At 65.8% G+C, this 173,795-nt stretch carries 150 protein-coding genes, 2 tRNA genes, 2 rRNA genes and 2 pseudogenes (1 of these 156 running past the window's edge); 80 read left to right on the top strand and 76 right to left on the bottom strand.

The window, feature by feature from the left end; genetic code table 11:
* Positions 1-106: ribosomal RNA gene (locus CFB39_RS17705) — 23S ribosomal RNA — on the top strand; the annotation flags it as partial.
* 128 nt (positions 107-234) lie between these two features.
* Positions 235-347 (top strand): 5S ribosomal RNA (gene rrf, locus CFB39_RS17700).
* A gap of 246 nt (positions 348-593) precedes the next feature.
* Here the strand turns inward: rrf and CFB39_RS40840 are convergent.
* Positions 594-689: a type I toxin-antitoxin system SymE family toxin gene (locus CFB39_RS40840; protein ID WP_256991409.1), complete on the bottom strand. Its 96-nt coding sequence runs from the start codon at positions 687-689 to the stop codon at positions 594-596.
* A gap of 365 nt (positions 690-1,054) precedes the next feature.
* On the opposite strand from CFB39_RS40840, the pseudogene CFB39_RS17690 reads away from it, so the two are divergent.
* The 9 genes and pseudogenes from CFB39_RS17690 to CFB39_RS17650 all read left to right on the top strand — a co-directional run.
* A pseudogene (locus CFB39_RS17690) lies at positions 1,055-1,465 on the top strand (IS66 family transposase zinc-finger binding domain-containing protein); the annotation flags it as partial.
* A 692-nt stretch (positions 1,466-2,157) separates the two neighbouring features.
* Positions 2,158-2,373: a helix-turn-helix domain-containing protein gene (locus CFB39_RS17685; RefSeq protein ID WP_089473783.1), complete on the top strand. Its 216-nt coding sequence runs from the start codon at positions 2,158-2,160 to the stop codon at positions 2,371-2,373.
* A 28-nt stretch (positions 2,374-2,401) separates the two neighbouring features.
* On the top strand, positions 2,402-4,408 hold the full coding sequence (locus CFB39_RS17680; protein WP_089473812.1) for an N-6 DNA methylase: 2,007 nt from the start codon (positions 2,402-2,404) through the stop codon (positions 4,406-4,408).
* The gene (locus CFB39_RS17675; RefSeq protein ID WP_089473782.1) at positions 4,405-5,742 is read left to right on the top strand and encodes an AAA family ATPase; all 1,338 of its coding nucleotides are present in this window, start codon (positions 4,405-4,407) and stop codon (positions 5,740-5,742) included. The genes CFB39_RS17680 and CFB39_RS17675 overlap by 4 nt, the downstream gene beginning before the upstream one ends.
* A 41-nt stretch (positions 5,743-5,783) precedes the next feature.
* On the top strand, positions 5,784-6,395 hold the full coding sequence (locus tag CFB39_RS17670; protein WP_144030269.1) for a hypothetical protein: 612 nt from the start codon (positions 5,784-5,786) through the stop codon (positions 6,393-6,395).
* The gene (locus CFB39_RS17665; protein WP_144030268.1) at positions 6,392-7,801 is read left to right on the top strand and encodes a restriction endonuclease subunit S; all 1,410 of its coding nucleotides are present in this window, start codon (positions 6,392-6,394) and stop codon (positions 7,799-7,801) included. Before CFB39_RS17670 ends, CFB39_RS17665 begins: the two co-directional genes overlap by 4 nt.
* A complete protein-coding gene (locus CFB39_RS17660; RefSeq protein WP_089473779.1) occupies positions 7,801-11,964 on the top strand; it encodes a protein kinase in 4,164 nt (1,387 codons plus the stop codon). The genes CFB39_RS17665 and CFB39_RS17660 overlap by 1 nt, the downstream gene beginning before the upstream one ends.
* Positions 11,964-13,637: a hypothetical protein gene (locus CFB39_RS17655; protein ID WP_089473778.1), complete on the top strand. Its 1,674-nt coding sequence runs from the start codon at positions 11,964-11,966 to the stop codon at positions 13,635-13,637. The genes CFB39_RS17660 and CFB39_RS17655 overlap by 1 nt, the downstream gene beginning before the upstream one ends.
* Positions 13,634-19,216 carry an ATP-binding protein gene (locus CFB39_RS17650; RefSeq protein ID WP_089473777.1) on the top strand — a complete coding sequence of 1,861 codons (5,583 nt, stop codon included), beginning with the start codon at positions 13,634-13,636 and terminating at the stop codon, positions 19,214-19,216. The genes CFB39_RS17655 and CFB39_RS17650 overlap by 4 nt, the downstream gene beginning before the upstream one ends.
* Before the next feature lie 475 nt (positions 19,217-19,691).
* Here CFB39_RS17650 and gyrB read toward each other — a convergent pair whose 3' ends face one another.
* The 3 genes from gyrB to dnaA all read right to left on the bottom strand — a co-directional run bounded on the left by gyrB (position 19,692) and on the right by dnaA (position 25,211).
* Entirely contained in the window at positions 19,692-22,166 is a 2,475-nt protein-coding gene (gene gyrB / locus CFB39_RS17645; protein WP_089473776.1) for a DNA topoisomerase (ATP-hydrolyzing) subunit B, read from the bottom strand.
* Between the two features lie 192 nt (positions 22,167-22,358).
* Positions 22,359-23,465 carry a DNA polymerase III subunit beta gene (dnaN, locus tag CFB39_RS17640; protein WP_039364632.1) on the bottom strand — a complete coding sequence of 369 codons (1,107 nt, stop codon included), beginning with the start codon at positions 23,463-23,465 and terminating at the stop codon, positions 22,359-22,361.
* A gap of 168 nt (positions 23,466-23,633) precedes the next feature.
* Complete coding sequence (gene dnaA, locus CFB39_RS17635; protein ID WP_218828068.1) at positions 23,634-25,211, bottom strand: chromosomal replication initiator protein DnaA; 1,578 nt, start codon at positions 25,209-25,211, stop codon at positions 23,634-23,636.
* 421 nt (positions 25,212-25,632) lie between these two features.
* Here dnaA and rpmH point away from each other — a divergent pair, with 421 nt between their 5' ends.
* The 4 genes from rpmH to yidC all read left to right on the top strand — a co-directional run bounded on the left by rpmH (position 25,633) and on the right by yidC (position 28,262).
* Entirely contained in the window at positions 25,633-25,767 is a 135-nt protein-coding gene (gene rpmH / locus CFB39_RS17630; protein ID WP_004198824.1) for a 50S ribosomal protein L34, read from the top strand.
* Positions 25,768-25,782: 15 nt separating this feature from the next.
* Complete coding sequence (gene rnpA, locus CFB39_RS17625; RefSeq protein ID WP_039364627.1) at positions 25,783-26,244, top strand: ribonuclease P protein component; 462 nt, start codon at positions 25,783-25,785, stop codon at positions 26,242-26,244.
* Between the two features lie 75 nt (positions 26,245-26,319).
* Positions 26,320-26,586 carry a membrane protein insertion efficiency factor YidD gene (gene yidD, locus CFB39_RS17620; protein ID WP_089473774.1) on the top strand — a complete coding sequence of 89 codons (267 nt, stop codon included), beginning with the start codon at positions 26,320-26,322 and terminating at the stop codon, positions 26,584-26,586.
* An 8-nt stretch (positions 26,587-26,594) separates the two neighbouring features.
* A complete protein-coding gene (yidC, locus tag CFB39_RS17615) occupies positions 26,595-28,262 on the top strand; it encodes a membrane protein insertase YidC (protein ID WP_089473773.1) in 1,668 nt (555 codons plus the stop codon).
* A gap of 107 nt (positions 28,263-28,369) precedes the next feature.
* Here yidC and CFB39_RS17610 read toward each other — a convergent pair whose 3' ends face one another.
* Positions 28,370-28,801 (bottom strand): helix-turn-helix domain-containing protein, encoded by a 432-nt coding sequence (locus tag CFB39_RS17610; RefSeq protein ID WP_089426622.1) that lies wholly within the window; start codon positions 28,799-28,801, stop codon positions 28,370-28,372.
* 345 nt (positions 28,802-29,146) lie between these two features.
* Here CFB39_RS17610 and mnmE point away from each other — a divergent pair, with 345 nt between their 5' ends.
* The gene (mnmE, locus tag CFB39_RS17605; RefSeq protein WP_089473811.1) at positions 29,147-30,541 is read left to right on the top strand and encodes a tRNA uridine-5-carboxymethylaminomethyl(34) synthesis GTPase MnmE; all 1,395 of its coding nucleotides are present in this window, start codon (positions 29,147-29,149) and stop codon (positions 30,539-30,541) included.
* A gap of 101 nt (positions 30,542-30,642) precedes the next feature.
* On the opposite strand, the gene CFB39_RS39465 is transcribed toward mnmE, so the two are convergent.
* Both CFB39_RS39465 and CFB39_RS17600 read right to left on the bottom strand, forming a co-directional pair.
* Entirely contained in the window at positions 30,643-31,017 is a 375-nt protein-coding gene (locus CFB39_RS39465) for a hypothetical protein (RefSeq protein WP_144030267.1), read from the bottom strand.
* 19 nt (positions 31,018-31,036) lie between these two features.
* Entirely contained in the window at positions 31,037-32,254 is a 1,218-nt protein-coding gene (locus CFB39_RS17600) for a DUF6402 family protein (protein WP_089473772.1), read from the bottom strand.
* Between the two features lie 471 nt (positions 32,255-32,725).
* On the opposite strand from CFB39_RS17600, the gene CFB39_RS17595 reads away from it, so the two are divergent.
* Positions 32,726-33,253 (top strand): hypothetical protein, encoded by a 528-nt coding sequence (locus CFB39_RS17595; protein ID WP_144030266.1) that lies wholly within the window; start codon positions 32,726-32,728, stop codon positions 33,251-33,253.
* Positions 33,254-33,471: 218 nt separating this feature from the next.
* Here the strand turns inward: CFB39_RS17595 and CFB39_RS40835 are convergent, their stop codons facing one another.
* From CFB39_RS40835 to CFB39_RS17585, 3 genes are all read right to left on the bottom strand, one after another.
* Entirely contained in the window at positions 33,472-33,594 is a 123-nt protein-coding gene (locus tag CFB39_RS40835) for a hypothetical protein (RefSeq protein ID WP_021157980.1), read from the bottom strand.
* Between the two features lie 162 nt (positions 33,595-33,756).
* Entirely contained in the window at positions 33,757-35,115 is a 1,359-nt protein-coding gene (locus CFB39_RS17590; protein WP_089473770.1) for a diguanylate cyclase, read from the bottom strand.
* A gap of 109 nt (positions 35,116-35,224) precedes the next feature.
* Positions 35,225-35,473 (bottom strand): DUF2795 domain-containing protein, encoded by a 249-nt coding sequence (locus tag CFB39_RS17585; RefSeq protein ID WP_089473769.1) that lies wholly within the window; start codon positions 35,471-35,473, stop codon positions 35,225-35,227.
* A 444-nt stretch (positions 35,474-35,917) separates the two neighbouring features.
* Here CFB39_RS17585 and speG point away from each other — a divergent pair, with 444 nt between their 5' ends.
* The 3 genes from speG (at position 35,918) to CFB39_RS17570 (ending at position 38,055) form a co-directional block, all read left to right on the top strand.
* A complete protein-coding gene (gene speG, locus CFB39_RS17580) occupies positions 35,918-36,475 on the top strand; it encodes a spermidine N1-acetyltransferase (RefSeq protein ID WP_089473810.1) in 558 nt (185 codons plus the stop codon).
* Positions 36,476-36,963: 488 nt separating this feature from the next.
* On the top strand, positions 36,964-37,311 hold the full coding sequence (gene sap1 / locus CFB39_RS17575) for a surface attachment protein Sap1 (RefSeq protein WP_011353606.1): 348 nt from the start codon (positions 36,964-36,966) through the stop codon (positions 37,309-37,311).
* 189 nt (positions 37,312-37,500) lie between these two features.
* Positions 37,501-38,055: a YaeQ family protein gene (locus CFB39_RS17570; protein ID WP_089473768.1), complete on the top strand. Its 555-nt coding sequence runs from the start codon at positions 37,501-37,503 to the stop codon at positions 38,053-38,055.
* A gap of 19 nt (positions 38,056-38,074) precedes the next feature.
* Here CFB39_RS17570 and CFB39_RS17565 read toward each other — a convergent pair whose 3' ends face one another.
* On the bottom strand, positions 38,075-38,488 hold the full coding sequence (locus CFB39_RS17565; RefSeq protein WP_011353604.1) for a VOC family protein: 414 nt from the start codon (positions 38,486-38,488) through the stop codon (positions 38,075-38,077).
* Between the two features lie 431 nt (positions 38,489-38,919).
* On the opposite strand from CFB39_RS17565, the gene ada reads away from it, so the two are divergent.
* The 3 genes from ada (at position 38,920) to gshA (ending at position 43,197) form a co-directional block, all read left to right on the top strand.
* Positions 38,920-40,011 (top strand): bifunctional DNA-binding transcriptional regulator/O6-methylguanine-DNA methyltransferase Ada, encoded by a 1,092-nt coding sequence (ada, locus tag CFB39_RS17555; RefSeq protein WP_089473767.1) that lies wholly within the window; start codon positions 38,920-38,922, stop codon positions 40,009-40,011.
* Positions 40,008-40,967: a DNA-3-methyladenine glycosylase gene (locus tag CFB39_RS17550; RefSeq protein ID WP_089473766.1), complete on the top strand. Its 960-nt coding sequence runs from the start codon at positions 40,008-40,010 to the stop codon at positions 40,965-40,967. The genes ada and CFB39_RS17550 overlap by 4 nt, the downstream gene beginning before the upstream one ends.
* 616 nt (positions 40,968-41,583) lie before the next feature.
* Positions 41,584-43,197, top strand: coding sequence for a glutamate--cysteine ligase (gene gshA / locus CFB39_RS17540; protein WP_179257686.1), 1,614 nt, complete (start codon positions 41,584-41,586; stop codon positions 43,195-43,197).
* A 102-nt stretch (positions 43,198-43,299) separates the two neighbouring features.
* Here the strand turns inward: gshA and CFB39_RS17535 are convergent, their stop codons facing one another.
* Positions 43,300-43,611 carry a DUF4148 domain-containing protein gene (locus CFB39_RS17535; RefSeq protein ID WP_089473809.1) on the bottom strand — a complete coding sequence of 104 codons (312 nt, stop codon included), beginning with the start codon at positions 43,609-43,611 and terminating at the stop codon, positions 43,300-43,302.
* Positions 43,612-44,084: 473 nt separating this feature from the next.
* Here CFB39_RS17535 and CFB39_RS17525 point away from each other — a divergent pair, with 473 nt between their 5' ends.
* Positions 44,085-45,725 carry an L-lactate permease gene (locus CFB39_RS17525; protein WP_089473762.1) on the top strand — a complete coding sequence of 547 codons (1,641 nt, stop codon included), beginning with the start codon at positions 44,085-44,087 and terminating at the stop codon, positions 45,723-45,725.
* 98 nt (positions 45,726-45,823) lie between these two features.
* Here CFB39_RS17525 and CFB39_RS17520 read toward each other — a convergent pair.
* Positions 45,824-46,737: pseudogene (locus CFB39_RS17520) on the bottom strand (LysR family transcriptional regulator); the annotation flags it as partial.
* A 228-nt stretch (positions 46,738-46,965) separates the two neighbouring features.
* Between CFB39_RS17520 and CFB39_RS17515 the strand changes: the two are divergent.
* Together CFB39_RS17515 and CFB39_RS17510 are read left to right on the top strand one after the other, a co-directional pair.
* Positions 46,966-49,140 (top strand): phosphocholine-specific phospholipase C, encoded by a 2,175-nt coding sequence (locus CFB39_RS17515; RefSeq protein ID WP_089473760.1) that lies wholly within the window; start codon positions 46,966-46,968, stop codon positions 49,138-49,140.
* Positions 49,141-49,346: 206 nt separating this feature from the next.
* The gene (locus tag CFB39_RS17510) at positions 49,347-50,075 is read left to right on the top strand and encodes a phosphonate utilization associated transcriptional regulator (RefSeq protein WP_089473759.1); all 729 of its coding nucleotides are present in this window, start codon (positions 49,347-49,349) and stop codon (positions 50,073-50,075) included.
* Between the two features lie 125 nt (positions 50,076-50,200).
* Here CFB39_RS17510 and CFB39_RS17505 read toward each other — a convergent pair whose 3' ends face one another.
* The 5 genes from CFB39_RS17505 to CFB39_RS17485 form a co-directional block, all read right to left on the bottom strand.
* Positions 50,201-51,589 (bottom strand): FAD-dependent oxidoreductase, encoded by a 1,389-nt coding sequence (locus CFB39_RS17505; protein WP_089473758.1) that lies wholly within the window; start codon positions 51,587-51,589, stop codon positions 50,201-50,203.
* A gap of 96 nt (positions 51,590-51,685) precedes the next feature.
* Entirely contained in the window at positions 51,686-52,816 is a 1,131-nt protein-coding gene (locus tag CFB39_RS17500; RefSeq protein ID WP_089426610.1) for a 2-aminoethylphosphonate--pyruvate transaminase, read from the bottom strand.
* A gap of 48 nt (positions 52,817-52,864) precedes the next feature.
* Positions 52,865-54,592: a putative 2-aminoethylphosphonate ABC transporter permease subunit gene (locus tag CFB39_RS17495; protein WP_089426609.1), complete on the bottom strand. Its 1,728-nt coding sequence runs from the start codon at positions 54,590-54,592 to the stop codon at positions 52,865-52,867.
* Positions 54,589-55,680, bottom strand: a complete 1,092-nt coding sequence (locus CFB39_RS17490; RefSeq protein ID WP_089473757.1) for a putative 2-aminoethylphosphonate ABC transporter ATP-binding protein — start codon at positions 55,678-55,680, stop codon at positions 54,589-54,591. Before CFB39_RS17490 ends, CFB39_RS17495 begins: the two co-directional genes overlap by 4 nt.
* A gap of 97 nt (positions 55,681-55,777) precedes the next feature.
* Positions 55,778-56,833, bottom strand: a complete 1,056-nt coding sequence (locus CFB39_RS17485) for a putative 2-aminoethylphosphonate ABC transporter substrate-binding protein (protein WP_089426608.1) — start codon at positions 56,831-56,833, stop codon at positions 55,778-55,780.
* Positions 56,834-57,041: 208 nt separating this feature from the next.
* Between CFB39_RS17485 and phnA the strand changes: the two genes are divergently transcribed.
* Both phnA and phnY read left to right on the top strand, forming a co-directional pair.
* Positions 57,042-58,280, top strand: a complete 1,239-nt coding sequence (gene phnA / locus CFB39_RS17480) for a phosphonoacetate hydrolase (RefSeq protein ID WP_047852694.1) — start codon at positions 57,042-57,044, stop codon at positions 58,278-58,280.
* 29 nt (positions 58,281-58,309) lie between these two features.
* Complete coding sequence (phnY, locus tag CFB39_RS17475; protein ID WP_089473756.1) at positions 58,310-59,764, top strand: phosphonoacetaldehyde dehydrogenase; 1,455 nt, start codon at positions 58,310-58,312, stop codon at positions 59,762-59,764.
* A gap of 89 nt (positions 59,765-59,853) precedes the next feature.
* Here the strand turns inward: phnY and CFB39_RS17470 are convergent, their stop codons facing one another.
* Positions 59,854-60,129: a hypothetical protein gene (locus CFB39_RS17470; protein ID WP_089426606.1), complete on the bottom strand. Its 276-nt coding sequence runs from the start codon at positions 60,127-60,129 to the stop codon at positions 59,854-59,856.
* Between the two features lie 324 nt (positions 60,130-60,453).
* Here CFB39_RS17470 and CFB39_RS17465 point away from each other — a divergent pair, with 324 nt between their 5' ends.
* The 3 genes from CFB39_RS17465 to CFB39_RS17455 are packed head-to-tail and all read left to right on the top strand — an operon-like array spanning position 60,454 to position 62,687.
* The gene (locus CFB39_RS17465; RefSeq protein ID WP_089473808.1) at positions 60,454-61,236 is read left to right on the top strand and encodes an amino acid ABC transporter substrate-binding protein; all 783 of its coding nucleotides are present in this window, start codon (positions 60,454-60,456) and stop codon (positions 61,234-61,236) included.
* 15 nt (positions 61,237-61,251) lie between these two features.
* On the top strand, positions 61,252-61,932 hold the full coding sequence (locus tag CFB39_RS17460) for an amino acid ABC transporter permease (RefSeq protein ID WP_089426605.1): 681 nt from the start codon (positions 61,252-61,254) through the stop codon (positions 61,930-61,932).
* A complete protein-coding gene (locus CFB39_RS17455; protein ID WP_089473755.1) occupies positions 61,929-62,687 on the top strand; it encodes an amino acid ABC transporter ATP-binding protein in 759 nt (252 codons plus the stop codon). The genes CFB39_RS17460 and CFB39_RS17455 overlap by 4 nt, the downstream gene beginning before the upstream one ends.
* Before the next feature lie 46 nt (positions 62,688-62,733).
* On the opposite strand, the gene CFB39_RS17450 is transcribed toward CFB39_RS17455, so the two are convergent.
* Positions 62,734-63,549 (bottom strand): alpha/beta fold hydrolase, encoded by an 816-nt coding sequence (locus CFB39_RS17450; protein WP_089473754.1) that lies wholly within the window; start codon positions 63,547-63,549, stop codon positions 62,734-62,736.
* An 81-nt stretch (positions 63,550-63,630) separates the two neighbouring features.
* On the opposite strand from CFB39_RS17450, the gene CFB39_RS17445 reads away from it, so the two are divergent.
* Positions 63,631-64,245 (top strand): CGNR zinc finger domain-containing protein, encoded by a 615-nt coding sequence (locus tag CFB39_RS17445; protein ID WP_089473753.1) that lies wholly within the window; start codon positions 63,631-63,633, stop codon positions 64,243-64,245.
* Between the two features lie 54 nt (positions 64,246-64,299).
* On the opposite strand, the gene CFB39_RS17440 is transcribed toward CFB39_RS17445, so the two are convergent.
* On the bottom strand, positions 64,300-65,349 hold the full coding sequence (locus CFB39_RS17440; RefSeq protein WP_089473752.1) for a DUF3592 domain-containing protein: 1,050 nt from the start codon (positions 65,347-65,349) through the stop codon (positions 64,300-64,302).
* A 187-nt stretch (positions 65,350-65,536) separates the two neighbouring features.
* A tRNA-Lys gene (locus tag CFB39_RS17435) sits at positions 65,537-65,612 on the bottom strand.
* A 191-nt stretch (positions 65,613-65,803) separates the two neighbouring features.
* Between CFB39_RS17435 and CFB39_RS17430 the strand changes: the two genes are divergently transcribed.
* Positions 65,804-66,208: a PaaI family thioesterase gene (locus tag CFB39_RS17430; RefSeq protein ID WP_059232891.1), complete on the top strand. Its 405-nt coding sequence runs from the start codon at positions 65,804-65,806 to the stop codon at positions 66,206-66,208.
* A gap of 8 nt (positions 66,209-66,216) precedes the next feature.
* A complete protein-coding gene (locus CFB39_RS17425) occupies positions 66,217-67,083 on the top strand; it encodes a patatin-like phospholipase family protein (protein ID WP_089473751.1) in 867 nt (288 codons plus the stop codon).
* A 50-nt stretch (positions 67,084-67,133) separates the two neighbouring features.
* Here CFB39_RS17425 and CFB39_RS17420 read toward each other — a convergent pair whose 3' ends face one another.
* Positions 67,134-68,147: a D-2-hydroxyacid dehydrogenase family protein gene (locus CFB39_RS17420; RefSeq protein WP_089426599.1), complete on the bottom strand. Its 1,014-nt coding sequence runs from the start codon at positions 68,145-68,147 to the stop codon at positions 67,134-67,136.
* Positions 68,148-68,573: 426 nt separating this feature from the next.
* Between CFB39_RS17420 and CFB39_RS17415 the strand changes: the two genes are divergently transcribed.
* Complete coding sequence (locus CFB39_RS17415; RefSeq protein ID WP_089426598.1) at positions 68,574-69,623, top strand: LysR family transcriptional regulator; 1,050 nt, start codon at positions 68,574-68,576, stop codon at positions 69,621-69,623.
* A 127-nt stretch (positions 69,624-69,750) separates the two neighbouring features.
* Here the strand turns inward: CFB39_RS17415 and CFB39_RS17410 are convergent, their stop codons facing one another.
* The 3 genes from CFB39_RS17410 to dprA form a co-directional block, all read right to left on the bottom strand.
* On the bottom strand, positions 69,751-72,348 hold the full coding sequence (locus CFB39_RS17410; protein WP_039353751.1) for a DNA topoisomerase III: 2,598 nt from the start codon (positions 72,346-72,348) through the stop codon (positions 69,751-69,753).
* Positions 72,349-72,540: 192 nt separating this feature from the next.
* On the bottom strand, positions 72,541-72,921 hold the full coding sequence (locus CFB39_RS17405) for a thioredoxin family protein (protein WP_039353754.1): 381 nt from the start codon (positions 72,919-72,921) through the stop codon (positions 72,541-72,543).
* 36 nt (positions 72,922-72,957) lie between these two features.
* Positions 72,958-74,304, bottom strand: a complete 1,347-nt coding sequence (gene dprA, locus CFB39_RS17400; RefSeq protein WP_089473750.1) for a DNA-processing protein DprA — start codon at positions 74,302-74,304, stop codon at positions 72,958-72,960.
* Between the two features lie 185 nt (positions 74,305-74,489).
* Here dprA and def point away from each other — a divergent pair, with 185 nt between their 5' ends.
* The 14 genes from def to CFB39_RS17330 all read left to right on the top strand — a co-directional run bounded on the left by def (position 74,490) and on the right by CFB39_RS17330 (position 87,320).
* Positions 74,490-74,993: a peptide deformylase gene (gene def / locus CFB39_RS17395; RefSeq protein WP_006477461.1), complete on the top strand. Its 504-nt coding sequence runs from the start codon at positions 74,490-74,492 to the stop codon at positions 74,991-74,993.
* Positions 74,994-75,027: 34 nt separating this feature from the next.
* The gene (gene fmt / locus CFB39_RS17390; RefSeq protein WP_089426595.1) at positions 75,028-76,011 is read left to right on the top strand and encodes a methionyl-tRNA formyltransferase; all 984 of its coding nucleotides are present in this window, start codon (positions 75,028-75,030) and stop codon (positions 76,009-76,011) included.
* Between the two features lie 120 nt (positions 76,012-76,131).
* Entirely contained in the window at positions 76,132-76,767 is a 636-nt protein-coding gene (locus CFB39_RS17385; protein ID WP_089473749.1) for a LysE family translocator, read from the top strand.
* A 101-nt stretch (positions 76,768-76,868) separates the two neighbouring features.
* Entirely contained in the window at positions 76,869-77,726 is an 858-nt protein-coding gene (htpX, locus tag CFB39_RS17380) for a zinc metalloprotease HtpX (protein ID WP_089473748.1), read from the top strand.
* Positions 77,727-77,958: 232 nt separating this feature from the next.
* Positions 77,959-79,350 (top strand): 16S rRNA (cytosine(967)-C(5))-methyltransferase RsmB, encoded by a 1,392-nt coding sequence (gene rsmB / locus CFB39_RS17375; RefSeq protein ID WP_089473747.1) that lies wholly within the window; start codon positions 77,959-77,961, stop codon positions 79,348-79,350.
* Positions 79,347-79,937, top strand: coding sequence for a DUF4390 domain-containing protein (locus CFB39_RS17370; RefSeq protein WP_039353770.1), 591 nt, complete (start codon positions 79,347-79,349; stop codon positions 79,935-79,937). Before rsmB ends, CFB39_RS17370 begins: the two co-directional genes overlap by 4 nt.
* The gene (gene esaS / locus CFB39_RS17365; protein WP_089473746.1) at positions 79,927-82,341 is read left to right on the top strand and encodes a sensor histidine kinase EsaS; all 2,415 of its coding nucleotides are present in this window, start codon (positions 79,927-79,929) and stop codon (positions 82,339-82,341) included. The genes CFB39_RS17370 and esaS overlap by 11 nt, the downstream gene beginning before the upstream one ends.
* The gene (gene esaR / locus CFB39_RS17360) at positions 82,342-83,043 is read left to right on the top strand and encodes a response regulator transcription factor EsaR (protein ID WP_021163978.1); all 702 of its coding nucleotides are present in this window, start codon (positions 82,342-82,344) and stop codon (positions 83,041-83,043) included.
* Positions 83,044-83,104: 61 nt separating this feature from the next.
* Positions 83,105-83,180: transfer RNA gene (locus tag CFB39_RS17355), tRNA-Phe, on the top strand.
* A gap of 358 nt (positions 83,181-83,538) precedes the next feature.
* Positions 83,539-84,273 (top strand): 7-cyano-7-deazaguanine synthase QueC, encoded by a 735-nt coding sequence (gene queC / locus CFB39_RS17350; protein ID WP_089473745.1) that lies wholly within the window; start codon positions 83,539-83,541, stop codon positions 84,271-84,273.
* Positions 84,274-84,348: 75 nt separating this feature from the next.
* A complete protein-coding gene (gene queE, locus CFB39_RS17345; protein WP_011353564.1) occupies positions 84,349-84,981 on the top strand; it encodes a 7-carboxy-7-deazaguanine synthase in 633 nt (210 codons plus the stop codon).
* Between the two features lie 18 nt (positions 84,982-84,999).
* Positions 85,000-85,452, top strand: a complete 453-nt coding sequence (queD, locus tag CFB39_RS17340) for a 6-carboxytetrahydropterin synthase QueD (protein ID WP_011353563.1) — start codon at positions 85,000-85,002, stop codon at positions 85,450-85,452.
* Between the two features lie 309 nt (positions 85,453-85,761).
* Positions 85,762-86,547, top strand: coding sequence for an HpcH/HpaI aldolase/citrate lyase family protein (locus tag CFB39_RS17335; protein WP_089473744.1), 786 nt, complete (start codon positions 85,762-85,764; stop codon positions 86,545-86,547).
* Positions 86,544-87,320, top strand: coding sequence for a tetratricopeptide repeat protein (locus CFB39_RS17330; protein ID WP_089473743.1), 777 nt, complete (start codon positions 86,544-86,546; stop codon positions 87,318-87,320). Before CFB39_RS17335 ends, CFB39_RS17330 begins: the two co-directional genes overlap by 4 nt.
* A 104-nt stretch (positions 87,321-87,424) precedes the next feature.
* Here CFB39_RS17330 and rodA read toward each other — a convergent pair whose 3' ends face one another.
* The 5 genes from rodA to CFB39_RS17305 all read right to left on the bottom strand — a co-directional run bounded on the left by rodA (position 87,425) and on the right by CFB39_RS17305 (position 93,726).
* Complete coding sequence (gene rodA / locus CFB39_RS17325; protein WP_089426588.1) at positions 87,425-88,573, bottom strand: rod shape-determining protein RodA; 1,149 nt, start codon at positions 88,571-88,573, stop codon at positions 87,425-87,427.
* 11 nt (positions 88,574-88,584) lie between these two features.
* Positions 88,585-90,864 (bottom strand): penicillin-binding protein 2, encoded by a 2,280-nt coding sequence (gene mrdA, locus CFB39_RS17320; RefSeq protein ID WP_089473742.1) that lies wholly within the window; start codon positions 90,862-90,864, stop codon positions 88,585-88,587.
* A 113-nt stretch (positions 90,865-90,977) separates the two neighbouring features.
* Complete coding sequence (mreD, locus tag CFB39_RS17315) at positions 90,978-91,490, bottom strand: rod shape-determining protein MreD (protein WP_009687274.1); 513 nt, start codon at positions 91,488-91,490, stop codon at positions 90,978-90,980.
* Positions 91,487-92,557, bottom strand: coding sequence for a rod shape-determining protein MreC (gene mreC, locus CFB39_RS17310; protein ID WP_089473741.1), 1,071 nt, complete (start codon positions 92,555-92,557; stop codon positions 91,487-91,489). Before mreC ends, mreD begins: the two co-directional genes overlap by 4 nt.
* Positions 92,558-92,682: 125 nt before the next feature.
* Positions 92,683-93,726, bottom strand: coding sequence for a rod shape-determining protein (locus tag CFB39_RS17305; RefSeq protein ID WP_004189550.1), 1,044 nt, complete (start codon positions 93,724-93,726; stop codon positions 92,683-92,685).
* 367 nt (positions 93,727-94,093) lie between these two features.
* Between CFB39_RS17305 and gatC the strand changes: the two genes are divergently transcribed.
* The 5 genes from gatC to CFB39_RS17280 all read left to right on the top strand — a co-directional run bounded on the left by gatC (position 94,094) and on the right by CFB39_RS17280 (position 99,207).
* A complete protein-coding gene (gene gatC, locus CFB39_RS17300) occupies positions 94,094-94,393 on the top strand; it encodes an Asp-tRNA(Asn)/Glu-tRNA(Gln) amidotransferase subunit GatC (RefSeq protein WP_089426585.1) in 300 nt (99 codons plus the stop codon).
* Positions 94,394-94,462: 69 nt separating this feature from the next.
* Positions 94,463-95,953 (top strand): Asp-tRNA(Asn)/Glu-tRNA(Gln) amidotransferase subunit GatA, encoded by a 1,491-nt coding sequence (gatA, locus tag CFB39_RS17295; protein ID WP_089473740.1) that lies wholly within the window; start codon positions 94,463-94,465, stop codon positions 95,951-95,953.
* Positions 95,954-95,957: 4 nt separating this feature from the next.
* A complete protein-coding gene (gene gatB / locus CFB39_RS17290; protein ID WP_089473739.1) occupies positions 95,958-97,433 on the top strand; it encodes an Asp-tRNA(Asn)/Glu-tRNA(Gln) amidotransferase subunit GatB in 1,476 nt (491 codons plus the stop codon).
* A 119-nt stretch (positions 97,434-97,552) separates the two neighbouring features.
* Positions 97,553-98,392 (top strand): polyphosphate kinase 2 family protein, encoded by an 840-nt coding sequence (locus CFB39_RS17285; RefSeq protein WP_089473738.1) that lies wholly within the window; start codon positions 97,553-97,555, stop codon positions 98,390-98,392.
* A 41-nt stretch (positions 98,393-98,433) separates the two neighbouring features.
* Positions 98,434-99,207, top strand: coding sequence for an exodeoxyribonuclease III (locus CFB39_RS17280; RefSeq protein ID WP_046544183.1), 774 nt, complete (start codon positions 98,434-98,436; stop codon positions 99,205-99,207).
* A gap of 123 nt (positions 99,208-99,330) precedes the next feature.
* Here the strand turns inward: CFB39_RS17280 and CFB39_RS17275 are convergent, their stop codons facing one another.
* On the bottom strand, positions 99,331-100,383 hold the full coding sequence (locus CFB39_RS17275; RefSeq protein WP_089473737.1) for an NAD(P)-dependent alcohol dehydrogenase: 1,053 nt from the start codon (positions 100,381-100,383) through the stop codon (positions 99,331-99,333).
* A gap of 227 nt (positions 100,384-100,610) precedes the next feature.
* Here CFB39_RS17275 and CFB39_RS17270 point away from each other — a divergent pair, with 227 nt between their 5' ends.
* On the top strand, positions 100,611-101,567 hold the full coding sequence (locus tag CFB39_RS17270; RefSeq protein ID WP_089473736.1) for an AraC family transcriptional regulator: 957 nt from the start codon (positions 100,611-100,613) through the stop codon (positions 101,565-101,567).
* Between the two features lie 64 nt (positions 101,568-101,631).
* Here the strand turns inward: CFB39_RS17270 and CFB39_RS17265 are convergent, their stop codons facing one another.
* From CFB39_RS17265 to argB, 13 genes are all read right to left on the bottom strand, one after another.
* Entirely contained in the window at positions 101,632-102,684 is a 1,053-nt protein-coding gene (locus CFB39_RS17265) for a M48 family metallopeptidase (RefSeq protein ID WP_089473735.1), read from the bottom strand.
* Positions 102,674-104,095 (bottom strand): AmpG family muropeptide MFS transporter, encoded by a 1,422-nt coding sequence (locus CFB39_RS17260; RefSeq protein ID WP_089473734.1) that lies wholly within the window; start codon positions 104,093-104,095, stop codon positions 102,674-102,676. Before CFB39_RS17260 ends, CFB39_RS17265 begins: the two co-directional genes overlap by 11 nt.
* A 119-nt stretch (positions 104,096-104,214) precedes the next feature.
* Complete coding sequence (gene metW / locus CFB39_RS17255) at positions 104,215-104,823, bottom strand: methionine biosynthesis protein MetW (RefSeq protein ID WP_006755281.1); 609 nt, start codon at positions 104,821-104,823, stop codon at positions 104,215-104,217.
* Positions 104,820-105,965: a homoserine O-acetyltransferase gene (locus tag CFB39_RS17250; RefSeq protein WP_089473733.1), complete on the bottom strand. Its 1,146-nt coding sequence runs from the start codon at positions 105,963-105,965 to the stop codon at positions 104,820-104,822. Before CFB39_RS17250 ends, metW begins: the two co-directional genes overlap by 4 nt.
* Positions 105,966-106,320: 355 nt before the next feature.
* Positions 106,321-109,239, bottom strand: a complete 2,919-nt coding sequence (locus CFB39_RS17240) for an autotransporter outer membrane beta-barrel domain-containing protein (RefSeq protein ID WP_089473732.1) — start codon at positions 109,237-109,239, stop codon at positions 106,321-106,323.
* 379 nt (positions 109,240-109,618) lie between these two features.
* Positions 109,619-110,161, bottom strand: a complete 543-nt coding sequence (locus CFB39_RS17235) for a fimbrial protein (RefSeq protein ID WP_089473731.1) — start codon at positions 110,159-110,161, stop codon at positions 109,619-109,621.
* Between the two features lie 246 nt (positions 110,162-110,407).
* Entirely contained in the window at positions 110,408-111,457 is a 1,050-nt protein-coding gene (locus tag CFB39_RS17230) for a fimbrial protein (RefSeq protein ID WP_089473730.1), read from the bottom strand.
* Between the two features lie 54 nt (positions 111,458-111,511).
* Complete coding sequence (locus CFB39_RS17225) at positions 111,512-114,124, bottom strand: fimbria/pilus outer membrane usher protein (protein WP_089473807.1); 2,613 nt, start codon at positions 114,122-114,124, stop codon at positions 111,512-111,514.
* Between the two features lie 110 nt (positions 114,125-114,234).
* The gene (locus tag CFB39_RS17220; protein WP_089473729.1) at positions 114,235-114,999 is read right to left on the bottom strand and encodes a molecular chaperone; all 765 of its coding nucleotides are present in this window, start codon (positions 114,997-114,999) and stop codon (positions 114,235-114,237) included.
* A 99-nt stretch (positions 115,000-115,098) separates the two neighbouring features.
* On the bottom strand, positions 115,099-115,641 hold the full coding sequence (locus CFB39_RS17215) for a fimbrial protein (protein WP_089473728.1): 543 nt from the start codon (positions 115,639-115,641) through the stop codon (positions 115,099-115,101).
* Positions 115,642-116,135: 494 nt separating this feature from the next.
* Positions 116,136-116,801, bottom strand: a complete 666-nt coding sequence (slmA, locus tag CFB39_RS17210) for a nucleoid occlusion factor SlmA (protein WP_089473727.1) — start codon at positions 116,799-116,801, stop codon at positions 116,136-116,138.
* The gene (locus CFB39_RS17205; RefSeq protein WP_089473726.1) at positions 116,768-117,559 is read right to left on the bottom strand and encodes a pyrimidine 5'-nucleotidase; all 792 of its coding nucleotides are present in this window, start codon (positions 117,557-117,559) and stop codon (positions 116,768-116,770) included. Before CFB39_RS17205 ends, slmA begins: the two co-directional genes overlap by 34 nt.
* Positions 117,556-118,455, bottom strand: a complete 900-nt coding sequence (argB, locus tag CFB39_RS17200; RefSeq protein ID WP_006490510.1) for an acetylglutamate kinase — start codon at positions 118,453-118,455, stop codon at positions 117,556-117,558. The genes CFB39_RS17205 and argB overlap by 4 nt, the downstream gene beginning before the upstream one ends.
* Before the next feature lie 304 nt (positions 118,456-118,759).
* Between argB and CFB39_RS17190 the strand changes: the two genes are divergently transcribed.
* The 3 genes from CFB39_RS17190 to CFB39_RS17180 all read left to right on the top strand — a co-directional run bounded on the left by CFB39_RS17190 (position 118,760) and on the right by CFB39_RS17180 (position 121,051).
* Positions 118,760-118,984, top strand: coding sequence for a cysteine-rich CWC family protein (locus CFB39_RS17190; protein WP_089473725.1), 225 nt, complete (start codon positions 118,760-118,762; stop codon positions 118,982-118,984).
* Positions 118,985-119,076: 92 nt separating this feature from the next.
* A complete protein-coding gene (locus CFB39_RS17185) occupies positions 119,077-120,495 on the top strand; it encodes an ATP-binding protein (protein ID WP_089473724.1) in 1,419 nt (472 codons plus the stop codon).
* A gap of 13 nt (positions 120,496-120,508) precedes the next feature.
* Positions 120,509-121,051, top strand: coding sequence for a response regulator transcription factor (locus CFB39_RS17180; protein ID WP_021156278.1), 543 nt, complete (start codon positions 120,509-120,511; stop codon positions 121,049-121,051).
* 177 nt (positions 121,052-121,228) lie between these two features.
* On the opposite strand, the gene hslU is transcribed toward CFB39_RS17180, so the two are convergent.
* The 8 genes from hslU to dapF form a co-directional block, all read right to left on the bottom strand.
* Positions 121,229-122,572: an ATP-dependent protease ATPase subunit HslU gene (hslU, locus tag CFB39_RS17175; protein WP_089426571.1), complete on the bottom strand. Its 1,344-nt coding sequence runs from the start codon at positions 122,570-122,572 to the stop codon at positions 121,229-121,231.
* 10 nt (positions 122,573-122,582) lie between these two features.
* Positions 122,583-123,119 carry an ATP-dependent protease subunit HslV gene (gene hslV, locus CFB39_RS17170; RefSeq protein ID WP_011353540.1) on the bottom strand — a complete coding sequence of 179 codons (537 nt, stop codon included), beginning with the start codon at positions 123,117-123,119 and terminating at the stop codon, positions 122,583-122,585.
* Between the two features lie 239 nt (positions 123,120-123,358).
* Positions 123,359-123,775 (bottom strand): RNA polymerase-binding protein DksA, encoded by a 417-nt coding sequence (gene dksA, locus CFB39_RS17165; protein WP_006477498.1) that lies wholly within the window; start codon positions 123,773-123,775, stop codon positions 123,359-123,361.
* A 496-nt stretch (positions 123,776-124,271) separates the two neighbouring features.
* Complete coding sequence (locus CFB39_RS17155) at positions 124,272-125,357, bottom strand: GTP-binding protein (RefSeq protein ID WP_089473723.1); 1,086 nt, start codon at positions 125,355-125,357, stop codon at positions 124,272-124,274.
* A 200-nt stretch (positions 125,358-125,557) separates the two neighbouring features.
* Complete coding sequence (locus CFB39_RS17150) at positions 125,558-126,772, bottom strand: class I SAM-dependent rRNA methyltransferase (RefSeq protein WP_069249126.1); 1,215 nt, start codon at positions 126,770-126,772, stop codon at positions 125,558-125,560.
* 76 nt (positions 126,773-126,848) lie between these two features.
* Positions 126,849-127,769 carry a tyrosine recombinase XerC gene (gene xerC, locus CFB39_RS17145; RefSeq protein WP_089473722.1) on the bottom strand — a complete coding sequence of 307 codons (921 nt, stop codon included), beginning with the start codon at positions 127,767-127,769 and terminating at the stop codon, positions 126,849-126,851.
* 14 nt (positions 127,770-127,783) lie between these two features.
* Entirely contained in the window at positions 127,784-128,512 is a 729-nt protein-coding gene (locus tag CFB39_RS17140; protein WP_089441253.1) for a DUF484 family protein, read from the bottom strand.
* A gap of 37 nt (positions 128,513-128,549) precedes the next feature.
* Positions 128,550-129,419 carry a diaminopimelate epimerase gene (gene dapF / locus CFB39_RS17135; protein ID WP_089473721.1) on the bottom strand — a complete coding sequence of 290 codons (870 nt, stop codon included), beginning with the start codon at positions 129,417-129,419 and terminating at the stop codon, positions 128,550-128,552.
* Between the two features lie 356 nt (positions 129,420-129,775).
* Between dapF and CFB39_RS17130 the strand changes: the two genes are divergently transcribed.
* A complete protein-coding gene (locus CFB39_RS17130; RefSeq protein ID WP_089431837.1) occupies positions 129,776-130,054 on the top strand; it encodes a type II toxin-antitoxin system RelE/ParE family toxin in 279 nt (92 codons plus the stop codon).
* 13 nt (positions 130,055-130,067) lie between these two features.
* Entirely contained in the window at positions 130,068-130,370 is a 303-nt protein-coding gene (locus tag CFB39_RS17125) for a HigA family addiction module antitoxin (protein ID WP_046544200.1), read from the top strand.
* Between the two features lie 19 nt (positions 130,371-130,389).
* On the opposite strand, the gene lpxL is transcribed toward CFB39_RS17125, so the two are convergent.
* The gene (gene lpxL, locus CFB39_RS17120) at positions 130,390-131,274 is read right to left on the bottom strand and encodes a lauroyl acyltransferase LpxL (RefSeq protein WP_089473720.1); all 885 of its coding nucleotides are present in this window, start codon (positions 131,272-131,274) and stop codon (positions 130,390-130,392) included.
* 265 nt (positions 131,275-131,539) lie between these two features.
* Here lpxL and metK point away from each other — a divergent pair, with 265 nt between their 5' ends.
* Positions 131,540-132,727, top strand: coding sequence for a methionine adenosyltransferase (metK, locus tag CFB39_RS17115; RefSeq protein ID WP_006482984.1), 1,188 nt, complete (start codon positions 131,540-131,542; stop codon positions 132,725-132,727).
* Positions 132,728-132,863: 136 nt separating this feature from the next.
* Here the strand turns inward: metK and CFB39_RS17110 are convergent, their stop codons facing one another.
* Positions 132,864-133,205: a hypothetical protein gene (locus CFB39_RS17110; protein WP_089473719.1), complete on the bottom strand. Its 342-nt coding sequence runs from the start codon at positions 133,203-133,205 to the stop codon at positions 132,864-132,866.
* 352 nt (positions 133,206-133,557) lie between these two features.
* Between CFB39_RS17110 and CFB39_RS17105 the strand changes: the two genes are divergently transcribed.
* A complete protein-coding gene (locus CFB39_RS17105) occupies positions 133,558-134,331 on the top strand; it encodes a phytanoyl-CoA dioxygenase family protein (protein ID WP_089473718.1) in 774 nt (257 codons plus the stop codon).
* Between the two features lie 148 nt (positions 134,332-134,479).
* Here CFB39_RS17105 and CFB39_RS17100 read toward each other — a convergent pair whose 3' ends face one another.
* A complete protein-coding gene (locus CFB39_RS17100) occupies positions 134,480-134,686 on the bottom strand; it encodes a DUF3185 family protein (protein WP_011353528.1) in 207 nt (68 codons plus the stop codon).
* 193 nt (positions 134,687-134,879) lie between these two features.
* On the opposite strand from CFB39_RS17100, the gene mgrA reads away from it, so the two are divergent.
* Positions 134,880-135,923 (top strand): L-glyceraldehyde 3-phosphate reductase, encoded by a 1,044-nt coding sequence (gene mgrA / locus CFB39_RS17095; protein ID WP_069249117.1) that lies wholly within the window; start codon positions 134,880-134,882, stop codon positions 135,921-135,923.
* 110 nt (positions 135,924-136,033) lie between these two features.
* On the opposite strand, the gene CFB39_RS17090 is transcribed toward mgrA, so the two are convergent.
* Both CFB39_RS17090 and CFB39_RS17085 read right to left on the bottom strand, forming a co-directional pair.
* On the bottom strand, positions 136,034-136,219 hold the full coding sequence (locus tag CFB39_RS17090) for a hypothetical protein (RefSeq protein WP_011353526.1): 186 nt from the start codon (positions 136,217-136,219) through the stop codon (positions 136,034-136,036).
* 302 nt (positions 136,220-136,521) lie between these two features.
* Positions 136,522-137,403, bottom strand: a complete 882-nt coding sequence (locus CFB39_RS17085) for a DMT family transporter (protein ID WP_089473805.1) — start codon at positions 137,401-137,403, stop codon at positions 136,522-136,524.
* A gap of 793 nt (positions 137,404-138,196) precedes the next feature.
* On the opposite strand from CFB39_RS17085, the gene CFB39_RS17075 reads away from it, so the two are divergent.
* Both CFB39_RS17075 and CFB39_RS17070 read left to right on the top strand, forming a co-directional pair.
* A complete protein-coding gene (locus CFB39_RS17075; protein ID WP_011353523.1) occupies positions 138,197-138,409 on the top strand; it encodes a hypothetical protein in 213 nt (70 codons plus the stop codon).
* 58 nt (positions 138,410-138,467) lie between these two features.
* The gene (locus tag CFB39_RS17070) at positions 138,468-139,490 is read left to right on the top strand and encodes a serine/threonine protein kinase (RefSeq protein ID WP_373452551.1); all 1,023 of its coding nucleotides are present in this window, start codon (positions 138,468-138,470) and stop codon (positions 139,488-139,490) included.
* A gap of 78 nt (positions 139,491-139,568) precedes the next feature.
* Here the strand turns inward: CFB39_RS17070 and CFB39_RS17065 are convergent, their stop codons facing one another.
* Both CFB39_RS17065 and CFB39_RS40235 read right to left on the bottom strand, forming a co-directional pair.
* Positions 139,569-141,011 (bottom strand): coniferyl aldehyde dehydrogenase, encoded by a 1,443-nt coding sequence (locus CFB39_RS17065; protein ID WP_089473716.1) that lies wholly within the window; start codon positions 141,009-141,011, stop codon positions 139,569-139,571.
* 39 nt (positions 141,012-141,050) lie between these two features.
* Positions 141,051-141,515, bottom strand: a complete 465-nt coding sequence (locus CFB39_RS40235; protein ID WP_179257685.1) for a hypothetical protein — start codon at positions 141,513-141,515, stop codon at positions 141,051-141,053.
* Positions 141,516-141,740: 225 nt separating this feature from the next.
* On the opposite strand from CFB39_RS40235, the gene CFB39_RS17050 reads away from it, so the two are divergent.
* On the top strand, positions 141,741-143,381 hold the full coding sequence (locus CFB39_RS17050) for a GMC family oxidoreductase (RefSeq protein WP_089473714.1): 1,641 nt from the start codon (positions 141,741-141,743) through the stop codon (positions 143,379-143,381).
* Between the two features lie 27 nt (positions 143,382-143,408).
* On the opposite strand, the gene CFB39_RS17045 is transcribed toward CFB39_RS17050, so the two are convergent.
* The 6 genes from CFB39_RS17045 to fliF are packed head-to-tail and all read right to left on the bottom strand — an operon-like array spanning position 143,409 to position 150,240.
* Complete coding sequence (locus CFB39_RS17045) at positions 143,409-144,767, bottom strand: flagellar hook-length control protein FliK (protein ID WP_089473713.1); 1,359 nt, start codon at positions 144,765-144,767, stop codon at positions 143,409-143,411.
* A 31-nt stretch (positions 144,768-144,798) separates the two neighbouring features.
* Positions 144,799-145,257, bottom strand: a complete 459-nt coding sequence (fliJ, locus tag CFB39_RS17040) for a flagellar export protein FliJ (RefSeq protein WP_089473712.1) — start codon at positions 145,255-145,257, stop codon at positions 144,799-144,801.
* A gap of 5 nt (positions 145,258-145,262) precedes the next feature.
* Positions 145,263-146,783, bottom strand: a complete 1,521-nt coding sequence (fliI, locus tag CFB39_RS17035) for a flagellar protein export ATPase FliI (RefSeq protein WP_373452735.1) — start codon at positions 146,781-146,783, stop codon at positions 145,263-145,265.
* Between the two features lie 32 nt (positions 146,784-146,815).
* Entirely contained in the window at positions 146,816-147,499 is a 684-nt protein-coding gene (gene fliH, locus CFB39_RS17030) for a flagellar assembly protein FliH (RefSeq protein ID WP_089426553.1), read from the bottom strand.
* Positions 147,492-148,487, bottom strand: a complete 996-nt coding sequence (gene fliG / locus CFB39_RS17025) for a flagellar motor switch protein FliG (protein ID WP_069249110.1) — start codon at positions 148,485-148,487, stop codon at positions 147,492-147,494. Before fliG ends, fliH begins: the two co-directional genes overlap by 8 nt.
* Positions 148,477-150,240: a flagellar basal-body MS-ring/collar protein FliF gene (gene fliF / locus CFB39_RS17020; RefSeq protein ID WP_089426552.1), complete on the bottom strand. Its 1,764-nt coding sequence runs from the start codon at positions 150,238-150,240 to the stop codon at positions 148,477-148,479. Before fliF ends, fliG begins: the two co-directional genes overlap by 11 nt.
* 246 nt (positions 150,241-150,486) lie before the next feature.
* Here fliF and fliE point away from each other — a divergent pair, with 246 nt between their 5' ends.
* The 6 genes from fliE (at position 150,487) to CFB39_RS16985 (ending at position 154,605) form a co-directional block, all read left to right on the top strand.
* The gene (fliE, locus tag CFB39_RS17010) at positions 150,487-150,831 is read left to right on the top strand and encodes a flagellar hook-basal body complex protein FliE (RefSeq protein WP_046544213.1); all 345 of its coding nucleotides are present in this window, start codon (positions 150,487-150,489) and stop codon (positions 150,829-150,831) included.
* A 194-nt stretch (positions 150,832-151,025) separates the two neighbouring features.
* Entirely contained in the window at positions 151,026-151,460 is a 435-nt protein-coding gene (gene fliS, locus CFB39_RS17005; protein WP_089426551.1) for a flagellar export chaperone FliS, read from the top strand.
* A complete protein-coding gene (locus CFB39_RS17000; protein WP_089426550.1) occupies positions 151,457-151,789 on the top strand; it encodes a flagellar protein FliT in 333 nt (110 codons plus the stop codon). Before fliS ends, CFB39_RS17000 begins: the two co-directional genes overlap by 4 nt.
* A gap of 130 nt (positions 151,790-151,919) precedes the next feature.
* A complete protein-coding gene (locus CFB39_RS16995) occupies positions 151,920-153,287 on the top strand; it encodes a flagellar hook-length control protein FliK (protein ID WP_089473711.1) in 1,368 nt (455 codons plus the stop codon).
* Positions 153,284-153,601: an EscU/YscU/HrcU family type III secretion system export apparatus switch protein gene (locus tag CFB39_RS16990; RefSeq protein WP_089431830.1), complete on the top strand. Its 318-nt coding sequence runs from the start codon at positions 153,284-153,286 to the stop codon at positions 153,599-153,601. Before CFB39_RS16995 ends, CFB39_RS16990 begins: the two co-directional genes overlap by 4 nt.
* A gap of 269 nt (positions 153,602-153,870) precedes the next feature.
* Complete coding sequence (locus CFB39_RS16985) at positions 153,871-154,605, top strand: PepSY-associated TM helix domain-containing protein (protein ID WP_085041894.1); 735 nt, start codon at positions 153,871-153,873, stop codon at positions 154,603-154,605.
* Positions 154,606-154,715: 110 nt separating this feature from the next.
* Here CFB39_RS16985 and CFB39_RS16980 read toward each other — a convergent pair whose 3' ends face one another.
* From CFB39_RS16980 to CFB39_RS16935, 10 genes are all read right to left on the bottom strand, one after another.
* Positions 154,716-155,741: an XdhC family protein gene (locus tag CFB39_RS16980; RefSeq protein ID WP_039354764.1), complete on the bottom strand. Its 1,026-nt coding sequence runs from the start codon at positions 155,739-155,741 to the stop codon at positions 154,716-154,718.
* Positions 155,742-155,951: 210 nt separating this feature from the next.
* On the bottom strand, positions 155,952-156,455 hold the full coding sequence (locus tag CFB39_RS16975) for a hypothetical protein (RefSeq protein ID WP_089426546.1): 504 nt from the start codon (positions 156,453-156,455) through the stop codon (positions 155,952-155,954).
* A 547-nt stretch (positions 156,456-157,002) separates the two neighbouring features.
* Positions 157,003-158,409: an amino acid permease gene (locus tag CFB39_RS16970; RefSeq protein WP_089426545.1), complete on the bottom strand. Its 1,407-nt coding sequence runs from the start codon at positions 158,407-158,409 to the stop codon at positions 157,003-157,005.
* Between the two features lie 216 nt (positions 158,410-158,625).
* A complete protein-coding gene (rqpR, locus tag CFB39_RS16965; RefSeq protein ID WP_089426544.1) occupies positions 158,626-159,282 on the bottom strand; it encodes a response regulator transcription factor RqpR in 657 nt (218 codons plus the stop codon).
* A gap of 7 nt (positions 159,283-159,289) precedes the next feature.
* On the bottom strand, positions 159,290-160,105 hold the full coding sequence (gene rqpS, locus CFB39_RS16960; protein ID WP_089473710.1) for a quorum system sensor histidine kinase RqpS: 816 nt from the start codon (positions 160,103-160,105) through the stop codon (positions 159,290-159,292).
* A 417-nt stretch (positions 160,106-160,522) separates the two neighbouring features.
* Positions 160,523-161,293, bottom strand: a complete 771-nt coding sequence (locus CFB39_RS16955; protein ID WP_089426542.1) for a ferredoxin--NADP reductase — start codon at positions 161,291-161,293, stop codon at positions 160,523-160,525.
* Between the two features lie 235 nt (positions 161,294-161,528).
* Positions 161,529-162,176, bottom strand: a complete 648-nt coding sequence (locus CFB39_RS16950) for a LysE family translocator (RefSeq protein WP_089473709.1) — start codon at positions 162,174-162,176, stop codon at positions 161,529-161,531.
* A gap of 98 nt (positions 162,177-162,274) precedes the next feature.
* A complete protein-coding gene (locus tag CFB39_RS16945) occupies positions 162,275-163,090 on the bottom strand; it encodes an endonuclease/exonuclease/phosphatase family protein (protein ID WP_011353499.1) in 816 nt (271 codons plus the stop codon).
* Between the two features lie 5 nt (positions 163,091-163,095).
* Positions 163,096-163,584, bottom strand: coding sequence for a hypothetical protein (locus CFB39_RS16940; protein ID WP_089473708.1), 489 nt, complete (start codon positions 163,582-163,584; stop codon positions 163,096-163,098).
* A 146-nt stretch (positions 163,585-163,730) separates the two neighbouring features.
* A complete protein-coding gene (locus CFB39_RS16935; RefSeq protein ID WP_089473804.1) occupies positions 163,731-164,450 on the bottom strand; it encodes a nitroreductase in 720 nt (239 codons plus the stop codon).
* 229 nt (positions 164,451-164,679) lie between these two features.
* Here CFB39_RS16935 and CFB39_RS16930 point away from each other — a divergent pair, with 229 nt between their 5' ends.
* The 8 genes from CFB39_RS16930 to CFB39_RS16895 form a co-directional block, all read left to right on the top strand.
* On the top strand, positions 164,680-165,660 hold the full coding sequence (locus CFB39_RS16930; RefSeq protein WP_089426539.1) for an AAA family ATPase: 981 nt from the start codon (positions 164,680-164,682) through the stop codon (positions 165,658-165,660).
* 189 nt (positions 165,661-165,849) lie between these two features.
* Positions 165,850-166,959, top strand: coding sequence for an NAD(P)/FAD-dependent oxidoreductase (locus tag CFB39_RS16925; protein ID WP_089473707.1), 1,110 nt, complete (start codon positions 165,850-165,852; stop codon positions 166,957-166,959).
* Between the two features lie 462 nt (positions 166,960-167,421).
* A complete protein-coding gene (locus tag CFB39_RS16920) occupies positions 167,422-167,733 on the top strand; it encodes a high-potential iron-sulfur protein (protein ID WP_039354792.1) in 312 nt (103 codons plus the stop codon).
* 191 nt (positions 167,734-167,924) lie between these two features.
* Entirely contained in the window at positions 167,925-169,232 is a 1,308-nt protein-coding gene (locus tag CFB39_RS16915) for an MFS transporter (protein WP_089473706.1), read from the top strand.
* A 335-nt stretch (positions 169,233-169,567) separates the two neighbouring features.
* Positions 169,568-171,196, top strand: a complete 1,629-nt coding sequence (locus tag CFB39_RS16910) for an ABC transporter substrate-binding protein (RefSeq protein ID WP_046544223.1) — start codon at positions 169,568-169,570, stop codon at positions 171,194-171,196.
* 117 nt (positions 171,197-171,313) lie between these two features.
* Positions 171,314-172,324, top strand: coding sequence for an ABC transporter permease subunit (locus CFB39_RS16905; RefSeq protein ID WP_089461761.1), 1,011 nt, complete (start codon positions 171,314-171,316; stop codon positions 172,322-172,324).
* A gap of 4 nt (positions 172,325-172,328) precedes the next feature.
* Positions 172,329-173,246 carry an ABC transporter permease subunit gene (locus CFB39_RS16900; RefSeq protein WP_089426534.1) on the top strand — a complete coding sequence of 306 codons (918 nt, stop codon included), beginning with the start codon at positions 172,329-172,331 and terminating at the stop codon, positions 173,244-173,246.
* 2 nt (positions 173,247-173,248) lie between these two features.
* On the top strand, positions 173,249-173,795 hold the 5' portion of the coding sequence (locus CFB39_RS16895) for an ABC transporter ATP-binding protein (protein ID WP_089426533.1). It continues 452 nt past the right edge of the window; 547 of the gene's 999 nt are visible here — the first part of the coding sequence; it begins with the start codon at positions 173,249-173,251; the stop codon falls past the right edge of the window.

The following is a 173,795-nucleotide window of genomic DNA, read 5'->3' as shown; positions in this document are numbered from 1 at the left end:
GATCCCCTTGAAGGGTCGTTCGAGACCAGGACGTTGATAGGTCAGGTGTGTAAGCGCAGTAATGCGTTCAGCTAACTGATACTAATTGCCCGTAAGGCTTGATCCTATAACAAGTCTGTCTCGCGCTACAGAGCGCGTCGGACGGTTGGATTCTCGTGTGTGATACACACAACTCAAGATTACTGCTTCTTCCCAGATTGGTCGCGTTGCGAAGCAACGTGACAACCCTCTTTGCCTGATGACCATAGCGAGTCGGTCCCACCCCTTCCCATCCCGAACAGGACCGTGAAACGACTCTACGCCGATGATAGTGCGGATTCCCGTGTGAAAGTAGGTAATCGTCAGGCTCCCTAAGCCAAGAACCCCCGCCCGAAAGGCGGGGGTTTTTGCATTGGAGCGACGAAAATGTTTGGTGCGCCTGGCATGGGTTGTAGCTCGTGCTGAAAGGCTACACGGCAGCGGACCTGAGTGGCCGGCCCGCTGCATTTCCAGGGTAATCGTCGCTTGTCACAGTTACTAACGGTGCAGAGTATCGGGTACTGAGCTACCTGAGCGGTGGTGACTTGCGACGCCCACCACGGGCAATGCGCCGATCACATCGGCGTGATGATGAGCCGCTTGTCCTCGACAGTCACTCGTACGCGTTCTCCTACCTCGAATCCCGCATCCTCAAGCCATACTCCCGCCAATTTGATCCACGGGAAATACGTCGTGTTCAGTTTCCGGTGCGCTCTGATTGCACGGAGACCCTAGACAAGGAATGATGGCGTGCTGACTCTTGAACAGTGGTGAAGCGTTCCGTTACGACAGGGCGTGACTTATGATTGGCGTTAGCCATTTCCGACTCCTGGTTTGAGTTGGTTGTGGTCGGCGGGTCGTATGGGTGGCAGCCCATGCGGCCCGCGCTTTTACTGCTTTGCTCTTACTTCAGCTTTCTTTCTCTTTCGCGATTTCTAGCGAAGCGATCTTCTCTATCGCGAGCCACGGATAGTCAAATTCGTGGCGCATCTCATAAATCGGTTTTGTTATCGAATAGCCGAACGGGAGATGCGCAGAGATGAGCCTGCTCAACGAGGCCATCGACGCCGAACCTGGCCGCCCTCGAAAGCGAGCTGGAGCAGTTACGGCCAACGCCTGCGGACAAGCAACCGCAGCAGCCCAAGCGTGCGCCGCCGCCGCACCTGCCGCGCACTGACAACTACCACGAACCCGACGACATCACGTGCTCCTGCGGCTGCCGGCGCGTGCGTATCGGCGAGGACTCGGTGAGAAGCTGGACTATACGCCGGGCGTGTTCACCGTCGAGGGGCGCATCCGCGGCAAGTGGGCCTGCAAGGCGTGCGAGACGCTGATTCACGCGCCCGTTGCTCCGCATGTGATCGACAAGGGCATTCCCACCACCGGATTGCTCGCACAGGTGCTGGTCCCCAAGTCCGGCGACCACTTGCCGCTGTATCGCCAGGAAGCGGGCCGCCGCGATCATGTGCTTGATTCGATCGGCGCAGCTCAACGGCCACGATCCTGAGCTCATCCCTACGTCTATCTGAAAGACGTGCTCGATCGCCTGCCGACCTACCGCGCCAACGACATCGCGCGCTTCTGCCGGATCGTTGGACACCCGTGGTCGCTTGATTGACTACAATTTACCCCGATGGGTTTGCTCGCTGGGCGCATACATTTCACCGACGTGACCGGCCGTTTCGGCAGCGTGATCGGGCTATTTCGGGATTGCGATCGAGCGGACCGAGAGGTGGGATTAGCGTTGCGTATGACGTCAACCCAACGGGCTATGCTCGCTGGCTTTGGCCGCAGGTCAAACTTACCCTAACGCTTGGTTTTGCGCGAGCCAGGCGGGATAAACGAGTGGGTAGATGAATTCTGGGCCATAGCAAAGGTGACGACTTCGATTCACGACAGCTGTCCCTTGGACAGCACGACTGTTGGGAAGCTTTTGCAAAGGGGATCGAGGAAGTCACGACGCCCGAGTTCTAGTGCCTGAGGCGAAGCACGGTTTGAGCGGGCTTGATCCTTGTCAAATGATTTTAGCCGAGATAAACCCAATTAAAGCCAATTAAATCCTATTAAATTAGCTAAAAATGGCATAAACTGTGTTCAGTTGCCGCTATTCTGGCGGTGCATTTCTGTTTGGGTGCAGACATGGACGACCGCTGGCTCTCCGTCGATGAAATCGCCGATTACCTCGGTGTGGCTAAAGACACCATCTACACTTGGGTGACCTCCAAAGGCATGCCGGGGCACAAGGTCGGGCGCTTCTGGAAGTTCAAGAAGGAAGACGTGGACGCTTGGGTGCGGGAGGGCGGTGCCGCTGCCGGCAGTGATGACTTTGACGACAAGGGGCCGCGCAATGCCTAAGCAGCGCTCCGCACAGGACAACAACGACATGAGTGACCTCGACCAAGAAGGCCAAGCGCCCGAGAGCGTACTCGAAGAGGGCAAGGTCTTTGACTACATCACCGGCAACCCGGTGAAGGACGGCGACAAGGAGCAAGTCCGCCAGCGCATTGCTCGCGCCATCATTCATGAGTACGGCATCGCTGCCGAAGACATGGAGCCTGATTTCAAGGTCAAGGTGCTGGGCAAGAACCGCAAGCTCGACATCGCAATCTTCAAGCCCGGCCAACCGCACACGGTGGACAACCTCTACCGCGCCGTGGCGGTTGAGAAAGAGCCCAAGCTCGGCACCAAGGGCGCCTATCGTATGCGCGACCCGGAAGAGGCGCGCAAAGAATTCGAGGTGCTGGAAACCGTGATGGCCGAAGTCGAGAGCTGCGACTACGGCCTGTGGACCAATGGCCTGGAGTTCTTCTTCTTTAAGAAAGAGGTCACCCGCTTCGACACCAAGTTCAAGCCCATCGGTGACTGGCCTCTGGGTGACGACACCTTCAGCATTGAAGGCCGCTCTATGGGCCGTCTGCGCCGCGCCGATCCGGTCATGCTGCGCACGGCCTTCCGCCGTTGTCACAACTACATCCACGGCAACGAAGGCATGCCCAAGGACGCTGCCTTCTGGCAGTTTTTGTACCTCATCTTCTGCAAGATGTACGACGAACAGCAGCCCAACGACGCGCGTCGTTTCTGGGTGGGGCCATTCGAGCCGTTTGAAGCTGCCGGCCGGGAGCAAATCCGCCTGCGCATCAAGCCGCTTTTTGAGGCGGTGAAGAAGAAGTACGACGGTCTGTTCAAGGGCAACGAAGAGGTCACCCTGTCCGACCGAGCCCTGGCCTTCATCGTTTCAGAGCTGGCTCGATACGACTTTGGCCGCACCGATGTGGATGCTAAAGGCACGGCCTACCAAGAAATCGTTGGCACCAACCTGCGCGGAGATCGCGGCCAGTACTTCACACCGCGAGGTGCCATCAGCCTCGTGGTCAAGATGCTGGCTCCAAAGGAGCATGAGCGCGTGCTCGATTCATCCTGCGGTACCGGTGGCTTCCTGGTCGAGACCTTGAACTACCTGAACAAGGTCTTCCACGAAGAGAAGCGCATCAAGGCGGGCGACGAGAACACAGAAGAGTTCGTCTCCATCCGAGACCGACTGGCCAACTTCGCTGCCAACAACCTGTTTGGTGCCGACTTCGACCCCTTCCTGGTTCGCGCCGCACAGATGAACGTGATGATGGCCGGCAATTCGCTGGGCCACCTGTATCACATGAACTCGCTGGAGTTTCCGATAGGCCACCTGCCTGGTGTGCCTGCCGCGAAGGCAGCCATCCCGCTCGGCACGATTGATGTCTTAATGACCAACCCGCCGTTCGGCTCAGACATTCCGGTCACGGAAAAGACCATCCTGGAGCAGTACGAGCTGGCCCGCCGCTGGGAACGGCAAGGCGATGGCTTTGTGATGACCAACGCCATCAAGCCTGCGGTATCGCCGGAGGTGCTGTTCATCGAGCGCTGCGTCAAGTGGCTTAAGCCGGGTGGACGTGCAGGCATCGTTTTGCCCGATGGCATCTTGGGCAACCCCGGCGATGAGTATATCCGCTACTGGATTCTTCGCCACTGCTGGGTGCTGGCCAGCATCGACCTGCCGGTGGAGTCCTTCATCGTGGAGGCCAACGTCAACATCCTGACCAGCTTGCTGTTCCTGAAGCGCAAGCCGGCGGAAGTGATCCAGGCAGAAGACCTAGGTCAGAAGAAGGACTACCCAGTCTTCATGGCCGTAGCCGAGAAGGTGGGCTTCGACCGTCGTGGCAATACGCTCTACAAGCGCCACCCTGACGGCGAAGAAATCCTAGTAGATGTCAGCCATGAAGAGAAGGTCCGCATTGGTGGTGGCATGCAAGTGCGCACGTTGCACCGCAAGGAGCGCATCCTCGACGACGATCTGCCCGAAATCGCCAAGGCGTATGCCGAGTTCCGCGCCCAACATCCGGAGCCAAGCAAATGATCACGCGACTCGAAGCAACGCGTTATCGCTGCTTTGAACGCCTGGGCGTCGATGTCGGTGACTTTCGTGTCCTCGTTGGGGCCAATGGCTCTGGTAAGACCACCTTGCTCGATCTGACTGTTCTCTTGGGCGATTTGATGCGTGCCAACAATGTGGTCGCCCCGTTCATGGAGCGCCGCCCTGAGCTGCCGTCGCGCGCGGGCAGCCTGAACGAACTGGTGTTTGCCGGGCGCGGAAGTGATTTTTCGCTGGCTGTTGAAGCCCGCCTGCCGGAGGCCGTGCAATCGAAAGTGCTTGAGGGCTTGTTTGCCAGCAAACGCACGGAGCGCTCACGCCAAGCCTTGCAGGAAGACCGCCGTCAGTGGCCGACCCACATTCGCTATGAGATCGGCCTGCGCATCGGTGCAGATCAATCGCTGCTGGTGGCCTACGAATACCTCTTCCTCTTCCCCGAGGCCGATGGGCCAGACCGCCGACAGGCGGGTTTTCACGGCGCAACGGCAGCGAACAAGAAGCACTGGCACCTCACGCTCAAGCGCGAGATTGGCTACGAGTCGGAATTCAAGCCCGAAACGCCGCACGCCAAAGCCGTCAAGGTGGGCTTGCCAGAAACGCTGCTGGCAATGCCGCGCGTACTGTTCGAGTCCGAGGCGGGTTACCCCGCTGCTCGGTGGTTGCACAGCTTGCTCACCACTGATGCGGTGTTCCTAGAGCCCAACTGGTCGGCCATGCGCCAAGCCAGCCCGCCAGGGCAGCCCAAGGTCATCACCGCCAACGGCCGCAATATCCCCTGGCTCGCACTGGACCTGAAGCGCGAGGGGGCTCCCGAAGGTGCTCCCGCCAACTATCGCAGCGAACGCTATGCCGACTGGATTGCTCACGTGCAAACCGCACTGCCGCAGGTCGTTGACATCGAAGTACGTGAACGTGAGGACGACCATCACGCCTACTTCGTGGTCAGCTACAAGGGCGACTTCAAAGTGCCGTCCCCAGGCTTGTCGGATGGTACCCTGCGCATCCTCACGCTGACGCTGCTGCCTTACCTTAGCAAGCAACCGGCCATCTTGGTGACCGAGGAGCCAGAGAACGGAATCCATCCGCGCGCCATTGAAGCGGTCCTGCAATCGCTCTCATCCATGTACGACAGCCAGGTCTGGGTGTCATCGCATTCGTCGGTGGTGCTGGCACGCGCCAAGCTGGATCAGTTGCTGTGCGCGCGTCTTGCCAGCGAAGGTGGCGTGGAGATGGTCGCCGGGACGGACCATCCTCGTCTTCAAGAGTGGCGTGGTGGCATCGATCTAGGCAGTCTGTTTGCAGCGGGGGTGCTGGGATGATAAACAAGCGCCCCTGCGTAATCTTGGTAGCCGACAGCAATATGGCGGCCACCTTCCGTGGCTATTTCAAACGCGATGGCTGGCATCTGAGTCTTGGCTGTGCGTCCTTCGAAATCAACACCGATGTCGGCGCAGACTTGCTGGTGGACGAAGGCGGCAACGACCCTGGTGTCTACACCAAGGGCCACGAGTTGTTGCGTCCCTACCAGAACAGCCACCATCGCGCCCTTGTTGTGTTGGACTGCGAGTGGGAAGGCTCACCAGGCAAAGTAGCTATCGTTACCCACATCACGGCCAATCTGGTGACCAGTGGCTGGACCGAGGATGCGGTCAAGGTGATCGCTGTTGAGCCCGAGTTGGAAAACTGGCTGTGGCAGGACAAGCCACAAGTAGCAGATATACTTCGTTACAAGGGCAATAAGTCGCTGCGTCAGTTGCTGGCTGATAACGGTCTTTGGCCGGCAGGCATGCCCAAACCGCCGCGACCAAAGGAGACCGCCGAATGGGTGCTGAAACAAACTCGGCAGCCGCGTTCCTCTGCGATCTATCAGAGGTTGGCTGAACACATCTCGATTAAGGGGTGCACCGATGCGGCCTTTTCAGAGATGTACGCTGCGTTGCTGGCATGGTTCCCTGCAGAGGTACCCGCATGATCTTCGCGAGTTTTAAGAATGCGCGCATCGTTCGTTCCGACTGGCTGGAACAAGGTGGTCGGCGGTTGGACTGCAACCCATACATGTCCGGTGCTCTAGAGGCTCGAGACACGTTGCGAAAACTGAAAGTTCGCAAAGATTCATTGCATACCCTCACTTCGGGACATGCAGGCGGAATCTTTAACGGCCCGATGTTTAAGCGCAACTACGTAGAGTCTTCTAAGTACGGCGTGCCATTCATCAGCAGCGGTGCCATGTTACTTGCGGATCTGAGTAAGTTGCCGATGCTGCGAAAGAAGGACGCTGAGTCTTCACGCTTGTCCTATCTGCGATTGACTCCCGGGACAACCTTAATTTCTTGTTCTGGAACGATTGGCCGCATGACCTTCGTCCGGCCAGATATGGATGGAATTTGGTCTTCTCAAGATGTTCTGAAGGTTGTGCCCAATCCACAACGTATCCCGGAGGGCTACTTGTATGCATTCCTTACTAGTAAGTACGGAGTGCCTCTCGTTGTTGCAGGAACCTACGGCGCAATCATTCAGCACATTGAGCCCGAGCATATCGCCACCTTAGATGTGCCGAGGTTTGACGAATCCAAAGAGCTGGAAGTTCATTCGAAAGTGACCCTGGCTGCTGAACTACGAGGGCACGCAGCAAAAAGCCTTCAGTTAGTAGCGAGGGAGTTTGATGATCTCTTTCCCGGTCTTGATCTGCAGGAGCGGCCCAGCGTTTCTGTCTCGTCAGTTAATAACGACGAACTGCGCCTTAGGATGGACGCCGAGTATCACAACCCTCGCGCCGTTCAAATTAGACGGACGCTAGCCATGGCACCGCATGCCTCGATAGACACATGGTGCGATGACGTCTTCCTGCCTGGAATTTTCAAGCGAATTCATGTGGATAGCCCTGAATTCGCGGCCCCTTACTTCACCGGCTACAGCCTTTACTGGAATGAGCCCGAGCCGAAAGGTTACCTCTCGAAAGCGACGAAGCTGTTTGATCAGGTCACTCTCAAAGAGGGGATGATTTTGGTTCAGGCGTTTGGGCAAGAGGGAGGACTTACAGGGCGCCCAGTTTGGGTAGGCAGGCATCTTGATAAGGCAACGACCACACACATGCTTGTGCGCCTGATCGTAAAAGATCGACACAAGGCGGCTTATCTATACGGATTCCTAAACTCGCTCTTGGCATATCGGCAAATCTCCTGCTTGACCTATGGAGGGTCTATTCCACATTTTGATGTGGCCGGCATCAAAACCGTTTTGGTTCCTCGTTTGACACCAGAGAAAGAAATGGATATTGCCGACCAAGTGCTGTCCGCTGTGGCTGCTCGGGATGAGGCACTGCAATTGGAACTGGATGCTCGGGAAATTGTTGAGTCGCTAATTCAGGGAGCGCAGTGATGGCCAAACTGATCCCAGTTGGCCAGCCGGTCAACGATGCAGAGCGCAGCGCCATCGCTTACCTGCGGGATCGCTTGCCAGACAGTTTCGTCCTGCTTCACAACTTCGAGATCGAGCGGCAGGGCGAGCGCTTCGAGATCGACATCGCGTTGCTGACACCGCACGCCCTTTACCTGATCGACGTGAAGGGCACGCGCGGCACCATCGACGTGTACGGCAACAAGTGGTACCCCGAGGGGCGCGCGCCCTATCCTTCGCCGCTCGGCAAGTTGCGCGGCCACGCCCGCACCGTGAAGGGCTTGGTGACCCAAGCCAATCCGGGGCGGCATGAGTTGGACGACATCTATGTGGATGCCGCCATCCTGCTCACCGCGCCCGATGCACACCTGAACGACCGCGAGCAGCTTGACGCAGATCGGGTGGTGAAGCTGAAGGACACAGAGCGCTACTTCAAGGATGCCACGCGTATCCCTGCGCGCTTTTCCAAGAACATCTTGCAGCAGCAGGGCTTGATCTTGCATGCCTTGAAGGTGGTTAAGCCCGCCTCATCCGTGCAGCGCTTCGGGCACTGGGAGGTGAAAGAAAAGCTCGGGGCGGCAGAGGCCTACACCGAGTTCCGCGCTGAGAACGCGTTCGCGGGTGGTACGGCCCGCCTGCGGGTGTATCAGGCGGATCCCTATCAACCGGAAGATGTGCGCAAGGCTCAGGTCAACCGCGTTGCCAATGCCTACCGGGCGCTGTCCAAGCTGCAACTGCACCCCAACATCGTGGCGGCGCGGGATTTCTTCCCGACCGATGACGACAAGTCGTTCATCCTGATCCTGGACGATGCGCCGGGCCAAGCGCTGACCGTGCACATGGCCCGGCCGCAGTTGGCGCTGACACTGGACCAAAAGTGGCGCGTGGCCAAAGACCTGTTGGCGGCCTTGGCCCATGCTCACCACCACGGTGTGGTGCATCGCAACCTGACGCCGGGCGCGATCTTGATTGGCCAAGATGGCACCACACGCATCACCGACTTTGATTTCGCAAAGCCCGGAGCGGACCGCAGCCTGACGATTGCGACGGACATTGTTGATCTGGTGGAGAAGGCTTATGTGGCACCCGAGGCGTTCAGGGAGCCGGGGGCCGCATCGAGCGCATCGGACATCTTCTCTGCAGGGGTCATTCTCTACGAACTTTTCACCGGAGAGCGCCCATTTGCGGGCGAGCCAACCACGGTGTGGGATCGGGCCGGCGAGTTTCTCAACAAGCCCTCTGCACTGCGGCCGGAGTTGAACGAAGCTTTTGATACATGGTTGCAGAGCCTGTGCGCATTTGACGAGCACCAACGGCTGACTGCATCGGCTGCGCTGGCCGCATTGAATGCCTTGCTGCAGCCCGTGGCGCAACCGGTAAACCAGCCTATTGATGTGCCGAAGCCCGAGGCGGTTGAAGCAAATGACGCCCAAACTGACTACCTGAACTTGGCGGCAGGTTACCGCCTGACCCATAAGTTCATCGTTGAAAAGAAGCTGGGACGAGGCAGCTTTGGTGTGGTCTACAAGGTGATCGATACCTTGGGTGATGTAGCGCGTACGGTGAAGCTCATCGTCAGTGACCGGCATTCGACCCTGGAGCGCCTGAAGAAGGAGTATCGCCACCTGGTGCACATCCCCGAGCACCCACACGTGGTGCGTGTGCTGGATGCGGACGTGATCCCAGGGCGTGACATCCCCTTTTTGGTGTTCGAGTATGTGGAAGGGGCCGATGTAGGCGACATGATCCATGACCGCCTGCTGTCCCCCGAGGATGCGCTGGAGCTGGGCAAGCAGGTGATTGAGGGTCTGGTGCACCTGCATGCGCAGGGCTTCCATCACTGCGACATCAAGCCACGCAACCTCCTGTGGACGCAGAAGGGGGCCAAGATCATCGACTTCAATGTGTCGGTGCGTGTCGACGACAAAGAGTCGCGCGGTGGGGGCTCGCGACGCTATCTCCCACCGGACTTTGACCCTGAGGTCATTCCGCACAACGGCGAGCGGGCGGACCGTGATCTGTATGCGCTGGGCCTGACTTTGTATGAGGCATTGACGGCTCGCTATCCGTGGGAGACGACCGAGCCGCCCGTCAACAAGCCTGCGCCCGACCCGCGCGAGCTATCGGGCTTTGCCGACTTGGCGCCGGAGCTCGTGAACGTGGTGCTCAAGGCGATTGCTCCGCGCAGGGCTGAGCGCTTCCACACGGCTGTTGATTTCCGGGATGCCCTGGCAGGAGTTCGCCATGCGCGGCGTATTCAAACCGTCAGGTTGACGACCATGGCAAAGGCGGTGAGCAACGGGCAGGCCGCCTTGGCCGAATCTGCGCCCAACTCCAATGCATTCGTTTCGCACCTGCTGACGCTCTACAGCCAAAGCCGCCGTAGCAATGCCGGTACGCGGGGGATGGACGCGCTTGGATTCTCTGCCTACGTGGATACAGCGCTGGACCGTGCCTTGTTGCCCGCTGTGTTGTGGGGGGAGTTCCGGCTCGTGCTGATCACGGGCAACGCTGGTGACGGCAAGACTGCCTTCTTACAACGACTTGAGAAAGAAGTCGAAGCCCGAGGCGGGGCAGTCAATCGCGGTTTGGCAAACGGCAGCGAGCTGAGCCTGGATGGCAAGCGCTACCTGATCAACTACGACGGTAGCCAAGACGAGGGCAACAAGGACAATAACCAGGTGCTGCTGGATTTCCTGGCCCCGTTCAAAGGCAACGATGCGGCGACTTGGAAGCCACAAGAGACGAGACTGATTGCGATCAATGAGGGTCGCCTGGTGGACTTTCTCGCCGCGTATGAACGGGACTTCTGCGCACTCACCGCCCTGGTTCGGCGTGCATTCGCAACCGGGGAAGCTGAGTCTGGCGTGGTGGTGGTGAACCTGAATCTACGCAGCGTTGTGGCCGATGCGGAAGGCGGATCGATTCTGGAGCGCTCGCTGCGAAGTATTGTCCGCCCCGAGAACTGGGCCGCTTGTGAGCATTGTGATTTGAAGGACAGCTGCTACGCATTGCACAACGCGCGCAGCTTCCAGGATGAGATCGCCGGTCCGCGCCTGCTGGAACGCCTCAAGACGCTTTACACGATGGCGCACTTGCGCGGGCGCTTGCACATCACGATGCGCGACCTGCGTTCGGCGCTCTCGTTCATGCTGATTGGCAACCGAGACTGCAGCGAGATTCATGTGCTCTACTTGGCGGGCAAGCATGATGACGTGGCACGGAGCTTCTACTTCAACAGCTGGATGGGTGGTGGGCCAGCCACATCAGACCGGCTGCTGACGCTGCTGAGCGATCTGGATGTAGGTAAGCAGGAAGACCCCCGCTTTGACCGAGGGCTAGACTTCGTGCAGCCCGATGACCGCGCCCTGTTTCGTTTCGAGCGACGGGGGCAATTTGACTTCGAGGTGTTGAAGCGCCTGTTCGGCGACCTCCCGCGTGGCGTCTCTGACTCATCAGTCCGCCAGCGGGCACTCAAGCACCGGGAGTATGTGGCCATGGCACGCCGCAAGCACTTCTTCGAGCGGCGTGATGCCAGCTGGGAAAAGATGCTGCCCTATCGCTCCGCCAAGCGCATGGTGGAGATTGTTCGAGGCGAAATGCCTATTGACGAGCTCACCGGCGAAATCCTGCATGCCATCAACCGAGGGGAGGGTCTGCAGCACCCGGAGCGACTGGGAGCCAGCTTAGCCTTACAGTTGCGGCAGGTCGAACACGGTACGGTCCGGAGCTACCGGCTTTTCCCTGTCGAAGGCTTTGGGCTACAGGTGCAAGACTTTGCGGCCAAGGCACGCTTCGTTGAACACCTGCCGACAGGTTTGCTGCTGAAGTACCAAGGCCAAGGCGCAGGTGCCATCAGTAGCGAGCTGATCATCAACCTCGACGTATTCGAAATGCTGGTGCGCCTGAATGAAGGCTACCGGCCTAGCGTTGAAGAGATGCAGGGCTTCTATCTCTGTCTTGGCGTGTTCAAGAACAGCCTCAACGCGCAGCCTTACCGCGAAATTCTGCTGACAACCACGGGGCACGACTTCTACCGCTTGACCCGCCATGACGATGGCCGGGTGGAGATGCGTTTGCTGCAGGGGCCGGTGACGGGCGCACGCCAAGAAGAAGCCGCCGAGAGCGGCGCCAGGGGGAACTGATGGCATTGCAGAAAAAGGACAGGGAGTTCCGACTCCCGAAGATCAGCTATCTCGACTTCAAGACCATCGAGATGGATCGGGTGCTCACGGGCCTGTTTGAGCGCCTGGAGCACGGGGGCTATCCGAGCGTTTTCCGAGACAAGCGAGAGCTGACCGTGGACAAGTTCGTCGATGACATCCTCGATGCCAGCGACAAGTTCTTGGGTTTCACGCAGCACCGAGATATGGTGGAGCGTTGGGTGGAAACGCACCTGATGGACATCGTGAACCGGGGGAAAAAGAACGCTGCCGTGGCTGGACCTCGGCCTTTGCATGGCTATACCTATCGCTTCCGCAATCCGAAGCACTCGCGTGACTATGGCGCGGCCCAGCATCTCTATCAAATGCTGCACCATGCGCGCCACCTTGCCGGCCACAAGGCCATCGAGCATCTCAAGGGTTTCTTCTTCGACGGGTTCGATAAGCTCACGCGTGAGCTGAACGACAAGGCCCTGACGGACATCGAGACAGCGACGCTGCTGCACTTCTTGTCTCAGCGGAAGGACACGGCGGACACGCGTGCAGGTGGAGATCGGTTCGCGCCAGTGTGCATCGGCTCGGCCGATCTGATGGCAGAGGACATCCAGCGACTGTTGTTCTACAAGCCCTTCATGCCGCGCTCGGTCATGGTGGAGTATCTGAAGGTGCTGCTGTCATTCCACTTGGCGCTGTACCACCTTCGCTTGCTGAAGCTGCTGCCCGCCTGGCAGAAGCTGGAGGGCGCGAACTCGCTGTGCGCTGAATCGGCGTGCCCCATGAAACCACGCGAGCAACGCGAACCTCAGGGTGACTGCCCTTACAAGCTTGGTCTGTTCGTTGACCTGTCGGGTAGTGCGGAGTCCGCAACCGCACCGCTGGCTGAGCGCAGCGCAGATGGTTACTACCGGCGCATTCCTGGCTTTGTGCGGGCGTACTTCGTAGCAAAGAAGCTGGACGAATTCTCAGAGCACCTGGTTCGGAGAGGTAAGCTGATCCGTCCCTTGAATGCCGTGTTCTCGGTCGGAGAACTGTACGGTCTGCAAGTCGAGCCGTTCGCGGAAGAGCGAGACAAGTTCTTCGGTGAACGTCTGGCCGGGCTGCTGGAATCCTTGTCCGAAGGTGATGCGGGTTTGGACGCAGAGGTCGAGGCCATCACAAAGATGGGGCTCTCGGACTTCGAGACCTACATCGAGATTCTGGTGGCTCTGCGTGGTGCCTTCCACCGGAAGTACATCATCGAGTCGTTGGACGCGACGATGTTGAAGAACAAGTCGGGGGCGCTGCTTGCGCAAACCCGCGCGCGAAACGCACCTCGGCGATTTGCGTTGGAGAGCCGCCTGCTAGAGGTGCTGCTGCAGATCGCTGTGTTGCGGCCAGGTGGTGATCAGGGCTACTTCACCGAGGAGATGCGGATCGATGACCTGCTGTCGTTCTTGCGCGAGCGCTATGGGCTTTACATCGACCAATTGCCGCCCGGTGAGGGCTTCAGCGCACCGACCATCGACGAACGAAAAGCCTTGCGTGGCAATGTGCAGGCATTTACAGGACGCCTGCGCGAGATTGGCTTCTATCGAGATCTGTCTGATGCCTACGTGACCCAGACAGTGGTGCCGCGCTACACGATTGCAGAACGAAACGAAGGAGCGCGCGCATGAGCCAAGGACTGCGTGAACTCACGAATCAAGAACTGAGCGCCGCATTGGAGTCAGTCCTACTGCCAAGGCTCTCACAGCTGCTCGCAGCCCGCGACCTTGGACATTGCATGCGGGTCACCGACTTGGATCGGGAGCTGATGATTCGATTGGCAGGTGGCCTGCGGGCTGCCGTGCCGTCTGCGAACGTCGTGGTGTTGGCGGACGACAGCTTGCGATCGATGGCGCCGGACATGGCTGTCAGCAGCACCAAGCTGGTGGAGTTGCGGAACCCGCTTCCAAACGATGAGCTTCGGCCCCCGCTGCTGGTGTTCGTGCCGAACGATCTGCGCGCCTCGGCGGAAGATTCCTTCGGTGTTGCGACATTTGAAGAGGTCCCGATCGACGGCGCCTATGCGGAACTGAACGCGCAGTTGGTCGCCCAGGTTCCTGCCAATTTGCGTGTGGCCGTAGAGGCCTGCTTGAGCGAGTTGCGGCGGCGTGACTCACGTTGGCGGTATGCCGACGATGCCGCCGTGGCGCGGTATCTGCTCACCTGCCAGGTCAATGAGTTTGATCCTGATGCCATGGGGGCCGCTCTGTTTGAGCTGGCTCTGGTACCGGATTTTGAGCTGTTCCAGCAGGCTGAGCGCGCACCCGCGCGGGTGGCGCGCAACCGGGAGTGCGTCGAGCGCATCACTTGGTCTACCAAGACGGAGCGCGTTCGCGCCCTTGAGTTGGGTTTGCTGGCCCCCTCGTTCCGCAAGCAGCTGGGCGAGTTTTTTTCACGGGTCGGCACGTCGAATCCCCGCGAGTGGACTCAAGCGGTTGTTCGCGACCGTGTGAATTGGCCTCTTGCGTTCAACAAATGGTTGTTTGAGGACGGCGGCGTCAACCCGGACGCCATCTACATCGGCGATGTCGCGCTGCCCGACCTGCCAGTGGTAAAGGACGACAACGAAGACCCTCGATTGGCCGAGTTGATTGGGCAAAAGGTACTACCCATCTCGAAAACCGGGCTCAAGAAGTTCAGTGTCTCTTTCCGTGTTGACCCGGTTCCTTCCAAGGTCGAGGGGCTGTCCCGGTTCGTGGCGGAGGTCGTGTCGCGCGACAACGGGCCGATCGGCTTGCGTCGGCGTAAGGCCGCTTGGACCAAGGGAACAGACTCTGGCGCGATCGCTTTCTCTTCGATTGGCAAGATCGATTGGGAGGAAGGCTGGCACTGTGTGCGTGTGTATGCGGAGACCGAAGACGGTGATCGCATTCCGCTCGCGGACGGTGAAGGCAACCCTGTCCGGTTCAACAGTGACGCGTCGGAGACGCACGCCAGTCCCAACGAAAGTGATCTCTTCTACGTGGTCACTGACGATGAGGTCGAGGTAGAACCACCGCAGCGGGCTGTCCCGCGCGAGGCGAGCTTGATGCACGCGTTGCTGCGTGCACGTTTTGCGGCCGTCGCCCAGGATCGCGATCCCGGTGCCGTTACTGTGACCGGCTGTGGGTGGGTGGAACGCAGCAGCAAGGCCACAGCCAGCGGCGAGATCTTGGAGATTCGCCTCGGGAAGGAGGGAAAGGCGAATGTCTTGGTGTCCAGCCTGTTGGCCAACCTGGAGCGGGCATTTCTTGAAGATCCCGAAAGCCTTAACCGCCTGAGGCTTTCGATCTGTGCTTCTGGTGTTGCCACACGATCCACGACGTCGTTCCGGTGGCCAGTCTCGGACGAGGTTGCTCGGTTCCGAGAGGCACGAGGGGCGTTCTTCGCCGCCGTACTGAAGGGCGACCAGCGGCTAATCATGCAGGCCAGCGACCTTCTGTCCCTTCAGGAGCCGGCCCAAAACTACGCCTCCGCCTACCTGGCTTGGATTGATGCAGTGCTTGCACGTGCCAGCTCTACGGATGCGACCATTTCGCGGCAGGCTATGGATGAGCTTCGGTGCGCGCTCACCATCGATTCAGTTGCCCTCGTGATGGAAGACTATCAAGGCAGGCGACGAGACGCTGTCCTGCTGGGGCCAACGCATCCGTTGCGTGCCAATTGGCATGTCGCCTGGAGCCATCTCGGACAGGCCTGGATGGAGCAGAGCCGGTCTAGCAGCAAGGAGTTCGTGGTCCCCACACGTGACGCGGTGATCAAGCAGCTGGCGCCAGCGGCATTTCCTCCGGTCGTTCCCTTCGGCGAAGAGCTGGGACGGACAGCGCTGGCTGTGGACAACATCAACTCGTTCTGGTCCTTATACGCAGCGACCGATGAGAAAGACCCTCGTGGCCTGATTGGAGAGGTGTGTGCCGCCCTAGGCCTGCCGGAGCCAGCCATCGGCGGTGCGACCATCGATAGTGCTTACCTTGCCGCGCGCGTGCAGCGTTATCTGGTCCAGCACCCGTATGTTGAGACGCTGACGATCAATGCCTTTAACGCAGGACGCGCGGGGGCATTGGCGGAGGTCCTGCTGGCACTTCAGCGGCGTCCTGAGTTTGCCGATCTGCGTTACGACATTCGGCTCTTCGTGCTTGATCCGGCAGAGCCATCTACAGGGGAGGCGTTGCTGGAACTCTTGTCGCCAGACTCGGGAACCAGTGCTAAAGAGGCAGACGCGTTCTCGACGCCGACCAGCAGTCATCTGCACCCAAAGTTGCGATTGGCCATCCGCGCGATCAAGGAATTCCGCGACGACCCGGATTTGCATGCGGCGCACCTCGCCTTCTTGTTTGACCTGTTCCCGGCAGAGGAAATCCGAGCAGTTGATGTTCATGACAGTGATGACTCCTCTTTTGTCCATGGACTGGTTCAGCCCTTCGAAGTGGACTATCTGGAGGACGAGCAGTCCATCACTTGGCTGCGTCGGCCGCTTCATGGTGTCGCACAAGCTCTGGAGGGCGCTGAGGCTTTATCCGACCTCATGGGGAGCATCTCCCGCGCCGTTTCGGTCGCCGTGGCGACGGTTGCACGCAGTCAATATTTGCCGCATGCACGTCCTGTGGTTGCGTTGAGCTTGTCCGCTGATGAGCGCGCCATGCTCCATCAGGTGCACGAGGTCAGTGACTGGGTACTCACGATTGATCGGAACTTGGGGATCGAGTTCTTTGACCATCGGCGGCATGCCACGCGGCCGGACTATCTGATCGACCACTCGCCCGATATGGCGAACGCGATGAGCCACCGCTTGGCGATCACTTCGCGATCTGTTGCGGAGCTTGAGTCTTTGCTGACCCCCATCTTAGGTGAGTACGGACTGCCCAATACGGGCCGACATGCCTTGGTGATGCTGGATCAGCTTCGGTCACTGTCCGGACGGTTGGCCTTGAAGCTGTTGTCCTCTTCTTCTCAGCGGGCCGAGGCGATGGGCTTGGCGCTCTCGCGCTTGTTCCTCGAACACCAGGGTGTGTTCCAGAACCAAGTCGTCGTGCCGTTGGATGCGCACTTGGAGTTGTATAAGGCGCTGAAGCAGAGTGCAGAGGAAATGGGCGATGAAGTCTGCTTCCGCCGGACTGACCTTGCTCTGTTCGACCTCGACCCAGCAAACCGTGTGATGACGTGCCGGCTGGTCGAAGTCAAGTGCTACAGCCAAGTGGGCGACGTGGCTGCCTATGCGCAGTTGAAGGCGTCCATCGCTGATCAGATCTCTCAGTCCGAGCGCGTCCTGGCCCACCACTTCGACCCTAGGGTGGCGGAAGTGGATCGTCCTGACCGCCCCATTAAGAATCGCGATCTTGCTGCACTGCTGGGCTTTTATCTGGATCGATCGGAGCGCTATGGCGTCGTCTGGCCAGACGCCGCCGAAGAGGCGCACTACTTCCTGAGACGCCTTGATGCGCGCCCCTATACCCTGAAGTTCACGCGAAGCGCCGTGGTGTTTGACTTCAGCACACCGGGTACTGAACCAGCCGAGCATGAAAACGGCATCGAGTTCTACCGTATCGGTAGTGATCTGATCCGGCAGTTGGTGGAGTCAGCCGTGACTGACACCGAAACGATGGCCAGCGTCCATTCCGCTCGCTCCACCGCCACGGCACGAGAGGTAACCCAGGAACTGCTTCGTCGCAGGGAGTTGGCCCCGGCCGTTCCCACATTTGAGACGGCAGCATTCGTCAGCACGCCTCGCGATCGAACGCTCGCATGGGACGACAGCCCACGATTTACGTACCAGCGGTCTGAAGACATTCGTAGTGTGGAGGCGCGCGAGCTTCAGCCTACCCCCGCACTGCAGGCAACCCCTCTGTCGGTTACAGTCGCTCAGCCTCCAATCGCCATCACTGAACCAACGCCATCGTCAGCGGGCGAACCGGTTCCCGGTTCTATCGCGACGCAAATGCCACTATCAGCTGAGGTTACAGAAGTGCCCGCAGCTGAGGACGGCTCTGTTGCTGGTTTTCGGTCACAGGAAGATGCGACTTCCAATAGCCGTGTTGTGTACGACATCATGCTTGGCGTGACAGGGGCAACGCCACAGTACGGTCTGCTTGGTGAGGTATCAGGGCGCAAGGTAGCGCTAGACCTCAATCAAACCCATACCATCAGTTTGTTCGGTGTTCAGGGCGGCGGCAAGAGCTACACCTTGGGCAGCGTTGCAGAGATGGCCTCACTGGCGATCCCTGGCATCAATTGCTTGCCCGAGCCGCTGTCCACGGTAATCTTCCACTACAGCCCGACCATGGACTACAAGCCAGAGTTCACGTCGATGGTGGGTGCAAACATTGTGGAAAACCAGGTCCGGGCGCTGAAAGAAGTCTATGGCGCGGAGCCGAAGGCTCTCGCTGATGTCTTGCTCCTCGTGCCAGCAGACAAGGTCGAAGAGCGGCAGACCGAGTACCCCGATATCGAGGTGCAGCCTTTGCAGTTCTCTGCATCGGAGCTGAAGGCATCCCACTGGAAATTCTTGATGGGGGCCGTGGGCAATCAGGCTACCTATATCCGCCAGATCATGCGCATCATGAAAGCGATGCGCGATGACATCACTCTTGAGGGTTTGCGTGAGGGCGTTGACGCTTCGTCAGTTCCTGATCACCTGAAAGAGCTGGCTCGGATGCGCCTAGACCTGGCCGCTGAGTACATCAATGACGCCACTGCACTCACCGATGTTGTGAAACCTGGTCGGCTGATCATCGTGGACCTCCGAGACGAATTCATCGAGAAGGACGAAGCGCTCGGGCTGTTCGTTGTGCTCTTGCAGTTGTTTGCCGATGCACGGATCGATGGGCGCACCTTTAACAAGCTGGTTGTGTTCGACGAAGCGCACAAATACATCGAGAGTCCTGATCTGGTTGCAGGACTCATCGAGGTAGTGCGAGAGATGCGGCACAAGGGCGTGAGCATCATGGTGGCGAGCCAAGACCCGCCGTCCGTGCCGGTGAGTTTGATCGAGCTGTCCAGCCAGATCATTATGCACAAATTTAACTCGCCCGCCTGGCTGAAGCACATCCAGAAGGCCAACGCAGCGCTTGGCAACCTAACGCCAGAACGCATGTCGCTCCTGAAAGCTGGGGAGGCCTACGTCTGGTCAAGTAAGGCCACCGATGAGTCGTTCACCAAGGGAGCCGTCAAGCTTCGGTGCAGACCTCGGGTCACCCAGCACGGTGGGGCGACTCGGGTGGCGGTAAGGGATTGATGAAGAAATGTTCAGCTTTGTAGTCTGTTACTAAACCCACACGCCGATGGGTTTGGCCGAATCTATTCGATTGCCTCGTCACTTTTTTCCATCCTTCTTGCAAGCTATGGAGAGCTGTACACGAGAAGGCGATGAGCTAGCCCAATTTCGCTGCGAGATTTTCCGCCGCCAGGTGGGTATATCTACGCAGCATGGTCAAATTGTTATGGCCAGTGTGACCGAGTGTCGAGCTATGGCAAATCTATGGCAAACCCCGAATTTGAACCGGTTTTGAACGAAAAAAGGGCCTAGCATTTCTGCTAAGCCCTCGAATTCGTTTGGTGGGGCGTGAGTGACCGAACACTCGACCTACGGATTAAGAGCCCGTAGGTCGAGATAGTCGATGCAGTCGCCGCAGTACATACCTAGAGGCTCTATGACCTCAGCTGTGCTGGATTGCGGAGCCCGCACTGATTCGTCCGGTCTACTAGAGAAATCAAACGTCAATATTCCCCGCCCGCAGCGCGTTGCTCTCAATAAACGCCCGCCGCGGCTCGACGTCATCGCCCATGAGGGTAGTAAAGATCCCATCCGCAGCAATCGCGTCTTCGATCTGCACGCGCAGCAGTCGCCGCACAGCCGGATCCATCGTCGTTTCCCACAGCTGCTCGGGGTTCATCTCGCCGAGCCCCTTATACCGCTGCTTCGAAACGTTCCGCTCCGCATCCGCCAGCAGCCACTTCATCGCGCTCTTGAAGTTCGTCACAGCCATGCTGCGCTCACCACGCTTGATGACAGCACCTTCCCCAATAAGCCCCTTGAACGTATTCGCGGTGGTCACGAGCTGCTGATAATCCGCCGTGTGCTGGAATTCCTGGTCGATGACCGAGACCCGCACGTTGCCGTGATGCGTCCGCTCGACATGCAGCGACCGCTGTTCGCGAACCGGATCATACGAAGGCACCACACGCACTTCGTTCTTCAGTGCTTCATCATGCAACGCAGCGTGCAGCGCCTTAGCCGAAGCCTCGGTCGACTCTTCATTGGAAAGATCGATCACCACCCCGTCCATGACCGCTTCCAGCGCGGCGGGGTCATACAACCGGCTCAAGCGTTCAATAACGCTCTGCGACAGCAGATACGACCGCGCCAGCTCGCCAAGCGCATCACCGGAAATCGCCGCCGCGTTCTCACCCGGCACCAGCTCCGACCCTTGCAGCGCCAACCGCAGCATGTGCGCGTTGAGCTCCACGTCATCCTTCAGATACCGCTCGTCCTTGCCCGCCTTGATCTTGTAAAGCGGCGGCTGCGCGATATACACATAACCGCGCTCGATCATGTCCGGCATCTGGCGATAGAGGAACGTGAGCAGCAGCGTCCGGATGTGCGCACCATCGACGTCCGCGTCGGTCATGATGATGATGCGGTGATAGCGCAGCTTGTCGAGGTTGTAATCCTCTTTGCCGATCCCGCAGCCAAGCGCGGTCACTAGCGTGACGATCTGTTCCGACGACAGCAGCTTGTCATAGCGCGCCTTCTCGACGTTCAGCACCTTACCGCGCAGCGGCAGGATTGCCTGGAACTTCCGATCACGCCCTTGCTTCGCCGACCCACCTGCCGAGTCACCCTCGACGATGTAGATTTCGCACTTCGCCGGGTCTTTCTCCTGGCAGTCCGCGAGCTTGCCGGGCAGGCCGACGCCGTCGAGCACGCCCTTGCGGCGCGTCATCTCACGCGCCTTCCGCGCAGCATCACGCGCTCGCGCGGCTTCGACGATCTTCCCGCAGATGATCTTCGCGTCGATCGGCGTTTCGAGCAGGAACTCTTCCAGCGCCTTCGCCACAACTTCTTCAACCGGCGCACGAACTTCGGAAGAAACCAGCTTGTCCTTCGTCTGCGAGCTGAACTTCGGCTCCGGCACCTTCACGGACAGCACGCACGACAGCCCTTCGCGCATGTCGTCGCCGGTCGTCTCGACTTTCGCCTTCTTCGCGATTTCGTTGTCGGTGATGTACTTGTTGATGACGCGCGTCATCGCGGCGCGCAGGCCGGTCAAGTGCGTGCCACCATCCCGCTGCGGAATGTTGTTCGTGAAGCACAGCACGTTCTCGTTGTAGCTGTCGTTCCACTGCATCGCGACTTCGACGCCCACGCCATCCTTCTCGCCATTGGCGAAGAAAACGGTCGGGTGCAGGTTGGTCTTCGTCTTGTTGATGTACTCGACGAAGCCCTTCACGCCACCGGCGAACGCGAAATCGTCTTCCTTGCCCGAACGCAGATCGGTGAGGCGAATCCGCACACCGTTGTTCAGGAACGAAAGCTCGCGCATCCGCTTCGCGAGGATGTCGTAGTGATATTCAACCGTGCCGAAAATCGTCGGATCGGCCATGAAGTGCACTTCGGTACCGCGGTTCTCGGTGTCACCCGTCACCAGCATCGGCGACACTTCCACGCCATCGACCATCTCGAGCACGCGATCCTGCGCGACGCCGCGATGGAACTCCATGAACCGCTTCTTGCCGTCGCGGCGCACCGTGAGGCGCAGCCAGCTCGACAGCGCGTTCACGCACGACACACCCACGCCGTGCAGGCCACCGGACACCTTGTAGCTGTTCTGGTCGAACTTGCCGCCGGCGTGCAGCTCGGTCATCACGATTTCCGCGGCGCTACGCTTCGGCTCGTGCTTGTCGTTCATCTTCACGTCGGTCGGAATCCCGCGGCCGTTGTCGGTCACGGAAATCGAGTTGTCGGCGTGAATCGTCACGTGGATGTCGTTGCAGTACCCGGCCAACGCTTCGTCGATCGAGTTGTCGAGCACCTCGAACACGAGGTGGTGCAGACCGGTGCCGTCCGACGTGTCGCCGATGTACATCCCGGGGCGCTTGCGCACCGCTTCCAGACCTTCGAGGATCTGGATCGACGAGGCGCCGTAGCTGCTGTTATCGGGTTGCGAATTGTGCTGTTCACTCATGGATATCTTCCGGTTCTGCGAGGCCACTCAAGCGGCGGCGCGGTGCGTTTCCTTGCAAAAACGCCGGGCCGCTCCAGTTTTCCTGGCCCGTCCGAGGCGCCGTTAGGGCACCAAAGGGACGGGTTGTCGGTTCGCCATAAAAACGCCAAAGGGGCTTGCCGCCCCCTGGTGTGTGTCGTGATGTCGCGCGCGTCAGATGCGCATCGGCATCACGACATACTTGAACTCGTCGTTCTCGGGCACGGTAATCAGCGCGCTCGAGCTGGCGTCGCCGAGGCTCACCTGCACGGTGTCGACCTTCAGATTCGCGAGCACGTCGAGCAGATACGTGACGTTGAAGCCGATGTCGACGGTATCGCCCTGGTAGGCGATTTCCAGTTCTTCCTGCGCCTCTTCCTGATCGGCGTTGGTCGACATGATCTTCAGTTGGCCCGGCGCGATGATGCAGCGCACGCCCTTGAACTTGTCCGAGGTCAGGATCGCCGCGCGTTGCAGCGAACGCTGCAGCTCTTCACGGCCGATTTCGAACGTGTTCTTGTGCGCCTTCGGGATCACGCGCTGGAAGTCGGGGAACTTGCCCTCGACGAGTTTCGACACGAGCTCGACCTGGCCGAACGTGAACTTGGCCTGGGTTTGCGCGATGTCGATGGTGACGGTGTCGTCGATGTCTTCGAGCAGGCGTTGCAGCTCGAGAATCGTCTTGCGCGGCACGATGACTTCCTGGCGGCCGAACGTGCCGCCTTCGAGCTTCATCGACGAGAACGCGAGGCGGTGGCCGTCGGTGGCCACGGCCATCAGCTGGTCGCCGTCGACGACGAGCAGCATGCCGTTCAGGTAGTAGCGGATGTCCTGCTGCGCCATCGCGAAGTGCACCATGCCGAGCAGCTGGCGGAACGACTTCTGCGGGACGGTCAGCGTGGCGCCGAAATCCTTCGCCTGCGCGACGGTCGGGAACTCGTCGGCCGCCAGCGTCTGGAGTGCGAAACGGCTCTTGCCGGATTGAACGGTGAGGCGCTTGTCGGCGAGCGACAGCGTGACCTGGCCGTCAGGCATCGCGCGCAGGATGTCGAGCAGCTTGCGCGCCGCGACGGTGGTCGCGACCTGGTCGCCGCCGACGCCGAAATCGGCGCGCGTGGTGATCTGCAGCTCCAGGTCGGTCGACAGGAACGAAACGTCCGAGCCGTTCTTGGTGATCAGCAGGTTGGCGAGGATCGGCAACGTATGGCGGCGTTCGACGATGCCGCTGACCGTTTGCAGCGGCCTGAGGAGGGTGTCTCGTTCGGTCTTGACCAGTTGCATAGAGTTCCTTCGTTGAGTAACGGCCTGCAGCGCAGCAGCCTCGCAGCGCCCCGCCGGCCGGGCTCTTGGCCCGCCACCACCGGGGCGGTCAAACCAGTATTGTGCCTCAAAACCGAACCGCCCCCCTTAAATTGGGGCGGAGGCCGAATTATCAAGCGCGCCGCGCGCTCAGCCCTTCAGCGTCTGTTCCAGCACGTGCAGCTCGTGGTTGAGCTGCGCGTCCTTGCTGCGTTCGTCGGCGATCTTGCGCACCGCGTGCAGCACGGTGGTGTGATCGCGCCCGCCGAACAGCTCGCCGATTTCCGGCAGGCTCTTCTGCGTGAGTTCCTTCGCGAGATACATCGCGATCTGCCGCGGCCGCGCTATGTTCGCGGGACGCTTCTTCGAGTACATGTCCGCGACCTTGATGTTGTAGAAGTCGGCGACGGTCTTCTGGATGTTCTCGACCGAAATCTGCCGGTTCTGCACGGTCAGCAGATCCTTCAGCGCTTCCTTGGTCAGCTCGATCGAGATCTCGCGGCCGTGGAACTTCGAATACGCGAGGATCTTGCGCAGCGCGCCTTCGAGTTCGCGCACGTTCGAGCGCAGGTGCTTCGCGACGAAGAACGCGACGTCCTCCGACAGGTTCACGCCTTCCGACTGCGCCTTGCGCATCAGGATCGCGACGCGCATTTCCAGCTCGGGCGGCTCGATCGCGACGGTGAGGCCCGAGTCGAAGCGCGAGATCAGGCGATCGTCGATGCCCGAGATTTCCTTCGGATACGTGTCGCTGGTGATGATCACCTGCGCCTTGTTCGCGACCAGCGCCTCGAACGCGTAGAAGAATTCCTCTTGCGTGCGCGACTTGCCCGAGAAGAACTGAATATCGTCGATCAGCAGCAGGTCGAGCGAGTGGTAGTAGCGCTTGAAGTCGTCGAACGCCTTGCGCTGGTACGCCTTCACCACATCCGACACGTATTGCTCGGCGTGGATGTAGCGGATCCGCGCGCCGGCCTTGTCGAGCAGCAGCTGGTTGCCGATCGCGTGGATCAGGTGGGTCTTGCCGAGGCCGACGCCGCCGTACAGGAACAGCGGGTTGTACGAGATGCCCGGGTTGTCCGCGACCTGGATCGCGGCGGCACGTGCGAGCTGGTTCGCCTTACCGGTCACGAAGTTGTCGAACGTGAGCACGGGATTCAGCTTCGAGCGCTCGTACATCGAATCGGCTTCACCGCCGGCTGCGGGCGCGGCACCGGGGCCCGGGCGCCACGTGCGGCGGCCGGCGGCCGCTTCGTGCGCGGGCAGGCTCGGCAGGTCGATGTCGGCGTCGTCGGCGTTCAGGTGGTGCGCGGCGGCGGCCGACGGCGTCATCGGCACGTCGGCCGGCGCGGCGGGCGCAGCGGCGGCATGCGCGGTCAGGTTGGCGGCGATTGCCGCCACCGTCGCGGCCGGGCCGGTCGGGGCCAGTGGCGCACGCGGGGCGGCCGGTGCTGCGCCGGCGGCGGCGCTGCGCATGCCTGCCTTGGGATCGAGGACGAACTGGACTTCGATCGGCGTGTTCCAGAATTCGCGGGCCAGATCGCTGATCCGCCCCGAAAACTGGCTCTTGACCCAGTCCAGCTTGAAGCGGTTCGGCGCGGCGATGGACAGCGTGTTCGCCGACGCATCGAAGGCCACCGGGGCCAAGGGTTTGATCCACGTCACGTACTGCTGGGGCGTCAGCTCGCGCTCCAGCAGTGCGGAACAGTGTTGCCAGAAATCGTTCATCAAGTAACTGTCGTTTTTTGCGTGCACAGCGCGGCTCGCCGGCGCCCTTGTCGCGGTAGCGCAACAAGGCCCGAAGCGGTCGTGCGAGCGTGCCTCGGACGCCTGCATCACAGTGTTGGAGGGGCAGGCGCGAGCCGAAGCGGCGTGCGGGATTCTTGGAGATAAGGCGAGATTCTACCGCCAAACGCGGCCACAGAGCGAGTTATCCACAGGCCGGTTGTGTGGGGCGCGGGGCCGGATCGCTCGGGGCGGGCACAGGCGAGCGACTCCTAAAGTATTGACCGTCAACGGAAAAACGGTTTAAATAGCGGGTTCCGCGAAAACCAATCCTGTATTCCCGGCGATTGCGTTCGCCCGAATGCCTCCGGTTAAGGGCACGCGGTCCCCTGAATTTCGACATTCTCGAACAAGTGAGAACATCATGAAACGTACTTACCAACCGTCCGTGACGCGCCGCAAGCGCACCCATGGCTTCCGTGTCCGCATGAAGACGGCAGGTGGCCGCAAGGTCATCAACGCTCGCCGCGCGAAGGGCCGCAAGCGCCTCGCCATCTAAGGCAGGTTGCGCGCTGTGTCCGCCGTCCGCAGTCCTGCGGAAGGTGCCGTCGAGCCGGGTGCGAATCCGTCGCAGACGAAAGCCGCCTTCCCGAAAGCTGCGCGACTTCTGAAAACGGATGAATTTTCATCCGTTTTTCGTTTGCGCCCCTGGCGGCGCTCCGCGCACTTCGTGATTTACGGCAAGCCGACCGGTCAGCCCGCGCGTCTGGGGCTCGTCGTCGGCAAGAAGTATGCGCCGCGTGCAGTAACACGTAACCTCGTGAAGCGGCTGGCGCGCGATCAGTTTCGCCTGCGCCGGGCCGAATTCGCCGGTTACGACTTGCTGCTGCGGCAGCACACGCGCTTCGACAAGAAAGCGCTGCCGAGCGCGGCTTCCGCCCCGCTCGCGGCGATGTGTGCGGCCGAGATTCGCGAACTGCTCGACAGGGCAGTCCGGGAGATCGCCCGCCGTGCGTCGAAGCCCGCGTCCGAGTGACGCATCCGTGCCCGGTGCGGCGTTCGCGCCTGCCCGGCCGGTTTTGACGCGGCGCCGAACGGCGTCGCCCAAGGTATGGAAACGGTATTGATCGCCTTGCTGCGCTTCTACAAGGTTGCCGTGAGCCCGATGCTCGGCAGCCGTTGCCGTTTTTATCCTTCCTGTTCGGATTACGCGCGCGAGGCAATCCAGTATCATGGCGCCGCGCGCGGCACGTATCTCGCCGTCAGGCGCGTGTGCCGATGCCATCCGTTTTCCGCGGGCGGCATCGACCTCGTCCCGCCGCCCAACTCCGACACTCGCGCTCGCGGCGAAGCCGACGCGCGGTCCCATCGACTCTGAGACAACGCATGGATATCAAACGCACCGTCCTATGGGTGATCTTCTTCATGTCAGCTGTCATGCTGTACGACAACTGGCAGCGGGACCATGGACGCCCGTCGATGTTCTTCCCGAGCGCCACGCAGACGGCCCCCGCTGCCGCTGCCGGCGGTGCATCGGGCACGGGCGCGACGACGACGACCGCAGGCGAAGTGCCTGCCGCCGCAGCCGGCGCCGCACCGTCGACGACGGCACCGGCCGCCCAGGCGCAGCTCGTGAAGTTCTCGACCGACGTGTACGACGGCGAAATCGACACGCGCGGCGGCACGCTCGCGAAGCTGACGCTGAAGAAGCAGGGTGACGGCAAGCAGCCCGACCTGTACATCACGCTGTTCGACCACACGGCCGGCCACACGTATCTCGCACGCTCGGGCCTGCTCGGCGGCGATTTCCCGAACCACAACGACGTCTACACGCAGCTGAACCCCGGCTCGACGTCGCTGACGGGTGACCAGAACGCGCTGAAGCTGTCGTTCGAGTCGCCGGTGAAGGGTGGCGTGAAGGTCGTGAAGACCTACACGTTCACGCGCGGCAGCTACGTGATCGGCGTCGACACCAAGATCGACAACGTCGGCACGGCACCGGTCACGCCGACGGTCTACATGGAACTGGTGCGCGACAACACGGCCGTCGAAACGCCGATGTTCTCGCATACGTTCCTCGGGCCGGCGGTCTACACGGACGCGAAGCATTTCCAGAAGATCAACTTCAGCGACCTCGACAAGAACAAGGCCGACTACGTGACCTCCGCCGACAACGGCTGGGTCGCGATGGTGCAGCATTACTTCGCGTCGGCCTGGATTCCGCAGCAGGGCGTGAAGCGCGACATCTACGCTGAAAAGATTGATCCGACGCTGTACCGCGTCGGCGTGAAGCAGCCGGTCGCCGCGATCGCGCCGGGCCAGTCGGCCGACGTGCAGGCCCGCCTGTTCGCCGGTCCGGAAGAAGAGCGCATGCTCGAAGGCATCGCGCCGGGCCTGGAACTCGTGAAGGACTACGGCTGGGTGACGATCATCGCGAAGCCGCTGTTCTGGCTGCTCGAGAAGATCCACGGCTACATCGGCAACTGGGGCTGGTCGATCGTGCTGCTGACGATCCTGATCAAGGCCGTGTTCTTCCCGCTGTCGGCGGCGAGCTACAAGTCGATGGCGCGCATGAAGGAGATCACGCCGCGCATGCAGGCGCTGCGCGAACGCTTCAAGAGCGATCCCCAGAAGATGAATGCCGCGCTGATGGAGCTGTACAAGACCGAGAAGGTCAATCCGTTCGGCGGCTGCCTGCCGGTCGTGATCCAGATCCCGGTGTTCATCTCGCTGTACTGGGTGCTGCTCGCGTCGGTCGAAATGCGCGGTGCGCCGTGGGTGCTGTGGATTCACGACCTGTCGCAGCGCGATCCGTTCTTCATCCTGCCGGTGCTGATGGCTGTCTCGATGTACGTGCAGACGAGCCTGAACCCGACGCCGCCGGACCCGGTCCAGGCGAAGATGATGAAGTTCATGCCGATCGCGTTCTCGGTGATGTTCTTCTTCTTCCCGGCCGGCCTCGTGCTGTACTACGTCGTGAACAACGTGCTGTCGATCGCGCAGCAGTACTACATCACGCGCAAGCTCGGCGGGGCCAAGAAGAAACCGGCCTGACGCCCGTTGCACACGCGGGGCGGCGCGTTCGCCCCGCGATGCACGAAAAAAAGCCGCATGGTTCGCCCATGCGGCTTTTTGCTTTTTGCGGATCCGGTAGCGCGGGTTCAGCCCTTCTTCGCTTCGCCCGAGTCGCCGTAGAACTGCTCGACCAGCTCCTGCACGAGGTAGCGATGGTGCGGCGACAACGCTTCGATCTTCGACGCGAGTTCGATCGTCTCGGGCGTCGGCGGATAGCGCTCGTCGCGCGGCAGCGGTTGCGGCGTCGGGTGTTCGATCACGCTCGGCGACGGGCCGTAATGCAGCCAGTGGACTTCGACGCGCAGCCATTCGGCGAGCGTGACGAGTTTGTCCGACGTCGGGATCGTGCGGCCCGTCAGCCATTTGTGCGCGGTTTGCGGCGAAACGGGCTGTGCTCCGCGGTGACGCAGATTGAATCGGTTCGCCAGCTCAGTCGCACCGGTGACCTTCTCCGGGCTGCGCCGCAGGGCGAATTTCAGGCGTTCCGAGAACGCGGCTTTTTCTTCGGATGTCGGCATGGGGGAGATTGTGCAATTCCACCGTCGTGTCCCAGACAACCATTTGGGATAAACATAGCTCGTTCAGACGAATCCCGGTCTTGATCGAGGTGGGTGTCGGAATTAAGGGCCGCATTGTTAGGCCGCTCCAGCAGGCATACTCGTCCGAAACGGTGGCTGGGACATGGCGCCGGGCTGATACCCGGCTTATCCCCGGCGGGATAAATTCGAGCGTGTCCGAATCCTGCGCGGCGGCCGGTGATGTGTGTGCCGGCACGCTACAATGCCGGCGTTCCGATGCCCGAAGTGTTGCGCGGGCGCACCATATTCGCTGATTACCCGATTCATCCCATCTATCCGATTCCCATGCTCGCTACCGATTCCGATCCGATCGTCGCCATTGCCACTGCTGCCGGCCGGGGTGGCATCGGGGTCGTCCGTGTGTCGTTCGGGCGCGGTGGCGAGGCGGCCGCGTTGCCGCTGATCGACGCATTGTGCGGGCAGAAGCTCGCCCCGCGCCATGCGAGCTACGTGCCGTTCCTCGACGAGCACGCCGCGCCGCTCGACCGCGGGATCGCGCTGTACTTCCCGGCGCCGCATTCGTACACCGGCGAGCATGTGCTCGAGCTGCAGGGGCACGGCGGGCCGATCGTGATGCAACTGCTGCTGCAGCGCTGCCTCGATGCGGGGCGCGGTTTCGGGCTGCGGCTCGCGGAGCCCGGCGAATTCACGCGGCGTGCGTTCCTGAACGACAAGCTCGACCTCGCGCAGGCCGAGGCCGTTGCCGACCTGATCGAGGCGAGCACCGAAGCCGCCGCGCGTTCGGCCGGGCGTTCGCTCGACGGCGCGTTCTCGCGGCAGATCCATGCGCTCGTCGACGACGTGATCACGCTGCGGATGCTGGTCGAGGCGACGCTCGATTTTCCGGAAGAAGAGATCGATTTCCTCGAAGCGGCCGACGCGCGCGGCAAGCTCGCGAAGATCCGCGCGCAGCTCGCGCACGTGCTGGGCGACGCGCGGCAGGGAGCGCTGCTGCGCGAAGGGCTGTCGGTCGTGCTCGCGGGGCAGCCGAACGTCGGCAAGTCGTCGTTGCTGAATGCGCTGGCTGGCGCGGAGCTGGCGATCGTCACGCCGATCGCGGGCACGACGCGCGACAAGGTCGCGCAGACGATCCAGGTCGAAGGGATTCCGCTGCACATCATCGATACGGCCGGGTTGCGCGAGACCGAGGACGAGGTCGAGCGGATCGGCATCGCACGCACGTGGAGCGAGATCGAACGGGCGGATGTCGTGCTGCATCTGCTGGATTCGCGCACGGGAATGACGGCGGATGACGAAGTGATCGCCGCGCGGTTTCCCGGCGGCGTGCCGGTGGTGCGCGTGCTGAACAAGACGGATCTGACCGGTGTGGCGGCGTGCGTCGAGCATCCGGCGGCGGAAGGCGATCTGACCGAGGTGCATCTGTCCGCGAAGCGCGGCGACGGGATCGACATGCTGCGTGCGGAGCTGCTGCGGATCGCCGGGTGGCAGGCGGGGGCCGAGGGCGTTTATCTTGCACGCGAGCGGCATCTGATCGCATTGCGGGCCGCGCAGGAGCATTTGGCCCAAGCGGCGGATCACGCGGAGCAGCGCGCGCAGTCACTCGATCTGTTTGCCGAGGAACTGCGGCTCGCGCAGGAACAGCTCAATGCGATTACTGGGGAGTTCACTTCGGATGATCTGCTGGGGGTGATTTTCAGCAGGTTTTGTATCGGGAAATAGAAGCGAAAAGGATTGCTGGCCGGGAACGGCACAGCCATCTCCCGGAAATAGAACGTGCCTGTATCCGCGTGACGACTGCCAGTCAGATCGACACTGTGGTTTTACAGATGCGGGCGGGCCGCTAGCATCCGATCGACAAACGATGGCGGCAGCGATATATATACAGAATCATCTCCTCCGTCACCTTTTGAAAAGGACACGTAGGCCTCGCTATAACTATTCCAGGCAATTTCGGGAATCGGTGTGCTGAATGTATGCTGGGCTATTAACCTCCCGGTTTGTGCGATGTATACGCGACCAACATATCGCGAATCTCCACCCGGAACCCAAGCTAAAAGGCACAGCTCGGCAAGATACATCCCATCTGGAGATGTCGACGCTCGACACTCTTCCCCTCGAGGCGTTCGGTCAAAGGCAAAGATGCCAATCAGTGCCATGATGAGCAGTGTGTAAGTAATTCTCAAGGAAATCTTCATGATTTATTGTTGGATTTGATTATAGTGAAATTTCTATGGGAGGGGAGACTGGGATGAATTTTTTGTCAGAATAGATGATAAAGTCGCCGCCTCTGCCATGTATCTCAGACCATTTTCTAAAATCGATGTTTTCTACCGGATAGTAGACGTTCCCCTTGATGAGTGAATTGCCTCTGGCGACGGCGTATTTGACATATGGGATATGCTCGGAGTTCGAAAATGCGGCGATTGCACTATATGGAACAATGATGACGCCGTCGCTACTCCAATGCCCTAAGTATTGGGATCGCTCACCAGATTTGTCGGTGAATGTATAGTTGTCTTTCACGTACACCCACACTCCGGTCACTTCAGCTGTTGTTCTGCGTGAATCCACGTCCCACGAGAAACGCGCACTTCCGAGCGCTGCATAGATATTGAAGGATCCGAGTGCCCCGGATAGGTCGTCAGGCACACCGTTTTTGCGAAGTTGCGCATCTAGTTGAGTTTCAATTTTCTGTCCAAATGTGCTGTCTACTTTTGAGTATTGAAATTGGAATCTTCGGTGCAAATCGCGAATATCATTGCCGCATATGTCGTCGGTATAGAGTCTCGCTGCGCAGTCTTTGTGCGGAATCAGTAGTTTGTAAAGTTCGATTCTGGATTTTGGTGAGCGAATCATTTCATTGATAAGGTGGTCGAATTGCCGCTTCGCTCGGGGGAAGCGCAGAATCCAATCCAATTTGACGGTGGACATGTCGTACATGTCGGATGGATATGGTTCTCCATCTTGATTAATTTCTGATGACTCATCCGAAGAGGTCCGTGAGTAATTCAATTTTCCTGAGAACCATCGCTCCATAAGTTTGGCAGATGTCGGGAGATATATTTTGCGCATTGCTGCAGGAATATCTTGAATATCGAACGCTGGTACGGAATCGTCCTTTTTTAGCTTCACGATGGCGGGTTTGGGAGGAGCGGAAGCATTTAGCCAAGTTTGAAAGCGCGCCAGCGCCTTGCCGGCCCTTTCCAAGTCATCAACCATTTTGTCAAGCGAGTCTCGCTTGGGCGTCGCAGAGGAGTGTTTGGGTTCGGTTGTGATCGATTTTGGTTGCATCGGAAGCGGTGGCGCAGGTTTATCCATGGACAATGAGAAGTTTGGAACAATCTTGCATCCATCTGCACCGTCATGGAGTTTCCATTTCCAAAATATTTTATTTATCGTGAAATAGGGAATTTTTTCATTGTTTGACGGCATTTCTATTTTCGGATCCGATGATGTTGGGCGGTATGCGCGATGTCTGTTACGCTAGCGTGATCGCGCATGGAAAATCAATCGGACTAGTTCGAAATGGTTGTCAGCGTGATTGGGTTTCAGACCAAATATTATTTGGGATTTCTTGGTCGTCAAAGCGCGCCGGGATCGTGAGTCCGTCGATAGGTATGTCGATACTCAAAGGCGTTGCGATTTTTAATTTTTCTTGGCAAGGTGGCGGGTCGAGCGTCAGCTGTCATTGCGTCGGCGTCAACGGTGGCCGGCACTGCGGGTATTTCGCGAGTAGAGTATTCCGGTGCGTTCGGTGATGCGCAAGTCGCGGGGAGTGTCTATTGCCAAATTCGGAATGGCTCATTTTGCGAGTGACAGCAGTGTCATCACCGAGATGGCGATTTTTTATTTTCCCGATCACCGCTATGTAACGTTGTGGGAACCCATCAGGATTCGATTCGCGTGAATGTGAATATTAATGAGTCGGGCATGTGGTTAATGCTAGCTCTCCTGGCGATAGCATTGCCCGTTATCGTGCTCGCTTCGATAGTGCGGTTGCTGAACGCTTTCTTGTCTGGCTCAAGGGGTTGGACTGATGTTGTTGCGAAGGAGGTTTGGATTTTCATTCGGCACGCATTCGTTTCGGCTGCCGTCGTCACAGTCCTCGGGTTTGGCTGGGGCTACTGGAAAGACGTACAACTGCGCGCGATTTGCGATTCACGCACGCAAAAAATCGAGCGCTCCCCGCACGGAGGCTATTGGGCACGATACTGCTATTTTGGAGATACGATTGTTCTCAGGCTTTACGACAGGGAGGGCGAGCGTCTCGTTGCCGAGCGAACGTATCGGGACGGGGCTCGCATACCCGTTGAGCTTCATTGGGCGAAGGAGACATTGATGTACCCCCAAGGGCTCGAGTTCGGCGAAACATTTGGCGAAATCAGTTTGCCCCCGACTTTTCTTGACCGGATGATGGCGAGGCTTCCCTAGCAGATCACGTTCGACGCCCATGCTTCGCAAGCACATCGCGCTCAAGGGAGGGGGCGCCGATTGCGCGACGGTCGATGCAAATACGATCGACAGCGTGCCAGGTGAATGTAGCTGCTGGCATGCCGAGCTGACCACGTCGGCCTGATTGCGTTGCGGTCCGGATCATCGGTCCTGCAGGGGCAAGCATGCCGATCGACCCATCCGGACCCTGACCCGCATCAATCCCAATGACGGTGATGGTAATACCCGCCACCGCCGTAATACCCGCCACCATCAGGCACCACGATACAGCCGCTCAACAGCACGGCGACACCGGCAATCAGCAAAAGGGTCTTCTTCATCGCGTTCACCTGCATGGGTTCAATATGAAACCCAGCATAGCGAGCGCCCGCAACACCGGCTGTAAGCGATCGTTTCCCTGCTTCGCAATCCGTAACGGCGGATTATTCCGGTCACAATGACCGTAACAAATCTCCGAAGAATCCCTGAAACCGCAGACGTTTTCAGGCGGTGACGACCCTGTTTCGCCCTGTATCCTTCGCACGATACAGCGCGGCATCGGCGGCTTCGATCAACGCGTCGGGCGTCGACAGATCGTCGGGCGACACGGTCGCGCAGCCGACGCTCACGCTCACGCGTCCGGCGGGTGCGGTCGGCATCGCGAGATCGAGCCGCAGCACCGCTTCGCGCGCTTCCTCGGCGACCAGCCGCGCACCGCGCGCCCCCGTGTTCGGCAGCACGATCGCGAACTCCTCGCCGCCGTAACGCGCGACCATGTCCGCCGGCCGCCGCACCGCGCCGGTCAGCGCATTCGCGACCGCGATCAGGCACGCGTCGCCCTTCACGTGGCCGAACGCGTCGTTGTACGCCTTGAAGCGATCGACGTCGACCATCAGCAGCGACAGCGGTTCGCCTTGCCGTCGCGCCTGCAGGAACAGCGTGTGGAAATGATCGTTGAAATGCATGCGGTTGAATGCGCCCGTCAGGCCGTCGCGTGCGGACGAACGGATCAGCGTCGCGTGCGCCTCGAACAGCCGCTGGTACAGCATCGTCACTTCCCACGCGAGCACGCATACGAGCACGCCCGGCGTGAACATGCTGAACACGCGTGCGAGATACCAGCCGACCGTGAAGCGATGGGTGCTCATCAGGTTCAGCGTCGTGTCGGTGAGGCACGCGAGCACCGCGATCGCAAGCCACAGGTCGAGCGTCGTACGCAGCCGGCCGGTGGCCAGCACGGCCACGAGCGCCAGCGCATTGAGCAGCCACACGATCAACGCGACGGTGTTGACGGGCAGCACGGCCGCGTCGCCGGGCGGATGAAACGCGGGCGGCAGCGACACGTTCAGCGCAAACAGGCACAGCAGCCCGGCGACGACAGCCGGGCCGCCGATCAGCGCGACCGTCCACCTGCGTGTCTGCTGCGCGCCGATCGGGGCGCGTGCCAGCCGCTCGCGCGCGAGCAGCGCGACCATCACGAAACCGGGGAAGCCGGCATGCCAGAAGATCCACATCCACGCGGCGCTTTGCGGTTGCGCGCCGAACAGCCCGTGCGGCGCGAACACGCCGGGAAAGGTGAGCAGCTGCAATGCGACGGCGAGCGCGGTGAACGCGTAGGCGCCGCCGAGCGCGCCGAGCACCGGCTGGCGCGTCACGGTGAACTGCGCGCCGAGAAAGAACGCCGCGATGCTCGCGGTGGTGAACACCGTGAGCGCGCACATCGGCATGAACGGCTCGACGGCCGGCAGCTCGACGTTCGCGTGCGGCGCGGCGATCCCGAGCGCGAGCACGATGACGAGCGCCGTCAGGGCGCCGAACCAGAGCTGACGGCGTGTCGTGTGCTGGATCAGGATGCCTTCCATGGAGTTCCCCGGGCACGTAGGCGGAAACGCCCGGTCTTGCGCCGGGCGACAGGCAACCGGCCGCTGCGCGACCGGTGCGGCCTGATCCTATCGCGTTATGGGTGCGCGCTCAAACCCCGAGGCCGGGACCGAAGTTGCCGGCGACCCACTGGGTGACGGCGTTGACGTCCGCGTAGTCCTGTTCGGGCAGGCCGTCGAGCATCGCCAGCACTTCGTTGCTGGCGCCGGCGTCGCGCGCGGCATCGACGATCGCATCCTTGTTGGCCGGGTAGCGGACGGCCGCCAGCACGTCGGCGATCTGCAGGTCGATCGTTTCGCTGGGAATGTCGTGCGGAGGTTGGGCGGGCTGGTCGTTCACGGCGGCGTCTCGCGGAGTGAGCGGATCAAGTGGGAATCGGATCGAGGCGAAATTCGGGGGCTTGACAGGGCACGTCACGCGTTCACATGCCAGGGCGGCCGGGCCGGCACGCCTCGCGGAGGAACGGCAATCGACTCAATGCCCGCGTCGCACGCGGCGCCACGGATGCTTCCAGTCGATGTGCGGTGCGTTTTCGTCGCGCGGATGCTGGCGCCGATGTTCCTGCCAAAGTTCGTCGGAAAACAGCGCCGCGACGATCACGAGCGGCAACACGAGGAATATTCCGAGTATGACTTGCTCGAACACGATAGCCTCCTTGCGGTGGCAGGAACCCTTGCTCCCATTCTAGGCTCTGAACTTCGCCCGCGTTCAACTTCTTACAGTGCGAAACAGGCCCGGATGCGGCCTTGCCGCACGTGCGCCGGCATCAAAAAGGACATGAACATGCAACTCCAGAACGATACCAACACGCTCGCGCTGCGGCCCCTGGAGCGCCAGGACCTGCGCTTCGTCCACGAGCTGAACAACGACGCAAAGATCATGCGCTACTGGTTCGAGGAGCCGTACGAAACCTTCTCGGAACTGTCACAACTGTACGACCGCCACGTGCACGACCAGCGCGAGCGCCGTTTCGTCGCGGTCGATGCGCAAGACGAACTGGTCGGCCTCGTCGAGCTGATCGAGCTCGACTACATCCATCGACGCGGCGAATTCCAGATCATCATCGCGCCGCAACGCCAGGGGCGCGGCTATGCGGGCCAGGCGACGCGTCTTGCGATCGAATACGCGTTCAAGGTGCTGAACATGCGCAAGCTGTACCTGATCGTCGATACGTCGAATGCGGCGGCGATTCACGTGTACGAGAAATGCGGATTCCAGCACGAGGCCGAATTGAAGGAAGAATTTTTCGGAAACGGCGCGTATCACAACGCTTATCGCATGTGCATTTTTCAGCGCGATTATTTCAAACGCCAGCAAGCTACCCAGAATAAGGCAGGGTAAACACGCTGGCGAAAGGCGCTGGCGGCGGGGCTTTCGCGGGCGCTGAAACCATGCGGCGAAGTACGGATAAATACGGATGCGCTTATACCTGGCATTTTTCTTGTATCAGGTAAATGCGATTCCGCGTTGCGGTAAAGTCGAATCGTTTCGGATGACTTTATGTGCGGCGCATCAAAATGATCCGGATAGCGAAATGGATTATCCAAACCGTTCAATCGCCGCATTGTAACTTTGATGAAAGTCTTGCCGAGTAACGCTTTCCGCCCGGCGGCGCGGGCCTGTGCGTCGGGCGGCGCGCGTCGTCATGTCTGCGCCGGGTGAGAAAAACAGGCTGCGCACGGGGTGCGACAATCCGCCGCTATTGCGGTCGCACAACAAATGTGCTTGCTATCGCTTGCCGGTCTTCTAAAGTGAAAAACGCGGGTTCACGATCACCTTTAAACACATAGCTAACCCAAGCCTGGTGCCCGCAAGCCTGGAGACAGAACATGATGAAACGTACCGGTATCCTTTTTGCCCTCGTCGGCGCATTTTGCGCGGTGTCGATTGCCCAAGCCGGCGGCGATTCGGCCGTCAAGCCGAAGCAGGAAATCCAGTTGACGAAGAACGCATGGGGCTGCCTGTCGAAAGACAATCTGGACTCCGTACTGAGTCACGAGCGTGACGGCAAGTCGCAGGCGAAGCAGCAATACTTCGACGATTACCGGTGCCTGTCGGTGCCGGAAGGCCAGCGTTTCCGCGTGGTGTCGGTCGACCAGGGCGACGTGCAGTTCGTCAGCGCCGACAACAGCGACCAGCAGGGTCTCTGGACCGATTCGCGCTTCGTCAAGCAGTAACCGTCCATTCACCGCGCCGTCACACGACGCGCGAGCGCGCCGGCCCGATGAGCCGGCGGCGCGAACCGAACACGGCCCGGCCCATGCCGGGCCGTTGCGCTGTGGGTGGCGCATGACACGCGTCGGACGGCCCGCATTCGGTATCATCACGGCCCGACCGAACCGAATGCCCGCCCGGGCCGACTCCGCATGGCGCTGAAATCCACGATCTACAAAGCCGAACTGCAAATCGCCGACATGGATCGGCATTACTACGCCGATCACGCGCTGACGGTGGCGCGCCATCCGTCCGAAACCGACGAGCGGATGATGGTGCGCATCGTCGCGTTCGCGCTGTTCGCGCACGAGCGGCTCGAATTCTGCAAGGGGCTGTCGGACGTCGACGAGCCCGATCTGTGGCAGAAGGACCTGACCGGCGCGATCGACGTCTGGATTGAAGCCGGCCAACCCGACGAGCGGCGCATCTCGAAGGCGGCCGGCCGCGCCGGGCAGGTCACGGTGATCGCATACGGCGGCAAGACGTCGGATATCTGGTGGCAGGGCGTGCGCAGCAAGGTCGAGCGACTGCGCAACGTGCAGGTGCTGTCGCTGAACGACGGTGTCGCGGCAGCGCTCGGTAAACTCGCGGAGCGCACGATGCGCCTGCAATGCACGGTGCAGGACGGCGCGGCGTGGATCTCGAGCGCCGACCACGATCCGGTGGCGGTCGAGTGGACGGTGCTGAAGGCGCGCGCGGACGCGTGACGGCCCGTGCCGGCCGCGTTCAGCCGATCGCGGCCGGCGGCCCCTTGAATTCGAGCATGTTGCCTTCAGGGTCGAACAGGTAGATCGACGGCCCGTATCCGCCGGCGCCGTAGCGTTCCGCGGGCGCGCCCGGCCGTGCGCCATGTGCGGCGAAATGGGCGGTCAACGCGTCGGGATCGAACGGCTCGACGCGCAGGCACAGGTGATCGAGATTGCGTCCCGTGCCGGGCGGGCCGCTGTCGGGACGGTCGATCGGGCCGCCGACCGACAGCAGGTCGATCAGCGCGTCGCCGGCGCGCAGTTGCACGAGGCCCAGATCGGGCTGTTCCTTCTCCACATGGCAGCCGACGGCGTCGCAGTAAAAGCGCGTCATCGCGGCCATGTCGGTCACGCGCAGCACGATGTGATCGATCGCGCGGATGGTCGGTTTCATGGGCAAGGCTCTCCTTCGCAGTCCACGAGCATCGAGTGTAGACGCATCGCGCCTGCGCCGCCGGCCGGAACGCGGCACAATCGACGGACGAAAAAAAGCCCGTTCACGCAGAGCGGAACGGGCTTAATCCATATCAGGAGGAGACATGGAGGAGACAGTTCCAACTATACACACGGCGATGGTGCGACGCAATATTCCGAATGCAAAAAAACGTCAGGACGGCGATTTGTCGCATCCGCACTGCAGCAAAATGGTGACGGGACAATGACGAAAACCGCGCCGGAACAGCCGGCGCGCGCGTTTTGTCGGGTTTATTTTCAGTTGATGTGCCCCGATTATCCGGGGCGAATCACAGAGCAAGATTCAGGGCGCGACGGCACGTGCCGATGTCTAGAGTAGGCACCATCTACACTAGAGAGTGCGAGGTTCAGATGAAAACCGCCTATCCGACCGATGATGCCCGCTGGGGCGCCGTCACCGAGCGCGATCCGCATGCGGACGGCGCGTTCTTCTACGCCGTGAGCACGACCGGCGTGTTCTGCCGCCCGACCTGTGCGTCGCGGTTGCCGCGTCGCGAAAATGTGTCCTTCTTCGCCGATACGGCCGCCGCGCGTGCGGCCGGCTTCCGGCCCTGCAAGCGCTGCCAGCCGGAAGGGCTGCCGCGCGAGCTCGAGATCGTCAACCGCGCGTGCGCGGTGCTCGACGCGCATGCCGAACGGCTCACGCTGCAGCAGTTGAGCGACGCCGTGCACGTGAGCCCGTTTCACCTTCAGCGGCTCTTCAAGCGCGTGGTCGGCGTGTCACCGCGGCAGTACCAGGCCGCGCAACGCGGCGCCGCGCTGCGGCAGGCGCTGCAAAGCGGGCAGCCGGTCACGCAGGCGGCCGTCGACGCGGGCTTCAACTCGCCGTCGCGGCTTTATGCGTCGGTGCCGCGCGAGCTCGGGATGGCGCCGTCGGCGTTTCGCCGGCAGGGCGCAGGGCTGCGGATCGACTATGCGACCGCATCGACGTCACTCGGCACCGTGCTCGTCGCCGCGACCGAGCAGGGCATCTGCCGGATCGCGTTCGGCGACGAGCCGGCCGCGCTCGTCGGCGAGTTGAGGGATGCGTTCGCGCGCGCCGAGCTGGTCGAAGCGTCGGCACGGCTCGCGCCGTTCGTCACGCAGATCCGCGCGTATCTGGATGGCACACGGCACGCGTTCGATCTGCCGCTCGACATCGCGCCGACCGCATTCCAGCAGCGCGTGTGGGAGGCGCTGACGCATATTCCGTACGGCGAAACGCGCAGCTACTCGGAGATCGCCGAGGCGCTGGGTGCGCCGCGCGCGGTACGCGCTGTTGCATCCGCGTGCGCATCGAATCCGGTCGCGCTCGCGATCCCGTGCCACCGCGTCGTACAGAAGGGCGGCGCGCTTTCCGGGTATCGTTGGGGTGTGCGCCGCAAGGCGACGCTGCTCGCGTCCGAAGCGCGTCATGTGCACGACGATCAAACCGAATCCGTTGCGGAGGGCAGCGCAGTTTGAGCATCGCAAAAGCAACCATCACCTCCATCGTGAACGGCGGCCATGTGCCGCCGTCCGCGCAAATGGAACTGCGCTTCAATGCGCCTTACGACTGGGCGCGCGTGCTGCGCTTTTTCAGCGGGCGCGCGATTCCGGGTGTCGAGCAGGTGGCGGACGGTGTGTATCGCCGCATCGTCGACCTGCACGGCGATGCCGGCCGGCTCACGGTCGCGAAACATCCGCGCAAGCACTGCCTGGTCGCGACGGTCGAAGGCGCGGTCGCGCGCTATGTCGATGATGCGTTCGCCATGCGCGTCGCGACGATGTTCGACCTCGGCGCCGATCCGGCCGCCATCGGCAGCGGGCTCGCGCGCGATCCGTGGTTTGCGCCGCTCGTCGAGGCCGCGCCGGGGCTGCGTGTGCCCGGCGCATGGTCGGGGTTCGAGCTGGCCGTGCGCGCGATCGTCGGCCAGCAGGTGAGCGTGAAGGCCGCGACGACGATCGTCGGCCGGCTCGTCGAACGGGCCGGCGAGCGCGTGGTTCAGGAAGACGACGGCGCGCCCGCATGGCGCTTCCCGACGCCCGATGCGCTGGCCGCCTGCGATCTCGACAAGATCGGGATGCCCGGCAAGCGGGTGGCGGCCCTGACGGGCGTGGCGCGCGCGGTGGCGGCCGGTGACGTGCCGGTCGATCGCGAGCACGCCGGTCTCGCGACGCTGCGCAGTGCGTGGCTCGATCTGCCCGGCATCGGCCCGTGGACCGTCGAATACATCGCGATGCGCGCCTGGCGCGATCCGGACGCGTGGCCGGCCTCCGATCTCGTGCTGATGCAGTCGATCGCCGCGCGCGATCCGGCGCTCGACCGGCTCGCGACCCAGAAGCACCGCACCGAGGGCTGGCGGCCGTGGCGCGCGTACGCGGCGCTGCATTTGTGGAATGAGGTGGCCGACCGGGCGGGCGGCGCGCGCGGCGGGTGATGGCTGTGGCCTGCGGCCGGCTGCGACCTGGCGAGGCCGCGATGCAACCCGTTGCGCAGGTCATGCCGACCTGCGTAGGCTAACCGCCGGACACCGGACACCGGACACCGGACACCGGACACCGGACACCGGACACCGGACACCGGACACCGGACACCGGACACCGGACACCGGACACCGGACGCCGGACGCCGGACGCCGGACGCCGGACGCCGGACGCCGGACGCCGGACGCCGGACACAGCACCGGCCGTCACGGCAATTCCGCGCATCCGTCGTCGGCCGGATGCCGTGCGCGCGATGCCCACTTACCCCGCTTTCCGCGATCGGTTCAGCGGCAGGGTTGCACCTGCCGCCACCCGTTCGCGCATCACGTTCCGTCCGACGAATTCGCGTAACCGGCGTGCCCGTGGCCGCCGCATGGAACCGGTCGCAGACGCGGCGACCGCCGCGACCGGCCCGCCCGGCGGCCCGCTCCGGCCCGCGCACCGTGCCCGGCGCCACCTCAAGCGCGTGTTTCGGCGAGATGTTAAAGTGCCCGCTACCAACGAAGCGACCAACAATCCAGCCGGCCGCGCGCGGCGTTCTGCGCGCGGCCGTCACGCACTTGCGTCTCCATGTCGAACACCATGACTCACCGCCAGTCCGAACTGCTGCTGAATCGCCTCGACGCGCTGAGCTCGGGCCCGACGCGGCAGCATCTGCCCGACGGCCTGCGCGGCATCGAAAAGGAAAGCCTGCGCGTGACGCGCGACGGGATGATCGCGTTCACGCCGCATCCGCGCGCACTCGGTTCGGCGCTCACGCATCCGGCGCTGACGACCGACTATTCCGAAGCGCTGATCGAGCTGATCACGCCTGCGGAAGGCGACGCCGCGATCACGCTCGAGCGTCTCGACGATCTGCATCGCTACGTCTATGCGTCGCTCGGCGACGAGATGCTGTGGAACGACTCGATGCCCGGCCTGCTGCCGGCCGACGACCAGATCCCGATCGCCGACTACGGCACGTCGAACATCGGCCGCCTGAAGACGGTGTACCGGCGCGGCCTCGCGTATCGCTACGGCCGCACGATGCAGTGCATCGCCGGCATCCACTACAACTACTCGCTGCACGAGGAAGTGTGGCGGCGCCTGCATGCGGAAGAGGGCTCGACGGCCACGCTCGTCGATTACCAGTCGGAGCGCTATCTCGCGCAGATCCGCAACTTCCGCCGCCGCAGCTGGCTGCTGATGTACCTGTTCGGCGCGTCGCCCGCGCTCGACACGAAGTTCCTGCGCGGCAAGCCGCACAAGCTCGACACGTTCGATGCCGATACGCTGTACCTGCCGCATGCGACGAGCCTGCGAATGAGCGATCTCGGCTACTCGAACACGACCGCCCAGGCCGCGCTGCACGTCGACTACAACACGCTGCCCGGCTATCTCGACGCGCTGTCGAAAGCCGTGAGCGAGCCGTATCCGGCGTATGAGGCGATCGGCACGCATCGCGACGGCGAGTGGATCCAGATCAACACGAACGTGCTGCAGATCGAGAACGAGTTCTACTCGACGATCCGGCCGAAGCGCGTCACGTATTCGGGCGAGCGGCCGCTGCATGCGCTCGCGTCGCGCGGCGTGCAGTACATCGAGGTGCGCTGTCTCGACATCGATCCGTTCGAGCCGACCGGCATCGCACTGGAAACCGCGCGCTTCATCGACGCGTTCCTGCTCGCGTGCGCGCTCGACGAGAGTCCGGCGCTCGACTGCCCCGCGTACAAGGAAGCAAACGCGAACTTCGGCAGCGTGACGATGGAAGGGCGCAAGCCGGGGCTCACGCTGCAGCGCGACGGCCAGCCGGTCACGCTGCAGGCATGGGCGGACGACCTGATGGCCGATATCGAAACCGTCGGCCGTCGTCTCGACGAGATCCGCGGCGGCGACGAGCATGTGCGCGCAATCGCTGCACAACGCGAGAAACTCGCCGATCCGGAGCGCACGCCGTCCGCGCGTGTGCTGCGCACGATGCGCGAGCGCGGCCAGTCGTTCCTCGGGTTCGCGCTGGCGCAGAGCGAAGCGCATGCCGCGCATTTCCGTGCGCATCCGCCGTCGGCGGAGACGCTGCGCACCGAGCAGGCGCTCGCGGCGAAATCGCTGGCCGAGCAGGCCGAACTCGAAGCGAAGGAGGCCGGTTCGTTCGACGCGTTCGTCGCGGCCTACCGCGCCTACACGCTGAACCGCTTCAGCGTGTGATGCCTGCGCACGTGCATCGCGTCGGTCGGCGCGGTGCGCGATGCGTCTCTCCGTCGCCGGTCGGGTCGCACCGTTGTGTGCTCGATCCGGTTGAATTTGCCGTCAGTGATGCGCGTAGGTGCCGCGGTCGATCGCGTGCGGTAGCGCCGGCTTGCCCGATTCCACGTTTGCCCCGCCTTCGCTGCCGTAGCCGGTGTCCTCGCCACGTGCCTGTGCGGCACGGCGCATGATCGCCTGCATGTGGTCCGGAAAGTCGGGACTGCTGGCGAGGCTCGTCCGGTAGCCGGCGGCCTGCAGCTCCACGAGTTCCTGGCGGACCTGGGCGCGCGTCAGCGTCGACGCGGCCTGCGCGTGAGCGGCGAAGGCCGCGCCGATCAGCACACAGGCGCATGCCGCCCGTTTCATCGTCTTCATCGTGTTCACTCCGTGAGGTTCCGGTGCCGTGCCTGCCGTGGCCGGCGCGGGCGGAATCGATGCGACCAGTCTAGGCTTCGGACGCCAAACGAAACATCCCGCCCGTCGTCAGGCACCTTTGCCGCAGGTGCAACATTGCGCGGGGGGAGCTGCTCGCGGCGGCCTTTCTGTCGAATACGACAGCGGGCTGCCTGCTGCCGGTCAGCGGGCGGCGGCGCGGGCGTATCGGGTCGGCACGGATCGGGCTTGCCCTCCTTGTACAAGCGCCGCGCGCCTCCTAACCTCTTTTAAGCGACTGATCGGTTGGCCGTGCAACGTCGTTGCGTGCGCAAGCGCCTGATCGTTGTCGTGACCGCAGGACATCGCCTTGTACCGAACCCGGGGCATCCCGTTGCCAGCTCGGGTCGTCAGCGCAAGGCATGGGACCCGAGTAAGCGCTAAAGCGCCAACTCGGGTCGACATCTGGAGACACGATGAACCCCACCGACGCCCTACCGCCCGGCATCGTCTTCGCACAGCCGCTGACGCCGGTCGCCCACTCGCTGCTGCTGTCCTTCCTCGTCGCCGCGATCCCGATCGCGGTCGCGCTGATCGCGCTCGGCGTGCTGCGCCGCCCCGCGTGGCAGGCGTCGCTCGCCGGGCTCGTCGCGGGCCTCGCGGTCGCGATCGGCGCATGGGGCATGCCGGCCGGGCTCGCGTTCAACGCGGTCGGCGCGGGCATGGCGCTCGCGGTCGTGCCGGTGATGTGGATCGTCTTCAACGCGCTGCTGCTGTACAACATTGCGGTGAAGTCGGGCCGCTTCGACCAGTTCCGGCAGTGGATGCTGGACAACCTGCCCGACGATCGCCGCCTCGTGCTGCTCGTCGTCGCGTTCTCGTTCGGCTGCCTGCTCGAAGGGATCTCGGGATTCGGCACGCCCGTCGCGATCACGAGCGCCCTCTTGATCGCGCTCGGCTTCCCCGCGCTCGAAGCGCTCACCTACACGCTGCTGTTCAACACGGCGCCGGTTGCGTTCGGCGCGCTCGGCGTGCCGATCACCGTGCTCGGCGCGGTCACGTCGCTGCCGCCCGCGACCCTCGCGCAGATGGTCGGCCGCCAGCTGCCGTTCTTCGCGCTGCTGCTGCCGTTCTACGTGGTCGGCGCGTACGGCGGGCTGCGCTCGATCTCGAAGCTGTGGCCCGCGCTGCTCGTGTCGGGCGGCAGCTTCGCGATCGCGCAGTTCGTCACGTCGAACTTCCTCGGCTACCAGCTCACCGACGTGCTGTCGTCGCTCACGTCGCTGATCGTCACGATCGGTTTCCTGCAGGTGTGGAAGCCGCAGCCCGATCCGCAATACGCGCTCGCGCGCAGTGTGCCGGCAACGGCCGGCGCCGCGCGCGCGGGCTTCGGCGGCTGGCTGCCGTGGCTCGTCGTGTCGGTGGTCGTGATCGTATGGGTGCACGCGAACATCGCGGCGATCGGCGACGTGAAGATCAAGTGGCCAGGCCTGCACAACGCCGTGTTCGTGTCGCTGTACCACAAGCCGTATGCGGCGATCTGGGACTTCCAGCCGCTCGGCACGGGCACCGCGATCCTGCTCTCGGCGATCATCACGGCCGCGCTGACACGCACCGGCGTGGGCGATTTCTTCGATTGCGTGGTCAAGACCTGGCGGCAGACGTGGATCGCGATCGTCACGGTGATGATGATCGTCGGGCTCGCGTACCTGCTGAACTACTCGGGGATCAGCTACACGCTCGGCACCGGCGTCGCGTCGACCGGTGCGCTGTTCCCGCTGGTGTCCGCGTCGCTCGGGTGGATTGCGGTGTTCCTGTCCGGCAGCGACACGTCGGGCAATGCGCTGTTCGGCAACCTGCAGGTCGTCGCCGCGCGGCAGCTCGGCCTCGATCCGGTGCTGATGGCCGCGACCAACTCGTCGGGCGGCGTGATGGGCAAGATGATCTCGCCGCAGAACATCGCGACGGGGGTATCGACGACGGACCTGAAAGGACAGGAAGGTGTCGTGTTCGCGCGCACCTTCTGGCACAGCGTGATTCTCACGCTGTTGCTCGGTGTGCTGGTGTTCCTGCAGCAGCACGTGCTGACGTGGATGATTCCGGCACTGCCGAAGTGAGGTGAGCGCGACGGCAGAAGGAAGGCACGAGGAAAAACGAGGGAAGGCGCGGGAAAAGCGCCATTGAAGTGCGGAACCGGTGAGCGCGCGGCAGTTCGGCGCGCGTTCACCCGCCGCGCCGTTCGTCCGGCTTCTTCCGTCCCGGTGCGTCGCTGCCGGCCGGCAGGATGCAGGCGAGGAATGCGTCGATCGCGGGGCTCTGGCGGCGCGCCTTCAGGTAGTACACGTATTCGTCGATCGTCGTGTCGACGCCGCGCAGCGCGATCACGCGCAAATCCGGATGACGTTCGGCCTCGCCGAGCGGAAACAGGCTGCCGCCCACGCCGTGCAGGATCGCCTCGCGGATCGCTTCGCGGCTGCCGATCTCGGCCACCGAGACGGCCGCGACACCGGCCGCCTCGAGAATCGTCTCCGTGCAGCGGCGCGTGACCGAGCCTTCCTCGCGAATCAGCAGCCGCACGTCGGCGAGTTGCGCCGGCTCGATCGTGTCGAAGCGCGCGAGCGGATGGTTGCGATGCACGACGAGCACGAGCGGGTCGGTCGAGATCACCTTGCGTTCGAGGCCGTCGGCGTCGTTGCGCTGCGACGAGACGGCGAGGTCGATGCGGAATTCCTGCAGCGCCTGCAGGATCTCCTCGGAGTTGCCGATCCGGCACGTGAGCGCGATCGACGGGTGCGCGCTCGAGAAGCGGCCGACCGCGTCCATGATGTAGTACGGCCCCGTCGCGCCGATCCGCAGGTGGCCTTCGAACAGGCCGCCGACGTTGCGCAGCATGATGTCGGCCTGCGCCTCGAGCGCGATCATCTTCTCGACGAGCGGCAGCAGCTCGATGCCCGTCTCGGTGACCTCGAGCTTGCGGCCGCTGCGGTAGAACAGCTCGACGCCGTACACCTGCTCGACCTGCCGGATCTGCGCGGCGATCGTCGGCTGGCTCACGCCCAGGTGGCGCGCGGCGCGCGTGATGCTGCCCTGTCGGACGGTCGCGTGGAACGCCTTCAGCTGATCGAACACGACTCGGCTTCTCCCCTCTGTATCGCGCGTCAGCGTAGCGCACGCGTATGTCGGCCGGATGAAAGGCGCGTCGTGCGCCGCTTCGAAAAAATTCCTGGGGGTAACCCAAAGAAACCTGCGGTAACCGGTCACGGCCGGGACACGCCGATGCGGGGTAATAACGGCAACGCACCACCGCCGGCCCCGCTCGACCGGCGCCCCACTCCTATCGACAACAGGGTTCTCTTCATGTCCTCGAACAATCGACGCGATTTCCTGCGCCTCGCCGCGCAGTCCGCCGGCGCGATGGCCGCCTACGCGGGCTTCCCGCCCGCGATCCGCAATGCGCTGGCGATGCCGGCCGCCTATCGCACGGGCACGATCCGCGACGTCGAACACGTCGTGATCTTCATGCAGGAAAACCGTTCGTTCGACCATTACTTCGGCGGGCTGCGCGGCGTGCGCGGCTTCAACGACCCGCGCCCGCACCTGCTGCCGAGCGGTGCACCGGTGTGGCAGCAGCCGCCGGCGTCGGTGTTCACGAAGAACTACCATTCGCGCGGCCTCGATCCGTCGGCGCCGTACGTGCTGCCGTTCTACCTCGACCCGAAGCAGACGACCGAATTCCAGCCGGGCACCAACCACGGCTGGAGCAGCGGCCACCTGTCCTGGAACAACGGCCAGTGGGACCAGTGGGTGAACCAGAAGCAGGACGTGCTGACGATGGGCTACCTGAAGCGCCAGGATCTCACGTACCACTACGCACTGGCCGACGCGTTCACGATCTGCGATTCGTACTTCTGCTCCGCGCACGCCGACACCGCGCCGAACCGCATCTACCTGTGGACCGGCACGGTCGACCCGCGCAACATCTACGGCAACCCGCCGAACGGCCCGGGCATCGGCGAGCGCGACGACGTGAACGGCTACACGTGGACGACCTACGCGGAACGCCTCGAGAACGCGAAGATCAGCTGGAAGGTGTACCAGGGCGGCACGGGCATCCCGGGCGACCCGACCGACAACTACACCGACAACTCGCTGATGTTCTTCAAGCGCTTCCAGGTGAAGGAAGGCGCGAGCGGCCCGCTGGTCGACAAGGGCGCGTCGGACCACACGCTCGCCGAGCTGAAGGCCGACGTGCAGGCGAACCGGCTGCCGCAGGTGTCGTGGATCGTGTCGCCGTACAAGTACAGCGAGCACCCGCAGGCGTCGCCGACCGACGGCGCGTTCTACATCAACATGGTGCTCGAGGCGCTCACGTCGAACCCGGAAGTGTGGGCGAAGACGGTGTTCATCCTGAACTACGACGAGAACGACGGGCTGTTCGACCACGTCGTGCCGCCGGTGCCGCCGGTCACGAGCGGCGTGGGCGGCCAGGGCATCGTGTCGTCGAACCTGCTGTCGAATCTCGGCGACGAGCTGCTCGACCTGAACAAGTACCCCGGCGAAATGAGCCCGCTCGTGCCGGGCGCCGACCCGGGCGGCATCCAGCCGATCGGCCTCGGGCCGCGCGTGCCGCTGATCATCATCTCGCCGTGGACGAAGGGCGGCTGGGTGTGCTCGGAGACGTTCGACCATACGTCGGTGCTGCGTTTCCTCGAAGCACGTTTCGGCGTGAAGGAGCCGAACATCAGCGCATGGCGCCGGTCGATCTGCGGCGACCTGACGTCGGCATTCGACTTTTCCGCGCGCCCCGACACGCGCACGGTCAGCTTCACGGTGCCGCAACACATCGCGACGGCCGGCCAGGCGTACCAGGTGCCCGCGCAGCAGTCGATGCCGACGCAGGAGCCGGGCACGCGTCCGGCCCGTGCGCTGCCGTACGAGCTGTTCGTGCACAGCCGCGTGAGCGGGCACGACGACAGCGTGTCGCTCGACTTCGCGAACACCGGTGACGCAGGCGCCGCGTTCTACGTGTACGACCGCCGCAACCCGACGACGGCGCCGCGCCGCTATGCGGTGTCCGCGCACGACCGCTTCGTCGACACGTGGAACACGTCGGCCGCGCGCGGCGACTACCATCTCGCGGCGTATGGCCCGAACGGCTATCTGTGCGAGTTCCAGGGCAACACACGGCTCGCGGCGGACGGCCGCCATGCGAACCCCGAAGCGCGGATCGGCTACGACGTGCGCAACCGCCACGTGTACCTGCAACTGCGCAACAGCGGGCGCGCGACGTGCCGCGTGACGGTCGACAACGCATACAGCCACAAGCATGCGCGGACCTACACGCTGGAGCCGGGCGAGCGCATCGAGGATCACTTCGAGCTGTCGTCGAGCCACGGCTGGTACGATCTGACGATCACCGCGACGACGCTGCGCGGCGGCGACGACAAGGTCGTGCGCCGCTTCGCGGGCCACGTCGAGACGGGCCGGCCGAGCCAAAGCGATCCGGGGCCGGTGAAGCACCCGACGGCCTGACGGCCGCCACGCGTCGCGCGAGACGGGTGAGGTCAGCCCGCCGCGCGACCGCCGCCTGCCGGTTGCGCATCGGTTGCATTCCGGCAGGCGGAATTGGCTTTTGGAAACTGAAAACTGTTGACAATGTGCCGGGCCGAGGGTATACAAGGATCATTCGCCGATATGGCGCCCTCGTTTTCTACCGCAGCCCTGCTGCCTGCCCGACCATGACAGCCCCGAACGCGCTCAGCGCCATCGAACTCCTGCAAAGCCAGTCGCTCGCGATGATCGTCCAGGACATGCTCGAGCGCGCGATCGTCTCCGGCGAATACGCGCCCGGCGAGAAGCTCAACGAAGTCGAGATCGCGACCAAGCTGAACGTGTCGCGCGGCCCCGTGCGCGAAGCGTTCCGCGCGCTCGAGCAGGCCGGCCTGCTGCGCAACGAGAAGAACCGCGGCGTGACGGTGCGCGTCGTGCCGCTGCGCGAAGCCGAGGAGATCTACGAAGTGCGCGCGATGCTCGACGAGTCGGTCGCGCGCGCGCTAGCGAAGCGTATCTCGCCCGACACGCTGAAGGTGCTGAAGGGCATCATCCAGTCGATGAAGGACGCCGCGAAGACGCACGACGTCACGCGCTATACCGAGCTGAACGTGCAGTTCCACGATGCGATGGTCGTCGGCGTCGGCAATACGCATCTCACCGATACCTACCGCCGGCTCGTGCGCCAGCTCGGCCTGCTGCGCCAGGCGGCAATCGAGGCCGAGGAGGATGCGATCGCCGTGTCCGCGGCCGAGCACGACAAGATCGTGCAGGCGCTCGCGGGTGGCGATGAAGCGCAGGCGGTGGCGCTCGTGCGCGAGCACGTGTCGCACGGCCTCGAGCGCATGCGCCGCACGCATGAGCAGGGGCTGCCGTCGACGGGCAAGTCGGCGCGGGAGAAGGCCGTGCGCGCGTAAGTGCGCGGCAACGCCTGCACGGGTTGCCGCGAAATAGTTGCCGCACAAAAGCAAAGGGACGCTTCGCAGCGTCCCTTTTTTCATTGCGGCTTCAGGTCATGCATGACCTGAAGGTCAACGCATCGTCACGCCTTGTCGGCCTTCCCGGCCGCGCTCGCGAATTTCGCGAGCCACGTGTCGACAACTGCCGGCCGCCTGCTCTCGTCTTCCGCGCGCTCCTTGCGGCGGATCGCATTGCGCACGACGTGCGCGCCGACATAGCGGATCGGCTCAGGCGGGAAATGACCAAGCGGGCCGCGCACGATCGGGCTGCGCGTCCATGCGTTGTCGAGGCCGAGCACGAGCGACGACAGGATCTGCCCGCCCATGTAGGTCGGCCCCACGCCGTTACCCGAGTAGCCGAAGCCGTAGAACACGTTCGGCGCGTCGTCGAGGCGGCCGAAGAACGGGAAGCCCGTCACTGAACGATCCGACGGCCCGTTCCAGCTCGCGGTGACCGGCACGCCCGCGAGCGACGGAAAGAACTCGCGCAGGCTTTGCGTCAGTTGCGCCTCGTACGGCGAGCGCCGGTCGAACACGGGCGCGATGCGGCTGCGCCACGAGAACGTGTTGCCGCCCTTGCCGAGCATCAGCCGCCCGTCGGCGGTGGTGCGGTAGTAGTAGACGAAGATCCGCGAATCGAGCACCGACACGCCGTCCACGAGCCCGGTCTTTTCGAGCAGCTCGGGGCATTTCTCGGTGATGACCATGTCGCTCGACACGACCGCGATCGTCCGTTCGAACTGCGGGAAGCGGCTCGCCATCCACGCGTTGATCGCGAACACGAGCTTGCCCGCACGCACGGTGCCGGACGGCGTGCGCACGACGGCCGGCTGCCCGGGCGTGAAGTCGAGCATCGGCGTGCGCTCGTAGACCCGGATGCCCATCGCGAGCGCGACGCGGCGCAGCCCGCGCACGAGCTTGCCGGGATGCACGGTCGCGGCGATCGGCGAGTAGACGCCGTCGAGATTGCGGGCGGACCCCGAGCGGCGCGCGACTTCGGCGGGCGGCAGCGGCTCGTAGCTGTGGATCCCGCATGCGGCGAGCGCGTCGAGCACCGGCGCGAGCGTGCCGACCTGCGCACGCGACGTCGCGGTGTACAGCGTGCCGTCGAGCCGCAGCTCGGCATCGATGGCGTGCGCGCGGCAGAAATCGGCGATGTGCTGCACGGCCGCTTCGGAGGCCTTCACGAGCCGGATCGCCTCGGCTTCGCCGAACAGCCGCCGCAGCGTGAGGAACTTCGCGGACCACGTGAGCAGGCAGCCGCCGTTGCGACCGCTCGCGCCGGCGCCGCACAGATCGGCCTCGACGATCACGATGTCGAGCGCCGGGTTCTGCTGCTTCGCCTGGATGGCCGTCCAGAGCCCCGTGAAGCCGCCGCCGACGATGCACACGTCGGCCTGCGTCGCACCCTGCAGCGCGGGGGCGAGATCGCCGTCGTTGAACAGCGCTTGTTCGATCCAGAAGGGTCGCATGGGAGGGTTCGTCGAAAAGGGGCGCGCCGCGCGCGGCCCGAAAAAATGACGGCCGCCGCATGCGAACGTGCATGCGGCGGGTTACATCACGTCACGTCACGCTGCTGCTTCGGCCGACACGCGACGCACGCCCATCGCGCGCAGCGTGTCGGCGATCGCGGCGACCGCGCCCGGGATGCCGGCTTCGCCGAAGTGGCCGATGCAGCCGACCCGGAACGTCTCCACTTCGGTCAGCTTGCCCGGATACAGGATGTAGCCGCGCTGCTTGACCTCCTGATAGAACCGCTTGAAGTCGTAGTTCGGATCGTCCGGTGCATGGAACGTGACGATGATCGGCGCCTGGATCGCCGGATCGAGGAACGGCCGGAAGCCGAGCGCGAGCATCCCGTCGATCAGCGCGCGATAGTTGCGCTGGTAGCGGCCGCCGCGTGCCGCGAGCCCGCCTTCGTCGACGTATTGCGCGACGGCGGCGTCGAGTGCCGCGACCACGTGCGTCGGCGGCGTGAAGCGCCACTGCGTCGTGCGCTGCATGTAGACCCACTGGTCGTACAGGTCCATCGCGAGCGAGTGGCTGTTGCCTTCGCAGCGTTCGAGCGCGCTGCGCTTCGCGATCACGAAGCCGAGCCCCGGCACGCCTTCGAGGCATTTGCCGGATGCGGCGATCACCGCGTCGAACGGTGTCGTGCGCGCATCGATGTCGATCGCGCCGAACGAGCTCATCGCATCGACGATCAGCGCGCGGCCGTGCTTCGCGACGACCTGCGCGATGTCGTGCAGCGGGTTCAGCACGCCGGCGCCGGTTTCGCAATGCACGAGCGCGACGTGCGTAATGGTCGGATCGGCGGCGAGCGCGCGCTCGACGTCGGCCGGATCGACGCGGCGATCCTCGCTGTAGTCGATCGTCGTCAGCTGGCGGCCGAGCACGCGGCAGATCTTCGCGATGCGCTGGCAGTACGCGCCGTTGTTCGGCACGAGCACGTGGCCGTCGCGCGGCACGAGCGTGCCGAGGGCCGCTTCGACCGAGAACGTGCCGCTGCCTTGCAGCGGCACGCATTCGTGCGTGCCTTCGCCGTGCACGATCTGCAGCAGGCGTTCGCGCAAGCGCGCGGTGATCGCGTTGAAGTCGCTGTCCCACGATCCCCAGTCGCGCAGCATCGCGTCGCGCGTGGTGTCGGAGGTCGTCAGGGGGCCAGGGGTGAGCAGGATGGGCTGGGCGGCGAGCGTCATGGTGTCTCCTTGATGAAGTCGGGACGTCACGTGAATACGGTCAAAGAATCAACGGCGATGCGGATTGCGCCAGGCCTGCGTACGGCGCAGCAGTCGATGCGAGATGCACGCGAACAGCACGCACGCGAACGACGAGGTCGCGAGCACGAGCGTGGCCATCGCGGCGGCCGGGCCCATCTGGCCCGCGTCGTCGAGGTTCAGGATCGCGACCGAGGCGGGCTGCGTGTCGGGCGAGTAGAGGAAGGCCACGGCCGAGACCGTCGTCATCCCGTTGACGAACAGGTAGCGCGCGATCAGCAGGATCGCCGGCAGGCATACCGGCACGGTCACGCGCAGGAAGGTCTTGTAGAACGGCACCTTCAGCGACGCGGACACGGCCTCGAATTCGCTGTCGATCTGCCGGAGCGCGGTGACGGCCGTCAGGTGGCTCGATGCGTAGTAGTGCACCACCGTGACGATCGCGAGCAGCCACAGCGACCCGTACAGCCCGTTCAGCGGATTGCCGGGCGCGTTGAACAGGAAGATGTAGCTGATGCCGAGCACGAGCCCCGGCACGCCCATCGGCAGGATCGCGCACAGCGCGATGAAGCCGCGCAGCCAGCGCGCGCCGCGGGTCTTCTCGATCAGGTAGGCGCCGCCGAACACGACGATCGTGCCGCCGAGCGCCACCGTCGCGGCCATCCGCAGGCTGTTCTTGTACGCGTCGAAGATGCCGGCGCCGATCAGGCCCATCTCGTAGTGCTGCAGCCCGACGCGCATCTGGTACGGCCAGAACTTCACGAACGACGCGAACACCGAGATGCCGACCACCGCGATGAAGAACGCGCACACGATGCCGCAGTACGCGAGCATCGCGGCGTCGAAGCCGCGCGACGGCTTCGGCTGGTACGGCGTCGAGCGCGCGCCGAGCTGCGACTGCTGGCGGCGGCGGATGAAGAAGTCGACGCCGAACGCGACGAGGGCGGGGCACAACAGCATCAGGCTCACGACCGCGCTGCGGTTGAAATCCTGCAGGCCGATGATCAGCTTGTAGATGTCGGTCGACAGTACGTTGTACGAACCGCCGATCACCACCGGCACGCCGAAGTCGTTGATGCACATCGTGAACGCCACCATCGTCGCGCTGATCAAGCCGTACTTCGCGCCCGGCAGCGTGATCGTGAAGAACTTGCGGATGCGACTCGTGCCCATCGCGTCGGCGGCCTCGTAGAGCCGGCCGTCGGCCAGCGACAGCGCGGTGACGAGGATCATCAGCACGTGCGGGAACGACGCATACACCATGCTCAGCACGATGCCCGGCAGCCCGTAGATCGAATGGCCGTGCAGCAGCGGCTTGAGCAGCCCCGCGTTGCCGAACCAGTAGATGAACGACACCGCGGACAACAGCGTCGGCGCGAGCAGCGGCAACAGCGCGATCGTGCGCGCGGCGTTCTTCAGCGGCATGCACGAGCGGGTCAGCGCATACGCGAACGTGAACGCCATCGGCACGACGATCGACGTGACGAGCGCGCCGACCGTCAGCGAATGCAGCATCGAGCGCAGCACGCCGCTGTCCTCGAGATACTCGACGAAGTTGTGCGCGCCGACGAAGCGCCCGTCCGCATCGACGAAGCATTTCTGCACGACGAGCGCGAGCGGCAGCAGCAGGAACATCGACATCAGCGCGGCCATCGCGACGAGCGCGAGCTGCGCGATGCGGTCGTGCCAGTGCGTGATCTGCCGCACGTCGGCGGGGGCAGAGGCGCCGCGGCGGCGCTCGGTCAGGACGGTGCTCATTGCAGTCGCTCCTTCGCGCTCGGGAACACGCGGACATGCTCGCGATCGAGCGCGAGGTCGATGCGCGCGCCGGCCTGCACGCCGGTGCGGTCGACGTCGTGATACGACAGGTCGGCGACGATCTCCTGGCCGTCGAGCCCGTCGATCCGGAAGCTCACGCGGCAGAACGCGCCGAGGAATTCGAGCTTCTCGACGCGGCCGGCCAGCACGTTGTCGGCCGTCTCGCCCGGCACGCGGATGCGCAGGTCTTCCGGCCGCACGTACACGGACACGGCTGCGCCCTGCGCAGGGCGAGCCGCACCGTGGCGGCAGTCGAAGCCGACCGCACCCGCGCGCAGCGTGCCGTCCTGCGCGACTTCGGCGGGAATCGTGTTGACGCGGCCGATGAAGTCCGCGACGAACGGCGACGCGGGCTGCCGGTAGATTTCGAGCGGCGTGCCGATCTGCTCGATCACGCCGTGGTTCATCACGACGATGCGGTCGGCCATCGACAGCGCTTCTTCCTGGTCGTGCGTGACCATGATCGTCGTCACGCCGAGCCGCTGCTGCAGCGCGCGGATCTCCTGGCGCAGCCGCACGCGCACCCGCGCGTCGAGTGCCGACAGCGGCTCGTCGAGCAGCAGCAGGCCGGGGGAGGTCGCGAGCGCGCGTGCCAGTGCGATGCGCTGCTGCTGGCCGCCGGACAGCTGGCCCGGATGCTTGCGATGGCTGTCGGGCAGTCCGACCAGCGCGAGCAGCGTGTGCACGCGCTCGTGGATCGCGTCGCGCTTCATCTTGCGGTTCACGAGCCCGTACGCGACGTTGTCGTACACGGTGAGGTTGGGGAACAGCGCGTACGACTGGAACACGATCCCGTAGTCGCGCAGTTGCGGCGGCAGCCGCGAGATGTCGCGGCCGTCCTGCATGATGTGGCCGGCATTCTGCGTCTCGAGCCCGGCGATGATCCGCAGCAGCGTGGTCTTGCCGCAGCCGGACGGCCCCAGGAAGCAGATCATTTCGCCCTTCATCACGCTCAGGTTGATGTCGGTCAGGACCTGCGTGTCGTTGTACCGCTTCTCGATGCGTTCTACGCTCAGATAAGGTGCCATGCGCGCCTCCATGCTGGGGCGGCCCGGGGGCCGGATTCGACGACGGAAAGGGTGGCGCGGGGCGGCGCGCGGCGCGGCCCCGCGGCGGGTCGCGGGATTACTGCTGCGCTTTCGCGCCGTAGCGCTTCTGCCACGTATCGAGAATCGACTGGCGGTTCTTCGCCGACCACACGAAGTCGTTCTTCACGAGCAGGTCCGAGTAGTTGTCGGGGATGCCGGCCAGCTTGCGCGCGACGCCCGGGTACGCGACGATCGCCCACCAGCGCGCGGTGATCTGGTTCGCCTCCTTGCTCGCCATGAAGTCGGCGAGCTTCTTAGCGGCGTCGGGCTGCTTCGTCGTCTTCATGATCGCGGTGCCTTCCATGTCCCAGCCGAGCCCTTCCTTCGGGAACACGAGATCGATCGGCGCGCCCTGCGACTGCAGTTCGTGGCCGCGGAACTCGAACGAGATGCCGATCGGGAATTCGCCAGTGCCGGCGAGCGTGCACGGCTTCGAGCCCGAGTGCACGTATTGCGCGACGTTCTTGTCGAGCGCGTCCATGAATTTCCAGCCTTTGTCGTCGCCGAAGGTCTGCAGCCACGCGGTCACGTCGAGGTAGCCGGTGCCGGACGAAACCGGGCTCGGCATCACGATCGCGCCTTTATAGACGGGCTTCGTCAGGTCTTCCCACGACGTGGGCTTCGGGATGCCCTTCGCCTGCGCGGCGACGCGGTTGTAGCAGATCGTCGCGCCCCACACGTCCATGCCGACCCAGTGCGGCGGCGTGTTGGCGTCGCTGTACTTGCGCGTGAGCTGGTCGAAGCCCTTCGGCGCATACGGCATCAGCATCCCCTGCAGGTCCAGCAGCGTCAGGCTCGACGCGGCGAGGCCGAGCACGACGTCCGCGCGCGGGTTGTTCTTCTCCGCGAGGAGCTTCGCGGTGACCGAGCCGGTCGAGTCGCGCACCCAGCGGATCTCGATATCGGGGTTCGCTTTCTCGAACGCGTCCTTGTAGGGCTTCATCGCTTCGTCTTCCAGCGCGGTATAGACGAGCAGCGACGTCTTCGCGTGCGCCGCCTGCACCGCGCCGAGCGCGACCGCCGCGGCCAGCGCGAAACGGGCCGCGCCCGCCGCCCATGCGTTCAAACGCTTGTTTACCGGCACTTCGTTCATCTTCAGACCCCTTGACTGTGGCGCCGCGGCACGCGGCGGATGAGTGGAGACCAGCCCTCTTGCTGCACCGTTGTTTTGCTTTCTGTTCTCTGCATGTTGTTGACAATCTACAAATCATCAATTTTAATGTCAAGCATGGAAAACACCTCCCTTCGGCGCGGCGCGGGCGCCGACGGCTCACCCCTTCGACCTGAAAGGAATGAACGTCATGAATGAAACGCCTGTATCCGTGGAAGTGAACGGCCGCCGCTACAACTGGATGAGCCGGCCCGTGGTGGTCGTGTGCGTCGATGGCTGCGCATACGAATATCTGGAAGAAGCGGCCGAGGCCGGCGTCGCGCCGTTCCTGCGCACGCTGCTGAAGCCGGGCACGGCGCTCAAGGGCGAGTGCGTGGTGCCGAGCTTCACGAACCCGAACAACCTGTCGATCGTGACAGGCGTGCCGCCGGCGGTGCATGGGATAAGCGGCAACTACTTCTACGATCGCGACACCGGCGCCGAAGTGCTGATGAACGATCCGAAGTACCTGGTCGCACCGACCGTGCTCGCGACCTTCGCGGAGCAGGGTGCGAAAGTCGCGGTCGTCACCGCGAAGGACAAGCTGCGCCGCCTGCTCGGCAAGGGGCTGAAGGGCATCTGCTTCTCGTCGGAAAAGGCCGATGAGGCGAGCATCGAGGAAAACGGCATCGACAACGTGCTCGAGCTGGTCGGCAAGCCGGTGCCGAGCGTGTACAGCGCGGATCTCTCGGAATTCGTGTTCGCGGCCGGCGTGCGCCTGCTCGAGACGCGCCCGATCGACCTGATGTACCTGTCGACCACCGACTACGTGCAGCACAAGTGCGCGCCCGGCACGGAAGGCGCGAACGCGTTCTACGCAATGATGGACACCTACCTGCAGCGTCTCGACGCGCTCGGCGCGATCGTCGCGATCACGGCCGACCACGGAATGAATGCGAAGCACGACGACGAAACCGGCGAGCCGAACGTGATCTACCTGCAGGAGCTGTTCGACGAGTGGCTCGGCGAGGATGCGGCGCGCGTGATCCTGCCGATCACCGATCCGTACGTCGTGCACCACGGCGCGCTCGGCTCGTTCGCGACCGTCTACGTGCCGGCAACGGCCGACGCCGAAGCGCTGCGCGCACGGCTCGCCGCGGTCGACGGCATCGAGGTCGTGCTCACGGGCGCCGAGGGTTGCGCGCGCTTCGAGCTGCCGCCGGCGCGGATGGGCGACCTGATCGTGATCTCGAAGCAGGACGTCGTGCTCGGCACGCGCCGCATCAAGCACGACCTGTCGGGTCTCGACGTGCCGCTGCGCTCGCACGGCGGGATCTCGGAGCAGATCGTGCCGCTGATCTTCAGCAAGCCGGTCGCCGGCGACGTCTCGGGCCGCGCGCGGCTGCGCAACTTCGACATCATCGACATCGCGCTCAACCATCTGCAGTGATGCGCACGCATCCGTAAGGGGACACACTCATGAACGCCATTGCAGCATCGACGGACGTCCGCGAGATTCGTCGCGAAGCACTGCGAATCGATGGGGAACGGATTCATCGGGACGCGGTAATCGAAGTGCGCAACCCGTACGACGGCGCGCTGGTCGGCACCGTGCCGAAGGCGACGCTGGACGACGTGCGGCGCGCGTTTGCCGCCGCACGCGCCTACCGGCCGACGCTGACGCGCCACGATCGGGCAGCGATCCTGCGCCGCGCGGCCGACATCGTGCGCTCGCGCACTGCCGAGATCGCGTCGCTGATCACGGCCGAGGCCGGCTTGTGCATCAAGGATTCGACGTACGAAGCCGGCCGCGTGGCCGACGTGCTGACGTTCGGTGCCGGTGAAGTGCTGAAGGACGACGGGCAGATCTTCTCGTGCGACCTGACACCGCACGGCAAGAAGCGCCGCGTGTACACGCAGCGCGATCCGCTGCTCGGTGTGATTTCCGCGATCACGCCGTTCAATCACCCAATGAACCAGGTCGCGCACAAGATCGTGCCGTCGGTGGCCACCAACAACCGGATCGTGGTGAAGCCGTCGGAGAAGGTGCCGCTGTCGTGTTACCTGTTCGCGGACATCCTGTACGAAGCGGGCCTGCCGCCGCAGATGCTGCAAGTGCTCACCGGCGACCCGAAGGAGATTGCCGACGAGCTGATCACGAACCCGGCGATCGATCTCATCACGTTCACGGGCGGCGTATCGATCGGCAAGTCGATTGCGTCGCGGATGGGCTACCGGCGCGCGGTGCTCGAACTCGGCGGCAATGATCCGATCATCGTGATGGAAGACGCCGATCTCGACGAAGCGAGCACGCTCGCGGTGTCGGGCTCGTACAAGAACTCGGGGCAGCGCTGCACGGCGATCAAGCGGATGCTCGTGCACGAGTCGGTGGCCGATCGCTTCACGGAACTGGTGGTCGAGAAAACGAAGGCGTGGTCGTACGGCAACCCGGCCGATCCGTCGGTGGACATGGGCACGGTGATCGACGAAGCGGCCGCGAAGTTCTGCGAGCAGCAGGTGAATGACGCGATCGCACGCGGTGCGCGGCTGCTGGTCGGCAACGTCCGCAACGGTGCGCTGTATTCGCCGACGGTGATTGATCGCGTGACGCCCGACATGCCGCTCGTGAAGTACGAAACCTTCGGCCCCGTGTCGCCGATCATGCGTTTCCGCGACATCGACGAAGCGATCCGGATGTCGAACAGCACTGACTATGCGCTGTCGTCGTCGGTCTGCACGAACCGCTTCGACCACATCACGCGCTTCATCACCGAGCTGGAAGTCGGCAGCGTGAACGTGCGCGAGGTGCCGGGCTACCGGCTCGAGCTGACGCCGTTCGGCGGCGTGAAGGATTCGGGGCTCGGGTACAAGGAAGGCGTGCAGGAAGCAATGAAGAGCTTCACGAATACGAAGACGTATTCGCTGCCGTGGTAAGCGACGTGTGATGTGCGCGCGCCGGCTCGAAGGCCGGCGCGCGGAGATTCTCCGGGCGGGATGCGCCCGCGATGGCTGCCAGGCGACGGTCAATCGTCGTCGTCGTGGTGGTGATGTCGCCAGCCGCGATGCCAGCCGTTGTCGTGACGGTAGCGGCGATAGCGATATTCGCCGTAGTACGGGCCGTAATAGGCGGGTGCCGGCTCGTACACGACGGGCGGCGGCGTGTAGTAGACAGGCGGCGGCGCCTCGATCACCGGCCCCGGCACGCCCAAGTACACGCCGACGTCGGCGTGCGCGAATGCGCCTGCCGACAGGCAGGCGGCCGCGAGGCCGACGGCACTGGAGAACAGGATGCGTTTCATTTGCCGTTCACTCCGTTCGCGGGGCAAGGCCCGCGAGCAACAGGTTGACCTGCCTTCATGGTACGTAGCGCATGCCGAACGGGTGATACCGCAGTGTCGCTTCTGTAACCGCCGGTAACGAATCGTCGGATCATTGCCGCGCTGCATCGCGACGGATTTCATCTGAGGGATGAGGGGGCTGGCCGGCGCGTTATTCGTCGCGCTCATATCGATAGCCGATTTGCGTTTTTGCCGGGCCTCGACGCGTCGGTAGAATTCGCGGACCTCTCGAACGGCATATATGTGCCGCGGGACCATTCCCTCCAATCATTCGGGGTCCGCACCATGAAATTCCTTCGCTCCATCCTGGTCGTCGCCATGCTGCAGGCCGTTTCGGTCACGAGCGCGCTGGCTGCCGACGACCTGTCGCAGATCAAGTCGTCCGGCGTGTTCCGGGTCGGTACCGAAGGCACGTACGCGCCGTTCACGTACCACGACGAAACCGGCAAGCTGACGGGCTTCGACGTCGACATCGCGACCGCGATCGCGCAGCGCCTCGGCGTGAAGCCGCAGTTCGTCGAAGGCAAGTGGGACGGGCTGATCGCGGGCCTCGACGTGAACCGCTACGACGCGGTCGTCAACGAAGTGTCGATCACCGACGCGCGCAAGGCGAAATACGATTTCTCGACGCCGTACATCACGTCGCGCGCGGTGCTGATCGTGCGTGCGGACAACACGACGATCCGCTCGTTCGACGACCTCAAGGGCAAGAAATCCGCGAATACGCTGACCAGCAACTTCGGCAAGCTCGCGGCCGCGCACGGCGCGGACGTCGTGCCCGTGCAGGGCTTCAACGAATCGATCGACCTGCTGAGCTCGGGGCGCGTCGACGCGACGATCAACGATTCGCTGTCGTACCTCGATTTCCGCAAGCACAAGCCGGACGCGAAGCTGAAGATCGCGGCGACCGACACGGGCGGCGCGAGCGACGCATCGGGCGTGCTGCTGCGCAAGGGCAGCCCCGCGCTGGTGGCCGCGATCGACAAGGCGCTCGCGGACATCAAGTCCGACGGCACCTACGCGAAGATCTCGCAGAAGTATTTCGGCCGCGACGTGTCGCAGCCGTGACGCGAGGCTGAAACGATGCCGGCCTGGCTTCACCTGATGGCGGAATCGCTGCGGCCCCTGCTCGTCGCGGGGCTCGTGTTCACGGTACCGCTCACGCTCGCGTCGTTCGCGATCGGCCTGTTGCTCGCCTTCGGCGCGGCGCTCACGCGGCTGTTCGGGCCGCGCTGGGCGCAGGCCGCCGTCCGTTTCTACATCTGGCTGTTTCGCGGTTCGCCGCTGCTCGTGCAGCTGTTCGTGATCTTCTACGGTTTGCCGAGCGTCGGCATCGTGCTCGATCCGCTGACGGCCGCGGTGATCGGCTTCTCGCTGAACGTCGGCGCGTACAACGCCGAGGTGATCCGCGGCGTGATCGAATCGATTCCGAAGGGGCAGTGGGAAGCCGCGTACTCGATGGCGATGACGCGCCCGCAGGCGCTGCGTCGCGCGATCCTGCCGCAGGCCGCGCGCGTCGCGCTGCCCGCATTGTCGAATTCGTTCATTTCGCTCGTGAAGGACACGTCGCTCGCGGCCGTGCTGACCGTGCCGGAGATCTTCCAGGCCGCGCAGCGGATCGCGGCCGTCACCTACGAGCCGATGATTCTCTATACGGAAGCCGCGCTGGTCTATCTGCTGCTCAGCTCGGTGCTGTCCACGCTGCAGCGTCGCCTTGAAATCCGCTTCGGCCGTCATGCGCTGTTCCAGGCGGAACTGCGATGATCAGGCTCGAACGCATCGACAAGTCGTTCGGCACGCACCGTGTGCTGCAAGGGATCGACCTCGCGTTGCAACCCGGCAGCGTGACGGCGCTGATCGGGCCGTCCGGCAGCGGCAAGAGCACGCTGCTGCGCTGTGTGAACCTGCTCGAGGTGCCCGAGGCGGGCACGCTGACGGTCGGCGACGCGCGCATCGACTTCTCGCCGGCGCAGCGGCCGGCGCGCGACGCCGTGTTCGCGGTGCGACGCCAGACCGGCATGGTGTTCCAGAACTTCCAGCTGTTTCCGCACTTGAGCGTCGTGCAGAACGTGATGGAAGGGCTCGTCACCGTGCAGCGCTGGCCGCGCGAACGAGCCCGCGAACGCGCGCTCGCGCTGCTCGAGAAGGTCGGCATCGCGGACAAGGCCGACGCGTGGCCCGGCACGCTGTCGGGCGGCCAGCAGCAACGCGTCGCGATCGCGCGTGCGCTCGCGCCGTCGCCGCAGGTGCTGTTGTGCGACGAGCCGACGTCCGCGCTCGATCCGGAGCTGTCCGTCGAAGTGGTCGAGGTGCTGCGCCAGCTCGCACGGGAAGGCACGACGATGCTGATGGCCACCCATGACCTGCGCCTGGCCGCGTCGATTGCACACGACGCGGTGTTTCTCGCGGAAGTCCGCGTTGTCGAAGCCGGTGCGTCGCGCGACCTGTTCGGCGACCCGCGCGATCCGCGCACCGCGAAATTCATCTCGGCGCTCGCGCAGGGCGTGCCGGTGTTCTGACGCGGCACACGTGACAAGCGACATGCGACATGCGCTTCGGCGGGCGTCAACCTTGCCCTGATGCGTCGAGCACCGCCGCGACGATCGCCTCCGGCGCATCTTCCTGCACCAGATGGCCTGCGCCCGGCACCCGAATCAGCTGGCCGTGTGCGATGCGATCGGCCAGCGCCTGCCCCTGTTCGAGCGGAATCCACGCGTCGTCCTCGCCCCACACGATGCGCACCGGAAAGTCCGGCGGCGCGTAACGCGCCTCGGCTTCCTCGATGTAGCGCTGGCGCATCTGCGCGATCTGGCGATAGAACGCGGCCTGCCCGTCGGGCGTGAGCCACGGCGCGCGGTAGATCGACAGCGCCTCGTCGCTCAGCGGCCGCGCGACCGCCTTGCCGAGATACGCCGACACGAGCGCGTGATGCGCATACGCGGGCAATCCGGTGAAGGCGGCTTCGTGCTGCGCGACATGACGCACGAACGGCGAACCCTGCGGCGCGATCGCGACCGGATTCACGAGCGTGAGATCCGCATAGGCGACGCCGTCGAGAAAGTGCGCGCGCAGCACGGTTGCGCCGCCGTAGTCGTGCGCGAGTACGCGGGGGCGTGAGATGTTCCACTCATCGAGCAGCGCGCCGAACAGCCTGTTCTGGCGGCCGAGCGACACGTCCGCGTCCGGCATGTCGGACTGACCGTAACCGAGCAGGTCGTAGAAGAACACGCGATGACGCCGCGCGAGCCACGGCGCGATCCGGCGCCACACCTGCGACGAAAACGGCGTGCCGTGGACGAGCACGAGCGGCGGGCCTTCGCCGATCGTTCCCCAGGCAATCCGGTGGCCTTCGAAAATGAAGCGGTTGGCGAGTTCGAGCATCGGCCTCTCCGTGCTAACCTGTTTTGGTTGTTAACAGGTTACTCCCGATTGCCCGGGTGTGAAACCGATAGGTGAAAATAAATGGTTACTCGACATGAGTCCGCGCGGGCCGCGCACGCATGGGGTTCAGCCGATTTCGTCGGCGGCCATCCGGCGCTCGACTTCCTCAACACGGTGGCCGATACGGGCAAGACGCGCGACGCGGACAAGCTCGTCGACTGGCCGGCCGTGCATGCGTGGGCGGAACGATCGGGGCTGCTGGCGCCGGCCGATCTGGCGCGGCTGCTGCGTCATGCGCGGCAGGACGACGCGGACGCGCTGGCGGCGCTGCATCGCTTTCGCGAGGATGCCTACACGGCAATCTTGCACCTGACGGCCGGAGGCGGCGGCACGACCGGCGCGCGCGCGGCGGACTGGCTCGCCGTCGCGATTCGCGAGGCGATCGGGCGCAGCGCGTTCGATGCGGTCGACGGCCGGTTCGCATGGCGGCCCGACGCGCGTGCCGCGTCGCGCTGGGTCGACGCGGCCGCGCTCGGCTTCGAGCAACTGCTGCGCAGCGACGATTTCGCGCGGGTGAGGCAGTGCGGCCGGTGCACGTGGTTCTTCGTCGATCGCGGTCGCGGCGTCGGGCGCCGCTGGTGCGACATGCGCACGTGCGGGAACCGCGCGAAGGTGGAGGCGTTCAGGGAGCGGTGACGCGCGCGCCGTACCGGTTGTCGTGGCAGGCGATGCGCGGCCGGCGCGCGAGCGTCATGGGGCGATCTCGTGCGACCGATGCTCCGGCCACAGCGTCGCGGCGACGAACAGCCCGGCCGCGAGGAACGGCGCACCGATTGCGAGCAGGATGGCCGTGAGGCCCCAGCGATCCCAGAAGCGGTCGATGACCGCGCGCTCGGGGGTGACGGGGTCGTACAGCACGTTGACCGCTTCGCCTTCCTGCAGGCCCGGATGCGACGACGCCGCGCCCTGGGCGAACGTGATCCGGCGTCCGCTGTCGGTCGTGAACGCGACGATCGCCGAATACAGCGACGTGCGCGAGCGGGCCGACCGCGCATTTTTTGCGATCTCGACGACGTGGCCGGTCGAGCGCGCGTAGTGGTGGGCGATCTGCCACTGACGCAGGCCGGCTGCGCCGGCACCGGCAATGAAGCCCGTGCCGATCGTGATCGGAATCAGCACGATCGCGATATCCCAGCGGCGTCGCGCCTGCTTGCGCTCGGCCCGGGCGGGCGGCGCATCGGATTGCATGCGGTGGCGCTTGCCGGCGATCAGCAGGGCGCCGATCGCGAACGACGCGACGGCGAGCAGCGCCGCCACCGACGCCGGAAACCAGCGTTGCGCGAAATCGTCGATCAGCGCGGGGCGCTCGGGATGGACGGGATCGAGCAGGACCTCGACGTTTTCGCCGATGTCGTAGGCGGGGGTGGTCGACGCGGTATTGCCGGCGACCTCGCGGCGCTGACCGTCGTTCGCGAGATACGCGACGATCGGCCGGTACGCGCGCATCGCGTCGCTGTCCTGCACGATACGGACGACCGTGCCCGGCGTGCGGACCAGATGACCGGTCGCCTGCCCGGTCGTGACGGCGAGCACGCCTGCCAGTACGAGCAGTACGACGCCGAGCGCCATGGCGACAAGCGCGTCCTTACCCGGCATGGCCGGATCCGGTTCGTGCGTCGCACTGCGGATGCCGGTGTGATCGTGGGAGCGGCGTGTCCCGACGGACTCGCCGATATTGGCGCAACCAGGCTCTCTGAATGGTCGCGTCTCGGTTACATGCTTCCATGTCTGACGTCCCATGTTCTCTCAGTGCCGGCGGGCAAACGGCAGTGCCTGCGCCGGTCGTGTGATATTTGTCGGACGATTCTAGCGGAAACGATGTGGAACAGGCGTGCGATGGCGTACTGCGACAGGGCGCGCGCCGCGCGTGCGACGGCGGAAAAGGAAAAAGCCCGGTTAGCTTTCGCTAACCGGGCTTCGGAATTCCTGGTGGGGCGTGAGTGACTCGAACACTCGACCTACGGATTAAGAGTCCGCTGCTCTACCAACTGAGCTAACGCCCCCAACAGAAGAAAGATTATGCACGGGTATTTGAGGGCTTGCAAGCCCTTTCTGCAAATTTCCTGAAAATATTTCGTCACCGCTACAGCAGCTGTCGGCCCGATGACGAGCGATCGCAGTTTTCGCGCTCCCGGTATGATGACGCCACACGTGCTGCGCGGCGGTCGCGCAACGCTTTCTGGGCTTCCCGAAGATGGACGAAAACGCAGTCCGCGAATTGCTGGATCGCCTGCTGGCCCCCTGGGTCCGCTCGCTCGGTCTGGTCCCCGTGTCGATCGGCGACGACAGCGTCACGCTGCGCCTGCCGTTTTCCGGCGAATTCCGCCATTCGGGCGGCATCATCTGCGGCCAGGTGTTCACGGCGGCCGCCGACACCGCGATGGTGGTCGCGATCTCGGTCGCGCTCGGCGAGTTCCGGCCGATGACCACCGTATCGCTGAACACGAACTTCATGCGGCCCGTGCGCAAGGGTGATGTGCTCGTCACCGCACGCGTGCTGCGGATGGGCCGCAATCTCGTATTCGGCGAAGTCGAGCTGTTCGACGAGGACGGCAAGATGGCCGTTCACGCGACGTCGACCTACGCGCTCGTCAGCTGAGCGGCGCGATGTTCGACCAGATCGTCTTTGCGGGCGGCGGCAATCGCTGCTGGTGGCAGGCCGGCTTCTGGGACGTCGTCCAGCCGGCGCTCGGCCTGCGCCCGCGCGTGATCACCGGCATCTCGGCCGGCGCGGCGACCGCGTGCATGCTGTATACGCGCGACGCCGCCTGGGTGATGCGCTATTACGAAGAGGCGCTGCGCCACAACCGGAAGAACGCGTACTGGGGCAACCTGTTCGGGCGCGAGCCCGTGTTTCCGCATTACCGGATTTACCGCCAGGCGCTGCTCGACATCTACGGCGAGCCGTTCGCGAAGCTGGCCGCGGCGCCGGAGATCCGCATCGGCGTGTCGCACGTGCCGCGCTGGCTCGGCGCGCGCAGCGCGGTGGCCGCCGGGCTCGTCGCGTACAACATCGAGAAGTACGTGCGCAAGACGCTGCACCCGACGCTCGGGCGCTCGCTCGGCTTTCGGCCGGAATTCGTGCGCGCGCAGGCCTGCGCGCGCGTCGACGATCTCGCCGACCTGATCCTGCAGTCGTCCTGCACGCCGCCGTTCACGCCGGTGCTGCGCCGCGGCGGCCGGCCCGTGCTGGATGGCGGGATGGTCGACAACGTGCCGGTCGACGCGCTCGACCCGACGCCCGGCGACGTGCTGGTGCTCGTCACGCGGCTGTACCCGCGCCCGCAGATGTTCACGGTCGCGCACGGCGAGCAGCGGCGGCTGTACGTCCAGCCGTCGAGCAAGGTGTCTATTTCGAGTTGGGATTACACGAGCCCGTCGCAGATGCGGCATGCGTACGATCTCGGTCGGCGCGACGGCGAGCATTTCCTCACGCGCGTCGGCGCGATGACGGGCGGCCGCGTGGCCGCCTGACGACGGAAAGCAGGAAAGCGGGGCCGCGCGGCAGGCGCGGCCCGCGGCGCTCAGCGCACGCGGCGCGGCGTCAGTGCTTCCGGGTTGACGACGCTCGACATGTCGCCCTGGTCGAACGCCAGGATGTTCCGGAATGCCGCGCTGAAGTAGAGCTCGTAGCTTTCGCGCTCGACGTAGCCGATGTGCGGCGTGCAGATCACGTTTTCCATCCGCAGCAGGCTGTAGCCCTGCAGGATCGGCTCGCTTTCGAACACGTCGATCGCGACCATCCCCGGGCGGTTGTGCGACAGCGCGTTGACCAGTGCGTTTTCCTCGAGCAGTTCGGCGCGGCTCGTGTTGACGAGCAGCGACGTCGGCTTCATCCGCATCAGGTCTTCCTGCTTCACGATCCCGCGCGTGTCGTCATGCAGGCGCAGGTGCAGCGACAGCACGTCGCTCTGCTCGAACAGCGCTTCGCGGCTTTCGGCGGCCGTATAGCCGTCGGCGCGCGCGGCCTCGAGCGAATGCTCGCGGCCCCAGATCAGCACGTTCATCCCGAACGCCTTGCCGTAGCCGGCGACGAGCCGGCCGATCTTGCCGTAGCCCCAGATGCCGAGCGTCTGGCCGCGCAGCACCTGGCCGAGGCCGAAGTTCGGCGGCATCGCCGACGTCTTCAGGCCCGACTGTTGCCACGCGCCTTGCTTCAGGTTCGCGACGTACTGCGGAATACGGCGCTGGGCGGCCATCACGAGCGCCCAGGTCAGTTCGGCGGGGGCAATCGGCGAGCCCGTGCCTTCGAGCACAGCGATGCCGCGGTCGGTACACGCTTCGAGATCGATGTGGCTCGAAATGCGGCCGGTCTGGCTGATCATGCGCAGGTTCGGCAGCTTGGCGAGCAGTTGCGACGAAATCGGGGTCCGTTCGCGAATCAGCACGAGCGCCTCGACTTCCGCCAGACGGCTGGCGAGCTGTCCCAATCCGCGCACCGTATTGTTGAAGACCTTCACGTCGTGGTCGGCAAGCATCTCGAAGCAGTTCAGCTTGCGGACGGCGTCCTGGTAGTCGTCGAGGATGGCAATTTTCATGGTGAGCGGGTGTCGCGCGTTGAAAGCGGCGGTGGCGGCGGCGCACATCGCGCACCCGTCCCGCCCGGCCGGGGCCGACATGATGCTACGTCGGCCGCCTTCATGGTGTCTTTTTAACAGGTTGTTACGCTCCGCCGCAATTGGCGGCGGCCTGACCCGGCGCCGCTTGCGCGATGGGTGGAAGGGTGCGCTGTTGTGTCGCATCAAATACGTCCTTCCTGATTCGGCCACATACTCGACGAGGTTCACCCAATTGTTGCTCCAATCAGAATAATTGGATCAACTATCCGCAGAAGGCGAGGATTTTTGACTATTTTTATCGTCAACCGGGGCCTTGTTGAGCAACTCTGCATCATTTCCGCTGTCGTAGGAGAATTACGCATTTGCTTCATCTTTTTGAAGTTGTAACAGCGGCAGGAGTCGTTTATGGATCATTTGCAGTCGATGCGCGTGTTCGTCAAGGTTGCAGATCTCGGCAGTTTTGCGCGGGCCGCGAGTGCAATGGATATCTCCAACGCGGTCGCGACGCGTCACGTCGCCGATCTGGAAGGCCGGCTCGGCACGCGTTTGCTGAACCGCACCACGCGCAGCCTTTCCCTGACGGAGTCGGGCCAGGTCTATCTGGAGCGTGCTCGCCAGATCCTCGATGAGCTCGAGGACGTCGAGCAGATGGTCGTTGCGCGCAATCACGAGCCGGTCGGAACGTTGCGCATCGTTGCGCCTGTCGTGTTCGGCCTGCACAACCTCGCGCCCGTGTTGCAGTCGTACACGGAGAATTTCCCGAAAGTGGTGCCGGATCTCACGCTGGTCGACCGGCAGGTCGATCTCGTCGAGGAAGGCTTCGACGTCGGCATCGTCGTCACGCGCCAGATGCGCAGCGCGAGCATCGTCACGCGGCGCCTGACCACCGGCTGCATGACCGTGTGCGCGACGCCGAGCTACCTGGAGAAGCACGGCGTGCCGACCCATCCGGAGCATCTCGCCGAGCACCCGAGCCTGAGCCTGCCGACCGAATACTGGGGTGACGAGCGTGTGTTCACGGGGCCGGACGGCGAAGTGCGCGTGCGCCCGACCAATGTGATCGTCGCGAACAACACCGCGATGCTGCGCCAGTTCGCGCTGCTCGGGATGGGGGTCGCGATTCTGCCGAGCTACCTGATCGGCGGCGATATCGCGCGCGGCGCGCTCGTGCGGCTGCTGCCGGATTTCCGGCTGCCGCAGGTCGAGATCAACATCGCTTACCCGAGCCGGCGCCATCTGCCCGCGAAGGTGCGCACGTTCATCGACCACCTCGTCGAGCATTTCAGCCACTCGACCGACGCGACGATGGGCGAGCAGTGGGCCGCGCAGAGTTCGGCGCTCGCGCCGATCGGTGTCGAGACACGTGCCGAGCAGCCGGAAGCGGCCGACCCGAACCTGTCGCCGCGTCTGCCGCGTTCGCCGCGCACGCGCGTTGCGGCGCCGTCGCCGCTGTAACGGCGCGACGGCCGGGCGGCGGTTGCCGCCGGCACAAAAAAAACGCGGATCGAGCAATCGATCCGCGTTTTTTTATGGGTGCCTGCCCGAGTTCGGCCTGGCCGGGGGAGCCCCGGCCGTCAGGCCGTCACGAGCCCGTCTTGCGCGCCGTCGTCTTGCGGGCGGCGGTCTTGCGAGCCGGTGCCGGTTTCTCTTCGGCGCCTTCCGTCACGGTTTCGGCATCCTTCGTCGCCGATTTTGCCGTCTTCTTCGCGGCAGCGGCCTTCGGCTCCTTCTTCTCGAACTCGAAGCCGATCTTGCCGTCCGGCTGCTTCACGAGGAAGGCCTTGAAGTTGCGTCCCGTGCGCGACGACTTGAAGTTCGGCAGCAGATCCGTACGGCCGTCTGCCAGCAGCTTGCCCATCTGCTCGCGCGTGATTTCCTGCTGCAGGATCACCTTGCCGGAGCGGAAATCGCAGGTCTTCGGGTTGGCCACCGAGTGCTCGCACACGTAGCTCATCCCGTGCTCGAACACGCGGCCCTTGCACTTCGGGCACGCGCCGACCGGCTCCTGTGCGGAAAAGTCGGGCGCTTCGCCTTCCTCGCCGCCGGTGTCCTGGCCGAAATCGAACTCGAGCTTGTAGTTCTTCGTTTCGTCGTCGAAGGACAGCTTGAGGATCGCCGAGAACGGGCGGCCCATCTTGCTGCGGAAGCCGGACAGCGGGCCGATCGTCTTCTCGCGCAGCAGCTCCTCGACTTCCGCGATTTCGAACTGCCGGCTGCCCGGGATCTTCGAGATCGAGAATTCGCACTTCGTGCACGCGAAGCGGCGGTAATTTTCCTTCACCTGGCCGCCGCAGTTCGGGCACGGCGTCTCGAGCGTCGCGTAATCGCCGGGGATCGTGTCCGAATCGTATTCCTTCGCGCGCTTCACGATCTGCTGCGTCATGCGGGCGATTTCCTGCATGAACGCTTCGCGCCCGAGGTTGCCGCGCTCCATCTGCGACAGCTTGTATTCCCATTCGCCGGTGAGCTCGGGCGCGGTGAGTTCCTTCACGCCGAGCCCGCGCAGCAGCGTCATCAGCTGGAATGCCTTCGCGGTCGGGATCAGTTCGCGGCCTTCGCGCACGAGGTACTTCTCGCCGAGCAGGCCTTCGATGATCGCCGCGCGCGTGGCCGGCGTGCCGAGGCCCTTCGCGGCCATCGCCTCGCGCAGTTCGTCGTCCTCGACGAGCTTGCCCGCGCCTTCCATCGCGGACAGCAGCGTCGCTTCCGAGTAGCGTGCGGGCGGCTTCGTGACGAGCGCGACGGCGGCGATTTCGTCCGTCTTCACCTTCTCGTCCTTCTGCACCGGCACGAGGTTCGCATCCGCGCCTTCGGCGTCGCGGCCGTACACCTGCAGCCAGCCCGGCTCGACGAGCACCTTGCCTTCGGTCTTGAAGTGATGGCCGGCGACTTCGGTGATCCGCGTCGTGACGCGGAATTCGGCGGCCGGGAAGAACACGGCGAGGAAGCGCTTCACGACCATGTCGTACAGCTTCTGCTCCGGCTCGGACAGCGACTTCGGCGCCTGCAGCGTCGGGATGATTGCAAAGTGATCGCTGATCTTCGAGTTGTCGAAGATCCGCTTGTTCGGCTTCACCCAGCCCTTGTCGAGCACCTGCTTCGCATGCGGCAGGTAGTTGTTGCTCTCCTTGAGCATCTCGAGCGTGGACTGGACCGTCGACAGGTAGTCTTCCGGCAGTGCGCGCGCATCGGTACGCGGGTAGGTCAGCACCTTGTGCTTTTCATACAGTGCCTGCGCGAGGCCGAGCGTGTTCTTCGCGGAGAAGCCGAAGCGGCTGTTCGCTTCACGCTGCAGGCTCGTCAGGTCGAACAGCAGCGGCGACAGCTGCGTCGACGGCTTCGATTCCTCGGAGACCGTGCCGACCTGGTCGCGACACGCGGCGACGATCGTTTCGGCAGCCGGCAGGCTCCACAGGCGGGAGTCGCGCTTTTCCGGATCGAATTCGTCGCGCTTGAATTTCGGGTCGTACCACTTGCCTTCGTAGAAGCCGCCCGCGCATGCGAATTCGGCCTTCACTTCCCAGTAGTCGCGCGGGACGAAGCGGCGGATTTTCTCTTCGCGTTCGACGACGATCGACAACGTTGGCGTCTGAACGCGGCCAACTGTCGTCAGGAAGAAGCCGCCGCCCTTGCTGTTGAACGCGGTCATCGCGCGCGTGCCGTTGATCCCGACGAGCCAGTCGGCTTCCGAGCGGCAGCGTGCGGCGTCGGCGAGCGGCAGCATGTCCGCGTCGCTGCGCAGGTTCGCGAAGCCGTCGCGGATCGCCTGCGGGGTCATCGACTGCAGCCACAGGCGCTGGACCGGCTGTTTCGCCTTCGCGTGCTGCGCGATCAGGCGGAAAATCAGCTCGCCCTCGCGCCCCGCGTCACATGCGTTGATCAGGCGGTCGACGTCCTTGCGCTTCAACAGCTTGGTGAGCACCTTGAGGCGCGACTCGCTTTTTGCGATCGGGTTCAGGTCGAAATGCGGGGGGATGACGGGCAGATGCGCGAAGCTCCATTTCCCGCGCTTGACCTCGTACTCTTCCGGGGCGGCGATTTCCAGCAGGTGGCCGACAGCGGACGAAAGGACGAAATCGTCGCTCTCGTAATACTCGTCATGCTTGGTAAAGCCGCCCAAAGCGCGTGCGATGTCGTTCGCGACAGAAGGCTTTTCCGCAATGATCAGTGCTTTGGACATGACAGGTGTGTGTTGGTAGACCGGGTTCGCCGGTTGTGGGTCCCTTTTACGACCGCTTTATAGCACACGCCGCAGCAATGGCGGCTCAGCGCGTAAAAAGCGGCTCATCATAGAGGGGGGGCGCAACGGCGGCAAGCGCCCGGCGCGGCGGGGCGCGCAAACGCGCGCAAAACCACCGGCCGGCTCGCGAATTCAGGCTTCGACGGCCAGGATGTTGCGCAATTTCGGTGCGTGCGGCGCACCGGGTACCGCGCTCAGGTCGGACAGCATCCGCTCGACGATCGCCGCGTGCGGCAGCACCGTGCCGAAGAAGCGGGCGGTGTGGGTATCTTCGATCAGGATCGTCGGGAAGTTCTCGACGTCGAGATCGTCGAGCTGGTCGGCATGCGTTTCGATGTCGATCCAGGCGAAGCAGGCATCCGGATGCGCGTCGGCGAGCTGGTCGAAGGCCGTCCGGTAGTCGCGGCACGTGCCGCACCACTCGGCGCACAGGCAGGCGACGAGCAACGTGCCGGGATCGGCGAGGCGCTCGGCGATCCGATCCGCATCGGTGTCGAGATTCAGCGCGGGCATGGGTTTCCTTGGGTATCGTCGGCGGCCTTGCCGCCCCTATGCGGGGGAATGTAGCACGCCGTCCACGGGCGAGGTGCGCGCTGCGTCAAGCCGCGCGAAGCGTCCGCCCGGGAGGCTGGCGACGCGGCCGGCCAGTTCCAGCGCCAGCAGCGCGCGGTGCAGCACGTCGTCAGGCAGGCCGCTGTGCTCGGCGAGCCATTCGTAGGTGACGGGGCCGTATCCCAATGCGGCAAGCACGGTCTGCTCTGCCGGGGTGGCGGGCAGCGGTGGCGCCGGCGATGGTGCTTCGTCTCGGGCGGACGCGGTGGCCGGAACGGCATCGCCATAGTGGATAACATCGGCCGCGGCACGCTGAGTGGCGGTTTCGGTTTCGCGGAGGCTGCCGGTGCCCGCGCACGGATGCCCGGAGCACGCCGCACCGCCTGCCGTGCCGGCTTTCGATTCGCCCAGCCCGTATTCCTCGAGCACGTCGAGCGGCGCCGCCGTGAGCTTCGCGCCGTCGCGGATCAACGCGTGGCAGCCCTGCGCCAGCGGCGCATGGATCGAGCCCGGCATGGCGAACACATCGCGCCCCAGTTCGTTCGCGAGCCGCGCGGTGATCAGCGAGCCGGAGCGCGGCGCGGCCTCGACGACGAGCGCGCCGATCGCGAGCGCGGCGATCAGCCGGTTGCGCTGCGGGAAGTGCGCGGCCCGGGCTGGTGTGCCGAGCGGCCATTCCGACACGATCGCGCCGTGCGCGGCGATCTCGTGGGCGAGCGCGCGGTGCCGCGCCGGATAGACGAGATCGGCGCCGGTCGCGATCACCGCGACCGTGCCCGACCGGCCGTCGAGCCCGCCACGATGTGCGGCGGCGTCGATCCCGAGCGCGAGGCCCGATACGATCGGCAGCCCGGCGTCGGACAGTTCGCGTGCGAAGTGCGTTGCGTCGGCGAGCCCTTGCGGCGTGGCGTGGCGGCTGCCGACCACGGCGAGACTGCGCGCATGCAGCAGGTCGAGCCGGCCCTTTACATATAGCAGCAGCGGCGGATCGTGCAGGTCGCGCAACCGCGGCGGGTAGGCCGGATCGTTGAGCGTGACGAGCGCATTGCCCGGCGCGTCGAGCCACGCGAGCGCGGCGTCGGTGCGCGCGTCGAGATCGCCGCGCTCGCTTGCGCGCACGGCCAGGGCGGCGGCAGCGCTGGTGACGGCGGCGATGGCGTGGTCGGGCGCACGCAGCAGCGCGTCCGGCGAGCTGAACGCATCGAGCAGGGCCTGCAGCGCGGCGGGGGCGAGGCCGGGCGCATGCGCGAGCTGCAGCCACGCGCGCACGGCAGAGGGGCTCAGCGCTTGCGGCGACATGAGGCGCCCCTCGAATGCGGTGGCCAGCGGACCGCGTGGCGCCATGATAAAATTTTCATCATCCGAAATACTCGACAGGGCCGCGCGCGCAGGCGCCCGGCCAATTGCAGGAGGCGTGATCCGCGGCATTGATTCGCCGCGCGTCCGCCTCATCTTCATTGCATCCCGGCGGCAGCGCCAGCCGGCCGGATGGCCGATGCGGCACGCCGCTCCACCGAATACCGAACGCCATGGCTTTACTCAATATTCTTCATTACCCCGACAAGCGGCTGCACAAGGTCGCGAAGCCCGTCGACAAGGTCGACGACCGGATCCGCAAGCTCGTCGCCGACATGGCCGAGACCATGTATGCGGCGCCAGGGATCGGCCTTGCCGCCACGCAGGTCGACGTGCACGAGCGCGTGATCGTGATCGACGTCTCCGAGGAGAAGAACGAGCTGCGCGCGTTCATCAACCCGGAGATCGTGTGGTCGAGCGATGCAAAGCAGATCTATGAAGAGGGCTGCCTGTCGGTGCCCGGCATCTACGACGAAGTCGAGCGTCCCGATCATGTGCGCGTGCGCGCGCTCAACGAGCAGGGCGAGACTTTCGAGCTCGACTGCGAGGGCCTGCTGGCCGTGTGCGTCCAGCATGAGATGGATCACCTGATGGGGCGCGTGTTCGTCGAATACCTGTCGCCGCTCAAGCAGACGCGCATCAAGACGAAGATGAAGAAACTCGAACGCGCGATGTAACGCGCGTTCGCCTTGCCCGACCCCGAACGCTGTCATGACCCATACGTTGCGCGTAGTTTTTGCCGGCACGCCGGAATTCGCCGCGGCTGCCCTCGCCGCGATCCACGAGGCCGGTTTTCCGGTGCCGCTCGTGCTCACCCAGCCCGATCGCCCTGCCGGGCGCGGGATGAAACTGCAGGCGAGCGCGGTGAAGCGCTACGCCGTCGAGCACGGGATGCCCGTCGCGCAACCGCCGTCGCTGCGCCGGGCGGGCAAGTACCCGGCCGAGGCGGCCGACGCGATCGAGCTGCTGCGCTCGACGCCGCATGACGTGATGGTGGTTGCCGCCTACGGCCTGCTGCTGCCGCAGGAAGTGCTCGACATTCCGCGCGCCGGCTGCATCAACATTCACGCGTCGCTGCTGCCGCGCTGGCGCGGCGCCGCGCCGATCCACCGCGCGATCGAGGCCGGCGACGCCGAGACGGGCGTCACGCTGATGCAGATGGACATCGGCCTCGACACCGGCGCGATGATCGAGGAAGCGCGCATCGCGATCGCGCCCGACGAGACGACCGCGACGCTGCACGACCGGCTCGCCGCCGAAGGCGCGCGACTGATCGTCGACGCACTCGTGCAGCTCGAGCGCGACGGCGTGCTGCCGGCGACGCCGCAGCCGGCCGACGGCGTGACCTATGCGGAAAAGATCGGCAAGCACGAAGCGGCGCTCGACTGGCGCAAGCCGGCCGACGTGCTTGCGCGCCAGGTGCGTGCGTTCGATCCGTTCCCGGGCGGCGTCGCGACGCTCGACGGCGCGGCGATCAAGCTGTGGGCAGCCGAGCCGGTGGCGGCGCGCGGCGACGCGGCGCCCGGCACGATCGTCGAAGCCGCGCCGGAAGGCGTGGTCGTCGCGTGCGGCAGCGGTGCGCTGCGCGTCACGCAATTGCAGAAGCCGGGCGGCAAGCGGCTGCCCGCGCGCGAATTCCTGGCCGGCTCGCCGCTCGCCGCGGGCCAGCGTTTCGCGCTGACCGACGTTGCCTGACGCGGCCTGACCGCCATTCGACACGGCCTGCCCGGCGTGCGCAATCGGCCGGATGGCCGAGTCGCGCGGCGCGGCAGGCGCGCGTAGAATTTCCCTGCGCTCCCCGGTTTCGAGGTTTTCATGTTCGGCATCACCCATTTCGGCTTCTTCGTGCTGGCAGTCTTCCTGCTGAACGTCACGCCCGGCCCCGATACGGCCTATATCGTCGGCCGCAGCGTCGCGCAGGGCCGCGGCGCGGGGCTGATGTCGGCGTTCGGCATTTCGGCCGGCTGCTGCGTTCACGCGCTCGCCTGCGCATTCGGCCTGACCGCGCTGCTCGCGGCGTCGGCTGCCGCATTCACGGTGATCAAGCTGGTCGGCGCCGCCTACCTGATCTACCTGGGGGTGCGGATGATCATCGCGAAGCAGGCGGCCGAGCCGTCGGGCACGGCGGCCACGCAAGCCGCGAAGCCGCTGCGCCAGCTGTTCATGCAGGGCTTCTGGACCAACGTGCTGAACCCGAAGGTCGTGCTGTTCTTCGTGTCGTTCTTCCCGCAGTTCGTGTCGGCCGACAGCCCGCACAAGGCATGGGCGTTCCTGACCCTCGGCGGTGTGTTCGTCGCGATGAGCACGGTGTGGACCAGCCTCGTCGCGTGGGTCGCGGGCAGTGTCACGGCCCGCTTCTCCGGCAAGCCGGGCGTCAAGAAGTGGCTCGACCGCACGGTCGGCAGCGCTTTCGTCGGCCTCGGTCTTCGTCTTGCAACCTCGCAACGGTGAGATTGAATTTTTCCGGCAAGACCTTATCTAACAAAACGCTTACAGTTTTCCACCGCGCCCTTTTGATGCGCGGCGGGTCCCCTGACGGATAAGGAGTGGGTATGTTCAATTGGGTCAAAACGGCGATGCTGATGGCCGCGATCACGGCCCTGTTCATCGTGATCGGCGGGATGATCGGCGGCTCGCGGGGCATGACGATCGCGCTGCTGTTCGCGCTCGGCATGAATTTCTTCTCTTACTGGTTCTCGGACAAGATGGTGCTGCGCATGTACAACGCGCAGGAAGTCGACGAGAACACGGCGCCGCAGTTCTACCGGATGGTGCGCGAGCTGACCACGCGCGCGAACCTGCCGATGCCGCGCGTCTACCTGATCAACGAGGATGCGCCGAATGCGTTCGCAACGGGCCGCAACCCCGAGCACGCGGCAGTCGCCGCCACGACGGGCATCCTGCGCGTGCTGTCGGAGCGCGAGATGCGCGGCGTGATGGCGCACGAGCTCGCACACGTGAAGCACCGCGACATCCTGATCTCGACGATCACCGCGACGATGGCGGGCGCGATCTCGGCCATCGCGAACTTCGCGATGTTCTTCGGCGGTCGCGACGAGAATGGCCGGCCGGCCAACCCGATCGCGGGTATCGCGGTTGCGCTGCTCGCACCGATCGCAGGCGCGTTGATCCAGATGGCGATTTCGCGGGCACGCGAGTTCGAGGCCGACCGCGGCGGCGCGCAGATTTCCGGCGATCCGCAATCGCTCGCGACCGCGCTCGACAAGATCCATCGCTACGCGGCGGGCATCCCGTTCCAGGCGGCCGAACAGCATCCGGCCACCGCGCAGATGATGATCATGAACCCGCTGCACGGTGGCGGCCTGCAGAATCTGTTCTCGACGCACCCGGCCACCGAGGAACGCATCGCGCGCCTGATGGAGATGGCGCGTACCGGCCGCTTCGACTAAGCCACGGCTCACAGTGCGGCAGTTGCCGCGCGGGGGCCGTCACACCACCCCGCACGCTTCGCGCTGCGGGGTGTTTCATTTGCGCGTGCCGTAAAGGGGCCAAAGGGCCTGCAGCATCGCAGGCTACAATGCCCGGTTTGGGGTTGCAGGGCCCACGGGCGCCGCGATCCCGCCGTTTGCCGCATTGGCTTGCTGTGCCTGTTGGCCGCGCTTGTTTGCCGAATTTGCTCCGATGACACGAACCCGTTCTACCGCTCCGTCTTCTTCCGGCCGCCCGGCGCGCCTGTCCGCGCTGCATCTCGCGCCCGATTCGCTCGGCTTCGCCCTCGACGCGGCCGCGCAGGCGGTCGATGCGGTGCGGCGCGGCACCGCGCTGCCGGCGGCGCTGTCGGCGGTATTCGCGCAGATGCCGTCCGGTGCGCAGGCGCTCGCGCGCGGGGCGACGCAGGACGTCGCTTACCGGACGATGCGCCGTCTCGGCAGTGCGGACTGGCTGATCGGCCGGCTCATCAGCAAGGCGCCGCCCGCCTACGTGCACGCGGTGCTCGCTGGCGCGTTCGCGCTGCTGCTCGACCCGGCGGACGAGGCCGCGTATCCGGCGTTCACGGTGGTCGACCAGGCCGTGACCGTGATCGGCGCACGCCGCGAATGCGCGTTCGCGAAGGGGATGGTCAACGCGGTGCTGCGCCGTTTCCTGCGCGAGCGCGACACGCTCGTCGCGGCGCTGCAGGACGATGTCGTCGCGCGCTGGAACTACCGCGCGTGGTGGGTCGCTTCGGTGCAGCGCGCGTGGCCCGACGCATGGCAGGCGATCCTCGCGGCCGGCGAGCGGCAAGGGCCGCTGACGCTGCGCGTGAACGCGCGCCGCGCGAGCGTCGACGCGTATCTCGAGACGCTGCGTGAAAACGGGATCGAAGCGACCGCGATCGGCCGGCATGCGGTGCGGCTCGCGTCGGCGCTGCCGGTCGATCGCATTCCGGGGTTTGCCGACGGTGTCGTGTCGGTGCAGGACGCCGGCGCGCAGCTCGCCGCCGAATGGCTCGGTGCGCGCGACGGCATGCGCGTGCTCGACGCATGCGCGGCGCCCGGCGGCAAGACCGGTCATATTCTCGAATTGGCCGATGCGGAAGTCGTTGCGCTGGAAAGCGACGCCGCGCGCGCGGCACGGATTGGCGAGAACCTCGTGCGGCTGTCGCTCGAAGCGGACGTGCGTGTCGGCGATGCGGGTGCGCCCGACTCTTGGTACGACGGGCGCCCGTTCGACCGCATCCTTGCCGACGTGCCGTGCTCGGCGTCCGGCATCGTGCGTCGGCACCCCGACATTCGCTGGCTGCGCCGCGAGGCCGACATCCCGGCGCTCGTCGCGGAACAGCGCCGCATCCTGGCGGCGTTGTGGCCGCTCGTGAAGCCGGGCGGCGAACTGCTTTACGTGACCTGTTCGGTCTTCCCCGAGGAAGGCGAACTGCAGGCCCGCTGGTTTGAAGCGGCCTGTGAAGATGCGGTACGATTGGACGCCCCCGGCCAGCTGCTGCCGGGCGGAGTGCAGGGAGGGGCGGCCGCCGGCGCACTCGACCAGAACACCGATCACGACGGATTTTTCTACGCGCGGTTTCAGAAACGGTGACGATCAAACACCTTTTTCCACTTCGGCTCGCGGCCGTCCTGATGGTCGCGTTGACGCTGTGTCTGGCCGTCGTCCGGCCGGCGCATGCCGAGTCGATCGCCGTGCAGCGCGCGTCGCTCCAGTCCGACGGAAGCGGCTGGGCGCTCGACGCACGCTTCGATTTCGAGCTGAACCCGAACCTCGAGGATGCCGTCAACAAGGGCATTCCGCTTTATTTCACGACCGACTTCGAGTTGAGCCGTGCGCGCTGGTACTGGTTCGACGAGCAGCCGGTGGCGGTGACGCAGACGATCCGCCTGTCGTTCCAGCCGCTCACGCGCGAGTATCGCGTGTCGACGGGCGGCCTGCAGCTCGGTTTCCCGTCGCTGAAGGACGCGCTCGCGGTCGTCAGGCACATCACGTCGTGGCACGTGATCGACCGCAACCAGGTGCGCGCCGGTGAAACCTACACGGCGTCGGTGCGGATGCAGCTCGATACGGCGCTGATGCCGAAGCCGTTCCAGGTCGATGCCGTGAACAACCGCGACTGGACGCTCGGGTCCGACTGGAAGCGCTTCAACTTCACGGTGACCGAACGTGCTAAATAAAGTGCGCCGCGCGGCCAGCGGGAAGAGCCTCCTCATCCGCGTGATCGTCTCGACGGTCGCGCTGACCGCGCTGCTGCTGCTCGTGCTGCTCGCGGCCGCGAGCGCGAACACCGAATTCTTCGACCGCTACTACTCGTGGCTGTACGCGACGAACATCGTCGTCGCGCTCGTGTTCCTGCTCGTGGTGCTCGGGCTGATCGGGATGATCGTCGTGCGCCTGAGGAAGGGCAAGTTCGGCACGCGGCTGCTCGCGAAGCTCGCGGTGTTCTTCGCGCTCGTCGGCGTGGTGCCGGGCGGGATCATCTACATCGTGTCGTACCAGTTCGTGTCGCGCAGTATCGAGTCGTGGTTCGACGTGAACGTCGAGACGGCGCTGACGGCCGGCCTGAACCTCGGCCGCGGGATGCTCGATGCGTCGCTGTCCGATCTGCAGACGAAGGCGCGGCTGATGTCCGACCAGCTCGCGAGCGTCGATGCGAACACCAACGGCACGACACTCACGCTGCTGCGCCTGCGCGACCAGTTCGGCGTGCAGGACGCGACGATCGTCGAGCCGAGCCGCGGCGGCTCGGGTGCGTCCCCCGACCTGCACATCGTCGCGCAGGCGTCGGGCAATTTCGCGGCACTGATTCCGGACGACCTGCCGACGCCGCTGATGCTGAACCAGGCGCGCGAACACGGCGCGTACGCGGCGATCGAGGGTGAAGTCGACGGCGACCCGCGCGCGCACGGCGCGAAGGGGGCGCTGCGGTTGCGCGTCGTGCGGCCGATTCCCGATGCATCGACGTCGTTGCTGCAGCCGGCGGAACGCTTCCTGCAGCTCACGCAGCCGGTGCCGCCGACGCTTGCCCACAACGCGGACGCCGTGCAGCGCGCGTATCGCGAGTACCAGGAAAAGTCGCTGGGCCGCACGGGGCTGCGCAAGATGTACATCGGCACGCTGACGCTTGCGCTGTTCCTCGCGACCTTCATCGCGATGATGCTCGCGCTCGCGCTCGGCCAGCAGCTCGCGCGGCCGCTGTTCCTGCTCGCGCAGGGCACGAAGGAGGTCACGGAAGGCGACTACACACCGAAGCGCGAGATCAAGACGCGCGACGAGCTCGGCTTCCTCACGCAGTCGTTCAACGCGATGACGCGCCAGTTGTCCGAGGCGCGGCTCGCGGTCGAGAAGAACCGCGTCGCGCTCGAGCATTCGAAGACGTATCTCGAGAGCATCCTCGCGAACCTGACGGCCGGCGTGTTCGTGCTCGACCGCCAGTTCCGGCTGACGACGGCCAATCGCGGCGCCGAGCGGATCTTCCGGCAGCCGTTCAACACGCTGATCGGCACGACGCTCGACCGGATCGGCGTGGCCGCCGGGTTCGGCGCGATGGTGCGCAAGGCGTTCGCCGATCGCGAGGCGGCATCCGACGGCGGCAGCGGCGATCGCGGCCACTGGCAGCAGCAGTTCGCGATCGAGGTGCCGGGCGAAGCCGATCCGCTGACGTTGCTCGTGCGCGGCACGCGCCTCGTGTCGACGGTCGAGGGGCAGGCCGACGATCCGCAGACGTCCGGTTACGTCGTCGTGTTCGACGACATCTCCGACGTGATTTCCGCGCAGCGTTCGGTCGCGTGGGGCGAGGTCGCGCGCCGGCTCGCGCACGAGATCAAGAATCCGCTGACGCCGATTCAGCTGTCGGCGGAGCGGCTGCAGATGAAGCTCTCCGACAAGCTCGCCCCGCCCGATGCCGATGTGCTCAAGCGCGGCGCGACGATGATCGTCAATCAGGTCGCCGCGATGAAGCGCATGGTCGACGATTTCCGCGAATACGCGCGCACGCCGCCGGCGGTGCTCTCGAACCTGCAGTTGAACGAACTGGCGAGCGAGGTGCTGGGGCTGTACGGGGTGGGCGAAGGCAAGAGCGCGATCGTCGCCGAGCTCGCGCCGTCGCTGCCGGTGATACGCGGTGATGCGACGCAACTGCGCCAGGTGATTCACAACCTGCTGCAGAATGCGCAGGATTCGGTCGCGGAGTCGGCGCATCCGCGTGTGTTGATCGAAACCAAGACAGTAGAATATGGCGATCCCGACGCCGAGGGCAAAACGCGCGTCGCGGTACGTCTTACCGTGTCCGACAACGGGCCCGGTTTTCCGGCGCGCATCCTGACTCGCGCGTTCGAGCCTTATGTGACGACGAAGGCGAAGGGCACGGGTCTGGGGTTGGCCACGGTCAAGAAGATCGTCGATGAGCACGGTGCGCGGATCGATCTGCGCAATCGCATGCACGGCGAGACCGTCGAGGGTGCGCAGGTGTCGATCCTGTTCCTGCAGATGGCGAGCGATGCGCCAGGCGCCGAATCGGGCGTGCAGGACGGGGCGGCCCCCGCCAAGACAAAAGCAAGTGAGCAGACAAAGGCAGCGTAAATGGCAACCATCCTGGTGGTAGATGATGAAATGGGCATCCGGGAATTGCTCTCGGAGATCCTCAGCGATGAAGGACACGTCGTCGAGGCGGCGGAGAACGCGCAGGCCGCGCGGGAATACCGGTTGAATCAGGCGCCCGATCTCGTGCTGCTCGATATCTGGATGCCCGATACCGACGGCGTGACGTTGCTCAAGGAGTGGGCGGCGCAGGGGCTGCTGACGATGCCCGTGATCATGATGTCCGGGCACGCGACGATCGATACGGCCGTCGAGGCGACGAAGATCGGCGCGCTCGATTTCCTCGAGAAACCCATCGCGCTGCAGAAGCTGCTGAAGTCCGTCGAGCACGGTCTCGCCCGCGGTGCGGCGCCGGTGTCCGCGAACGCGGCGGCGAAGGCCGGTGCGGGGCAGGCGGCGGGGCCCGCGGCGGTGGCGTCCGCGGCCGCGCTGCCGACGCTCGGCGACGACATGGCTTCGGCACTCGGCCTCGCGGGCCAGACGGCCGCGATCCCGTTCGACATCCCGTTGCGCGAAGCGCGCGATGCGTTCGAGCGCGCGTACTTCGAATATCACCTCGCGCGCGAAAACGGCAGCATGACGCGCGTCGCGGAGAAGACGGGCCTCGAGCGCACGCACCTGTATCGCAAGCTCAAGCAGCTTGGTGTCGAGCTCGGCAAGAAGCCGTCCGAAGGCGCCGTATAAAATATTTCGTGAAAGTACTTGATCAAGTAACGAAGGGTGGATATACTTTCTCTTCTTCGTTGGCCCGGTAGCTCAGTTGGTAGAGCAGCGGATTGAAAATCCGCGTGTCGTTGGTTCGATTCCGACCCAGGCCACCAGAATTAAAACCCCAAGAATCGGAAGGTTCTTGGGGTTTTTCGTTTGTGGTGGGGTTTGCGTGATGCATGACGTGGGATGGCGTGCCCGGCAGTGTTCATGAGGGCATGATAAAATCCGTGTCCGCTCAATAACTTAGCGCATCGCTTCATGCGCACGGCAGGCTGCCAGCGTGGCGCCGCCGTGGCGCGCGGCAACGATGCCGCGCGATGGGCGGTATAAGCGCTCCGCCGCGTTCGCGGCCGATTGCGCTGCCTATACTGGTCGAGCCGGCCCAGGCCGGCACGCGTCGGGCCGCCCGGCGGCAGCCGGCCCCGGGGCGCAGCGCGACGCGAGCCTACACATTCACGGAGTATCACGGTGATTCGGACAGACGCTAAAGACGGCGCGCTCGTGTTGTTTTCCGGCGGGCAGGACTCGGCCACGTGCGTGGCATGGGCCCTCGAACGCTACCAGACGGTCGAGACGCTCGGCTTCGATTACGGCCAGCGCCACCGCGTCGAGCTCGAATGTCGCGAAGGCGTGCGCGAAGCGCTGAGGCGTGACTTTCCCGCCTGGTCGGACCGGCTCGGCGACGATCACATGATCGACCTGTCGGTGCTCGGCGCGATCAGCGATACCGCGATGACGCGCACGATCGAGATCGAGACGACGGCGAACGGCCTGCCGAACACGTTCGTGCCGGGCCGCAACCTGATGTTCATGACGATCGCCGCGGCGATCGCCTATCGCCGCGGGCTGCGCGTGCTGGTCGGCGGGATGTGCGAGACGGATTTCTCGGGCTATCCCGACTGCCGCGACGACACGATGAAGGCGCTGCAGGTCGCGCTGAACCTCGGGATGGATACGCGCATGGTGCTCGAGACGCCGCTGATGTGGCTCGACAAGGCGCAAACCTGGCAGCTCGCCGAACAGCTCGGCGGCGAAGCGCTCGTCGAACTGATCCGCGTCGAGACGCACACGTGCTACGTGGGCGAGCGCGCGGAACTGCACGACTGGGGCTTCGGCTGTGGCGAATGCCCGGCCTGCAAGCTGCGCAAGCGCGGCTACGAGGCCTACCTGAAGGGCGAGCGGGTGACCGAGGCGCCGCTGTGATGCAGCGGCAACGGCAGCGCCTGGTGATTAACGGATTCTGATCGACAACGAGCGGCGCGAGCCGGACGAAGGACGATGACTTACGCGGTCAAGGAAATTTTCTACACGTTGCAGGGCGAGGGCGCGAACGCGGGCCGGCCGGCCGTGTTTTGCCGGTTCGCCGGCTGCAACCTGTGGTCGGGCCGCGAAGAGGATCGTGCGGAGGCCGTGTGCCGCTTCTGCGATACCGACTTCGTCGGCACCGACGGCGAGAACGGCGGCAAGTTCAAGGATGCCGAAGCGCTCGTCGCGACGATCGCCGGCCTGTGGCCGGAGGGCGAGGCGCACCGCTTCGTCGTCTGCACGGGCGGCGAGCCGATGCTGCAGCTCGACCAGCCGCTCGTCGATGCGCTGCATGCGGCCGGCTTCGAGATCGCGATCGAGACCAACGGCTCGCTGCCGGTGCTCGAATCGATCGACTGGATCTGCGTGAGCCCGAAGGCCGACGCGCCGCTCGTCGTCACGAAGGGCAACGAGCTGAAGGTCGTGATCCCGCAGGACAACCAGCGGCTCGCCGACTACGCGAAGCTCGACTTCGAGTATTACCTCGTCCAGCCGATGGACGGCCCGTCGCGCGACCTCAATACGAAGCTCGCGATCGACTGGTGCAAGCGTCATCCGCAGTGGCGGCTGTCGATGCAGACCCACAAATATCTGAACATTCCCTGAGCCCCGGCTTTTGACATCGTGCTGATTACCCGAAAACTCGAATTCGACGCGGGCCACCGCATTCCCGACCACCGCAGCCAGTGCCGGAACCTGCATGGCCATCGCTATGTGCTCGAAGTCACGCTGCGCGGCGATCTCGTCGATACCGAGGGGGCGCCCGACCGCGGCATGGTGATGGATTTCGCCGACGTGAAGGCGCTCGCGATGGAGCACCTGGTCGGCAAGTGGGACCACGCGTTCCTGGTCTATGCGCGCGACGACGTCGTGCGCTCGTTCCTCGAGCAGATGGCCGACCACAAGACGGTCGTGATCGACCGGATTCCGACCGTCGAGAACCTCGCGGCGATCGCGTTCGACATCCTCGCGAACGTGTACGACGCGCACTACGGCGTGAACCTGCGGCTCGAGCGCGTGCGCCTGTACGAAACGCCGAACTGCTGGGCCGACGTCGAGCGCCAGCCCGGCCGCTGATCCCGCCTTCCCGGCCGCCCCGCCACCCGGCGCGGGCTGCCTGACGCCGCATCCTGCGGCCCCGTCCCGCCTCGCTCCCCGTCCGTTCCCACATTTCGCGTAACGCCGCGCTATGATCGTTGCGTGGCGCCGAAAAACGCCGCCGTGCGCGGGTCGTGCGGCCGGCGCTGTCAGATCGGCCGCCCATGGCCGACCAACGTTCCAGGGCCCGGTCCTGGCGCCGCCGTGCTTCGCTGCCCGGTGTGTCGCGCTCCGCTTTGCCCGTTGCTTGTCCCGTTCGATTGCCGTTCCGTCCAGGAGGCCGTATCGATGAGCACGCTCACCAATTCCCTCAAACAACGCCTGCGCGACGGCGACGAGCCGCTGTACGGCCTGTGGCTGTCGCTCGGCAGCGACTCGGCCGCGGAAGCGCTCGCGCATGCCGGCTACGACTGGCTCTGCATCGACATGGAGCACGCGCCGAACGACAGCCGCGATGTTGCATCGCAGTTGCGCGCGATCGCCGCCGCCCATCTGCCGAGCGAGCCCGTCGTGCGCGTGCCGGCGCGTGAGCCGTGGCTCGTGAAGCGTGCGCTCGATGCGGGCGCGCGCACGCTGATGTTTCCCTGCATCGAGACGCTCGACGACGCCACGCACGCGGTGCGGCTCACGCGCTATCCGTCGCCCGATTCGCCGGACGGGCTGCGCGGCGTCGCGGGCATGGTGCGCGCGGCGGCGTTCGGCATGCGTCGCGACTACGTGCAGACGGCGAATGCGCAGGTCGCGGTGATCGTGCAGATCGAATCGGCGCGCGGCGTCGATGAAGTCGAGCGGATTGCGGCGCTGCCCGGCATCGATTGCCTGTTCGTGGGCCCGGCCGATCTCGCGGCGAGCCTCGGGCACCTTGGCGACATCCGTCACCCGGACGTTGAAACCGCGATGGCGCGCGTGCTCGCGGCCGGCCGGCAGGCCGGCGTCGCGGTCGGGATCTTCGCGGGCGATACGGCGGCCGCGCGCCAGTATCGCGAGGCCGGCTACCGGATGATCACGGTGTCGGCCGACGTCAGCTGGTTGTTGCGCGCCACGCGGCAGGCGCTGCAGGAGGTGCGGTCATGAACGGTGGCGATGGCGCGTGCCGTGGGCGCGCGCAGGGCGGGATCGGGAGGCGCCGGCAGGTCGGCGCGGTGCTCGGCCTGTGGGTCGTGTGGATCGCGGCTGCCGCGCAGGGCGCGCCGCAGGCGAAGCCCGATCCGTCGCGCGAGACGCAGTCGGCGGTCGCCGACTACAACGCCGGCGACTTTCGTGCGGCGCTGGTGCAGTTCCACGACGCGGCCGAGCGCGGCGACCGTCTCGCGCAATTCAACTACGCGATGATGCTGCTGACGGGCGAAGGCGTGACCGCGAACGTCGACGAAGGGTTGCGCTGGCTGAAGCGCGCGGCCGACGCGAACATGTCGCATGCGCAGTACGTATACGGCCGGATGTTCGACGACGGCGAGTTCGTCGCGCGCGATCCGGCCGAAGCGCACCGCTGGTTCCTGCGGGCGGCGAAACAGGGGCACGTGCAGGCCGAGCTGTCGCTCGCGAACCAGTTCCTCGACGGGCGCGGCACGCCGCGCGACAACCGGCAGGCGTTCACGTGGTACAAGCAGGCCGCCGACGCGGGCGAGCCGACCGCGCAGTACGTGACCGCGTCGTTCTACGAGCGCGGCGGCGACGGTGTCGCGCAGAACCTCAACATCGCGCGGGCGTATTACGCGGCGGCGGCCGCGCAGGGCGACGAGACGGCCGGGCTGAAATTCAAGGAGCTGAGCGCGCGGCTGAAGGCGCAGGGGCCGGCATCGGGCGCCGGGGCGGAGCCGGGCGGGGCACACGCGCCGCCGCCGTAAGCGGGGCGCGCGCCGCGCGGCACTGCGCGGCTGCGTTTGCCATCCGCGGTCGAAAAAAACGGCGCCGATGCGCCGTTTTTCTTTATGCGGTGCGTGCCGCGCGGTCAACTCTTCATCAACCGCCGCTGCCGCCCGACGCTCATGATCATCCCGATCGCGATGCCGAGCGTCGTGAGCGCGGTGCCGCCGTAACTCATGAACGGCAGCGGCACGCCGACGACCGGCAGCACGCCGCTCACCATCCCGATGTTGACGAACGCATAGACGAAGAACGCGAGCGTGAGCGAGCCCGCGAGCAGGCGGCCGAACAGCGTCGCGCCCTGCGCGGCGATATAGAGCCCGCGTGCGATCAGCGCCATGTACAGCGTCAGCAGCACGAGCCCGCCGACGAGCCCCCATTCCTCGGAGAACACCGCGAAGATGAAGTCGGTGTGCTTCTCCGGAATGAATTCGAGGTGCGCCTGCGTGCCTTTCAGGTAGCCCTTGCCGAGCACGCCGCCCGAGCCGATCGCGATCACGGCCTGGATCGTGTGGAAGCCCTTGCCGAGCGGGTCGGAAGTCGGGTCGAGCAGCGTACATACGCGGTGCTTCTGGTAATCGTGCATCAGCGGCCACTGCACTTCGGGCTGGCAGATGCGCTCTTCGAACACGGCGATCGAGCCGACCGCGATCACGCCCGCGACGAGCACCGGCACGATCAGCTTGAACGACAGGCCGGCGAGGTAGATCACGAAGAAGCCGGCCGCGAACACGAGCAGGCCCGTGCCGAGGTCTGGCTGCTTCGCGATCAGCCCGACCGGTACCAGCAGGATCCCGAACGCGACGATGAAGTCGTACCAGCGCAGCCCGCCCTCACGGCGCTGGTAGTACCACGCGAGCATCAGCGGTGTCGCGATCTTGAGGATTTCCGACGGCTGGATCACGACGCCGACGTTCAGCCAGCGCTTCGCGCCCTTCTTGGTCATCCCGAACAGCGCGACCGCAATCAGTAGCGCGACCCCGAACGTGTAGAGCGGGACCGCGAAGCGCATCAGCGTCGTGGGCGGGATGTTGGCGATCACCCACATCAGCACGAACGTCAGCAGGATGTTGCGCAACTGGTCCTCGACGCGGCCGGGCATGTCGATCGCCGCGCTGTACAGCGTGACGATGCCGACGCACAGCAGCAGGAACACGATGAGGGCGAGCGGGCGGTCGAAGCCCGCGAACATCTGCTTGATCTTGTCGAGCCAGGCGCGCTTGTCGAATTGCATGCCTTTCTCCGTTAATGAGCGGTGCCGGCGTCCGCCGCCTTCGCGGGGGCCGTTGCACGGTGATTGTCGTCGCGCGGCGTGGCGACGAGCGGCTGCGCATCGCTGGCGGGCCGGCGCGGCCGGTGCGGGCGCCGGATCGGCGGCAGGCTCGCGGCCCTCGGCGCAGCGGCACTGGCGCTGGCCGGCGGGGCGGCGCTGGCGGCAGCCGATGCTTCGGAGGCGGCCGCGGCCGATGCTGCTTCCGCCGCGCTGGCCGCGGTCGGCACGACCGGCTGCGGCAGCGCGGTGAAGCCGGCCGCGACGGCAGCCGGCTTGTTCGCGTCGCCGATCACCGGTGCGTTGATGGGTTCGGTCGCCGACGCCGCGGCAGCCACGGCCGCGGCCTCGTTCTGCGGGTTCTGGCGGTCGACGAGGAAGAAGTCGAGCACGCGGCGCGCGATCGGGCCGGCGGCCTGCGCACCCCAGCCGCCGTTCTCGACGACCAGCGCGACGGCGATCTGCGGATGGTCGACCGGCGCGTACGCGATGAACAGCGCGTGGTCGCGCAGGTGCTCGGCGAGCAGGTGGCCCTTGTAGTTCGAGCCTTGCAGCGAGAACACCTGCGCGGTACCGGTCTTGCCGGCGGCGAGGTACGGCGCGCCGCGGAACACCTTGTACGCGGTGCCGGACGGGTTCTCGATCACGTTCTCCATCCCGCGCTTCACGACGTCGATGTCGGCCTGCTTGAGCGGGATCGTTTCGCTTTCCTTCGGCACGGTCAGGCGGCGCCCGCGCGTGATCGGATCCTCGACTTCCTTCACGAGGTGAGGCTTCATCACGACGCCGTTGTTCGCGAGCGTCGCGGTCGCGTGCGCGAGCTGCAGGATCGTGAACGAGTTGTAGCCCTGGCCGATCCCGAGGCTGATCGTCTCGCCGTCGAACCACTTCTGCTGCGCGGCCTTCTTGAACGCCTTCTTCTTCCAGTCGGTCGACGGCAGGATCCCGCGCGCCTCGCCCTGGATGTCGATCCCGGTGATCTGGCCGAAGCCGAACGGCTTCATGAAGTTCGCGATCGAGTTCACGCCGAGGTCGCGCGCGAGCATGTAGAAGTAGGTGTCGTTCGACACCATGATCGCCTTGTTCATATCGACCCAGCCCTGGCCCGAGCGCACGTCGTTGCGGAACGTGTGGCCGCCGAACGTGAAGTAGCCGGGATCCTGGAAGCCCCAGCCCGGCGTGCGCTTGCCGAGCGTCAGGCCGGCGAGCGCCATGAACGGCTTGTACGTCGAGCCGGGCGGGTAGGTGCCGTGCAGCGGGCGGTTCAGGAGCGGCTTGTCGGTCGAGTTGTTCAGCTCGTCCCAGGTCTGCTGGTCGATGCCGTCGACGAACGAGTTCGGGTCGAAGCTCGGCGACGACACGAACGCGAGCACGTCGCCCGTCTTCGGCTCGATCGCGACCAGCGCGCCGCGCTTGCCGGCGAACGCCTGCTCGGCTACCTGCTGCAGCCCGATGTCGAGCGACAGCACGAGGTTGTTGCCGGGCGTCGCCTGCGTGCGCGACAGCGTGCGCACCGGCCGGCCGCCGGCCGTCACCTCGACTTCCTCGAAGCCCGTCAGCCCGTGCAGCTCGGTCTCGTAGCTCTGCTCGACGCCGATCTTGCCGATGTAGTCGGTGCCCTTGTAGTTGTTCGCGTCGCGGCGCGGATCGTAGTTTTCCTGATCGCTGTCGTTGTCGTCGCTCATCGCGTCGATGCGATCCTGGTCGCGCTTCGAGATCCGGCCGATGTAGCCGATCACGTGCGCGGCCGTCGTGCCGAGCGGATATTGCCGGAACAGCCGTGCGCGCACGTCGACGCCGGGGAAGCGGAAGCGCTGCGCGGTGAAGCGCGCGACTTCGGCGTCGGTGAGGCGCGTGCGGATCGGCAGGCTCTCGAAGTTCTTCGAGTCTTCCTGCAGCTTCTTGAAGCGGCGGCGGTCGCGGGCGTCGATCGGGATGATCTCGGACAGCTTGTCGATCGTGTTGTCGAGCGTGTCGTCGAGCTTCGACGGCGTGATCTCGAGCGTATAGGCCGAATAGTTCTTCGCGAGGATCACGCCGTTGCGGTCGGTGATGATCCCGCGGTTCGGCACGATCGGCGCGACGGAGATGCGGTTTTCCTCGGCCTGCAGCGCGTATTTGCCGTGCTGCATCAGCTGCAGGTAGAAGAAGCGGCTCGCGAGCAGCCCGAAGCAGACGAACACGAACACGCCCGCCGCCGCGACGCGCAGGCGGAACTTCGAGAGCTGCTGTTGGGTGTCGTTGAATTCGGTCATGCGGCTAAGGTCTATCTGGCCCGCGCACGGCGTGCGGGCGCGGGCGAGGTGCCGCCCCGGAGCGCGGAGCGCGGCGGGCGTGGAGGCGGCGGGTATTCAAGGCAGGCCCTGGCTCAGATGGGGCGCGTATCGTCCGGATCGACCGGGCGGCGTTGCGGCATCAGCAGCAGGTGGCTCGCGATCGGCCACAGCGCGGCTTCGACGAAGCCGTCGACCAGGTAGCGCCAGCCCGGGAACGCGGCGCCCATCACGAGGCGGATCACGAACGGCACGAGCTGCGCGACGACCAGGAGCGGCGTGACGTACAGCACCTGCACGCCGATCGGCATCCACAGCACGCGGCGGTGGATCGTGATCGCGCCGTACGACAGCAGCGTATAGGCGAGTGCATGCTCGCCGAGCAGCCCCGCGTCATGCACGTCCATCAGGATGCCGAGCGCGAACGCGACGCCCATCCCGACCTTGCGCGGCTGGTGGATGTTCCAGAACAGCAGCACGAGCGCGACGAAGTCGGGCACGCCGGGCAGGCGGCCCCACGGCATCAGGTTCAGCAGGAACGCGGCGGCGAGGCTGAAGACGATGAAGTACGGATTGACCGGCTGCAGGATGTATTGCGGGCGATTCATCGCTGGGCTCCTGATTGCCCGGCCGCGGGCTTCGCGGGCGTGGCGGCGGGCTTGGCCGGCGCGGCTGGTGCCGCAGGCTTCGCGCCGGACTGGGCCGCGGCGGCCGGCTTCGCGTTCGCGTCAGCCTTGTCGGCCTTCTCGCTCTTCTCGCCCTTCGCGGCGGCTTTCGCGCCTTTCTTGCCCTTCGCGTTCTTGTCGGCGGCCGGATCGGGCTCGGCCGGGCGCGGCGGGATGTCGTTCTGGTAATGCAGCACGAGCATCTGGCGCGCGCCGCGCACGGCGGCGATCGGCGCGCAGGTCACGCGCGCGAACGCCGTATCGGCGAGCTTGTCGACGCGCACGACCTTCGCGACCGGCAGGCCGGGCGGATAGACGCCGTCGAGGCCGCTTGTGACGAGCTCGTCGCCGACGACGAGATCCGCGCTGGTCGGCACGAAGCGCAAATCGAGCGAATCGCCCTTCGGCGTGCCGTAGATCACGCTGCGCAGGCCGGTGCGCAGCACCTGCACGGGAATCGCGAGATCGCGGTCGGTGACCAGCGTGACTTCGGACTGCAGCGGGAACACGCGCGTGACCTGGCCGACCACGCCGTTTTCGCTCACGACGGGCGCGCCGTTCTGGATGCCCTGCTGCGAACCCTGGCCGATCACGATCTTCTGCGTGAACGGATCGCTCGTGTCGTACTGGATCTCGGCCGGCGTCGATTGCGTCGCGATGTGCTGGCGCAGCTCGAGCACCGCGCGCAGGTGCGCGTTCTCCTGCGTGAGCACGGCGGCCTGGTTGGCTTGCGTGGACAGCTGCAGGTTGCGCTTGCGGAGGTCGTCGTTCTCGTGGCGCAGCGATGCGCCGGTGACGGCGATGTCGGCCGCGCCCATGAACAGGTCGCGCGGCACGAGCGCGGCGCGCTGCAGCGGATAGAGCACGGTGCCGAGCACGCCGCGGACGATTTCGAGCGTGCTGAAGCGCGCGTCCGAGACGAGGAGCGCGATGGCGAGGGCAACGAAGAAGATGAGCCGCGCGAGCGCGGGCGGACCTTGCTTGAAGAGGGGCGGCGGACTGTATTCCATGGTCGGCGCCGGGCGCGAATGATCGGTTAAATGATGCTCAGACGCGCAAACGGCGCGGCGGTTCGTTCTAAACGAGCGAGCCGGCCACGCCGCGGTTGCGTCATGTCAGGGAACTGCCTGGACGATCACTCGTACGAGAAGATGCTGCCCAGCTTGTCCATGCGCTCGAGCGCCATGCCCGAACCGCGTACGACGCAGGTGAGCGGATCTTCCGCGACGAGCACCGGCAGGCCGGTTTCTTCCGCGAGCAGGCGATCGAGGTCGCGCAGCAGTGCGCCGCCGCCCGTCAGCATCATCCCGCGTTCGGCGATGTCGGCGCCGAGTTCCGGCGGCGTCTGTTCGAGCGCGATCTTCACCGACGACACGATCTGGTTCAGCGGATCGGTCAGCGCTTCGAGGATTTCGTTGCTGGAGATCGTGAAGCTGCGCGGAATGCCTTCCGACAGGTTGCGGCCCTTCACTTCCATTTCCTTGACTTCGGAGCCCGGGAACGCGGAGCCGATTTCCTTCTTGATCGCCTCGGCGGTCTGTTCGCCGATCAGCATCCCGTAGTTGCGGCGGATGTAGTTGACGATCGCCTCGTCGAACTTGTCGCCGCCGACGCGCACCGAACCCTTGTACACGATGCCGCCGAGCGAGATCACGCCGACTTCCGTCGTGCCGCCGCCGATGTCGACGACCATCGAGCCGGTGGCTTCCGACACCGGCAGGCCCGCGCCGATCGCAGCGGCCATCGGCTCTTCGATCAGGTAGACCTGCGAGGCGCCGGCGCCGTGCGCGGCTTCCTTGATCGCGCGGCGCTCGACCTGGGTCGAGCCGCACGGCACGCAGATGATGATGCGCGGCGACGGCGAGAACATGCGCGACTCGTGGGCCGTCTTGATGAACTGCTTGATCATCTGCTCGGTGACGGTGAAGTCGGCGATCACGCCGTCCTTCATCGGGCGGATCGCCTCGATGTTGCCCGGCACCTTGCCGAGCATCTGCTTGGCTTCCTTGCCGACTGCCTGGATGGTCTTCTTGCCGTTGGGGCCGCCTTCCTGGCGGATCGACACGACGGAGGGCTCATCGAGCACGATGCCCTTGCCGCGCATGTAGATCAGGGTGTTTGCGGTGCCGAGGTCGATCGCGAGATCGTTGGAGAAGTAGCTGCGCAAAAAACCGAACATTCAGAATCCTGTTTCGCTCTGGGCCGGCCCTGCATAGCGAGCGCTGAGGGCGGCAGCGGAAAAAATAACAGCCTCGGGAAGCGTGGCGGAAGCGGCCGCCGCGGCGCACGAAGCTGCGAGTGATGTCTACCGGGGATCGCACGATGCACGCACGGCCTGCCGAAGCGGGGCGAAACGGTGCGGGAAAAGGCTGCCGGGTTTGGGTCGAACGCGTAATGATACCTTATAATTTCACGGTATTTGAATCGAAACGGGCGGTATTTTTGCCGCTTCGGCCCCGATTTTTGAGGGTGGGATCGCACCCTCCAACCCCCCGCCGCAGTGTTGCTTTTGATGCGCTGCGCAGCCTTGTTTTTCCGGTGATCGCATGGCCCTGACCCTGACCGATGTGAAACGCATCGCGCACCTGGCGCGACTCGAAATGGCCGACGCCGACGCCGAGCACATGCTCGGCCAGCTCAATGAACTCTTCGGCCTCGTCGAGCAGATGCAGGCGGTCGACACCGCCGGCATCGCGCCGCTCGCCCACCCGATCGAACAGATCCAGGCAGTCGCGCAGCGCCTGCGCGACGACGCCGTGACGGAAGTCGTCAATCGCGACGACAACCAGCGTCCGGCGCCGGCCGTCCAGGACGGCCTCTATCTCGTGCCGAAGGTGATCGAGTAAGCATTCGATGACAAGCGCGCCGCCGCCGCTGCGCCGCGCGCCACCCAGAATTCCCAGGAAAACCACTCAATGCACGCAAAAAGCCTGACCGAACTGCGCGCCGCGCTTGCCGCCAAGGAATGCTCGGCCGTCGAGCTCGCGCAGCTCTACCTGAAACGGATCGAAGCCGCGCGCGACCTGAACGCGTTCGTCCACGTCGACGCCGATCTCACCCTCGCGCAGGCCAAAGCCGCCGATGCCGAGCTCGCGCGCGGCGCGGGCGGTGCGCTCACCGGCCTGCCGATCGCGCACAAGGATGTCTTCGTCACGCGCGGCTGGCACTCGACCGCCGGCTCGAAGATGCTCGCGAACTACGAGAGCCCGTTCGACGCGACCGTCGTCGCCCGCCTGCAGGCGGCCGGCATGGTCACGCTCGGCAAGACCAACATGGACGAGTTCGCGATGGGCTCGTCGAACGAGAATTCGGCGTTCGGCGCGGTGAAGAACCCGTGGGACACGAACGCGGTGCCGGGCGGCAGCTCGGGCGGCAGCTCGGCCGCGGTGGCCGCGCGCCTCGCGCCGGCCGCGACCGGCACCGACACCGGCGGCTCGATCCGCCAGCCCGCGTCGTTCGCGGGCGTCACCGGCATCAAGCCGACCTACGGCCGCGTGTCGCGCTACGGGATGATCGCGTTCGCGTCGTCGCTCGACCAGGGCGGCCCGATGGCGCAGAGCGCGTCCGACTGCGCGCTGCTGCTGAATGCGATGGCCGGCTTCGACGAGCGCGACTCGACGAGCCTCGAGCGCGACGACGAGGATTTCACGCGCCACCTCGGCCAGCCGTGGGCGGCCGGCAACGACGCGGGCAAGCCGCTCGCCGGCCTGCGCATCGGCCTGCCGAACGAGTATTTCGGCGATGGCCTCGCCGACGACGTGCGCGCGACGATCGACGCGGCGCTCAAGCAATACGAAGCGCTCGGCGCGACGCTCGTGCCGGTGTCGCTGCCGAAGACGGAACTGTCGATCCCCGTGTACTACGTGATCGCGCCGGCGGAAGCGTCGTCGAACCTGTCGCGTTTCGACGGCGTGCGCTTCGGCCACCGCGCCGCGCAGTACGGCGACCTGCTCGACATGTACAAGAAGTCGCGCGCGGAAGGCTTCGGGCCTGAAGTGAAGCGCCGGATCCTGGTCGGCACGTACGTGCTGTCGCACGGCTACTACGACGCGTACTACCTGCAGGCGCAGAAGATCCGCCGCATCATCGCGAACGATTTCCAGGAAGCGTTCAAGTCCTGCGACGTGATCATGGGCCCGGCGTCGCCGACGGTCGCATGGGATCTCGGCTCCAAGGGCGACGATCCGGTGCAGATGTATCTCGCGGATATCTACACGCTGTCGGTGAGCCTCGCCGGCCTGCCCGGCATGAGCGTGCCGTGCGGCTTCGGCGCGGGCGCGAATGCGAAGCGCCCGGTCGGCCTGCAGATCATCGGCAACTATTTCAACGAAGCCCGGATGCTGCAGGTCGCCGACGCGTTCCAGCGCGCGACCGACTGGCACAAGCAAGTTCCGGCTGGAGCGTAAGCATATGGCAACTCAATGGGAAGTCGTCATCGGTCTCGAGACGCACGCGCAACTGTCGACCGTCTCGAAGATTTTCTCCGGCGCGTCGACGCAGTTCGGCGCCGAGCCGAACACGCAGGCCTGCCCGGTCGACCTGGCGCTGCCGGGCGTGCTGCCGGTGCTGAACCGCGGCGCGGTCGAACGCGCGATCCGCTTCGGCCTCGCGATCGGCTCGACCATCGCGCCGCGCAGCATCTTCGCGCGCAAGAATTATTTCTACCCCGATCTGCCGAAGGGCTATCAGATCAGCCAGTACGAGCTTCCGGTCGTGCAGGGCGGCACGATCACGATCCAGGTACCGGCCAACGAGAAGGCTGGCAAGCCGGCGTATGAGAAGACGATCAACCTGACTCGCGCGCACCTCGAAGAGGACGCCGGCAAGTCGCTGCATGAAGACTATGCGGGGATGACGGGGATCGACCTGAACCGTGCGGGCACGCCGCTGCTCGAGATCGTCACCGAGCCGGAAATGCGCAGCGCGGCCGAGGCCGTGGCCTACGCGAAGGCGCTGCACGGGCTCGTCGTGTGGCTCGGTATCTGCGACGGCAACATGCAGGAAGGCTCGTTCCGCTGCGATGCGAACGTGTCGGTACGCCCGGTCGGCCAGGAGAAGTTCGGCACGCGCGCGGAAATCAAGAACCTGAACTCGTTCCGGTTCCTCGAGGAAGCGATCAACTACGAAGTGCGTCGCCAGATCGAGCTGATCGAGGACGGCGGCGAGGTGGTGCAGGAAACGCGTCTGTACGATCCGGACAAGCGCAAGACTGAATCGATGCGCAGCAAGGAAGACGCGCACGACTACCGCTATTTCCCCGACCCCGACCTTATGCCGCTCGTGATCGGCCAGGACTGGATCGAGCGCGTGCAGTCCGGGATGCCCGAGCTGCCGGCCGCGATGCAGCAGCGCTTCGCCGACGAATACGGCGTGTCCGCGTACGACGCCGGCGTGCTGACGTCGAGCAAGGCGATGGCCGCGTACTTCGAGGCCGTGGTCGCGAAGGCCGGCACCGCGAACGCGAAGATCGCCGCGAACTGGCTGATGGGCGACGTCTCGTCGCAGCTGAACCGCGACGGCATCGAAATCGACGCGATTCCGGTGTCGGCCGCGCAGCTCGCGCTCGTGCTGCAGCGCATCGCCGACGGCACGATCTCGAACAAGATCGCGAAGGAAATCTTCGCGACGATCTGGGACGAGAAGGCGACCGACGAAGGCGCGGCCGACCGCATCATCGACGCGAAGGGGCTGAAGCAGATCTCCGACACCGGCGCGCTGGAAGCGATCATCGACGAAGTGCTCGCGGCGAACGCGAAGTCGGTCGAGGAATTCCGTGCAGGCAAGGAAAAGGCGTTCAACGCGCTGATCGGCCAGGCAATGAAGGCGACGAAGGGCAAGGCCAATCCGCAGCAGGTCAACGAACTGCTGAAGAAGAAGCTCGGCTGAGCATGACCGCGCGCCTGAACCGCGCATGACGACGGGCCGCCCCGAACCGGATCGGGGCGGCCCGTTGCGTTTTGGTGGATGCGTTATCGTATGCACCACAGCGTCCAACGGAGGAACGAATGGCGAAACAACCGTCGCTCGACGATTTCCGCGTGCCGTACTGCACGCGCGAGAAGGAAGCCGCAGCATTCAAGCTCGATGCGTTCGACCCGGCCGCGAAGCCGTTCTCGTCCGGTTCGAAGGACGACGACCGCGCACGGCTGTCGGCCGTGTCGACCGAGCTCGACGTGCAGCAGGAGCGCCTGCACACGCAGCAGAAGAAGCGCGTGCTGCTCGTGCTGCAGGGGATGGACACCAGCGGCAAGGACGGCACCGTGCGCGCGGTGTTCCGCGAGGTCGATCCGCTCGGCCTGCGCGTCGTGTCGTTCAAGGCGCCCACGCCGATCGAGGCCGCGCACGACTTCCTGTGGCGCGTGCATGCGCAGGTGCCGGCCGCGGGCGAGCTCGCGATCTTCAACCGCAGCCACTATGAAGACGTGCTCGTGCCGCGCGTGCTCGACCTGATCGACACGAAGGAATGCGAGCGCCGCTACCGGCAGATCCGCGATTTCGAGACGATGCTGGTCGAGAACGGCACGACGATCATCAAGTGCTTCCTGCACATCTCGAAGGACGAGCAGCGCGCGCGGCTGCAGGCGCGCATCGACGATCCGACCAAGCACTGGAAGTTCGACATCTCCGATCTCGACGCGCGCAAGCACTGGGACGCGTACCAGTCCGCGTACCGTGACGCGCTCGCCGCGACGTCCGCCGAGCATGCGCCGTGGTACGTGATCCCGGCGAACTCGAAGACGCACCGCAACGTGATGATCGCCGAGCTGCTGCTGCGCACGATGACCGACATGAAGCTGGAATTCCCGCCGCCGAAGCCCGAGCTCGAAGGCGTGAAGATCCGCTAAGCTGCCCCCCCTGAAAAACATCGAACTGAACGGAATCCGACATGATGCGAGTGATTACCGCCAACCTGAACGGCATCCGCTCCGCCGCGAAGAAGGGCTTCTTCGAGTGGCTCGGCGAACAGAACGCCGATTGCGTGTGCGTGCAGGAAATCAAGGTCTCGGCCGATGATCTTCCGGCCGAATTCGTCGAGCCGCACGGCTTCAAGAGCTATTTCCACCACGCCGAGAAGAAGGGGTACAGCGGCGCGGGCGTGTACAGCCGCCGCGAGCCCGATGACGTGATCATCGGCTTCGGCAGCAGCGAATTCGATGCCGAAGGGCGCTATGTCGAGGCGCGCTACGGCAAGCTGTCGGTCGTGTCGGTGTACGTGCCGTCCGGCTCGAGCGGCGAAGAGCGCCAGCAGGCGAAGTACCGCTTCATGGACGAGTTCATGCCGCACCTCGCCGCGCTGAAGAAAAAGCGCGAGGTAATCCTGTGCGGCGACGTGAACATCGTCCACAAGGAAATCGACATCAAGAACTGGAAGAGCAACCAGAAGAATTCGGGCTGCCTGCCGGAAGAGCGCGAATGGCTCACGAAGCTGTTCGACGATGTCGGCTATGTCGACGTGTTCCGCACGCTCGATCAGCGCCCGGAGCAGTACACGTGGTGGAGCAACCGCGGCCAGGCGTATGCGAAGAACGTCGGGTGGCGGATCGATTACCAGATCGCGACGCCGGGCGTGGCCGGCACCGCGAAAAGCACGTCGATCTTCAAGGACATCAAGTTCAGCGACCATGCGCCGCTGACGGTGGACTACGACTACAAGAAGTGATGTTCCGCGAGGGATGTGCCGCGCCGCGCCGCGCGCGCAGCAGCCGGATGCGAAAACGGGCCGCATGTCGAACATGCGGCCCGTTTCGCTTGGGGCGGCGATCGTGCGTATCGCCTTCGGCGCTTACTGCTTGATCGACGCCATGTCGATCACGAACCGGTACTTTACGTCGCTCTTCAGCATCCGCTCGTAGGCCGCGTTGATCTGCTGCATCGGAATCGTTTCGATATCCGACGTGATCCCGTGCTCCGCGCAGAAGTCGAGCATTTCCTGCGTTTCCGCGATCCCGCCGATCAGCGATCCCGCGAGGCGGCGGCGCTTGAAGATCAGGTTGAACACCTGCGGCGACGGATGGTCGTGCTCCGGCGCGCCGACCAGCGTCATCGTGCCGTCGCGCTTGAGCAGGTGCAGGAACGGGTTCAGGTCGTGCTGCGCGGCGACCGTGTTCAGGATGAAGTCGAAGCTGTTCAGGTGCGCGTTCATCTGCGCCTCGTCCTTCGAGATCACGACTTCGTGCGCGCCGACCCGCTTGCCGTCCTCGATCTTCGACGGCGACGTGGTGAACAGCACGACGTGCGCCCCCATTGCGCGCGCCAGCTTCACACCCATGTGGCCGAGGCCGCCGAGCCCGACGATGCCGACCTTCTTGCCGGGGCCGACGTTCCACTGCCGCAGCGGCGAGTAGGTCGTGATCCCCGCGCACAGCAGCGGCGCGGCGCCGGCCGGGTCGAGCGTCTCGGGCACGCGCAGCACGAACGCCTCATCGACGACGAGCTGCGTCGAATAGCCGCCGAACGTGATGTCGCCCGTCACGCGATCCTGGCCGTTGTAGGTGCCGACGAAGCCGTTCTCGCAATATTGCTCGAGGCCTTCTTCGCAGCTCGCGCAGGTGCGGCACGAATCGACGAGGCAGCCGACGCCGACCAGCTCGCCGACCTTGAAGCGCGTCACGTCCGGGCCGGTCGCGGTCACGCGGCCGACGATTTCATGGCCCGGCACGACCGGATAGATCGTGTTGCGCCATTCGTTGCGGGCCTGGTGCAGGTCCGAGTGGCAGACGCCGCAGTAGAGGACGTCGATCTGGACGTCGAGGTCGCGCAGCGCGCGACGCTGGAATTCGAACGGGGCGAGCGGCGAGCGCGAATCGGTCGCCGCGTAGGCATAGGTAGTGCTCATGCGATGGGCTCCTTGTCCGGAAAGCATCCGGCGAAACAGACTGCCGTCGCATCATGTGGCGATGCGGCGAGGCAGGACGTCATCGTAAGGAGCGCGGCGCCGCAGTGAAATACCCGAAGGTCTGGAAGATTTGCCTATTCCTCTCTAACTGCGTGCAAACAGCCGTCAAAACACGTTCCAGGTGCTACATTGCGAGCCAGATTCTCTTGCCGGACAGGACCACGCAGATGAGCTTCGAGCCCCTTTTCACCGACACGGGCGACCGTGTGCAGCGCCGCATGGTCGAGCTGCATACGCGTCTCGCGCCGAACGAGGGCGACACGCTCGCGGCGCTCGACGGCGTGCGCTTCATCCGCGTGAGCCGTCCGGCGCCGCGCATGCCCGTGTTGTACGAGCCGAGCATCGTCGTCGTGTGCCAGGGGCGCAAGCTCGGCTATCTCGGCGAGCGTTCGTTCGTGTACGACGCGCAGCAGTATCTCGTGCTGTCGGTGCCGCTGCCGTTCGAATGCGAGACCTTCGCGAGCCAGGACGAGCCGTTTCTCGCGATCTCGATCCGCGTCGATCTCGCGGTGATCGCCGAGCTCGCGATCCTGCTCGACGAGACGCTGGGTGCGCCCGTCAGCGAGCCGCTCGGCGTTGATTCGACGCCGCTCGACGCGCCGCTGGCGGATGCCGTGCTGCGACTGCTCGAAGCGCTCGCGTCGCCGCACGACACGCGCGTGCTGGGCCCCGCGATCATGCGCGAGATCGCGTATCGGGTGCTGACGGGCGAGCAGGGCGACGCGATCCGCGCGGCGCTCGTCCAGCAGCATCACTTCGGCCGCATCGCGAAGGCGCTGCGGCGCATCCATGCGGACCTGAAGGCCGCTCTCGACGTCGAGACGCTCGCGCGCGAGGCCGGCATGAGCCTCGCGGTGTTCCACGCGCAGTTCAAGCACGTGACGGCGACGTCGCCGATGCAGTACGTGAAGGCGGCACGCCTGCATCAGGCGCGGCTGATGATGGTGCAGGACGGGATCGGCGCCGGCGCGGCGGCCGCGCGGGTCGGCTATGCGAGCGCGTCGCAGTTCAGCCGCGAGTTCAAGCGGCTGTTCGGCCGCAGCCCGGGTGACGAGGTGCGCTGGATGCGCGAAAGCGGCGCCCGGCCGGTCGGCGATCGGGCGGAGATCGACCTGACGACCTGAGCGAACGGCGGCGTGCAGCGGCAGTGCCACGCGTGGGGAAGCGACGTGTAGCGCTGCCGCATCCTCAGCGCCGCACGACCTTGCGACGCTGCGCGCTGATGCCCGCGTAATCGGGCAGCGTGTCGACGCGCTTGCCCACGGCCTTCGCGTACAGCGGCATGAGATCCGGGAGGCGGTTCAGCAGGTCCTGGCGGCGGGCGGTGCTGTACGGGTGCGTATAGATGAAGCCCGTCGCCTTGTTCCCGCGCGTCGCGACCGCGAGCTTGTCCCACAGCGTGATCGCCGCGCGCGGATCGAAGCCCGCGCGTGCGGCGATGTCGCCGCCGATCACGTCGGCTTCGGTCTCGTCGGTCGGGTCGTAGTGGAGCGACTGCAGGCGTTCGCCGAGGTTCAGTGCCTGCGGCAGCGGTTCGCCGACGCCGAACAGCGGCGGCAACGCGGCCGCGCGCAGCGACGTCTGCGACGTCGCGCTGAAGTTGCTGCGCGCGTGTTCGCGCAGCGCATGCGCGATGCCGTGCGCGAGCAGCACGCCGAGCTCGTCGTCGTTCAGGCGGACGCGGTCGAGCAGGCCGCCGTACACGAGCACCTTGCCGCCCGGCAGGCAGGTCAGGCGAATGTCGCGCGAGCGGATCGCGTTGACGTCCCACGCCCAGCTCTTCACGCGGTCGTTCCATTTCACCGAATACGGCGCGAGCTTCGCGACGATCGCGCGCAGGCGCTTCACGCGCGGCTGGTTCGCCGGCAGCAGGCGGTTGCTGTCGGCGGCCGCCTGTACGATCTGCGCGTATTCGTTCGCGGTGAGCTGCTCGAGCAGTGGCGACGGGATCAGCGTGCGGAAGGCAATGGCGTCGCCGTAGCGGACCTGCTGCGATGTCTGCGCATAAGCCTTCGCCGACGCGGCGCCGCCGGTCGGCTGCGCGGGTTCGGCGGTGGCCGGCGCGACGGATGCGGCGGAAGTCGCAGGCGCGGCCGGAATAGCGGGTGCGGCAGCCGGCGTGGAGCCCGCTGCAGTCGCGGCGGTGTCGGACGCGTGCGCCCACGTCGCGGCGAGCGCCGCGGCGCCGACGCTCAACGAAGCCGCAACGCGCGCGAGGCGGTGCAGGGCGTTACTGCGCACGGCTGGCCTCGCCATTGCGTGCGGTCCCGTTCCACGGCGCGATCTTGAACAGCAGCAGCATGCCGGGAATCGCGAGCGCGGTGCACACGATGAAGTAGTCGAACCAGCCGATCTTCGCGACGATGAAGCCGCTCGCGGCCGACGCGAGCGTGCGCGGCACCGACGCGAGGCTCGTGAACAGCGCGAACTGCGTGGCCGTATAGCGCGGGTCGGTCGTGCTCGCGATGTACGCGACGAACGCGGCCATCGTCAGGCCGGTGGTGAAGGTTTCGAAGCCGTACACGAGCGCGAGCGCAACGGTCATCGGGCTGAATTGCGGCGTGACCGCGATGCCGAACACCGACAGTACCGACGCGATCGCATGGCTCGTCGACACGGTGAAGTCGTAGAGCATCGCGAGCACGGGCGAGCCGGGGCCGAGCTGCGCGAGCCACGCGAAGCCGAGCGTCGACACCATCTGCAGCGCGCCGAAGATCCACAGCCCGCGGCCGATGCCGATCTTCACGAGCCAGATGCCGCCGATGATGCCGCCGGCGACGCTCGCGACGAGCGCGGTGGTCTTCGCGACGATCCCGATCTCGGTGCGCGAGAAGCCGATGTCGAGGAAGAACGACGTCGACAGCGTGGTGGCCATCGTGTCGCCGATCTTGAACAGGAAGATGAACGCGATGACGAGCAGCGCGCCGGCCCAGCCGTCGCGCTGGATGAATTCGCGGAACGGCAGCACGATCGCGTCGCGCAGGTTGCGCGGCGGCGTGCCGACCACTTCGGGCTCGCGCACGACGAGCGTCATCAGGATGCCCGGCAGCATGAACGCGCCGGTGATCGCGAACACGACGTCCCACGGCAGGTGGTCGGACAGGATCAGCGCCAGCGAGCCGGGGATCAGCGCGGCGAGCTTGTACGCATTCACGTGGATCGCGTTGCCGAGGCCCTGTTCGGTATCACGCAGCAGCTCGCGGCGATAGGCATCGATCACGATGTCGGCGCTTGCGCCGAAGAAAGCGACGAGCGTGGTGAGCGCGGCGACCGTCCAGATCGAGTCGCGCGGCGACACGAAGCCGAGCGCGGCGATCGCGCCCGCGACCAGCAATTGCGTGAGCAGCAGCCAGCCGCGCCGGCGGCCCGGCCGCCAGCCGGGCAGGCGCGGGACGTAGCGGTCCATCAGCGGCGCCCACAGGAACTTCCACGTGTACGGGAACTGGATCAGCGCGAACAGGCCGATTTCCTTCAGGTTCACGCCCTCGGAGCGCAGCCAGGCCTGTACGAGGTAGACGAGCGTGAAGAGGGGCAGACCCGACGTGAAGCCCAGGAACACGCAGATCAGCATGTGCGTGTTCAGGTAGGCGCGCCAGCCGGGGTGATCCTCGTGAGCGGTGAGTGCGGGCGCCTCGTGTGGCGTTTTCGACATGGACTGGAACTGGATAGCGTTGACTGATTGCGGCGGCAGCGCAGGCGGCGGCGCGGGGCGCGCAGCGGCGCGGCCGCACGTATGTGCGGGCCGACGGCGTCCGTCAACGGCTCCCCGGCTCAGCTGCGCTTGACGCGGTAGACAGCAAGACTACCACGCCAGTTCGCTCCCCATCGAATCGGTTGGCCTTCGTGCAGCACCACGCGGTCGAGGATCGTCACGCCGACTTCGGGCGCGAGCGCCTCGAAATCCTCGATCGTCAGCACCCGCACGTTCGGCGTGTTGTGCCACTGGTAAGGCAGCGATTTCGACACCGGCATCCGGCCGTTCAGCACCGACAGCCGGTGCGGCCAGTAGCCGAAGTTCGGGAACGACACGATGCACTCGCGCCCGACCCGCGCGGTTTCGCGCAGGATCGCGGCCGTCTGGTGGATCGTCTGCAACGTCTGCGACAGGATCGCGATGTCGAAGCTGTGGTCCTCGAACAGGCGCAGGCCGTCTTCCAGGTTCTGCTGGATCACGTTGATGCCGTTCTTCGCGCTCGCGAGCACGCCCGCGTCGTTCAGCTCGATCCCGTAGCCGGTCACGTCCAGTTCTTCCATCAGCAGCGCGAGCAGCGAGCCGTCGCCGCAACCGAGGTCGAGCACCGTCGAGCGCGGTTCGACCCAGCGCGCGATCGTGCGGAAGTCCGCGCGCGCGGACAGGGAATTCAGCGCTTGCTGGTTCATGCTCCTACCTCGTTGGCGATTCGTTCGTAATACGCGCGGATCAGGTTGTGATAGCGCGCGTCGTCGAGCAGGAACGCGTCGTGGCCGTGCGGCGCATCGATCTCCGCGTAGCTGACCGTGCGCTTGTTGTCGAGCAGCGCCTTCACGATCTCGCGCGAGCGGGCCGGCGCGAAACGCCAGTCGGTCGAGAAGCTCGCGATCAGGTATTTTGCCTGCGTGTGCGCGAGCGCGGCCTTCAGGTTGCCGTCGAACGCCTTGGCCGGGTCGAAGTAGTCGAGCGCGCGCGTGATCAGCAGGTAGGTGTTCGCGTCGAAGTAGTCGGCGAACTTGTCGCCCTGGTAGCGCAGGTACGACTCGACCTCGAACTCGACGTCGAAGCTGAAGTTGTACGCGTCGAGCGCGCCGTCGGCGCGGCGCAGTGCGCGGCCGAATTTCTCGGCCATGTCGTCGTCGGACAGGTACGTGATGTGGCCGATCATCCGCGCGACGCGCAGGCCGCGCTTCGGCTTCACGCCGTGCGCGTAGTAGTCGCCGCCGTGGAAATCGGGATCGGACAGGATCGCCGAGCGCGCGACCTCGTTGAACGCGATGTTCTGCGCGGACAGCTTCGGCGTCGACGCGATGTCGATGCAGTGCGCGACGCGCTCCGGATACATCAGGCTCCACGCGAGCGCCTGCATCCCGCCGAGGCTGCCGCCCATCACCGCGGCGAAGCGCTCGATGCCGAACGCATCCGCGACGCGCGCCTGCGCGTGCACCCAGTCCTCGACGGTGACGACCGGGAAGCTCGCGCCGTACGGCTTGCCGGTGGACGGGTCGACGCTCATCGGGCCGGTCGAGCCGAAGCACGAGCCGAGGTTGTTCACGCCGATCACGAAGAAGCGGTTGGTGTCGAGCGGCTTGCCCGGGCCGACCATGTTGTCCCACCAGCCGGTGCTGCGCGGATCGTCCGCGTAGACGCCGGCGACGTGGTGCGACGCGTTGAGCGCGTGGCAGACGAGCACCGCGTTCGAGCGCGCGGCGTTGAGTTCGCCGTACGTCTCGACGACGAGCTGATAGTTGCCGATCACGCTGCCGCTTTGCAAGCGCAGCGGTTCGGCGAAGTGCATGGTCTGTGGAGCGACGATGCCGATCGATTCCATTCGTTCCGCCTTATGACTGGGCAGCTAAATGGTGTCGGCGATGCGCGGAGTCGGAGATGCGCGGCTGACGACCTCTTTAGCCGCATTTGTAGTGAACCGCCGGGCGAGGACGAATCAAGGCCCTGGCTGGTTCGCGCGCCCGCAATCGAGTCAGCAAATCGGCGCGTTTCTGGCTGCCGCCCGAGGGGCGGCAGTCGGCAAAGTATAGCGGAAATTGCCCGGAGCGCGTTGGGGTGGCGCCGGGCGGGCCGGCTGGCGCCGCCGCGGCTGACACAGGTCCCGGCGGTGGCGCCGGGCGAGGCGCGACGGCGGGCGGCTCGCTGCGCCAGCCCGGCCACCGCGTCGCATCGCATGCTCACCACCGGTATTTCGCCGCGAATTCGCCCTTGACCACCGCGTAGTCGGACAGATTCGCGTCGACGCCGAGGCCGGCCGACACCGCGAAACGCTTCGACACCTGCCCGGTCGCGCCGATCCGGAACGCGGCCCGGTCGCGCGGCACGCTGAACGAGAACGCGTTGCCGTCGAGCGTCAGCGATCGCGCACCGGGGCCGTGCCACCAGCTCGCCTCGACGTAAGGCCGCAGTTCGCGCCCCGGCGCGACGGCGGTGACGCCGTGCACGCGTACGCCGACGCGGGTCAGTACGTCGGTCGAGCCCTGGCCGTCGAGGTAGCCGCCCGCCGCGGCGTGCGCCGCCGCGCGATAGTCGGACACGACGAGCTGCGCCTGCGGTTCGACGAAGAAGCGCGTATTGCCGCGCGTGTAGAAGCGGAACGAATGGCCTGCCTCGAGCGACCCGGTGACCGTGCGCGACCGGTACGAATCGCCGGCGAGGCTGCCGCCGACGCGGTTGGCATAGGTGCCATACAGAAACCACGCGTCGACATACGGGCCGGACAGGATGTCGTGGCTGCCGTACCAGGTGCCGTACAGCCCGACGTTGTAGCCTTCGACGCTGCCGCGCGCGGTGGCGTCTGCCGTGCGTTGCTCGGCCGCGTTCCACAGCGCGCGCGTCGACCAGCTCGTCTGGCTGCCGTAGAGGCCCATCGCGCCGACCCGGATGCGGCCGCCGCGGCCATCGTCGAAGCGGAGCAGGTCGGCGCCTGCGTGAAGCAGCCGGCCGTTGCCCGACACGCTGCGTGCGCCGCCGGACATCGACGTGAACTGGCCTTCGGCGCGCATCCAGCCGGCGCCGTCGAGCGGGCCCGCAGCCGCGCCGTCGGTGCGCAGCGAACGATCCTCGCGCTGACGCAGCGTGTGGATCACCATCGCCGCGGCTGCGTCGGCGTTCGCGAGATAGGCATCGGGTTCGGGCGCGATGGTTCGCGGCGGCGGTATGGTTTCCGGGTCGACGGGCGGTTCGGGCTTCGCGGCGGAAACGAGATACCAGTCGTCCGCGTGGCCGCCTTGCCCGCCACGCGCGAGCATGTAGTCGTAGCCGCCGGCGGACAGCGTGCCGAAGCCGCGGCGATAGCCGTCCGAGCCGGTATCGAGCGTAAACGCCGTGACGTCGGTCGTGCCGCCGTTGCGGGTCTCGACGAGCGGGATGCCGACCGTCGTTTGCGCACCCGAGCCGCCCGAATGCTTCACGACGAGGGCCGTGTTGCCCGATGCATGCCCGCCGTCGATCACGAGTTTGTCGGTGGGTGACGTGTCGTCGTGCAGCGTCGTGTAGACCAGCAGCCGGCCGTCGCGGGCCGTGTAGTCGCCGTTGACGACGAGCGAGCGCGGCGCGCCGGCGCCGGGCGCGGCGAATGCGATCGCCGAGTCGTTCAGCACGATCGAGCCGACCGTCGAATCGCCGGTGATGGTCCACTGGCTGCCGCTGTCGAGCGACAGCGCGCGAACCGCGTCGGTCGCGCCGGTCCAGGTGGACGCGCCGGATAGCGCGACGTCGGTGACGGCGGGTGTCGGGTTGCCGTCGTCGTCGGGCAGGTTGGCGATGTTGCCTTCGGCTTGCGCGCCGGTCTCAAGTGCCAGCCGCACTGGCGCGCCGGTCTCCGCGCGCACGGACAGCAGCGTGCCGTTGCCGCCTGCCGCGCGCGTGCCGTTGCGCAATGTGATGTCGGCATTGGATGCGGAGATCGCGCCGTGCCGTTCGCTGACGAGCGAGCCTTCGTCGACGGTCAGCGTGCCGCCGTGAATGGCCGCGGCATGCGAGCCGGCACCGGTCGCGCGCGTGTCGGTGCGGAACAGGTCGATCGTGCCGCCGGCACTCGCGTAGAGCGCATCGGCCTCGGCGCCGTGCGTCTCGACAGTCATGTCGGCAAGGGTGACGGTGGAGCCCTTGCCGCTGGACATCGCGCCGCGTGCGCGCTCGCCGCTTGTCGCAATGCTGCCGCGCGTCATTGCGACCTTGCCGCCGAGTCGGGCGAGTGCGCCGATCGAGCGGGCGCCCGTGGTGGTTACGTCCGTATCGATTGCTTGCACGAAGGGCGTCTCCGTGTATTCCTTCGACGCGTACAGCCCGTGAGCGCTCCGGCCGTGGGTGACGATGCGCGTGCGGGCAAGGTCGACGCCGCCCTCGCGGGTGTCCACGCCGAGCGCGTAGTCGCCGTCGGTTTCGAGGTGCGAGTCGCCGAATGACGCAGTCGAGGCGCCGGGCAGAAACAACACCGATGCATAGTCGCCGCTCGTCCTGATATCGGTGCGGATCAGCGTGGCCCGGATGCCGCCGTAATTGAGCGATACACCGACACCGAACAGGCCGCTGGTGCGGATCAGCGTGTCGGTCACGTCGACGGTGCCGTCCGGCACAAGGTTGGCCATGATGCCGTACGCCTCCTTTCCGCGCGTCACGATCACGCTATTGGAGAGGTCGAGCCGGCCCTTCGCGCCGTCGACGGACGCGCCGTGTGCATAGTCGCCATCGGTATCGATCGAGATGCGTTCCGCCGTAGCGCTGCCGCCGTAGCGGATGTCGATGCCGGCGCCGGAGCCGCCGCGAGTCCGGATTTCCGTATCGCGCAGTGCGAGGCGTGAGTTCGGGCCCCATGCGGCCGCGCCTGCGGCGCCGATGCCGGTCGAGAACACGCGAGTCTTGCCGGTGGTCGCCAAAAGGCCGCCGTTGACGGCGGCCAGCACGGCATCGCCGGATTCGCTCGTCGAATAGTCACCCGGCGCGACTTCGAGCACGATGCCGTCTGCGCGTTGCGGGCCGCTACCGGTGACCTGTGCGATGGACGGCCACGGCAGCGCCGCGCCGGCGAGCAGCGCCGAATACACCAGACGGCGGTTCTTGCAAACCTGTGGAACAAGGGGGCTCAAGTTCACCCGTACACCTCGAGTCGTGTTGAATGGGTGAAAATTAACTTATTTGGGTTAATTGGGAAATCGGACGCGTTCGAATATTGCGAGTGGCGTGCACAGTGGGCGCGACGCAGAAAGGGGCGGGTGAGGCGCGGTGATTCGTTGGTGCGCGTTGACCGTGCGTTGACCGTGCGGTGGGCGCATAAGGCAGGAAGGCAGGAAGGCAGGAAGGCAGGAAGGCAGGAAGGCAGGAAGGCAGGAGGGAGTGCGTGGGATGTCTGCCGACCGGCGGGACAGCCTGCGGGCGCGCGGAGGGTCGCGCCCGCAGGCCGCCGGACGGCAGACGCGTACCGGCCGACTGCAACCGGTGCGCTGGCGCGCGGGGTGCGCGCCGTATCGCCGCTTACTGATACATGATCGAGTACATCACGGACGTGTTCACCGTGCCCTGGCCGGCCGCGCCGCCGGTCGCGACGTATTGCGCGTAATACGGCAGGTCAGCTGCGCCGTTCGTCAGCGCGACCGCCTTCGAGTTTTCGTCGGCCTTGCCGAGCCCGATGTTGGTCGAGTCGCCGTTGAGCAGCCCGATCTCGACGTTCCTCGCCGAACCCGATGCGTTGAGCAACTGGCCGGTCGTCGAGTTGACCGTCGTGCCCGGCTCGAAGTGCGTATAGACGTTGCCCGAGGCCGGCGAGCAGTTCTTCAGGCCGATCTTGAACGGAGTACGGCCGGCCGTCGCGCCACCGGCCGCGAGCGACGACGTCGACACCTTCGGCAGCGCGACCGCGAAGTCCTTGCCGCCAGTACCTGCGCCATCGATCGTGCAGGTTTGCGTGCCGATCTTGCCGTTGATGGTGAGCGTGCCGTCGGCGGCGTGCGAGATGGCCGGCAGGGCGGCTGCTGCGGCGACGGTGAGAGTGGCGATGCTCGACAGTGCGAATTTCATGTCAATTCCTTTAGTGCTATTTAAATAAATGGATATCGTCGTCAAATCATCCTTGTGCCATGGCTGGCAATTCGGATGACGCGTGACTTCTTCCATTGCTGGTCCCCCGATGCAGTAGGGTCTACTGCGAAGCGGAAGCCTGGGTTGACCACCGACTGAACGGTGGCATTCGAGGAATGCCGGTGGCCCGAAAGCGTTCGGTGGCCGATCGTTCCTCGCAAATTCAGTTTTGCTGAGCGACAGCGATCACTGGTAGCTCATCGTGAATGTCGCGACGCCTTTAACCGTTCCGGCGGAAACCGGGCCGGTGGCGATGTATTGCGCGCTTAGCGGAATGCTGGTCGTCGTAGCTGACGGTCCGACATACCATTGGTTCGGGTTGCCGGATGAAATGGAATCCGGGCCATAGCTGACTGGATTGCCATCTTTCAGAATCCGCAACTTGACGCCTCGTGCAGAGGAATCCTGAGTGAGTGTCAATTGGTCGGTCAAATTGCCCTGATCGGTCAGATCCGTCAGCGTCACATATACTTTTGAGCCTGATTTGCAGGACAGGCTGATGTTGAAATGGGTATCCCCGGCCGTCGCACCGATCGTCTTTAGTTTGCTGGCAGCAGTTGCCGGCAAAGGTACATTGATCGAGGGAGTCAAAACGCTGCAGCTTTCCTGCATTGTTTGAATGGTTGTGCCGTTTTTCTTCCAAAAAAACCGCCACGTCAGCGTGCGCTCACCGCTTGTTCGGTTGTAAATATTCATCATGAAGACGTATTCGCCCGTTAACCCGGCGCCTACGGGGAGGTAGTTGTATAGTTCATTGTTTACCTTGACCACCTCTATTTTTATTCTCAATTTTCCGGTAATTGGAAAGGTGTCCTTAATCGGCGGCTGCCATTCCTGGCCGGATCCTATCATTACTTCGCCAGAATCGGCATTGGTGATTCTGAATCCAATTGATCCCCAGTAACCCCCGCTTCTTGCGATGAATACATTTGGTATATTGGATAGTCGGTAGTCGACTGCAAATCCAATTCGCCATCCTCCTGCGCCGTGTGGGTTGGCCTGGCAGCTGTAGCCATATTCGAATATTCCGGATGCAAGCACCGTTCCGTTGGGGGCTCTCGGCGGAACGAGGATATTTCCGTCGTTGTATGTCCAGTCAAAGAAAGGGGATGGGTTGTATGGCACGTACTGGCATGTTTGTGCGTGAGACAATCCTCCGCCGAGCAGTATGGGCGACAGCCAGGTGATTAGCATTATTAAAATTTGGTTCTTTGACTTTCGCGAGATGAATTTCATGAAATTTGTTTTCTGGATTTGATGGTGAAAGCGTGCGGCGATATGCGAGGCGTCTTATTCTTTTGCCTTGGGCGGTGCGTAGTCGCATTTCGCATCCATGCGCTCGTATGCTGCATGTTTGCTGCGCTCCGTCGGCAACTGGTACGAAAACCTACAAGCATCGGCTGCACGATTACCCCATTTCGCCGTCAGCACGCCCGAGTCGTTCAAGCTGCGGGTGAATAGGGTGCCGCCTTGTCCCGACATGCCGATGGTCTTGTCGTCCGCATCGACCACGGTGCTGCCGAACGGCACGGGCTTGCCGTTCGGCTGGCGCATCGTCAGTAGCACGGCGCGACCGGTCGCTGTCTCGAACTTGAGCTTGACTACCGAATTCGCGCGCGGCGCGACCTGCTGACTGGTCGACAGCATCTCGACATCGAGTGGAATACCCTTCGGATCGAGCTCGATCGTATTCAGCTGATACGGCGTCAGATTCGGGATCACCGCAAAGCCGCGCCGGTCGATACGCACGTCGGTGCCGCTCGAGAGGCTTGCGCCGACGGCGTCCTTCGCCTCGACGATCGCGACTGTCTCACCGAGATCGTTGGCGAGCGTGACGCCGCCGGCGTGCCCGACGAGCGCGCCCGATACGCCGACGGATACGCTCGAGTAGCCACTGCCGCCGCTTGCGCTCCCCGAGAACGTCGCCCACGGGGCGCGATATTGCGCATTGCCGCCGCCGGATGTCGCACCATTGCCAGCGTTGACGTTGATGCCGTACGAGAATGCGCTGGACGTCCCGACGGTGCCGGTCAGCCCCATCTGGCCGGTCGTGCCGCCCTGGTTGTCGCGCGCGACGCTTGCGCTCAGCGTCGGTGCGTACGACCGCCGACCGAGCGGAACCGTGACGTTCGCATACACCTGATTGCTCAGTCGCCCCGTGAAGCCGTCGCGCTGCCGCGAGACTGACAGGTTGTAGCCCAGGTTGAGGCCGGCGACGCGCAGGCTGTTGTTGTAGCCGACCTGGAACTGCGTGGTCGTGCCCTGGCGGTTCCAGTAGCTGATCGTCGAACCCACCGCGAACAGCGTGCCGCGCCCTTCGCCGAGCGTCTGGTTCAGCGTCAGCTGGATCTGGTTGCGCTGCCGGAATGCGTTGTTCGGATCCATGCCGGCTGCCGCCTGTTCACGGGCGTACATCGTGTCGCGCATCGTCCAATAGCCGCGCGACGAATAGCGGTAAGCAGCGACCGCGATGTTGGTGCCGGTCTCCTCGATGGACTTGCTGTAGCTCACACGGACGCTCTGGCCGCTCGTTGCCGATACGCCCGGAATGTGCGCGCTCGCATGCGTGACGTCGACGGCGAGTGCGCCGACCGGCGTGTTGAACGCCGCGCCGACCAGCCCCGCCACGTAGTTTTCCGCCGCGATCGCGCCGACATAGCCGGTCAGCAGGTTGCTGATGCCGCGCTGATACGTGGCCTGCGCGAAATTCGGGTGGCGATTCAACCCTGCATCGCGCATCTGACCCACCGCAAACGCGTAGCGCGAGACGCCCGGGCGCATGGATTGCACGACGGCCGCATATGGCACCGTGAAGCTGTGCTTCCTGCCGTCCGCCTCGGTGACGGTGACAAGCAGGTTGCCGCCATAGCCGGTCGGATACAGATCGTTGATCTCGAACGGCCCCGGCGCAACGTTGGTTTCGTACAGCACGGTGCCGTTTTGCGTTACGTTGACGTGCGCGTTGGTCGTCGCGACGCCGCGAATGACCGGCGCATAGCCGCGCATTGAGTCGGGCAGCATGCGGTCGTCCGATTCAAGCGTGGCGCCGCGCATGCCCACGCTGTCGAACAGCGTGCCGTCGGTGTAGGTCTCGCCGATCTTCAGCTGGCTGCGCCATTTCGGCAGGTCGCGCTGCACGTAGGTATTGAGGCTCTGATAGCGGCTGTCGCCTTGCGATTGCGCGCTATAACTGCCGTTGTGCCGGAAATGCCAGTTCCCGATATTGACGCCCGCGTTCAAGCCCACGAATGACTGCGTGCTTGCGTAGCCTGACGAGGTATTGCGGAACAGGTTCGCGCTGTATTTGAGCGTCGCGCTCGGCACGCCGCTGTCCCACAGCGTCGGGCTCACGTAACCGCGCGGATTGCGCAGCAGCGCCGCCTGCGGGATGCTGACGTTGATGCGCAGTTCCGACAGGTCGAATTCGTATCTTGCCTCTGCGACGAGCTTGTCGATGTCGGTGCACTCGCCAACCTGCACGCGCGCCAGTTCGTCGCGTGCGGCGTCGGTCAGCGCCGCATCGTCGAGGCCGAGCCTCGCGACGAGCGCGCGGTCGAAGCACGGCACCGCATTGGTTTCGCCGGCTTTCGCGTCGAAACGCACCGTTGATCGGCCATTCCATGTCCCGTTGACGTAGAGATCCACCAGGTAGTCGCCCGCCTGAACCGGATTGCCTTGCGCGAAGCGATCGACATCGAGCCGTTGCCCGCGCGGCTTCATCATCAGCGTGTCATTGAAGTGGACCTGAGCCACCTGGAGAGGGGCGTCGGACCTACCGGGCGTGACGACGGCGAACCCGTCGGCAGTCCAGCTGCCGAGCGCCGCCATCACGAGCAGATAGCCCGGTTTGGGCGTGAGGCCCGTGATGGCTTCGAGTGGCTGAATAGGATGATTCGCTCGCATGAATTCAATGTGTTGATGCCGCATCGTCATGGCGCGAGCGACGGTATGCCTGCGCCGGTGCGATCGCCGCACCGCCGGTTAGCAACGGGTTGATTCAGGGACGCGGTGCGTCAGTGCGCTTTCTTTGGCGCGTACTTGCCTTCGACGCCACCGCCGTAATCATTGAGGAACGTGTAGTCGACCTCGATCGGCCCGGTGGGCAGCGACGAGACGTGGCCGACGTCGAACTGTTCGGTTGCGTTGGGCTTGACCATGCCGCCCATGTCGTTGGTCCGGGACGTGCCGCCTGCCTTGACGGTCAGCTTCGTGAACGTCACGTGGTAGGGCGTCGGATTCGTTGCCAGCAGCGCATAGCCGCCGCCCGCCTTGGGGGCGAAGTTCCACGTGACCTGTTCCGCGGACTCGTCGGCCACGCCTTGCAGGGCGGTGGGGCGGAAAAACAGCTTGATGCGCGAACGAAACGCGAGCTGCAGCAGGTTTGGCGATTCGGGATCGTCCGCCGCCTGGGGAGGCACGTCGAGCACGTTGAGCCAATACAGGGTTTCCTTGTCCTGTGCGAGCGGTTCCTTCGTATAGATCAGCCGCAGGCTCTGGCCCTTCTTCGGGTCGAGGCGGAACAGCGGCGGCGTCAGCATGAAGGGCACCTTCGTGTCGTCGGGCAGCGCATTGGGATGGCCGTCGTCGATCCACGCCTGCACGAGCGACGGTCTCTCCCCCTCGTTGGTCAATTTCACCGTGACCTCGCGCTCTTTTTCGGGATAAACCACGCGCGTCCCGCCGATCACCACGCTTGCGTCGGCGACGCCGGCGCAAGCGAGCGACGCAACCAGCACGGCGGCGCTCGCGCTCGAACACCAGTTCGTTGACACTGTCATTATTTAGTTTTCCTTATATATAGAAGGGGGAGCGCTACCGGCATGATGCGGCCCGAGCCGCCGGTGCTGCACGATTCGGGCCGTGCGTTGCGAGATGGATTACTGGTACGCGACCGAGTACATGACCGACGTGCCGACCGTACCTGCGGTGGCGGCGCCGCCGGTCGCGACGTATTGCGCGTAGTAGTCAAGCGTTGCCGAGCCGCCCGAGATCGGGACGACCTGCGAGTTCTGCTGCGCCAGGGCCGCGCCGAGCTTGATGTTCGAGCCGTCCTTGTTCAACAGGCCGACTTCGACGTTCGTCGCGTCCCCCGTCTTGTTGAACAGCTGACCGGTTTGCGCGTTGACGGTCGTGCCCGGCTCGAAGTACACCGACGCGTTGCCCGAGTTCGGCGAGCAGTTGGACAGCGCGATGCGGAACGGCTTGCGGCCGGCCGTCGAGCCCGATGCGGACAGCGACGACGTGGACACGTTGGGCAGCGTGACGGTGAAATCCTTGCCGCCGCCATCACCCGAGATCGTGCAGGTCTGGGCGGTGATTTCACCGGTGATCGTGATCGTGCCGTCTGCAGCTTGCGCGGACGAGGCCGCTCCGAAGAGACCCGCCGTCGCCAGCAGAATGGAAAGTGCTTTCTTGGACATGTATGTACCTGTTAATGATGGCCTTGCGCCGCGAAGCGACGCACCGACGTTTCCTTGTCGCTGTGGGTCGCCGTCGCTGAAGCGGGTCGGCTGCAACAGCGGCTGGAAACTGGCGACATTATTTCCAAGTAAGGCATTTGTAAAAATTGGACGTTTCCTAATTGGCCAGGAAAAATCATCGAACGCGTACCGAATTTCGTATAAAAATAGTTAAGCGCGCGGGCGGTGCAAAGCGTGGCCGTCGGCGGGATCGCGCGCAATGCGACGCGCCGGCCTGTCCGGAGCACCGGAGAATTTTGGATTGGACTACGAAATGTTTAGGGCAAGCCTCGCATGCGAGCGAGGTACCCAATCCGGGTATCGGTCAGGTCGATTTCCGGAGGGCCGCTACGTTCCGTCCACGAAGCGCGTTGCCGGGCGTACGGTTGCTGCGTCTGCGCGGAAAGGCGATGCCGCTAGATCGGCGGGATCGAACCTGGCCGCCATCAAGAGCCTCACTGCAGGATCAGCCGCAGATGCGCATCGGCCTGTTCGCCGGGCGGTTTCTGGAATCCGCCCTTCGCGAAGCGGTGCCATCGGCCGATCACGTAGCTGACGAGCAGGCTCGCGCGGGCGGCCGGATCGTAGTCGGCCGGCAGCACGAACGGCAGCGCGCCGTCCTGCGGCGCGTTCGCCTCGGTGCGCGCGACGCGCAGGCATTGCTTGACGGTCGCCTCGATGCGGTCGAGCAACTGGTTCACGCGCTCGGTGAGCCGCTCGTCCTCGCCGACCAGCGCTTCGCCGGTCAGCACGCGGGTCATGCCGGGGTTCTTGGCGGCGAAGTTGAGCATCGTCAGCGCGATCGTGCGTGCCTGCTGCACGCCGTTCGGCTCCTTCGCGACGATCTGGTTCACGAGCCCGAACAGCGCCTGCTCGATGAACTCGATCAGCCCTTCGTACATCTTCGCCTTGCTGGGGAAGTGCCGGTACAGCGCGGCTTCCGACACGACGAGCCTGGCCGCGAGCGCGGCGGTCGTGATTTTCTCGGGTTTCGGCGCCTCGAGCATCGCCGCGAGCGTCTGCAGGATCATCACGCGGCGCTCGCCCGGTTTCGGGCGCGCGCGGGACGGTGTGGCCTGGTCTTCCTTTACGGCTTGGTCCTGCGGGTAAGTCGGCTGCATTTTTGTCGCCCCGATCGTGTGCCCAGTCGCAGCGATTTTAACGAACGAATGCGCTGATCGACATAGTGGGGGCGTCCGGTAACCGGCAGATGGCCCGGCAGGTGCCCCGTGATCCATACCGTGCCGATGCCGAGACGCTTGTAGCGCTTCAGGTGGCCGCGCGTATCTTCGACGAGGATCGTGTCGGCCATGCGCGCATGGGCGGCGCGCAGCGTCCGGCGCAGCATCGTGTGATCGGGCTTCGCGCGCCAGGTGCGGCGGTCGCGCATGTGCTCGATCGCGATCACGCGCTCGAACAGCCGCTCGATGCGCAGCTCGCGCAGCACCGCGCGCGCGTAGTTCTCCGGCGCGTTGGTCAGGATCAGCTTGCGGCCCGGCAGCGCGGCGACGATGCGCGCGAGGCCGCGCTCGGCGCGCACCATCGCCGGCAGGTCGGAAAACGTATGGACCGCGCGCAGGAAGTCGTGCGGGTCGATCGGATGGTGGCGCGTGAGGCCGAGGAGCGCGGCGCCGTAGCGCTCGGTGTAGCCGGTGCGCAGGCGGTCGGCTTCGGCGCGCTCGACCTGCAGCGCGTCGATGATGTACTGCGTCATCGCGCGGTTGATCTCGGGAAAGATCGCGTGCGATGCGTGGTGAAGGGTGTTGTCGAGATCGAACAGCCACACCGGCGCGCCGGCGCGGGGCCGGCTGCGCGACACGCGCCGGCGCCGCAGCGGGGCCGGCAAGTCGGGTGTGGCGGTCTTGCTGCGCTTGCTCAATGTGAGCGGATCATCGTGCCGAACGGCTGCTCGGTCAGGATTTCCAGCAGTACCGAGTGCTCGATCCGGCCGTCGACGATGTGCACCGACTTCACGCCGCTCTTCGCGGCGTCGAGCGCCGACGAGATCTTCGGCAGCATGCCGCCGGAGATCGTGCCGTCCTCGAACAGCGCGTCGATCTCGCGCGCGGACAGGTCGGTCAGCAGGTTGCCGTCCTTGTCCATCACGCCCGGGATGTTGGTCATCATCAGCAGCTTCTCGGCGTTCAGCACGGTGGCGAGCTTGCCCGCGACGAGGTCGGCATTGATGTTGTACGACAGGCCATCTTCACCGAAGCCGATCGGCGAGATCACCGGGATGAACGCGTCGTCCTGCAGCGCCTTCACGACTGCCGGGTTGATCGCCTCGACTTCGCCGACCTGGCCGATGTCGATGTACTGGCCCGGGTTGTCGCGGTCCGGCATCAGCAGCTTGCGCGCGTGGATCAGGCCGCCGTCCTTGCCCGTCAGGCCCACCGCGTGGCCGCCGAAGTGGTTGATCAGCATCACGATGTCCTGCTGCACTTCGCCGCCCAGCACCCATTCGACGACTTCCATCGTCTCTTCGTCGGTGACGCGCATGCCCTGGATGAAGGTGCCGGCCTTGCCGATCTTCTTCAGTGCGTGATCGATCTGCGGACCGCCGCCGTGGACGATCACCGGATTGATGCCGACCAGTTTCAGCAGGATCACGTCGCGTGCGAAGCCTTGCTTGAGCCGCTCTTCCGTCATCGCGTTGCCGCCGTATTTGATGACCACGGTCTTGCCGTGGTAACGGCGAATGTACGGCAGCGCCTCGGCGAGGATTTCTGCTTTCAGCGTGGGGGCGATCTGCGAGAGGTCGATGGGCTCGGACATGGCGGCGGCTCTGGCTGGGAACGGTTGAAACACGGCGAATTGTACAGGAGTGGCGCAGCGCAGCATCGGGTTTTTGGACGGGCCGGAACACCGGCGGCGCGGCCCGCGCACCGCACGCGGCGGCCCGCCGGCTATGGCGCGGCGCGATGTGCGCCACGCTGCGGGCAGCGCTGTGCGGGCGGTGGCGGCGAGGGGGCGCGAGCATTGGAAATGGCCCTCGGCCGAACGGCCGGCGTGCAAAATCCGTTCGCCGCGCTATGCTTGTCGCGTAGGGCGGCTTCCCGCCCGCTCGAGCGCTTTAGCCATGACCGATTCCGCCGCCGACGCCCGTTCCGCCCCGCGCCGCGCGCGCTGCCCGCACTGCGGGCGCAGCTTCGACTGCGGCGCCCGCACGCAGCCGTTCGAATGCTGGTGCGCGTCGATGCCGGTCTTGCCCGACGGTACGCCGCCCGCGGCCGGCGCACGCTGCCGCTGCCCCGAGTGCCTGGCCGACGAGATCGCGCAGCGGATGGCCGGCGCGGCCGGCTGACCGCATCGGCCGCGCACGCGGGGCGTCCCGCTCGCCGCGCGCCGATCCGGCCCCGCTAGAGGCGCCGCCCGCTAAACGGGTAAACTGCGCGGATGCAACGAATCACCACCACCGGGCGCGTCAACCTCAGTCACCTGTTCTGGCTCCGCAATCTCGCGATCATCGGCCAGCTCGTGACGATCGGCGTCGTGCAGACCTATTTCGGCGTGCATCTGCCGTTGCCGGCGATGCTGATGGTCATTGCGCTCGAAATCGTTTTCAACGCGCTGACCTGGGTGCGCGTGCTGCGCGCGCGGCCCGAGACCAATTTCGAGCTGCTCGGCCAATTGTGGGTCGACCTCGGCGCGCTGTCCGCGCTGCTGTTCCTGTCGGGCGGCACGACCAATCCGTTCGTGTCGCTGTACCTGCCGTCGCTCGCGATCGCGGCGGCCGTGCTGCCGTGGCACCTGATGATCTGGCTCGCGGCGTTCGCGGTCGCGTGCTACGCGGCGCTCGGCTTCGACTCGGTGCCGCTGAACATGGACAATCCCGCGAACCTGTTCGACTACTACCGTACCGGGATGTGGGCGAACTTCATGGTCAGCGTCGGGCTGATCGCGTGGTTCGTCGCGCGCATGTCGAATGCGCTGCGCCAGCGCGATGCGGCGCTCGGCGAGGCGCAGCAGCACCTGCTGCGCGACGAGCGGGCGGTCGCGCTCGGCGTGCAGGCCGCCACCGTCGCGCACGAAATGGGCACGCCGCTGTCGACGATCGCGATGCTCGCCGAAGAGCTGCGCGACGCCGCGCGCGACGATCCGGGGCTGGCCCGCTACGAGGCTGACCTGAAGGTGCTCGAGGAACAGATGACGCTCTGCACGTCGGCGCTCGCGCGCCTGCGCAGCCGCGCGAGCGCGCCCGCGAGCCGCCAGCCGGTGGACGACTGGCTCGACACGTTCGTCGAGCACTGGCGGCTGCGGCATCCGCACGTGCAGTTCGAATTGCTCGGCGCGCGCCCGGCGGGCGTCGCGCTCGACGATACGGTCGCGGCCGGCCAGATCCTGACGATCCTGCTCGACAACGCCGCGCGCGCGAGCCCGCAGCGCGTGACGCTGGCCGCGAAGGTCGCGCACGCGGGCACGGCCGACAAGATCGAATTCGAGGTATGCGACGACGGGCCCGGCATTCCGGCCTCGCTGCGCGAGTCGCTCGGTGCGATGCCGGTCGACAGCACGCAGGGCGGGCACGGGGTCGGCCTGTATCTCGCGTTCAGCGCGGCCGCGCGGCTCGGCGGCGAGATCGAACTGTCCGATGTCGTGCCGCGCGCGGCGGGCGGCAACGGGCGGGCGGGCAGTGCGGCGAATGGTCACGCCGCGGCGGGATCGGCACAGCGCACGGGCCAGCGCGGCGCCGAACGGACAACCGGCACGCCGGACAGCCGCCCGGCCGGTGCGGCCGCCGCGCGCGGCACGCGGGCCGTGCTGCGGCTGCCGGTCGTGCGCGTCGCGGCATCGGCCGCCTCAACCAACACGTAGACGGAGAAACCACATGAGCGAGAACAATTTCCTGGTGATCGACGACAACGAGGTGTTCGCGGGCACGCTCGCGCGCGGCCTCGAGCGGCGCGGTTACGCGGTCCAGCAGGCGCACGACAAGGAGGCGGCGCTGCGGCTCGCCGCGGGCGGCAAGTTCCAGTTCATCACCGTCGACCTGCATCTCGGCGAGGATTCGGGCCTGAGCCTGATCGCGCCGCTGTGCGACCTGCAGCCCGACGCGCGGATCCTGGTGCTGACCGGCTACGCGAGCATCGCGACCGCCGTGCAGGCGGTGAAGGAAGGCGCCGACAACTATCTCGCGAAGCCCGCGAACGTCGAGTCGATCCTGGCCGCATTGCAGACCAACGCGACCGAAGTGCAGGCCGACGAAGCGCTCGAGAATCCGGTCGTGCTGTCGGTCGACCGGCTCGAATGGGAGCACATCCAGCGCGTGCTGGCCGAGAACAACAACAATATTTCAGCGACCGCGCGCGCGCTGAACATGCATCGCCGCACGCTGCAGCGCAAGCTCGCGAAGAAGCCGGTGCGGCAGTAAGCGGCGCGCCGCGCGCCGTGATCGTCACGACGAGGCCGATTCCGTACGACGCGTGCCGCGGGATACGGCGCGCGATCGCGCAGGCGGACGGGCGGCGCATGGCTGCCTGCCGCCCGGCGCACCAATGAAAACGGGCGGCCCGCCGGGCCGCCCGTCTCGCATTCGACGCCGCGCGCGTTACAGCACGTAGCGCGACAGGTCTTCGTCCTGCGCCACTTCGCCGAGTGCGCGATCGACATACTTCGCGTCGATCGTCACGCATTCGCCCGCATGGTTGCCGGCCGAGAACGACACTTCCTCGAGCAGCTTCTCGATCACCGTGTACAGCCGGCGCGCACCGATGTTCTCGGTCTTCTCGTTGACCGAATAGGCAATCTCCGCAAGGCGGCGGATGCCGTCGTCGGCGAATTCGAGCTGCACGTCTTCGGTCGCGAGCAGCGCCTGGTACTGCTTGACGAGGCTTGCGTCGGTCGCGACGAGGATCGCTTCGAAGTCGTTCACCGACAGCGAGTCGAGCTCGACGCGGATCGGGAAGCGGCCCTGCAGTTCCGGAATCAGGTCGCTCGGCTTCGCGAGGTGGAACGCGCCGCTCGCGATGAACAGGATGTGATCGGTCTTCACCATCCCGTACTTCGTGTTGACCGTCGTGCCTTCGACGAGCGGCAGCAGGTCGCGCTGCACGCCCTGGCGCGACACTTCACCGCCGCTGCCTTCGTTGTTGCGCGACGTGATCTTGTCGATCTCGTCGAGGAACACGATGCCGTTCTGCTCGACGTTCTGCACCGCCTTCGTCTTCACTTCCTCGTCGTTGAGCATCTTCGCCGCTTCCTCGTCGGTCAGCAGCTTCAGCGCTTCCTTGATCTTCACCTTGCGGCGCTGCTTCTTGCCGCTGCCGAGGTTCGAGAACATCGAGCGGATCTGCTCGGTCATCTCTTCCATCCCCGGCGGCGCCATGATGTCCATGCCGGCCGACGGCTGCTCGAGGTCGAGCTCGACTTCCTTGTCGTCGAGCTGGCCTTCGCGCAGGCGCTTGCGGAACGTCTGGCGCGTCACGTTGTTGTCGTCGTTCGCGTGCTCGGCGTTGCCGCCGAAGCCCACCGCGCGCGGTTGCGGCAGCAGGATGTCGAGGATGCGGTCTTCCGCCTGGTCGGTCGCCTTGCTGCGCACCTTGCGCATCTCGGTTTCACGCGTCTGCTTGACCGAGATCTCGATCAGGTCGCGCACGATGCTGTCGACGTCGCGGCCGACGTAGCCGACTTCGGTGAACTTGGTCGCTTCGATCTTGATGAACGGCGCATCCGCGAGCTTCGCGAGGCGGCGTGCGATTTCGGTCTTGCCGACACCCGTCGGCCCGATCATCAGGATGTTCTTCGGCGTGATTTCCTGGCGCAGCGGGTCGGCGACCTGCTGGCGGCGCCAGCGGTTGCGCAGCGCGACCGCGACGGCCTTCTTCGCCTTCGCCTGGCCGATGATGTGCTTGTCGAGTTCCGAGACGATCTCGGCAGGGGTCATGGTGCTCATGGTGCGGTCCTTACTCGATCGTTTCGATGATGCGGTTGTGGTTCGTGTAGATGCACATGTCGCCGGCGATCTCGAGCGACTTCTCGACGATCTCGCGCGGCGACAGCTCGGTGTTCTCCGCGAGCGCGCGGGCTGCCGCCTGCGCATACGCACCGCCCGAGCCGATCGCGCAGATGCCTTCTTCGGGGTCGAGCACGTCGCCGTTGCCGGTGATGACGAGCGTGGTGGTGGCGTCGGCCGTGATCAGCATCGCCTCGAGGCGGCGCAGCATCCGGTCGGTTCGCCAGTCCTTCGCGAGCTCGACGGCCGCACGGGTCAGGTTGCCCTGGTGCTTCTCGAGCTTCGCCTCGAAGCGGTCGAGCAGCGAGAACGCATCGGCGGTGCCGCCCGCGAATCCGACCAGCACCTGGTTGTTGTAGATCCGCCGCACTTTCCGCGCGCCACCCTTCATGACGATGTTGCCGAGGGTTACCTGGCCGTCGCCGCCGAGCGCGACCTTGTCGCCGCGCCGGACCGAAACGATGGTCGTGCCGTGAAATTGCTCCATCTGCGTTCCTTGAGAAAAACGGGGAAGAGTCGGGGGGCGCGAGGCGCCGCCGCGTAACTCGCAGTGCGCCGGGAAGCGGCCCGGCGCGCATCCGTTTCATTTTAGGGCGGGCGCCGGGATATCAAGAGGCGGGGTGGGCAAATCGGCGGCCGGCGGGGAACCGGTGCCGGAAAAACAAAAAGCGCGCGGCAGGCCGCGCGCTTTCGGGAAGCAGCGTGTTTGAGCGGAACGCCGCTCGATCAGTCGCCGAACAGCTTCTGGCGCAGCTCGCGGCGCTCTTGCGCTTCGAGCGACAGCGTGGCGGTCGGACGCGCGAGCAGGCGCGGAATGCCGATCGGCTCGCCGGTTTCCTCGCACCAGCCGTAATCGCCGGAATCGATGCGGGCGAGCGACTGCTGAACCTTCTTGAGGAGCTTGCGTTCGCGATCGCGCGTACGCAGTTCGAGCGCGTGCTCTTCCTCGATCGTCGCGCGATCGGCGGGATCGGGCACGATCACCGTCTCGCGCAGGTTCTCGGTCGTCTGGCCTGCATTCTTGAGGATGTCCGCCTGCAACTGTTCGAGCCGATTTTTGAAGAAGGCGAGCTGATCCTCATTCATGTAATCCTTGTCGCTCATCTTCAGGATTTCGGCTTCGGTCAAGAGTTTCTTCGTCATCTGCTTGCTTCTTCAATGTGCGGCAAATCGATAGATATTGCCTGCACTTTGGGATTACCCGCAACCGCCCTTGCAATCATTTGCGATTTGCCGCCGCGGGGCCGAAAGCCTCTGGAAAACCGGTTCTCAAATACCAGGATAGGCCTGGCGCGGAGTTGCGCGCGCTGCGAACCGGTGTGCTGCGCGGCACATCGCATCGGCCGCGGCCGGGAGGCGGATTGGCGATCCGGCGCGGTTGCGATGCCCGGAAAACTGGTTCAGCAAGAACCGGGCCTGTTTGTTGCCGTACTCCAGCGGGCACGTATTGTAACTGAATCGCAAGCGGGCGCCGTATCGGGTCGATCCCCGTCGGCTGCGCCAATATCTAGAAAATATAACGCGCAAATCGCGAAAAAGCGATGACGGCGAAACCCTGCCCGAAAAGGGCGCCCCGCGGCCGCCGCAGCCGCCTGCGAGGCGGCCTCGCGGCGGCGTGTGCGGCGGTTGCCCGCGCGCGTCAGGCGAGGCAGGCGTCGAGGCCGTCGGTGATCAGGTCCTGCGGCAGATCGACGCCGATGAACACCATCTTGTTGGTCTTCTTCTCGACCGGCAGCCACTTCGACGCGAGGTCGCTGCCCATCATCTGGTGCACGCCCTGGAACACGACCTTGCGGTCGACGCCCTTCATGTACAGCACGCCCTTGTAGCGCAGCATCCGCTCGCCGTAGATCTGCAGGATGCCGCCGAGGAAGTCTTCCAGCTTGTTCGGGTCGAACGGACGGTCGTTGCGGTACACGAACGACTTGATCTTGTCGTCGTGGTGCGCGTGGTGGTGGTGGCCATGGCCATGGCCGTGGTCGTGATCGTGCGCGCATTGACCGTGATCGTGGTCGCAATTGGCGTGATCGTGATCATGGTCGTGATCGTGGTGGTGGTGCGCGTGATCGTCCTCGGCGAGGAAGTCGGGGTCGATCTCGAGCTTCGCGTTCAGGTTGAAGCCGCGCAGGTCGAAGATTTCCTTGATGTCCGCTTCGCCGAAGTTCACGACCTTGATCGCGGCCTTCGGGTTCATGTGCATCAGGCGATGCTTGAGGCCGGCCACCGTCTGGTCGTCGACCAGGTCCGACTTCGTGATGAACAGGCGATCGGCGAAGCCGACCTGGCGCTGCACGACTTCGTGCTCGTCGAGCTGCGCGTTCGCGTGCTTCGCGTCGACCAGCGTGATGACCGCGTCGAGCAGGAAATCGTCGGCGATCTCGCTGTCGATGAAGAAGGTTTGCGCGACCGGGCCCGGATTCGCGAGGCCGGTGGTTTCGATCACGATGCGGTCGAAGTCGAGCTTGCCTTCGCGCTTCTTCGCGGCGAGCTCGCCGAGCGTGCGCGCGAGGTCGCCGCGGATCGTGCAGCAGATGCAGCCGTTGCTCATCTGGATGATCTGCTCGTTCGAATCCTGGATGAGGATTTCGTTGTCGATGTTCTCTTCGCCGAACTCGTTCTCGATCACGGCGATCTTCATGCCGTGCTGTTCGTTCAGGATGCGCTTGAGCAGCGTCGTCTTGCCGCTGCCGAGGAAGCCGGTGAGGATGGTGACGGGAGTGGCCATGTCAATCGCCTGTGGTTCGTGAATCGGGGTCAAAACCAGGATGTGCGTCGCGCCCGGGGCTTTGCCAGCCGGGGCGCACAACCATCCATTGAAACATACCTGTCAAGCCCTCGCCCGTCGTCCGAACGACAGGCGGGAGCGAGGATCCGCCGGGCGCCCGGGTGCGGCCGGCGGACGGTTACGCGCGTAGATCGGGGCGATCAGACGATTTGCAACAGCAGGCCCTTCAGATATTCGCCTTCCGGGAAGGCCGCGAGCAGCGGGTGATCGACGCCCGCGCCGAGGCGCTTCAGGATGCGCGCGTCGACCTTCGCGTCGGCGGCCGCACCCGCGACGATCTTCTGGAACAGGTCCATGTCGATCGCGCCCGAGCACGAGTACGTGAACAGCAGGCCGCCCGGACGCAGCAGCTTGAAGCCGCTCAGGTTGATGTCCTTGTATGCGCGCGCCGCGCGATCGACGCTGTCGCGCGTCGGCGCAAACTTCGGCGGATCGAGCACGATCAGGTCGAAACGCTCGCCTTCGTCGACGAGGCGGCGCAGCGTCTTGAATGCGTCGGCGTCGAGCCAGGTCGCGCGTTCGGCGTCGAAGCCGTTGGCGACGACGTTCTGCTGCGCGAGCGCGAGCGCATCGCCCGACGAGTCGATCGACACGACGCGCTTCGCGCCGCCCTTGAGCGCGGCGAGCGAGAAGCCGCCCGTGTAGCAGAAGCAGTTCAGCACGTCGCGATCGGCCGCGTACTGCGCCACCAGCGCGCGGTTGTCGCGCTGGTCGACGTAGAAGCCCGTCTTGTGGCCGTTCGGCACGTCGACGTGATAGCGCACGCCGTTTTCGTTCGAGATCAGCGTCGCGGGCGGCGCGTCGCCGGCCAGCACGCCGGTCGTCTGTTCGAGCCCTTCCTTGTCGCGGATCGACACGTCCGAGCGCTCATAGACGTTCGGGCAGTCCGTGGCGCCGACGAGTGCCTTCACGATCGCGTCCTTCCACGCCTCGACGCCCGCGGCCATGAACTGGCAGACGAGCTGGCCGCGCGGCGCGGCGCCGGCTTCGGCGGTGTCCGCGACGTAGTAGTCGACGATCAGCCCCGGGAGCCCGTCGGCTTCACCGAACACGAGCCGCACCGCGCCCGTGCCCGACACCATCGTGGTGCGGTGCGCGACCGCGCGCTGCACGCGGCGCTTGAAGAATGCATGGTCGATCGGCTCGTTCTCGTCGAAGCTCCACACGCGCACGCGGATCTGCGATTGCGGGCTGTACGCGCCGCGCGCGAGGAAGCGGCCGTCGTGCGCGCGCACGATCACGGTCGCGCCGGGCGCAGGCTTGCCGTCGACGCGGTCGATCGCATTGGCGTAGATCCACGGATGGCGGCGCAGCAGCGATTTTTCCTTGGACGGCTTGAGGGTGACGGTTTGCATGATGAGATCGAAATGGGCCGTGCGCGCAGCCGGCCGTGGCCGGTCGCCGCGCGCGGCGGGTAACACGGGACGCGCGTCAGTCGCGCTTCTTCGCGCGCGGGTGCGCGCTGTCGTAAATCTTCGCGAGATGCTGGAAGTCGAGCGACGTATAGACCTGCGTCGCTGAGACGCTCGCGTGGCCGAGCAGCTCCTGCACCGCGCGCAGGTCGCCGCTCGACTGCAGCACGTGCGTCGCGAACGAGTGGCGCAGCACGTGCGGATGGACGTTGGCGGGGATGCCCGCGGTGAGCGCCGCGCGCTTCACGCGCTCGCGCACGACGCCCGGCGACATCCGGTTGCCGCGCACGGACACGAACAGCGGATGCGGATCGTGCTTCACGAATTCGCCGCGCACCGCGAGCCATGCGTTCAGCGCGTCGATCGCCTTGCGGCCGACCGGCACCTTGCGCTCCTTGTTGCCCTTGCCGCGCACGGTGACTTCGGCTTCGGCGAGGTCGAGCCAGCCGGTCGAGCGGTAGCCGTCGGCGTGCGTGTACATCACGTCGAGCCCGATCAGCTCGGCGAGGCGCAGCCCCGACGAATAGAACAGCTCGAGGATCGCGTGATCGCGGATGCCTTCGGTCGTGTTGGCGAGCGGCGCGTCCATCAACGCGGAAGCATCGTCGACCGACAGCGCCTTCGGCAAGGTCTTCGCGCGTTTCGGCGCGCGCACCGCGGCGACCGGGTTCGCGGGCATCTCGACGCGCTGCGCGAACCAGCGGTAGAACGCGCGCCACGCGGACAGCCGGTGCGAGATCGACCGGGCGGACAGCCCGCCCGAATGTGCCCGCGCGACCGCGCCGCGCATGTCGGCGGCCGTCAGCGCTTCGAGCGGCCGGCCGTTCGCGAGCTTCTTCAGCTCGTCGAGTTCGTGCGTGTAGCCGCGCAGCGTGTGTTCCGACAGCTGCCTGACGTGCTTCAGGTTCGACAGGTAGGCGGCGATCGGATCGTCTGTCATCGCGTGCGGCAGGATCAGTGCGGCAGCAGGCGCGTGAGCGCGGCGCTCGCGAGCGTCGCGATCTGCGCGAGGAAGTCGGTGGCCATCCCGTCGTGGAAGCGGCGCGGGTCGGGCGAGCCGAGCACGAGCAGGCCGAACGCGGGCGCATCGTTGCCGGCGAGCGGCGCACGCAGCGCGAGCAGCGCGACCGATGCGGCCGAGCCGTCGCCGGCGGACGACGCGGCTTCCGCGCCTTCCGCCGCATGCGCGGCCGGCGCGGCGATCGCGGGCGCGAGCCACTGCGCGGCCTCGAAGCCCGTGTTCGCACCGCAGTACGGCGTCGACAGCCCGTTCGTGAACAGGCGCACTTCCTCGCCGACCTGGCGCGCGAAGTCGGCTTGCGAGTAGGTGTCGGCGACATCCCACACGCGCAGCGCCGTCTGCGGCACGTCGAAGACTTCGGCGATGCCGTCGGCGATCGTGCGCGGCAACGCGTACGGATCGCGTTCCGCGATCACGCGTGCCGTCCAGCGGCTGAACTTCGCGGACAGGCTGTCGTTCTCGTGGCCGTAGCGCACGAGTTCGGCGAGCCGGCGCTCGAGATGCTTGTTCTTGTCGCGCAGCATCTCCATCTGCCGCTCCTGCAGCGAGATCGCGGCCTTGCCGTGCGGGTTCGCGAGGCGGATCGTCGCGAGCAGTTCGGCGTGCTGCGCGAAGAATTCGGGGTTGGCGAGCAGGTAGTCGGCGACTTCGCGATCGTTCATGTGGCGGGAGCGTTCAGTTATCAAGGACGTTGCAGGGTCAGGCGGGCAGGTCGATCTCGCCTTCGAACACGGTCGTGGCGGGCCCGGCCATCATCAGTGCGGCGGCTTCGTCGCGCGCGCCGTCCCAGCTGATCGTCAGCGTGCCGCCGTGCGTGTGCACGGTCACCGGCGAATCGAGCAGGCCGCGCCGGATGCCGGCCGCGACCGCCGCGCATGCGCCGGTGCCGCACGCGAGCGTCTCGCCCGCCGCGCGTTCGTACACGCGCAGCTTCACTTCGCTGCGCGACACGATCTGCATGAAGCCGGCGTTCACGCGCTCCGGGAAGCGCGCGTGGTGCTCGATCAGCGGGCCTTCTTCCAGCACCGGATACGCTTCGGCATCGTCGACGACCTGCACCGCGTGCGGGTTGCCCATCGTCACCGTCGAGATCCAGCGCGTCGCCCCGCCGACGTCGAGCGGCCACAGCGTGTCGCGACCCTCGGCGCGGCCGTCGAGGCCCGCTGCGTCGAACGGCACCTGCGCCGGCGTGAACACGGGCGCACCCATGTCGACGACGACTTCGCCGTTGTCCTGCATCGTCAGCGTGATCAGGCCCTTCATCACCTGCACGCGCACGCTGCGCTTGTCGGTCAGGCCGCGGTCGCTGACGAACTTCACGAAGCAGCGCGCGCCGTTGCCGCAGTGTTCGACCTCGCCGCCGTCGCAATTGAAGATCCGGTACTTGAAATCGACGCCGTCGACGGTCGGTTTCTCGACGAGCAGCAGCTGGTCGGCGCCGATGCCGAAGTGACGATTGGCGAGCGCACGCACCTGCGCTTCGGTGAGCGGCGGCAACGCGCGCGAATAGCCGTCGAGCACGACGAAGTCGTTGCCCGCGCCGTGCATCTTGGTGAACGAGAGTTTCACTGGGTCCGGATTTCCATGGCGAACAAGGCGGTCAGCGCGGCGTGCCGGGCGGCCTCGTTCGCCGTGCTGATCTCAACCGCAAATGATACATGCAGCCGACAGGGGCGTCCTGCGCGGGTGGGGGCGAAATGGGGCGCATCTGTCGATCGGTCGACTGGTCGCGTGTGCGACAGGCGGGCAGATTGATGCGGTGTGACGGGCCTGTCGTGGTGCCAGCAGGGTTCGGCGAAAACACGGGATGGCGTGGACGCGTACCTTCGTACAGGTCAAATTGACAAGGCAATCAAGCGATTCGTATAGTGTGGCTATACGCATGGGCCATGCTGTCGGCATCGCGACTCGAATGTGGGAGATCCATGATCAAGTCGTGGCAGCACAAGGGGCTGGAAGCGTTTTTCACGAGCGGGAACAAGGCCGGCATCCGGCCCGACCATGCGCCAAGGTTACGACGCCAGCTTGCACGTCTCGACGTCGCGAGCCGGCCGCTCGACATGAACGTGCCGGGCTGGCGGTTTCACGGCCTTGCCCGTGGACTGGACGGCCATTTCGCGGTGAGCGTGAGCAGCAACTGGCGTCTGACGTTCAGTTTCGACGGCGCCGATGCCGTCCTGGTCGATTACCAGGACTACCACTGAGGTGATTCAAGCGATGACTCGCATCTTCAATCCGCCGCATCCGGGCGAAGCGCTGCGCGACGACGTGCTGCCGGCGTTCGGCCTGACCGTCACCGAGGCCGCGGCGCAACTCGGCGTCACGCGTGCGGCGTTGTCGCGCATTCTGCATGGTCATGCGGGGATCTCGCCGGAAATGGCGTTGCGCATCGAGGCGTGGCTTGGCGAGGAGAACGGCGGTCGCGCGGATCTGTGGCTCGCCCAGCAATCCGCTTACGACTTGTGGCAGGCGCGCGCGAAAGGCGTGCCCAAGATAGCGAGAGCGCGGGCACGCACGTGAACGCGCCCGCGAGCATGGCTCAGTACAGGCTCGGCTCGCCGTTCGGGCGCGTCTTGAAGCGCTTGTGGACCCAATAGTATTGCTCGGGCAGCAGCGGGATCTGTTCCTCGAGGAATTCATTCATCCGCCGCGCGTCGAGATCGTCGTCGCCGGTCGGGTAGTGATCCCACGGCTTGAATACCTTCAGACGGTAGCCCTTGTAGTTCGGCAGCACCTCGCCGATGAACGGCACGACCTGCGCGCGGCCCGTCTTCGCGAGCCGGCCGACCGCCGTCAGCGTGCACGCGGGCACGCCGAAGAACGGCACGAACGTCGAATTGCGCAGCCCGTAGTCCATGTCGGCGCCGAGCATCACCGGTTTGCGATCGCGCAGCCAGCGCAGCACGACGCGCGCGCTGTCCGCGCGGCCGACCATCTCGGCGTCGAAACGCCCGCGCGCCTTCTTCGCCTCTTCCTCGAGCACCGCGTTCGAGAACGGCTGGTAGAGCGACCCGCAGCGGCGATGCAGCGAACGGTTCAGCCAGATCGAGCCGGCCTCGATGCCGACGAAATGCAGGCCGAGGAACAGCGTCGGCGGCAGGTCCGGATCGTCGAGGTCGACCGCGCTGTCGACCTGGATCAGCTTCGCGAGCTTTTTCTCCGAGCCGAACCACTGCACGCTGCGTTCGACGTAGCTGCGGATCGCATGGCGGAAATGCTGCCCGGCAATTTCCTCGCGGCGTTCGTCGCTCCAGTCAGGGAAGCAGAGTTTCAGATTGGTGTGTACGATGCGCTTTCGCCGGCTGGGGATCTTGTAGAGCAGCCAGCCGAGACCATCGCCGAACCGTGCGGTCAGGCCGTACGGCAACAGGGCGAGCAGTTTCAGCAAGCCAATGGCGAGGTGCGTGGCTAGACGACCTAGCATGCGAAACCTCCGTGGGACCGGCTGGCCGGCGCTTTGCAAACAGGGTGGTGAGACAGCGGAAGATGCAGCACGGGCGGCGCTCTGTGACAATTCAGGAAAGCCGCTATAATACGGGCTTCGCCGAGTTAACTGACAACTTGCGGGGCGAAGCCGGTTAGCGTGACACGCGCTGCCCGGTCCTGGTAATCCGCTAAAGCGTCGCCGCTTCAGGCCCAACGAAGCTGGCTACGTGAAACCAACCGTAACCACACAGGAGCCTGAAAAAGTGGCAAACGATTATCTCTTCACGTCCGAATCCGTCTCTGAAGGCCATCCGGACAAAGTCGCGGACCAAATCTCGGACGCGATCCTCGATGCCATCCTCGAGCAGGACAAGTATTCCCGCGTAGCGGCGGAAACGCTGTGCAACACGGGTCTCGTCGTGCTGGCCGGTGAAATCACCACGACGGCCAACATCGACTACATCCAGATCGCGCGCGACACGATCAAGCGCATCGGCTACGACAACACCGACTACGGCATCGACTACAAGGGTTGCGCGGTGCTCGTCGCGTACGACAAGCAGTCGCCGGACATCGCCCAGGGCGTCGATCGTGCACACGACGACAACCTCGACCAGGGCGCGGGCGACCAGGGTCTGATGTTCGGTTACGCGTGCGATGAAACGCCGGAACTGATGCCGCTGCCGATCTACCTGTCGCATCGCCTCGTCGAGCGCCAGGCCAGCCTGCGCCGCGACGGCCGCCTGCAATGGCTGCGCCCGGACGCGAAGTCGCAGGTGACGGTTCGCTACGTCGACGGCAAGCCCGATTCGATCGACACCGTCGTGCTGTCGACGCAGCACGCACCGGACATCGAGCTGCCGGCGCTGCGCGAAGCCGTGATCGAGGAAATCATCAAGCCGACGCTGCCGGCCGACCTGATCAAGGGCGACATCAAGTTCCTGGTGAACCCGACCGGCCGGTTCGTGATCGGTGGCCCGCAGGGCGACTGCGGCCTGACCGGCCGCAAGATCATCGTCGACACGTACGGCGGTGCCGCACCGCACGGCGGCGGCGCGTTCTCGGGCAAGGATCCGTCGAAGGTCGACCGTTCGGCTGCATACGCAGGCCGCTACGTCGCGAAGAACATCGTCGCCGCCGGCCTCGCGTCGCGCGCGCTGATCCAGGTGTCGTACGCGATCGGCGTGGCCGAGCCGACCTCGGTGATGGTCAACACGTTCGGCACGGGCCGCGTGTCGGATGCGGTGATCACGAAGCTCGTGCGCGAGCATTTCGACCTGCGTCCGAAGGGCATCATCAAGATGCTCGACCTGCTGCGCCCGATCTACGAGAAGACCGCTGCTTACGGCCACTTCGGCCGCGAAGAGCCGGAATTCTCGTGGGAAGCGACCGACAAGGCGCTCGCCCTGGCCGAAGCGGCCGGCGTCGAGCCGACGGCACGCGTCGCGTAAGCGTCGTTCGCCTCAAATGAAAAACCCCGGCATTGCCGGGGTTTTTTTATGCGTTCCGATCGCCGTGGCGATCGGGCAACGGCACGGGCAGCGGCGCGACGGCGATCGTCGCGCGGCGGTGCCCGCCGGCGTGTGCTCAGCGCGCGCCGAACCCGAACCAGCCGTTGCTGGCCGCGAGGCGGCGCGGGCGGTTGACGCGGCGCTGCGGGCCGAGCGTGCGGCGCAGCGCGAGCGCGCGCAGCGACGACGGCTTCTGCAGCAGCGAGCGCAGGCCGGCACGGCGCGAGAATGCCTGCGTGCTCATCATCGAGAAAAATGCGTGGAACCACGCACGGATGCCGTCCAGCCGGCTATGGGCGGGCGTGCGCTCGGCCAGCGCCTGCGTGCGTGTGCGGTGATGGCGCAGCGAGCGGGCAGGAGCGGGCGGCACGACGCGCTTCGCAGCGCGGCTGAGACGGGAAGTCAGACGGAATGGCATGTGAACGATGCTTCGCTTGTATGGATGGCGCCCTTGGGAGCGCACTGGTATGAACGGCCTCGGATTGCGCAACGGATCTTACCGAAACCCGCTGCGCGCCGCGCCCGCCAGAATTGACAGGCCGCGACAGGCTACAGGGGATTCATGACGGGCAAAAGTCGCGATAAACCCTTGTGCCACAAGGCGTGTGCCGCATACCGCCTGTCGCTGAGGCCGGCGCCGCGCCGCACAGTTCCCTTGAGCCGGATCAAATTCGCGATTGGCATGCCCCTGCGCACGACAATGGTGCTGTTCGCGGCATCCGGCGCCGATTTACAATCGTCACATTCACACAATAAGCGTCTGGCATCCCATGTCGTCTCCATTGCAGTCGGAATCGATCCGCGCGCAAGTCGCGGAATTGCGCGAGCGCGGCTTCGTCGTCGCGCGTGGCCTCGTCAGCGACGAGCAGTGCGCGGCGCTCAGGCAGGTCGCGGAGCGCCAGTTGCGGGAGGCGGCCGAGCCGATCGAGTTCGAGGCGGACCTGCGCTATCCGGGCGCGCCCGAGTCCAAGCATGCGCCGGGCGGGCATACGGTGCGGCGGCTGCTCGACGCGTACTCGCGTGATCCGGCCTTCGCCGAGCGTGCGATCGCACCCGAAATCGGCGCGTGGATGCGCGAGTATTTCGGCGAAGAGCCGGTGCTGTCGCGCGCGCATCACAACTGCATGATGACCAAGCATCCCGCGTACGGCAGCCTGACCGGCTGGCATCGCGATTTCCGCTACTGGTCGTTCGAGCGTCCGGACATGGTGTCGGTGTGGCTCGCGCTCGGGCCGGAAACGAACGAGAACGGCGCACTGTGGCTCGTACCGGGGTCGCACACGGCCGAATTCGGGCCTGAAGCGTTCGACGATGCGAAGTTCTTCCGCAGTGACCTGCCGGAGAACCAGAAGATGATCGCTGCGGCCACGTGCCCGTCGCTGCAGACGGGCGACGTCGTGTTCTTCCACAGCAACACGCTGCATTCGGCCGGGCAGAACCGTTCCAACCAGGTGAAGTTCTCGCTCGTGTATACGTATCACGGCGCGAGCAACCGGCCGGTGCCCGGCACGCGCTCGGCATCGAAATCGGAAGTGCCGTTCTAGGCGCGCAGCGGGCGGCCTTCAAGGCTGCGGTGATGACGCGATGCAGCGCATTGCGGATGCATGGAACAACGGGCGGCCTGGCCGCCCGTTTCGTTTGGCGCGGCCCGAGCGTATGACGCGGGCCGTGCGTGCATCGCGCGGCTGGCGCTCAGCGCTTGCCGCCCGGCATCGCGAGGCCGATCAGGCCGATGAACGATGCGACGGCGCCGCCCACGATCAGCAGGATCGTCTTCGTCGCGGGCGAACCGGTGAAGAAGCGCGACACGTTGTCGTTGATCGAATGGAACGACTGGCCGCCGAAATACAGCAGCACGACGCCGCCGACGAGCAGCGCAACCGAGATGACCCGGGACATACCAACCTCGCAGAAACGGTGATTCGAGACGCCGCAGTGTAGGCGACGGCCGCGGCCGCGTCCATCGTCGCGCCGGCGAGCGCGTTCCGGCCGCTTTCGCTACCATAGTCGTCGTATGACTCCTTCGCCGCCGCCGCGCCCCAAGCGCGGCCGGCGCGCGTCCCTTCTCCCGATGTCCTGACGGAACCGACTCATGGCCTACGAAGCAGCTTCCGAACGTTATGCCGACATGCAATACCGCACCTGCGGCAAATCCGGGCTCAAACTGCCCGCGCTGTCGCTCGGCCTGTGGCACAACTTCGGCGACTCGACGCCGATCTCGACGCAGCGCGACATCCTGCGCACCGCGTTCGACCTCGGCATCAACCACTTCGACCTCGCGAACAACTACGGGCCGCCGTACGGCAGCGCGGAAACCAACTTCGGCCGGTTGCTGAAGGAAGATTTCCGGCCGTATCGCGACGAGCTGCTGATCTCGACCAAGGCCGGCTGGGACATGTGGCCGGGGCCGTACGGCAGCGGCGGCGGGTCGCGCAAGTACGTGCTCGCGAGCCTCGACCAGAGCCTGCAGCGGATGGGGCTCGACTACGTCGACATCTTCTATTCGCACCGCTTCGACGCGCACACGCCGCTCGAGGAAACGGCGGGCGCGCTCGCGTCGGCCGTGCAGCAGGGCAAGGCGCTCTACATCGGCATTTCGTCGTACTCGGCGGCGAAGACGCGCGAGATGGCCGAGCTGCTCGCGCAGTACAAGGTGCCGCTGCTGATCCACCAGCCGTCGTACAACCTGCTGAATCGCTGGGTCGAAACCGAACTGCTCGGCACGCTCGACGAGATCGGCACGGGCAGCATTGCGTTCACGCCGCTCGCGCAGGGGCTGCTCACGTCGAAGTACCTGAACGGTGTGCCGGCCGACGCGCGCGTGAACAAGCCGGGCGGCGGCTCGCTGAAGCAGGATCACCTGAGCGCGGACAACCTCGACCATGTGCGCAAGCTCAACGCGATCGCCGAACGGCGCGGGCAGAGCCTCGCGCAGATGGCGCTCGCCTGGGTGTTGCGCAACGGCCGCGTGACGTCCGCGCTGATCGGCGCGAGCCGCGCGGAGCAGGTGCGTGAAAACGTCGGCGCGCTGAAGAACCTCGAATTCTCGGCGGAAGAGCTCGCGGAGATCGATCGTTACGCGACGGAAGGCGGCATCAATCTGTGGGAAAAGCCGTCCACCGATCAGGCGATCTGACCGGCAGTCGATACGGCATGCGAAACATCGCGTGCCGTATTGATGGCTTGCGCGCGGCACATCGCATCGCTGCAGTGCAGCGATGCAGGTCACGCACGGGTGGTGCGCCGCTAGATCAGCGCAGGCAGGCCTTCGACGAGCAATACCGCGACGCCGACGCCGAGAATGACGCCCAGCACGCGCAGCAGGTTATGGCGGAATTCGGTTGCGCACGGCACCGCGCCGAGAAATAGCGCTCCGGCCAGCGCCATCGGAATCAACAGGATGAAGTCGCCGATCGTGAAGTAGGTCGTCATGCGTGTCTCCAAGGTCGACCGGAGCGGGCGCGTGCGCGCTTGCTCCGGCCCCATGCCGGGTGTTTCTAGTCTTGGTCCGGCCCGATTGCGAGCGGGGCGGTCAATTCGAGTATAGGCAACCGGCAGCGCTTTTCGCTATCCGAACCATTAAAAATCAGCGGAAAGCCCCGTGAATCGCGCACTTTTCCCGCAAGTTAGACGAACGCCTTGCGCGTATCTTTCTCGCGCCTTTCGATTTTTGCGGATTCGTCGTATGTGTCCGATGCGTGCCGCCGCCCCCGCGGGCGCGGCGGCACGCCCGCTCATGCGCGGTCGGGTTGCACGCGGGCGGCCGGCCCGCGGAACACGAGCGCGAGCCCCGCGATGATCGCGCCCATGCCGGCGAGCGCGAGCGGCTCGGGCCGGTTGCCGAGCCACGCGGCATCCATCAGCGTGGTGACGACGGGCACGAGATAGAACAGGCTCGTCACGTTGACGAGATCGCCGCGCTGCATCAACTGGTAGAACAGCAGTTGCGCGATCACCGAAATCACGATGCCGAGCCACAGCAGCGGGATCACGAAGGCCCAGCTCAGGTCGAACGACACCGGCCGGAACGGCACGATCGCCACGCACAGCGCGAGGCCGATCGCATTCTGCAGCGGCAGCACGTCGGCGGGCGCCGCACGTACGCGTTTTTGCAGCAGCGAGCCGGCGGTCAGCGCGACGAGCGCGGTGAGCGCGCACGCGATGCCCGCGAGTGACAGGCCGCCGTCTCCTGTGCCGCGGAACACGACGAGCGCGAGACCGGCCAGCGACAGCGCGAGCCCCGCGATGCGCATGGGCTGCCAGCGCCGCTCGACGATCGCGAGCGTGAGGATCGGCTGTACGCCGAGGATCGTCGCGAGCACGCCCGGCGCGATCCCGCGTTCGAGCGCGAGCAGGTAGAAGATCGAATAGCCGCCCATCATCAGCAAGCCGGTCAGCGCGGCCATGCGCCGTTCGCCGCGCGGCGGCAGCCAGCGCTTGCGCAGGAAGGCCAGCCCGAGCAGCACGAGCGATGCCAGTGCGAAACGTGCGGTGAGAAAGACGAACGCGGACGCGTGACGCAGCCCGAGTTCAGCGAAGATCGCGCCGCTGCTCCACAGCAGCACGAAGAGCGACGTCGCGCCGTGCGCGGCGAGCGCGCGTTTGAACGAAACCATGTGAATCCACCTGTCGAACGGATCGGAATGTTCCATCCGCGCGCGCAGCAGCACGCCGTGCGTCACGACGCACGAATGCGGGCCTGCGGGCGAATGGAAGACGAAACGAAAAGCCGGCTGGTCAGCCGGCGCGTACCGCCGGAGGGGGCGGCGCGGCGCCGACGAGCGGCGGTGCGACAGGAGGAGGAAGGACCGACGGATGCGCGCACGCCTGCGGCCGCGAGTCGAACTGCGGTCGGGATTTTGCGAGGGCGGACGTGAGCGGATGCATCGTGTCGGAATGCGCTTGAACGCGAATGAGCATCAAAGGTACCGCAAGGCCTGCATCGGATGCAACACAAGTCGGTGGCGCATCGCATGGCGAAGGTCGGAGGGCGATGCGTGGGCACCGTTGCTGTGCGGGCTGCGTTCGAGGCAGGGGGAAGGTGATGACGGTGTCGCGTGATTCGGCAATCGCAGTCGCGCGAAATTGCCTGGTGACCCGATACCGGATTCACGGTGCACCTGGGGCGTCCGTCACGTACGCGCCGCGGTGATGCCGGGGATTCGGCGGCCAGTCACATTCGACAGGGTATGATGGGGGTAACCGGGCGGGCAAGCGTCTACCCCGGCGCAGTGGTTGATTGGAGACATTCGACGAATTCGCGGCACTTCGCCTGCTTCTTCTTCTTTTCGTGCTTCGATAAACCGTGAACAATGGGATTACGCGCAACGCTCCGACGAGAGCGCGCGGATCGTGCATTTGCCGGCCCCCAGCGGGCCGGGTTTCAAGATTCAAGAGTGGGGAACCATCATGCATGTCGGGTCGATTGTCTGCACTACCCATATCGCGGTGCCGAAGGGCGCGCGCGGCATCGTCCAGCGCGTCCTGGGCGACATGGCCATGGTGACCTGGTACGCAGGCGTACCGGGCGAGTCCAAGGAACTCAACACCGAGCCGTTCTTTCTCGAGGACCTGATCGATACCGGCGAATCCGTGCTGCCGGCCGGCGCGGCGCTTCACTAAGCGCCATCATCGCACCGGGCGCTCGTCTTTCAGCCCGGCTGGCGGCACAATGCGGGGCATGAAAGACGTCACTTCCGCTCCCGCTTCTCCCGCCGGCCCGCCGTTCGCCGGACTCACGCCCGAGTGCGTGCTCGACGCGCTCGACAGCGTGCTGATACCGGCCGGCCTGCGCACCGACGGGCGCCTGCTCGCGCTCAACAGCTACGAAAACCGCGTCTATCAGGTCGGTATCGAAGACGGCCCGCCGGTCGTCGCGAAGTTCTACCGTCCGGCACGCTGGTCGGACGAAGCGATCCTCGAAGAGCACGCGTTCGTCGCCGAACTCGCCGCGCGCGAGATTCCGGCGGTGCCCGCGCGCACCTTCGACGGCCGCACGCTGCACGCGTTCGACGGCTTCCGTTTCTCGATCTTCGAGCGGCGCGGCGGCCGCGCGCCCGATCTCGATCGCAGCGACACGCTCGAATGGCTCGGCCGCTTCATCGGCCGGATCCATGCGGTCGGCGCGACGCAGCCGTATGTCGCGCGCCCCGTGCTCGACATCAGGACGTTCGGCTATGAGCCGCGCGACTACCTGCTCGCGCACGATTTCATTCCGGACGATGTGCGGCCCGCATACGAGACGGCCGTGAACCTCGCGCTCGAAGGCGTCGAGGCCGCGTTCGAGCGGGCGGGCGAGATCCGTCTGCTGCGCACGCACGGCGACTGTCATCCGAGCAACGTGCTGTGGACCGATGCCGGCCCGCATTTCGTCGATTTCGACGACAGCCGGATGGCGCCCGCGATCCAGGATCTGTGGCTGCTGCTGCCGGGCGATCGCGAAGGCGCGTCGCGTGCGCTCGCGGACCTGCTGGCCGGCTACGAGGATTTCTGCGAATTCGAGCCGCGCGAGCTGCATCTCGTCGAAGCGCTGCGCACGCTGCGGCTGATCCACTACGCCGCATGGCTCGCGCGGCGCTGGGACGATCCCGCATTTCCGGCCGCGTTCCCGTGGTTCAACACGCATCGTTACTGGGAAGCGCGCGTGCTCGAGTTGCGCGAGCAGATCGGCGCGATGCAGGAAGGGCCGCTCTGGCCCGTGTGACGGCGCGCGCGGCACCCTCGCCGCGCGGCAGGCATGTGCGGGCCGCGGCGCGATGCGCGCGGCCCGTTTCCGTTTCGCCTAGAACTTCAGCATCAGCTTGATCAGTGCGGCGAAGCGCTTGCCGTACGGCGGCGCGAGCAGGTTGCGCGCGTTCAGGCGCGCCTGCGTGAGCACCGGCTTCATCTTCGAGAACGTCACGAAGCCGTCGTAGCCGTGATAGGCGCCCATGCCGCTCGCCCCGACCCCACCAAACGGCAAACTGCCGCATGCGATGTGCATCAGCGTTTCGTTGACCGTGACGCCGCCCGAGATCGTTTCGCGCATCACGCGGTCGATCGTGCCGCCGTCCTCGTCGAACAGGTAGAGCGCGAGCGGACGCGGGCGTGCATTCACGTAGGCGATCGCTTCGTCGAGCCGTTCGTACGGCACGAGCGGCAGCAGCGGCCCGAAGATTTCCTCCTGCATCAGTTGCGACGCGGCCGGCACCTGCGTGACCGCGCACGGCACGAAGCGGCGCGATGCGGGATCGGATTGCGCGTCGGACAGCGGATGCAGTTGCGCGCCGGCCGCCTGCGCGTCGCTCGCGAGCTGCTGCAGCCGCGCGTAATGGCGCGGCGACACGATCGTCGTGTAGTCGCCGTTGGCGGACAGGTCGGGATACATCTTCGCGAACCGGGCGCGTGCGCGCTCGATGAACGCGGCTTCCATGCCGCGCGGCAGCAGCACGTAGTCGGGCGCGATGCAGGTCTGGCCCGCGTTCAGCGTCTTGCCCGCGACGATCGCGTCGACCGCTGCATCGAAGCGCGCGTTCGGGCCGACGATCGCCGGCGACTTGCCGCCGAGTTCGAGCGTGACGGGCGTGAGGTTGTCGGCGGCTGCGCGCATCACGTGGCGGCCGACGTGCGTCGAGCCGGTGAACAGCAGGTGATCGAACGGCAGCCCGCTGAACGCGGCGCCCACTTCCGCATCGCCGTTCACGACCGCGACGTGGTCGCGCGTGAAGGTCTTGGCAATGAGCTGCTCGAACAGCGCCGACGTGCGCGGCGTCAGTTCGGACATCTTGATGATCGCGCGGTTGCCGGCCGCGAGCGCGCAGATCAGCGGGCCGGCCGCGAGCAGCACCGGATAGTTCCACGGCACGACGATGCCGACCACGCCGAGCGGCTGCGGCATCACCTTCGCGCGCGCCGGGCGCAGCCACTTGTTCATCGGCTTGCGCATCGGCTTCATCCAGCGCTTGCCGTGCTTGAGCGCGTCGTCGATCTCTTCCTTCGCCATCCAGATTTCCGACAGCAGCACTTCCTGCTTCGCGCGATGACCGAAGTCGGCTCTGATCGCTTCGGCGAGGGCATCCGCATGGTCGATCAGCATCGTGCGCAGCGCGCGCAGGTGCTGCACGCGCGTTTCCCATGCCGGATACGGCGCGCGCAGGTACGCCGCGCGCTGGTCGCGCAGCAGCGCCGTCAGCGCATCGACCGACGGCAGGGCTTGCGGGGCCAGTTCGGGCAGGTCGTTCTTCATGTCGTCTCCTCCAGTTGGACCAGGCGGGTCGGCCGGCCGTCACGCCGCATGCGCACGCTCGGCGAGCGCGGCGACGCGGATCGGGGTGGTGCGGGTCGCGCGGCACGGGGCCGGATGCGACGTGTGCTCGAAAACCGGTTGAAGCGTGCAGCGGGCGTCGCATCCGCGCGACGGTGTGTGCATCCGGAAACTGCTTTGTGGCGCATGCATGTGCGGCGCGATGTGACTGCCGACAGGCACGCGTCGCTGCGCCGTGAGCGCCTGCCGGTGCGCCGAAGCGGGGCAGCGCGACAGGTCAGTCAAATCGTGCCGCAGTGCACCGTGCCGCTGCGGCGGCAAACCATCCAAACGGTCGGCGACGACACGTGCCGTTCGATTTCGACCGACTGCGCGCATGACGTTAAGCATCCCCGCGCGGGCAGCCGTTTGAAATGAAATGCGGGCTGCGCGCATCGCATCCGGACCACCCGGTCGGCACGCGGCCTGCAGAACCTGGCGCTGCATCGTCGTCACTCCCGTTGCGCGACGGATCGGCTTCTCGTGGCCGGCGCGTCGCGCCAAGCGAATCGATACATCTTAAATTTAGTTCACGCGAGCGTTTAGAGGAATCGCTCTTGAATCGGCGCGCCGCGCGCGCGACGGCCATTCCTACAATGCCCGAACATTACAAGAGGGGACGCGGTCGCGCGGCGGTGCCGGGCGCCTTCCATGACACGACGGAGACGTGACATGCAATACGACTACATCATCGTCGGCGGCGGTTCGGGCGGGTCGAGCCTCGCAGGCCGTCTCGCCGATGCCTGCCCCGACGCGACGATCGCGCTGATCGAGGCCGGCTCGCATACGGAGCGCAACCTGCTCGTCAACATGCCCGTCGGCATCGCGGCGCTGGTGCCGTTCAAGCTCGGCACGAACTACGGCTACGAGACGGTGCCGCAGCCGGGCCTCGGCGGGCGGCGCGGCTATCAGCCGCGCGGGCGCGGGATGGGTGGCTCGAGCGCGATCAACGCGATGATCTACACGCGCGGCCACCCGGGCGACTACGACGAATGGGCGCAGCTCGGCGCGACCGGCTGGGGGTGGCAGGACGTGCTGCCGTATTTCCGCCGGGCGGAAGGCAACCAACGCGGCGCCGATGCGTGGCACGGCGCGGACGGCCCGCTCACGGTGTCGGATCTGCGCTTTCGCAATCCGTTCTCCGAACGATTCATCCAGGCGGCGCACGCGGCCGGCTATCCGCTGAACGACGACTTCAACGGCGCGACGCAGGAAGGCGTCGGCTTCTACCAGGTCACGCACCGCGATGGCTCGCGCTGCAGCGTCGCCCGCGCGTATATCTACGGCCGCAACCGGCCGAACCTGCATGTGATCACCGATGCGACGGTGCTGCGCGTCACGTTCGACGGCAAGCGCGCGGCCGGCGTCGCGATCGCGCGCAACGGGCGCGTCGAGACGCTCGACGCGCGCGCGGAAGTGGTCCTGTCGGCCGGTGCGTTCAATTCGCCGCAACTGCTGATGTGCTCGGGGATCGGCCCGGCGGAGCAGCTGCGCCGGCACGGGATCGCGGTCGTGCAGGATGCGCCGGACGTCGGCACGAACCTGATCGACCATATCGATTTCATCATCAATACGCGCGTGAATTCATCGGAACTGGTCGGCGTGTGCGTGCGCGGGATCGCGAAGATGACGCCCGCGCTCGCGCGCTATTTCTCGAGCCGCACCGGGATGATGACGAGCAACGTCGCGGAGGCCGGCGGCTTCATCAAGAGCGATCCGTCGCTCGAGCGTCCCGATCTGCAACTGCACTTCTGCACGGCGCTCGTGGACGACCACAACCGCAAGATGCACTGGGGTTTCGGCTATTCGCTGCACGTGTGCGCACTGCGGCCGTTCAGCCGCGGCACGGTGGCGCTCGCGAGCGGCGATGCGCGCGACGCACCGCTGATCGATCCGCGCTTCTTCAGCGATTCGCGCGATCTCGACCTGCTCGTGCGCGGCACGCAGGCGATGCGCAGGATCCTGTCGCAGGCGCCGCTCGCGTCGCAGGGCGGGCGCGAGCTGTACACGCGGGCCGACCAGAGCGAAGCGGAACTGCGCAAGACGATCGTCGAGCATGCCGACACGATCTACCACCCGGTCGGCACCTGCCGGATGGGCTCGGACGCGCGCGCGGTCGTCGATCCGCAACTGCGCGTGCGCGGCGTCGAAGGGTTGCGCGTGGTGGATGCGTCGGTGATGCCGACGCTGGTCGGCGGGAATACGAATGCGCCGTCGGTGATGATCGGCGAACGCGCAGCGGATTTCATCGTCGCCACGCGCAAGGGCGCGGCGCCGCGCGGCGAGGCAGCCGCGGCGGTGCACGGCCGCTGAGCGGCGCGCGCACGGCGGCGGCCATGCTCAGGCAAACGTATCGACGAGGCCGGCGCGGCTCACGCTCGCGGCGGCCGGTGCGGATTGCGCAGCGCCGACCGGTGCATCGCCGGCTGACGATCCGCCGCTCCCGCGCCGCGACGACTGGCCGCCGGCGAAGGTCTGCTGCTGGTTTTGCTGTTGCGAGGCGAAGCCGCCGTCGCTGACGGTCGCGCTGCCGAGCCCGAGCCCGCCCGCTTCCATCGCCTCGCGCAGCTTCGGCAGCGCGGCTTCGACCGCTTCGCGCACCTGCGCGTGCTGCGACACGAACAGCGCGTGCGCGTTGTTGTCCGCGACGCGCAGCACGACCTGCAGCGGCCCGAGATCGGCCGGATTGAGCGTCAGTTCGGCGCTCTGCTGGTGCGCATTCGACAGGAACACGACCTTCTGGCTCAGCGCGTCCGTCCAGTCCGGCGTGCTGATGTGCGGCGCGAGCACGTGCGCGTTCGCGGCGGCGATCGCCCCCGCCGCCGGTGACAACTGCAGGTTCGCCTGGGCCGCGGCCGCCGCCGTGGCGCCGGCTGCGAGCGTCGCGCTGGCGGCCGGGTCCGCCGCGTCGCTCGCTGCCGCGAGCGCGTGCTGCTCGCCCGACTGCGCGTTCGCGTTGGCCTGCAGCGCCTGCGCGGTGGCTTGCACCGGCGCTTGCTGGGTGGCGAGCGCGCCCTTCGCGTCGGCGAGCGTGCGGTCGAAGGTCGGCACCTTCGGTGTCAGCGGCGCGGCGGTGCCGGTCGATGCGGTCGCCGCGGTCGAGGTGGGTGCGGACGCCGTCGTACCGGCTGCGGGCATCGCGATCGCGCCCGCGCCGCCCGTCAGCTTGGCGAGGGCCTCCTGCAGCACGTCGCGGCTCGTCGCCGGTGCGGCCTGGGTGGCCGCGGTAACGTCCTTGGCCGCGTGATCCGCCAGCGTGGCCGTGGCATCGGGTTGGCCGGACACGGCCGTCTTTTGCGCGGCGGCCGCGGCGGCAGCCGCATCGGCCGGCAGCGCGTTGTCCGTGCGCGCCTGCAGTTGCGCCTGCACGGCCGCAGCCGCCGCGAGCGCGGCGGCGTCGGGGTTGGTGGCGGCGTTCGTGGTCGTATCGTCGGTCGTGTCGTCGTCTTCGGCGGCGGACGGCTTCGTGCCGGCGGCCGGCTTCGACGAAGCCTGTTGCGTCGACGCGTCCGGCACGCCGGCATTCGACGCATCGCGACGCGTGGCGACGCTTTGCTTCAGCGTCTGCGCGAACGGCACGGCGGTCGTCGTGGTCGCGGCATCGGTGCCGGCGGCGCTGGACGAACCCGCGCCGCGGGCGGCCTTGAGTGCGGTGCCGGCGGTGTCGAGCAGCGCGCCGAGCAGGGGCAGGGGAGGCATGTCGGTTCTCTCGTTCGAATGCGGTGGTCGGTTACGACGAACGGGCCGCGTCGGCCCGCATGCGCACGATCTTCGCGGCGTGTTCGTCGGCGTCGCGCTGTTCGCGCCGGGCGTCGCGCTTCGCTTCCAGCGCGACGCCGCGCGCCTGCAGGATTTCGAACGAGCCGACGGTGCGTTTCTTGTTTTGCCAGTTCGGGCGGGCTTCGTCGATACGGACTTCGGCCGCGGCCAGCACGCTGCGCTGCTGCGCGATCGCGGCGTCGAGCGTATCGATGAACGCCTGGAAATTGCGCCAGTTGCCGGCCGGCATCCCGTGCTGCGCGGATTGCGAGAAGCGCGCGTGGTATTCGTCGCGGTAGCGCAGCAGCGCGTCGAGCTGCTCGGCGGCCGCGGTGCGGTCGCGCTGCGCGGTGCCGAGCTGCTTCGTCGCGGAGTCGAGGTCTTCCTGCGCGCGGTCGAGCAGCAACTGAAGGGGAAAGCCGTGTGCCATCGGGATCAGCCTCCGTAAGCGTCGAACAGTGCATCGAGCCCGGCAAGGCTCGACGCGAACGGTGCGCATTCGCGAAAGCCCTGCTGCAGGAACGCCTCGATGCGCGGATAGAGCGCGATCGCGCGGTCGAGCTGCGCGTCGCGGCCGGGCGCGTATGCGCCGACGGCGATCAGGTCGCGATTGCGCTGGTAGCGCGACAGCATCTGCTTGAACTGCCGGACGTGGTCGAGGTGCGTTTCATCGATCAGCGCGGTCATCGCGCGGCTGATCGACGCCTCGATGTCGATCGCCGGATAGTGGCCGGCCTCGGCGAGCGCGCGCGACAGCACGACGTGGCCGTCGAGGATCGCGCGCGCCGAGTCGGCGATCGGGTCCTGCTGGTCGTCGCCTTCGGTCAGCACCGTGTAGAACGCGGTGATCGAGCCGCCGCCCTCCGGCCCGTTGCCGGTGCGCTCGACGAGCGCGGGCAGCTTCGCGAACACCGACGGCGGGTAGCCCTTCGTCGCGGGCGGCTCGCCGATCGCCAGCGCGATCTCGCGCTGCGCCATCGCATAGCGCGTGAGCGAATCCATCAGCAGCAGCACGTGCTTGCCCTGGTCGCGGAAATACTCGGCGAGCGACGTCGCGTAGGCCGCGCCCTGCATCCGCAGCAGCGGCGACACGTCGGCCGGTGCGGCGACGACGACCGAGCGCGCGAGCCCGTCCTCGCCGAGGATCTGTTCGATGAATTCCTTCACTTCGCGGCCGCGTTCGCCGATCAGCCCGATCACGATCACTTCCGCGCTCGTATAGCGCGCCATCGTGCCGAGCAGCACCGACTTGCCAACGCCGGAGCCCGCGAACAGGCCCATCCGCTGCCCGCGGCCAACGGTGAGCAGCGCGTTGATCGCGCGCACGCCGACGTCGAGCACGTGGTGGATCGGTTCGCGCTCGAGCGGGTTGATCGACGGCGCCGACAGCGGCGCGTCGACCTTCGACGCGAGCGGGCCGAGGCCGTCGAGCGGGCGGCCCGACGCGTCGACGACGCGCCCGAGCATTTCCCAGCCGACCGGCAGCCGCTTCGCGCCCGCGAGCGGATCGGCGACGGGCGCGCTTTCGCGCGGCCACACGCGTGCGCCGGGCAGCACGCCCGCGACGTCGGTGGTCGGCATCAGGAACAGGCGATCGCCGGCGAAGCCGACGACTTCCGCTTCCGCGTGCGGCAGCGTGCTGCCGGGCGGCAGTTCGATCGTGCATTCGGCGCCGACCGACAGGCGCAGCCCGATCGCTTCCAGCACGAGGCCGGCCGCGCGCGTCAGGCGCCCGCACGGGCGCAGCGGCAGCGCGCGCTGGCTGCGCGCGGCGAGCCCGTTCAAATGGGTGCGCCAGTGCGCGAGATGCGGGTTGTGCGGGGCGCGCGGCGCGGCGTCGGACGTATCGGCCGCTGCAGCGGTGGCGTGCGGGGTGGTGGGTGCGGTGTCCAGCGCGGCGTTGTGCGCGTCCGGGCCGAACGACGCGAGCGCGAGTTCGCGCTCCAGCGGCGTCATGCCGTCATGCGCGAGCGCCTCGGGTGGCCGCGTCACCACGTGCTCACCTTGCCGATCGCGGCGGCGACGCGCTGCCAGCGCGTGGGCAGCGTCGCGTCGACCTCGCCGGTCGCGGCGTGCGCGCGGCAGCCGCCGCGCTCGATCGACGCGTCGGTGCGCACGTTCCAGCCGAGCGCATCGAGATCGTCCTGCAGATAGGCTTCGACGACGGGCAGGTCGGCCGGATTCACCGCGAGATGCGGCGCGCCGGACAGCGCGGGTTCGGCCGCGAGCACGTCGCGCACGGCGGCAACCAGCGCGGCCGGATCGTGCTTCACGTGCTGGCGCACGACCTGCTGCGCGATGTCGAGCGCGAGCTGCGCGATGTCGGCGGCCAGATCGTGCTCGATGGTCGACACGGCCTCGCGGAACGACGCGGCGAGCGCCGCGAGCTGCGCGGCCTGTTCGCGCGCGTCGGCCTGGCCGGCTTCGAAACCCTGTTCGCGGCCCTGCTCGAAACCGGCCTGGTAGCCGAGCGCCTGGCCTTCGACATGGCCGGCCGCATGGCCTTCGGCGTGTGCGGCGTCGCGCACGCGCTGCAGTTCCTCGGCGAGCGCGGCGGCGGCCGCTGCCGCGTCGTCGGGCGGCGGCGGGGGCGGCGGCGGGTCGAATGACGCCATCTCCCACCGCTGGTACGCGGTGAGGGTGCCCGCGCGATCGCTCGCCGAATCAGACATACGCGTCTTCCGCCTTGCCGCCGATCGCGATCGCGCCGCTCTCGGCCAGGTTGCGCACGATCTGCAGGATGCGGCGCTGCTGCGTCTCGACGTCGGACACGCGCACCGGGCCGCGCGCGTCGAGATCCTCGGCGAGCAGTTCGGCCGCGCGCTGCGACATGTTCGCGAGGAACTTCTGGCGCAGTGCCGGCGGCGCGCCCTTCAGCGCGATGATCAGCGTTTCCGATTCGACTTCCTTGAGCACCATCTGGATCGCGCGATCCTCGAGGTCGAGCAGGTTCTCGAACACGAACATCTGGTCGATGATCTTCTGCGCGAGTTCGGCGTCGTACTGGCGCACGCTTTCGAGCACGCCTTCCTCGTGCACGCTCGTCATGAAGTTCAGGATCTCGGCCGCGGTGCGGATGCCGCCCATCGGGCTGCGCTTCAGGTTGTCGCTGCCGGACAGCAGGCCCGTCAGCACGTCGTCGAGTTCGCGCAGCGCGGCCGGCTGGATGCCGTCGAGCGTCGCGATCCGCAGGATCACGTCGTTACGCAGCCGCTCGGTGAAGCACGACGCGATTTCCGATGCCTGGTCGCGGTCGAGGTGCACGAGGATCGTCGCGATGATCTGCGGATGCTCGTTCTTGATCAGTTCCGCCACGGCGGCCGAGTCCATCCACTTCAGGCCCTCGATGCCGCTCGTGTCGCTGCCCTGCAGGATGCGGTCGATCAGCACGCCGGCCTTGTCCTCGCCGAGCGCCTTGGTCAGCACCGAGCGGATGTAGTCGCTCGAATCGAGCGACAGCGCGGTGTGCTGCTCCGCTTCCTTCGCGAATTCGTGCAGCACGTCCTCGACCTGCTCGCGCGTGACGTTCTTCAGCGCGGCCATCGCGGCGCCGATCTTCTGGACCTCGCGCGGCGCGAGGAACTTGAATACCTGCGCGGCTTCTTCCTCGCCGATCGACATCAGCAGGAGCGCGCTCTTGGTCAAGCCTTCAGCGTTCATCGGACACCCAGTTCTTCACGACGGTGGCGACGATCTTCGGATCCTGGCGGGCGATCGTGCGCGCGTAGTCGAGGTTGCGTTCGTAACGGTTCTTCTCGCTCTCGAACCCGAGCAGCAGCGAATCGGGTTCCTCGGCCTTCTCCGGCGCCGGCAGGCCGTCGAGCGCGACCGGATCTTCCGGCGCGGCGAGCGCCGGCGCGGCCGGCTCGGGCGGCGGGAACGCGCGGCGCATCGCCGGGCGCACGAACATGAAGTAGAGCGCCGCGGCGGCTGCCGCGATGCCGAGCCACTTCGCCGCTTCCTTCGCCATCGCGATCATGTCCGGCTGGCGCCACCACGGCAGGTCGGCGTACGGGTCGCTCGCGGTCGAGAACGCGCTGTTCACGACGTTCACCGAGTCGCCGCGCTTCGCGTCGTAGCCCATCGCATCCTTCACGAGCTGTTCGACCTGCGCGAGCTTCGCGGGCGGCAGCGGCTGCATCGTCACGTGGCCCTTCGCGTCGGCGACCGGCTGGTAGTTGACGACGACCGCGACCGACAGCCGCTTCACGCTGCCCATCGGCTGCTCGAGATGGCGGATCGTCTTGTCGACTTCGTAGTTGGTCGTCTGGTCCTTGCGGTCGCTCACCGGCGTCGTCTGCGGCGCGTTCGCGCCGTTGCCGGCGACGATCGGCGCGGATGCCGGCTGCGGCGGCGTGTTCGACAGCGCGCCCGGCACGCCCGACGCGCCGCCCTGCGCGAGTTCGGTCGAGCTGCTGGTCTGCTGGCTGCGGATCGCGGATTGCTGCGGATTGCCGTTCGGGCCGTAGCTTTCCGACGTCTGCTCGAGCTTCGAGAAATCGAGGTCCGCGCTGACCTGCGAGCGCGCGTTGCCCGCGCCGAAGATCGGCGCGAGGATCGCGTCGATGCGCTTCTGCGTGTTGTGCTCGACCTGCTGCACGTACTTGAGCTGGCTCGCGTCGAGGCCGGATGCCGACGCGGTCTGGGTCAGCAGGTTGCCGTCCTGGTCGACGATCGTCACGTTCTTCGCGGGCATGTCGGGCACGCCGGACGACACCATCCGCGTGATGGCCTGGACCTGGCCCTCGTCGAGCACGCGGCCCGGGTAGAGGTCGATGAACACCGACGCGCTCGGCGCTTCCTTGTCGCGCACGAACACCGACGGCTTCGGGATCGCGAGATGCACGCGCGCGCCGCGCACCGCGTTGATCGATTCGATGGTGCGCTGCAGCTCGCCTTCGAGCGCGCGCTGGTAGTTGATCTGCTCGGCGAACTGGCTGATGCCGAATTTCTGGTTGTCCATCAGCTCGAAGCCGACCGAGCCGCCCTTCGGCAGCCCCATCGCGGCGAGCTTCAGGCGCGTTTCATGCACCTGGTTCGACGGCACGAGGATCGCGCCGCCGGCATCGGCGAACTTGTAGGGAACGTTTGCCTGCTGGAGCGCGGCAATGATCGCACCGCCGTCGCGATCCGACAGGTTGCTGTACAGCACGCGGTAGTCGGGCGCGCGGCTCCACAGCACGAGCGCGGTGATGACGGCGACCGCGAATGCGACGGCGATCAGGAACGGCAGCTTCGGGTTGCCCTTCATCCGCGAGATGCCGGGGATGCGTTCCGCGAAGCCGCCAAGCCCGAAGTCCGCGCCTGCGCCACCCACGCCTGGCAACGCGGCGGCCGCGGCGGCGCCTGGCGCCGGGCTGGCGAGGCCCGCGCGGGCGTCTGGGTTGATCAGCGAGTTGGCCTGCGAATCCATGCGTCGAGTTTCTCCGGAGCGGGACGACTGAGCTCGCTCGGACGAGCGGGCGGACAATGACACGATGCGATTATCGTGACCCGGGCCGCACTCCGATCGACCGAAAAGAGCGGGGTTTCCCCCGTACTTTCGCGGCTTTGACGCGCGGCGCGCTGCTATCCTTTTTCGGAATCCGGCATGGCGCGCGTGGTGCGGCGCCGGCGGATCTCCCGGTGCGTCCGGGTCTCTCTCAGTTTTGGGGACAGCATGACTGCGAACGTCAGCGGAATCGGTTCGGTGTTGCAACAGATGCAGTCGATGGCCGCGCAGGCATCAGGCGGCGTCGCGAGCCCGACGGCGGCACTGGCCGGCTCGGGCGCGGCGACGGCCAGCACGTTCGCCAGCGCGATGAAGGCGTCGCTCGACAAGATCAGCGGCGACCAGCAGCACGCGCTCGGCGAGGCGCAGGCGTTCGAGGTCGGCGCGCCGAACGTGTCGCTGAACGACGTGATGGTCGACATGCAGAAAGCCAACATCGGCTTCCAGTTCGGGCTCCAGGTCCGCAACAAGCTAGTGAGCGCTTACAACGACATCATGCAGATGGCGGTTTGACTCGGCGGCTATTCAGGGACACCGATCCGTGGACGGCCATCCGGCCTGGGCTGCGGGCCGGCCTTGCTGCGCCAGGCGGCACGCGCCGCTTGCCTAAAGCTTTCCAAATCCCTTCCGATAACTCCGGTGAAGGCCGCGTCGTGCGATGCACGGCGGCGGTTCCCGTATAGCCAAGGCACAACAAGGAGAAGCGCATGTTTTCCCCAGGACACGCTGGAGCCAGTGCATACGCGCGTGTCGGCGTCGAGACCGGGGTGATGGGCGCTTCCCCGCACCGGTTGATCGCGATGCTGTACCAGGGTGCGCGGCAGGCGGTTGCGCTCGCGCGCATGCATTTGCAGCAAGGCAATGTGTCCGCGCGCGGCGAAGCGATCGGCAAGGCGATCCGGATCGTCGACAGCGGGCTGAAGGCGTCGCTGAACCTCGATGCGGGCGGCGAGATCGCGGCGCGGCTGGATGCGCTGTATGCGTATATCACCCGGCGTCTGCTCGAAGCCAATGCGCAGGCGAGCGACGCGATGCTGGTCGAAGTCGACGGGCTGCTCGCGACGCTCGAGGAAGCATGGACGGGGATCGCCCCGGAAGTCGCGCGGATGGCCGCACAACAGGCAGTGGAAGCATCACGATGAATCGCAAGGCCGAATACTTCGAACGTTACGAGGCGCTCGCCGCCGTGTCGGGCCGGATGCTGGGCGCTGCCCGCAGTGCCGACTGGAGCGCGTTGCCGGAGTTGCAGGCCGAATTCATGCAGCTGGTCGACGGGTTGAAGGAGGCCGATCCGGGCGTCGTGCTCGACGAATCGGATCTCGGCCGCAAGCTCGACCTGATCCGCCGCATCCTGGCCGACGACGCCGCGATTCGCGATCTCGCGAGCCCGGATCTCGCGCGGCTGTCCGCGCTGTTCGAGGCGCGGCGCTCGACCAAGGTATTGACCGATCTCTACCGCGCGCGCGGGTAGGGCCCGTTTCCAGGGAAACGGGCGCGGGGGCGCACAAGCCCGTTGCGGCAGGCGCGCAGTTCCCGCGGACGGCACCGGCGTGCCGTGCCCGGATTCGCAACGATATGGCTGAGATGAGCAGGCTCCGATCATGACCGGTATCGACTCCGTTGCGGCGGCCCTGCTGGCGAGCCGCCTCGACAGCCTGCTGACCGGCACCGTGTCGGCGCCCGCGAGCGGCGGCGCGACCTCGCAGGTCGGCACGCCGGGCACCGGCGCGTCGTCAACGCCTTCGGCCGGCAGTCCGCCTGCCGCGCCGCCGGCTTCCACCCAGACTGCCCTGTCCGATGTCGGGCGCGTGCTCGACGCGATCTCGCGCGCGGGCGGCGACGCGACGCCGGCCATTGTCGGGCGCGCGCCGCTGCTGGCTGACCCCACCGTGCTGCTGACCGACACGGCTGCGCCGGCCCGCGCGCCAGCCGCCGCCGATCCGGCGGCATCCTCCACGCCGGCTTCAGCCGCAGCGTCGTCGGCTGCGGCGACGCGCGACGCGGCTGCGACGTTGCCGGTCGCGGCGCTGCGCGCGGCGCTCGTGCAGGCCGTGAGCGAAAGCGGCCTTTTCTACGAATCCCATCTCGCGCAGTGGCTGGCCGGCCAGCGTCCGCTCGCGGCGCTGATGCGCGAGCCGCAGGCGCGCCTCGCGGCCGCGCTCGCGCCGGCCGATCCGGATGTCGCCCAGCATGGCGCGACCGATCTGCTCGACGAGCTGCTCGCGCAGCGCCCGCCATTGCCTGCGCCCGCGCGCGCAACCGCGCAGCCGGGCGCGCCGGCCCAGGGCGCTGCGCCGGCTCGGGACCCCGCACCGGCCGTCCCGGCAGGCGCGCGGCAAGCGGCGTCGCTGCCGCACGATACGGCCGATCTGCTCGGCGACCGGCCCGATGCGCGCTGGACGCCCGCGCGGGCCGAGCTGGCCACCGCGTCGTCCGATTCGCAGGCGCAGACGCTCGCGACCGTGCATCCGGCCGCCGTGCCGCTCGTCAGGCAGCAGCTCGACGCGCTCGCGACCGACCAGTTCCGCTGGGCGGGCGAGGCGTGGCCTGGCGCGCGGCTCGACTGGACGATCGAGCCCGACGATCCGGGCAACCGTGCGTCGCGCGGTGACGGCGACACGGGTGACGGCATCGCCTGGCGCACGCGCCTCACGCTGACGTTGCCGTCGCTCGGCACGGTCGACGCGGAACTGGTGCTGAACGGCACGCAGCTCATCGCGCGGCTGCGTGCGAACCAGGCGGGTGCCGACCGTCTCACGCGGCACGAGGCGGCGCTGCGGCAGCGGCTCGAAGTGTCGGGGCTCAAGGTGGGCGGGCTGTCGATCCGCGCGGTCGACGACGGCCCGGACGGCTTCGACCTGTTCGCGGCCCAGGCGGCGGCCGCCGCGTATGCGCGCGGTTCGGCCTCGACTTCGGCCAGCGGCCCGGCGACGCGTGTGCCGGATACCGACGACGAGGCGCTGTCATGAGCATGACGTCCCGCAAGCGCGCGGCCGCGCTCGTCTACGATCCGAAGGGCGGCGATGCCGCGCCGCGCGTGGTCGCAAAGGGCTACGGCGCGCTCGCCGAGATGATCGTCGCGCGCGCGCATGACGCCGGGCTGTACGTGCATACGGCGCCGGAGATGGTGTCGCTGCTGATGCAGGTCGATCTCGACGACCGGATTCCGCCGCAGCTCTACCAGGCGGTCGCCGATCTGCTCGCGTGGCTGTACTCGCTCGACCGTACCGAACCCGCGCCGGACGCCGCCGCATCGCGCTTTCCGCTGCCGCCGCTGCGCTGAACGGCGCTGCGGCGCGCGATTTCTTACGAAATGCCGCCTTGACCTTGCAAGGTCATTCTGTCGGTATTTTTCGCCTATCGGGCGGCATCGTGCCGCAACGCTCGTGCTTCGCCGGTATTTCCTCGCTCGACGGGCTTGCCGCTCCGTATCCGGCCGGATTGAGCATGCAATAGATTTGTGTAATGATATCCATTCTCATTTTCATGCTGCCCGGGCGGCGCGCACGCTTTGCGCGCCGCCCGTTGTTTTGAACGAATGGAATCTCTCGCGTGAACGCGCCCGAAACGATCAATCCGCCCAAGACGGGGACTTCCCGCGCCGGCGTCACCGTGCTGCACCCGGCGGCCCGCCCGCTGAGCGACGACGAACTGGCCGCGCGCCGCCAGCGTTCGCGCCGCGCGACCTTCATCAAGTGGCTGCGCAAGGTGCATGGCTGGGTCGGGCTGTGGGGCGCGGTGCTCGGGCTGCTGTTCGGCGTGACGGGCGTGCTGCTCAACCACCGCGCGCCGCCGCTGAAGATTTCGACCGGCGAGCCGCAGGTCGAGGAGATGCAGATCGCGCTGCCGGATCCGGCGCCGAAGACGCCCGCCGCGATGACGAAATGGCTGCAGCACGAACTGCATTTCGACGGCAAGCCGGGCCGCATGCGCAAGGAGCCGGCGCAGCCCGTCGCGTGGGGCGACAAGCGCGTGATGCAGCCGGAGCACTGGCAGATGGGCCTGTTCGGCCCGCACCAGAACCTGCAGGCCGAATACTGGGTCGGCAACGGCTACGTCGCGGTGAAACGCACGGGCAACACGTTCCTGACGACGCTGAACAACCTGCATCGCGGCGTCGGGATGAATCTCGGCTGGGTGCTGCTGATGGACACGATCGCGGGCTCGCTGATCCTGCTGTCGCTGACCGGCGTGCTGCTGTGGACCGAGCTGAACAAGCGCCGCACGGTCGGCGTCGTGCTGGTGGTCGGTTCGGTCGCCGCGGCGCTGGCCGCCGGCCTGACCTGATCGGCGGCACGCGCCGGCCTGGCGCCGGCGCGTGCGCTTTCGCCTGTTTCGTCCGCTTCGCCCGTCGCGGACGCCTGCCTGGCGCGACCGCGCGCCGGCGTCACCAGTGATCAGAGGCCGCAGGCCGCGCCGCTGTTCGCCGCGATCTCGCGCGCGGCCTTCGCGCCCTCGACCTGCAGGATCGTCGGCAGCGATACGTTGTTCTTCGCGGCGGTGATCTCGGCGAGGATCGAGATCGCGATTTCCGGCGGCGTCCGGCTGCCGATGTAGATGCCGGCCGGTCCGTGCAGCCGGGCCAGTTCCGCTTCGTTCAGGTCGAATTCGCGCAGCCGCTCGCGCCGCGCCGCATTGTTGCGCCGCGAGCCGAGCGCGCCCACGTAGAACGCGGGCGTCTTCAGCGCCTCCATCAGCGCGAGATCGTCGAGCTTCGGGTCGTGCGTGAGCGCGATCACCGCCGAACGCGCATCGAGATTCATGTCGAGCACCGTATCGTCGGGCATCGTGTGCACGACGCGCGTACCCGGCACGTCCCACGCATCCGTGTATTCCTCGCGCGGATCGCACACCGTCACCTGGTAGTCGAGCCCGACCGCGATCTGGCACAGATAGCGCGACAACTGCCCGGCGCCGATCACGAGCATCCGGTAGCGCGGCCCGTGGATCGTCACGAGCCGCTCGCCGTCGAACGCGAGCCCGTCGGCCGCCTGTGCGGGCGACAGCGATGCGCGGCCGGTCGCGAGCGTCATCGTGCGCGTGACGAGGCGGCCGGCCTCGACTTCCGCGCACAGCGCGGCAATCCCGCTGTCGCGCGTGAGCGGCTCGAGCACGAGCTGGATCGTGCCGCCGCACGGCAGCCCGAAGCGGTGCGCTTCCTCGGCCGTGACGCCGTACTTGAGCGCTTCCGGGCGCGCGTCGGCCGCGATCCCGCTTGCGTGCACCCGGGCGATCAGGTCGTCCTCGATACACCCGCCGGACACGGAGCCGACCACGAGCCCGTCCTCGCGCACCGCGAGCATCGCGCCTTCGGGGCGGGGCGACGAGCCCCACGTCTTCACGACCGTCACGAGCAGCACGCGGCGCCCTTCTTCGAGCCAGCGCGCGCTGGATTTCAATACATCGAGATCGACGCTTTCCATCATCTTCTTCCTGTTGCCGGGCGACGCCGCCGATGCGGGCCGCCGTTCGATGGCGCGATTATGAACCGGCCGCGGCAAGCGTGCAGGCGACGGGGGAACGCGCAAAACGGGGAAGGGAGAAGCGCGGCAGCGAGGAAGGCGGGCAGGGCGGCCTGAGGCGGGCCGCCGGCAGGTCGCCGGGCGGACGCATCCGCCCGGCGGGTCGCTCCGTCAGAGCGAGCCCAGGTACTGCGTCAGGTTGCGGATGTTGTTGTCGTACGCGTTCGGCGAGCCGAGCTCGACGCCGCCGCTGCGCACGTAGTACTCGAACGGCACGGAGCGGGTGCCGAAGAACGGCAGGAAATTGTCCGGTTGCAACGTCGTGCCGTTCAGGCCGATCGCCCAGTTCCGCGACTTGTACAGCTCGAGCTCGCGGATGGTCGCCTGGACCTGATTCGTCTCCGACGCGCGAATCGCGGCGATGTGCTGCGTCAGCGTCTCGATGTTCGCCTGGTAGGCGCTCGGTTCGCCGACCGAGACACCGCGCGCGCGGACGTAGTAGCTGAACGGCAGGTTGCGCTCGGTGAAGAACGTCAGGAAACCGTCCGGCGCCAGCGTATCCCCGTTCAGCCCGATCGCCCAGTTCTTGCTTTGATAATCCTTGAGCCCCGCGATCGTCTGGTTGGCCGCGCTGATTTCGACCTTCGCCGTGACGTTGACCAATGTATTGCTCATGACAGACCTCTCTGGTTCTTGTTGAACTTCGAACAGGTACAGCGACATGCCTCCGGACGGAGGCAATAAAATACCGTCGACCGGATTATCGGGCCGTGATTTTTTAATTAAAAATATGCTGAAAATTCGTTTTTGAATGCGCGATGAAGTTGTGTTTTATAAAAAGGCGCTTCGATGAAATCGATGGCATCCCGCCGCGCTCCTGCTGCGGCCTGTGCCCCGTATGGTCTGGGTGGGGCGGGTATGCGACCGGCCGACCTGAATACTAGGTTGGCGAATGCAAGAGTTCAATGTCGGGCGCGTGATTATTTTCTTCTATTCATATTCAATTCGGTCGAATTACATTTTTAATCGATAAAAATGCCGATCGGAATCGAATATATCGGCATTCGAAAAATAACCAGTGGAAACGGGAATTGACGCGAGGATCGTTGCAGGAAAGGCAACGTGGCGGCGGGACGGGTGAAGGCAGGGCAGGGCGGGGAGGGCGCGGAGCCGGCGTCCGGCTCCGCGGGTGCGCACCGTGCCGCGAGCGGCACGGCGGCGCTCAGTGCGCGTCGTGGTGACCGTGCGCGAGCTTCGAGTGGTGGCGCGAGTACAGGAAGTAGATCGCGAGGCCGATCACGAGCCAGATGCCGAACGCGGCCCACGTGATGGGCTGCAGGTTCAGCATCAGGAACAGGCATGACGCGACCGCGAGGATCGGCACCACCGGCACGCCGGGGCAGCGGAACGCACGCGGCAGGTCGGGGTGCGTGCGGCGCAGCACGAGCACGGCGATCGACACCATCGAGAACGCGGCGAGCGTGCCGATGTTGATCAGCTCGGCGAGCACGTTGAGCGGCACGAGCGCGGCGATCAGGCCGAAGAACAGGCCGACGAGCCAGGTCGTCAGGAACGGCGTCGCGTAGCGCGGGTGCACGCGCGACAGCGCGGCCGGCAGCAACCCGTCGCGCGACATCGCGAAGATCACGCGCGTCTGGCCGTAGCTCATCACGAGGATCACGGTCAGCATGCCGAGCACGGCGCCGAGATCGATGAAGCCTGCGACCCACGTCTCGCCGGCCTTCTGCAGCGCGTACGAGATCGGGTGCGAGATGTTCGCGTACTGGGCCGACGGCACGATGCCGGTCGCGACCGCGGCGACCGTCACGTACAGCACCGCGCACACCGCGAGCGACGCGATGATGCCGATCGGCAGGTCGCGTTTCGGGTTCTTCACTTCCTCGGCCGCCGACGACACCGCGTCGAAGCCGATGAACGCGAAGAACATCACGGCCGCCGCGCCGAACACGCCGTTCCAGCCGTGCGGCATGAACGGCTTCCAGTTCGCGGGCGTCACATGGAACACGCCGACCGCGATCACGAGCAGCACGACCGACACCTTGATGAACACCATGATGTTGTTGATGCGGGTCGACTCGCGGATGCCGATCGACAGCAGCGTCGTGATCACGATCATCACGAGGAACGCGGGCAGGTTGAACCACGTGACGACGCCCGGCACCGCACCGGGCGCGGCCGTCAGCACGGTGGGCAGCGTGAGCCCGAAGCCCTGCAGCAGCGACTGCAGGTAGCCCGACCAGCCGACCGACACGGCCGACGACGCGAGGCCGTATTCGAGCATCAGGTCCCAGCCGATGATCCACGCGACGAGTTCGCCGAGCGTGGCGTACGAATACGTGTAGATCGAGCCGGCGACGGGGATCGTCGACGCGAACTCCGCGTACGACAGCGCGGCGAGGCCGCACGCGATCGCGGCGATCACGAACGACAGCATCAGTGCGGGGCCGGCCTGCACGGCGCCGGTACCGGTCAGCACGAAGATGCCGGTGCCGATGATCGCGCCGATGCCGAGGAAGGTGAGGTCGATCGCGCCGAGCGCTTTCTTGAGCCCGGCGGCATGCGCGCCGGCGATCATGCGATCGACGTTTTTCTTGCGGAAGAGAGACATTGCGGATGAATCGCCAGCGCGCGCGGGCGCGGTAGCGCTGACTGAGTGAAAACCCGTAATTTTAGCCGATTTGGCGCGCAAGACCCGCTGCAGCGCAGCGGTAAGTCACAAAATCGTCCGATAAAACAAGCGCTTGCGCTTCGGGCGGGCGACAGCGGGCGGCGGCGCGGCAGGTGCCGCGTCGCTGGGCCCGACGAATCGGGTGACGCGGGGGAATCAGGCGCCGGCCGTGGGCGCCATGTCGACGAGCCGGTTGCTCATCACGTAGAACGTGAGCTCCGCGTTGTTCGACAGCCGCATCTTCTCGAGCAGCCGCGAGCGGTACACGCTCACCGTCTTCACGGACAGCGACAGCGTGTTCGCGATGTCGGTGAGCCGCTTGCCCGACGCGAGCATGCAGAGCGTCTGGTATTCGCGGTCGGACAGCTTCTCGTGCGGCAGCGGTTCGTTCTCGAACGACACGTATTCGGCGAGCGCCTCGGCCATCGCGGGGCTCACGTACTTGCGGCCGGCCGCGACCTGCTGGATCGCGCCGATCATCTGCGCGGCGTTGACCGTCTTCGACAGGTAGCCGGCCGCGCCGGCCTTCAGCGCGCGCACCGCGTACTGGTCCTCGCGATACATCGAGAACATCAGCACCGGCGTGCGCGACAGCTTGCGCTTGAGGCGCTTGAGCACCTCGATGCCGTTCGTGTCCGGCAGCGAAATGTCGAGCAGGATCACATCGAATTCCTGTTTGTCGACGGCCGCCACCGCGTCGCTGCCGGTTTCGGCCTCGGTGACGTCGCGCGCGACGCCACGGTCGATCAGCAACTGGCGGATCCCTTGCCGGACGATCGCGTGATCGTCCACCAGCAGGATGTTCAGGCTCATGACGACCTCACGAAAGCGACGCGCGGCGGGCCACGACGGGCACCGCGAGCAGCGAATCCCAAGCGAAGCGCGCGGTGACGCGCGTGCCGTGGCCGGTTGCCGGCGTGGCCGTCTCGAAGCTGCCGCCGAACGCCTCGCAGCGGGCGCGCATGCCGGCCAGACCGTAGCCGGTGCGGCGGCTCCGCGAGAAACCGGTCCCATCGTCGGAGACGATCAGTGACAGGTGCGTGCCGTCGGTGGCGATGCGCACGTCGACCGACGTCGCGCGTGCATGCTTCGCGACGTTCGACAACGCTTCCTGCGCGACGCGGAACACCGCGAGCGCGCTGGCCCCGGCGAGCTGCGTCAGGCGCGCGTCGGCCGCACAGACGAAGCTGGTGCGCAGGCCCGTGCGGGCCGCATGGGTGTCGGCCCACGACGACAGCGCGCCGACCAGGCCCGCGTCGAGCGCCGGCGTGTCGCGCTCGTCGATCAGCCGGCGATTCGCGTCGGTCGCGGCGTCGAGCGCCTGCTGCGCCAGCTCGAGTGCGCGCAGGCAACCCTCCGGCGCATCGGCCGGCAGCCACGTTTGAACGTTTGCGAGCGCGAAACGCGCAGCGGTGAGTTCGGCACCGAGCCCGTCGTGCAGCTCGCCGGCCAGGTGGCGGCGGGCCGCTTCGTCGGCGGCGAGCAACTGGGCAGACAGTGCGGCGATCCGCGCGGCGGAGGCGCCACGTTTCGGCGCCACGTCGGCAATGGGCGGAGTCGCGACGCAGCCCGGCACGAGCTGTTGCGACGGGAACGGGGCGTGGGCGCCCAAAGGCGCGTTAAGCGACGTATCCATGACTCTCCCTGCTGTCAGAAAGCGGTTCAGACACCGGCTGGCTGCGTGGATCGGCTGCCGTTTCGATGACGGTCGCCGCCAGAGAATCGCCCCCTGCCGAGGTAACAAAAGTTACGTCTTGTAACACTTGCATCCGACCCTTCCACTCTCATCCGAACGGCAACCGCGCGCGGCGAATAATATCTCAAAATTTCCGAAAAGGTCATGTCAGGCGGACATTTAAGGGTAAATGTGAATAATCGGAATGAAGGTGTTGTAGGAAAAACACTGACACCCAAGCGCCGGACGATGACGTATCCAAATGTAACTATTTGAGATGGGATGATCCCAATTTGTTACGAATTCGCCAAGTAGGGACGAAAAAAAACCGGAGCTTTTGCTCCGGTTCTTGATACTGCGCAAAAATTGGGGGATCGATCAATCCACGAACGCGCGCTCGATCACGTAGTGGCCCGGCGCGCTGTTCTTGCCTTCGACGAGGCCGGCCTGCTTCAGCAGCTCGGTCGTGTCCTTCAGCATCGCGGTGCTGCCGCACAGCATCACGCGGTCGTTTTCCGGCGAGAACGGCGGGACGTCGAGATCCGTGAACAGCTTGCCCGTCGCGATCAGGTCGGTGATCCGGCCTTCGTTGTCGAACGCTTCGCGCGTGACCGTCGGGTAGTAGACGAGCTTTTCCTTGATGATGTCGCCCAGGTACTCGTGGCCCGGCAGGTCGTGCTTGATGTAGTCCATGTACGCGAGCTCGCCCTTCAGGCGGCACGTGTGCGTCAGGATCACCTTGTCGAAGCGGTCGTAGATGTCCGGGTCGCGGATGATCGACATGAACGGCGCGAGGCCCGTGCCCGTCGACAGCATCCACAGCGTCTTGCCCGGCAGCAGGTTGTCGGCGACCAGCGTGCCCGTCGGCTTCTTGCCGATCAGCACGGTGTCGCCCACCTTCAGGTGCTGCAGGCGCGACGTCAGCGGGCCGTTCTGCACCTTGATGCTGAAGAATTCGAGATGCTCTTCGTAGTTCGGGCTGACGATCGAGTAGGCGCGCGCGAGCGGCTTGCCGTCGACCTCGAGGCCGACCATCGTGAATTCGCCGTTGTTGAAGCGCAGGCTCGCCTCACGGGTGCAGGTGAAGCTGAACAGCGTGTCGGTCCAGTGATGGACGGATTGGACGGTGGCGGTGTCGTATTTGCTCATGGCTTTGAAAACGGACGCGCGTAGCGAACGCGAGTAACGGGCCCAAAAACGGGCAAAAAACCGAGTGCGACGGCCCGATCGCGGATCGGCCGGCCGGCGCGTCGGACACGCGCCTTCTCGATGACAGACGATTGAGGAACTCGTTATTTTACCCTGTTGACGCGGATCGCGGGCTTGACCCCCGTGGCCGCGCGGATTTGGCGCAACGAATTATTTCAATCCCCTTTCAGTTTTTTTAGCGCTCGGCCGCGAGTTTTGCACCGAGGCCGACGAGCGCCACGCCGCACAGTGCGTCGAGCGGGCGCCGCACGCGCCGGTAGCCGCGCTGCGCGCGCGGGCTCGCGAACAGGTACGCGACGCACGAATACCAGCCGGCCGACAGCACGCCGATCGTCACCAGCACCGCGCCGTTGAACCACAGCGGCACGTGCGCGGGCAGCATCGCCGCGAACACGCTGGTCCAGAACGCGCACGATTTCGGGTTCGTCAGGCAGGTGAACAGGCCGCTGCGATACGCACGCAGGTAGTCGCGCGCGCGCGGCGCGGCCAGCGGCGCGCGTTCGTCGGGCGCGTCGGCCGGCGTCGTATCGCGGCGCACGCCCGCGCGCAGCAGCTTGAAGCCGAAATACACGAGGTACGCGGCGCCCCCGATCCGGATTGCCTCATACAGCCATTCGACCTGGTGCAGCACGGCCGCGAGGCCGAGCATCGCGAGCGTCGCCCAGGCGATCGACGCGGTGCCGACGCCGAGCGCCGACGCGGCGCCGAGGCTGCGCCGGCCCGCGAGCGACAGTTGCGAAATCATGAAGAAATTCGGGCCGGGGGTGATCGCCGCGACGAGATAGACGACGGCGATTTGCAGCAGGATCGGCAGGTAGGTCATGGCGGCGCGGCCCGGCGGCGGGGCGGAGCGGAAGGGGTAAGGCGTTAATGTAGCGCGCGCCGCGCAATCCGGCTGAGATCGGGCCGAGGTGGGGAGGCCTATTGCGGATCGAGGCGCAGGCGCGCGATGTACGGCAGGTGGTCCGACAGCCACGCGGCCTCGCCGGACGGCGCGCGCCATTCGAGCGGCGTCAGCCCGCGCACGAACATCTTGTCGAGCGCGAGCGCCGGCGAGAACGCGGGGAACGTGCGGCCCGATTCGCCGAGCAGCGTCGCGACCTCGGACAGCCCGATTTCGCCGAACAGCGCGACCGAATCGTTGCGCCAGTCGTTGAAGTCGCCGGCGAGCATCAGCGGGCCGTCGCCTGCGTTGCGCACGATCCAGTGCGCGATCCAGTGCATCTGGCGCAGCCGTGCCGCGCGCGTGAGCGCGAGGTGCGCGCACAGCAGCGTGACCGGGCGGGCGCCCGCGAGCGTCGCGCGCGCGACCAGCAGGCCGCGCCGCTCGAAACGGTGCGCGGAGATGTCCCAGCGGCCGCCGAGGTCGAGCGGATGCGGTGACAGGATCGCATTGCCGTGCCGCCACGACGGCTTGAACACGTTCGGCCCGAGCGCGATCTGCCAGTCGAGCGCATGCGCGATCTCGGTGGCCTGGCAGTGCCAGACGTCGTCGACCGCGTCGTCCATCGGTGCGCCGAAGCCGGGCGCGAGCACGGGGCGCGGCATGCGGCGCGCCATTGCTTCCTGCAGGAAATACACGTCGGCGTGCGTCGATTGCATCCAGTTGCGCATCGCGTTCCACGCGGTGAAGCCGAGCGGCGAGCGGCCCTTGTGCAGGTTCCAGCTCACCGCGGTGAGTTCGTCGGGTGCGGCGTGCGGTTCGGCGAACGGCAGGGACAGGGCGTCGGCGGACATGACGCTCAATCCTTCGCGACGTGTGCACGCACGCGGTACACGAGGTGCGGATGTTGCTCGACGAGCGTCCAGTCGGTCCACGCGTCGGCGCCGACCGTCAGGCCGGGGTGGCTCGCGACGATTTGCCGCGGCGACGCGGGCACGCACGGATCGGCCGGCTTCGCGCCTTCGTCGTCGATCGTTTCCTGCACGTCGAGCGCGAGCGACACCGTGTTCGCGCCGGCATCGACGGTGAGCGGTGCGACCGTCACCGCGCGCGAACGCTCGGTCGGCACGACGCGCGCGGCATTGCCGCAGCCGACCGGCACGGCGGACGGATAGCGATGGGTATCGGTACGGGTCTGACCCACGGTGGTGCGCTGCTGGAACGTGTCGATGGTCTGACCGTCGCGTACCACCTGGATCTCCCACGCGACGGAGGCTGGTGCGGGGCTCTGCGCATGGGCGGCGAGCGCGATGCTCGCGAGCAGGACGGCCAGGCCGTGTTTCAGCATGAAACGTCTCCGGAAACGCGGAATAGCGGGGAACGGACGCACATCTTACGCCCGATCGATTTCGATCGCGATGTGACAGGATGCGTCGCGGCAGGTTCGCCGCACGATGCATGCCTGTTCGAAAGGTAGGGCCGCGTCATGCGTTTTCAAGCGAAAAAGCGCGTGAACTCGGCGACCGGCGCGCGCTCGGTGACGAGGCGGTTCTCGATCGCGTCGGGGTCCGCATGGCCGAGCGACATCCCGCACACCAGCTGTTCGTTGGCGGGAATGCCGAGGTGTTCGGTGACGATCCGGTGAAACGGCACGAACGCGGCCTGCGGGCAGGTATCGAGCCCGCGTGCGCGTGCGGCCGTCATCACGCCCTGCAGGAACATCCCGCAGTCGAGCCAGGCGCCGTAGGTCATCACGCGGTCGAGCGTGAAGAACAATGCGACCGGCGCATCGAAGAAACGGAAGTTGCGGGCGTGTTGCGCATGCATGCGCGCCTTCTCGTCGCGGCCGATGTTCAACAGGCCGTACAGGTCCCAGCCGACCTTGCGGCGTCGGTCGATATACGGCGACACCCATTCGCGCGGGTAGTAGTCGTACTCGGCGACGTATTTCTCGTCGCGCGCGGGATCGTCGTGGGCCGCGGTGAGCGCGGCGGCGAGCGCATCGCGCGTGGCGCCCGTCGCGACGTACACGCGCCACGGCTGGATGTTGGTGCCCGACGGCGCACGGCTCGCGGCTTCGAGGATCGCCTCGAGCGTGTCGCGCGGCACCGGCGTCGGCAGGAACGCGCGAACCGCACGGCGCGACGTGAGCGCCGCGTCGACGGCGTCGATCGCATCGGCATCGACGCGCGGAAAAGCAGGGGGGACGGACATCGGCATACCTTTGGGGCGGGGGCCGACGCGCCGCGCGGGCGCGGTCGGACGGGCCGGTGCGGCGGGTGGGTGAATCGACGATCATACGCCGCGGCGCGCCGGCGTGCAGCGCGCGCGGGTGTTAGCAGCAGACTCGCGCGGCTGCTTGCTTGCGCGGGGATGCGGGATCGCTACACTGAAATCGTAAGGGTCTGATGATCGTGTAACGGCAAGCGGCAGCGAGGTTGGTATGACGACGGCGATGGTGAAACAGGAACTGGCGGTGGCATCCTTCAGCACGGTGTACGACCTCGAGCAGGTCGAGACGGCGCTGAGTGACTTGAACGAGAGCGCGAGCGACGCACTGCGCGCCACCTACGAGAGGATGCTCAAGACGGGCAATCTGCGCTTCTGCGTGAAGCCGAACCGGATGCCGTCGTTCGACGCGCTCGGCGAGGCATTGCCCAATTTCGCCGAGCCGCTCGAAGACGTGCGCAAGCAGGTCGCGCTGTGCCTCGAAACGGAGGACCGGCTCGAACTGATGCCGATCCTGCTGCTCGGGCCCCCGGGCATCGGCAAGACGCACTTCGCGAAGGCGCTCGCGCAACTGCTCGGCACCGCGTACCACTACGTGCCGATGAGTTCGCTGACGGCCGGCTGGATCCTGTCGGGTGCGTCGTCGCAATGGAAGAACGCGAAGCCCGGCAAGGTGTTCGATGCACTGGTGAACGGCAGCTACGCGAACCCGGTGATCGCGGTCGACGAGATCGACAAGGCCGGCAGCGATGCGCAATACGATCCGCTCGGCGCGCTGTATGCGTTGCTCGAGCACGACACCGCGCGCGCATTCATCGACGAATTCGCGGAAGTGCCGATCGATGCGGGCAACGTGATCTGGATCGCGACCGCGAACGAGGCGCACGCGATCCCGGAGCCGCTGCTCAACCGGATGAACGTGTACGAGATCGAGCCGCCCGATGCGGCCGGCGCGCGCCGGATCGCGCAGACGATCTACGACGAGATCCGCACGTCGCATGCATGGGGGCGGCGCTTCCCGGACACCCTCGGCGACGACGCGCTCGACGTGCTGGCCGCGACCCCGCCGCGCACGATGCGCCGCGCGCTGCTGCACGCGTTCGGCGCCGCACGGCTCGACGGGCGCGACGCGATCGGGCCGCGCGACATCCGGGCCGACGAAGGCGCCGCGAAGCGCCGGCCGATCGGCTTCTGAACGAGCGGCGCGCGCACGCCACCAAGGCCGGGGCCGTGCGCGCCGCGCAGAGCCGCGTGTCGTGTCGTGCCGTGCGTCGCGCGTCACGCACGGCGTCGTCGCGCAACGCTGCACGACCTTCGGCAAGCGGATGAACCGGGACGTACAATTCCCTTCTCTCCCCTCGACGCGCTAGCGGCGCGAAACGTCATGGAGCAGATGGATTGTGTCGTGATCGGCGCGGGCGTCGTCGGTCTGGCGATTGCGCGTGAACTGGCCGCGCGCGGGCGTGAAACGCTCGTGCTCGAGGCCGCCGATGCGATCGGCACGGCTACGAGTTCGCGCAACAGCGAAGTGATCCACGCGGGGCTCTACTATCCGCGCGGGTCGCTGAAGGCGACGTCGTGCGTGCACGGGCGCGACCTGCTGTACGAATTCTGCGAGACCCATCACGTGCCGCACCGGCGCGCCGGCAAGCTGCTCGTCGCCACGAGCGCCGCGCAGGTGAAGCAGTTGAGGGCGATCGCCGCACGCGCGACCGAAAACGGCGTGCTCGACCTGATGCCGCTCACGCGCGCCGAGGCGCAGGCGCTCGAGCCCGCGCTCGAATGCGTCGAGGCGCTGTTCTCGCCGTCCACCGGCATCGTCGACAGCCACCAGCTGATGCTCGCGCTGCTCGGCGACGCGGAGCGCGACGGCGCCGTGTGCGCGCTGAAATCCCCGGTCGAATCGATCGACGTGCTGCGCGGCGGCCGCTTCGTCGTGCGCACGGGCGGCGACGCGCCGACCGAGATCGAGGCCGCCTGCGTGATCAACAGCGCGGGCCTCGGCGCCCAGGCGCTGGCGCGTCGCACGCGCGGCCTCGACCCGCGCTGGGTGCCGCCGCTCTATCTCGCGCGCGGCAACTATTTCAGCCTGTCGGGGCGCGCACCGTTTTCCCACCTGATCTATCCGATGCCCGACCGCGCGGGGCTCGGCGTGCACCTGACGCTCGATCTCGGCGGGCAGGCGCGCTTCGGCCCGGACGTCGAATGGATCGATGCGTTGCGCTACGAAGTCGATCCGGCGCGCGCGACCGCGTTCTACGCGTCGATCCGCGCGTTCTGGCCGGGCTTGCCCGACGACGCGCTGCAGCCGGCGTACGCGGGCATCCGGCCGAAGCTCGCGGGCCCCGGCGAGCCGCCGGCGGACTTCATCGTGCAGGGCGCCGCGCAGCATGGCGTGCGCGGGCTCGTGAACCTGTTCGGCATCGAGTCGCCGGGGCTCACCGCGTCGCTCGCGCTTGCGCAGCGGGTGGGCGACATGACGGCTTACCGCTGACGCGGCGCGTGTGTGACGGTGTGACGGGTAGGTGGCGAATGCGTATCGGCCGTGTGGCGCCTGTGTGAAATCCCTTATCTCTGGAATTTCGGCACGCACATTTATTCGCATGAGCGTTATTCTGTCGAACGGCTGTACAGGGTCTGTCTACCGATGGAACACGCATGCGTTGCCCCGAGAAGGGCCGCTCGCGAGGCGCGCGACGCCGCGAATACTGGACGTATTCGCAAGGAGCGCAACGCGGCGAGCGGCCCTTCTCGGGGCAACCCCAAATTGATATCGTTTCCACGGGAAGGCCCGAAATCGCCCGCATGGCGGCGTCGGTCGTCGCTTGTTTGGCATGGCCAAACGGCGCTCCTCCCTCCTTGCCCTGCGAGCGATTTCGGGCCTTCGCATGCGTGTTCCATCGGTAGACAGACCCTGGAACAGCTTTCAAACCGATAACGTTGGAGCGAGTCCCCCATGAAAACATCCCGTCGGAGTTTCCTGATTACGAGCATTGGTGCCGTGTCCGCGCTGGCGCTGTCGCGTGAAGCGCTGGCCGATGCGCCGATGCTCGCGGAAAGCGACCCGACCGCGACGGCACTCGGCTACAAGGCCGATGCGACGAAGGTCGACAAGACGAAGTACCCGAAATACGCAGCGGGCCAGGATTGCGCGGCCTGCATGCTGTACCAGGGCAAGAAGGGCTCGGCCTCGGGCCCGTGCGGCGCCTTCCCCGGCAAGCAGGTGTCGGCGAAGGGCTGGTGCAGCGCCTTCTCGAAGATGGGTTGAGGCCCGTGCGGCATCGTGCGATGCCGCATTGTGGCGAAAACCGCACAACGCCCGCCGTCGAAAGATGGCGGGCGTTTTTTATTGCTTGAAAACGGTTCCGTCGCTTTCTACACTCGCTGCACACCGGCGCGCCGCGGGCACCCCGCGCGCCGCGCAGCCCGACACGGCGAACTGACGAGGACGAGGCACGCATGGCGACGATTGCGAATTCAACGAAAACGAGCCGGCCCGAGCGTGCACTGAACCGGCGTGCGGTCGCGGCCGCCGTGATCGGCAATGCGCTCGAGTGGTACGACTTCACGGTGTTCGGCTTCATGACGGTCGTGATCGCCGAGTTGTTCTTCCCCACCTCCAGCGAATACTCGTCGCTGCTGCTGACCACCGCGACGTTCGGCGTCGCGTTCTTCATGCGTCCGATCGGCGGCATCGTGTTCGGGCTGTACGCGGATCGCGCGGGCCGCAAGGCCGCGCTGTCGCTCGTGATCCTCCTGATGACGGCCGGCATCTTCCTGCTCGCGGTCGCGCCGCCGTATGCGGCGATCGGCATCGGCGGCCCGCTCCTGATCGTGCTCGGCCGTCTGCTGCAGGGCTTCTCCGCGGGCGGCGAATTCGGCAGCGCGACGGCGCTGCTGATCGAAGCCGCGCCATTCTCGAAACGCGGCTTCTACGGCAGCTGGCAGATGGCGAGCCAGGCGGCCGCGCTGCTGATCGGCGCGCTCGTCGGCGCGGCCGTCACGCGCGGGCTGTCGCACGAGGCGCTGCGCAGCTGGGGCTGGCGCGTGCCGTTCATCCTCGGGCTCGTGATCGGCCCGATCGGCTTCTACATCCGCCGCCATCTCGCCGATTCCGAGGCGTTCCTGCATGCGCAGCAAAGCGCGCGCCGCGTGACGCTCGGCGAAGTGTTCACGCGCTACCCGCGCGAGGTGCTGTGCGGGCTCGGCTCGGTGATCGCGCTGACGGTGACGATCTACGTGCTGATCAGCTATCTGCCGACCTTCGCGGTGAAGCAGCTGAAGCTGCCGTACGCGGAATCGTTCTATGCGGTGATCGTCGGCAACCTGCTGCTGATGGTGCTGTCGCCGATCGCCGGTGCGTGGTCGGATCGCATCGGCCGCAAGGGGCTGTCGCTCTGGTCGCTCGTGCTCACGCTCGTGCTGATGTATCCGCTGTTCGCGTGGCTCGACGCGGCGCCGAGCATCGCGCGGCTGATCGCGGTGCAGGCCGTGCTGTCGGTCACGCTCGCGGGCTACTACGGACCGTTCGGCGCGATGATCGCCGAGCTGTTCCCGGCCAACGTGCGCTCGACCGGGCTGTCGATCGCGTACAACGTCGCGGTGATGCTGTTCGGCGGCTTCGGGCAGTTCATCGTCACGTGGCTGATCAAGGTCACGGGCACGCCGCTCGCGCCGACCTACTACGTGATGGCCGGGATCGCGCTGTCGATCGTCGCGGTCGCGTTCGTGCCCGCGCGCAGCGCCGACCTCGACGCGCCGGCGTGACGACGCGGCGACGCGGCAACATGACGATTTGACGACGATCACCGGATCGTTTCGCAAAACGCAATGATGTGCTGCGGAACACGGGAAAGCGGTGGGTCGAGCCTTCGTGTTCGCGCCCGAATTGTTTAGTCGTCGAACGAAACTTGCGCGAAATGAACGAAATGGGCGCTCGCGCGCGTTGTCGCATTTTTTACTCCCACTAAACATCGGCAAAAACCCGGCGGGACATCTAGAAGAGTTTTTTCTCCAGCTTGTTGCCACATCGTTAGCTCAAGTAATATCCGCGTACGCCGGCCCCTGGCGGGCCGGTTCCGATCTGGAGACCTGGAGGAAACATGGAATACAACCGTCTGTTGCACACCCTGCGTGTTACCGCCATTGCAGGCGTGGCAGCGGCATCGCTCGGCGTCGCGGGCTCTGCATTCGCACAGATTCCGAACAAAACGCTCGTCTACTGCTCAGAAGGCAGCCCGGCGGGTTTCGATTCCGCGCAATTTACGACCGGCGTCGATTTCACCGCCGCCACGTTCACCGTCTACAACCGCCTCGTCGAATTCGAGCGCGGCGGCACGAAGGTCGAGCCGGGCCTCGCCGAGAAGTGGGACGTGTCGCCGGACGGCAAGGTGTACACGTTCCATCTGCGCCACGGCGTGAAGTTCCACACGACGGACTTCTTCAAGCCGACGCGTGAATTCAACGCGGACGACGTGCTGTTCACGTTCCAGCGCATGCTCGACCCGAACCAGGCGTTCCGCAAGGCGTACCCGGTGTCGTTCCCGTACTTCACCGACATGGGCCTCGACAAGCTGATCACGAAGGTCGAGAAGGTCGATCCGTACACCGTGAAGTTCACGCTCGCCGAGCCGAATGCGCCGTTCATCCAGAACATGGCGATGGAATTCGCGTCGATCCTGTCGGCCGAATACGGCGACCAGCTGATGAAGGCAGGCAAGGCCGCCGACATCAACCAGAAGCCGGTCGGCACGGGCCCGTTCATCTTCCGCAGCTACACGAAGGACGCGACGATCCGATTCGACGGCAATCCTGATTACTGGAAGAAGGGCGAAGTGAAGATCTCGAAGCTGATCTTCTCGATCACGCCGGATCCGGGCGTGCGCGTGCAGAAGATCAAGCGCAACGAATGCCAGGTGATGAGCTATCCGCGTCCGGCCGACATCGCGACGCTGAAGGCCGATTCGAACGTCGACATGCCGTCGCAGGCCGGCTTCAACCTCGGCTATCTCGCGTACAACGTCGAGCACAAGCCGGTCGACAAGCTCGAGGTGCGTCAGGCACTCGACATGGCGATCAACAAGAAGGCGATCCTCGAGTCCGTCTACCAGGGCGCAGGCCAGGCCGCCAACGCGCCGATGCCGCCGACCCAATGGTCGTACGACAAGAACCTGAAGATGGCGCCGAACGACACCGCGAAGGCGAAGGCGCTGCTCGCGAAGGCCGGCTTCCCGAACGGTTTCGAGATCACGCTGTGGGCGATGCCGGTGCAGCGCGCGTACAACCCGAACGCCCGCCTGATGGCCGAGATGATCCAGGCCGACTGGGCGAAGATCGGCGTGAAGGCGAAGATCGTCACGTACGAGTGGGGCGAGTACATCAAGCGCGCGCACTCGGGTGAGCAGGACACGATGCTGATCGGCTGGACGGGCGACAACGGCGATCCGGACAACTGGCTCGGCACGCTGCTCGGCTGCGAAGCGATCAAGGGCAACAACTTCTCGCACTGGTGCTACAAGCCGTTCGACGAGCTGGTCCAGAAGGGCCGCACGACGACGGGCCAGGACGCGCGGACGAAGCTCTACATGCAGGCTCAGCAGATCTTCGCGCAACAGCTGCCGTTCTCGCCGATCGCGAACTCGACGGTCTACCAGCCGGTGCGCAAGACCGTGGTCGACATGCGTATCGAGCCGCTCGGCTATGCCCGCTTCGACGGTGTGAGCGTGAAGTAACGCATCCGGCGTAAGCTGTCTACGAAGACCGAGACCGGCTAATTCATCCGGCGGCGGGAGGCCAAAAGCTTCCCGTCGCCGGTCGCACATTTCCCACAAGAAAATACGAGACGCATCATGTTCACATTCGTGTTGCGCCGCGTGGGCATGGTGATCCCGACTTTCATCGGCATCACCATCCTGGCGTTTGCGCTGATTCACCTGATACCGGGCGACCCCATCGAAGTGATGATGGGCGAGCGCGGCGTCGATCCCGCGATGCATGCGGAGGCGATGAAGCGCCTCGGGCTCGACCAGCCGCTGCCCATGCAGTACATCCACTACATCGGCCGGGCGCTGCATGGCGACCTCGGCACGTCGATCATCACCAACACGAGCGTCGCGGGCGAGTTCTTCGCGCGCTTCCCGGCGACCGTCGAGCTGTCGCTGTGCGCGCTCGTGTTCGCGCTCGCGGTCGGGCTGCCGGCCGGCGTGATCGCCGCATTGCGGCGCGGCTCGGTCGTCGACCATGGCGTGATGGGCACCGCGCTCACCGGCTATTCGATGCCGATCTTCTGGTGGGGGCTGATCCTCATCATGGTGTTTTCGTCATATCTCGGCTGGACGCCCGTGTCGGGGCGCATCGCCGTCGAATACGATTTCCCGCACCCGACGGGCTTCATGCTGATCGACGCGCTGCTCGCGCCGGATGAAGGCGCGTTCAAGTCGGCGGTCAGCCACCTGATCCTGCCCGCCATCGTGCTCGGCACGATCCCGCTCGCGGTGATCGCGCGGATGACGCGCTCGTCGATGCTCGAAGTGCTGCGCGAGGACTACATCCGCACCGCCCGCGCGAAGGGGCTGTCGCCCGCGCGCGTGGTCGTCGTGCATGCGCTGCGCAATGCGCTGATCCCGGTCGTCACCGTGATCGGCCTGCAGATCGGCACACTGCTCGCGGGCGCCGTTCTGACCGAGACGCTCTTTTCGTGGCCCGGTGTCGGCAAGTGGCTGATCGATGCGATCGGCCGCCGCGACTATCCGGTCGTCCAGGGCGGCATCCTGCTGATCGCGACGCTCGTGATCGTCGTGAACCTGGTCGTCGACCTGCTGTACGGCGTGCTGAATCCGCGCATCCGCCACACGAGGTAATCCCATGAGCAATCTGCAAAATACCCTGCCGACCGAATCCGCGCCGGCCGGCGGCCGTGCGCTCGCGCTGCGCGAGTTCTGGGCCAACTTCTCGCGCAACCGTGGCGCCGTCGGCGCCGGCATCGTCGTGATCGTGCTGATCCTGGTCGCGCTGCTCGCGCCGCTGCTCGCGCCGCACAGCCCGGTCGAGCAATACCGCGACTTCGTGAAGATCCCGCCCGCGTGGCTCGAAGGCGGCAACTGGAAATTCATCCTCGGCACCGACGAAGCAGGCCGCGACATTCTTTCGCGGCTGATGTTCGGCGCACGGATGTCGTTCTGGATCGGCTTCGTGTCGGTCGTGCTCGCGCTGATCCCCGGCATCGTGCTCGGGCTCGTCGCCGCGTTCTTCCAGAAGTGGGCCGACACGCCCGTGATGCGCATCATGGACGTGCTGCTCGCGCTGCCGTCGCTTCTGCTCGCGGTCGCGGTCGTCGCGATCATCGGCCCGGGCCTCACCAACACGATGTTCGCGATCGCGATCGTCGCGCTGCCGGCCTACGTGCGCCTCACGCGCGCATCGGCGCTCGGCGAGCTGCAGAAGGAGTACGTGACGGCGTCGCGCGTGGCCGGTGCCGGCACGCTGCGCCTGATGTTCTCGCAGGTGCTGCCGAACTGTACGGCGCCGCTGATCGTGCAGGCGACGCTCGGCTTCTCGTCGGCCATCCTCGACGCGGCCGCGCTCGGCTTCCTCGGCCTCGGCGTGCAACCGCCGACCGCCGAGTGGGGCGCGATGCTGGCCTCCGCGCGCGACTACATCGACAATGCGTGGTGGATCGTGACGATGCCGGGCCTGTCGATCCTGATTTCGGTGCTCGCGATCAACCTGCTCGGCGACGGGCTGCGCGACGCGCTCGATCCCAAACTGAAACGGATGGCGTGAACATGAGCCAAGATCTTCTGACCATCCGCAATCTCGCGGTGAATTTCAACGGCCTGCCCGCGGTCGACCGGATCAACCTGTCGATCGCGCCGGGCGAGGTGGTGGGCGTCGTCGGCGAATCGGGCTCGGGCAAGAGCGTGACGATGATGGCGCTGATGGGCCTGATCGACGCGCCGGGCAAGGTGACGGCGGACGAAGTCACGTTCAACGGCGTCGACCTGCTGAAGGCGTCGCCGAAGGCGCGCCGCAAGATCGTCGGCAAGGACATCGCGATGGTGTTCCAGGACGCGCTGACGAGCCTGAACCCGAGCTATACGGTCGGCTACCAGATCAAGGAAGTGCTGAAGCTGCACGAGGGCTTGCGCGGCGACGCGCTGCACCGGCGTGCGCTCGAACTGCTCGACCAGGTCGGCATTCCCGATGCGAAGAACCGCATCGCGTCGTTCCCGCACCAGATGTCGGGCGGGATGAACCAGCGCGTGATGATCGCGATGGCGGTGGCGTGCAACCCGAAGCTGCTGATCGCCGACGAGCCGACCACCGCGCTCG

The sequence above is a fragment of the Burkholderia sp. AU6039 genome (genome assembly GCF_002223365.1).
GTDB lineage: Bacteria > Pseudomonadota > Gammaproteobacteria > Burkholderiales > Burkholderiaceae > Burkholderia.
The sequence above is the reverse complement of the archived record's forward strand: the minus strand, read 5'-3'. Positions and strand labels throughout refer to the sequence as shown.

What these genes read in the sequence shown, in the direction of transcription:
- CFB39_RS17235 (WP_089473731.1), bottom strand. Translation starts at nt 110,161, where the DNA reads ATGAAATTCGCACTGTCGAGCATCGCCACTCTCACCGTCGCCGCAGCA.
- CFB39_RS17180 (WP_021156278.1), top strand. Translation starts at nt 120,509, where the DNA reads ATGAGCGAGAACAATTTCCTGGTGATCGACGACAACGAGGTGTTCGCG.
- fliG (WP_069249110.1), bottom strand. Translation starts at nt 148,487, where the DNA reads ATGAACGCTGAAGGCTTGACCAAGAGCGCGCTCCTGCTGATGTCGATC.
- mgrA (WP_069249117.1), top strand. Translation starts at nt 134,880, where the DNA reads ATGGCCTACGAAGCAGCTTCCGAACGTTATGCCGACATGCAATACCGC.
- CFB39_RS17230 (WP_089473730.1), bottom strand. Translation starts at nt 111,457, where the DNA reads ATGAAATTCATCTCGCGAAAGTCAAAGAACCAAATTTTAATAATGCTA.
- CFB39_RS17385 (WP_089473749.1), top strand. Translation starts at nt 76,132, where the DNA reads ATGTTCGGCATCACCCATTTCGGCTTCTTCGTGCTGGCAGTCTTCCTG.
- CFB39_RS17685 (WP_089473783.1), top strand. Translation starts at nt 2,158, where the DNA reads ATGGACGACCGCTGGCTCTCCGTCGATGAAATCGCCGATTACCTCGGT.
- argB (WP_006490510.1), bottom strand. Translation starts at nt 118,455, where the DNA reads ATGTCCGAGCCCATCGACCTCTCGCAGATCGCCCCCACGCTGAAAGCA.
- CFB39_RS17275 (WP_089473737.1), bottom strand. Translation starts at nt 100,383, where the DNA reads ATGAGCACTACCTATGCCTACGCGGCGACCGATTCGCGCTCGCCGCTC.
- CFB39_RS17485 (WP_089426608.1), bottom strand. Translation starts at nt 56,833, where the DNA reads ATGAACGAAGTGCCGGTAAACAAGCGTTTGAACGCATGGGCGGCGGGC.
- CFB39_RS17270 (WP_089473736.1), top strand. Translation starts at nt 100,611, where the DNA reads ATGAGCTTCGAGCCCCTTTTCACCGACACGGGCGACCGTGTGCAGCGC.
- CFB39_RS17250 (WP_089473733.1), bottom strand. Translation starts at nt 105,965, where the DNA reads ATGGAATCGATCGGCATCGTCGCTCCACAGACCATGCACTTCGCCGAA.
- CFB39_RS16920 (WP_039354792.1), top strand. Translation starts at nt 167,422, where the DNA reads ATGAAAACATCCCGTCGGAGTTTCCTGATTACGAGCATTGGTGCCGTG.
- dnaN (WP_039364632.1), bottom strand. Translation starts at nt 23,465, where the DNA reads ATGCAACTGGTCAAGACCGAACGAGACACCCTCCTCAGGCCGCTGCAA.
- esaR (WP_021163978.1), top strand. Translation starts at nt 82,342, where the DNA reads ATGGCAACCATCCTGGTGGTAGATGATGAAATGGGCATCCGGGAATTG.
- CFB39_RS17465 (WP_089473808.1), top strand. Translation starts at nt 60,454, where the DNA reads ATGAAATTCCTTCGCTCCATCCTGGTCGTCGCCATGCTGCAGGCCGTT.
- CFB39_RS16905 (WP_089461761.1), top strand. Translation starts at nt 171,314, where the DNA reads ATGTTCACATTCGTGTTGCGCCGCGTGGGCATGGTGATCCCGACTTTC.
- lpxL (WP_089473720.1), bottom strand. Translation starts at nt 131,274, where the DNA reads ATGCTAGGTCGTCTAGCCACGCACCTCGCCATTGGCTTGCTGAAACTG.
- yidD (WP_089473774.1), top strand. Translation starts at nt 26,320, where the DNA reads ATGGAAACGGTATTGATCGCCTTGCTGCGCTTCTACAAGGTTGCCGTG.
- gatA (WP_089473740.1), top strand. Translation starts at nt 94,463, where the DNA reads ATGCACGCAAAAAGCCTGACCGAACTGCGCGCCGCGCTTGCCGCCAAG.
- CFB39_RS17420 (WP_089426599.1), bottom strand. Translation starts at nt 68,147, where the DNA reads ATGAAAATTGCCATCCTCGACGACTACCAGGACGCCGTCCGCAAGCTG.
- CFB39_RS17150 (WP_069249126.1), bottom strand. Translation starts at nt 126,772, where the DNA reads ATGCAAACCGTCACCCTCAAGCCGTCCAAGGAAAAATCGCTGCTGCGC.
- phnA (WP_047852694.1), top strand. Translation starts at nt 57,042, where the DNA reads ATGAATGAAACGCCTGTATCCGTGGAAGTGAACGGCCGCCGCTACAAC.
- CFB39_RS16935 (WP_089473804.1), bottom strand. Translation starts at nt 164,450, where the DNA reads ATGTCCGTCCCCCCTGCTTTTCCGCGCGTCGATGCCGATGCGATCGAC.
- CFB39_RS17460 (WP_089426605.1), top strand. Translation starts at nt 61,252, where the DNA reads ATGCCGGCCTGGCTTCACCTGATGGCGGAATCGCTGCGGCCCCTGCTC.
- CFB39_RS17285 (WP_089473738.1), top strand. Translation starts at nt 97,553, where the DNA reads ATGGCGAAACAACCGTCGCTCGACGATTTCCGCGTGCCGTACTGCACG.
- dksA (WP_006477498.1), bottom strand. Translation starts at nt 123,775, where the DNA reads ATGACGAAGAAACTCTTGACCGAAGCCGAAATCCTGAAGATGAGCGAC.
- CFB39_RS17650 (WP_089473777.1), top strand. Translation starts at nt 13,634, where the DNA reads ATGAGCCAAGGACTGCGTGAACTCACGAATCAAGAACTGAGCGCCGCA.
- CFB39_RS17130 (WP_089431837.1), top strand. Translation starts at nt 129,776, where the DNA reads ATGATCAAGTCGTGGCAGCACAAGGGGCTGGAAGCGTTTTTCACGAGC.
- CFB39_RS17085 (WP_089473805.1), bottom strand. Translation starts at nt 137,403, where the DNA reads ATGGTTTCGTTCAAACGCGCGCTCGCCGCGCACGGCGCGACGTCGCTC.
- dprA (WP_089473750.1), bottom strand. Translation starts at nt 74,304, where the DNA reads ATGGCGCCACGCGGTCCGCTGGCCACCGCATTCGAGGGGCGCCTCATG.
- CFB39_RS17500 (WP_089426610.1), bottom strand. Translation starts at nt 52,816, where the DNA reads ATGACGCTCGCCGCCCAGCCCATCCTGCTCACCCCTGGCCCCCTGACG.
- CFB39_RS17050 (WP_089473714.1), top strand. Translation starts at nt 141,741, where the DNA reads ATGCAATACGACTACATCATCGTCGGCGGCGGTTCGGGCGGGTCGAGC.
- CFB39_RS16970 (WP_089426545.1), bottom strand. Translation starts at nt 158,409, where the DNA reads ATGTCTCTCTTCCGCAAGAAAAACGTCGATCGCATGATCGCCGGCGCG.
- CFB39_RS40835 (WP_021157980.1), bottom strand. Translation starts at nt 33,594, where the DNA reads ATGAAGAAGACCCTTTTGCTGATTGCCGGTGTCGCCGTGCTGTTGAGC.
- CFB39_RS16975 (WP_089426546.1), bottom strand. Translation starts at nt 156,455, where the DNA reads ATGAGCAATACATTGGTCAACGTCACGGCGAAGGTCGAAATCAGCGCG.
- CFB39_RS17190 (WP_089473725.1), top strand. Translation starts at nt 118,760, where the DNA reads ATGACCGATTCCGCCGCCGACGCCCGTTCCGCCCCGCGCCGCGCGCGC.
- CFB39_RS17515 (WP_089473760.1), top strand. Translation starts at nt 46,966, where the DNA reads ATGTCCTCGAACAATCGACGCGATTTCCTGCGCCTCGCCGCGCAGTCC.
- CFB39_RS17505 (WP_089473758.1), bottom strand. Translation starts at nt 51,589, where the DNA reads ATGCGACCCTTCTGGATCGAACAAGCGCTGTTCAACGACGGCGATCTC.
- CFB39_RS16910 (WP_046544223.1), top strand. Translation starts at nt 169,568, where the DNA reads ATGGAATACAACCGTCTGTTGCACACCCTGCGTGTTACCGCCATTGCA.
- CFB39_RS17065 (WP_089473716.1), bottom strand. Translation starts at nt 141,011, where the DNA reads ATGAAGAACGACCTGCCCGAACTGGCCCCGCAAGCCCTGCCGTCGGTC.
- slmA (WP_089473727.1), bottom strand. Translation starts at nt 116,801, where the DNA reads ATGCAGCCGACTTACCCGCAGGACCAAGCCGTAAAGGAAGACCAGGCC.
- CFB39_RS16980 (WP_039354764.1), bottom strand. Translation starts at nt 155,741, where the DNA reads ATGGAAAGCGTCGATCTCGATGTATTGAAATCCAGCGCGCGCTGGCTC.
- CFB39_RS16915 (WP_089473706.1), top strand. Translation starts at nt 167,925, where the DNA reads ATGGCGACGATTGCGAATTCAACGAAAACGAGCCGGCCCGAGCGTGCA.
- def (WP_006477461.1), top strand. Translation starts at nt 74,490, where the DNA reads ATGGCTTTACTCAATATTCTTCATTACCCCGACAAGCGGCTGCACAAG.
- gshA (WP_179257686.1), top strand. Translation starts at nt 41,584, where the DNA reads ATGTCGAACACCATGACTCACCGCCAGTCCGAACTGCTGCTGAATCGC.
- fliF (WP_089426552.1), bottom strand. Translation starts at nt 150,240, where the DNA reads ATGGATTCGCAGGCCAACTCGCTGATCAACCCAGACGCCCGCGCGGGC.
- CFB39_RS17535 (WP_089473809.1), bottom strand. Translation starts at nt 43,611, where the DNA reads ATGAAGACGATGAAACGGGCGGCATGCGCCTGTGTGCTGATCGGCGCG.
- CFB39_RS17495 (WP_089426609.1), bottom strand. Translation starts at nt 54,592, where the DNA reads ATGAGCACCGTCCTGACCGAGCGCCGCCGCGGCGCCTCTGCCCCCGCC.
- CFB39_RS17125 (WP_046544200.1), top strand. Translation starts at nt 130,068, where the DNA reads ATGACTCGCATCTTCAATCCGCCGCATCCGGGCGAAGCGCTGCGCGAC.
- CFB39_RS17090 (WP_011353526.1), bottom strand. Translation starts at nt 136,219, where the DNA reads ATGACGACCTACTTCACGATCGGCGACTTCATCCTGTTGATTCCGATG.
- CFB39_RS17570 (WP_089473768.1), top strand. Translation starts at nt 37,501, where the DNA reads ATGGCGCTGAAATCCACGATCTACAAAGCCGAACTGCAAATCGCCGAC.
- gatB (WP_089473739.1), top strand. Translation starts at nt 95,958, where the DNA reads ATGGCAACTCAATGGGAAGTCGTCATCGGTCTCGAGACGCACGCGCAA.
- dnaA (WP_218828068.1), bottom strand. Translation starts at nt 25,211, where the DNA reads ATGAACGATTTCTGGCAACACTGTTCCGCACTGCTGGAGCGCGAGCTG.
- sap1 (WP_011353606.1), top strand. Translation starts at nt 36,964, where the DNA reads ATGATGAAACGTACCGGTATCCTTTTTGCCCTCGTCGGCGCATTTTGC.
- CFB39_RS17110 (WP_089473719.1), bottom strand. Translation starts at nt 133,205, where the DNA reads ATGCCATTCCGTCTGACTTCCCGTCTCAGCCGCGCTGCGAAGCGCGTC.
- CFB39_RS17045 (WP_089473713.1), bottom strand. Translation starts at nt 144,767, where the DNA reads ATGCCTCCCCTGCCCCTGCTCGGCGCGCTGCTCGACACCGCCGGCACC.
- CFB39_RS17655 (WP_089473778.1), top strand. Translation starts at nt 11,964, where the DNA reads ATGGCATTGCAGAAAAAGGACAGGGAGTTCCGACTCCCGAAGATCAGC.
- CFB39_RS17140 (WP_089441253.1), bottom strand. Translation starts at nt 128,512, where the DNA reads ATGAACGATCGCGAAGTCGCCGACTACCTGCTCGCCAACCCCGAATTC.
- CFB39_RS16990 (WP_089431830.1), top strand. Translation starts at nt 153,284, where the DNA reads ATGAGCATGACGTCCCGCAAGCGCGCGGCCGCGCTCGTCTACGATCCG.
- CFB39_RS17590 (WP_089473770.1), bottom strand. Translation starts at nt 35,115, where the DNA reads ATGGAAGGCATCCTGATCCAGCACACGACACGCCGTCAGCTCTGGTTC.
- gatC (WP_089426585.1), top strand. Translation starts at nt 94,094, where the DNA reads ATGGCCCTGACCCTGACCGATGTGAAACGCATCGCGCACCTGGCGCGA.
- CFB39_RS17665 (WP_144030268.1), top strand. Translation starts at nt 6,392, where the DNA reads ATGATCTTCGCGAGTTTTAAGAATGCGCGCATCGTTCGTTCCGACTGG.
- rodA (WP_089426588.1), bottom strand. Translation starts at nt 88,573, where the DNA reads ATGCAATTCGACAAGCGCGCCTGGCTCGACAAGATCAAGCAGATGTTC.
- CFB39_RS17610 (WP_089426622.1), bottom strand. Translation starts at nt 28,801, where the DNA reads ATGCCGACATCCGAAGAAAAAGCCGCGTTCTCGGAACGCCTGAAATTC.
- CFB39_RS17450 (WP_089473754.1), bottom strand. Translation starts at nt 63,549, where the DNA reads ATGCTCGAACTCGCCAACCGCTTCATTTTCGAAGGCCACCGGATTGCC.
- CFB39_RS17335 (WP_089473744.1), top strand. Translation starts at nt 85,762, where the DNA reads ATGAGCACGCTCACCAATTCCCTCAAACAACGCCTGCGCGACGGCGAC.
- CFB39_RS39465 (WP_144030267.1), bottom strand. Translation starts at nt 31,017, where the DNA reads ATGAAGATTTCCTTGAGAATTACTTACACACTGCTCATCATGGCACTG.
- ada (WP_089473767.1), top strand. Translation starts at nt 38,920, where the DNA reads ATGAAAACCGCCTATCCGACCGATGATGCCCGCTGGGGCGCCGTCACC.
- mreC (WP_089473741.1), bottom strand. Translation starts at nt 92,557, where the DNA reads ATGGAATACAGTCCGCCGCCCCTCTTCAAGCAAGGTCCGCCCGCGCTC.
- rpmH (WP_004198824.1), top strand. Translation starts at nt 25,633, where the DNA reads ATGAAACGTACTTACCAACCGTCCGTGACGCGCCGCAAGCGCACCCAT.
- metW (WP_006755281.1), bottom strand. Translation starts at nt 104,823, where the DNA reads ATGAACCAGCAAGCGCTGAATTCCCTGTCCGCGCGCGCGGACTTCCGC.
- CFB39_RS16930 (WP_089426539.1), top strand. Translation starts at nt 164,680, where the DNA reads ATGACGACGGCGATGGTGAAACAGGAACTGGCGGTGGCATCCTTCAGC.
- phnY (WP_089473756.1), top strand. Translation starts at nt 58,310, where the DNA reads ATGAACGCCATTGCAGCATCGACGGACGTCCGCGAGATTCGTCGCGAA.
- CFB39_RS16950 (WP_089473709.1), bottom strand. Translation starts at nt 162,176, where the DNA reads ATGACCTACCTGCCGATCCTGCTGCAAATCGCCGTCGTCTATCTCGTC.
- fliS (WP_089426551.1), top strand. Translation starts at nt 151,026, where the DNA reads ATGTTTTCCCCAGGACACGCTGGAGCCAGTGCATACGCGCGTGTCGGC.
- CFB39_RS16925 (WP_089473707.1), top strand. Translation starts at nt 165,850, where the DNA reads ATGGAGCAGATGGATTGTGTCGTGATCGGCGCGGGCGTCGTCGGTCTG.
- CFB39_RS17070 (WP_373452551.1), top strand. Translation starts at nt 138,468, where the DNA reads ATGAAAGACGTCACTTCCGCTCCCGCTTCTCCCGCCGGCCCGCCGTTC.
- CFB39_RS17000 (WP_089426550.1), top strand. Translation starts at nt 151,457, where the DNA reads ATGAATCGCAAGGCCGAATACTTCGAACGTTACGAGGCGCTCGCCGCC.
- yidC (WP_089473773.1), top strand. Translation starts at nt 26,595, where the DNA reads ATGGATATCAAACGCACCGTCCTATGGGTGATCTTCTTCATGTCAGCT.
- CFB39_RS17525 (WP_089473762.1), top strand. Translation starts at nt 44,085, where the DNA reads ATGAACCCCACCGACGCCCTACCGCCCGGCATCGTCTTCGCACAGCCG.
- CFB39_RS17600 (WP_089473772.1), bottom strand. Translation starts at nt 32,254, where the DNA reads ATGCCGTCAAACAATGAAAAAATTCCCTATTTCACGATAAATAAAATA.
- CFB39_RS17405 (WP_039353754.1), bottom strand. Translation starts at nt 72,921, where the DNA reads ATGCCCGCGCTGAATCTCGACACCGATGCGGATCGGATCGCCGAGCGC.
- CFB39_RS17155 (WP_089473723.1), bottom strand. Translation starts at nt 125,357, where the DNA reads ATGGCCACTCCCGTCACCATCCTCACCGGCTTCCTCGGCAGCGGCAAG.
- CFB39_RS17675 (WP_089473782.1), top strand. Translation starts at nt 4,405, where the DNA reads ATGATCACGCGACTCGAAGCAACGCGTTATCGCTGCTTTGAACGCCTG.
- CFB39_RS17565 (WP_011353604.1), bottom strand. Translation starts at nt 38,488, where the DNA reads ATGAAACCGACCATCCGCGCGATCGATCACATCGTGCTGCGCGTGACC.
- CFB39_RS17670 (WP_144030269.1), top strand. Translation starts at nt 5,784, where the DNA reads ATGGCGGCCACCTTCCGTGGCTATTTCAAACGCGATGGCTGGCATCTG.
- hslU (WP_089426571.1), bottom strand. Translation starts at nt 122,572, where the DNA reads ATGAGCACCATGACCCCTGCCGAGATCGTCTCGGAACTCGACAAGCAC.
- fliJ (WP_089473712.1), bottom strand. Translation starts at nt 145,257, where the DNA reads ATGGCACACGGCTTTCCCCTTCAGTTGCTGCTCGACCGCGCGCAGGAA.
- speG (WP_089473810.1), top strand. Translation starts at nt 35,918, where the DNA reads ATGCAACTCCAGAACGATACCAACACGCTCGCGCTGCGGCCCCTGGAG.
- CFB39_RS17445 (WP_089473753.1), top strand. Translation starts at nt 63,631, where the DNA reads ATGGTTACTCGACATGAGTCCGCGCGGGCCGCGCACGCATGGGGTTCA.
- hslV (WP_011353540.1), bottom strand. Translation starts at nt 123,119, where the DNA reads ATGGAGCAATTTCACGGCACGACCATCGTTTCGGTCCGGCGCGGCGAC.
- CFB39_RS17225 (WP_089473807.1), bottom strand. Translation starts at nt 114,124, where the DNA reads ATGCGAGCGAATCATCCTATTCAGCCACTCGAAGCCATCACGGGCCTC.
- fliI (WP_373452735.1), bottom strand. Translation starts at nt 146,783, where the DNA reads ATGACGCCGCTGGAGCGCGAACTCGCGCTCGCGTCGTTCGGCCCGGAC.
- xerC (WP_089473722.1), bottom strand. Translation starts at nt 127,769, where the DNA reads ATGACAGACGATCCGATCGCCGCCTACCTGTCGAACCTGAAGCACGTC.
- CFB39_RS17305 (WP_004189550.1), bottom strand. Translation starts at nt 93,726, where the DNA reads ATGTTCGGTTTTTTGCGCAGCTACTTCTCCAACGATCTCGCGATCGAC.
- rqpR (WP_089426544.1), bottom strand. Translation starts at nt 159,282, where the DNA reads ATGAGCCTGAACATCCTGCTGGTGGACGATCACGCGATCGTCCGGCAA.
- fliH (WP_089426553.1), bottom strand. Translation starts at nt 147,499, where the DNA reads ATGTCTGATTCGGCGAGCGATCGCGCGGGCACCCTCACCGCGTACCAG.
- CFB39_RS16955 (WP_089426542.1), bottom strand. Translation starts at nt 161,293, where the DNA reads ATGAGCAAATACGACACCGCCACCGTCCAATCCGTCCATCACTGGACC.
- htpX (WP_089473748.1), top strand. Translation starts at nt 76,869, where the DNA reads ATGTTCAATTGGGTCAAAACGGCGATGCTGATGGCCGCGATCACGGCC.
- mnmE (WP_089473811.1), top strand. Translation starts at nt 29,147, where the DNA reads ATGCTCGCTACCGATTCCGATCCGATCGTCGCCATTGCCACTGCTGCC.
- CFB39_RS17430 (WP_059232891.1), top strand. Translation starts at nt 65,804, where the DNA reads ATGGACGAAAACGCAGTCCGCGAATTGCTGGATCGCCTGCTGGCCCCC.
- CFB39_RS17440 (WP_089473752.1), bottom strand. Translation starts at nt 65,349, where the DNA reads ATGGGACGTCAGACATGGAAGCATGTAACCGAGACGCGACCATTCAGA.
- CFB39_RS17105 (WP_089473718.1), top strand. Translation starts at nt 133,558, where the DNA reads ATGTCGTCTCCATTGCAGTCGGAATCGATCCGCGCGCAAGTCGCGGAA.
- CFB39_RS17185 (WP_089473724.1), top strand. Translation starts at nt 119,077, where the DNA reads ATGCAACGAATCACCACCACCGGGCGCGTCAACCTCAGTCACCTGTTC.
- CFB39_RS17470 (WP_089426606.1), bottom strand. Translation starts at nt 60,129, where the DNA reads ATGAAACGCATCCTGTTCTCCAGTGCCGTCGGCCTCGCGGCCGCCTGC.
- CFB39_RS17490 (WP_089473757.1), bottom strand. Translation starts at nt 55,680, where the DNA reads ATGGCACCTTATCTGAGCGTAGAACGCATCGAGAAGCGGTACAACGAC.
- CFB39_RS40235 (WP_179257685.1), bottom strand. Translation starts at nt 141,515, where the DNA reads ATGCAGCGCCAGGTTCTGCAGGCCGCGTGCCGACCGGGTGGTCCGGAT.
- CFB39_RS17510 (WP_089473759.1), top strand. Translation starts at nt 49,347, where the DNA reads ATGACAGCCCCGAACGCGCTCAGCGCCATCGAACTCCTGCAAAGCCAG.
- CFB39_RS17220 (WP_089473729.1), bottom strand. Translation starts at nt 114,999, where the DNA reads ATGACAGTGTCAACGAACTGGTGTTCGAGCGCGAGCGCCGCCGTGCTG.
- CFB39_RS17455 (WP_089473755.1), top strand. Translation starts at nt 61,929, where the DNA reads ATGATCAGGCTCGAACGCATCGACAAGTCGTTCGGCACGCACCGTGTG.
- mreD (WP_009687274.1), bottom strand. Translation starts at nt 91,490, where the DNA reads ATGAATCGCCCGCAATACATCCTGCAGCCGGTCAATCCGTACTTCATC.
- queE (WP_011353564.1), top strand. Translation starts at nt 84,349, where the DNA reads ATGACTTACGCGGTCAAGGAAATTTTCTACACGTTGCAGGGCGAGGGC.
- CFB39_RS17410 (WP_039353751.1), bottom strand. Translation starts at nt 72,348, where the DNA reads ATGTCCAAAGCACTGATCATTGCGGAAAAGCCTTCTGTCGCGAACGAC.
- CFB39_RS17215 (WP_089473728.1), bottom strand. Translation starts at nt 115,641, where the DNA reads ATGTCCAAGAAAGCACTTTCCATTCTGCTGGCGACGGCGGGTCTCTTC.
- CFB39_RS17100 (WP_011353528.1), bottom strand. Translation starts at nt 134,686, where the DNA reads ATGTCCCGGGTCATCTCGGTTGCGCTGCTCGTCGGCGGCGTCGTGCTG.
- gyrB (WP_089473776.1), bottom strand. Translation starts at nt 22,166, where the DNA reads ATGAGTGAACAGCACAATTCGCAACCCGATAACAGCAGCTACGGCGCC.
- CFB39_RS16940 (WP_089473708.1), bottom strand. Translation starts at nt 163,584, where the DNA reads ATGCTGAAACACGGCCTGGCCGTCCTGCTCGCGAGCATCGCGCTCGCC.
- CFB39_RS17330 (WP_089473743.1), top strand. Translation starts at nt 86,544, where the DNA reads ATGAACGGTGGCGATGGCGCGTGCCGTGGGCGCGCGCAGGGCGGGATC.
- rqpS (WP_089473710.1), bottom strand. Translation starts at nt 160,105, where the DNA reads ATGGATACGTCGCTTAACGCGCCTTTGGGCGCCCACGCCCCGTTCCCG.
- CFB39_RS17075 (WP_011353523.1), top strand. Translation starts at nt 138,197, where the DNA reads ATGCATGTCGGGTCGATTGTCTGCACTACCCATATCGCGGTGCCGAAG.
- fliE (WP_046544213.1), top strand. Translation starts at nt 150,487, where the DNA reads ATGACTGCGAACGTCAGCGGAATCGGTTCGGTGTTGCAACAGATGCAG.
- CFB39_RS16995 (WP_089473711.1), top strand. Translation starts at nt 151,920, where the DNA reads ATGACCGGTATCGACTCCGTTGCGGCGGCCCTGCTGGCGAGCCGCCTC.
- rsmB (WP_089473747.1), top strand. Translation starts at nt 77,959, where the DNA reads ATGACACGAACCCGTTCTACCGCTCCGTCTTCTTCCGGCCGCCCGGCG.
- CFB39_RS17425 (WP_089473751.1), top strand. Translation starts at nt 66,217, where the DNA reads ATGTTCGACCAGATCGTCTTTGCGGGCGGCGGCAATCGCTGCTGGTGG.
- CFB39_RS17660 (WP_089473779.1), top strand. Translation starts at nt 7,801, where the DNA reads ATGGCCAAACTGATCCCAGTTGGCCAGCCGGTCAACGATGCAGAGCGC.
- mrdA (WP_089473742.1), bottom strand. Translation starts at nt 90,864, where the DNA reads ATGACCGAATTCAACGACACCCAACAGCAGCTCTCGAAGTTCCGCCTG.
- fmt (WP_089426595.1), top strand. Translation starts at nt 75,028, where the DNA reads ATGACCCATACGTTGCGCGTAGTTTTTGCCGGCACGCCGGAATTCGCC.
- CFB39_RS16945 (WP_011353499.1), bottom strand. Translation starts at nt 163,090, where the DNA reads ATGTCCGCCGACGCCCTGTCCCTGCCGTTCGCCGAACCGCACGCCGCA.
- CFB39_RS17415 (WP_089426598.1), top strand. Translation starts at nt 68,574, where the DNA reads ATGGATCATTTGCAGTCGATGCGCGTGTTCGTCAAGGTTGCAGATCTC.
- CFB39_RS17280 (WP_046544183.1), top strand. Translation starts at nt 98,434, where the DNA reads ATGATGCGAGTGATTACCGCCAACCTGAACGGCATCCGCTCCGCCGCG.
- CFB39_RS16900 (WP_089426534.1), top strand. Translation starts at nt 172,329, where the DNA reads ATGAGCAATCTGCAAAATACCCTGCCGACCGAATCCGCGCCGGCCGGC.
- CFB39_RS17260 (WP_089473734.1), bottom strand. Translation starts at nt 104,095, where the DNA reads ATGTCGAAAACGCCACACGAGGCGCCCGCACTCACCGCTCACGAGGAT.
- CFB39_RS17680 (WP_089473812.1), top strand. Translation starts at nt 2,402, where the DNA reads ATGAGTGACCTCGACCAAGAAGGCCAAGCGCCCGAGAGCGTACTCGAA.